166 protein-coding genes, 3 tRNA genes, 11 pseudogenes and 1 riboswitch are annotated in these 179,025 nt (G+C 70.6%); of the genes and pseudogenes, 113 read left to right on the forward strand and 67 right to left on the reverse strand.

Going from position 1 to position 179,025, the window contains the following annotated elements:
* Positions 1 to 103 precede the first annotated feature (103 nt).
* The 8 genes from ACWD1U_RS28905 to ACWD1U_RS28940 all read left to right on the forward strand — a co-directional run bounded on the left by ACWD1U_RS28905 (position 104) and on the right by ACWD1U_RS28940 (position 7,040).
* The gene (locus tag ACWD1U_RS28905) at positions 104 to 748 is read left to right on the forward strand and encodes an HAD family hydrolase (protein WP_451111888.1); all 645 of its coding nucleotides are present in this window, start codon (positions 104 to 106) and stop codon (positions 746 to 748) included.
* A gap of 86 nt (positions 749 to 834) precedes the next feature.
* Positions 835 to 2,055 (forward strand): MFS transporter, encoded by a 1,221-nt coding sequence (locus ACWD1U_RS28910; protein WP_451111889.1) that lies wholly within the window; start codon positions 835 to 837, stop codon positions 2,053 to 2,055.
* Positions 2,006 to 3,178 (forward strand): acetoin utilization protein AcuC, encoded by a 1,173-nt coding sequence (locus ACWD1U_RS28915; protein ID WP_451111891.1) that lies wholly within the window; start codon positions 2,006 to 2,008, stop codon positions 3,176 to 3,178. The genes ACWD1U_RS28910 and ACWD1U_RS28915 overlap by 50 nt, the downstream gene beginning before the upstream one ends.
* Positions 3,179 to 3,292: 114 nt before the next feature.
* Entirely contained in the window at positions 3,293 to 4,108 is an 816-nt protein-coding gene (locus ACWD1U_RS28920) for a phosphatase (protein ID WP_451112121.1), read from the forward strand.
* 129 nt (positions 4,109 to 4,237) lie between these two features.
* Entirely contained in the window at positions 4,238 to 4,450 is a 213-nt protein-coding gene (locus ACWD1U_RS28925; protein ID WP_004984898.1) for a helix-turn-helix domain-containing protein, read from the forward strand.
* 156 nt (positions 4,451 to 4,606) lie between these two features.
* Entirely contained in the window at positions 4,607 to 4,705 is a 99-nt protein-coding gene (locus ACWD1U_RS28930) for a 30S ribosomal protein bS22 (RefSeq protein ID WP_003948845.1), read from the forward strand.
* 203 nt (positions 4,706 to 4,908) lie between these two features.
* Positions 4,909 to 5,970 carry an NAD-dependent epimerase/dehydratase family protein gene (locus ACWD1U_RS28935; RefSeq protein ID WP_451111892.1) on the forward strand — a complete coding sequence of 354 codons (1,062 nt, stop codon included), beginning with the start codon at positions 4,909 to 4,911 and terminating at the stop codon, positions 5,968 to 5,970.
* A 14-nt stretch (positions 5,971 to 5,984) separates the two neighbouring features.
* Positions 5,985 to 7,040, forward strand: coding sequence for a lysophospholipid acyltransferase family protein (locus ACWD1U_RS28940; RefSeq protein WP_451111894.1), 1,056 nt, complete (start codon positions 5,985 to 5,987; stop codon positions 7,038 to 7,040).
* Positions 7,041 to 7,105: 65 nt separating this feature from the next.
* On the opposite strand, the gene ACWD1U_RS28945 is transcribed toward ACWD1U_RS28940, so the two are convergent.
* From ACWD1U_RS28945 to ACWD1U_RS28955, 3 genes are all read right to left on the reverse strand, one after another.
* Positions 7,106 to 8,347, reverse strand: a complete 1,242-nt coding sequence (locus ACWD1U_RS28945) for a DUF5667 domain-containing protein (protein WP_451111896.1) — start codon at positions 8,345 to 8,347, stop codon at positions 7,106 to 7,108.
* A gap of 236 nt (positions 8,348 to 8,583) precedes the next feature.
* A complete protein-coding gene (locus tag ACWD1U_RS28950) occupies positions 8,584 to 9,354 on the reverse strand; it encodes an ECF subfamily RNA polymerase sigma factor, BldN family (protein ID WP_031117141.1) in 771 nt (256 codons plus the stop codon).
* 349 nt (positions 9,355 to 9,703) lie between these two features.
* The gene (locus ACWD1U_RS28955; RefSeq protein WP_451111899.1) at positions 9,704 to 10,621 is read right to left on the reverse strand and encodes an HAD family hydrolase; all 918 of its coding nucleotides are present in this window, start codon (positions 10,619 to 10,621) and stop codon (positions 9,704 to 9,706) included.
* Positions 10,622 to 10,783: 162 nt separating this feature from the next.
* Between ACWD1U_RS28955 and ACWD1U_RS28960 the strand changes: the two genes are divergently transcribed.
* From ACWD1U_RS28960 to ACWD1U_RS28980, 5 genes are all read left to right on the forward strand, one after another.
* On the forward strand, positions 10,784 to 11,062 hold the full coding sequence (locus ACWD1U_RS28960) for a glutaredoxin family protein (RefSeq protein WP_451111900.1): 279 nt from the start codon (positions 10,784 to 10,786) through the stop codon (positions 11,060 to 11,062).
* A gap of 313 nt (positions 11,063 to 11,375) precedes the next feature.
* Positions 11,376 to 12,137 (forward strand): redox-sensing transcriptional repressor Rex, encoded by a 762-nt coding sequence (locus ACWD1U_RS28965; protein ID WP_361196325.1) that lies wholly within the window; start codon positions 11,376 to 11,378, stop codon positions 12,135 to 12,137.
* Positions 12,134 to 13,831: a glutamyl-tRNA reductase gene (locus ACWD1U_RS28970; protein ID WP_451111902.1), complete on the forward strand. Its 1,698-nt coding sequence runs from the start codon at positions 12,134 to 12,136 to the stop codon at positions 13,829 to 13,831. The genes ACWD1U_RS28965 and ACWD1U_RS28970 overlap by 4 nt, the downstream gene beginning before the upstream one ends.
* Entirely contained in the window at positions 13,828 to 14,787 is a 960-nt protein-coding gene (gene hemC / locus ACWD1U_RS28975; RefSeq protein WP_451111904.1) for a hydroxymethylbilane synthase, read from the forward strand. The genes ACWD1U_RS28970 and hemC overlap by 4 nt, the downstream gene beginning before the upstream one ends.
* Entirely contained in the window at positions 14,784 to 16,490 is a 1,707-nt protein-coding gene (locus tag ACWD1U_RS28980) for a uroporphyrinogen-III synthase (RefSeq protein ID WP_451111906.1), read from the forward strand. Before hemC ends, ACWD1U_RS28980 begins: the two co-directional genes overlap by 4 nt.
* Before the next feature lie 26 nt (positions 16,491 to 16,516).
* On the opposite strand, the gene ACWD1U_RS28985 is transcribed toward ACWD1U_RS28980, so the two are convergent.
* The gene (locus ACWD1U_RS28985) at positions 16,517 to 16,735 is read right to left on the reverse strand and encodes a hypothetical protein (protein WP_451111907.1); all 219 of its coding nucleotides are present in this window, start codon (positions 16,733 to 16,735) and stop codon (positions 16,517 to 16,519) included.
* Positions 16,736 to 17,229: 494 nt separating this feature from the next.
* Here ACWD1U_RS28985 and hemB point away from each other — a divergent pair, with 494 nt between their 5' ends.
* Positions 17,230 to 18,228, forward strand: a complete 999-nt coding sequence (gene hemB / locus ACWD1U_RS28990) for a porphobilinogen synthase (protein WP_451111908.1) — start codon at positions 17,230 to 17,232, stop codon at positions 18,226 to 18,228.
* A gap of 27 nt (positions 18,229 to 18,255) precedes the next feature.
* Here the strand turns inward: hemB and ACWD1U_RS28995 are convergent.
* Positions 18,256 to 18,459, reverse strand: a pseudogene (locus tag ACWD1U_RS28995) (DUF4232 domain-containing protein); the annotation flags it as partial.
* A gap of 8 nt (positions 18,460 to 18,467) precedes the next feature.
* Between ACWD1U_RS28995 and ACWD1U_RS29000 the strand changes: the two are divergent.
* The 4 genes and pseudogenes from ACWD1U_RS29000 to ACWD1U_RS29015 form a co-directional block, all read left to right on the forward strand.
* Positions 18,468 to 18,761, forward strand: a pseudogene (locus ACWD1U_RS29000) (transcriptional regulator); the annotation flags it as partial.
* A gap of 130 nt (positions 18,762 to 18,891) precedes the next feature.
* Entirely contained in the window at positions 18,892 to 19,794 is a 903-nt protein-coding gene (locus ACWD1U_RS29005; protein ID WP_451111910.1) for an SAM-dependent methyltransferase, read from the forward strand.
* Between the two features lie 104 nt (positions 19,795 to 19,898).
* Positions 19,899 to 21,164 carry an aminotransferase-like domain-containing protein gene (locus ACWD1U_RS29010; RefSeq protein ID WP_451111911.1) on the forward strand — a complete coding sequence of 422 codons (1,266 nt, stop codon included), beginning with the start codon at positions 19,899 to 19,901 and terminating at the stop codon, positions 21,162 to 21,164.
* A gap of 20 nt (positions 21,165 to 21,184) precedes the next feature.
* Positions 21,185 to 21,685, forward strand: a complete 501-nt coding sequence (locus ACWD1U_RS29015; protein WP_451111913.1) for a DinB family protein — start codon at positions 21,185 to 21,187, stop codon at positions 21,683 to 21,685.
* 183 nt (positions 21,686 to 21,868) lie between these two features.
* Here ACWD1U_RS29015 and argS read toward each other — a convergent pair whose 3' ends face one another.
* A complete protein-coding gene (argS, locus tag ACWD1U_RS29020) occupies positions 21,869 to 23,632 on the reverse strand; it encodes an arginine--tRNA ligase (protein WP_451111915.1) in 1,764 nt (587 codons plus the stop codon).
* 567 nt (positions 23,633 to 24,199) lie between these two features.
* On the opposite strand from argS, the gene lysS reads away from it, so the two are divergent.
* The gene (lysS, locus tag ACWD1U_RS29025) at positions 24,200 to 25,945 is read left to right on the forward strand and encodes a lysine--tRNA ligase (protein ID WP_451111917.1); all 1,746 of its coding nucleotides are present in this window, start codon (positions 24,200 to 24,202) and stop codon (positions 25,943 to 25,945) included.
* A 62-nt stretch (positions 25,946 to 26,007) separates the two neighbouring features.
* On the opposite strand, the gene ACWD1U_RS29030 is transcribed toward lysS, so the two are convergent.
* From ACWD1U_RS29030 to ACWD1U_RS29040, 3 genes are all read right to left on the reverse strand, one after another.
* Positions 26,008 to 27,285, reverse strand: a complete 1,278-nt coding sequence (locus ACWD1U_RS29030) for a DUF2637 domain-containing protein (protein ID WP_451111919.1) — start codon at positions 27,283 to 27,285, stop codon at positions 26,008 to 26,010.
* Positions 27,286 to 27,784: 499 nt separating this feature from the next.
* Positions 27,785 to 28,684: a DUF3558 family protein gene (locus ACWD1U_RS29035; RefSeq protein ID WP_451111921.1), complete on the reverse strand. Its 900-nt coding sequence runs from the start codon at positions 28,682 to 28,684 to the stop codon at positions 27,785 to 27,787.
* Between the two features lie 119 nt (positions 28,685 to 28,803).
* Positions 28,804 to 29,637: a DUF3558 domain-containing protein gene (locus ACWD1U_RS29040; RefSeq protein ID WP_451111922.1), complete on the reverse strand. Its 834-nt coding sequence runs from the start codon at positions 29,635 to 29,637 to the stop codon at positions 28,804 to 28,806.
* A gap of 171 nt (positions 29,638 to 29,808) precedes the next feature.
* Here ACWD1U_RS29040 and ACWD1U_RS29045 point away from each other — a divergent pair, with 171 nt between their 5' ends.
* Complete coding sequence (locus ACWD1U_RS29045) at positions 29,809 to 31,002, forward strand: RtcB family protein (RefSeq protein WP_451111924.1); 1,194 nt, start codon at positions 29,809 to 29,811, stop codon at positions 31,000 to 31,002.
* 10 nt (positions 31,003 to 31,012) lie between these two features.
* On the opposite strand, the gene ACWD1U_RS29050 is transcribed toward ACWD1U_RS29045, so the two are convergent.
* Positions 31,013 to 31,792: an SDR family NAD(P)-dependent oxidoreductase gene (locus ACWD1U_RS29050; RefSeq protein WP_451111926.1), complete on the reverse strand. Its 780-nt coding sequence runs from the start codon at positions 31,790 to 31,792 to the stop codon at positions 31,013 to 31,015.
* A 128-nt stretch (positions 31,793 to 31,920) separates the two neighbouring features.
* Between ACWD1U_RS29050 and ACWD1U_RS29055 the strand changes: the two genes are divergently transcribed.
* The gene (locus tag ACWD1U_RS29055) at positions 31,921 to 32,355 is read left to right on the forward strand and encodes an ester cyclase (RefSeq protein ID WP_451111927.1); all 435 of its coding nucleotides are present in this window, start codon (positions 31,921 to 31,923) and stop codon (positions 32,353 to 32,355) included.
* A 7-nt stretch (positions 32,356 to 32,362) separates the two neighbouring features.
* On the opposite strand, the gene ACWD1U_RS29060 is transcribed toward ACWD1U_RS29055, so the two are convergent.
* Entirely contained in the window at positions 32,363 to 32,698 is a 336-nt protein-coding gene (locus tag ACWD1U_RS29060; RefSeq protein ID WP_451111928.1) for a YnfA family protein, read from the reverse strand.
* Between the two features lie 427 nt (positions 32,699 to 33,125).
* Between ACWD1U_RS29060 and ACWD1U_RS29065 the strand changes: the two genes are divergently transcribed.
* The 3 genes from ACWD1U_RS29065 to ACWD1U_RS29075 all read left to right on the forward strand — a co-directional run bounded on the left by ACWD1U_RS29065 (position 33,126) and on the right by ACWD1U_RS29075 (position 36,470).
* Entirely contained in the window at positions 33,126 to 34,202 is a 1,077-nt protein-coding gene (locus ACWD1U_RS29065) for an LLM class flavin-dependent oxidoreductase (RefSeq protein ID WP_451111930.1), read from the forward strand.
* Positions 34,203 to 34,319: 117 nt separating this feature from the next.
* A complete protein-coding gene (locus ACWD1U_RS29070; RefSeq protein ID WP_451111931.1) occupies positions 34,320 to 35,054 on the forward strand; it encodes a response regulator transcription factor in 735 nt (244 codons plus the stop codon).
* Positions 35,055 to 36,470 carry a HAMP domain-containing sensor histidine kinase gene (locus tag ACWD1U_RS29075; protein WP_451111932.1) on the forward strand — a complete coding sequence of 472 codons (1,416 nt, stop codon included), beginning with the start codon at positions 35,055 to 35,057 and terminating at the stop codon, positions 36,468 to 36,470.
* A 22-nt stretch (positions 36,471 to 36,492) separates the two neighbouring features.
* On the opposite strand, the pseudogene ACWD1U_RS29080 reads toward ACWD1U_RS29075, so the two are convergent.
* Both ACWD1U_RS29080 and ACWD1U_RS29085 read right to left on the reverse strand, forming a co-directional pair.
* A pseudogene (locus ACWD1U_RS29080) lies at positions 36,493 to 36,659 on the reverse strand (thioredoxin-disulfide reductase); the annotation flags it as partial.
* 43 nt (positions 36,660 to 36,702) lie between these two features.
* Positions 36,703 to 37,122, reverse strand: a complete 420-nt coding sequence (locus tag ACWD1U_RS29085) for an arsenate reductase ArsC (protein ID WP_451111934.1) — start codon at positions 37,120 to 37,122, stop codon at positions 36,703 to 36,705.
* A 38-nt stretch (positions 37,123 to 37,160) separates the two neighbouring features.
* On the opposite strand from ACWD1U_RS29085, the gene ACWD1U_RS29090 reads away from it, so the two are divergent.
* The gene (locus ACWD1U_RS29090) at positions 37,161 to 37,469 is read left to right on the forward strand and encodes an ArsR/SmtB family transcription factor (RefSeq protein WP_451111936.1); all 309 of its coding nucleotides are present in this window, start codon (positions 37,161 to 37,163) and stop codon (positions 37,467 to 37,469) included.
* Positions 37,466 to 38,575, forward strand: a complete 1,110-nt coding sequence (gene arsB, locus ACWD1U_RS29095; protein WP_451111938.1) for an ACR3 family arsenite efflux transporter — start codon at positions 37,466 to 37,468, stop codon at positions 38,573 to 38,575. Before ACWD1U_RS29090 ends, arsB begins: the two co-directional genes overlap by 4 nt.
* A gap of 167 nt (positions 38,576 to 38,742) precedes the next feature.
* Here arsB and ACWD1U_RS29100 read toward each other — a convergent pair whose 3' ends face one another.
* Positions 38,743 to 39,123: an ArsR/SmtB family transcription factor gene (locus ACWD1U_RS29100; RefSeq protein ID WP_451111940.1), complete on the reverse strand. Its 381-nt coding sequence runs from the start codon at positions 39,121 to 39,123 to the stop codon at positions 38,743 to 38,745.
* A 143-nt stretch (positions 39,124 to 39,266) separates the two neighbouring features.
* Here ACWD1U_RS29100 and ACWD1U_RS29105 point away from each other — a divergent pair, with 143 nt between their 5' ends.
* Together ACWD1U_RS29105 and ACWD1U_RS29110 are read left to right on the forward strand one after the other, a co-directional pair.
* Positions 39,267 to 40,634 carry an FAD-dependent oxidoreductase gene (locus ACWD1U_RS29105; RefSeq protein WP_451112123.1) on the forward strand — a complete coding sequence of 456 codons (1,368 nt, stop codon included), beginning with the start codon at positions 39,267 to 39,269 and terminating at the stop codon, positions 40,632 to 40,634.
* A 464-nt stretch (positions 40,635 to 41,098) separates the two neighbouring features.
* The gene (locus ACWD1U_RS29110) at positions 41,099 to 42,085 is read left to right on the forward strand and encodes an alpha/beta fold hydrolase (RefSeq protein ID WP_451111941.1); all 987 of its coding nucleotides are present in this window, start codon (positions 41,099 to 41,101) and stop codon (positions 42,083 to 42,085) included.
* Positions 42,086 to 42,210: 125 nt separating this feature from the next.
* On the opposite strand, the gene ACWD1U_RS29115 is transcribed toward ACWD1U_RS29110, so the two are convergent.
* The gene (locus ACWD1U_RS29115) at positions 42,211 to 42,648 is read right to left on the reverse strand and encodes a hypothetical protein (RefSeq protein WP_159670623.1); all 438 of its coding nucleotides are present in this window, start codon (positions 42,646 to 42,648) and stop codon (positions 42,211 to 42,213) included.
* A gap of 506 nt (positions 42,649 to 43,154) precedes the next feature.
* Here ACWD1U_RS29115 and hemL point away from each other — a divergent pair.
* From hemL to ccsB, 7 genes are all read left to right on the forward strand, one after another.
* Positions 43,155 to 44,471, forward strand: coding sequence for a glutamate-1-semialdehyde 2,1-aminomutase (gene hemL / locus ACWD1U_RS29120; RefSeq protein WP_451111943.1), 1,317 nt, complete (start codon positions 43,155 to 43,157; stop codon positions 44,469 to 44,471).
* Entirely contained in the window at positions 44,468 to 45,169 is a 702-nt protein-coding gene (locus ACWD1U_RS29125) for a histidine phosphatase family protein (protein WP_451111944.1), read from the forward strand. Before hemL ends, ACWD1U_RS29125 begins: the two co-directional genes overlap by 4 nt.
* Before the next feature lie 174 nt (positions 45,170 to 45,343).
* Complete coding sequence (locus ACWD1U_RS29130; RefSeq protein ID WP_451111946.1) at positions 45,344 to 46,636, forward strand: hypothetical protein; 1,293 nt, start codon at positions 45,344 to 45,346, stop codon at positions 46,634 to 46,636.
* Positions 46,637 to 46,702: 66 nt separating this feature from the next.
* On the forward strand, positions 46,703 to 47,332 hold the full coding sequence (locus tag ACWD1U_RS29135; protein ID WP_451111948.1) for a TlpA family protein disulfide reductase: 630 nt from the start codon (positions 46,703 to 46,705) through the stop codon (positions 47,330 to 47,332).
* A gap of 1 nt (position 47,333) precedes the next feature.
* On the forward strand, positions 47,334 to 48,107 hold the full coding sequence (locus tag ACWD1U_RS29140) for a cytochrome c biogenesis CcdA family protein (RefSeq protein WP_451111949.1): 774 nt from the start codon (positions 47,334 to 47,336) through the stop codon (positions 48,105 to 48,107).
* A gap of 3 nt (positions 48,108 to 48,110) precedes the next feature.
* A complete protein-coding gene (resB, locus tag ACWD1U_RS29145) occupies positions 48,111 to 49,856 on the forward strand; it encodes a cytochrome c biogenesis protein ResB (protein ID WP_451111950.1) in 1,746 nt (581 codons plus the stop codon).
* A complete protein-coding gene (ccsB, locus tag ACWD1U_RS29150; RefSeq protein WP_451111951.1) occupies positions 49,853 to 50,932 on the forward strand; it encodes a c-type cytochrome biogenesis protein CcsB in 1,080 nt (359 codons plus the stop codon). The genes resB and ccsB overlap by 4 nt, the downstream gene beginning before the upstream one ends.
* A 128-nt stretch (positions 50,933 to 51,060) precedes the next feature.
* On the opposite strand, the gene ACWD1U_RS29155 is transcribed toward ccsB, so the two are convergent.
* Positions 51,061 to 51,510, reverse strand: a complete 450-nt coding sequence (locus ACWD1U_RS29155) for a nucleoside deaminase (RefSeq protein WP_451111953.1) — start codon at positions 51,508 to 51,510, stop codon at positions 51,061 to 51,063.
* A gap of 199 nt (positions 51,511 to 51,709) precedes the next feature.
* Here ACWD1U_RS29155 and ACWD1U_RS29160 point away from each other — a divergent pair, with 199 nt between their 5' ends.
* Positions 51,710 to 52,135 carry a DUF6281 family protein gene (locus ACWD1U_RS29160; RefSeq protein ID WP_451111955.1) on the forward strand — a complete coding sequence of 142 codons (426 nt, stop codon included), beginning with the start codon at positions 51,710 to 51,712 and terminating at the stop codon, positions 52,133 to 52,135.
* Positions 52,136 to 52,149: 14 nt separating this feature from the next.
* Here the strand turns inward: ACWD1U_RS29160 and ACWD1U_RS29165 are convergent, their stop codons facing one another.
* Positions 52,150 to 52,755, reverse strand: a complete 606-nt coding sequence (locus ACWD1U_RS29165; RefSeq protein WP_451111957.1) for a DUF7848 domain-containing protein — start codon at positions 52,753 to 52,755, stop codon at positions 52,150 to 52,152.
* A gap of 105 nt (positions 52,756 to 52,860) precedes the next feature.
* Between ACWD1U_RS29165 and ACWD1U_RS29170 the strand changes: the two genes are divergently transcribed.
* Together ACWD1U_RS29170 and ACWD1U_RS29175 are read left to right on the forward strand one after the other, a co-directional pair.
* Positions 52,861 to 53,817 (forward strand): helix-turn-helix domain-containing protein, encoded by a 957-nt coding sequence (locus ACWD1U_RS29170; RefSeq protein ID WP_451111959.1) that lies wholly within the window; start codon positions 52,861 to 52,863, stop codon positions 53,815 to 53,817.
* Positions 53,771 to 53,875, forward strand: a pseudogene (locus tag ACWD1U_RS29175) (DUF397 domain-containing protein); the annotation flags it as partial. The gene ACWD1U_RS29170 and the pseudogene ACWD1U_RS29175, both read left to right, overlap by 47 nt.
* Before the next feature lie 3 nt (positions 53,876 to 53,878).
* Here ACWD1U_RS29175 and ACWD1U_RS29180 read toward each other — a convergent pair.
* On the reverse strand, positions 53,879 to 54,172 hold the full coding sequence (locus tag ACWD1U_RS29180; RefSeq protein WP_451111961.1) for a PLD nuclease N-terminal domain-containing protein: 294 nt from the start codon (positions 54,170 to 54,172) through the stop codon (positions 53,879 to 53,881).
* Positions 54,173 to 54,240: 68 nt separating this feature from the next.
* Here ACWD1U_RS29180 and ACWD1U_RS29185 point away from each other — a divergent pair, with 68 nt between their 5' ends.
* The gene (locus ACWD1U_RS29185) at positions 54,241 to 55,692 is read left to right on the forward strand and encodes a menaquinone biosynthesis decarboxylase (RefSeq protein ID WP_451111963.1); all 1,452 of its coding nucleotides are present in this window, start codon (positions 54,241 to 54,243) and stop codon (positions 55,690 to 55,692) included.
* The gene (mqnP, locus tag ACWD1U_RS29190) at positions 55,689 to 56,591 is read left to right on the forward strand and encodes a menaquinone biosynthesis prenyltransferase MqnP (RefSeq protein ID WP_451111964.1); all 903 of its coding nucleotides are present in this window, start codon (positions 55,689 to 55,691) and stop codon (positions 56,589 to 56,591) included. Before ACWD1U_RS29185 ends, mqnP begins: the two co-directional genes overlap by 4 nt.
* On the opposite strand, the gene ACWD1U_RS29195 is transcribed toward mqnP, so the two are convergent.
* Positions 56,581 to 57,186, reverse strand: a complete 606-nt coding sequence (locus ACWD1U_RS29195; protein WP_451111965.1) for a rhomboid family intramembrane serine protease — start codon at positions 57,184 to 57,186, stop codon at positions 56,581 to 56,583. The two genes, mqnP and ACWD1U_RS29195, sit on opposite strands and share 11 nt — an antisense overlap.
* A 115-nt stretch (positions 57,187 to 57,301) precedes the next feature.
* Here ACWD1U_RS29195 and ACWD1U_RS29200 point away from each other — a divergent pair, with 115 nt between their 5' ends.
* The 9 genes from ACWD1U_RS29200 to ACWD1U_RS29240 all read left to right on the forward strand — a co-directional run bounded on the left by ACWD1U_RS29200 (position 57,302) and on the right by ACWD1U_RS29240 (position 63,769).
* Positions 57,302 to 57,964, forward strand: coding sequence for a UbiX family flavin prenyltransferase (locus ACWD1U_RS29200; protein ID WP_451111967.1), 663 nt, complete (start codon positions 57,302 to 57,304; stop codon positions 57,962 to 57,964).
* Positions 57,965 to 58,018: 54 nt separating this feature from the next.
* Positions 58,019 to 58,474 carry an Lrp/AsnC family transcriptional regulator gene (locus tag ACWD1U_RS29205; RefSeq protein ID WP_359757922.1) on the forward strand — a complete coding sequence of 152 codons (456 nt, stop codon included), beginning with the start codon at positions 58,019 to 58,021 and terminating at the stop codon, positions 58,472 to 58,474.
* Positions 58,475 to 58,554: 80 nt separating this feature from the next.
* Entirely contained in the window at positions 58,555 to 59,718 is a 1,164-nt protein-coding gene (gene mqnE / locus ACWD1U_RS29210) for an aminofutalosine synthase MqnE (RefSeq protein WP_451111969.1), read from the forward strand.
* Positions 59,719 to 59,814: 96 nt separating this feature from the next.
* Positions 59,815 to 60,465: a UdgX family uracil-DNA binding protein gene (locus ACWD1U_RS29215; protein WP_451111971.1), complete on the forward strand. Its 651-nt coding sequence runs from the start codon at positions 59,815 to 59,817 to the stop codon at positions 60,463 to 60,465.
* Between the two features lie 16 nt (positions 60,466 to 60,481).
* Positions 60,482 to 61,006: an N-acetyltransferase family protein gene (locus ACWD1U_RS29220; protein WP_451111973.1), complete on the forward strand. Its 525-nt coding sequence runs from the start codon at positions 60,482 to 60,484 to the stop codon at positions 61,004 to 61,006.
* Positions 61,007 to 61,098: 92 nt separating this feature from the next.
* Complete coding sequence (locus ACWD1U_RS29225; RefSeq protein WP_451111974.1) at positions 61,099 to 61,398, forward strand: DUF4229 domain-containing protein; 300 nt, start codon at positions 61,099 to 61,101, stop codon at positions 61,396 to 61,398.
* A 141-nt stretch (positions 61,399 to 61,539) separates the two neighbouring features.
* Positions 61,540 to 61,641, forward strand: coding sequence for a putative leader peptide (locus tag ACWD1U_RS29230; RefSeq protein WP_342751661.1), 102 nt, complete (start codon positions 61,540 to 61,542; stop codon positions 61,639 to 61,641).
* A 59-nt stretch (positions 61,642 to 61,700) separates the two neighbouring features.
* Positions 61,701 to 63,008, forward strand: a complete 1,308-nt coding sequence (locus ACWD1U_RS29235) for a dicarboxylate/amino acid:cation symporter (RefSeq protein ID WP_451111975.1) — start codon at positions 61,701 to 61,703, stop codon at positions 63,006 to 63,008.
* Between the two features lie 95 nt (positions 63,009 to 63,103).
* Entirely contained in the window at positions 63,104 to 63,769 is a 666-nt protein-coding gene (locus ACWD1U_RS29240) for a TetR/AcrR family transcriptional regulator (protein WP_451111977.1), read from the forward strand.
* Here ACWD1U_RS29240 and ACWD1U_RS29245 read toward each other — a convergent pair.
* Positions 63,757 to 64,605: a MaoC family dehydratase gene (locus ACWD1U_RS29245; RefSeq protein WP_451112125.1), complete on the reverse strand. Its 849-nt coding sequence runs from the start codon at positions 64,603 to 64,605 to the stop codon at positions 63,757 to 63,759. The genes ACWD1U_RS29240 and ACWD1U_RS29245 overlap by 13 nt on opposite strands.
* Positions 64,605 to 65,960 carry a 3-oxoacyl-ACP reductase gene (locus ACWD1U_RS29250; protein ID WP_451111979.1) on the reverse strand — a complete coding sequence of 452 codons (1,356 nt, stop codon included), beginning with the start codon at positions 65,958 to 65,960 and terminating at the stop codon, positions 64,605 to 64,607. The genes ACWD1U_RS29245 and ACWD1U_RS29250 overlap by 1 nt, the downstream gene beginning before the upstream one ends.
* A 104-nt stretch (positions 65,961 to 66,064) precedes the next feature.
* On the opposite strand from ACWD1U_RS29250, the gene ACWD1U_RS29255 reads away from it, so the two are divergent.
* The 3 genes from ACWD1U_RS29255 to ACWD1U_RS29265 all read left to right on the forward strand — a co-directional run bounded on the left by ACWD1U_RS29255 (position 66,065) and on the right by ACWD1U_RS29265 (position 70,732).
* Entirely contained in the window at positions 66,065 to 67,354 is a 1,290-nt protein-coding gene (locus ACWD1U_RS29255) for an acetyl-CoA C-acetyltransferase (protein ID WP_451111981.1), read from the forward strand.
* 230 nt (positions 67,355 to 67,584) lie between these two features.
* Entirely contained in the window at positions 67,585 to 69,504 is a 1,920-nt protein-coding gene (locus ACWD1U_RS29260) for an AMP-dependent synthetase/ligase (protein WP_451111983.1), read from the forward strand.
* Positions 69,505 to 69,655: 151 nt separating this feature from the next.
* The gene (locus ACWD1U_RS29265) at positions 69,656 to 70,732 is read left to right on the forward strand and encodes a sugar ABC transporter substrate-binding protein (RefSeq protein ID WP_451112126.1); all 1,077 of its coding nucleotides are present in this window, start codon (positions 69,656 to 69,658) and stop codon (positions 70,730 to 70,732) included.
* Positions 70,733 to 70,867: 135 nt separating this feature from the next.
* Here the strand turns inward: ACWD1U_RS29265 and ACWD1U_RS29270 are convergent, their stop codons facing one another.
* Together ACWD1U_RS29270 and ACWD1U_RS29275 are read right to left on the reverse strand one after the other, a co-directional pair.
* Entirely contained in the window at positions 70,868 to 71,518 is a 651-nt protein-coding gene (locus ACWD1U_RS29270) for a class I SAM-dependent methyltransferase (RefSeq protein WP_451111985.1), read from the reverse strand.
* Positions 71,519 to 71,796: 278 nt separating this feature from the next.
* Complete coding sequence (locus ACWD1U_RS29275; RefSeq protein ID WP_004984723.1) at positions 71,797 to 72,000, reverse strand: cold-shock protein; 204 nt, start codon at positions 71,998 to 72,000, stop codon at positions 71,797 to 71,799.
* Positions 72,001 to 72,365: 365 nt separating this feature from the next.
* Here ACWD1U_RS29275 and ACWD1U_RS29280 point away from each other — a divergent pair, with 365 nt between their 5' ends.
* The 6 genes from ACWD1U_RS29280 to ACWD1U_RS29305 all read left to right on the forward strand — a co-directional run bounded on the left by ACWD1U_RS29280 (position 72,366) and on the right by ACWD1U_RS29305 (position 78,436).
* On the forward strand, positions 72,366 to 73,214 hold the full coding sequence (locus ACWD1U_RS29280; protein ID WP_451111987.1) for a menaquinone biosynthetic enzyme MqnA/MqnD family protein: 849 nt from the start codon (positions 72,366 to 72,368) through the stop codon (positions 73,212 to 73,214).
* Between the two features lie 637 nt (positions 73,215 to 73,851).
* The gene (locus tag ACWD1U_RS29285) at positions 73,852 to 74,082 is read left to right on the forward strand and encodes a hypothetical protein (protein WP_451111988.1); all 231 of its coding nucleotides are present in this window, start codon (positions 73,852 to 73,854) and stop codon (positions 74,080 to 74,082) included.
* Between the two features lie 417 nt (positions 74,083 to 74,499).
* Positions 74,500 to 75,228 (forward strand): prepilin peptidase, encoded by a 729-nt coding sequence (locus ACWD1U_RS29290; RefSeq protein WP_451111990.1) that lies wholly within the window; start codon positions 74,500 to 74,502, stop codon positions 75,226 to 75,228.
* A 233-nt stretch (positions 75,229 to 75,461) separates the two neighbouring features.
* Entirely contained in the window at positions 75,462 to 76,496 is a 1,035-nt protein-coding gene (locus ACWD1U_RS29295) for a CPBP family intramembrane glutamic endopeptidase (RefSeq protein WP_451111991.1), read from the forward strand.
* A gap of 70 nt (positions 76,497 to 76,566) precedes the next feature.
* Positions 76,567 to 77,766: a cyclic dehypoxanthinyl futalosine synthase gene (gene mqnC / locus ACWD1U_RS29300; RefSeq protein WP_451111993.1), complete on the forward strand. Its 1,200-nt coding sequence runs from the start codon at positions 76,567 to 76,569 to the stop codon at positions 77,764 to 77,766.
* Between the two features lie 7 nt (positions 77,767 to 77,773).
* Positions 77,774 to 78,436: a hypothetical protein gene (locus ACWD1U_RS29305; RefSeq protein ID WP_451111994.1), complete on the forward strand. Its 663-nt coding sequence runs from the start codon at positions 77,774 to 77,776 to the stop codon at positions 78,434 to 78,436.
* Positions 78,437 to 78,467: 31 nt separating this feature from the next.
* Here ACWD1U_RS29305 and ACWD1U_RS29310 read toward each other — a convergent pair.
* A pseudogene (locus tag ACWD1U_RS29310) lies at positions 78,468 to 78,607 on the reverse strand (hydrolase); the annotation flags it as partial.
* Positions 78,608 to 78,929: 322 nt separating this feature from the next.
* Between ACWD1U_RS29310 and ACWD1U_RS29315 the strand changes: the two are divergent.
* Both ACWD1U_RS29315 and ACWD1U_RS29320 read left to right on the forward strand, forming a co-directional pair.
* A pseudogene (locus ACWD1U_RS29315) lies at positions 78,930 to 79,100 on the forward strand (acyltransferase family protein); the annotation flags it as partial.
* A complete protein-coding gene (locus tag ACWD1U_RS29320) occupies positions 79,097 to 79,792 on the forward strand; it encodes a demethylmenaquinone methyltransferase (RefSeq protein WP_451111996.1) in 696 nt (231 codons plus the stop codon). The pseudogene ACWD1U_RS29315 and the gene ACWD1U_RS29320, both read left to right, overlap by 4 nt.
* Here ACWD1U_RS29320 and ACWD1U_RS29325 read toward each other — a convergent pair.
* Together ACWD1U_RS29325 and ACWD1U_RS29330 are read right to left on the reverse strand one after the other, a co-directional pair.
* Entirely contained in the window at positions 79,779 to 80,108 is a 330-nt protein-coding gene (locus tag ACWD1U_RS29325) for a PASTA domain-containing protein (RefSeq protein WP_451111997.1), read from the reverse strand. The two genes, ACWD1U_RS29320 and ACWD1U_RS29325, sit on opposite strands and share 14 nt — an antisense overlap.
* A gap of 186 nt (positions 80,109 to 80,294) precedes the next feature.
* Positions 80,295 to 80,810: a GNAT family N-acetyltransferase gene (locus ACWD1U_RS29330; RefSeq protein WP_451111998.1), complete on the reverse strand. Its 516-nt coding sequence runs from the start codon at positions 80,808 to 80,810 to the stop codon at positions 80,295 to 80,297.
* Between the two features lie 97 nt (positions 80,811 to 80,907).
* Here ACWD1U_RS29330 and ACWD1U_RS29335 point away from each other — a divergent pair, with 97 nt between their 5' ends.
* Positions 80,908 to 82,200 carry a geranylgeranyl reductase family protein gene (locus ACWD1U_RS29335; protein WP_451112000.1) on the forward strand — a complete coding sequence of 431 codons (1,293 nt, stop codon included), beginning with the start codon at positions 80,908 to 80,910 and terminating at the stop codon, positions 82,198 to 82,200.
* 461 nt (positions 82,201 to 82,661) lie between these two features.
* On the opposite strand, the gene ACWD1U_RS29340 is transcribed toward ACWD1U_RS29335, so the two are convergent.
* The gene (locus ACWD1U_RS29340; RefSeq protein ID WP_451112002.1) at positions 82,662 to 83,495 is read right to left on the reverse strand and encodes a C40 family peptidase; all 834 of its coding nucleotides are present in this window, start codon (positions 83,493 to 83,495) and stop codon (positions 82,662 to 82,664) included.
* A 724-nt stretch (positions 83,496 to 84,219) separates the two neighbouring features.
* Between ACWD1U_RS29340 and ACWD1U_RS29345 the strand changes: the two genes are divergently transcribed.
* The 14 genes from ACWD1U_RS29345 (at position 84,220) to nuoN (ending at position 100,357) form a co-directional block, all read left to right on the forward strand.
* On the forward strand, positions 84,220 to 84,579 hold the full coding sequence (locus tag ACWD1U_RS29345; protein ID WP_003974383.1) for an NADH-quinone oxidoreductase subunit A: 360 nt from the start codon (positions 84,220 to 84,222) through the stop codon (positions 84,577 to 84,579).
* A 13-nt stretch (positions 84,580 to 84,592) separates the two neighbouring features.
* Positions 84,593 to 85,147, forward strand: a complete 555-nt coding sequence (locus ACWD1U_RS29350; RefSeq protein ID WP_018528252.1) for a NuoB/complex I 20 kDa subunit family protein — start codon at positions 84,593 to 84,595, stop codon at positions 85,145 to 85,147.
* Positions 85,144 to 85,884, forward strand: a complete 741-nt coding sequence (locus ACWD1U_RS29355) for an NADH-quinone oxidoreductase subunit C (protein ID WP_451112004.1) — start codon at positions 85,144 to 85,146, stop codon at positions 85,882 to 85,884. The genes ACWD1U_RS29350 and ACWD1U_RS29355 overlap by 4 nt, the downstream gene beginning before the upstream one ends.
* 62 nt (positions 85,885 to 85,946) lie before the next feature.
* Positions 85,947 to 87,257, forward strand: a complete 1,311-nt coding sequence (locus tag ACWD1U_RS29360; RefSeq protein WP_451112127.1) for an NADH-quinone oxidoreductase subunit D — start codon at positions 85,947 to 85,949, stop codon at positions 87,255 to 87,257.
* Positions 87,254 to 88,165, forward strand: a complete 912-nt coding sequence (nuoE, locus tag ACWD1U_RS29365; RefSeq protein WP_451112006.1) for an NADH-quinone oxidoreductase subunit NuoE — start codon at positions 87,254 to 87,256, stop codon at positions 88,163 to 88,165. Before ACWD1U_RS29360 ends, nuoE begins: the two co-directional genes overlap by 4 nt.
* Positions 88,165 to 89,511 (forward strand): NADH-quinone oxidoreductase subunit NuoF, encoded by a 1,347-nt coding sequence (gene nuoF / locus ACWD1U_RS29370; protein WP_451112007.1) that lies wholly within the window; start codon positions 88,165 to 88,167, stop codon positions 89,509 to 89,511. The genes nuoE and nuoF overlap by 1 nt, the downstream gene beginning before the upstream one ends.
* Positions 89,508 to 92,012, forward strand: a complete 2,505-nt coding sequence (locus ACWD1U_RS29375) for an NADH-quinone oxidoreductase subunit G (RefSeq protein WP_451112008.1) — start codon at positions 89,508 to 89,510, stop codon at positions 92,010 to 92,012. Before nuoF ends, ACWD1U_RS29375 begins: the two co-directional genes overlap by 4 nt.
* Positions 92,009 to 93,385: an NADH-quinone oxidoreductase subunit NuoH gene (gene nuoH / locus ACWD1U_RS29380; protein ID WP_451112010.1), complete on the forward strand. Its 1,377-nt coding sequence runs from the start codon at positions 92,009 to 92,011 to the stop codon at positions 93,383 to 93,385. Before ACWD1U_RS29375 ends, nuoH begins: the two co-directional genes overlap by 4 nt.
* The gene (nuoI, locus tag ACWD1U_RS29385; protein WP_397616975.1) at positions 93,378 to 94,019 is read left to right on the forward strand and encodes an NADH-quinone oxidoreductase subunit NuoI; all 642 of its coding nucleotides are present in this window, start codon (positions 93,378 to 93,380) and stop codon (positions 94,017 to 94,019) included. Before nuoH ends, nuoI begins: the two co-directional genes overlap by 8 nt.
* The gene (locus tag ACWD1U_RS29390) at positions 94,016 to 94,858 is read left to right on the forward strand and encodes an NADH-quinone oxidoreductase subunit J (protein ID WP_451112012.1); all 843 of its coding nucleotides are present in this window, start codon (positions 94,016 to 94,018) and stop codon (positions 94,856 to 94,858) included. Before nuoI ends, ACWD1U_RS29390 begins: the two co-directional genes overlap by 4 nt.
* Positions 94,855 to 95,154, forward strand: a complete 300-nt coding sequence (gene nuoK / locus ACWD1U_RS29395) for an NADH-quinone oxidoreductase subunit NuoK (protein ID WP_003992252.1) — start codon at positions 94,855 to 94,857, stop codon at positions 95,152 to 95,154. Before ACWD1U_RS29390 ends, nuoK (ACWD1U_RS29395) begins: the two co-directional genes overlap by 4 nt.
* Before the next feature lie 15 nt (positions 95,155 to 95,169).
* Positions 95,170 to 97,134 (forward strand): NADH-quinone oxidoreductase subunit L, encoded by a 1,965-nt coding sequence (gene nuoL, locus ACWD1U_RS29400; protein ID WP_451112014.1) that lies wholly within the window; start codon positions 95,170 to 95,172, stop codon positions 97,132 to 97,134.
* A 5-nt stretch (positions 97,135 to 97,139) separates the two neighbouring features.
* Entirely contained in the window at positions 97,140 to 98,711 is a 1,572-nt protein-coding gene (locus tag ACWD1U_RS29405; RefSeq protein WP_451112016.1) for an NADH-quinone oxidoreductase subunit M, read from the forward strand.
* The gene (gene nuoN / locus ACWD1U_RS29410; protein WP_451112017.1) at positions 98,708 to 100,357 is read left to right on the forward strand and encodes an NADH-quinone oxidoreductase subunit NuoN; all 1,650 of its coding nucleotides are present in this window, start codon (positions 98,708 to 98,710) and stop codon (positions 100,355 to 100,357) included. Before ACWD1U_RS29405 ends, nuoN begins: the two co-directional genes overlap by 4 nt.
* A 180-nt stretch (positions 100,358 to 100,537) precedes the next feature.
* Here the strand turns inward: nuoN and ACWD1U_RS29415 are convergent.
* A pseudogene (locus ACWD1U_RS29415) lies at positions 100,538 to 100,703 on the reverse strand (Uma2 family endonuclease); the annotation flags it as partial.
* Between the two features lie 210 nt (positions 100,704 to 100,913).
* Between ACWD1U_RS29415 and recQ the strand changes: the two are divergent.
* Positions 100,914 to 103,013, forward strand: coding sequence for a DNA helicase RecQ (recQ, locus tag ACWD1U_RS29420; RefSeq protein ID WP_451112019.1), 2,100 nt, complete (start codon positions 100,914 to 100,916; stop codon positions 103,011 to 103,013).
* A gap of 137 nt (positions 103,014 to 103,150) precedes the next feature.
* On the opposite strand, the gene ACWD1U_RS29425 is transcribed toward recQ, so the two are convergent.
* Positions 103,151 to 104,089 carry a M56 family metallopeptidase gene (locus tag ACWD1U_RS29425; RefSeq protein ID WP_451112129.1) on the reverse strand — a complete coding sequence of 313 codons (939 nt, stop codon included), beginning with the start codon at positions 104,087 to 104,089 and terminating at the stop codon, positions 103,151 to 103,153.
* 286 nt (positions 104,090 to 104,375) lie between these two features.
* Entirely contained in the window at positions 104,376 to 105,587 is a 1,212-nt protein-coding gene (gene fahA / locus ACWD1U_RS29430; protein WP_451112021.1) for a fumarylacetoacetase, read from the reverse strand.
* Between the two features lie 319 nt (positions 105,588 to 105,906).
* Here fahA and ACWD1U_RS29435 point away from each other — a divergent pair, with 319 nt between their 5' ends.
* The 5 genes from ACWD1U_RS29435 (at position 105,907) to ACWD1U_RS29455 (ending at position 113,038) form a co-directional block, all read left to right on the forward strand.
* On the forward strand, positions 105,907 to 107,154 hold the full coding sequence (locus ACWD1U_RS29435) for a DegT/DnrJ/EryC1/StrS family aminotransferase (protein WP_451112023.1): 1,248 nt from the start codon (positions 105,907 to 105,909) through the stop codon (positions 107,152 to 107,154).
* 4 nt (positions 107,155 to 107,158) lie between these two features.
* Positions 107,159 to 109,444: a lipopolysaccharide biosynthesis protein gene (locus ACWD1U_RS29440; RefSeq protein ID WP_451112024.1), complete on the forward strand. Its 2,286-nt coding sequence runs from the start codon at positions 107,159 to 107,161 to the stop codon at positions 109,442 to 109,444.
* A gap of 197 nt (positions 109,445 to 109,641) precedes the next feature.
* A complete protein-coding gene (locus ACWD1U_RS29445) occupies positions 109,642 to 111,456 on the forward strand; it encodes a glycosyltransferase (RefSeq protein ID WP_451112131.1) in 1,815 nt (604 codons plus the stop codon).
* On the forward strand, positions 111,453 to 111,893 hold the full coding sequence (locus tag ACWD1U_RS29450) for a hypothetical protein (protein WP_451112026.1): 441 nt from the start codon (positions 111,453 to 111,455) through the stop codon (positions 111,891 to 111,893). Before ACWD1U_RS29445 ends, ACWD1U_RS29450 begins: the two co-directional genes overlap by 4 nt.
* Positions 111,890 to 113,038, forward strand: a complete 1,149-nt coding sequence (locus tag ACWD1U_RS29455) for a glycoside hydrolase family 26 protein (RefSeq protein ID WP_451112027.1) — start codon at positions 111,890 to 111,892, stop codon at positions 113,036 to 113,038. The genes ACWD1U_RS29450 and ACWD1U_RS29455 overlap by 4 nt, the downstream gene beginning before the upstream one ends.
* Positions 113,039 to 113,042: 4 nt before the next feature.
* Here the strand turns inward: ACWD1U_RS29455 and ACWD1U_RS29460 are convergent, their stop codons facing one another.
* The 3 genes from ACWD1U_RS29460 to ACWD1U_RS29470 all read right to left on the reverse strand — a co-directional run bounded on the left by ACWD1U_RS29460 (position 113,043) and on the right by ACWD1U_RS29470 (position 116,364).
* The gene (locus ACWD1U_RS29460; protein ID WP_451112132.1) at positions 113,043 to 113,798 is read right to left on the reverse strand and encodes a polysaccharide deacetylase family protein; all 756 of its coding nucleotides are present in this window, start codon (positions 113,796 to 113,798) and stop codon (positions 113,043 to 113,045) included.
* 143 nt (positions 113,799 to 113,941) lie between these two features.
* The gene (locus tag ACWD1U_RS29465; RefSeq protein WP_451112029.1) at positions 113,942 to 115,273 is read right to left on the reverse strand and encodes a glycosyltransferase; all 1,332 of its coding nucleotides are present in this window, start codon (positions 115,271 to 115,273) and stop codon (positions 113,942 to 113,944) included.
* Positions 115,274 to 115,293: 20 nt separating this feature from the next.
* Positions 115,294 to 116,364, reverse strand: a complete 1,071-nt coding sequence (locus ACWD1U_RS29470; protein WP_451112134.1) for a GNAT family N-acetyltransferase — start codon at positions 116,362 to 116,364, stop codon at positions 115,294 to 115,296.
* 185 nt (positions 116,365 to 116,549) lie between these two features.
* Here ACWD1U_RS29470 and ACWD1U_RS29475 point away from each other — a divergent pair, with 185 nt between their 5' ends.
* The gene (locus ACWD1U_RS29475; RefSeq protein ID WP_451112031.1) at positions 116,550 to 117,398 is read left to right on the forward strand and encodes an HAD family hydrolase; all 849 of its coding nucleotides are present in this window, start codon (positions 116,550 to 116,552) and stop codon (positions 117,396 to 117,398) included.
* On the opposite strand, the gene ACWD1U_RS29480 is transcribed toward ACWD1U_RS29475, so the two are convergent.
* On the reverse strand, positions 117,362 to 118,150 hold the full coding sequence (locus ACWD1U_RS29480; protein WP_451112032.1) for a transglycosylase SLT domain-containing protein: 789 nt from the start codon (positions 118,148 to 118,150) through the stop codon (positions 117,362 to 117,364). The two genes, ACWD1U_RS29475 and ACWD1U_RS29480, sit on opposite strands and share 37 nt — an antisense overlap.
* Positions 118,151 to 118,153: 3 nt before the next feature.
* Positions 118,154 to 118,323: riboswitch (cyclic di-AMP (ydaO/yuaA leader) on the reverse strand.
* A 511-nt stretch (positions 118,324 to 118,834) separates the two neighbouring features.
* Here ACWD1U_RS29480 and ACWD1U_RS29485 point away from each other — a divergent pair.
* From ACWD1U_RS29485 to ACWD1U_RS29495, 3 genes and pseudogenes are all read left to right on the forward strand, one after another.
* Entirely contained in the window at positions 118,835 to 119,845 is a 1,011-nt protein-coding gene (locus tag ACWD1U_RS29485) for a polyprenyl synthetase family protein (RefSeq protein ID WP_451112034.1), read from the forward strand.
* Between the two features lie 232 nt (positions 119,846 to 120,077).
* Positions 120,078 to 121,304 carry a LolA family protein gene (locus ACWD1U_RS29490; RefSeq protein WP_451112036.1) on the forward strand — a complete coding sequence of 409 codons (1,227 nt, stop codon included), beginning with the start codon at positions 120,078 to 120,080 and terminating at the stop codon, positions 121,302 to 121,304.
* 41 nt (positions 121,305 to 121,345) lie between these two features.
* Positions 121,346 to 121,721, forward strand: a pseudogene (locus ACWD1U_RS29495) (ATP-binding cassette domain-containing protein); the annotation flags it as partial.
* 68 nt (positions 121,722 to 121,789) lie between these two features.
* Here the strand turns inward: ACWD1U_RS29495 and ACWD1U_RS29500 are convergent.
* From ACWD1U_RS29500 to ACWD1U_RS29510, 3 genes are all read right to left on the reverse strand, one after another.
* Positions 121,790 to 122,377: a flavodoxin family protein gene (locus ACWD1U_RS29500; protein WP_451112038.1), complete on the reverse strand. Its 588-nt coding sequence runs from the start codon at positions 122,375 to 122,377 to the stop codon at positions 121,790 to 121,792.
* An 84-nt stretch (positions 122,378 to 122,461) separates the two neighbouring features.
* Positions 122,462 to 123,661, reverse strand: coding sequence for an amidase family protein (locus tag ACWD1U_RS29505; protein ID WP_451112040.1), 1,200 nt, complete (start codon positions 123,659 to 123,661; stop codon positions 122,462 to 122,464).
* Between the two features lie 53 nt (positions 123,662 to 123,714).
* Positions 123,715 to 124,218: a DUF6668 family protein gene (locus tag ACWD1U_RS29510; RefSeq protein WP_451112041.1), complete on the reverse strand. Its 504-nt coding sequence runs from the start codon at positions 124,216 to 124,218 to the stop codon at positions 123,715 to 123,717.
* A gap of 157 nt (positions 124,219 to 124,375) precedes the next feature.
* Between ACWD1U_RS29510 and ACWD1U_RS29515 the strand changes: the two genes are divergently transcribed.
* A complete protein-coding gene (locus ACWD1U_RS29515; protein WP_451112043.1) occupies positions 124,376 to 125,587 on the forward strand; it encodes a tetratricopeptide repeat protein in 1,212 nt (403 codons plus the stop codon).
* Positions 125,588 to 125,603: 16 nt separating this feature from the next.
* On the opposite strand, the gene ACWD1U_RS29520 is transcribed toward ACWD1U_RS29515, so the two are convergent.
* Both ACWD1U_RS29520 and ACWD1U_RS29525 read right to left on the reverse strand, forming a co-directional pair.
* Positions 125,604 to 126,554 (reverse strand): M28 family metallopeptidase, encoded by a 951-nt coding sequence (locus ACWD1U_RS29520; RefSeq protein WP_451112044.1) that lies wholly within the window; start codon positions 126,552 to 126,554, stop codon positions 125,604 to 125,606.
* Positions 126,555 to 126,732: 178 nt separating this feature from the next.
* Positions 126,733 to 127,206, reverse strand: coding sequence for a VOC family protein (locus ACWD1U_RS29525; RefSeq protein ID WP_451112046.1), 474 nt, complete (start codon positions 127,204 to 127,206; stop codon positions 126,733 to 126,735).
* A 21-nt stretch (positions 127,207 to 127,227) separates the two neighbouring features.
* Between ACWD1U_RS29525 and ACWD1U_RS29530 the strand changes: the two genes are divergently transcribed.
* Positions 127,228 to 127,851 (forward strand): CGNR zinc finger domain-containing protein, encoded by a 624-nt coding sequence (locus ACWD1U_RS29530; RefSeq protein ID WP_451112047.1) that lies wholly within the window; start codon positions 127,228 to 127,230, stop codon positions 127,849 to 127,851.
* 524 nt (positions 127,852 to 128,375) lie between these two features.
* Positions 128,376 to 128,657 (forward strand): annotated as a pseudogene (locus ACWD1U_RS29535) (MFS transporter); the annotation flags it as partial.
* Between the two features lie 80 nt (positions 128,658 to 128,737).
* On the opposite strand, the gene rarD reads toward ACWD1U_RS29535, so the two are convergent.
* On the reverse strand, positions 128,738 to 129,751 hold the full coding sequence (gene rarD, locus ACWD1U_RS29540) for an EamA family transporter RarD (RefSeq protein WP_451112049.1): 1,014 nt from the start codon (positions 129,749 to 129,751) through the stop codon (positions 128,738 to 128,740).
* Between the two features lie 131 nt (positions 129,752 to 129,882).
* Complete coding sequence (locus ACWD1U_RS29545) at positions 129,883 to 130,737, reverse strand: SDR family oxidoreductase (protein WP_451112051.1); 855 nt, start codon at positions 130,735 to 130,737, stop codon at positions 129,883 to 129,885.
* Between the two features lie 92 nt (positions 130,738 to 130,829).
* Between ACWD1U_RS29545 and ACWD1U_RS29550 the strand changes: the two genes are divergently transcribed.
* A complete protein-coding gene (locus ACWD1U_RS29550; protein WP_451112052.1) occupies positions 130,830 to 131,207 on the forward strand; it encodes a winged helix-turn-helix transcriptional regulator in 378 nt (125 codons plus the stop codon).
* A 34-nt stretch (positions 131,208 to 131,241) separates the two neighbouring features.
* Here the strand turns inward: ACWD1U_RS29550 and ACWD1U_RS29555 are convergent, their stop codons facing one another.
* From ACWD1U_RS29555 to ACWD1U_RS29575, 5 genes are all read right to left on the reverse strand, one after another.
* Positions 131,242 to 132,321, reverse strand: a complete 1,080-nt coding sequence (locus ACWD1U_RS29555; protein WP_451112053.1) for a 2-oxoacid:ferredoxin oxidoreductase subunit beta — start codon at positions 132,319 to 132,321, stop codon at positions 131,242 to 131,244.
* A complete protein-coding gene (locus ACWD1U_RS29560; RefSeq protein WP_451112055.1) occupies positions 132,314 to 134,242 on the reverse strand; it encodes a 2-oxoacid:acceptor oxidoreductase subunit alpha in 1,929 nt (642 codons plus the stop codon). The genes ACWD1U_RS29555 and ACWD1U_RS29560 overlap by 8 nt, the downstream gene beginning before the upstream one ends.
* Positions 134,243 to 134,446: 204 nt before the next feature.
* Positions 134,447 to 135,118, reverse strand: coding sequence for a LuxR C-terminal-related transcriptional regulator (locus ACWD1U_RS29565; RefSeq protein WP_451112056.1), 672 nt, complete (start codon positions 135,116 to 135,118; stop codon positions 134,447 to 134,449).
* A gap of 342 nt (positions 135,119 to 135,460) precedes the next feature.
* Complete coding sequence (locus ACWD1U_RS29570) at positions 135,461 to 136,822, reverse strand: sensor histidine kinase (protein WP_451112058.1); 1,362 nt, start codon at positions 136,820 to 136,822, stop codon at positions 135,461 to 135,463.
* 144 nt (positions 136,823 to 136,966) lie between these two features.
* Positions 136,967 to 138,190 carry a sensor histidine kinase gene (locus ACWD1U_RS29575; RefSeq protein ID WP_451112059.1) on the reverse strand — a complete coding sequence of 408 codons (1,224 nt, stop codon included), beginning with the start codon at positions 138,188 to 138,190 and terminating at the stop codon, positions 136,967 to 136,969.
* A 244-nt stretch (positions 138,191 to 138,434) separates the two neighbouring features.
* Here ACWD1U_RS29575 and ACWD1U_RS29580 point away from each other — a divergent pair, with 244 nt between their 5' ends.
* The 12 genes from ACWD1U_RS29580 (at position 138,435) to ACWD1U_RS29635 (ending at position 150,410) form a co-directional block, all read left to right on the forward strand.
* On the forward strand, positions 138,435 to 138,842 hold the full coding sequence (locus tag ACWD1U_RS29580; RefSeq protein WP_094054411.1) for an NADH-quinone oxidoreductase subunit A: 408 nt from the start codon (positions 138,435 to 138,437) through the stop codon (positions 138,840 to 138,842).
* Complete coding sequence (locus ACWD1U_RS29585) at positions 138,833 to 139,468, forward strand: NADH-quinone oxidoreductase subunit B (RefSeq protein ID WP_451112060.1); 636 nt, start codon at positions 138,833 to 138,835, stop codon at positions 139,466 to 139,468. The genes ACWD1U_RS29580 and ACWD1U_RS29585 overlap by 10 nt, the downstream gene beginning before the upstream one ends.
* Complete coding sequence (locus ACWD1U_RS29590; protein ID WP_451112062.1) at positions 139,465 to 141,144, forward strand: NADH-quinone oxidoreductase subunit C; 1,680 nt, start codon at positions 139,465 to 139,467, stop codon at positions 141,142 to 141,144. The genes ACWD1U_RS29585 and ACWD1U_RS29590 overlap by 4 nt, the downstream gene beginning before the upstream one ends.
* Positions 141,141 to 142,109 (forward strand): complex I subunit 1/NuoH family protein, encoded by a 969-nt coding sequence (locus ACWD1U_RS29595; RefSeq protein WP_451112064.1) that lies wholly within the window; start codon positions 141,141 to 141,143, stop codon positions 142,107 to 142,109. The genes ACWD1U_RS29590 and ACWD1U_RS29595 overlap by 4 nt, the downstream gene beginning before the upstream one ends.
* Positions 142,110 to 142,111: 2 nt before the next feature.
* On the forward strand, positions 142,112 to 142,786 hold the full coding sequence (locus tag ACWD1U_RS29600) for a 4Fe-4S binding protein (RefSeq protein WP_451112066.1): 675 nt from the start codon (positions 142,112 to 142,114) through the stop codon (positions 142,784 to 142,786).
* Positions 142,783 to 143,418 (forward strand): NADH-quinone oxidoreductase subunit J family protein, encoded by a 636-nt coding sequence (locus ACWD1U_RS29605; RefSeq protein WP_451112068.1) that lies wholly within the window; start codon positions 142,783 to 142,785, stop codon positions 143,416 to 143,418. Before ACWD1U_RS29600 ends, ACWD1U_RS29605 begins: the two co-directional genes overlap by 4 nt.
* Positions 143,418 to 143,816 carry an NADH-quinone oxidoreductase subunit NuoK gene (gene nuoK, locus ACWD1U_RS29610; RefSeq protein ID WP_451112070.1) on the forward strand — a complete coding sequence of 133 codons (399 nt, stop codon included), beginning with the start codon at positions 143,418 to 143,420 and terminating at the stop codon, positions 143,814 to 143,816. The genes ACWD1U_RS29605 and nuoK (ACWD1U_RS29610) overlap by 1 nt, the downstream gene beginning before the upstream one ends.
* On the forward strand, positions 143,813 to 145,807 hold the full coding sequence (locus tag ACWD1U_RS29615) for an NADH-quinone oxidoreductase subunit 5 family protein (protein ID WP_451112072.1): 1,995 nt from the start codon (positions 143,813 to 143,815) through the stop codon (positions 145,805 to 145,807). The genes nuoK (ACWD1U_RS29610) and ACWD1U_RS29615 overlap by 4 nt, the downstream gene beginning before the upstream one ends.
* A 6-nt stretch (positions 145,808 to 145,813) precedes the next feature.
* Positions 145,814 to 147,388 carry an NADH-quinone oxidoreductase subunit M gene (locus ACWD1U_RS29620; protein ID WP_451112074.1) on the forward strand — a complete coding sequence of 525 codons (1,575 nt, stop codon included), beginning with the start codon at positions 145,814 to 145,816 and terminating at the stop codon, positions 147,386 to 147,388.
* On the forward strand, positions 147,385 to 148,908 hold the full coding sequence (locus tag ACWD1U_RS29625; RefSeq protein WP_451112076.1) for an NADH-quinone oxidoreductase subunit N: 1,524 nt from the start codon (positions 147,385 to 147,387) through the stop codon (positions 148,906 to 148,908). The genes ACWD1U_RS29620 and ACWD1U_RS29625 overlap by 4 nt, the downstream gene beginning before the upstream one ends.
* A gap of 249 nt (positions 148,909 to 149,157) precedes the next feature.
* Complete coding sequence (gene htpX / locus ACWD1U_RS29630) at positions 149,158 to 150,021, forward strand: zinc metalloprotease HtpX (protein ID WP_451112077.1); 864 nt, start codon at positions 149,158 to 149,160, stop codon at positions 150,019 to 150,021.
* Positions 150,018 to 150,410: a YccF domain-containing protein gene (locus ACWD1U_RS29635; protein WP_451112079.1), complete on the forward strand. Its 393-nt coding sequence runs from the start codon at positions 150,018 to 150,020 to the stop codon at positions 150,408 to 150,410. The genes htpX and ACWD1U_RS29635 overlap by 4 nt, the downstream gene beginning before the upstream one ends.
* Before the next feature lie 559 nt (positions 150,411 to 150,969).
* Here ACWD1U_RS29635 and ACWD1U_RS29640 read toward each other — a convergent pair.
* Positions 150,970 to 152,229, reverse strand: a complete 1,260-nt coding sequence (locus ACWD1U_RS29640; RefSeq protein WP_451112081.1) for an APC family permease — start codon at positions 152,227 to 152,229, stop codon at positions 150,970 to 150,972.
* 192 nt (positions 152,230 to 152,421) lie between these two features.
* Here ACWD1U_RS29640 and ACWD1U_RS29645 point away from each other — a divergent pair, with 192 nt between their 5' ends.
* Positions 152,422 to 152,688: a GlsB/YeaQ/YmgE family stress response membrane protein gene (locus tag ACWD1U_RS29645; protein WP_451112083.1), complete on the forward strand. Its 267-nt coding sequence runs from the start codon at positions 152,422 to 152,424 to the stop codon at positions 152,686 to 152,688.
* A gap of 101 nt (positions 152,689 to 152,789) precedes the next feature.
* On the opposite strand, the gene ACWD1U_RS29650 is transcribed toward ACWD1U_RS29645, so the two are convergent.
* Complete coding sequence (locus ACWD1U_RS29650; protein ID WP_451112084.1) at positions 152,790 to 153,278, reverse strand: YajQ family cyclic di-GMP-binding protein; 489 nt, start codon at positions 153,276 to 153,278, stop codon at positions 152,790 to 152,792.
* A gap of 220 nt (positions 153,279 to 153,498) precedes the next feature.
* On the opposite strand from ACWD1U_RS29650, the gene ACWD1U_RS29655 reads away from it, so the two are divergent.
* Positions 153,499 to 153,580, forward strand: a tRNA-Tyr gene (locus ACWD1U_RS29655).
* Positions 153,581 to 153,743: 163 nt separating this feature from the next.
* On the opposite strand, the gene ACWD1U_RS29660 is transcribed toward ACWD1U_RS29655, so the two are convergent.
* From ACWD1U_RS29660 to ACWD1U_RS29715, 12 genes are all read right to left on the reverse strand, one after another.
* On the reverse strand, positions 153,744 to 155,111 hold the full coding sequence (locus tag ACWD1U_RS29660) for a tyrosine-type recombinase/integrase (protein ID WP_451112086.1): 1,368 nt from the start codon (positions 155,109 to 155,111) through the stop codon (positions 153,744 to 153,746).
* 58 nt (positions 155,112 to 155,169) lie between these two features.
* Positions 155,170 to 155,355: a helix-turn-helix transcriptional regulator gene (locus ACWD1U_RS29665; RefSeq protein ID WP_308884014.1), complete on the reverse strand. Its 186-nt coding sequence runs from the start codon at positions 155,353 to 155,355 to the stop codon at positions 155,170 to 155,172.
* 460 nt (positions 155,356 to 155,815) lie between these two features.
* Entirely contained in the window at positions 155,816 to 157,297 is a 1,482-nt protein-coding gene (locus ACWD1U_RS29670) for an ATP-binding protein (RefSeq protein WP_451112136.1), read from the reverse strand.
* A 2-nt stretch (positions 157,298 to 157,299) separates the two neighbouring features.
* A complete protein-coding gene (locus ACWD1U_RS29675) occupies positions 157,300 to 158,187 on the reverse strand; it encodes a bifunctional DNA primase/polymerase (RefSeq protein ID WP_451112088.1) in 888 nt (295 codons plus the stop codon).
* An 89-nt stretch (positions 158,188 to 158,276) separates the two neighbouring features.
* Positions 158,277 to 158,741, reverse strand: coding sequence for a hypothetical protein (locus ACWD1U_RS29680; protein ID WP_451112090.1), 465 nt, complete (start codon positions 158,739 to 158,741; stop codon positions 158,277 to 158,279).
* A 204-nt stretch (positions 158,742 to 158,945) separates the two neighbouring features.
* A complete protein-coding gene (locus tag ACWD1U_RS29685; RefSeq protein ID WP_451112092.1) occupies positions 158,946 to 161,075 on the reverse strand; it encodes an FtsK/SpoIIIE domain-containing protein in 2,130 nt (709 codons plus the stop codon).
* Between the two features lie 101 nt (positions 161,076 to 161,176).
* Complete coding sequence (locus tag ACWD1U_RS29690; RefSeq protein WP_451112093.1) at positions 161,177 to 161,494, reverse strand: hypothetical protein; 318 nt, start codon at positions 161,492 to 161,494, stop codon at positions 161,177 to 161,179.
* 13 nt (positions 161,495 to 161,507) lie between these two features.
* Positions 161,508 to 161,843 carry an RRQRL motif-containing zinc-binding protein gene (locus tag ACWD1U_RS29695; protein WP_451112095.1) on the reverse strand — a complete coding sequence of 112 codons (336 nt, stop codon included), beginning with the start codon at positions 161,841 to 161,843 and terminating at the stop codon, positions 161,508 to 161,510.
* On the reverse strand, positions 161,843 to 162,700 hold the full coding sequence (locus tag ACWD1U_RS29700; protein WP_451112097.1) for a protein spdB: 858 nt from the start codon (positions 162,698 to 162,700) through the stop codon (positions 161,843 to 161,845). The genes ACWD1U_RS29695 and ACWD1U_RS29700 overlap by 1 nt, the downstream gene beginning before the upstream one ends.
* Positions 162,697 to 162,975: a DUF6303 family protein gene (locus ACWD1U_RS29705; RefSeq protein ID WP_451112099.1), complete on the reverse strand. Its 279-nt coding sequence runs from the start codon at positions 162,973 to 162,975 to the stop codon at positions 162,697 to 162,699. The genes ACWD1U_RS29700 and ACWD1U_RS29705 overlap by 4 nt, the downstream gene beginning before the upstream one ends.
* Positions 162,972 to 163,421: a Pycsar system effector family protein gene (locus ACWD1U_RS29710; protein ID WP_451112101.1), complete on the reverse strand. Its 450-nt coding sequence runs from the start codon at positions 163,419 to 163,421 to the stop codon at positions 162,972 to 162,974. The genes ACWD1U_RS29705 and ACWD1U_RS29710 overlap by 4 nt, the downstream gene beginning before the upstream one ends.
* Entirely contained in the window at positions 163,418 to 163,687 is a 270-nt protein-coding gene (locus tag ACWD1U_RS29715; RefSeq protein ID WP_451112102.1) for a DUF6284 family protein, read from the reverse strand. Before ACWD1U_RS29715 ends, ACWD1U_RS29710 begins: the two co-directional genes overlap by 4 nt.
* 471 nt (positions 163,688 to 164,158) lie before the next feature.
* Here ACWD1U_RS29715 and ACWD1U_RS29720 point away from each other — a divergent pair, with 471 nt between their 5' ends.
* Positions 164,159 to 164,917, forward strand: a complete 759-nt coding sequence (locus tag ACWD1U_RS29720; protein WP_451112104.1) for a GntR family transcriptional regulator — start codon at positions 164,159 to 164,161, stop codon at positions 164,915 to 164,917.
* A gap of 40 nt (positions 164,918 to 164,957) precedes the next feature.
* The gene (locus tag ACWD1U_RS29725; protein ID WP_451112106.1) at positions 164,958 to 165,530 is read left to right on the forward strand and encodes a GNAT family N-acetyltransferase; all 573 of its coding nucleotides are present in this window, start codon (positions 164,958 to 164,960) and stop codon (positions 165,528 to 165,530) included.
* Positions 165,531 to 165,716: 186 nt separating this feature from the next.
* Here ACWD1U_RS29725 and ACWD1U_RS29730 read toward each other — a convergent pair whose 3' ends face one another.
* On the reverse strand, positions 165,717 to 166,151 hold the full coding sequence (locus ACWD1U_RS29730; protein ID WP_451112138.1) for a phosphoribosyltransferase family protein: 435 nt from the start codon (positions 166,149 to 166,151) through the stop codon (positions 165,717 to 165,719).
* A 469-nt stretch (positions 166,152 to 166,620) separates the two neighbouring features.
* Entirely contained in the window at positions 166,621 to 167,571 is a 951-nt protein-coding gene (locus ACWD1U_RS29735) for a DNA-processing protein DprA (protein ID WP_451112108.1), read from the reverse strand.
* Between the two features lie 471 nt (positions 167,572 to 168,042).
* Here ACWD1U_RS29735 and ACWD1U_RS29740 point away from each other — a divergent pair, with 471 nt between their 5' ends.
* Positions 168,043 to 169,419 carry an IS1380 family transposase gene (locus ACWD1U_RS29740; RefSeq protein WP_451112110.1) on the forward strand — a complete coding sequence of 459 codons (1,377 nt, stop codon included), beginning with the start codon at positions 168,043 to 168,045 and terminating at the stop codon, positions 169,417 to 169,419.
* 288 nt (positions 169,420 to 169,707) lie between these two features.
* Here the strand turns inward: ACWD1U_RS29740 and ACWD1U_RS29745 are convergent, their stop codons facing one another.
* Together ACWD1U_RS29745 and ACWD1U_RS29750 are read right to left on the reverse strand one after the other, a co-directional pair.
* Entirely contained in the window at positions 169,708 to 171,378 is a 1,671-nt protein-coding gene (locus ACWD1U_RS29745) for an HNH endonuclease signature motif containing protein (RefSeq protein WP_451112111.1), read from the reverse strand.
* A gap of 2,017 nt (positions 171,379 to 173,395) precedes the next feature.
* The gene (locus tag ACWD1U_RS29750; protein WP_451112113.1) at positions 173,396 to 173,686 is read right to left on the reverse strand and encodes a hypothetical protein; all 291 of its coding nucleotides are present in this window, start codon (positions 173,684 to 173,686) and stop codon (positions 173,396 to 173,398) included.
* 269 nt (positions 173,687 to 173,955) lie between these two features.
* Here ACWD1U_RS29750 and ACWD1U_RS29755 point away from each other — a divergent pair.
* A pseudogene (locus tag ACWD1U_RS29755) lies at positions 173,956 to 174,402 on the forward strand (aromatic-ring hydroxylase C-terminal domain-containing protein); the annotation flags it as partial.
* 176 nt (positions 174,403 to 174,578) lie between these two features.
* On the opposite strand, the pseudogene ACWD1U_RS29760 reads toward ACWD1U_RS29755, so the two are convergent.
* Positions 174,579 to 174,895: pseudogene (locus ACWD1U_RS29760) on the reverse strand (MFS transporter); the annotation flags it as partial.
* Between the two features lie 101 nt (positions 174,896 to 174,996).
* On the opposite strand from ACWD1U_RS29760, the gene ACWD1U_RS29765 reads away from it, so the two are divergent.
* Positions 174,997 to 175,209, forward strand: coding sequence for a hypothetical protein (locus ACWD1U_RS29765; protein ID WP_451112115.1), 213 nt, complete (start codon positions 174,997 to 174,999; stop codon positions 175,207 to 175,209).
* Positions 175,210 to 175,243: 34 nt separating this feature from the next.
* Here ACWD1U_RS29765 and ACWD1U_RS29770 read toward each other — a convergent pair whose 3' ends face one another.
* Both ACWD1U_RS29770 and ACWD1U_RS29775 read right to left on the reverse strand, forming a co-directional pair.
* A complete protein-coding gene (locus tag ACWD1U_RS29770; protein ID WP_451112117.1) occupies positions 175,244 to 175,900 on the reverse strand; it encodes an NAD(P)H-binding protein in 657 nt (218 codons plus the stop codon).
* 74 nt (positions 175,901 to 175,974) lie between these two features.
* Entirely contained in the window at positions 175,975 to 177,234 is a 1,260-nt protein-coding gene (locus ACWD1U_RS29775; protein ID WP_451112118.1) for an amidohydrolase family protein, read from the reverse strand.
* Between the two features lie 279 nt (positions 177,235 to 177,513).
* Here ACWD1U_RS29775 and ACWD1U_RS29780 point away from each other — a divergent pair.
* From ACWD1U_RS29780 to ACWD1U_RS29800, 5 genes are all read left to right on the forward strand, one after another.
* Positions 177,514 to 177,586 (forward strand) — tRNA-Thr (locus ACWD1U_RS29780).
* A 46-nt stretch (positions 177,587 to 177,632) separates the two neighbouring features.
* Positions 177,633 to 177,705, forward strand: a tRNA-Met gene (locus ACWD1U_RS29785).
* Between the two features lie 89 nt (positions 177,706 to 177,794).
* Entirely contained in the window at positions 177,795 to 177,959 is a 165-nt protein-coding gene (rpmG, locus tag ACWD1U_RS29790; RefSeq protein ID WP_003948671.1) for a 50S ribosomal protein L33, read from the forward strand.
* 100 nt (positions 177,960 to 178,059) lie between these two features.
* On the forward strand, positions 178,060 to 178,512 hold the full coding sequence (locus tag ACWD1U_RS29795) for an FAS1-like dehydratase domain-containing protein (RefSeq protein ID WP_451112119.1): 453 nt from the start codon (positions 178,060 to 178,062) through the stop codon (positions 178,510 to 178,512).
* An 8-nt stretch (positions 178,513 to 178,520) separates the two neighbouring features.
* A complete protein-coding gene (locus tag ACWD1U_RS29800) occupies positions 178,521 to 178,949 on the forward strand; it encodes a MaoC family dehydratase (protein WP_451112139.1) in 429 nt (142 codons plus the stop codon).
* Positions 178,950 to 179,025 lie beyond the last annotated feature (76 nt).

Here is a 179,025-nt window from a genome sequence, read left to right on the forward strand (position 1 = left end):
ACTGCAGGGGGGACCCTGTGGGAGAGTAGGACGCCGCCGAACAATTATTGGGAAAACCCCCGCATCGAATGATGCGGGGGTTTTCTGCGTTTAGGGTCGAGCCATGCGCTATGACCTCGTGATCTTCGACAACGACGGTGTCCTCGTCGACAGCGAGCCCATTTCAAACCGGCTCCTGGCCGCCTACCTGACCGAGCTCGGGCACCCGACCTCATACGAGGACTCCCTGCGCGACTACATGGGTGCTGCCATGCACCGCGTACACGACCTGGTGGCGGAGCGGACCGGGCAGCGGTTGCCGGTGGATTTCGACGACGTGTTCCATGCCCGGGTCTTCGCGGCCTTCGAGCGGGATCTGAAGCCGGTGGCCGGGGTCGGGGAAGTCCTGCAGAAGCTTGCCGCCGACTCTGTGCCGTACTGTGTGGCCTCCTCCGGGAGTCATGAGCGGATCCGGGTGGGGCATCGGACGACCGGACTCGATCGGTGGTTCGACGAGGGGCGGATCTTCAGTTCGCAGGATGTGGGCAGGGGGAAGCCGGCTCCTGATCTCTTCCTGCACGCGGCCGAGCGGATGGGGATCGCGCCGGAGCGATGTGTCGTCGTCGAGGACAGTCCGCTGGGGGTGCAGGCGGCCGTTGCGGCGGGGATGGACGTCTACGGGTTCACCGCGATGACGCCGGTGGCGAAGCTGGCCGGGGCTCGTCGGTTCTTCAGCGACATGGGCGAGCTTGCCGACCTGTTGGTCTGAGCCACCCCCCGGCCCGTGGAAGATGAGGTGAATTCATCTTTGGCTGGATCTACCCACGGGTAGTCCGGGGCCCTACGCTCGCCGCCATGACTGATGTGCTGCGGCGCGGCAGGGCCTCGTTGGCGTTCAGCTTCTTTGTGCAGGGGGTCGCCTTCGCTCTGCTCGTGACGCGGATTCCGGCCATCCAGAGCCGGTACGGGGTTTCCGACGCTCTGCTGCCCGCTTTCCTGGCCGCTGTGCCGATCCTGGCCGGGGTCGGGAGCGTGAGCACCGAACGGCTGGTGAAGCGGGTGCGGCCGAGCCGGCTGCTGCGGTGGTCCCAGCCCGTGGTGCTGTTGTCGCTGCTCGGCGTCGGGGCCGGTGAGCGGATGGTGGAACTGGGCGTCGCGCTCGCGGCGTTCGGGCTCGCCGTCGGTGTGCTGGACGCGTCGATGAACATGCTCGGGGTGAGCCTGCAGCGGTCGTACGGGCGCAGCATCATGCTCAGTTTCCACGCGGCCTACAGTCTGGGCGGGATCGTCGGGGCCTCGCTGGCGTGGGTGGGGGCGCACTGGGATCTGGCGCTGTGGGTGTCGTATCTGCCGGTCGTGGCGGTGCTGCTGCCGGCGGTGCTGGTGGGGAGCCGGTGGTACGTCGACGACCGGGACGCGGCTTTGAAGGCGGCGGAGGAGGAGGCGGGTGAGGGTCAAGTCGTCGTCTTCAAGTGGCTGTTGCCGTTGTGTCTGGTGATGACGGTCGCCTATATCGGGGACTCGACCGTTTCCAACTGGAGCGCGAAGTACCTGCAGGACGTGCTCGGGAGTTCGGAGCAGATGGCGACCGTGCCGTACAACGTGTACATGGTCACCACGCTGCTGGGGCGGACGATCGGGGACTTCGGGGTGCGGAGGTTCGGGGCGGCCGCGGTGGTGCGGGGCGGGGCGCTGGTGGCGGCGGCCGGCTTCGCCGTGGTGGCCGGGGCGCCCGGGGCGTGGGTCGGGATGCTGGGGTTCACGTTGCTGGGTCTGGGGCTGTGCGTGCTGGTGCCGCAGACGTTCGCGGCGGCCGGGAGGCTCTTCCCGGGGGCTTCGGACGCTGCCGTCGCGCGGCTGAATGTCTTCAACTATGTGGGGTTTTTGATCGGTTCGCCGTTGGTGGGGGCGCTCGGGGATCTGTGGAGCTACCGCGGGGCCATGCTCGTGCCGATGGTGTTGGTGCTGGTGACGCTGGTGTACGCCCGCTCGTTCGCGGCTCAACCGGACCGATACGGTGGCGGACATGAGCGGTCGCGCACAGCTGATGTGGGACGAGGCAGTAACGGGCTATGACTTCGGTCCGGGGCATCCGATGGACCCCGTCCGGCTCGCCCTGACCCGGAGGCTGGTCGACGCCTTCGGACTGGACCGGGAGGTGGACGTGGTCGCCGCGAAGGCGGCCGGGGAGTCGACGCTGCGGCTCGTCCACCGGGAGGACTACATCGAGGCCGTGAAGGCCGCGTCGGTGGATCCGGGAGCGGCGGACCAGTCGTACGGGCTGGGGACGATGGATGATCCGGCGTTCGCCGGGATGCACGAGGTGTCGTCGCTGATCGCCGGGCAGTCGGTGGGAGCGGCGGAGGCCGTGTGGCGGGGTGAGGCGCTGCACGCGGTGAACTTCGCGGGCGGGCTGCACCACGCGATGCCGGGCGGCGCCTCCGGGTTCTGCATCTACAACGACGCCTCGCTCGCCATCGCCCGGCTGCTGGAGCTCGGGGCCGAGCGGGTCGTGTACATCGACGTCGACGTGCATCACGGGGACGGGGTGCAGGCGGCGTTCTGGGAGGACCCGCGGGTGCTGACGATCTCGCTGCACGAGCATCCACGGACGCTGTTCCCGCAGACCGGGTGGCCGGAGGAGACCGGCGCGGACTCGGCGGAGGGCTCGGCGGTGAACGTGGCGCTGCCGGCCGGGACCGGGGACGCCGGGTGGCTGCGGGCGTTCCACGCGGTCGTGCCGGAACTGATCGCGGACTTCCGGCCGCAGGTGCTGGTGACGCAGCACGGGGCCGACACGCACTTCGAGGATCCGCTGGCGCATCTGGCGGTGTCGCTGGACGCGCAGCGGGCGGTGCAGGCGGCCTGTCACGACCTGGCGCACGATTACGCGGACGGGCGGTGGGTGGCCCTGGGCGGAGGCGGTTACGCGGTGGTGGACGTCGTACCGCGGTCGTGGACGCATCTGGTCGCGATCGCCGCCGGCCGGGCCGTGGAGCCCGAGGCGATGATCCCCGAGGGCTGGCGGCAGGAAGTGTTCGCGAGGACGCGGCAGTTGGCCCCGGCGCGGATGACGGACGGGCGCTGGCCCGTGGCCTGGGCAGACTGGGAGGAGGGCTACGACCCCGCTGACCGGCTGGACCAGGCGGTGCTGGCGGCCCGGCGGGCGGTGTTCCCGCTGCGGGGACTGCTCGCGTGACGGCCTCTGCGTGGGCCTGACGCCCCCTGGACCCGGCGGCCGGTCCCTAGACCGACCGTGCGGTGTTCGCCCGTTCCCGGGACACACGCGGCCCGGCTCGCGCACGATCGCATGGTGCTGACCCCCCAAGCTCTTCGTGCGCACCTGGTGGGCGCGCGGCTCGCCGGGACCGTGGCGACTCCTCGCGAGAAGAGCCTGCGGAGCTACCGGCTCTTCGCCGCCCGGGACCCCCGCGTGCTGCTCGGCATCGACCCCGCGGGTGACTGGAGGCAGCGGGACCTGCTCGAGCTGATGGCGGACCGGTGCGGCGTCTCGGCCGATTCCCGGCGGACCGCGGGCCTGGACGTGATCGACCCGGAGAGGACCGTGGCCGCGCTGGACGCCTTCGCGGACCGTCTCGGCGCTGCCGCCCGGCGGGGTGCTCCCGTGCTCCTCGGCACCGGGCACCCGCACCGGCTGCTCGGTTTCTACGCCGCCCTGGCAGACGCGCTGTCGGCGGCGGGGTGTGCCGTCCTCACCCCCGCGCAGGGTCGCTGTGTCGACATAACGACCCGGTTCGGCCTACGCACGTACAACCTCGACTACGTACGAGGAGTCGCGCTGGTGCGGACCCCCGGCGCCGAACGCCCCGGTTGTGAGCCCGGCGCGCATACGCACTCACCTCTCCCGGTTCGTACCGTGTTGGCCGCCGCCGCGGAGGCCGGCGGCCCCCTTCCGGAGCTGGTGATCGGGGATCACGGGTGGGTCTGCGGAGCAGGTCAGCTGGGGTTCGAGGCCATCGGGCCGGCCGATACGGACGACCCGGCGCTGTTCGTGGGGGAGGCCGAGGGGTCCGTGTCCGTGGTCGTTCCACTTGATGACGGTGTGCGGTCCGGTTACTACCTGCCGCTTACCCGCTACGTACTCAATCGAGCGTGTCTGTCACAGTAGGCCGCCGATGGGTGCACCTCTTCCCCACTCGCATCACCCGCCCCTACATTGGGGAGTGAGCACGCAGCGACGAAGAGTCACCGGAAGGGGAAGCCGGTGGCCGTCGAGTGCGGAAGGTTCAGGTGTGTCATGGCTGCAGCTGGCGAGAGGCCTCTGAACGAGGTTCAGTTCCTTACCGTGGCGGAAGTCGCCTCGGTGATGCGAGTGTCGAAGATGACCGTGTACCGGCTGGTGCACAGCGGTCATCTGCCCGCGATCCGTGTGGGGCGGTCCTTCCGCGTCCCGGAGCAAGCGGTTCACGAGTACCTCCGCGAGAGTTACGTGGGGGTGGAAACCGCCTGACGGCTGGGGCGGGGTGGTCCCCCACAGGGCACTCGGGATCACCCTGGCCCCCTCGATTACGACCTCAGCGCTCGGGCGGGTAGGCTAGCCCCTCGTAGGTCGTGTGGGCCCATGGCGCCCAAACAACCGAGTGATGAGAAGTGAGCGAGGGTAGTCGTGGGCTCTGTTATCAAGAAGCGGCGCAAGCGGATGGCGAAGAAGAAGCACCGCAAGCTGCTCAAGCGCACGCGCGTTCAGCGTCGTAACAAGAAGTAAGTTCGCGACGCGGACGCCGCGAGAGCGTTGCTGTGGCCCCCCACCCATCGGTGGGGGGCCACACGCATATCCCCTCGTACGTCCGGCTGGCTTCTGTCACTTCGCGCATCGGGCGGTCATCACAGCGCAACGACAACCCGCTAAGTTGGCCCCACAGGGGAACGCGGCGGGAACAAGAGGTTTTCTGAAGAAAGGCGCTGATCTTGGGCAAGGTCGTGCTCGTCACCGGAGTGGCCCGCCAGCTGGGGGGCCGGTTCGTCCGGCGGATCCAGCGGGACCCGGACGTGGACCGGGTCGTCGCCGTGGACGCGGTGCCGCCCGAGCACCATCTGGGCGGCGCGGACTTCGTCCAGGCCGACATCCGGCAGCCCGGGATCGCGCGGGTGCTCGCCGAGACGGGCGCAGACACGATCGTCCACCTCGACGTGACGGGCACGCCGCTGGGCAGCGGCAACCGGGCCTCCCTGAAGGAGACCAACGTCATCGGCACCATGCAGCTGCTCGGTGCCTGCCAGAAGTCCCCGGCCGTGCAGCGGCTGGTCGTGAAGTCCAGCACCAACGTCTACGGCTCCGCGCCCCGCGACCCGGCCGTCTTCACCGAGACGACCCCGCCCAAGTCCCTGCCCAGCGGCGGCTTCGCCAAGGACACCGTCGAGGTCGAGGGCTATGTCCGAGGCTTCGCGCGCCGTCGGCCCGACGTGGCCGTCTGCGTGCTGCGGTTCGCCAACATCCTCGGCCCCACCGCGGACACCCCGCTCGTCTCGTACTTCGCGCTGCCGGTCCTGCCGACCGTGTTCGGCTACGACCCGCGGCTGCAGTTCGTGCACGAGGACGACGTGATCGAGGTGCTGCGGATCGCCTCGCACGAACCCCGGCGGGGCACGCTCAACAGCGGCACCTTCAACATCGCCGGCGACGGCGTCCTGCTGCTCTCGCAGTGCTCCCGGCGTCTCGGGCGCCCCACCGTGCCCCTGCTGCTCCCTGCCGTCACCTGGGCGGGCTCGCTGGTGCGTACCCTGGGCATGACGGACTTCTCCCCCGAGCAGATCCGGCTGCTCACCCACGGCAGGGTCGTGGCGACGGGCCAGATGCGCGAGACGCTGGGATTCCAGCCCAAGTACACGACCGCGGAGACGTTCGCGGACTTCGCCCGCAGCCGAGGACCCGGACTCCTTCCGCCGGAGGCCCTCGCGGGGGCCGTCGACCGGATCGCCGCGCTGCCCCTCGCGGGCGGCGGCCACCCCCCGACGCAGAGCGCCAACTGAGGAGCGCATCAACGATGGCGGACGCCAAGGTCATTCCGTTCGACGACGACCGGTCCCGGGGGAACGCGGCGCAGCGCCCCCAGCGACGCCGGAGCGCGGGGAACCGCCGCCCGGGCACGGAGTCGGCGCCGGTCCGTGAGGTGCAGCCCCTGCCCACCAGGGCCGTTCCGCAGGATGATGTCCCTGTGACAGCCGAGCAGGAACCGCCGGAGCGGTCCCAGGACGGCGACGGCGGCCTGGAGCGGCGGATCGCGGGCGGCCTGGCCTTCCTGCGCCGCCGCCTCACCGGGGACTACGAGGTCGACGACTTCGGCTATGACGAGGAACTCACCGACCAGGTCCTGATGTCCCTGCTGCGCCCGTTGTACGAGAAGTATTTCCGGGTCGAGGTGAGGGGCATCGAGAACATCCCGTCCGAGGGCGGCGCCCTGATCGTCGCCAACCACTCCGGGACGCTGCCGATGGACGGCCTGATGATGCAGGTCGCCGTGCACGACAACCACCCGGCGGGGCGGCACCTGCGGCTGCTGGCCGCCGACCTGGTGTTCATGCTGCCGGTGGTCAACGAGCTGGCCCGCAAGCTCGGCCACACCCTGGCGTGCGCCGAGGACGCGGCCCGGCTGCTGCATCAGGGCGAGCTGGTCGGGGTGATGCCGGAGGGATTCAAGGGCCTCGGCAAGCCCTTCGCGGACCGCTACAAGCTGCAGCGCTTCGGCCGCGGTGGGTTCGTCTCGACGGCCCTGCGCGCGGGGACGCCGATCGTGCCCTGCTCGATCGTGGGGGCCGAGGAGATCTACCCGATGGTCGGCAACGCCAAGACGGTCGCCCGGCTGCTGGGCTTCCCCTACTTCCCGATCACGCCCACGTTCCCCTGGCTCGGGCCGCTCGGGGCGGTTCCGCTGCCGACGAAGTGGACGATCCAGTTCGGGGAGCCGATCCCCACGGAGGGGTATCCGCCGGAGGCGGCCGAGGACCCGATGCTGATGTTCAACCTGACCGACCAGGTCAGGGAGCAGATCCAGCACACCCTGTACAAGCTGCTGGTCCAGCGGCGGTCGGTCTTCTTCTGATTCCGCGTGTGTACGACGATGGGCGCCCCTTTGCGGAGGCGCCCATCGTCGTTGTCGTTCGGGTCCTAGTCCGTGTCCTCGCCGTCGATGGCCAGTCCGGGCAGCAGGCCCGGCAGGAGCGGGGGGAGTGTCACATCCGGCTCGGGGGCGGGAGTAACGCCGTCCGCGGACGGGGAGGTGCTCGCCTCGCTGTCCTTCGGCGGGTCGAGGACCCCGCCGGTGTTGCCGCCGAGCAGGCCGTCGCTGCCGGAGCCGGCCGAGCGGCTGGGGCTGCCGCTGCCGGCGCTGCCCCCGTCGCTGTGCCTGCCGCCGTTGTCGCCGGGGCGGGTCGAGCGGTCGGTGTCGGAGGAGCCGGTGGGGGCCGCCTCGGAGGCGCCCTGCCGGTCGCGGTGGGTGCCGCCCGTCACCGGGGGCTCGGGGAGCTTGGAGCGCAGTGGGGCGACGTCCTCCTCTATGGCGTCGAACACCGAGGACACCTGCTCGCTGACGTCCCCGAGCTGGACGGGGAGCCTCTCGCGCAGTTCGCCCCAGGCCCCGCGGTGGGAGCGGGAGAACGTGGACAGGGCCTGGATGGGGCCGAGTGAGTCCGGGTCGCGCTCGTACGCCTCGCTCAGCAGCCGGTGGCCCTCCGACGCGTCGTGCCGCATGCCCGACAGGGCGCGGCGGATCTCGCCCAGGGACTCGTGGTCCAGGGGGCCGCTGCGGCCGCGCTCCATCAGGCGGCGTGCTTCGCTGAGGCGCGTGGAGGCGTGGTCGAGGTAGACCCGGCCGCGCTCGTCCGCCCCGTCGGCGAGGCCGAGCTTGACGTCCTCGATGCCGCGCTTGAGGCCGTAGAGCGAGTCGCCGGGCAGGGCGTCCGAGCTGGCCGCGGAGACCCCGCCGAAGGCGCTCGCGGCCACGCCGACACTGAGCCCGCCCGCGGTGAGGCCCTTGGCTAGGCGGGAACGCGGCCGGAACTTCTTCAGTGAGCTCGCGCGGTGGGCGCCGCGGGCCCGGGTGGAGCGCTGCTCGGGGACCGCACGGTCCGTCGCCCCGGCTCCCGCGGTGCCCTCCTGGAGCATGGCCTCGAACGCGGCCACCAGTTGGGCCCGCTGGACGACCTTGACCTCCGGGTCGAGCTCCGGCTTGGGCAGCGCGCCGAGACCGGAGGCCAGCGCCAGCAGGCGTGACCCCTCGGCCGGTTCCGCGGCTGCCGGGGCCGGTGCCGAACCTTCGGACTGCTCGGCCGCCGTGCCCGGCTCGGACTGCTCCTCCAGGGCCTGGGCGAAGGCGTTCGCCCGCCGGTGCGCCGATACGTTCGCGATCACTGGCGGCACCTCCTCTCGTCATGACGGTCGACTCCCCAGGGGGTCCTGAGGGTTGCACACCCTGACTACAACCACACGATCGAGTGATCGGAGTGGGCCAGGGGGTGACCACAGGGAGCCTGCATCCCGCACAACGAGCGGCGCGGCACTTGGGTTACGGACGCCGGATGATCGGGTGCCGAAGTCAACGGGCCGTCACGGAAAGTGAGTTGAGCGTCGCCGAGCGTGCGGGGCGGTCAGCGGGCGTCTTCCGGGAGGAGCCGGGCGAGGGTGCGGACGGCCCGGTACTGGAGGGTCTTGATGGCGCCCTCGTTCTTGCCCATGACCCGGGCGGTCTCGGCGACGGAGAGGCCCTGGAGGAAGCGGAGCGTCACACACTCCTGCTGCTGCGGGTTGAGCCGCCGCACGGCGTCGAGCAGGGCGGCGTTGGAGAGGGACTCCAGGACGGAGTCCTCGGGGGAACGCTCGACCTCGTTGGCGTCGAGCATCTCGCCGGTGGTGACCTCGAGGCGGAAGCGGCTGGACTTGAAGTGGTCCGCGACGAGGTTGCGGGCGATGGTGACGAGCCAGGCGCCGAAGTCGCGGCCCTGCCAGGTGAACGTGCCGATGCGGCGCAGGGCACGCAGAAAGGTCTCGCTGGTGAGGTCCTCGGCTGTGGCCTTTCCTCCGACGCGGTAGTAGATGTAGCGGTACACGGTGTCGCTGTACTGGTCGTAGAGGCGGCCGAAGGCGTCGGCCTCGCCGGCCTGGGCGCGCTCCACGAGGTCCATCATCCGGGCGCTGTCGCTGTCCGCGGCCGGCCGGCGCGCGGTGGCCGCCCCGGACGGGCGGCCTCGTCTGCCGACCGCGGCGCTGCCGTCGGCCAGTGCGTAGCACGGGCCGACGGGCGCGGCGGTGGCGAATGCGGGGACGGCGTACGCGGTGGGGACGAAGCCGCGCAACAGGTCGAGGACCGTTGCGCGCAGCGTAGCCAGGCCCGAGGCGTCAACCCCGACGTGTGGGTACACGGGACTCCCAGAGGCAGAGCTTCCATCACGTGCAGTACGGGACCTTTCACCCGTCGTAGCGACGGAGGGGTACCGGCTTGCGTCTGAGGAGAATAACGCTTCGTGCAGGCACTGCTACGCCGAGTTGCTCAAATCGCCGGTTGCGTCGCTTCCGTAACCGATTGACGCCGGATCAAGTGCCGGATCGTGAACGCTTGTTGATCGAAAAGCTTCGGATTGCAGCTGAGTCCAGGGCGTGTTGTGGCCGTGTGCAGCCAAGAGGACTGGACACGAGGTTGCGGGGGTACGCCAGTTGGATTTACGGGGATTGTCAGCCCGCAAACATCGGTGACCCGGTTTGATCAGGTGGTCAGCGGCGGCGGCGGTGCAGGGCGATGGCGGCCGCCGTGCCGCCGGCCACCGCGCCGACGCCCGCCGCGGCCGGGATGCCGACCTTGGCCGCCTTGCGGCCGGTGCGGTAGTCGCGCAGGCGCCAGTCCAGTTCCCGGGCGTGCTTGCGCAGTTTGGAGTCCGGGTTGATGGCGTAGGGATGGCCCACCAGGGACAGCATCGGGATGTCGTTGTGCGAGTCGCTGTAGGCGGCGCAGCGGCCGAGGTCCAGGCCCTCGGCGGCGGCCAGGGCGCGGACGGCCTCGGCCTTGGCGGGGCCGTGCAGCGGTTCGCCGACTAGCTTGCCGGTGTAGACGCCGTCGACGGACTCGGCGACCGTGCCGAGGGCGCCGGTCAGGCCGAGGCGGCGGGCGATGACCTGGGCGATCTCGACGGGGGCGGCCGTCACCAGCCACACCTTCTGGCCGGCGTCCAGGTGGGCCTGGGCGAGGGCGCGTGTGCCGGGCCAGATGCGCTCGGCCATGTACTCGTCGTAGATCTCCTCGCCGATCGACTGCAGCTCGGCGACGCGGTGGCCCTTGACGATCGACAGGGCCGAGTCGCGGGCCTCCTGCATGTGCTCGGGGTCCTCGACGCCGGCCAGCCGGAACCACGCCTGCTGCCAGGCGAACCGGGCGAGCTCGCGTGTCTCGAAGAACTTCCGCTTGTACAGGCCCCGTCCGAAGTGGAAGAGGGCGGCGCCCTGCATGACGGTGTTGTCCAGGTCGAAGAAGGCGGCGGCCTGGTCGTCGCCGTGCACCGGGAACTGCGGTTCCTCGGTCCTGCCGACGGCTTCCAGGGTGGACTTGCGTGCTGCCTCCGCCGAGGCCTCGCCTGCCAAAACGCTCCGCGCCGTGGCGGAGCGCCTACGGGGAGTGAGCCATCCGAGAGCGGCCATGGCGTGAGCATAGCCAGTTTGTTCGGGGGTTCCGGAGTCGAGAGGTTTGGAGCCTGTGAACTCTCGGCAAGCGTGTCGTTAAAGAGGCCGGCCGAGGCGGAGGCGGCCGGTGTGTCCCCCTGGCGCTTTCGTGAGGTTCCCGTCGTTCACGGGCGCGCGACAATGGCCGACATGAGGCCACTCTCGCGTCGCAGGCCCCCTGGGGACCGGCTCGTCACGCTGATCCGCAAGCCCGGCTGTCATCTGTGTGATGACGCACAGGTCGTTGTGGAGAAGGTGTGCGGTGATCTGGGAGTCCCCTGGGAGCAGAAGGACATCACCGAGGATCAGGAACTGCACGACCAGTACTGGGAGCAGATCCCGGTCGTGCTGGTGGACGGCAGGCAGCACACGTTCTGGCGGGTGAACGAGGACCGTCTTCGCAAGGCGCTGACCGGCTGAGGCCCGGCCCGGCGGTGACTGACCGACCAGTCCAAAGCGGCCGCCGGGTCGCTTAGGATCGGCTGTGGCTGGTCTCGGGGGCGGGATTCACAGAGGAGAGTGTGCGGTTTTGCCCCCAGAAGGCAAGGAACGACGGTGCCCGCGCACCGGTTCCCGGCGCGTGCGCCGGGGGCGCGTGAGCCCGGTCACGTTGGGCGGGCAAAACGGACACCATCTTTGTGCACGCGTTCACAAAGACATAGCCTGCTTTCGACGGGGCGGTCATGTAGGGACGTATGACCGCCTACAGCCCCGCTCTACCCGCAGGAGCACCGTGGCAACTGGCCGAACTCACCGACCGGCGACCCGCAGCCGAGGGATTCCCGAGGCCACCGTCGCCCGGCTTCCGCTGTACCTCCGCGCTCTGACCGCGTTGTCCGAGCGCTCGGTGCCCACGGTCTCCTCCGAGGAGCTCGCGGCCGCGGCGGGGGTCAACTCCGCGAAGCTGCGCAAGGACTTCTCCTACCTCGGCTCCTACGGGACCAGGGGCGTCGGCTACGACGTCGAGTATCTCGTCTACCAGATCTCCCGCGAACTGGGGCTCACCCAGGACTGGCCGGTCGTGATCGTCGGTATCGGTAACCTCGGCGCCGCCCTCGCCAACTACGGCGGTTTCGCCTCCCGCGGGTTCCGGGTCGCCGCGCTGATCGACGCCGACCCGGCCATGGCGGGCAAGCCCGTCGCCGGCATTCCCGTGCAGCACTCCGACGACCTGGAGAAGATCATCCAGGACAACGGCGTGTCCATCGGTGTCATCGCCACCCCCGCCGGTGCCGCCCAGCAGGTCTGCGACCGGCTCGTGGCCGCCGGTGTCACCTCCATCCTGAACTTCGCGCCGACCGTGCTGTCCGTCCCGGACGGCGTCGACGTGCGCAAGGTGGATCTCTCCATCGAGCTGCAGATCCTCGCCTTCCACGAGCAGCGCAAGGCCGGCGAGGAGGCCGCCGCCTCCGACGGTGGCGTCCCGGCCGCCGCGCGCAGCGAGTCCGCCGACCAGGGGCCCGACGGGGACATGCCCGCCGTGATGCCGGCATGAGCCTCCTCGTCGTCGGACTCAGCCACCGCAGCGCCCCGGTCAGCGTCCTGGAGCGGGCCTCACTGAGCGCGGACGCGCAGGTCAAGCTGCTCCAGGACACGGTCGCCGCCGAACCGGCCGCCGAGGCCGCGGTGCTCGCCACCTGCAACCGCATCGAGCTCTACGCCGACGTGGACAAGTTCCACGCCGGTGTCGCCGAGCTGTCCACGCTGCTCGCCCAGCACAGCGGGGTCGGCCTGGATGAGCTCACTCCTTATCTCTATGTGCACTACGAGGACCGGGCCGTCCACCACCTGTTCTCGGTGGCCTGCGGGCTGGACTCGATGGTCGTCGGCGAGGGGCAGATCCTCGGTCAGATCAAGGACTCCCTGAACCGCGCCCAGGAGCTCAACTCCGCGGGCCGGCTGCTGAACGACCTGTTCCAGCAGGCCCTGAGGGTCGGCAAGCGCGCCCACTCCGAGACCGGCATCGACCGCGCCGGACAGTCCCTGGTCACCTTCGGCCTGGAGCAGTTGGCCGCCGGCGGTGACGTGGAGACCTGGGCCCGGGGCAAGAAGGCCCTGGTCATCGGCGCCGGGTCGATGTCCTCCCTGGCCGCGGCCACGTTCGCGCGGGCCGGGGTCGCCGAGGTCGTGATCGCCAACCGCACCTTCGACCGCGCCGAGCGCCTCGCCCGGATACTCGCCGAGGGCGACGACACGGACGTGCTGGCCCGCGCGGTACCGATGGAGTCGGTGCCGGCCGAGCTGACACGTGCCGATGTCGCCGTCTCCTGCACGGGTGCGACGGGCCTGGTCCTGACGGCCGAGTCGGTCGCCGCCGCGGTGGAGGGCCGCACCGGGCAGCCGGCCGCCGAGATCCGGGACGACCGGCCCGCGCAGTCCCGGCAGACCTCGCCGGCCCACGCCTTGGCCGGCAACGACGAGAACTGCCCGCTCGACCTGTCCGCCGTGCAGCCCGGCTTCTCCGTCATGGGCGAGGCCGCCGTGGCCGGCATGGACGCCGCCACGCTGGAGCAGCACGCCGCCTGGGTCGCCGGCGCCACCGTCGACCGCCGGGACGCGGCCCGCCGCAGCCCCGAGGCCGACGCGGAGCTGATCGGCGCCCTGGCCGCGACCGCGACCTCCGTCGGGCGGATCCCCGAGCGGCGCCGGCCCGAGCCGGTCGAGGAGCCGCAGCGGCCCGAGCCCGTGCTCTTCCTGCTGGATCTGGCGATGCCGCGTGACATCGACGCGGCCGCGCACCGGCTGGCCGGGGTGCGGCTGGTGGACATCGAGTCGCTGGCCAAGGCCTCCGCGGGCGCTCCGATGGCTGCCGATGTGGACCAGGTCAGGCGTATCGTCTCCGACGAGGTCGCGGCCTTCGGGGCAGCCCAGCGGGCCGCGCACATCACACCGACCGTGGTCGCCCTGCGCACCATGGCCGCCGATGTCGTGGCCAGCGAGATCGCCAGGCTGGACGGGCGGCTGCCCGGCCTCGACGACAAGCACCGAGCGGAGATAACCCAGACCGTGCGGCGCGTGGTGGACAAGCTGCTGCACGCGCCGACCGTACGGGTCAAGCAGCTCGCGGCCGAGCCCGGCGGCGCCGGATACGCGGACGCGCTGCGGACCCTGTTCGACCTCGACCCCGAGACGGTGGCCGCCGTCTCCCGGGCCGAGGACAGCACAGAGAGAGACCGAGGGCCGGCATGAACGACAAGGCGCTGAGGCTCGGTACCCGGCGGAGCAAGCTCGCCATGGCCCAGTCCGGGCAGGTGGCCGAAGCCGTGAGCCGGGTGACCGGGCGGCCGGTCGAACTCGTCGAGATCACCACGTACGGTGACGTCTCGCGTGCGGCGCTCGCCCAGATCGGCGGGACCGGCGTGTTCGTGACCGCCCTGCGCGACGCGCTGCTCAACGGCGAGGTCGACTTCGCGGTGCATTCGCTGAAGGACCTGCCGACGACGCAGCCCGACGACCTGGTCGTGGCCGCCGTGCCCGTCCGGGAGGACCCGCGGGACGTGATCGTCGCCCGGGACGCGCTGAAGCTCACCGACCTGCCGAGCGGGGCCCGCATCGGCACCGGCTCGCCCCGCCGCACGGCCCAGCTCAACGCGTACGCGCGCAGCCACGGGCTGGACATAGCGACGGTCCCGATCCGCGGCAACGTCGACACCCGGATCGGATACGTGCGCAGCGGTGAGCTCGACGCCGTCGTGCTGGCCGCCGCCGGACTGAACCGGATCGGCCGCGGTGACGAAGTGACCGACTTCCTGTCGGTCGACACGGTTTTGCCCGCCCCCGGCCAGGGGGCCCTGGCGATCGAGTGTGCCGCGGGCGACGCGGACCTCGTCGCCGCGCTCGCCGAGCTCGACGACCCGTTCACGCGGGTCGCCGTGACGGCGGAGCGATCACTGCTCGCCGCCCTGGAGGCCGGTTGCAGCGCCCCCGTGGGCGCGTTGGCCGACCTTTTGGCCGACGGGCAGACTGTCAAGGAAATGCGCCTGCGCGGCGTCGTCGGGACCACCGACGGCACGCGCATGGTGCAGCTGTCCACCACCGGTCCCGTGCCCGAGACGCACGACGGGGCAACGGCGCTCGGTCGTGAACTCGCGGCCGAGATGCTCGCCCAGGGCGCGGCCGGTCTGATGGGGGAGCGAGCACATTGAGCCCCACCACCCTTTCCGCCGATCCTGAACACGGGCACGTCACCTTCCTGGGTGCCGGACCCGGAGATCCGGGACTGCTTACTCTGCGCGCCGTGGAGGCGCTGGCGCACGCGGACGTCCTCGTCGCCGAGCACGAGGTGCTCGACGTCGTACGTCAGCACGCCAGGCAGGGCGTATCCGAGGTGCACACGGACCCGGATCCTTCCCAGGAACCGACTCCGGGCACAGGAGCGCCCCAGCTGACGGTAGTTGACGGCACGTCAACCGCTGTCGCCGCCCCCGCCGTGCGGGATGCCGCACATCTTGTCATGGAGGCCGCGCGGGGCGGCAGGCGGGTCGTGCGTGCGGTGTCCGGCGACCCGGGCCTCGACACGTACGCCGCCGAGGAGATGCTGGCGTGTGCCGCCGCCGGGGTGCCCTTCGAGGTGGTCCCCGGCATCGCGAGCGCGGTCGGTGTGCCCGCGTACGCCGGTGTGCCGCTGCGCGACGCGCAGGGCGCGGACGTGCGGTTCGTGGACGCGCGGACGGCGTCGGACCGGTGCTGGACGGAGGTCGGGGCGTCGGACGGCACGGTCGTCGTCTCCACGACGCTGGACTCCGTCGCCGCCGCGGCCGGTGAGCTCGTCTCCGCCGGGCGCAAGCCGGACACCCCGATGACGGTCACCGTCGCCGGTACGACCACCCGGCAGCGCACCTGGACCGCCACGCTCGGCACGATCGCGCAGACGCTGAAGCAGGCCAAGGTGCTGCCCTCGCCAGAGGGCGGCCGGCCGGTGATAGCCGTGGTCGGTGAGCGTTCCGCCGCCGCCCAGCGCGACCAGCTCGCGTGGTTCGAGTCCAAGCCGCTGTTCGGCTGGAAGGTGCTCGTGCCGCGCACGAAGGAGCAGGCGGCGTCGCTCTCCGACCAGCTGCGGTCGTACGGGGCGGTGCCGCACGAGGTGCCGACCATCGCCGTCGAGCCGCCGCGCACGCCCCAGCAGATGGAGCGGGCGGTCAAGGGCCTCGTGACCGGCCGCTACGAGTGGATCGCCTTCACCTCGGTGAACGCGGTCAAGGCCGTGCGGGAGAAGTTCGAGGAGTACGGGCTCGACGCGCGTGCTTTCGCGGGCATCAAGGTCGCGGCCGTGGGCGAGCAGACGGCCAAGGCGCTGATCGCGTTCGGTGTGAAGCCGGACCTCGTGCCGAGCGGTGAGCAGTCGGCCGCCGGGCTGCTGGAGGACTGGCCGCCGTACGACCCCGTATTCGACCCCATCGACCGGGTGTTCCTGCCGCGGGCCGACATCGCCACGGAGACGCTGGTCGCCGGGCTGATCGAGCTGGGCTGGGAGGTCGACGACGTCACGGCGTACCGGACCGTGCGGGCCTCGCCGCCGCCGGCGGAGACGCGGGAGGCGATCAAGGGCGGTGGCTTCGACGCCGTGCTGTTCACGTCGTCGTCCACCGTGCGGAACCTGGTCGGTATCGCCGGCAAGCCGCACAACGTGACGGTGATCGCGGTGATCGGCCCGGCTACGGCGAAGACGGCCGAGGAGCACGGCCTGCGCGTGGACGTCATGGCTCCGGAACCGTCCGTGCACAAGCTGGCGGAGGCGCTGGCCGACTTCGGAGCGAAGCGGAGAGCTGCCGCTCTGGAGGCCGGGGATCCGGTGACGCGGCCGAGCGAGCGGCGGCCGGGGGCGCGGCGGCGGCGTTCCACGACCTGAGGGTCGATCGGGTGTGCTGGCTGCGGCTACGCGGGAGTCACCGCGTGGCCGTAGCGCAGCAGGTTCGCCGGGTCGTAGGTGGCCTTGTCGTGGCGTAGGCGTGCGTAGACCTCCGGGGTCCAGGCGCGGGGGCGGTCCTGCTCGTCGCCGGGGGTGCCGTGGATGTTGACCATGGTGCGGCCGGTGCCGTAGGGGGCCATGGCGGTGTAGAGGTGGCGGGTCGCCTGTTCGACGGCCTCGGCCACGGGCAGCGCATGGCGGTGACGACGTCGTCCGGGCCGGTGGCTCCCACTACCACGTCCGGGGTGCGGAGGGCGGCCAGGTTGAAGCCGGTGACCTCGTCGGCGTAGGCGGGGTCGCCGGGGCGCAGGACCGGGCCGTTGATCTCCGAGAGTGCGAAGAGGTCGGGGGTGTGGTGGGGGGCGGTCATCGCGTCCTCCGTGGGGGCGGGTACGGAGGGACGGCGGCGGCGGGGGTGTGGGCCGTCGGGGTCTTGGTGCTTGTCCTTGTTGTTCTCGGGATGGACCTGGGGGGTGGTGGGCGCATCGTGGGGCGGTGGGCCGCGCGGTGGGGCCGGAAGGCCGCGCAGGGCCGGTGGGTGTGTCGGGGGAGCGGTCCTGGTTGAGCGGGGGCGAAGGGGACGGCGTCGCGGCGGGGCCGGGTGGTGTGCGCGGGTGGGCGCTGTGCGCCGACATCCCGTCGGCATCGGGGCGTTTCGGGCGGGCGTAGCGTAGAGGCCATGTCGACGTACGGATCATTTCCCGGTTCCCGGCCGCGGCGTTTGCGGAGCAGCCCCGTCATGCGTCGGATGGTCGCCGAGACCCGGCTGCACCCCGCCGATCTCATCCTCCCGGCCTTCGTGCGGGAGGGCGCCAGCGAGCCCGTGCCTATCGGGGCCATGCCGGGGGTCGTGCAGCACACCCGGGACAGTCTGAAGAAGGCCGCCGCCGAGGCCGTCGCGGCGGGGATCTCCGGGATCATGCTGTTCGGCGTGCCCGAGGAGTCGAAGAAGGACGCCCTCGGGACGCCGGGGACCGATCCGGACGGGATTCTCCAGGTCGCCCTCCGGGACGTGCGGGCCGAGGTCGGGGACGACCTGCTGGTCATGTCCGACCTGTGCCTCGACGAGACGACCGATCACGGGCACTGCGGCGTGCTCGACGCGCAGGGGCGGGTCGACAACGACGCGACCCTGGAGCGGTACGCGGAGATGGCCCAGGTGCAGGCCGACGCCGGGGCCCATGTGGTCGGCCCCAGCGGGATGATGGACGGGCAGGTCGGGGTCGTCCGCGACGCCCTGGACCAGATCGGCCGGGAGGATGTCGCCATCCTCGCCTACACCGCGAAGTACGCCTCCGCGTTCTACGGGCCGTTCCGGGAGGCCGTCGCCTCCTCCCTGCAGGGGGACCGGAAGACCTACCAGCAGGACCCCGCGAACGTACGCGAGTCCCTGCGCGAGGTCGCCCTCGACCTGGAGGAGGGCGCCGACATGGTGATGGTCAAGCCGGCCGGGCCCTACCTGGACATCCTCGCCCGGGTCGCGGACGCCGTGGACGTGCCCGTCGCCGCCTACCAGATCTCCGGCGAGTACTCGATGATCGAGGCCGCCGCCGAGAAGGGCTGGATCGACCGGGACCGGGCGATCATGGAGACCCTGACCGGGATCCGGCGGGCCGGCGCGCGGAGCATCCTCACCTACTGGGCCGTCGAAGCGGCCCAGAAGCTCAAGGAGCAGTAGGACCTCGGCGGAGACCGGCGGCGGGGCTCAGTGGGACAGGGCGTGGTCCCTGTCCCGCAGCCAGTACGTGACCGTCAGCGAGGTGTCGTAGGAGACGCCCTTCTCCGGCAGCGCCGGGATCGCGGAGGGGCCGCCGCTGCTGTTCGGGGTGCGGCCGTGGAATCCGACCGTGAGCTTGCGGGCGGTCGTACGGGCCTCGCCGCTGCCGTCGGCCGCCGACAGCAGGACACCCGTGCGCGGTCGCCCTCGACGCCGCGCGTCCGGCCGTCGTGCCCGAGGCGGGGCACGACGACTTCCCGTTCAAGGTGAGCGAGTCCGACCCGGAGGTGTACTACGTCAAGGCCGACACCTCCGCGTACGACGTCAGCTGGTTCCTGGTGCTGAGCTGGTCCAGAGGCAGCCGGCACGGCGAGCTCAGGATCGACGACAAGGGCCGGCCCTTCCGCACGAGCGGCAACCACGGGCGTCCGGCATACGAGTTCCCGCCGGGCGGCGACAAGTGGGTGAAGGCCGAGACGACCGACGTGTCGTGAGCGGCGGCCGGAGCCGACCTCGAAGCGGGTGACGTAGTGCCGCAGGGCACCATCAACTCACCTGAGCCGTTAGGTTGTTGACCGTCAAAGTGGTTGCTTGTTGAACCACCAAGTCTTCAGGGAGACGCCCATGTCCGGTGACGCGCTCAGTCAGGACCCCACCGAGCTGCAGAGGAGGATCGACAGCAGCAAGGCACACCCGGCGCGGGTCTACGACGTGTTCCTCGGCGGCAAGGACCACTACCCGGCCGACCGGGACGCGGCCGCCGCCGCGCTCGCCGCGAATCCGCGCGGGTATCTCGACGTACGGCACAACCGCGACTTCCTGCGCCGCGCCGTGACCACGCTGGTGGAGCGGGACGGAATCCGGCAGTTCCTCGACATCGGGACCGGGCTGCCGACCGCCGAGAACGTGCACCAGATCGCGCAGCGGATCGTGCCCGAGTCGCGGGTCGTCTACGTCGACAACGACCCGGTCGTGCTCGCGCACGCGCGTGCCCTGCTGACCAGCGGACCCGAGGGGCGCACGGACTACATCGACGCCGATTTGCGGGACCCCGGGCGCATCCTCGAACAGGCCGCGAAGACCCTGGACTTCGACCGGCCGATGGCGCTCTGCCTGGTCGCGATCCTGCACTTCGTGGAAGACGGCGAGGCGTACCCGCTGGTGCGCGAGCTGCTCGACGCGCTGCCCGCCGGCAGCCGGCTGGTGCTCAGCCATCTCACCGAGGACCTCAACCCGGAGAACATCCGCGCGGTCCAGCGGACGTACACCGAGCGGGGGTTCACCTTCGTACTGCGGTCGCGGGCCGATGTCGAGCGGTTCTTCACGGAGAACGGGCTGGAGATCGCCGACCCGGGCGTCGTCCCCGCGCACCGCTGGCGGCCCGACCACGCCGCCCCCGTCCCCGAGCAGCCCGAGGAGTCCTTCCTCGCGGGCCTCGACGAGATCGAGAAGGTGCGGTACCGCGACATCAACGACGTCACGGACGCGGACATCAACGTGTATGCCGCGATCGGCGCCAAGGCCTGAGCAGTGGGGTCCGGCGTCCGCATCCCGGAAAACTTCCTGTAGGCGGCACGTATGTCTCTAGGCTGCGGGGCACCAGGCGTCACCGCAGCCGAAGGAGCCGTGTCATGACCGTCGCCGAGCCCGTGCCCACCAGCCGCACCGCCGTGCCGCCGCTCGCCGCGCGGGCCCGGGCCGTCGGCGGATCCCCCGTGCGGGACATCCTCGCCGTCACCGCCCGCCCCGAGGTGATCAACTTCGCGGGCGGGCTGCCGGCTCCGGAGATGTTCGACGCTGAGGGCATCGCGGCCGCGTTCCGGGCGGTGCTCGCCGAGGCGCCCGCACGGGCCCTGCAGTACTCCACGACCGAGGGTGAGCCCGCGCTGCGGGACGCGCTCGCCGCCCGGACGGCCGCGCGCGGCCTGCCGACCGGCCCCGACGACCTGCTCGTCACCACCGGCTCCCAGCAGGCCCTCTCCCTCCTGGCCACCGCGCTGCTCGAACCCGGCGACACCGTTCTCGTCGAGAACCCCTGTTATCTGGCGGCACTTCAGGTCTTCGGCTTCGCCGGAGCGCGGGTCGTGGCCGTGCCCGGCGACGAACACGGTGTCGACCCCGAGGCGCTGGAGAAGCTGGTCGTGCGGGAGCGGCCCAAGCTGCTCTACACCGTGCCCACCTTCCAGAACCCCACCGGCCGGACGCTGCCCGCCGACCGGCGTGCCGCCGTGGCCGCCGTCGCCGCCCGGCGCGGGCTGTGGATCGTCGAGGACGACCCCTACGGCGAACTCCGCTACGAGGGTGAGCGCGTGCCGTGGATCGCCTCCCACCCCGGCGCCGAGGACCGGACGGTGCTGCTCGGCAGCTTCTCCAAGGTCATGGCGCCCGGGCTGCGGCTGGGCTGGCTGCGCGCCCCCGGGGAGCTGCTGCGCGCCTGCGCCGTCGCCAAACAGGCCGCCGACCTGCACACCCCGACCGTCAACCAGCTCGCCGCGGCCCGCTACCTCGCCGACCATGACCTCGACGCCCATGTCGCGCGGGTCGCCGGGGTGTACCGCGAGCGCCGGGACGCCATGCTCGCGGGACTGGCCGGAGCGCTGCCCGAGGGGTCGGTCTGGAACCGGCCCGAGGGCGGCATGTTCCTCTGGGCGCGCCTGCCGGAGCCGTACGACACGACGGCCCTGCTGCCGCAGGTGGTGCGGCACGACGTGGCGTACGTCCCCGGTGCCCCCTTCTACGCCGGCCCGCCCGACCGCACGACCCTGCGGCTGTGCTTCGTGACGCAGACTCCGGAGGAGATCGGGGAGGGGCTGCGGAGGCTGGAGGAGGGCTTGGGACGAGTCGCCGTGGAGGCGACTGCGGCGCCGGCCACCGACAGAGGACATCATCTGACCTAATCGCTCCCTACGGTCCTCCCATGACCACTTCCCCGGAGAAGACGGTCCTGATGAACGCGTTCGCGGAGCAGCGGGAGTTGCTGCTGATCACCGTCCGCGGACTCACCGACGTCCAGGCCGCACGGCGCACGACCGTGAGCGAACTGACCCTGGGCGGCATCGTGAAGCACCTCGCTCAGGGGGAGGAGGTGTGGGCGCGGATCATGGTCAGGGGCGACGGTGAACTGCCCGACGGCATGCTCGACATGGGCCAGTACCGGATGGCCGAGGGCGACACGCTCGCCGGGCTGCTGGAGCGTTACGCGAGGGCCGCGCGGGGGATGGAGGAGGCCGTCGCCGGGTTGCCCGACCTGGACCGGAGCGTGCCGCTGCCGAGGACTCCGTGGTCGCCGCCGGAGATTGTGTACTGGTCGGCGCGTCGCATCCTCCTGCACCTCATCAGGGAGACGGCCCAGCACGCCGGGCACGCGGACATCATTCGCGAGGCGCTGGACGGCGCGAACACCACGGCCCGGCGCTGACGTGTTCAGACCCAGGCCGAAGTACTCGCGGGCCTCCCCCCGTCACGGGGCACAAGCAGGCCCGGACCGTCGCGCCGGGGCTGACGGACGGGTCGACTGCCGCTGACGTCGGCCCGCCACCGCACCCGAGGGCGGCACCCCGCTCGGGGGTGCCGCCCTCGGCCTGTCACGACAGGGCCGGACTCAGAGCCGCTCAGGCGTCCGGATGCCCAGCAGGTCCATGCCCCGGTGGAGCGTGCGGGCCGTGACGTCGCAGAGGAACAGGCGGTTCTCGATCTGCTCGGGCGTCTCGGCCTTGAGCACCGGGCACTTGTCGTAGAACGTCGTGTAGAGGGACGCCAACTGGTACAGGTACGCCGTCATCTTGTGCGGGGCGTACTCCTTCGCCGCCTCGGCCACCGTCTCCGCGAACGCGTCGACGTGCAGGCCCAGGGCCCGCTCCGCCGCGTGCAGCTCCAGCTCGGGGTGCGCGGCCGGGCGGACCTCGCCTGCCTTGCGCAGGATCGACTGGATACGCGCGTACGCGTACTGGAGGTAGACGGAGGTGTCGCCGTTGAGCGAGACCATCTGGTCCAGGTCGAACTTGTAGTCGCGGTTGGCCGACGTCGACAGGTCCGCGTACTTCACCGCGCCGATGCCCACCTGGGTGCCCCGCTCGGCGATCTCCTCCTCGGAGAGGTCCTGGGCCTTCTCCCGGACCACGGCCGAGGCGCGGTCGATCGCCTCGTCGAGGAGGTCGACCAGGCGGACCGTCTCGCCCTCACGGGTCTTGAACGGCTTGCCGTCCTTGCCGAGGACCGTGCCGAAGGCCAACTGCACCGCGTGCACGTCCTCGTTCAGCCAGCCGGCGCGGCGGGCCGTCTCGAAGACCATCTTGAAGTGGAGCGACTGGCGGGCGTCCACCACGTAGAGGAGCGTGTCCGCCTTGAGGCTGAAGACGCGGTCGCGGATCGCGGAGAGGTCGGTCGCCGCGTAGCCGTAGCCGCCGTCCGACTTCTGCACGATCAGCGGGACCCGCTTGCCGTCCGGGCCCTTGATGTCGTCGAAGAAGACGCACAGCGCGCCTTCGGAGCGCTCCGCGACGCCCGACTCCTCCAGAAGGCGGCAGGTCTCGGCGAGCATGTCGTTGTAGCCGGACTCGCCGACGATGTCCGCGTCGCGGATCTCCATGTCCAGCTTCTCGAAGACGGAGAAGAAGTAGATCTTCGACTCGTCGACGAACTTCTGCCACATGGCCAGCGTCCGCGGGTCGCCCGCCTGGAGGTCGACCACCCGGCGCCGGGCGCGCGTCTTGAACTCCTCGTCGGCGTCGAAGACCTTGCGGGCGGCCTTGTAGAGGCGGTCCAGGTTCGACATCGCCTCTTCGCCGGAGACCTCGTCGGCCTTGTGGTCCAGCTCGTGCGGGTGCTCCTCCAGGTACTGGATGAGCATGCCGAACTGGGTGCCCCAGTCGCCGATGTGGTGGCGCCGGACCACGTTCTCGCCGGTGAACTCCAGCAGCTGCACCACGGAGTCGCCGATCACCGCGGAGCGCAGGTGGCCGACGTGCATCTCCTTCGCCACGTTCGGCTGGGCGTAGTCGATGACCGTGGTGCCGGGCTGCTCGGTCTGCGGCACGCCGAGGCGGCCGGTGTCGTCCGCGTAGCGCGCGGCGAGGTTCTCGGTGATCGCCTTGTCGGTGATCGTGATGTTCAGGAAGCCGGGGCCGGAGACCTCGACGTCCTTGATCACCTCACCCGACTCGACCCGGGAGACGACCTGCGTGGCCAGGTCCCGCGGGTTCGCCTTCGCCTTCTTCGCGAGGGCCAGGATCCCGTTGGCCTGGAAATCGGCCCGGTCGCTTCGTCGCAGCAGCGGGTCCGCGGAGCCGGCCTCCGGCAGAGCTGCCGACAGGGCCGCCGCGAGGCGCTGGTGGACGGAGTCGCTGAGGGACGTGACCGAGGCCATAGGTAAGGGTGCCGTTCTCCTCGTGGGGATGGATAGACCCGCCCAGTATCCCATGGGGTTCTGAGCCGCTGCCGCCGCTTGATCGAGTGCGGGCGGGCCGGCCGGACGCGGCGGTGCTGGACGAGGTCGGGGTCTTCCTCGGCTCGGCGGCGTCGCGGGGCCTCGCGGCGCGCTCTCGGCCACGTCGCCCCCCAGCCGCAAAGACCACTCGCCACGACGCGGCAGCCGGGGCGATCAAACGGCGCGCCCCGGGACATCCGATCCGGCGGCGGACGGCACCTCCCCGTATCGACCGGAGTGATCGTTACGGGCATCGGACCGCCCGGGCCTTGACCGGGCGCCCCGGGGCGTGAGGGAGCCCCCGCATTCCCGGCCCACGACCAGGAGTCGTGCGCCCGGGCGCGGAGCGAAAGCGGGTGACCCGCGTGCCCCACACCGTTCGGAGCACGCGACTGAGCACGAGCTCCGGCATCAGGACTCACTGCCACTCGGTCCCTGGGAACGGTCTGGGACAATGATGCGGTCAGCCGTGCGACCGTACCGGCTGCCCGATGCAGAAAGAAGGACGTGCCGATCGTGGCTCAGAGCACCGAGACCACCGACTGGGTCTCCCGTTTCGCGGATGAGGTCATCGAGGAGTCGGAGCGCCGTGCCCCGGGCAAACCCGTCGTCGTCGCGTCCGGGCTGTCCCCGTCCGGCCCCATCCACCTGGGGAACCTGCGCGAGGTCATGACCCCGCATCTCGTCGCCGACGAGATCCGCCGCCGGGGACACCGGGTGCGGCACCTGATCTCCTGGGACGACTACGACCGCTACCGCAAGGTGCCGGCCGGTGTCCCGGGCGTCGACGAGTCGTGGGCCGAGCACATCGGCAAGCCGCTGACGTCCGTCCCGGCGCCGAAGGGCTCCTCGCACGCGAACTGGGCCGAGCACTTCAAGGCCACGATGATCGAGTCGCTGGCCGGGCTCGGCGTGGAGTTCGACGGGATCAGCCAGACCGAGCAGTACACCTCCGGCGTGTACCGCGAGCAGATCCTGCACGCCATGAAGCACCGCGGCGACATCGACGCGATCCTCGACCAGTACCGGACGAAGAAGGCCCCGGCCAAGAAGCAGCAGGGGCAGAAGCCGGTCGACGAGGCCGAGCTGGAGGCCGCCGAGGGCTCCGGCGCGGCCGGTGAGGACGACGGCAGCTCCGGGGCCGCCGGGTACTTCCCGTACAAGCCGTACTGCGGCAACTGCGAGAAGGACCTCACCACCGTCACGTCCTACGACGACGACTCCACCGAGCTGACGTACGCCTGCACCGCGTGCGGCTTCTCGGAGACGGTCCGGCTGAGCGAGTTCAACCGCGGCAAGCTGGTCTGGAAGGTCGACTGGCCGATGCGGTGGGCGTACGAGGGAGTCGTGTTCGAGCCGTCCGGCGTCGACCACTCCTCCCCGGGGTCCTCCTTCCAGGTGGGCGGGCAGATCGTCGGGATCTTCGGCGGGAAGCAGCCGATCGGCCCGATGTACGCCTTCGTCGGCATCTCCGGCATGGCGAAGATGTCGTCCTCGAAGGGCGGCGTGCCCACCCCGGCCGACGCCCTGAAGATCATGGAACCGCAGCTGCTGCGCTGGCTCTACGCCCGGCGCCGGCCCAACCAGTCCTTCAAGGTCGCCTTCGACCAGGAGATCCAGCGTCTCTACGACGAGTGGGACCGGCTGGACGCCAAGGTCGCCGACGGCAGCGCCCTGCCGGCCGACGTCGCCGCGCACTCCCGCGCGGTGCGTACGGCCGCCGGTGAGCTGCCGCAAACGCCCCGGCCGCTGTCGTACCGGACGCTGGCGTCCGTCGCGGACATCACCGCCGGACACGAGGACCAGGCGCTGCGCATCCTCAGCGAGCTCGACCCGGAGCAGCCGCTGACCTCGCTCGACGAGGCGCGGCCGCGGTACGACAAGGCTGAGGCGTGGATCAACACGCACGTACCCGCCGACCAGCGGACCATCGTGCGGGACGAGCCCGACGGCGAGTTGCTGAAGTCGCTCGACGAGCAGGGGCGGCAGTCGCTGCGGCTGCTGCTCGACGGACTCGCCGACCACTGGTCGCTCGACGGGCTGACCCACCTGGTCTACGGCGTACCGAAGGTGCAGGCCGGGTTCTCGGCCGACGCGACCCCGAAGGAGCTGCCGCCGGAGATCAAGACCGCCCAGCGGTCCTTCTTCGCGCTGCTGTACCACCTGCTGGTCGGGAGGGACACCGGACCGCGGCTGCCCACGCTGCTGCTGGCGGTGGGGCAGGACCGGGTGCGGGCGCTGCTCGGGGAGTGAGGCGTGAAGGGGGCCCTCGGGTGAGGGCCCCCTTCCGTATCAGGTCCGGTCAAGTCCGGTGGCTATGCGATGTGGTCCTCTTCCAGTTCCGCGTTGTGGCGGTTGGTGAAGCGGCTGACCATGCGCTTGGCGTCTTCCGGGGGGAGGCCGATGCCGAACTCCGCCTGCACGTTGTCGATGAGTTCGCGGGGCGTCGGATAGCTGCCGTTGATCGACTGCTTGAAGACCTGGTAGTAGGACTCCTCGTCCGGTTCGGCGATCGGCGGGGGCGGGGTGCCGCCGCCTTCGCCCAGTTCGCGGGTGCGGTTCGGGCCGACCGGGATGGGGAAGCTGCCGGTCTCCTCCGGGCCGGGTTCCTCCTCGTACCGCCGCTGGTACTGCTCGGCCTCCTGCTGCTCCGCGTACCACTGGGCGTACTGCTCGGCGGGGTCGTAGGCCGGGTCGTAGCCGCCCTGGTATTCGACCTCTCGGGGCGTCTGGAACCAGGGGCTCTGGTCGGCCTCGGGCTCGGGTTCGGGCTCCTGGTACGCGGCCTTCTTGTCGCGCTCGAGTCGAGGGCGCCGCTCGCCCGGCTCCGACGGCCGCTGCGGGACGGGGGCCGGCCCGACGGCACGATGGCCGGCGGCCGGATCAGCCGCGTCCAGGGCCTGCTGCGGAGGCGGGGGGATCAGCGCGGGTTCGATGCCCGCCGCCGCCAGACCCGCCGGGGCCGTTTGCGCCAGGGGGACGCCGTAGCGGGCCAGCCGCAGCGGCATCAAGGACTCCACCGGGGCCTTCCTCCGCCATGCCCGCCCGAATCGCGACCGCAACCGCGCCTGGTAGACGAGACGTTCCTGCTCCAGCTTGATGACCTGCTCGTAGGAACGGAGTTCCCACAGCTTCATCCGGCGCCACAGGAGGAACGTGGGGAGGGGGGAGAGGAGCCAGCGGGTGAGACGGACCCCCTCCATGTGTTTGTCGGCCGTGATGTCGGCGATGCGGCCGATCGCGTGGCGGGCCGCCTCGACCGACACCACGAACAGGACCGGGATGACCGCGTGCATGCCCACGCCGAGCGGATCCGGCCAGGCGGCGGCGCCGTTGAAGGCGATCGTCGCCGCCGTCAGCAGCCACGCCGTCTGGCGCAGAAGCGGGAACGGGATCCTGATCCAGGTGAGGAGCAGATCCAGGGCCAGCAGGACGCAGATGCCCGCGTCGATGCCGATCGGGAAGACGTAGGAAAAGTTCCCGAAGCCCTTCTTGAGGGCCAACTCGCGGACCGCCGCGTACGAACCGGCGAAGCCGATGCCGGCGATGATCACGGCGCCGGCCACGACCATGCCGATGAGAACACGGTGCATCCGAGTCAGCTGCAGTGGCGCGGCCACCCGTACCCCTCCCCTTTGCGTGTTGGTGCGCGCAACAGGGTGGCACATGCGTGCGGGGGAACAGATGGCCGGTTCCGGTGCGGTCCTGATTCACCAGGTCGAAGCCGGGCGTCTGCACGCGCCGGGTTCGGCCCGCGGACGCCGCGCCCCGGACGCGGAGGTCGCCGGGATCCGGCGCCGGACCGCGGACCGGGCGCCACAGCGCGGCCGAAGGAGACGCACCGGGACCAAGTGCTCGCGGGCCTGCGCGTCTTGGCGGTCCCGACCTCCACGCACGTGGGGCGGGTGGGCACACCGCGTGACACGGCCCGCCTCGCAGCGGAGCAACAAGACCGCTGTGCGGCGCCCGTCATCGTGCCGGGGAACTGACGAGAACGCCGTCCGGCGAGCCGCGGAGCCGCTCGCGGCCCCTACGCGCGGCCACCCGCGCCCCGCCGGGCGGGGACGGGCGGCCGGTTCCCGTCGGGCTTGTTCAGCTCGTCGACGCGGGCTTCTTGGACGGCGACTCCGACGCGTCCTTCGAGGGCTCGTCGCCGGCTCCCCCGGACGCCGCCTTCGACGGGGACTTGGAGGAGGACTGCGTCGGACTGCCGCTCGCGTCGCCGCCACCCTTGCCGTTCGCCTCGGACACCGCCGTGACGACCTCCTTGGCGGCCTTCTTCGCGTCCTTCAGCAGGTCGTCGGCGCTCGGGGACTTGTCACCGGCGAGACCCGCACCGTTGTAGTCGAGGATGACGACGACGTTCTCGACGCGCGCCACGATCGCCTGCTGCTTGAAGGTGCCTTCCTTCTTCTTCAGCTCGTAGCGCACGGCCGTCGCCTGGTCGCCCGTGCCGGTCACCGGCTCCGACTTGGCGCTCTTGGCGCCCTCGACGGCCTGGGCGTCCTGGATCTGCTTCTCGTAGTACTCCTGGGCCAGCTTGTCGGCCGGACCGCGCGTGGCGTCCGACTCGAAGCGCAGCATCGACACGTTCAGCCAGCGGAACTGCGAGCCCTTCACGCCGTTGTTCTCGAGGCTGTCCCAGGAGCAGCTGCCGCGTGTCGAGACATCGTCCGACTTGCCCTCCTTGCCGGACTTGCTCTCCGGGACGAGGCCCTCCAGCGTCTTCTTGGAGAGCACCTTGCACGGCTCCGGAAGCTTGCCGTACGCCGCCGCCTGCACGGTCGGCGACGGGCTCGCGGACGCCGACGCCGACGCCGCGGCCTTGGCGGCCTTGTCCGTGCTGTCACCGGAGCCGGAGTCCGAGGAGCAGCCGGCGGCCACCAGCATCACGGGGACGGCGGCCGCGCAGACAAGGACGCGGTGGAGGCGCTTCGCTCGCTGGTCTCGCTCTTCTCGCTGTGCTCGTCGCTGCATGGTTCCTTCACTCATGACGCTCGTGGTTCCCTGCGGTCGGAACGGGTCCGAGTGGTCACGGTACGCGGTGAGGCAACGGTGTGTTCTTCCTTCGCATGCTTCGCGGGTACGCGTGAAGGGGCCGTGAAGCAGCCTCAGCCGCCCAGCGAATCGGCCAGCCGAGCGGCCAGTTTCTGCGCCCTGTCCTGCATTTCCCCGCTGTCCGGGACGACGCCGACGATCGCCGGCTGCTCCGCGTACTCGACGGTCACGATGACGTTGGACGTGCGGAACGCCACAGTCACCGTCCGCTGCTTCGCCGTCGAACCGGAGCTGCTCAGCTCGTCGTCGAGGAAGGCCTCGTCGCCGAGCTCCTCCAGCACGCGCGGCTGGAGCTCGGTCGGGGCCGCAGAGGCGGACGCCGACGGCGAGGAGGAACCGGACGGGGAGGGGGAGCCGCTCGGGGCGGTGGAGGAACCGCCGGCCGGGGTGCTGCCGGCGGGAGCGGATCCGGCGGGCGCCGACCCGGTGGCTGTCGGCTCCGGGAGGTGCGCCGACGCCTCCCGCTCCGCGAAGAGCTGCTCGGCCTGACTGTCGTCGCTGACGGCGTTGTCGTAGGAGACGACCCGTTCGAAATCGATCAGCAGATGGTCGGTGGCCTCCTGGGAGTCGACCTTCCACCGGCAGCCGACCTTGCGGTCGTTGTCGAACGTGCTCGTCGCCTCGCCCTCGTAGGCCTTCTCGCGCTGCTCCTTGTCGCGGATCTGCCGGATACCGGGCAGGAGTTCGTCGAGCATGCCCTGGTCGGCCGCCTCGCAGGGCTCGGGGAGCGTGCGGTACCGGCCCGGCTCGGCCGCGGCCGACGCCGTGCCGGTGTCGCCCGGGTTGGTGTCGTCCGTCGTGCCGCCGCCGCCCGAACCACCGGTGCAGCCGGCCAGCAGCGCCGCGAGGAGCGCGGCGACACCGGGTGCGTAGGCCTTCCATTGCACGTGGTGGCTCCTCTCGACGCGGATATTGGCTTGCCGCCGTAGGGCGGGCGATGAACACAATGTGTATCGCACGCACTGCCGTGGACGCCGGTCCGATTTCCCTTTCGTCGACCTTGGCTCCGGTATTTGCTCTTGAAGACTTATATCCGTTCACGGGGGATCGAGGATGTTATGTCGTACGTAGAAATGCCTGGTGCGAAGGTACCCATCCGCATGTGGACCGACCCGGCCTCGGTCGACGTCTCGGCGCTCCAGCAGCTCCAGAACGTCGCCACACTGCCGTGGATCAAGGGTCTGGCCGTCATGCCCGACGTGCACTACGGCAAGGGCGCGACGGTCGGCTCCGTCATCGCGATGCGGGGTGCGGTGTGCCCGGCGGCGGTGGGTGTCGACATCGGCTGCGGAATGTCCGCGGTGAAGACGTCCCTGACGGCGAACGATCTGCCCGGGGATCTGTCGCGCCTGCGGTCGAGGATCGAGCAGGTGATTCCGGTGGGGCGGGGGATGCACGACGATCCCGTCGACCCGGGGCGGTACCACGGGCTGGCCACCGCCGGGTGGGACGACTTCTGGCAGCGGTTCGACGGGGTCGCGGAGGCGGTCAAGTTCCGTTCGGAACGTGCCGCCAAGCAGATGGGAACGCTCGGCGGGGGCAATCACTTCGTTGAAGTCTGTACGGATACGGCCGGTTCTGTCTGGCTGATGCTGCACTCCGGTTCCCGCAACATCGGCAAGGAACTGGCCGAGCACCACATCGGCGTGGCCCGGAAGCTCCCGCACAACCAGGGCCTGGTCGACCGCGACCTCGCGGTGTTCGTCGCGGACACCCCGCAGATGGCGGCGTACCGGAACGACCTCTTCTGGGCGCAGGAGTACGCGAAGTACAACCGCACCCTGATGATGGCGCTCCTGAAGGACGTGATCCGCAAGGAGTTCAAGAAGGCCGCGCCGGTCTTCCAGCCGGAGATCAGCGCGCACCACAACTACGTGGCCGAGGAGCGCTACGACGGCATGGACCTGCTCGTGACCCGCAAGGGCGCGATCCGGGCGGGCTCCGGCGAGTACGGGATCATCCCGGGCTCCATGGGTACGGGTTCGTACATCGTGAAGGGTCTCGGGAACGACAAGTCCTTCAACTCCGCCTCGCACGGCGCGGGCCGGCGCATGAGCCGCAACGCGGCGAAGCGGCGCTTCTCGACGAAGGACCTGGAGGAGCAGACCCGGGGCGTGGAGTGCCGCAAGGACTCCGGGGTCGTGGACGAGATCCCCGGCGCGTACAAGCCGATCGAGCAGGTCATCGACCAGCAGCGGGACCTGGTGGAGGTCGTGGCGAAGCTGAAGCAGGTCGTGTGCGTCAAGGGATGACCGGCCGGGTCTACGGCTCCCGGTGCACCTTCGTGTTCGACGCCTGGGCGCGGGGGCGGAGGACCAGGAGGTCGACGTTGACGTGGGCGGGGCGGGTGACCGCCCAGGTGATCGTGTCGGCGACGTCGTCGGCGGTGAGGGGCTCGGCCACGCCCTCGTAGACCTTGGCCGCCTTGTCCGCGTCGCCGCCGAAGCGGGTCAGGGCGAACTCGTCCGTCCTGACCATGCCCGGGGCGATCTCGATGACGCGCACCGGTCGGCCGACGATCTCCAGGCGGAGTGTCTCGGCGAGGACGTGGGCGCCGTGCTTGGCGGCGGCGTAGCCCGCGCCGCCCTCGTAGGTGCCGTGGCCCGCGGTGGAGGAGACGACCACGACCGTGCCGTCGCCGCTCGCGATCAGCTTGGGCAGCAGGGCCTGGGTGAGGTTGAGGGTGCCGATGACGTTCGTCTCGTACATCTGGCGCCAGTCGGCCGGGTCGCCGGTCGCGACCGGATCGGCGCCGAGCGCGCCGCCCGCGTTGTTCACGAGGACGCCGATCGTCCGGAAGGCCGTGGCGAACTCGTCGACGGCCGCACGGTCGGTGACGTCGAGGGGGTACGCCGTGGCCTGGTGGCCCGCCTGGGTGATCTCCTCGGCCAGTGCCTCGATGCGGTCCTTGCGGCGCGCGGTGAGGACGACGCGGTAGCCCGCGGCGGCGAGCCGGCGGGCCGTGGCGGCGCCGATTCCGCTGCTCGCACCCGTGACGACGGCGATACGGGAGGCGGCGGACGGGGCGGCGGCGGTGGCCATGGGAGCTCCTCGGGCGGGTGCGGGGCGGGGTCCGGCCGGCTCGGGTGCCGGGGCTTCCGGCCAGGATAGGCGGGGCCCGTGGTGGGAGAATGAGGGTGGGTGATCCCCGGTTCCCCTGGAGGTGGATCATGGGCGAGGCACGCGAGGTCATGGACCGGCTCACGGACGCGGTCACCACGCACGCGGATCTGAAGGTCATCGGCGAGCTGTACGCCGAGGACGCGGTGGCCTTCACGCCCGACGAGGGCGAGCTGCGCGGGCGTGACGCGATCCTCGAGTACTGGCGGTCGATGACGGAGGCGGTTCCCGACGCGTCGTTCGAGACGCTGCACTCCTACGAGGTCGGTGACACGGCCATCGACGAGGGGGTCTTCAGCGGGCGGAACACCGGGCCGCTGGAGCTGCCCAACGGTGAGACGCTGCCGCCGACGCGGAAGGAGATCCGGATCCGCGGGGTGGACATCGCCACGGTGAAGGACGGGCGGATCGTCGACTACCGGCTGTACTTCGACGAGATGGATTTCCTGGGGCAGTTGGGGCTGCTGCCGGACGAGCCGTTCTGAGGGGCGGTCAGTCTCCTCGCGGGGCGTACATGATGACCGCCATGCCCGCGAGGCAGATCAGCGCGCCCGCGATGTCCCAGCGGTCCGGGCGGTAGCCGTCGGCGGCCACGCCCCACAGGATCGAGCCGGCGACGAAGATCCCGCCGTACGCGGCGAGGACGCGGCCGAAGTGCGCGTCGGGCTGGAACGTCGCGACGAAGCCGTACGCGCCGAGTGCGAGGACGCCGCCGGCCGTCCAGAGCCAGCCCTTGTGCTCACGTACGCCCTGCCAGACGAGCCAGGCGCCGCCGATCTCGAAGACGGCGGCGACGACGAAGAGGGCGGCGGAGCGGAGCACGACCATGGCGGTCAGCTTCGCATGCCGGGCCCTGTCGCCCGGCCCGGGCCTCCGCTGCGTACGCCACGGGGGGTACTCGCACCGTCGTCGTGAGGTCCCGGTCCAGAAGGGTCCGGCCGGCGCAGCCGAGGTCGGCGGCGGGGGCGCCCGGTCGATGTCGCTGCGGTGCCGGCTTGTTCCAGGACCTCGTGGACGCGGGAGCGGAGGATGAGCCACTTGGGCCTGACGCCGACATGGCCGGGAAGAGCCGTTGCGCGGCCCGCACGGACAGGCCCGGCGCGGGGCGAAGTCGCCGGCGCGGTGCCGGGGGCCGAGGGCGCGTCGGCGTTCGAGCCGCTGCTCGCACGGACGGGCAGGGATCCGGGAATAGTCCGCCGGTCGCTGCCGTTCCCCGTTATGGTTGAACAGTAAACAACCTGGAGGGTGAGCGACCATGCAGTTCGGGATCTTCAGTGTCGGCGACGTCACGCCGGACCCGACCACCGGCCGGACGCCGACCGAGCGCGAGCGGATCAAGGCCATGGTCGCCATCGCGCTGAAGGCCGAGGAGGCCGGACTCGACGTCTTCGCGACCGGCGAGCACCACAACCCGCCGTTCGTGCCGTCGTCCCCGACCACGATGCTCGGCCACATCGCCGCCCGCACCGAGCGGCTGATCCTCTCCACCGCCACCACCCTCATCACCACCAACGACCCGGTGAAGATCGCCGAGGACTTCGCGATGCTCCAGCACCTGGCCGACGGCCGGGTGGATCTGATGCTGGGGCGCGGGAACACCGCCCCCGTCTACCCCTGGTTCGGGCAGGACATCCGGCAGGGCATCCCGCTCGCCGTCGAGAACTACGCCCTGCTGCACCGGCTGTGGCGCGAGGAGCGCGTCGACTGGGAGGGGAAGTTCCGTACGCCCCTGCAGGGCTTCACCGCCACGCCCCGCCCGCTGGACGACGTGCCGCCGTTCGTCTGGCACGGGTCGATCCGCTCGCCGGAGATCGCCGAGCAGGCCGCGTACTACGGCGACGGCTTCTTCCACAACAACATCTTCTGGCCGGCCGACCACACCAAGCGCATGGTCGAGCTGTACCGGACCCGGTACGCCCACTACGGGCACGGCACGCCCGAGCAGGCGATCGTCGGGCTCGGCGGGCATGTGTTCATGCGGAGGAACGCGCAGGACGCGGTGCGCGAGTTCCGGCCGTACTTCGACGTCGCCCCGGTGTACGGGCACGGGCCGTCACTGGAGGACTTCATGGCGCAGACGCCGCTGACCGTCGGCTCCCCGCAGCAGGTCATCGAGAAGACGCTGGCCTTCCGCAGTTACGCCGGCGACTACCAGCGCCAGCTGTTCCTGGTCGACCACGCCGGTCTGCCGCTGAAGACGGTGCTGGAGCAGATCGACCTGCTGGGCGAGGAGGTCGTACCGGTGCTGCGCAAGGAGTTCGCCGTGGGCCGCCCGGCGGACGTGCCGGACGCCCCGACGCACGCGGCCCGGCTCGCGCGGGCCCGAGGGTGAGAGGACGGTAGTGACCAGGCCTGTGGTTGCGTGGGCCCTGGTGAGAGGCCAGTAAGAAGGACGCTTCGGTGTCGCGCGCAGGGTCACGGGGGCCCCGGGGCTTGGCACACTGGACGCGTGCCCCACACTGTGCTGCTCGCCGAAGACGACCGCGCCATCCGCAACGCCCTGGAGCGCGCCCTGACCCTGGAGGGCTACCAGGTCATGGCGGTCGCCGACGGTGTCGAGGCGCTGGCGCAGGCCCACCGCAACCGTCCGGACGTCCTCGTCCTGGACGTGATGATGCCCGGCATCGACGGGCTCCAGGTGTGCCGCGTGCTGCGCGCCGAGGGCGACCGGACACCGGTGCTGATGCTGACCGCCCTCGTGGAGACCGCCGACCGGATCGCCGGTCTGGACGCGGGCGCCGACGACTACGTCGTGAAGCCCTTCGACGTGGAGGAGGTCTTCGCCCGGCTGCGCGCTCTGCTGCGCCGCACCAGCCCCGTCGGGGCCGGAGCCGGGTCCAGGACCGCGACCGGCCCCGCCGAGGCGCCCAAGCCGCTGCCCGAGCGGTTCATCGAGGCGGCCGGGGTCCGCATGGACCCGCAGGCCCGCCGGGCCTGGCGCGGCACGCGCGAGCTGGAGCTGACCCGCACCGAGTTCGAGCTGCTGGAGCTGCTGGTGCGCAACACGGGCATCGTCCTCGACCACTCGACGATCTACGACCGCATCTGGGGCTACGACTTCGGGCCCGGCTCGAAGAACCTCGCCGTCTACGTCGGCTACCTGCGCCGCAAGCTCGACGAGCCGGACGCGCCGCAGCTGATCCACACGGTGCGGGGCGTGGGTTACGTACTGCGGGAGGACTGAGTGGGCCGCCTGCGCCGGCTGCTGGCGGGGCGTCGGCCGAAGCTGGTCTCGCTGCGCACCACCTTCGCGGTGTCGTTCGCGGCGGTGACGGCGGCCGTGACGATCCTGGTCGGCATTCTGTGCTACAGCGCGGCAGCCCGGCTGGTGCGGGTGGACCAGCAGACGGTGTTCGACGAGGTCGTGCAGGACCTGCGCGGCGAGGTGCGGCAGAACCACATGACGCCCGGCGACTTCTCGTCCGCCGCGCCGGGCCACGACCTGGTGCGGCCCGCCCGGACGGATGTGCAGGTGCTCGGCCCGGACGGGCGAATCGTCGACCGGGGCAGCCCCGGGCTGCCGGTCACCGGCGCCGATGTGCGGATCGCCGCGGCGGACGTCTCCGGGCGGGTGGCCCAGCACAGGGACGTCGACGTCGGCGACGACGTATACCGCGTCGCGACGGTCTCCCTCGGCGGCGGGCGGGGCGCGGTGCAGGTCGCGCAGGAGTTCAGCGATGTCGAGGATCTGCTGCGGGCGCTCCAGCAGCGGACGCTGCTGCTGATGGCCGCCGTGGTGCTCGGCGCGGGGCTGTTCGGCTGGTGGCTGGCCCGGCGGATCACACGTCGCCTGGTGGTGCTCACCGACGCTGCCGAGGACGTCGCCCGCACCCGCCGGCTCGGCATCCAGGTGCCCGTCGCCGGGCACGACGAGGTGGGCCGGCTGGGCCGGGCCTTCGACCGCATGCTGGGCAGGCTCGCCCAGTCCGAGGAGGACCAGCGCCGCCTGGTCCAGGACGCGGGCCACGAACTGCGCACGCCGCTGACCTCGCTGCGTACGAACATCTCCCTGCTGCGCCGGATCGACGAACTGCCGCCGAAGACCCGGGAGGAACTGGTCGCCGACCTGGGCCAGGAGGCGCGGGAGCTGACCGACCTGGTCAACGAGCTGGTCGATCTCGCAGCCGGGCAGTCCGACACCGAGCCGCCGCAGCGGGTGGACCTCGCCGACATCGCGGAGGAGGTGGCGGGGCTCGCCCGGCGCCGCAGCGGTCGGCACATCGTGCTGCGCGCGAGCGGCGACACCACGACCGACGGGCGGCCCGGGATGCTGACCCGGGCGGTGTCCAACCTCGTCGAGAACGCCGTGAAGTTCGACCAGGGCGGCACGCGCCCCATCGAGATCGTCGTCTCCGGGCCCACCCGGGCCGGCACGATCCGCGTCGAGGTCCTCGACCGCGGCCCCGGCATAGCCGAGAACGACCTCGACCGCGTCTTCGACCGCTTCTACCGCGCCGCCGACGCCCGCTCCCTGCCGGGCTCAGGCCTGGGCCTGTCCATCGTCCGTGAGGTGGCCCTCGCGCACGGGGGAGCGCCGTTCGCCCTCCGGCGGGAAGGGGGCGGGGCGGTGATCGGGTTCACGGTGGGCGGGGGCGTCTGACCGGCGAGGGCGTCAAGGCCTCACGCGTGTCCACCATGAGCTCCGGCCCGGCGATGTCCTCGGGGCGGCCGGGGAGGTTCTCGCCTCGGTCGTGGTGGTCGGCGCGCCGCCGGCGGAGACGGCGCCGCCGGGGACCAGCGGCTTCAGCTCGGCGTGGGCGGTGCGAAGAGCGGCGGTGCATCCGGCCGGCCGATGACGATGACCTCGCCAACGCCGATGTCCGACACGGACGTCACGCCTCCCGCCCGGCGTCGATCTCGGCGATCAGGGCGTCGATACGGGTCCTGATCTCGTCGCGGATCGGACGGACGGCCTCGACACCCTTGCCCGCCGGGTCCTCCAGGGCCCAGTCGAGGTACTTCTTGCCGGGGAAGATCGGGCAGGCGTCGCCGCAGCCCATGGTGATGACGTAGTCGGACGCCTGGACGGCCTCGGTGGTGAGGATCTTCGGCTCGGCGTCGGCGATGTCGATGCCGACTTCCTTCATGGCCTCGACCGCGGAGGGATTGACCTGGTCGCCCGGGAGGGAGCCGGCGGAACGGACCTCGATCCGGTCGCCCGCGAGGTGGGAGAGGAATCCGGCGGCCATCTGCGAGCGCCCGGCGTTGTGGACGCAGACGAACAGTACGGAGGCGAGCGGGTTGGAGGACATCGGGTCATCCTTTCGGAGAGATGTGACAGTATCAGCACATGCTGACGTCAGTCGACACTGATCTGATCCGCGTCCTGGCCGACCCGCTCAGACTCCGCATCGTGACCCTGCTCGCCCGAGAGACGCTGTGCACCACCCACCTGGTGGAGGAGACCGGTGCTCGGCAGACCAACCTCTCCAACCACCTCAGAGTGCTGCGCGAGGCCGGTGTCGTCGAGACGGAGCCGTGCGGCCGGTACACGTACTACAAGCTGCGCCCGGACGTCATCGGCCGGCTCGCCGGCCGGTTCGCCGACCTGGCCGAGTCCGCTCGCACCGCCGCCGACAACAAGAGGGCCTGCCCGTGACCCGCAACGCACCGTCCGCGACCCCCGAGGAGCCCTCGGTCGTCGCGCAACTGTCGACGCTCGACCGTTTCCTCGCCGTGTGGATCCTTCTCGCCATGGCCGTCGGCCTCGGCCTCGGCCGTGTGATCCCCGGCCTGAACGACGCCCTCGCCAAGGTCGAGATCGGCGGCATCTCGCTGCCGATCGCCCTCGGCCTGTTGATCATGATGTATCCGGTGCTGGCCAAGGTCCGCTACGACAAGCTCGACGCCGTCACCGGCGACAAGAAGCTCATGGTCTCGTCGCTGGTCATCAACTGGCTGGTCGGCCCGGCGGTGATGTTCGCCCTGGCCTGGATCTTCCTGCCGGACCTGCCCGAGTACCGCACCGGCCTGATCATCGTCGGGCTGGCCCGCTGTATCGCCATGGTCATCATCTGGAACGACCTCGCCTGCGGCGACCGCGAGGCCGCCGCCGTACTCGTGGCGCTGAACTCGGTCTTCCAAGTGCTGGCGTTCGGTCTGCTCGGCTGGTTCTACCTCGACCTGCTGCCCGGCTGGCTGAACCTCGGCAACGGGGAGCACCTCGACATCTCCATGGGGAAGATCGCCCTGAACGTCGTCATCTTCCTCGGCGTCCCGCTGCTGGCCGGGTTCCTCACCCGCCGCATCGGCGAACACAGGCTCGGCCGCGAGAAGTACGAGTCCGGCTTCCTGCCGAAGATCGGCCCGTGGGCGCTGTACGGCCTGCTCTTCACGATCGTCATCCTCTTCGCCCTGCAGGGGAGGACCATCACCTCGCAGCCGCTGGACGTGGCCCGCATCGCGCTTCCGCTGCTGGTGTACTTCGCGGTCATGTGGTTCGGCACGTTCGCCCTCGGCAAGGCCGTCGGCCTCGCGTACGACCGCACGGCGACCCTCGCCTTCACCGCCGCCGGCAACAACTTCGAGCTGGCCATCGCGGTCGCCATCGCCACCTTCGGAGTGACCTCCGGCCAGGCGCTGTCCGGCGTGGTCGGTCCGCTCATCGAGGTGCCGGTCCTGGTCGCGCTGGTCTACGTCTCCCTGGCCTGGCGGCGGAAGTTCACCGCCGGCCGGCAGCTGACGGCGGCACCGCAGGAGAGCTGACGCACGGAGTTACTTCAGCAGCGGACCGCTGCTGGAGCAGACCGCACCGGCACCGGGCGGGAATCGCCGCGGTCGGCGTCCGCGCCCGGTGCGGAGCCGCCGTCCGGCGCCCGGGGGCCGTCCGTCCCCGTACCGGCTCGCCCCGGTGCGGGAGGCGATCCTCGGCGTCAGGTGGCGGCTGCCGGTGCGGCGACCAGCAACTTGCCCATCGCGGCCAGTACGGACGGCTCGACGCGGTAGTAGACCCAGGTGCCGCGCCGCTCGGAGGTCAGCAGCCCGGCCTCCTTCAGTTTCTTCAGGTGGTGGGAGACGGTCGGCTGGGAGACGCCGACATCGGAGATGTCGCACACGCACGCCTCGCCGCCCTCGTGCGAAGCCACCGCCGAGAACAGCCGCAGCCGCACCGGGTCGCCCAGGGCCTTGAACATCCGCGCGGCCGTTTCGGCCTCCTCGGCGGTGAACGGGCGCTCGGTGAGCGGCGGGCAGCATGGCGCCACGGCCTCGCGAGCCTCGGGTTCCAGGAGCGGCAGCACCTTCGTATTCGACATGCGTCTATGTTGACATACGTCGAACCATGAGGTGGGTGCGTTTTGATTTGATGAATGTCTATGTTGACCCACATCGAAACAGGTGCCATGCTGGCAGCACAGGTCATCGACGAATGTCGAAGCAAAGGGGAACTTCCGTGACCGTGTCCATCAACAGCGTGCGCGCCACCGATCAGCTGCCCGTCGTGGTCATCGGAGCCGGCCCGGTCGGCCTGGCCGCCGCGGCCCACCTCGTCGAGCGCGGCCTTGAACCGCTGGTCCTGGAAGCCGGACCGTCGGCCGGCACCGCCGTGCGCGAGTGGGCGCACGTGCGGCTGTTCTCCGCCTGGTCGGAGGTCACCGACCCGGCCGCGGAGAAGCTGCTCGCCCCGAGCGGCTGGACTCGCCGGGACGGCTCCGTGTACCCGACCGGCGGCGACTGGGCCGAGCAGTACCTGCAGCCCCTCGCCGACGTCCTCGGCGACAAGGTCCGCTACGGGGCATCCGTGGTCGGCGTCGCCCGCGCCGGACGCGACCGCGTCGTCGACTCCGGCCGCGACGAACAGCCCTTCACCGTGCACATCCAGCAGGCCGACGGCCGCGAGGAACGGATCAGCGCCCGCGCGGTCATCGACGCCTCCGGCACCTGGTCCACCCCCGCCCCCATGGGTGCCGACGGCCTGCCCGCCCTCGGTGAGAAGGCCGCCGCCGGCCATATCTCCTACCGCGTCCCCGACCTGGGCGACCCGGCCGTACGCGCCCGGTACGCGGGCAAGCGCACCGCCGTGGTCGGCTCCGGCGCCTCCGCTTTCACCGCCCTCGCCCAGCTCGCCGACCTGGCCGGGGAGGAGCCGGGCACCCACGCGGTGTGGATCCTGCGCCGTGGCATCACCGGATCCACCTTCGGCGGCGGCGAGGACGACCAGCTGCCCGCCCGCGGCGCCCTGGGCCTGCGCGCCAAGGCAGCCGTCGAAGCCGGCCGGGCGAGCGCGGTCACGGGATTCCGTACACAGGCTGTGGAGCGGGACGGCGATCGGCTCGTCATCGTGGACGACAGCGGCCGCCGCCTGGACCCGGTCGACGAGGTCATCGTCCTGACCGGCTTCCGCCCGGACCTGACCTTCCTCTCCGAGATCCGCCTCGGCCTCGACGAACGTCTCCAGGCGCCGACCGCACTCGCCCCGCTCATCGACCCGAACGTCCACTCCTGCGGCACGGTCTACCCGCACGGCGTTAACGAGCTCTCCCACCCCGAACAGGGCGTCTACCTCGTGGGCATGAAGTCCTACGGCCGCGCACCGACGTTCCTCGCCATGACCGGCTACGAGCAGGTCCGCTCCGTCACCGCCGCCCTCGCCGGCGACCACGAGGCGGCCGAGCGCGTCGAGCTGACCCTGCCGGAGACCGGTGTGTGCGGTGGCGCCGGCCTGTTCGACGAGCCCGACGTCGCCCAGGACGGCGGCGGGTGCTGCGCGGTCCCAACCCCCTTGCAGATCGGCATCGGTGCCCCGGCCCCGACCGGCGGCTGCTGACGCCGCACCGCGAAGAAGCCGGCGGCAGTGCCGCCGTCGAGTCGCCGTCGGCTTCGGAGAAGGCGTGGCACCGGCGCCCTTCAGGACCGCGACGCCGGATGTTCCTCGACCACGGGTGTGAGTTCTCCGACTCGAAGCTGCCGCAGGGCGCGGTCGACCGTGATGCGTACGTGGTGTGCGTGCTGGAGCAACTGCCCCGCGCTGAACCGGCGGAGGTGTTCACCTCGCCGTCGAACCGGCGGGACGTGTTCGTCTCGCCGTCGAACCGGTGGGCGGACCCGCGCGCGGCTGCTGGACGGGCTGCGGTGGGAGGCGATGAAGGCGGACGTGCCGGCGGGCCTGTGCCGCTCCACCATCCTGTCCTGCAGGGTTGCCGGAGTGGCAAGGGTAATCGCGGTGGACGGTCGCTGCGCCGCATGCTCGATGCGTACCTGCGTCCACGCGCGAACCGAGGAGAAGCCCCCATGCAGCCCGAGCCGCCCGCCGCACTCCGCCACCGCACCGTCGAGGCCCCGGCCGGGCGCCTGCACCTGGTCGAGCAGGGCACCGGCCCGCTGGTCCTGCTCGTGCACGGCTTCCCCGAGTCCTGGTACTCCTGGCGCCGCCAGCTCCCGGCCCTCGCCGCGGCCGGCTACCGGGCGGTGGCGATCGACGTGCGCGGCTACGGCCGCTCCTCCAAGCCTGCGGCGATCGACGCCTACCGGATGCTGGACCTGGTGGAGGACAACGTCGCCCTGGTGCACGCCCTCGGCGAGGAGAACGCGGTGGTCGTCGGCCACGACTGGGGCTCCAGCATCGCCGCCACCTCCGCCCTGCTCCACCCCGAGGTCTTCCGGGCCGTCGCCCTGCTGAGCGTCCCGTACGCGCCACCCGGCGGCCCCCGCCCCACCGACATCTTCGGCCGGATCGGCGGCCCCGAGCAGGAGTTCTACGTCTCCTACTTCCAGGAGCCCGGCCGCGCCGAGACGGAGATCGAGCCTGACGTGCGGGGCTGGCTCGCGGGCTTCTACGCCGCTCTGTCCGCCGACACCATGCCCGCCCAGGGCGAGCCCGACCCGCACTTCGTCGCCCACGGCGGCCGGTTGCGTGACCGTTTCCCCGCAGGCATCCTCCCGGTCTGGCTGACCGAGGACGATCTCGACGTTTACGCCGGAGAGTTCGAGCGCACGGGTCTGACCGGCGCCCTCAACCGCTACCGCAACGCGGACCGCGACTGGGAAGATCTCGCCCCTCACCGCGGCGCCCCGATCAAGCAGCCGTCCCTGTTCATCGGCGGCGCCCTGGACGCCTCCACCACCTGGATGTCCGACGCTGTCGACGCCTTCCCCACCACCCTCCCCGGCCTGACCGCCTCCCACCTCGTGGAGGGCTGCGGCCACTGGATCCAGCAGGAACGCCCCGAGGAGATCAACCGTCTGCTGACCGGCTGGCTCAACACCCTCACGGGCTGAACCGCCAGGCGCGGCCGGGGGCTTCTGTACACGGAACAGTTCGGCCCGCGTACCCAAGCGCAGCGGCGACGGCCGGGTGCTGCGTGATTCGACGACCTGGCCCGCCAGACTGCCGAAACCTCAGGTCAGGGCCAGACGAGGCAATAGGGCTGATGCCCCGCCTCATGCAGCCGATGGCTGAAGTCCTGCCACTCGTGAAGCAGTTGGTAGACGTTGAACGCGTCCCGGGGGCCGCCGCGATCCGGGACCGTCGACCAGATGAAGGCTGCCGCGCCCACGGCTTCCTCGCCGACGCCACGCAGGGGATCGACGACCGTCATGGGGAGCTTGACCACCGCGTAGTCGGGGTGCAGGACGACCAGTTCGAGGGGTGGGACCTTGTGCAGGGGGACGCCCTCGATGCCCGTGAGGACCATCGCGGCCATGGTCTCCGGCTTGATCTTGGTGAACATGCCGTTCATGCCGAGCTCGTCCCCGCCGAGCTCCTCGGGGCGCATCGAGATCGGGACGCGGGCCGCGGTCGCCCCGTCGGGCGCGCCGAAGTACTTGTACGTCACCCCCACCCGACCACCATTCCTGCTCCCCGCTCGAAGATCGTCCACTCGGCGTTCAGTACGTCCGTCTAGCCGCTCCGGTTCAGTCGGCCGACCCTGCGTCTGACGTGTTTCCTGAGTGTCCTCCGCCTCGCGCCGGTGCCTTCCCCGCCGGGCACGTCGAGGACCCAGGTCATCGGTCCCCTCGCCCAGTCCGCCACCGCGATGCATATCTCCACCCGACTGCTTTTCTAGGACGCGTCGCCCCCGCCGCGCAACCCGATCATCGTGTCAGTGACCTCCCCCGCGGCCGCCCGCCGAAACGTGCGCTGAAAATACTGTCCGCAGGACCTTCGCAGCCTCTGACCACCCGGGGCCGTTGCGCCGTGTGTATCAGGGACCAGTCTCGCAGACGCCGGCGGCCCCGGGACCGGGTTGTCCCACGCCCCTCCAGCCCACCCCCCTGGCCTACCCTGAACAGGTCACTGGCACCCGGAGCCCGACAACGTCGGAGAAGGTCGGAGAAGTCGCAGGTCATGAGCGAACTCGCATTTCCGTATGAAGCACCGGCCTCGCAGGCTCTTTTCGACCGTGCGGCGGCCGTCACGCCCGGTGGCGTGAACTCACCGGTGCGGGCCTTCCGAGCCGTCGGCGGCACGCCGCGGTTCATGGTGTCCGGCACCGGCCCCTATCTGACCGACGCGGACGGACGGGAGTACGTGGACCTCGTGTGCTCCTGGGGGCCCATGATCCTGGGGCACGCGCACCCCGAGGTCATCGCGGCCGTGCAGGACGCCGTCGCCCGCGGTACGTCCTTCGGTACGCCCGGTGAGGGTGAGGTCGCGCTCGCCGAGGAGATGGTGGACCGGGTCGAACCGCTGGAGCAGGTGCGGCTGGTGTCCAGCGGGACCGAGGCGACCATGTCCGCGATCCGGCTGGCGCGCGGGTTCACTCGGCGCACCAAGGTGATCAAGTTCGCCGGGTGCTACCACGGGCACGTCGACTCGCTGCTCGCCGCGGCCGGCAGCGGCGTCGCCACCTTCGCGCTGCCCGACACCCCGGGCGTCACGGGCGCCCAGGCCGGCGACACGATCGTCCTGCCGTACAACGACCTCGACGCCGTGCGCCAGGCGTTCCGGGCCCACCCCGGCGAGATCGCCTGCGTGATCACCGAGGCCTCCCCGGGCAACATGGGCGTCGTGCCGCCGGCCGCGGGGTTCAACCAGGGCCTCAAGGACGTCTGCGCCGAGTACGGCGCCCTGTACATCTCCGACGAGGTCATGACCGGCTTCCGGACCAGCCGCGCCGGGTGGTTCGGGGTCGACGGCGTGGTCCCCGACCTCATGACGTTCGGCAAGGTCATGGGCGGCGGCTTCCCCGCGGCGGCCTTCGGCGGGCGGGCGGACGTGATGGCGCACCTGGCCCCGGCCGGGCCCGTCTACCAGGCCGGCACCCTCTCCGGGAACCCCGTCGCCACCGCCGCCGGGCTCGCCCAGCTGCGGCTTCTCGACGACGCCGCCTACGACAAGGTCGACGCCGTGTCGAAGGAGATCCAGGGACTCGTCACCGAGGCGCTGACCAAGGAGGGTGTGGCGCACCGGCTGCAGAACGCCTCCAACATGTTCTCGGTGTTCTTCACCGACCGGCCCGTGCGGAACTACGAGGACGCCAAGGCGCAGGAGTCCTTCCGCTTCACCGCGTTCTTCCACTCGCTGCTCGCGAACGGCGTCTACCTGCCGCCGTCGTCCTTCGAGTCCTGGTTCGTCTCCACCGCGCACGACGAACGGGCCGTGCAGCGGATCGCCGACGCCCTCCCCGCGGCGGCCCGAGCTGCTGCGGAGGCGACGGCATGAGCGACGTGACGAACAACGAGGCCGACAGCGACATCACCGTCGTCCACGTCATGCGGCACGGGGAGGTCGCCAACCCGGACGGCATCCTCTACGGGCGGCTGCCCGGCTACCACCTCTCCGACCTGGGCCGGCGGATGGCCGACCGGGTCGCCGAGCACCTGGCGCCGCGTGATGTGACGTACGTCGTCGCCTCCCCGCTGGAGCGTGCGCAGGAGACGGCCGAACCGATCGCCAAGGCGCACGGGCTGGACCTCGCGACCGACGAGCGGCTGATCGAGGCCGAGAACATCTTCCAGGGGAAGACGTTCGGCGTCGGGGACGGGGCGCTGCGCAAGCCGGGCAACTGGAAGCACCTGGTCAACCCGTTCCGGCCGTCCTGGGGCGAGCCGTACGTCGACCAGGTCGTGCGCATGATGGGCGCGCTGGGCGCGGCGAAGGACAAGGCCCGGGGACACGAGGCGGTCGTGGTCAGCCATCAGCTGCCCATCTGGATCGTCCGCTCGTACGTGGAGCGCCGCCGGCTCTGGCACGATCCGCGCAAGCGCCAGTGCACCCTCGCCTCCCTGACGACCTTCACGTACCGGGGCGACCGCATCGTCTCGGTCGGCTACACGGAACCGGCCCGCGACCTGGTCCCGGCCCACCTCCTCGCCGGCGCGAAGCCGGTCAGGGGTCAGGACAAGGCCTTCGGCGCGTAGGTGCGCCGGCCCGCGCACGGGGTGTTCGGCAGGCGTGTGAGCGCTTGCCGTTCGACCCCTTCTGCTCGCTTACGACTCCTTCGTTACGGAATCTGCGTATTTCAGCGGAACCTCCTCGTTCATCACGTCCTCTCACTGGGTGACCACCAGAGAACGTGACGAATCGGGGATGCAATGCGCCCTCTCTCCCGCAGGGGAATGCTCGGAATCGGCGCGGGTGCCGCGGCCGCCGTCTCGCTCGCCGGATGCGGCGGCCTCACCGGGTCGGACGGGTCCGGCCATGCCGATGGTTCCGCCGGCGACGCCCCGCGGGGCGGGTCGAAGCCGAAGTCCGCCGCCCGGCCGATCGGCGACGGCTCCACCGCTCACACCGGCAAGCAGCCCCACCAGCCCGCGAAGCCCGAGCCGTTGGAGCCGGGTCAGACCCCGCCGCAGTTCGTCGTGTTCTCCTGGGACGGTGCCGGCGAGGTCGGCAACGGGCTCTTCCCGCGCTTCCTGGACCTCGCCCAGGAGCACGGCGCGAGCATGACGTTCTTCCTGTCCGGGCTGTACCTGCTGCCCGAGTCGAAGAAGCGCCTGTACAACCCGCCGAACAACCCGCGCGGCGCCTCGGACATCGGCTACCTCACCGACGCGCACATCAAGGACACGCTGAAGAACGTCCGCCGCGCCTGGCTGGAGGGCCACGAGATCGGCACCCACTTCAACGGGCACTTCTGCGGCGAGTCCCACGGCTCGGTCAAGAACTGGACGCCCCGGCAGTGGCGCAGCGAGATCGACCAGGCGAAGTCCTTCGTGAAGGAGTGGCGCACCAACACCGGCTGGACCGACCTGCCGTCGCTGCCGTTCGACTACGACAAGGAACTCGTCGGCGGCCGTACGCCCTGCCTGCTCGGCCAGGACAACCTGCTGCCCACCGCCCGCGAGCTGGGCTGGCGCTACGACGCCTCCTCGCCCGGCGGCCTCCAGGTCTGGCCGCACAAGCGCCAGGGCATATGGGACCTGCCCCTGCAGCAGGTACCTTTCCCCGGGCGTGGCTTCGAGGTCCTGTCGATGGACTACAACATGCTCGCCAACCAGTCGCTCAACTCCACGAAGGCCCCGGCCCACAACTACCCGGGCTGGCGGCAGCAGTCGGCCCAGGCGTACATCCAGGGGTTCAAGCGGGCATACGAGACAAATCGGGCACCCTTCTTCATCGGCAACCACTTCGAGCAGTGGAACGGCGGCATCTACATGGACGCCGTCGAGGAGGCCTTCAAGCACATCGCGCGGGAGAAGGAGAAGGGCGCGGATGTGCGTCTCGTCTCCTTCCGGCAGTTCACCGACTGGCTGGACGTGCAGAAGCCCGAGGTGCTCGACAAGCTCCGCACGCTGGGGGTCGGTCAGCAGCCGTCCGGTGGCTGGAAGGAGTTCACGGGCAAGGCCTCCGCACCCGGCGGGAGTGCCTCGCGGAACGCCGCCTGAAATGCGGTTTTCCGCCCGCAAGGGGGGTGGGCGAAATCCCTGGAACGGGCATGCGAAACTTTTCACATGAGTGCCGCCAGCCGCGCCCCCCTGCGCTCGAACCGCACCCGCCGTGTCCGCCGGAACGCCGCGCTGACCGCCGGTCTCGCCGCGACCGCGCTGCTCCTCTCCGCGTGCGGCTCCGGCGGCACCTCCGGCGGGGGCGGCAACACCCACTTCGTCACCGGCACCGACGGCATCGCCACGGTCGCCGAGGGCGAGCGCACCCCGGCGCCCGACCTGTCCGGCAGGACCATCGCCGGCAAGACGCTCGACGTCGCCGACTACAAGGGCGAGGTCGTCGTCCTCAACGTGTGGGGATCCTGGTGCAACCCCTGCCGGGCCGAGGCCAAATACTTCGCGAAGGTCTCCAAGGAGTACGCCGGCAAGGGCGTGCAGTTCGTCGGCATCAACACCCGGGACACCTCCACCGGCGCGGCCCTCGCCTTCGAGAAGGACTGGGGCATCACCTACCCCAGCCTCTACGATCCGACCGGCAAGCTGCTGCTGCGCTTCGAGAAGGGCACGCTCAACCCGCAGGCGATCCCCTCCACGCTCATCCTCGACCGGGACGGGAAGATCGCGGCCCGCTCGCTGTCCGCGCTCAGCGAGGAACGGCTGCTGAAGATGCTCAAGCCGGTCGTCGCGGAGAAGTGACGTGAGCGCAGTCACCACGCTCGCCGCGGTCGCGGACCCCAACGGCACGGTGCTCAACGGCGCCCTGCTGGTGGCCCTGCCGATCGCGCTGCTCGGCGGTCTCGTCTCCTTCTTCTCGCCGTGCGTCCTGCCGCTGGTGCCCGGCTACCTCTCCTACGTCACCGGAGTCAGCGGCACCGACCTGGCGGAGGCCCGGCGGGGGCGGATGGTCGCCGGTGCCTCGCTGTTCGTCCTGGGCTTCACCGCGGTGTTCGTCTCCGGCGGGGCCCTCTTCGGGTACTTCGGCCAGACGCTCCAGGAGGAGCGGGGCGTGCTGACCAAGGTGCTGGGCGTCTTCATGATCCTCATGGGCGTCTTCTTCATGGGCCTGATGCCCTGGCTCACCCAGCGCGAGTTCCGTTTCCACAAGAAGCCGGCGACCGGCCTGGTGGGAGCCCCCGTGCTCGGCGCCCTCTTCGGCATCGGCTGGACGCCCTGCATCGGCCCGACGCTGTCCGCCGTGCAGACACTCGCCTTGCAGCAGGGAACCGCCGGTCGCGGGGCGATACTCACCTTCGCGTACTGTCTGGGCCTGGGCGTGCCCTTCGTGCTCGCCGCGGTCGCCTTCCGCAAGGCCCTCGGAGCCTTCGGCTGGATCAAGCGCCACTACGTCTGGGTGATGCGGGTCGGCGGCACCATGATGATCGTGACCGGTCTGCTGCTGCTGACCGGCGCGTGGGACCGCATCGTGCAGGAGATGCAGGTCTGGTCCGACGGCTTCACTGTGGGGATCTGATCGATGAGCAAGACCACCGCCTCCGACCCGGCCCCCTCCGCCGCCGAGGACCAGGACCTGGACGCCGCCGGCTCCCAGCTGTCCACCGCCCCCAAGGAGGAGGCGCCCGGCCTGCCCGCCCTGGGCGTCATCGGCTGGGCCCGCTGGTTCTGGCGCCAGCTCACCTCCATGCGGGTCGCGCTGCTGCTGCTCCTGCTTCTCTCCCTCGGCGCGATCCCCGGCTCGCTCATCCCGCAGTCCGGCCAGGACGAGACGAAGGTCGCCGACTTCCGCGAAGCGCACCCCACCCTCGGGGACGTCTACGACAAGCTCGGCATGTTCCACGTCTACAGCTCGGTGTGGTTCTCCGCGATCTACATCCTGCTGTTCGTCTCCCTCATCGGCTGCATCGTGCCCCGCACCTGGCAGTTCGTGGGCCAACTGCGCGGCCGCCCGGCGGGTGCGCCGAGGCGGCTGACCCGGCTGCCCGCCCACACCACCTGGCGCACCACGGCCGAACCCGAGCAGGTCCACGAGGCCGCCCTGGCCCTGCTGAAGAAGCGCCGCTTCCGCGCCCACCTCGCCGGTGACGCCGTCGCCGCGGAGAAGGGCTACCTGCGCGAGCTGGGCAACCTCGTCTTCCACGTCGCCCTCATCGTGATGCTGGTCGCCTTCGCCTGGGGCCAGCTGTACAAGTCCGAGGGCAACAAGCTGGTCGTCGAGGGCGACGGCTTCTCCAACACCCTCACCCAGTACGACGACTTCAAGTCCGGCAGCCTCTTCACCTCCGACGACCTGGTGCCCTTCAGCTTCAACCTGAAGAAGTTCACCGGCACCTACGAGCGCACCGGCCCGAACAGGGGCACCCCGCGCGTCTACCAGGCCGACCTCAGCTACAGCGCGGGCGCCTACGGCAAGGACGAGAACACCACCGTCGAGGTCAACCACCCGCTGGAGATCGGCGACTCCAAGGTCTACCTCGTCAGCCACGGCTACGCCCCGGTCATCACCGTCCGCGACGGCAAGGGCAACGTGGTCTACGACGACGCCGTGCCGCTGCTGCCGCTCGACGCCAACGTCACCTCCTCCGGTGTCGTCAAGGTCCTCGACGGCTACCGCAACCCCGAGGGCAAGAAGGAACAGCTCGGCTTCAACGCCTTCTTCGTGCCGACGTTCGGCGGCTCCGCCAGCGGCACGATGCTGTCGCAGTTCCCGGCCCTGGACAATCCGCTGCTCGCGCTGTCCGCCTACCACGGCGACCTGGGGGCCGACTCCGGCATCCCGCAGAGCGTGTACCAGATGGACAAGACCAACATGAAGGAGTTCAAGGACTCCAAGGGCAAGCTGTTCAAGAAGCTGCTGCGGCCCGGCGAGACCATGAAGCTCCCGAACGGCGCCGGTTCGGTCACCTTCGGCAAGGACATCAAGGAGTGGGCCGGCTTCCAGGTCGTACAGGAGCCCGGCGGCGGCTGGGCCCTCGCCGGGGCCCTCGCCGCGATCGGCGGTCTCGCCGCCTCCCTGTTCATCCAGCGCCGCCGTGTCTGGGTGCGCGCGGTCAAGGGCGCCGACGGCGTCACCGTCGTGGAGATGGCCGGCCTCGGCCGCAGCGAGTCCGCCAAGGTCCCCGAGGAGCTGGGGGACCTCGCCGGGATCCTCTACGAGCAGGCGCCGGGCGCGCCCGACCCTGACAACCCCGCAGATTCCCCCGACCCCGACCAGGAGCCGGGTACCGAAACTCCCGTACCTGCCGAAGGGGCTGAGAAGCAGTGACTCTCGCCGCCGCCACCAACGAAAACCTCGCGAACATCAGCAATGTGCTGATCTACTCCGCGATGGCCGTCTACACCCTTGCCTTCTTCGCCTACATCGCCGAATGGCTCTTCGGCAGCCGCAGCAAGGTCGCCCGGACCGCCGCCGCGCTCACCACCGGGCCGGAGGCGAAGAAGGCGCCCGCCGTGACGGTGAACCAGGCCGGCGGCACCGCTGTCCTGGAGCGGCCGAAGGTCACCGTGCGTGCCGCGTCCGGCCAGCGGGACGTGCCGGACGGGCCCGGGGCGCACGGCGGGGACGCGCAGGGCGACCTGTACGGCCGGATCGCCATCTCCCTCACCGTGCTCGCCTTCCTGGTCGAGCTGGGCGGCGTCATCACCCGCGCGGCCTCGGTGGAGCGGGCGCCGTGGGGCAACATGTACGAGTTCAACATCACGTTCTCCACGGTCGCGGTGGCGGTGTATCTCGGGCTGCTGGCGCTGAAGAAGAACGTGCGCTGGCTCGGCCTGTTCCTGATCACCTCCGTCCTGCTCGACCTGGGCCTGGCCGTCACGGTCCTCTACACCGCCAGCGACCAGCTGGTCCCGGCGCTGCACTCGTACTGGCTGTACATCCACGTCTCCACGGCGATCTTCTGCGGCGCGGTCTTCTACGTGGGCGCGGTCGGCACGATCCTGTACCTGTTCAAGGACTCCTACGAGAGCAAGCTGGCGAGCGGCGGCAGGCCCGGCACCTTCGCGACCTCGGTGCTGGAGCGGCTGCCCTCCTCCGCCTCCCTCGACAAGTTCTCCTACCGCGTCAACGCGGCCGTCTTCCCGCTGTGGACGTTCACGATCATCGCGGGCGCCATCTGGGCCGGTGACGCCTGGGGCCGCTACTGGGGCTGGGACCCGAAGGAGACCTGGTCCTTCATCACCTGGGTCGCCTACGCCTGCTACCTCCACGCCCGCGCCACCGCCGGCTGGAAGGGCCGCAAGGCCGCCTACCTGGCCCTGATCGCCTTCGGCTGCTGGCTGTTCAACTACTACGGCGTCAATATCTTCGTCTCGGGCAAGCATTCCTACGCCGGTGTGTAGCGCTCCACGCGGCAGCGGTCAGCACTGCCGGTGGGGGTGAACGCCCCACACCGGACGGCGCCACTTCTCAGTGGAGCGGATGGCATCCCGGTGGCGAGCGCTCCGGGAGGCGGTCGGGGACATCCGCCTCAGTCGCCGATGTCCTCGTTCCACAGTTCCGGGTGCTCGACGACGAAGTCCCGCATCAGTTCGATGCTCTCGGGGTCGTCCAACAGGACGATCTCCACGCCGTGTCGAGCCAGCCAGTCGTGCCCGCCCTGGAAGGTGGTCGCCTCGCCGATCACCATCCGTGAGATGCCGAACTGCCGGACCAGTCCGCAGCAGTACCAGCACGGCGACAGGGTGGTCACCATCGTCGTGCCCCGGTACGACCGCTGCCGTCCCGCCGCCCGGAAGGCCGCTGTCTCCGCGTGCGTCGCGGGGTCGTCGTCCTGGACGCGACGGTTGTGGCCGCGGCCGAGGAGGATGCCGTCGGGGCCGTACAACGCGGCGCCGATGGGGATACCGCCCTCGGCGAGGCCGGTGCGGGCCTCCTCGACGGCGGTGGCGAGCCATGCGCGGGCCTGTGCCTGGTCCATGACCTCATCCATGACCTGCCTGGGCCGCTCTGTAACCTGGCCCGGTCGTCGCCGCTGATCGACCTGGGCCCGGAGGGCGGTGCGGGCGGGGTCGGCTGGTGGCTAAGGGAGCGCCCAGATCTGAACCGATCCGTGTCTCCACACGTCTTCGTTGCGCATCCACTCAGCCGGAGCCGAGGCTCCAGAAGGAGGCGTACCGATGAAGGCGCCACTCCCGAGGGCGAGCAGCGGACCCGCCTGGGCGCTGTTGGCAGCGACGACCCTCGCCCCGCTGTCCGTGGGCTGCGCGTCGGTGTCGTCGCCGGACGACGGGGACGGCGCGCGGCCCGCGCCGTCCTGCGCGTACGTCGTCGAGTACGACGGCCGCCGTTACCTGGGCAGGGAGGAGACCGACGTACCCGTGGGGAAGTCGCTCGGTGGCGCCACCCGCCCGGCGTGCGACGACACACCCGGCGACGGTGACGACGGGGAGGGGCCGGTCCTGATGACCGCGTTCGCCGTGCGGGGGGTGGACCCGGTCGTCGCCGTCGCGGTGGCGGAGGACACCGGCCAGTACCGTCTCGTCGTCGCCGACAACGTCGAGGAACTCCCGCCCGAGCTGCGGAAGCTGACCGACCGCTCCTGACGCCCGTTCGGGCCTCAGCCTTCCCTCTCCAACACCGCGTAGTCGGCGAAACTGCGGCGGTAGCGCAGGTGCCGGGTCTCCTGGGTGTGCCTGCGCTGCCACTCCTCGACGTCGGCCGGGGCCGGGCGCGGACCCGAACTCGCCCCGCAGTCCTCCTCCTCTCCCGAGACGCAGTACGCCTGGTACTCCGGCAGGGCCGACGCGTCCTGCACGATCGAGTACGGGACGTACCGGAAGATCCGTCGCCCCGCCGGTTCCCCGGCGTGTTCCTTCCGCTGGTGCTGGCGCAGCAGCACGTTCGCGTCCGTCACGGCACTCCCGTTGAACACGGCCCGCGCCTTGTCCCGGCGGACGGCCAGCTCCTCACACACCGCGCACCCGGGCACGGGCACGGGGGGCCGGCTCGGGTCGGCCGAGAGCCCTTCCCTGGAACGGTCGTTGGCCGCGCGTACGCCCGCACTGAGCCGTTCCTCCAGCGTCGCCACCCGGATCCGCGCCGGGTCCGCCTGCCACTCCCGGCCGCCGCCGACCGGGCGCAGCATCACGTACGGGCCGGTTCTGTCCTGATACTCGCCGACCTTGCGCGTCGCGGGATCGAAGACGAGCGTTCCCGGTTCCATTCCCTGCACCTCCGTAACTCTGGGTGTATCGAGCGTTGCGCAGGGGAATAGGCCGGTTCAATGTCTGACGTGTGACACCGGTGCATTGTCACGGAGGGGGAAGCCGTGAGCCGACGGAACGGCGGGGAGTCGGGGGCGAGTACGGCCGCCGTGTTCGGGGAGGTGCTGCGGCACTTCCGCGAGGCGGCGCTGCTCACGCAGGAAAGCCTGGCGAGACAGATCCCGTGCGACCGCTCGCACGTGGCTCGGGTGGAGGCCGGTACGAGGGTTCCGCAGGACACGTTCGCGAAGGCATGTGACGAACTCCTGGGTACGGGTGGGGTGTTGGCGCGGCTGTGGAGCCGGATCGATTGGTATCCGCAGGTGGAGCATCCCGACTGGTTTCGGCGGCGGGCCGAGATGGACGAGGTGGCCGTCGCCCTGCGGGAGTACCAGGAGCGCGTGATTCCGGGGTTGTTGCAGACGGCGGACTACGCACGGTCGCTGTTCTCCCGGCTCGTAAGCGGTGAGGAGCTGGAAGAGCGGGTGCGGGCCCGACTGAGTCGCCAGCAACGCTTCCTGGCGGAGGGCGGCCCGCTGTACATCGTCGTCCTTGACGAAAGCTGCCTGCGCAATGTGGTCGGCAGTCCCGGCCTGATGCGGGACCAGTGCGAGCACCTGCTCAGCGTCGGTCGGCGGCCCAACATCCGCATCCAGGTCGCCCCCGCCGCCCGCCTCGGTCTGGTCCGCCCCAGCGGCTCCATGTCGCTGATCAAGCTGCCCGACGGGCATGAATGGGTCTACTCGGAATCCTTGGATCGCGGTCATTTCAACGACGATCCGGCCCTCTCCGCACGTCACAGCCAGACCTATGATGTGCTCAGGGCGGACGCTCTGTCAGCGCCCGAGTCCGCCGCTCTGATCAGCGACGTGATGGAGAGGTACGAGCATCGTGAACAAGCCCGAACTCAGCACGGCGGCGTGGATCAAGAGCACCTACAGCGACGCCAACGGCGGCAACTGCATAGAAGTAGCCCCCGGTTTCCCCGAAACCGTGCCCGTCCGCGACAGCAAGAACCCTGACGGTCCGATGCTGCTCGTGGGCCGGTCCGCCTGGTCGGCGTTCACAGCCGCTCTTTGAGCACTATTCGTCGCGCTTGCGCTCGTCCGGGTCCGGGTCCTTGTCCTGATCGAGGGACTTCAGAAACTCGGGGTTGTCGTCGGGCGCCACCCACTGCCGGGGCCGGCCCGCCGCAGGCGTCCGCTTCTTGCCGGCGATCAGCCAGGAGATCGAGCCGACGAGCGGAAACAGCAGCACGAGGATCGCCCACAGCGGCTTGGGCATGTGGCGGATGTCGTCGTCCTTGGTGCTGATGCAGTCGATGAACGCGTACACGCTCAGCACCAACGGCACGAGGAACATCAGTACCCGGAGCATGCGTGGCCTCTCAGCGAAAGCGGTGGGCGGTTCCGGCCCAGGGTAGCGGCTCGGGGATACTGGACCCCATGGCTTACGACGATCTTCGCTCCCTGCTCAGGGCGCTGGAGCGCGAGGGCGACCTCAAGCGCATCAAGGCCGAGGTGGACCCGTACCTGGAGGTCGGGGAGATCGTCGACCGGGTGCAGAAGGCGGGCGGCCCGGCGCTGCTCTTCGAGAACGTGCGCGGGTCGAGCATGCCGCTGGCGATGAACGTGTACGGCACGGACCGGCGGCTGTTGAAGGCGCTGGGGCTGAAGTCGTACGGCGAGATCTCGGAGAAGATCGGCGGACTGCTGAAGCCCGAGCTGCCGCACGGCTTCGTCGGCGTGCGCGAGGCCTTCGGCAAGCTCGGCGCGATGGCGCACGTACCGCCGAAGAAGGTGAAGGACGGCCCCGTCCAGGAGGTCGTCCTCACCGGGGACGACGTGGACCTCGACCAGCTGCCCGCCCTCTTCACCTGGCCGAAGGACGGCGGCTCCTTCTTCAACCTGGGGCTCACCCACACCAAGGACCCGGTCAGCGGCGTCCGCAACCTCGGTCTGTACCGCCTCCAGCGCCACGACAAGCGCACGATCGGCATGCACTGGCAGATCCACAAGGACAGCCGGAACCACTACCAGGTGGCGGCCCGGCGCGGCGAGCGGCTGCCCGTGGCGATCGCCTTCGGGTGCCCGCCGGCGGTGACGTACGCCTCCACCGCGCCGCTGCCCGGGGACATCGACGAGTACCTGTTCGCCGGGTTCCTCGCGGGCAAGCGGATCGAGATGGTCGACTGCAAGACGGTGCCGCTCCAGGTCCCGGCGCAGGCGGAGGTCGTGATCGAGGGCTGGCTGGAGCCGGGCGAGATGCTGCCCGAGGGCCCCTTCGGCGACCACACCGGCTTCTACACGCCGCAAGAGCCGTTCCCCGCGCTGAAGATCGACTGCGTGACGATGCGGAAGCGGCCGCTGCTCCAGTCGATCGTCGTGGGCCGCCCTCCGACGGAGGACGGGCCCCTGGGCCGGGCGACGGAACGCTTCTTCCTGCCGCTGCTGAAGATCATCGTGCCGGACATCGTGGACTACCACCTGCCGGAGGCGGGCGGCTTCCACAACTGCGCGATCGTCTCGATCGACAAGAAGTACCCGAAGCACGCGCAGAAGGTCATGCATGCCATCTGGGGCGCGCACATGATGTCGCTGACCAAGCTGATCGTGGTCGTCGACTCCGACTGCGACGTCCACGATCTGCACGAGGTCGCCTGGCGGGCGCTCGGCAACACCGACTACGCCCGGGACCTCAGCATCGTCGAGGGTCCCGTCGACCATCTCGACCACGCCTCCTACCAGCAGTTCTGGGGCGGCAAAGCCGGTATCGACGCGACGAAGAAGTGGCCCGAGGAGGGCTACACGCGCGACGGCGGCTGGCCCGACATGGTGGAGTCCGATCCGAAGACGGCGGCGACGGTGGACCGCCGCTGGAAGGAGTACGGGCTGTGACCTCCGCATCCGCCGCGATCCCGCAGCCGGGACGCACCAAGGCGTTTCTCCGCCTGGTGATGATCGAGCACTCGGTCTTCGCGCTGCCCTTCGCCTACATCGCCGCCCTCACCGCGATGTACCAGTGGGACAAGAACATCCACTGGGGCCGGCTGCTGCTGGTCACCGTCTGCATGGTCGGCCTGCGCACCTTCGCGATGGCGGTCAACCGGATCATCGACCGGGAGATCGACGCGCGGAACCCGCGTACCGCGCACCGCGAACTGGTCACCGGCGCGATGTCGGTGAAGCACGCCTGGACGGGCGCGCTGATCGCGCTCGTCGTCTTCCTCGGCGCGGCGGCCCTGCTCAACCCGCTCTGCCTGGCCCTGGCCCCCATCGCCGTGATCCCGATGGTGGTCTACCCGTACGGCAAGCGGTTCACGAACTTCCCGCAGGCCATCCTGGGTCTCGCCCAGGCGATGGGCCCGGTCGGCGGCTGGCTGGCGATCTCGGGCTCATGGTCCTGGGACGCGGTCCTCCTCGGCCTCGCCGTCGGCATATGGATCGGCGGCTTCGACCTGATCTACGCCTGCCAGGACGTCGAGACCGACCGCGAGATCGGCGTCATGTCCGTCCCGGCCCGCTTCGGCATCCCGGCGGCGATCTGGGGCGCCCGGGTCTGTCACACCCTCACGACGGCCCTGTTCGTCTGGTACGCCCTCGCCACCGAGGCGGGCGCCTTCTTCTGGCTGGGCCTGCTGATCGTCGCCGGAGCGTTCCTGTACGAGCACTCGATCGTCCGCCCCCACGACCTGTCCCGCGTGAACAGGGCGTTCTTCAGCGTCAACGGCTTCATCGGGATCGCCCTGTTCCTGTGTGCGCTGCTGGACCTGGTGGCGCGCGGCCTCACCGTGTGAGCACGGGCGAGGCGTCCGGGCGGCGGCGGAAGACGAACGCCGCCGCCATGCCCGCCAGCAGCCCCAGCAGGTGACCCTGCCAGCTGACGCCTGCCTGTGTGGGGGCCAGGCCGGCCAGGATCGTGCCGCCCCAGATCGCGGCGATCAGGATGCCCGCCAGGACACCGAGCGGGCGGCGCTCGACGAAGCCCGTGATCAGGAGGAAGCCGAAGAGGCCGAAGATCAGGCCGGAGGCGCCCGCCGTGTTGGTGTGGGCCGGGGATATGAGCCACACCCCCAGGCCGTCGACGAGGATGATCAGCGCGCAGACCAGGAGGAAGCGGCGCAGACCCGTGAGCGCGGCCAGGAAGCCGAGGACCAGCAGCGGCACGGTGTTCGCGGCCAGGTGGGCGAAGCCGAAGTGGAGGAAGGCCGCCGGGACGACGTCGACCAGCTCGGACGGGATGCGTGGGGTGATGCCCAGGCCGTCCAGCGCGTGGCCGCTGACCACGTCCACCACTTCCAGCAGCCACAACAGCGCCACCCAGGCCAGCATCAGCTTGCCCGCGGCCAGCGCACGACCGCGCTTGGACCATCCGGCTTCCACACCCGACATGGCGACCCCCGGTGCTCGCTCGTCCCCTTCGTGCAACGGACGGGCCCCCTTGGCCGGTTCCCACCTGCCGACGCCGGATAGGCTCGGTGTTGTGAACCCAGTCAAGCCAGGCGAGATGCCGCGTACGCCTTGGATCGTAGGGGTGTCCGGGGCCTCCGGCACCCCGTATGCCGCTGCCGTGCTGCGGGCCCTCCTCGCCGCCGGCGAGAGCGTCGACCTCGTGGTGTCCCGGGCCTCCCGGCTCACCCTCCTGGACGAGACCGGGATCTCTTTCCGGGACGCCCACTGGCAGGACGACCTGCGGGAATGGCTGTCCCGGGGTGCCGACGGCAAGCCGGACACCTTCTCCGTCGACCTCGGCGCGGTACGGCACTGGAGCGCCGGCGACCTGGCCGCCGGACCCTCCTCGGGGTCGTACCCCACCAAGGGCATGCTCATCGTGCCCGCCTCGACGGCGAGCGTGGCCGGGGTCGCCCTCGGGTTGTCGAAGGACCTGTTGCAGCGGGCGGCGAGCGTGACCCTGAAGGAGCGGCGCAAGCTCGTCGTGGCCGTACGGGAGACCCCGCTGAACGGCCAGACCCTGCGGCACCTGGTCACCCTCGACGACGCGGGCGCGACGGTCGTACCGGCCTCACCCGCCTTCTACGCGGGCGCGACGCACATCCAGGACCTGGTGGACTTCGTCGCCGGGCGCGTACTCGACGCGGCGGGCGTGCCGCACGGGCTCTACCGCCGTTGGCAAGGTGAGCTCGGCGGCAAAGCACACCGCGCCGGCTGAGCACACCCGAACCTCATCGGACTCAAACAACTCCAGCGGAAGGCTTCGATCGCAATGGACGCGGTGGACAGGCAGCTCATCCAGGCCCTGAGGGAGAACGGCCGGGCCTCCTACGCGGAGCTGGGACGCCTCGTCGGACTGTCGGGACCCAGTGTCACCGACCGCATCAACCGGCTGGAGGCGGCCGGGGTCATCACCGGCTACCGGGCCACCGTCGACGCCGCCTCGCTCGGCCTCGGCGTCACCGCCCTCATCGGCATCTCCCTCTCCGACGCCACGGACCACGAGGACGTGGCGCAGCGGCTGCGGGACCTCTCGGAGATCGAGGACTGCTGGTTCATCGCGGGCGACGACTCGTACATGCTCAAGGTGCGGGCGGCGGACGTGGACGGCCTGGAGAAGATCATCCGCCGGCTCAGCGGCACGAAGGGCGTCTCCCGGACCCGTACGACCATCGTGCTCTCCACGAAGTGGGAGAACCGGGTCGGGGAACTGCCCGAAGAGGAGTAGGCCCGAAGGGCCGTCGGGGGCACCTCCCGCCCGAAGGGCGGGGGCGTACCGTTGGCACGTCGTCGTAGAAAGGTGTGGGCATGGATCTCGGGCTCAAGCGCGAGCTGGAGGAGAAGGTCAGGGCGGGCGTTCGCCTGACCCGTGAGGACGGCATCGCGCTGTACGAGTCGGACGACCTGGCCTGGCTGGGCGGCCTCGCGCACGAGGTGCGCACCCGCAAGAACGGCGACGTCGTGCACTTCAACGTCAACCGTCATCTCAACATGACCAACGTGTGCACGGCCTCCTGCGCGTACTGCTCCTTCCAGCGCAAGCCGGGGGAGAAGGACGCGTACACGATGCGCATCGAGGAGGCCGTCAAGCTCGCGAAGGCGATGGAGTCGGAGAACCTCACCGAGCTGCACATCGTCAACGGGCTGCACCCGAACCTGCCGTGGCGGTACTACCCGCGGTCGCTGCGCGAGCTGAAGGCCGCGCTGCCGGACGTCTCGCTGAAGGCCTTCACGGCCACGGAGATCCACCACTTCGAGACGATCTCCGGGATGAGCGCGAGCGAGATCCTCGACGAGCTGATCGACGCGGGGCTGGAGTCGCTGACCGGTGGTGGCGCCGAGATCTTCGACTGGGAGGTCCGGCAGCACATCGTGGACCACCGGACCCACTGGGAGGACTGGTCCCGGATCCACCGGCTCGCGCACGAGAAGGGTCTGAAGACCCCCTGCACGATGCTGTACGGGCACATCGAGGAGCCCCGGCACCGCGTGGATCACGTGCTGCGGCTGCGTGAACTGCAGGACGAGACCGGGGGGTTCCAGGTCTTCATCCCGCTGCGGTACCAGCACGACTTCGTGGACATGCAGGACGGCAAGGTGCGCAATCGGCTTCAGGCGCGGACGCAGATGGCGACCGGGGCCGAGGCGCTGAAGACGTTCGCCGTGTCGCGGCTGCTGTTCGACAACGTGCCGCACGTCAAGGTCTTCTGGGTCATGCACGGGGTGCAGACCGCGCAGCTCGCGCTGCAGCACGGTGCGGATGACATGGACGGGTCCGTCGTCGAGTACAAGATCACGCATGACGCGGACAACTACGGGACGCCGAACAAGCTGACGCGTGAGGATCTGCTCGACCTGATCCGGGACGCCGGGTTCCGGCCCGTCGAGCGGAACACGCGGTACGAGATCATCCGGGAGTACGACGGGCCCGACCCGGAGCGGCGCGAGTCGCCGCAGCCGATGCGGGTGTGATCGTTCTCGGGTGCGGGGCGTGAGGGCTCGTCGCGCCCCGCGGCGGAGCCGCATGTCGACGGCGTTCCGCGCCCCTGGGCGGGGTACCCGGAGGGCATGGTCGGGATCGAGGCGCCTGAGGACGCCTACACGGCGGAACCCTTTGTTCCCGAGCGCGGTGGGCTTCCCGCTCTGCGGCGGGCCGCCGGCGCCTGCCGGGGCTGCCCCCTGCATCGGGACGCCACCCAGACCGTGTTCGGGGCCGGCAGCAAGGACGCCCGGGTCATGCTCGTGGGGGAGCAGCCCGGGGACCAGGAGGACCGGCAGGGGAAGCCGTTCGTCGGGCCGGCCGGGAAGCTGCTCGACCGGGCCTTGGAGGAGGCGGGCATCGACCCCTTTGAGGCCTACGTCACCAACGCCGTCAAGCACTTCAAGTTCACGCAGGCCGAGCCCCGGAAGCGGCGGATTCACAAGGCGCCGAACCTGCGGGAGATGACCGCGTGCGGGCCCTGGCTGGCCGCGGAGCTGGCGGTGGTGGAGCCGGAGCTGATCGTCGTGCTGGGGGCCACGGCCGGGAAGGCACTGCTCGGGTCCTCGTTCCGGGTCACGCAGGTGCGCGGCACCGTGCTGGAGGAGGAGATCCACGGGCGGCCCGAGCGGCTGGTGCCGACCGTGCATCCGTCGGCGGTGCTGCGGGCGGACGACCGGGAGGCGGCGTACCAAGGGCTGCTGTCGGATCTGAAAGTGGCAGCGCGGGCGTTGTCGTAATAATTACAATCCCTCTATGCCCCTTACCTTCACGCTCGATCCCGCCGTCACCCCTGAGCTGCGTGACGGCATCCTCGACCTGTGGGCCGATGTCTCCAACGCCGGGGGAGCCGTCGGGTACGTGCCGCCGGTGACGCCGGAGGAGATCCGGCCCGCGCTGGTGCAGCACTTCGCGGCGATGGCGGACGGGCGGGTCAGGCTGCTCGCGGGGCACGACGAGGAGGGGCGGGTCGCGGCGACCGCCTTCCTCACCTTCAACACGCACCACCTGATGACGCACTGGCTGTGGCTGTACACGGTGATGGTGCATCCGCGTCACCAGGGGAAGGGCTACGGCCGCGAGCTGCTGGCCGCCGCCGCGGACGCGGCCCGGGGCGTCGACGGGATCGAGGCGATCCGGCTGACCTGCCGGGGCGGTCTCGGACTGGAGCGCTTCTACGAGTCCTGCGGCTACAAGGAGGTCGGCCGCATCCCCGGCGGGATCCGGCTGGCGCCCGGCGACGACCGGGACGACGTCATCATGCTGCTCCCCCTCGGCTGACCCCCCTGGCAAGATCGGCCGCCCGGCGTGCTTCACTGGACGGTGCCCCTTTGGGTGCGTTCTGGCCGTTCGAACCGGAAGAGTGGATTGAGATGCTCCGCTACACGCTGATGCGCCTCGGAATCTTCGTGGGCTGCCTCGTGGTCGTCTGGGGCCTCGTCTACTCCGGCCTCGCCCCGCGCGGCCTCGGCGCCTCCAACGGTCTGTGGATCGTGACGCTCGCCCTGCTGATCTCCGCGCCGATCAGCTTCGTCGTGCTGCGCAAGGAGCGGGACCGGGCGTCCATTCAGGTCGCGCAGCGGGTCGACCGGATGAAGGCCAACCTGGACGCCAACCGCAGCCAGGAGGACGTGGCCGACGACGCCGCTCGTGCCCAGGGGCAGACCTCGTAAGGTCCCCGTCACCGGCGTGCAGCGCCCCGTTTCCGCACATGTGCGGAAACGGGGCGCTTTGCCTTGTGTGGGTGTGTGTGCGTCATCACCTATCAAAGTCAGGCTTTGGGGTCCCCAAAGCTCAGGTGTTAAGGTCCATGTATGAAGTCAGCAGTCGCGCCCCCTTCGCCCCTGAGCGTTCCGCTCGTGGCGCGGCTGCACGTGGATCTCTGTCGGTGCGCGTCCGCTTTCTGTCGTCCCTGACGTAACGCAACCCCCGTCGTCTCCCACGTCAGTCCCGCGTCCCCCAACGGAGTCGGTCCGTGTTTTCACACAGGCACTACAAGCTGCCCTTCTGGGCTCAGATAATCGTCGGTCTCGTCCTGGGTGTGCTGCTCGGCTGGCTCGCCCGCGATCAGGACCTGTCCTGGCTGGTCACGACCCTGGAGAAGGTCGGCGACATCTTCATCGGCCTGCTGAAGCTGGCCGTCGCCCCGCTCGTCTTCTTCGCGATCCTGGTCTCGATCACCAACCTGCGGAAGGTCAACAACGCGGCCCGCCTGGCCTCGCGCACCCTCCTGTGGTTCATGGTCACCTCGCTGATCGCGGTCAGCATCGGCCTGGTCATCGGCCTGCTCACCAACCCGGGCGCCGGCACCGGCCTGACCCCCAAGGACGGCGCGAAGCCCGAGGACACCGGCTCCTGGATCGACTTCCTGACCGGCATCGTGCCGACGGACGTCATCAGGCCGTTCACCGAGCTGAACGTCCTGCAGATCGTCTTCATGGCCGCCGTCGCCGGTATCGCCGCCCTCCAGCTCGGTGAGAAGGCCCAGCCGATCCTCACCCTCAGCGAGTCCGTCCTCAGCCTGCTCCAGAAGGCGCTGTGGTGGGTCATCCGGCTCGCCCCGATCGGCACCATCGGCCTCATCGGCAACGCCATCGCCACCTACGGCTGGGACCTGATCGGCAAGTACGCGACGTTCACCGCCGACATCTACGTCGGTTGCCTCATCGTGCTGTTCGGCGTCTACCCGACGCTGCTCGCGACCGTCGCCAAGGTCAACCCGATCCAGTTCTTCAAGGGCGCCTGGCCCGCGATCCAGCTGGCCTTCGTCTCCCGCTCGTCCGTGGGCACCATGCCGCTGACGCAGAAGGTCACCGAGCGGCTCGGCGTGCCGAAGGAGTACGCGTCCTTCGCGGTGCCGTTCGGCGCGACGACCAAGATGGACGGCTGCGCCGCGATCTACCCGGCCATCGCCGCGATCTTCGTCGCCCAGATCTTCGACATCCAGCTGGGCGTCGGCGACTACCTGCTGATCGCGTTCGTCTCGGTGGTCGGCTCCGCCGCCACGGCCGGTCTCACCGGCGCGACGGTCATGCTGACCCTGACCCTGTCCACCCTCGGCCTGCCGATGGAGGGCGTGGGCCTGCTCCTCGCGATCGACCCGATCCTCGACATGATCCGCACCGCGACCAACGTCGCCGGCCAAGCGCTGATCCCGGTCCTGGTCTCCGCCCGCGAGAACCTGCTCGACCGCACGGCCTACGCCACGGCCGACGGCTCCTCCCTGAACGAGCCGAGCGACGAGCCGCGCGACAGCGCCGAGCGGGTTCCCGCCACCGCCTGACGTGCTGGTCGCCTGACGCGTCGACGGCCCCCTGGACGGTCCTGTGCCGGTTTCCCGGCCGAGTGCCGTCCAGGGGGACCGTACGCTTGAGCGCTATGGGTGCCGTGAAGACCAAGCGGATGCCGCGTGCGGTCCGTGAGCAGCAGATGCTGGACGCCGCCGTGCAGATCTTCGGCCGGCGGGGCTACATGGCCGCGTCCATGGACGAGATAGCCGAACTCGCGGGCGTCTCCAAGCCGTTGGTCTACCTGTACCTGAACTCGAAGGAAGACCTCTTCACCGCCTGCATCCGCCGGGAGGCCAAGGCCCTCGTCGGGGCGGTACGGGCCGGCGTCCGGCGTGATCTGCCCGCCGACCGGCAACTGTGGGAGGGGCTCGGCGCGTTCTTCGCGCACACCGCTGAGAACCCTGACGCCTGGTCGGTCCTGCACCTCCAGGCCCGTACGCACGGCGAGCCGTTCGCCGCCGAGGTCACCGCGATGCGCGAGGAGATCGTCGCGTTCGTGACGCAACTGATCCTCGCCGCGGCACGCGAGGCGCACCGGGACCCCCACCTGCCGGAACGCGAGGTCGCCGGCCTCGCCGAGGCCCTGGTCGGCGCCGCCGAGTCGCTCGCGGCCTGGGCCAACGCCACCTCGGGCATCACCGCCCGCCAGGCCGCGGCCACGATGATGAACTTCGCCTGGGCCGGGCTCGGCGACCTCATGGCGGGGCGGCCCTGGTCACCCCCGGAAGAGCAGGCGGGCGCTCACGCCGGGTAGACGCCCCCCGTCACGTGGATCCGGTCCTCCCGGCCGCGCAGCTCGAACCGGCCGTCCTGCGCCGCGTACGTCACCGTCCCGGGCAGCAGGACCGGCGCCTTGAACTCCGCCCGCACGTGGCAGGAGTCCGGCGTGCCGTGCGCGGCGAGGCAGCGGGCCACGGTCCACATGCCGTGGGTGATCGCCCGGGGGAAGCCGAACAGCCGGGCGGCCAGCGGGTGGAGGTGGATCGGGTTGCGGTCCCCGGAAGCGGCCCCGTAGCGCCGCCCGACATCCCCGGCGAGTCGCCATTCGGCCACCGCCGGCAGTGGCTTGCGCACCTCCTCGCGCGCGGGCCCGGCCGATCGCCGCGTGAGATGGCGGGCGAGGTAGGTGCTCGTCGACTCCCACACCAGGTGCCCCTCGCCGCGTACCTCCGTGACGACGACCGCCTCCGTGCCGCGCCGGTGCGGGGTCAGCCCCTCGACGTGCACGCAGAGGTCGTACCGGCCGGTCGCCGGCATCGAACCGTGCCGCGTGACCGCGATCGACGTGTGGACGAGGCCGAGCAGCGGCAGCGGGAAGTCCCGCTCGCTCATCAGTCGCACGGCCAGGGGGAATCCCAGTACGTGCGGATACGTCAGCGGCAGCGCGTCCTCCCCGGTCGGGAACCCGCAGACCCGCTCGTACGCCGCCAGCCGCGCTAGATCGACGCGCAGGCCGGGCAGGACGAGCCGGGTGCGTGGGAACTCCGCGTCGGGGGAGGGCCGTTTGAAGGGGGACAGCAGGGCACCTCGGGCCAGCAGCGGGGCGAGGGAGGGGGACCTGGTGAGGACGAGAGCGGCGGCGTCGCCCATCACGCCCCCAGCAGGCTCTGGCCGCAGACGCGGACGACCTGGCCGTTGACCGCGCCCGACGCCGGGTGCGCGAGCCAGGCCGTGGTCTCGGCGACGTCGACCGGAAGACCGCCCTGGGCGAGGGAGTTCATCCGGCGGCCCGCCTCGCGGATGAGCAGCGGGACGGCGGCCGTCATCTTCGTCTCGATGAAGCCCGGCGCGACCGCGTTGACCGTCAGGCCGTGTTCGGCGAGCGCGCGCGGTGCGAGGGAGCGGACCATGCCGACGATGCCTGCCTTGCTCGCCCCGTAGTTGGTCTGGCCGCCGTTGCCGGCGAGACCCGCGATCGAGGCCGTCGCCACGATCGAGCCGCCGCGCCTGAGCGTCCCGGCCTTCAGCAGGGCGTCCGTCGTGCGCAGCACACTCGCCAAGTTCACTTCCAGCACGGAGATCCAGCGCTCGGCGGGCATGTTCACCAGCCGCCGGTCCCGGGTGATGCCCGCGTTGTGGATCAGCAGGTCCAGGCCGTCCGGGAGGGCGTCGGCGATCCGGGCGCCCGCGTCGGCGGCCGTGATGTCGAGCAGCAGGGCGGTGCCGCCGAGCCGCTCGGCGACGCGCCGGGCGTCCTGCTCGGCCTGCGGCACATCGAGGACGACGACCCGGGCCCCGTCCCGCGCGAGCGTCTCGGCGACGGCCTCGCCGATGCCGCGGGCGGCGCCGGTGACCAGGGCGGTGCGGCCGGTGAGGGGGCGAATCCAGTCGACGGGAGCGGTGGTCTCCCGGGGTGTGTCCTGGGGTGCCCCCACGTCGATCACCTGCCCGCTCACGTACGCCGACTTCGGCGACAGCAGGAACCGGAGCGTGGACTCGGCGGCCCGGGCGTCCGTGAGCCGGACCAGGTTCACGGTCCTGCCCCGGCCGATCTCCTTGCCGAGCGAGCGCGTGAAGCCCTCCAGGGCCTGCTGGGCCGCGGCCTGGTGGTGGTCGGCGGGATCGAGCGGCGCGCCGAGCACGACCACACGGCCTCCCCCGCTCCCGGCCGCGCTCGAGCGGGAGGTACCCCCAGCGGCGACCGACCGAACGACGGGACGCAGGGCCGCGTGCACCTCGGCCAGTCCCTCGACGTCCCGCACTCCGGTCGCGTCCAGGACGACGGCCGCCGCCCGGTCGGAGTCGGCCGGGCCGATCCCCGTACGGGCGAGGACCGGCGCCAGATCGAGGGCGGAGCTGCCGGCGGTGAGATGACGCAGGCCGCCGTCCAGGGCGGGGTGTTCGGGGGACCAGCGGGTCAGCGCCGCGGGCTGCGGCAGACCGAGCCGGCGGGTGAGGAAACGGCCGGGCGCGGTGCCGGTGAAGCGCAGATATCGGTCGGCCATTCCAACTCCCGGTTCCCGACGACGGCCCTGAAGGCGCACTCATGCTTACTCTGGAGTAAGGTTACCGTAGGTAATGGTATGTCACGGACGAGGAGCGGGTCGAGATGAGCCCCCAGCAGCTGTCGCCGTCGGTGCGGCGCGTCGCGATCGTCGGCGGAGCGCGCATCCCCTTCGCCCGCTCCGACGGCCCCTACGCCACCGCCTCCAACCAGCAGATGCTCACCGCCGCCCTCGACGGCCTCGTCGAGCGGTACGGACTCCACGAGCCCGGCGCGGTCGGCGAGTTCGTCGCCGGCGCGGTCCTCAAGCACAGCCGCGACTTCAACCTCGCCCGCGAGACCGTCCTCGGCTCGAAGCTCCACCCGCGCACTCCCGCCTACGACATCCAGCAGGCCTGCGGCACCGGACTCCAGGCCGTCATCGCCGCCGCCAACAAGATCGCCCTCGGCCAGACCGACTCGGCGATCGCGGGCGGCGCGGACACCGCGAGCGACGCGCCCCTCGGCGTCAACGACTCGCTGCGCCGCATCCTGCTGCAGGCCCGCCGGGCGAAGTCGCTGAGCGGGCGCGTGAAGGCCCTGGCGAAGGTGCGCCCCGGCCACCTCGTCCCCGACATCCCGCGCAACGCCGAGCCGCGCACCGGCCTGTCCATGGGCGAACACGCCGCCGTCACCGCCCGCGCCTGGGGCATCGCCCGCCAGGCGCAGGACGAACTGGCCGCGACCAGCCACCAGCGGCTGGCGGCGGCGTACGAACGCGGCTTCTTCCAGGACCTGGTGATCCCCTTCCGCGGCCTCGCCCGCGACCAGAACCTGCGTCCCGGCTCGACCGTGGAGAAACTCGCCTCGCTGAAGCCGGTGTTCGGCCTCGGCCACCCCGACCCGACCATGACGGCCGGGAACTCGACCCCGCTGACGGACGGCGCGGCGACTTTGCTGCTGGCGAGCGAGGAATGGGCCCGCGAGCGCGGCCTGGAGCCGCTGGCGTACCTCACCTCGTACGAGACGGCGGCCGTCGACTTCGTCGGCGGCGATGTCGCCGGCGGCGAGGACGGACTGCTCATGGCACCCGCGTACGCGGTCCCGCGCATGCTGGAGCGGGCCGGACTCGGCCTGGACGACTTCGACCTCGTCGAGATCCACGAGGCGTTCGCCTCCCAGGTGCTGGCGACGCTCGCGGCCTGGGAGAAGCGCGGCCTCGGCACGGTGGACCGCGCCCGGCTGAACGTCGCGGGCTCCTCCCTCGCCACCGGGCATCCCTTCGCCGCCACCGGCGCCCGGATCGTGGCCACCCTGGCCAAGCTGCTCGCCGAACGGGACGCCCCCGCCCGCGGGTTGATCTCCGTGTGCGCGGCCGGCGGGCAGGGGGTGACGGCCGTCCTGGAGCGCTCCTGAGGGCCGGTGCCCTACCGAACCTGAACGACCCTCACGTAACCCCCGAGAATGCACAGGCCTGGCTCCGGACCACCCCCGAACCCGCACAGATGCGCCACGTGAGCGCCGTACGATCCCGTTCCTACCGTCAGTAACCCCTTTCTGGGGGTTCCGCCGGTTGAGCGCCTCGGCGTGCGAGGCACGTACTCATGCAGCAAGCAGTTCTCCGCTGCACGCCCCAGGAGCCGCCCGTGTCCACTGCGTATCCCTCCTCCGCCCACGGTGACGTGTACGGAGGGCCGGTGCTGGTCGAGCCCGAGGTACGGCGACTGGACGGGGCGGTGCGGGAGGCCTCCGTACCGCCGCTGGCCCCGCCGTGGACACACGGGTCGCTCGCCGACCTGCCCTTCGACAACGCGAGCGCGAGCCCGGGGGCCGTGGCACTCAGCCGCAAGGACGCCGACGGGCACTGGAGCGACGTCACGGCGGCCGAGTTCGCCGGCCAGGTCATGGCCGTGGCGAAGGGGCTGATCGCCGAGGGCCTCATGCCGGGCGACCGCGTCGCGGTGATGGCCCGCACGATCTACGAGTGGACCGTCCTGGACTTCGCGGCCTGGGCGGCCGGCCTGGTCACCGTCCCCATCTACCCCACCTCCTCCGTCTTCCAGGCCCGCTGGATCCTGCAGGACTCGGGCGCGGTCGCCCTGGTCACCGAGACCGCCGCGCAGGCCGCCGCCCTCGGCCCCGAGCGCGAACGCCTGCCCGACCTCCGGCACCTGTGGATCGTCGAGAAGGGCCACGTGAACCGTCTCGCCGAAGCCGGGGCGCAGCTGACCGACCAGGAGGTCGAGGTGCGGCGCGGCATGCTCGGCCCCGACACCCTCGCCACCCTCATCTACACCTCGGGCACCACGGGCCGCCCCAAGGGCTGTGCGCTCACCCACGGCAATTTCTTCGCCGAGGTCGACAACGCGATCGAACTCCTCTACCCCGTCTTCCGGGCCAAGACCGACGAAGAGGCATCCGTCCTGCTGTTCCTGCCCATGTCCCACGTCTTCGGCCGCATGGTGGCGGTCGCCTGCGTCCGGGCCCGCGTCCGGCTGGGCCACGCGCCGAGCATCAAGGCGGAGCACCTGCTGCCGGACCTGGCGAGCTTCCGGCCGACCTGTCTGCTGGCCATCCCGTACATGCTGGAGAAGGTCTTCAACTCGGCCCGCGCCAAAGCCGAGTCGGCCGGCCGGGTCTCGTCGTTCGACCGCGCCGTGGCGGTGGCGCAGCGCTACGGCGAGGCGGTGGAGGCCCGCCAGACGGGCACCGGCCCCGGCCCCACCCGCGCCCTCAAGACCGCCCGGGCTTTCTACGACCCGCTGGTCTACCGCCGCATCCGCAACGCCATGGGCGGCAGGGTCCGCTACGCCATCTGCGGCGGCTCACCGCTCGGCCGCCGCCTCGCCGCGTTCTACGCCGGCGCCGGTATCGAGATCTTCGAGGGCTACGGCCTGACGGAGACCACGGGCGCCTCCACCGTCACCCCGCCCCTGAAACCCCGCCTGGGCACGGTCGGCTGGCCCCTGCCCGGCACCCGCGTCCGCATCGCCGCCGACGGCGAGATCCTCGTCGCCGGCGACCACGTCCTGCGCGGCTACTGGGACCCCCATGCCGGTGGTGTCGTCCCCGCAGCACCCGATGGCTGGCTCGCCACCGGCGACATCGGCGAACTGGACGACGAGGGCTACCTCACGATCACCGGCCGCAAGAAGGAACTCCTGATCACCGCGGGCGGCAAGTCCGTCGCCCCGGCCCCCCTGGAGAACTGGCTGCGCTCCCACCCTCTGATCTCCCAGTGCCTCGTCCTGGGCGACGGCCGCCCCTACGTCTCCGCCCTGATCACACTCGACCCGGCCGGCATCACCCACTGGCGCCAGATGAACGGCAAACACCCCGTACCGCCCGCACTCCTCGTCGACGACGAGGAACTGCGCGCCGTCCTGCAACGCGCGGTCGACGAGGCGAACAAGATGGTCTCCCGCCCCGAGTCCATCCGCCGCTTCGTGATCCTCCCCCAGGACTTCACCGAGGAGGCGGGCCACCTGACCCCGTCGATGAAGCTCCGCCGCGAGGTCGTCCTGCGCACGTACGCGGCGGAGGTGGAGAGCCTGTACACGCGGTGAGGCACCTTCGCGAGGTCTTCACACGTGGTTATTGACGGCGTAAGGCGTCTGCCCGTTGGCTTTCGACCACCTCGTCACGATGCTCCCCCCTCGGAAGGCACCACCAGTGAAAGCGAGTAACACCCGCCGGACCGCTGTGCGCCCCGCCGCCATGGCCCTGGCGATCTCCGTATCGGCCCTGTCCCTCACCGCCTGCGGCGACGGCGGAAGCGACGACGCCGCCGCGAAGAAGGGCAACGACATCACGGTGGGCCTGCTGCTGCCCGACCGGGACACGGCACGCTTCGAGAAGTTCGACTACCCGCTGATCAAGCGGGAGGTCGCCTCCCTCACGGAGAACAAGGGCAAGGTCCGCTACGCCAACGCCGAGGCCGACGTCTCCAGACAGAGCCGGCAGTTCCAGCAGATGATCGCCGACAAGGTGGACGTCATCCTCGTCGACGCGCTGAACTCCAAGACCATCGCCAAGGACGTGCAGAAGGCCAAGGACGCCGGCATCCCGGTCGTCGCCTACGACCGGCTCGCCGAGGGGCCGATCGACGCGTACGTCTCCCACGACAACGAACTCGTCGGCCAGGTGCAGGGCCGCGCGATCATCGGCGAACTCGGCAAGAAGGCCAAGGACAGCAAGGTCGTCATGATGAACGGCGACCCGGCCGACCCGAACACCGCACGCTTCAAGGAGGGCGCGCTCGGCGAACTCCAGGGCCAGGTCGACATCGTCGAGCAGTACGACACCAAGGAGTGGAAGCCCGCGATCGCCAAGGCGAACATGGAGAAGGCGATCAAGGCCGTCGGGCTGAGCGACATCGCCGCCGTCTACTCCGCCAACGACGGCATGGCGGGTGCTGTCATCGAGGCGCTGAAGGAGGCCGGCGCCACCAAGATCCCGCCCGTGACCGGGCAGGACGCCAACCTCGACGCCGTACAGCGGATCGTGTCCGGCGAGCAGTACATGACCGTGTACAAGTCCTTCCTGCTGGAGGCGACGAACGCCGCGAAGATCGCGGTCGCCAAGGTCCAGGGCCGCTCGATCGAGTTCGCCGCGCTGACCCGCGATACGGTCGACAGCCCGACCCAGAAGGGCATCCCGGCGATGTTGGTCCCGGTGGTCGCCCTCACCAAGGACAACATCAAGGACACGGTGATCACGGACGGCGTGTACACGGTGAAGGACATCTGTACCGCCCGGTACCAGGCGGACTGCCAGGCCATCGGGCTCGAGTAGCGGGCGCGCGGCGGGTGTCGCACGGGTCTTGACCTCCCAAGACCCCTGCGCGGCGTTCCCCGTCCTCTGTCGCGTTCGCGTCAGCCGGAGCGGCCATGCCCCCTGGTGCGACCTCCGCAGCGACTGCCGGAATTCCTACTCCGATGGCTTGCGGGCCACCAGGGACGCCTGGGAAACCGGCTCGCCGAGTTCCTCGTCCGGCGCTCGTACCGTCGTGGCGCGGACGGTGAAGCCGGCGGTGCCCAGCAGGGCGGCGACACGCTCCGGCCGGCGCCGGAGGAAGTCCAGGGCCACCGGGTGGCCGAAGGCCTCCTCGTAGCGACGGGGTTCGTCACCGCACTGGAAGCCGAGGAGCAGATGACCGCCGGGGCGCAGGACGCGGTGGAAACCGGCGAAGAGGGCGGGCAGGTGCTCCTCGGGCGTGTGGATGATCGAGTACCAGGCCACGACACCGTCGAGCGAGCCGTCCGGCAGATCCAGGTCCAGCATGGAGCCCTGCTCGAACCGCAGGTCCGGGTTCTCACGGCGGGCGATCGCGACCATCGACTCCGACAGGTCCAGGCCGAACACCGACAGCCCCCGCGACGCCAGGTACGCCGTCACCCGCCCGGGTCCACATCCCAGGTCGGCGACCGTCCCACCCTCGCCGACCAGCTCCGCGAACCCGTTCAGCAGCCACCGGTCCAAGGGCGTGGCGCCGAGATAATCCCGGAAGTGGACGGCGTAGTCCTCGGCCACGGTGTTGTAGAAGGTACGGGTCTCGATCACGAAGCCGGCATCACCCATGCCGGGAGACCCTACTATCCGACGCCTCGCCCCGCGGCCCTCGCGGACCGGCCCCGGATCGCGGGCCCCGACCAGCCCCCGGGGCCGTGCCCTCGGCTCTCAGGAGCCGGGCCGTCCGTGTCCCCGGTCGGACCGGTGGTGTACCACTGTTCTCCTGATCGTTCCGCATCCGCTCATCGTCCGCCGGGCAGAATTCGCCGGGAATTCGCCGGACGGAAGGGGCCGGAAAGGGCAGGAGCCCCGTCGCCTTGCGGCGCGGGGCTCCTTGGGTACTGCTATCAGACCGGCGTGACGTTCTCAGCCTGCGGGCCCTTCGGACCCTGCGTGACGTCGAAAGACACCTGCTGGTTCTCCTCGAGGGACCGGAATCCGGTCGCATTGATCGCGGAGTAGTGGACGAAGACGTCGGGGCCGCCGCCCTCCTGGGCGATGAAACCAAAGCCCTTTTCGGCGTTGAACCACTTAACGGTTCCGGTAGCCATAAGCCCTCCTTGGGCCCAAAAGGGTTGCCCTGCTCCAGAACCAGCAAGTGTGAAGATGAATTCCGCACAAGTGCCTATGTCTGAGAATGACGAGAGCCCGCGGTCACATGCTCCGCAGGCTCTGTACTGCAAGGGAAACCAAACTGCAACTTGCGACGAGCCTAGCACGCGGGCCGCGGAATGCAATAGGGGTCAAGATCACGTCACCCGAATGTTTGAACGTCACCGGCCGACTGGCCGAGAACACGTGATCGCCCGGTCACCCGCCCAGGCCACACCCGGAAGGGGGAGCCGCCCGGCGCCCCGGCTCGGCTCGAGCGGAGCCCGCGCGCCGGGGCGTACGCCATGAGGGCTAGCCTCACGATGTGGACAATCCTCGCACCCGGCCGCGCGTCGGCCACATCCAGTTCCTGAACTGTCTGCCCCTTTACTGGGGGCTCGCGAGAACGGGCACGCTCCTCGACTTCGAGCTCACCAAGGACACCCCTGAGAAGCTCAGCGAGAAGCTGGTGCAGGGCGATCTCGACATCGGTCCCGTCACCCTGGTCGAGTTCCTCAAGCACGCCGACGACCTGGTCGCGTTCCCGGACATCGCCGTCGGCTGCGACGGCCCGGTGATGTCCTGCGTGATCGTCTCGCAGGTCCCGCTGGACCAGCTGGACGGCGCCCGCGTCGCCCTCGGGTCGACCTCCCGCACCTCCGTCCGCCTCGCCCAGCTGCTCCTCGCCGAGCGCTACGGCGTCCAGCCGGACTACTACACCTGCCCGCCGGACCTCAGCCTGATGATGCAGGAGGCCGAGGCCGCCGTCCTCATCGGCGACGCGGCGCTGCGCGCGAACATGCTCGACGGTCCGCGCTTCGGCCTGGACGTGCACGACCTCGGCGCACTGTGGAAGGAGTGGACGGGCCTGCCGTTCGTCTTCGCGGTCTGGGCGGCGCGCCGCGACTACGCGGAGCGCGAGCCGGCCATCACGCGCAAGGTGCACGAGGCGTTCCTCGACTCCCGCAACCTCTCCCTGGAGGAGGTCGGCAAGGTCGCCGAGCAGGCCGCCCGCTGGGAGGCCTTCGACGAGGAGACCCTCGCCCGCTACTTCACCACCCTCGACTTCCGCTTCGGCGCCCCGCAGCTGGAAGCGGTCGCCGAGTTCGCGCGCCGGGTCGGCCCGACGACCGGCTTCCCGGCCGACGTGAAGGTGGACCTGCTCCGGCCGTGAGCCGGGCGGCGCTCCCCGGCGACTCCTCGGCGGCCCTGCTCTAACGAGGTCGTCCACGAGGGAACCGGAACTGACTCTGCCGGACGGCGAGTTGCGGGACCTGACGGCAGCCTGCCCGGCCACGTGGGCGGCCCCCCACGGAGCCGGCCCGGCGGCCGGCTCCCGAGGGCCGGGTTCGGCAGCCCCTCGCTGGCGGTGCCGGACGCCGGTACGGGCGTGGCCGGGGCCGGGGGCTGTGCCCCACCGCCACCGAACGGGCCGGAGGTCTACTCGACTTGCAGGTGTGTGACGTCTGACACCGGGCACGTGCGTGACGGGGGATGAGATCCGGTCAGGAACCGCTGATCCTGAACATTCGACGGATCTGCACACCGTTCACCGCGTGGTCGGTCGGACACCCGGTCAGGAGCGGGGCACGGCCCCTGGTGTCCGCCGCGCGGTGCGTTCCCGTACCGCAAAGCGGCGGAAAGCGTGAAGAGGGTGGAGGGGCCGGTTACCGAATGGCCACACTCATGCATTCGGTCACCGAAGTCCCCCGCATATCCACAACGACTGACTGGCCGCTTCTTTTCCCCACGTGCTTTGATCAGTCGCGCTCGAGCACCTCGCAAATATGAAACGAAGGGAACCGCCACCCATGGCCTTCACCCCGCAGATCCAGACCGCCCAGATGTCCGACGCCGAGCTGGACGCCATCGCCGGCGGCCAGGCGGGCGGCGCTGCCGCGGGTGCCGGGGCCGCAGCCGGGCTCTACGTCGAGACCACGGCCGCCGGCCTCACCACCGGCGTCGGCACCGGAGCGGGCCTCGCCGTCTCGCCCGCGGGCGTCGCGGCGGACCTGCACCTCAACGCCGCCGTCGCTTCCTGACGCAACGCGGAGAAGGCCCCGGATCTCCGATCCGGGGCCTTCTCGTGTCTCGGGCAGGGTCGGCAGGGGAGGTGGCGCGAAGGGGAATCGGCTTGAGCGCGCGGGAAGTTGGCCGTGTGAAGCCGAGAGCGAAGCCTTAGGGTTTGGGGCAAGTGGGACGCTGACAGGGCTCGTCCGCGTCACCGCAGGTCCACACACGACGCCGGGGAATTGCGCCATGCCGCGACAGTGCACCTCACACTCGTCTGGCTCGACGGGAAGAAGGACAGGGCGGCGCGGAGCGCCGGGTGGTGTCGCGTGGCCCGACTCCGTTCTCACCGGGCGCAACGCGCCCCCCGAGCAGACGGCTTGGGCTCCGAATCTCGCCCTGCTGGCGGTCCAGCCGTCCGCCGCGGACGCCGTCGAACCGGCCGTGGGATGAGCACCGCCCTCCTGGCCGCCGTCGCCGCGCTCTGGGGCGCGGCGGCGGGCGCGTTGCTGCCGCGTGCGGCCTACCGGTTCTCGGCGCCCTCGGGGGAGCCGTGGCGGGAGCAGTGCCCCGGCGGGCATGCCGTCAGGGGCTGGCTGGGGCGGGCCTCGTGTCCGCGGTGCGAGGGGGCCGGGTACGGTCCGTCCACGGCACCCCTGATGTTCGCCACCGCCCTCGTCTGCGCGGCCCTCGCCGGTGCCACCGGTACCCGCCCCGAGGTGGGCGTCTGGCTGCTTCTCGCCCCCGTCGGCATCCTGCTCACGGTCGTCGACTTCCGCGTGCGCCGGCTCCCCGACCCGCTCACCCTCCCCTTCGCCGCTGCCGCCCTGGCCCTGCTGGGTGTCACCGCCCTGGCCCCCGAGCACACGGGGGAGTGGACCACCGCACTGCTCGGCTCTCTGGCCCTGGGCGGCGGCTACTTCGTCCTCTTCCTCGTCAACCCCGCGGGCATGGGCTTCGGCGACGTCAAACTCGCCCTGGGGGCCGGCGCCGTCCTCGGCTGGTACGACTGGCCGACAGTCATGCTCGGCACCTTCGCCGGCTTCCTCCTGGGCGCCCTGTACGGCGGCGCCCTCGTGGTCATGCGCCGAGCCGACCGCAAAACGGCCATCCCCTTCGGCCCGTTCCTGATCACCGGGGCGTTTCTCGGGCTTCTCGTGGGCGCGTACACGGCCTGACACCGCGTCAGCCGCCGCTTCGGCCCGCCCGCAGCGGTTCATCAGTTGACGCGGACGCGGTAGGCGACCTACCACACCACGTACAAGGGGAGAAGAGACGCCGAGCGGCCGGGTCCACCCGGGCAGCAGGCAGGGGGCGATGAACCGGGCGGGGTGGAACCCCCTGGGCGCGAACCCATACTCCTCCTGCGGGCGGACGTCCAGGATCCTTCCCAATTGTCATGATGCTGATCATGACAACCGCATCCCCGCACCCCGACCCGCACCCGACCCCGAACCTCCCCCCGTACCCGAACCTCCCCTCGTACCCGACTCCGCACCCGCCCCCGTACCCCACCCCGCACTCCACCGGTCTCCCCTACCACCGCCTGGACCGAGCGACGGGGCACCACCGCTGGTGGCGGCCCGTGACGGGCACCCTGTTGCTTCTCGGCGGCTACTTCGTGCTCGTCATGGTGCTGTTCGTCGGTTCCTACGCGCTCGGCACGGCGGCCGGACTGCCGGAAGCGCCCGACGGCGGTGCCGATTTAGGGCTCCTGGGCAATACGGCGATGGAACTGGCGTCCATCGCGACAGCTCTGCCCCTCGTGCTGCTGCTCGTGCTGTGGCCGGGCCGCAGACCCGTCGGCACCGTGTCGTCGGTCACCGGGCGGTTGCGGGCCGGCTGGCTGGGCCGGTGTCTGCTGGCCGCAGTGCCGCCCATCGCCCTGCTGATGGTGACGGCCTTCTTCCTGCCGGGGTCCGAGGGGTCCGACGTCTGGGTGGGCTGGCGTTCCTTCCTCGTCTCCCTGGCCGTGCTCGTCGTCCTCGTCCCGCTGCAGGCCGCGGCCGAGGAGTACGTCTTCCGGGGCTGGTTGACCCAGGCGGTCGGGGCCTTCGTGCGGTCGCCGTGGTTCGCGGTGCTCCCGCAGGCGGTGCTGTTCGCCGCCGCCCACGGCTGGGGCACCCGGTGGGGCTTCACGGGTCTGTTGCTGTCCGGTCTGGTGGGTGGATGGCTGACGATCCGCACGGGCGGGCTGGAAGCGGCCATAGCCCTGCACGTCCTGAACAACCTGCTGGCCTTCGGCGCCTCCGCCGCGGTGGTCGGCGGGCTGTCGTCCGACGAGACCGCGGCCGACGCGCCGTGGCAGCTGGCCCTCGCGGCCATGACCACGGAACTGCTCTACGCCGCGATCGTGCTGTGGCTCGCCCGGCGGCACCGGCCGCAGCGCCTCTCGGCGCCGAGCACCCCGCACGCGCCGTTGCACGGCCCGGCCCGTACGGCCTGACGTCCGGCCCGGCGAACCCCTGGCGTACGCTGGGCTGGTCCGTCCACAACCCTTACGAAAGGGACGCCCGGTGACCGAGAAGGCCGACCTTCAGCCCATCCTCGACCGTGCAGCCGCCGGTGGACGGATCACCCCGGACGAGGCACTCGTGCTGTACCGGGACGCCCCGCTGCACGCGCTGGGCGCTGCCGCCGACACCGTACGCCGCCGCCGCTACGCGGGCACCGAGCACATCGCGACGTACATCATCGAGCGCAACATCAACTACACGAACGTCTGCGTCACGGCATGCCGCTTCTGCGCGTTCTACGCCGCGCCCAAGGACACCGCCAAGGGCTGGACGCGCGACCTGGACGACATCCTGCGCCGGTGCGCCGAAACGGTCGAGCTGGGCGGCACCCAGATCATGTTCCAGGGCGGGCACCACCCGGACTACGGCGTCGAGTACTACGAGAAGCACTTCGCGGCGATCAAGAAGGAGTTCCCGGAGCTGGTCATCCACAGCCTGGGGGCGTCCGAGGTCGAGCACATGGCCCGGATCTCCAAGGTGTCCGTCGAGGAGGCCATCCAGCGCATCCACGCCGCCGGGCTCGACTCCTTCGCCGGTGCCGGTGCCGAGCTGCTGCCCGAGCGGCCCCGCAAGGCCATCGCCCCGCTGAAGGAGTCGGGCGAGCGCTGGCTGGAGATCATGGAGATCGCGCACGACCTGGGCGTCGAATCCACCTCCACCATGCTCATGGGCACCGGCGAGACCAACGCCGAGCGCATCGAGCACCTGCGGATGATCCGGGACGTCCAGGACCGCACGGGCGGCTTCCGCGCCTTCATCCCGTACACCTACCAGCCCGAGAACAACCACCTGAAGGGCCGGACGCAGGCCACGCTCTTCGAGTACCTGCGGATGATCGCCGTCGCGCGGCTGTTCATGGACAACATCGCCCACATCCAGGGCTCGTGGCTGACCACGGGCAAGGAGGTCGGGCAGCTCTCCCTGCACTACGGCGCCGACGACCTCGGTTCGATCATGCTGGAGGAGAACGTGGTGTCGTCGGCCGGTGCCAAGCACCGGTCCAACCGGATGGAGATCATCGACCTCATCCGGAAGGCCGGCCGGGTGCCCGCGCAGCGGTCGACCACGTACGAGCACCTCGTCGTCCACGACGACCCGGCGAACGACCCCGTCGACGACCGCGTGGTCTCCCACATCTCCTCCACGGCCATCGAGGGCGGCACGGCTCACCCCGAGCTGAAGCTGCTGGCGCCCAACTGACCCGACCGTGCTGACGATTCATGCCGCCCCGCTGGTCCTGCCGGCGGACGCGGAACCCGTCGTGGACGGAGCCGTCGTGGTGGACGGCGACCGGATCACGGCCGCCGGGCCGTACGAGGAGGTCGCCGCAGGGGCGTCCGGCGCACGCGTGCGGCGCTGGCCGGGCGTGCTCACACCGGGCCTGCGCCAGTGGCACCCGTTGTGGCTGCTGCGCCACTGCTACCACCCCGACCCGCGCGAAGCCGACGAGCTGGGCGATCAACCCCTGTGGGGCGAGCGGCTGGCCGCCCTCGGCGATCTCGGCGAGACCCGCTGGTCGGGCAGCGTACGGCGTGGGGTGCAGCGGATGCTGCGGTACGGCACGACGGCAGTCGCCTCTCCCGGCGCCCGCTTCCGCGATCCGCTGGTGGCCACGGCCGTCGCCCGGTCAGGGCTGACCGTCGTGGGAACCACGCGGGCCCCGGGCGTCCTGCTCGGCGAGCGGCCCGACCTCGACCCGTTCGCCGAGGGGTACGACCTCCAGGGCACTGTCCACGGCCCGCTGGCCGTCGGAGGCCGGGCCGACCTGGCCGTGTTCGACGTACCCGACGAGACGGCCCTGCGCGAGCGCGGCGCGGCGACCTGTGTGGCGACCGTGCTGGCCGGCCGGCTGGTGTACCGGGCCCGCTGACCCGGGCTCAGCCCGCGAACGCCTCTTTGAAGATGTCGCCGTCGTACGACGAGCCGTAGTTCATCGTCATGAGGTTGACGGTGGAGACCTGCACGCCGTTGTCGTCGGCGGAGCCGAGCAGCGCGCCACGCCGTTTCCGTCCAGGCCCGAGGGCATCACCGGGAGCGTGAAGCGAGACGGCACGGGGGGCGTCGCCGTGGGAGCCGCGTCGCCCCGCCCGGAGCATCCCGCGGTGGCGAGGGCGAGCAGGCAGCCCAGCCCGAGCGTGAACGTCTCACATGAACAGGGGCACCCAGGGCGAGTTCCGCGGGGATACCTGAGAACTGCCAGAGGAAGGACGGCTTCGGTTGTTTCTCATGGGCCTCTCACATGAAAAACCATTGAGCCCGTAAAGGCGCCCTATGTCCGAGGAATGCGTTCCGAGCCTGCCATCGAAAACCGCCCCGTTCGCGGTCGCCGTCGCAAACGCGGCAACGAATCCGCCGAAGGGCCGGTGCCCGCTTTCGAGGCGTACCTGCCGTGGGAGAGCCAGTGGTTCATGTTCGGCGTGGGCTGGGTGCTGATCGCGGCGTTCGTGCTGCTGTGCCGGTGGGTGGAGGACGTGGCCGCACGGAAGAAGCCGCGGCTCCCGCCCGGCGGGGGCCCTGCAAGAATGGGCCCGTGACCCGCGCATCCCTGGACAAGCAGCCGCACGAAGTCGCCTCGATGTTCGACGACGTGGCGGAACGGTACGACCTGACCAACGACGTGCTGTCCCTCGGCCAGGACCGGCGATGGCGCAAGGAGGTCGCCAAGGCCGTCGACGCACGCCCCGCGCAGAAGGTCCTGGACCTGGCGGCGGGCACGGGCACCTCCTCGCTGCCCTTCGCCCGCACCGGCGCCTACGTCGTACCGTGCGACTTCTCCCAGGGCATGCTCAAGGTCGGCAAGCAGCGGCAGCCCTGGCTGCCCTACACCGCCGGCGACGCGACGCGGCTCCCCTTCAAGGACGACACCTTCGACGCCGTCACCATCTCCTTCGGGCTGCGCAACGTGCAGGACACGGGCGCGGCGCTGCGGGAGATGCACCGGGTGACCCGGCCCGGCGGGCGGATCGTGATCTGCGAGTTCTCGCACCCGACCTGGGCGCCGTTCCGCACCGTCTACACCGAGTACCTGATGCGCGCCCTGCCGCCGGTCGCCCGGGCCGTCTCCTCCAACCCCGACGCCTACGTCTATCTCGCCGAGTCCATCCGCGCCTGGCCCGACCAGCCCGCGCTCGCGGAGCTGCTGGGCGAGGCGGGCTGGTCGCGGGTGGCCTGGCGCAACCTGAGCGGCGGGATCGTGGCTCTGCACCGGGGCTTCAAGAAGAGCTGATCGCCTGCCGGGGGCCGAGGACCGTGGACGGGTCGCCCGGCTCGTCCAGTTCCCGCCTCAGTCCTCCCCGGGGCGGACACGGGGTGCGCGGTTCGTGCACGCCCCCGCCGCCCTCGCCCGGCCCGAAGTCGAACCACACGTAGACCGGCGAGTCCCGCGGCACCTCGGCACCGGGCTGCGGGTACTGGCGTACGACGTAGTCGACGACGACGCGAGGGAAGTCCGGCCGGTCCGGCGCGTTGAGCGACAGGCCCCGCGCCCGGGCCGTCTCGCGCGCGTCCACGGCCATCAGGCCGACCAGACGCGGTACGCGCACTTCGGGTGTCTTGCGGGATATGTGCACAGATGTCACCCCCAGCGGTACGGGAAGGGTAACTCCCGCCCCGCACCGGCCGGAAGCGCCAAGTGCCTTTCCGTGACAGTCGATCACTGTCCGTCACCCGCCACCCGGCGTTCTCCTGCCCCTCGTGTCTGTCGTCGCCCTCGGGGTGTGCCGGCCCGCTCAGGCCGCTCGGAGGTCCAGCCGGTAGCAGTGCCCCGCCCGCTTCGACGCCGGCGTCGTGAACGTCTCGGCGAGGCGCATCCCCAGCCGCTGTGTCACCGCGATGGACCGGATGTTGCGGGAGTCGACCATGGCCACCACGCCCGGTACGCCCGCCGCACGCATCCGCTCCAGCGTCTGCCGCGCGGCGGCGGTGACGTAACCCCTGCCCCAGTACTCCCGGCCCAGCCGCCAGCCGATCTCGATCTCGCCCGCCGGGCCCCACTCCCGCTCCCACGGCTGCGCGCCGGTGAAGCCGATGACCTGGCCGGACTCGTCGAGCACGGTCCACAGGCAGAAGCCGAGTTCGGCGTCGTGCCGGCGCTGGCGGGCGGTGAGCTCCTCGTAGACCGAGAGTTCCGCGGGCCTGCCGCCCTGGAACTCCATGACGTCCGGGTCGTCGAAGATCCGGTGCCAGACGAACGCGTCCTCGTGGGTGGGGACGCGAAGGCGTACGGCGGGGAGAGCTCGGTCCACGGGGCAGCCCTTCAGTCGGGTGATGGATGACGCTGCATAGACTGCCCATGTCCCGTGCCGGTCGGCACATCAATTCCGAACTTGGGGAGATCCCGCAGTGAGTGTCGTGACCGAGCCGCTCTCCGAGAACACCGCCGATGTGATCGTCGTGGGCGCGGGGCCGGCCGGCTCCACGACCGCCTACCACCTCGCCAAGGCGGGACTCGACGTCCTCCTGCTGGAGAAGACCGAGTTCCCCCGCGAGAAGGTCTGCGGCGACGGCCTCACCCCGCGTGCCGTCAAGCAACTGGTGGCGATGGGCATCGACATCTCGCAGGAGGCCGGCTGGCTGCGCAACAAGGGTCTGCGCATCATCGGCGGCGGGGTGCGGCTCCAGCTCGACTGGCCGGATCTCGCCTCCTTCCCCGACTACGGCCTCGTCCGCAAGCGCGACGACTTCGACGAGCAGCTCGCCCGGCAGGCGCAGAAGGCGGGCGCCCGGCTGTTCGAGCGCTGCAACGTGGGCGCGCCGATCCTGGACGACCGTACGGGCCGGATCACCGGCGTGCACGCCAAGCTCGGTGAAGAGAAGCGCGAGGTCACCTTCCACGCCCCGCTCGTCGTGGCCGCGGACGGCAACTCCACCCGCCTGTCCCTCGCGATGGGCCTGCACCGCCGCGAGGACCGCCCGATGGGCGTGGCGGTGCGCACGTACTTCACCAGCCCGCGCCACGAGGACGACTACCTGGAGTCCTGGCTGGAACTGTGGGACCGCCGCGGCCCCCAGGACCGTCTCCTGCCCGGCTACGGCTGGATCTTCGGCATGGGCGACGGCACCTCGAACGTCGGCCTCGGCGTGCTGAACACCTCCGACTCCTTCAAGGAGCTGGACTGGCGCGAGGTCCTGAAGGCCTGGTGCGCGTCCATGCCGGAGGACTGGGGCTACACCCCCGGCAACATGACCGGACCCATCCGCGGCGCCGCGCTCCCCATGGCCTTCAACCGTCAGCCGCACTACACCAAGGGCCTGCTGCTCGTCGGCGACGCCGGCGGGCTGGTGAACCCCTTCAACGGCGAGGGCATCGCCTACGCCATGGAGTCCGGCCAGATCGCCGCCGACGTCATCGTCCAGGCGCACGCGCGGGCGACGCCCGCCGGGCGCGAACTGGCCCTCCAGCGCTACCCCCGCGTCCTCAAGGACACCTACGGCGGCTACTACACGCTCGGCCGCGCCTTCGTGAAGCTCATCGGCAACCCGAAGGTCATGCAGATCGCCGCCCAGCGCGGCCTCACGCACCCCCTGCTGATGAAGTTCACGCTGAAGCTCCTCGCGAACCTCACCGACCCGACGGGCGGCGACGCGATGGACCGCATCATCAACGGGCTGAGCAAGGTGGCACCGAAGGCCTGAACAGTCACCCGGGCCTTCGGCGCCGAGGACCGCCGAAGGCCCGGTTCGGGTGCTCACCGCCCGGGTGCTCGGCTTGCCCAGGGGCGGTCCGGCCCTACGGCGGCGTCGGCCAGGTCGCTACCGGGACGCAGGAGACTTCCCGCCCGCCACGGGACCGAGGAGGCCGTCAGGCTTCGCACGTCTCGTCGGCAACGCCCTGCCATATGCGGATGATTCGGGCTGCGGGACGCTGTCGGGAACGCGAGCCGTGACGGCTGCCGGGGCGTGAACCCCCGCAGTGCATGGACGGACCGCTGTGCCGGTCGGCCTCGAGAAGGGCCCTGAAGGCCCCTGGAGCGCCTCGGGGGCGGGCCGAGGAGGGCCGGGGCCTCTTGGCCCCGGACAGGCCGGGAGGGCCGTCGCCTCGGAGTGGCAGCGGCCCTCAAGCCCGTTTCGTGTGGAGGTGTCGGACGGCGCGTGCGTCAGAGGACGCGCACCGCGCCCGTCGCCGGGTAGCCCGACAGGTCCTGGATGACGACGCCCTTGGACGGGTTGGCCGCGTCCAGGTACTGGCCGTTCCCGATGTAGACGCCCACGTGGTAGGCGGATCCCTTGGCGCCCCAGTAGAGGATGTCGCCGACCTGGAGGTTCGACAGCGAGACCTCGGTGCCGGCCATCGACTGGTCCTGCGAGACGCGCGGCAGATCCACACCGACCTGCTTGTACGCGGCCTGCACGAGGGAGGAGCAGTCCCAGGCGTTGGGACCGGTGGCGCCCATGACGTAGGCGTCGCCCACCTGGGCCTTCAGGAAGGCGATGACCGTCGCGACGCTGCCGCTGGCGGGCGCCGAAACCGTCGTGGAGGCGGACGCGGAGGCGGAGAGGGTGGCGCGCTCGGCGCTGCGCGTGGCGCGCTCGGCGGCGGCCTTGCGGGCGGCCTCGGCGGCCTTCTTCTTGGCCTCCGCCTTCTTCTTCGCCGCGGCGAGGTCCTTCTCGGCCTCCGCGGCGGCCTTGGCGGCGGCCGCGTCACGCTCGGCGCGCAGTTCGTAGTTCGCGGCCGCCTGCTGGGTGGCGGCCGCGGACTGGGCGACCTGAGCGGACAGGTCGGCCGTCAGGGTGGGCAGTTCGATGGTCTGCGTCACCGGCTCGGCGGCGCTCGCCGAGGCCGACGCACCCGCCGCCGCCATGCTGAGGACGCCACCGGTGACTCCGGCGCGCACGGCGATCGAAGCGGTCGCGCTGCGGCGGGGCTTCCGGTGGCTGCGTATGTGAGCGGTGTGGGACATGGGAACAACCGGTACCAGGGGCTCCTTCATATCTTCAAGAAACGTGTGCTGCGCCACAGTTACTCAATCGGACCCCGAAAACCCCCGAACGAGCTCCTTTATTGACGCCGTAACGGACATTGCGGGCGCCCCGTGATCGGCCTGTGATCACGGCGTTTGATCAATACGTCCGAATTGCCCCGCACCTACCACCGGTTGGGTTGATTGGCCAAGCCCCGTTCTCACGGAGCTCTCATCCATGTGACAGAGGTCACGGAACGGTTACCCCGGGGGTCGCGTCCCGGTGCGTAGATCACGGCCGGATCACGGCCTCGCGAAGATCGTGAACGGATGCACGTGTCCACACCGTGCTTCGCGGGCCCTCTGAAGTGTGAACGCGCCTCTATCAAGAGATCGACTCCACCGCCAATTTGCATGCACGTGAACTCTCTTGATATGGAGACGCACCCTCCGGCCTGCGCTGACGAGCCAAAATGTCACCTCTGGTGATCACTCGGACGCTTCGCGTGTGAAGATCACTGCTCATCCGACTTCATGATCGATCGTCAGGTGGTGGAGATCACAAAGCTTGTGCAATACCCCGTGTCGCAGATCACAGAGCGACAGGCATAAGATGCACGCGGTTGGGCTTGTGACCTGCTTCACATGTTCCCGATCTTCGCCGGGGCGGGCGGGGTTCGAGGGGCCGGTGGGGCGGATGTGAGCCCGATGCAAACCGCCAGCAGTCAGTGCCGACTGAGAGGAGCGAGGAGCGGTGAACGCTTATGCGCCCATCCTCGTACTGGGAGCCCTCGGGGCAGGCTTTGCGATCTTCTCCGTGGTCATGGCCACGTTGATCGGACCAAAGCGGTACAACCGGGCCAAGCTCGAGGCCTACGAGTGCGGTATCGAGCCGACCCCCACGCCGGCAGGTGGCGGGCGCTTCCCCATCAAGTACTACCTGACGGCGATGCTCTTCATCATTTTCGATATCGAGATCGTCTTCCTCTACCCCTGGGCCGTCACCTTCGACGCCCTGGGGATCTTCGGGCTCGTGGAGATGCTGCTCTTCGTGCTCACCGTCTTCGTCGCGTACGCGTACGTATGGCGGCGCGGCGGCCTGGAATGGGACTGAGGGGCCACACGTCATGGGACTCGAAGAAAAGCTGCCGAGCGGCTTCCTGCTGACCACCGTCGAGCAGGCCGCGGGCTGGGTGCGCAAGTCGTCGGTCTTCCCGGCCACCTTCGGCCTCGCCTGTTGCGCCATCGAGATGATGACCACCGGCGCCGGCCGCTACGACCTGGCGCGCTTCGGCATGGAGGTCTTCCGCGGTTCGCCCCGCCAGGCGGACCTGATGATCGTCGCGGGCCGGGTCAGCCAGAAGATGGCGCCGGTGCTCCGGCAGGTCTACGACCAGATGCCGAACCCCAAGTGGGTGATCTCCATGGGGGTCTGCGCCTCCTCCGGCGGCATGTTCAACAACTACGCCATCGTCCAGGGCGTCGACCACATCGTGCCGGTCGACATCTACCTCCCCGGCTGCCCGCCCCGGCCGGAGATGCTGATGGACGCCATCCTCAAGCTCCACCAGAAGATCCAGTCCTCCAAGCTCGGCGTGAACGCCGAGGAGGCGGCCCGCGAGGCGGAGGAGGCGGCGCTCAAGGCCCTGCCCACGATCGAGATGAAGGGGCTGCTGCGGTGAGCGACGCGAACGGCAACGGGGCCAACCCCGAGAAGGACCTCTCCGCGGAGAACCTCCCCGGCCAGCGCGGCGAGGGCGGCGAGGAGATCCGCGTCCAGCGCGGGATGTTCGGCGCCGACAACGGCGGCGACACCTCCGGTTACGGCGGCCTGGTCCGCTCGGTCCGGCTCCCGGGACCGGCGACCCGCCCCTACGGCGGCTGGTTCGACGAGGTCGCCGACGAGCTCGAGGGCGCGCTGGAGGAGCAGGACCTGCTCCCCGCCAACGCCATCGAGAAGACGGTCGTCGACCGCGACGAGCTGACCTTCCACATCGAGCGCGAGCACCTGGTCCGCGTCGCACGCACCCTGCGCGACGACCCGGCCCTGCGCTTCGAGCTGTGCACCGGCGTCAGCGGCGTCCACTACCCGAACGACAAGGGCCGCGAGCTGCACGCCGTCTACCACTTGCGCTCGATCACCCACAACCGGCTGATCCGGCTGGAGGTCAGCTGCCCCGACAGCGACCCGCACATCCCGTCGCTGTTCTCGGTCTATCCGACGAACGACTGGCACGAGCGCGAGACGTACGACTTCTTCGGCATCGTCTTCGACGGTCACCCGGCCCTGACGCGGATCATGATGCCGGACGACTGGCAGGGCTTCCCGCAGCGCAAGGACTACCCCCTCGGCGGCATCCCCGTCGAGTACAAGGGCGCCCAGATCCCGGCTCCGGACCAGCGGAGGTCGTACTCGTGAGCACTCCCAACCCGTCGCACGGCCACCACCCCTCGTCGAGTCCCTCCGGGACCACCTCTTCGATCGCAGCCCCTCGCGAGACCACCGAGGGCACCGTCTACACCGTCACCGGCGGCGACTGGGACGAGGTCGTCCAGTCCGCGGCCCGCGCCGACGACGAGCGCATCGTCGTCAACATGGGCCCGCAGCACCCGTCCACGCACGGCGTGCTCCGCCTGATCCTGGAGATCGACGGCGAGACCGTCACCGAGGCCCGCTGCGGCATCGGCTACCTGCACACCGGCATCGAGAAGAACCTCGAGTACCGGAACTGGACGCAGGGCACCACCTTCGTGACGCGCATGGACTACCTGACGCCGTTCTTCAACGAGACGGCGTACTGCCTCGGCGTCGAGAAGCTCCTCGGCATCGAGGACCAGATCCCGGACCGCGCCTCGATCATCCGGGTGCTCCTGATGGAGCTGAACCGGCTCTCCTCGCACCTGGTGTGCATCGCCACCGGCGGCATGGAGCTGGGCGCCACGACGATCATGATCTACGGATTCCGTGATCGTGAACTCATTCTCGACATCTACGAGCTGATCACCGGCCTGCGGATGAACCACGCGTACATCCGCCCCGGCGGACTCGCCCAGGACCTGCCGCCCGGCGCGGTGGACCAGATCCGCGAGTTCGTGAAGAAGATGAACAAGAACCTCCCGGAGTACGACAAGCTCGCCACCGGGAACCCCATCTTCAAGGCCCGTATGCAGGACGTCGGCTACCTCGACCTGGCCGGCTGCATGGCCCTCGGCGCGACGGGCCCGATCCTGCGCTCCACCGGCCTGCCGCACGACCTGCGCAAAACCCAGCCGTACTGCGGCTACGAGACCTACGACTTCGAGATCGCGACCGCCGACACCTGCGACTCCTACGGCCGCTTCCTGATCCGACTGGAGGAGATGCGCCAGTCGCTCAGGATCATCGAGCAGTGCCTGGACCGGCTCCAGCCCGGCCCGGTCATGGTCGCCGACAAGAAGATCGCCTGGCCCGCCCAACTGGCCCTGGGCCCCGACGGCCTCGGCAACTCCCTCGACCACATCAAGAAGATCATGGGCACCTCCATGGAGGCCCTGATCCACCACTTCAAGCTGGTCACCGAGGGCTTCCGGGTCCCGCCGGGACAGACGTACGCGGCGGTCGAGTCGCCCAAGGGCGAACTCGGGGTGCACGTCGTGTCCGACGGCGGCACCCGCCCCTACCGGGTCCACTTCCGCGACCCGTCCTTCACCAACCTGCAGGCGATGGCGGCGATGTGCGAGGGCGGCCAGGTCGCCGACGTCATCGTCGCCGTCGCGTCCATCGACCCCGTGATGGGAGGCGTCGACCGGTGACCACCTCATCTTCCGAGCGGGGCGTCAGCCTGGGCATGCCCGAACTGCCCGCACCCGCCTACCCGGACGACGTCCGGGCCCGGCTGGAGACCGACGCGCGCGAGATCATCGCCCGCTACCCGGACTCCCGGTCCGCCCTCCTGCCGCTGCTGCACCTCGTGCAGGCCGAAGAAGGGCACGTGACCCGCACCGGCATGCGGTTCTGCGCGGACCTGCTCGGCCTGACCACGGCCGAGGTCACCGCGGTCGCGACCTTCTACACCATGTACCGCCGCCGGCCGAGCGGTGACTACCAGGTCGGGGTGTGCACCAACACCCTGTGCGCCGTCATGGGCGGGGACGCGATCTTCGAGGAGCTCCAGGAGCACCTGGGCGTCGGCAACGGCGAGACCACCGGCGACGGCAAGGTCACCCTGGAGCACATCGAGTGCAACGCGGCCTGCGACTTCGCGCCGGTCGTGATGGTCAACTGGGAGTTCTTCGACAACCAGACCCCGGCCAGCGCCAAGCGCCTCGTCGACGACCTGCGCGCGGGACGGCCGGTCACGCCCACGCGCGGTGCGCCCCTGTGCACCTTCAAGGACACCGCCCGGATCCTGGCGGGTTTCCCCGACGACCGGGACGGGGCCGTCGAGGCCGGTGGCAGCGCGGGGCCGGCTTCCCTGGTGGGCCTGAAGCTCGCCAAGGGTGAGGCCGCTCCCGCACGCGTGGTGCACCCGCGTGGTGAGGCGGCCCGGACCGAGGCACCGCACGAGCCGTCACCGACGGAGCACTTGAGCTCGCACGACGCGCCGCAGGACACGTCGGCCTCCGACCCTTCCCACCCGTCGCCCCCCACCACCCCTGATGGAGGGGCTCCGCCCCGCCCCGCCGATACGGCCGGGCCTGCCGCCGAGGAGGGGGAGTGATGACCTTGGCACCCGAGCTGAAGGACATGAGCCCCGAGAAGCTGCTCGCACCGGTGCTGTCGGCCTTCTGGGACGAGGACAGGTCCTGGACGCTGGACGTGTACCGACGGCACGACGGCTACGAAGGGCTGCGCAAGGCGCTCGCCATGTCGCCGGACGACGTGATCGCGTACGTCAAGGAATCCGGTCTGCGCGGGCGCGGCGGCGCGGGATTCCCCACGGGCATGAAGTGGCAGTTCATTCCCCAGGGGGACGGAAAGCCGCACTATCTGGTTGTCAACGCCGACGAGTCGGAGCCCGGGACGTGCAAGGACATCCCGCTCCTCCTCGCGAACCCGCACAGCCTCATCGAGGGCATGATCATCGCGTGCTACGCCATCAGGTCGTCGCACGCCTTCATCTACCTGCGTGGTGAAGTCGTCCCGGTGCTGCGGCGGTTGCACTCGGCCGTCCGCGAGGCCTACGAGGCGGGCTTCCTCGGTGAGGACATCCTGGGCAGCGGACTCGACCTCGACATCACCGTGCACGCGGGCGCGGGCGCGTACATCTGCGGTGAGGAGACCGCACTGCTCGACTCGCTCGAAGGCCGCCGGGGTCAACCGCGGCTCCGTCCCCCCTTCCCTGCCGTCGCGGGCCTCTACGCGTGCCCGACTGTGGTGAACAACGTCGAATCGATCGCTTCGGTTCCCGCGATCATGCAGCGGGGCAAGGACTGGTTCCGGTCGATGGGGAGCGAGAAGTCGCCCGGCTTCACGCTCTACTCCCTCTCCGGCCATGTCGCGAGCCCCGGCCAGTACGAGGCGCCGCTCGGGATCACGCTCCGCCAGCTCCTCGAGATGAGCGGCGGCATGCGCCCCGGGCACCGCCTCAAGTTCTGGACGCCGGGCGGCTCCTCGACCCCGATGTTCACCGACGAGCACCTCGACGTCCCCCTTGACTACGAAGGAGTGGGCGCCGCGGGTTCCATGCTCGGCACCAAAGCCCTCCAGTGCTTCGACGAGACGACCTGCGTGGTCCGTGCCGTCACGCGCTGGACCGAGTTCTACGCCCACGAGTCCTGCGGCAAGTGCACGCCCTGCCGCGAAGGCACCTACTGGCTCGTGCAGCTGCTGCGCGACATCGAGGCCGGCAAGGGACAGATGTCCGACCTCGACAAGCTGAACGACATCGCCGACAACATCAACGGCAAGTCCTTCTGCGCCCTCGGCGACGGCGCCGCCTCGCCGATCTTCTCCTCGCTCAAGTACTTCCGCGAGGAGTACGAGCAGCACATCACGGGCCGGGGCTGCCCCTTCGACCCTGCCAAGTCGACGGCTTGGGCCGACCGCACGGAGGTGAACGCATGACCGTGACCACCAACGCTCCCTCAGGCGGGGGAGAGGCGGCGGTCCCGCCGGAGGACCTCGTGTCGCTGACGATCGACGGCGCGGAGATCAGCGTGCCCAAGGGCACCCTGGTCATCCGGGCCGCCGAACAGCTCGGCATCGAGATCCCCCGGTTCTGCGACCACCCCCTCCTCGACCCGGCCGGCGCCTGCCGCCAGTGCATCGTCGAGGTCGAGGGCCAGCGCAAGCCGATGGCGTCCTGCACCATCACCTGCACCGACGGCATGGTGGTGAAGACCCATCTCACCTCCCCGGTCGCCGAGAAGGCCCAGAAGGGTGTGATGGAGCTCCTGCTCATCAACCACCCGCTGGACTGCCCGGTCTGCGACAAGGGCGGCGAGTGCCCGCTGCAGAACCAGGCCATGTCGCACGGCGACGCCGAGTCCCGCTTCGAGGGCCGCAAGCGGACCTACGAGAAGCCCGTCCCGATCTCCACGCAGGTGCTGCTCGACCGCGAGCGGTGCGTGCTGTGCGCCCGTTGCACCCGGTTCTCCAACCAGGTGGCGGGCGACCCGATGATCGAGCTGATCGAACGGGGCGCGCTCCAGCAGGTCGGCACCGGCGAGGGCGACCCGTTCGAGTCGTACTTCTCCGGCAACACCATCCAGATCTGCCCGGTCGGCGCGCTGACCTCGGCGGCGTACCGATTCCGCTCCCGCCCCTTCGACCTGGTCTCCTCCCCGTCGGTGTGCGAGCACTGCTCCGGCGGCTGCGCCACCCGCACCGACCACCGGCGCGGCAAGGTCATGCGGCGGCTCGCGGCCGACGACCCCGAGGTCAACGAGGAGTGGATCTGCGACAAGGGGCGCTTCGCCTTCCGGTACGCGCAGCAGCGGGACCGGCTCACCACGCCGCTGGTGCGCAACGCCGAGGGCGAGCTGGAACCGGCCTCCTGGCCCGAGGCGCTGCAGATCGCGGCCCAGGGGCTGCTGGCCTCCCGGGGCCGCACCGGCGTCCTCACCGGCGGCCGCCTCACCGTCGAGGACGCCTACGCGTACAGCAAGTTCGCGCGGGTGGCGCTCGACACCAACGACATCGACTTCCGCGCGCGCGTGCACAGCGGCGAGGAGGCCGACTTCCTCGCCGCCCAGGTCGCCGGACGCGGCCGGGACCTCGACGGCACGGGCGTCACGTACACCGCGCTGGAGAACGCACCGGCCGTCCTGCTGGTCGGGTTCGAGGCGGAGGAGGAGGCGCCCGGCGTCTTCCTGCGGCTGCGCAAGGCCTGGCGCAAGCACGGGCAGAAGACCTTCTCGCTGGCCACGCACGCCACCCGGGGTCTGGAGAAGGCCGGCGGCACGCTGCTGCCGGCGGCTCCCGGTACCGAGACCGAGTGGCTGGACGCGCTCGCGCGCAACGTGGGCCTGGAGGACGACGGCGCTCTCGCCGCCGAGGCGCTGCGCGCCGAGGGCGCCGTGATCGTCGTCGGAGAGCGGCTGGCCGCCGTGGCCGGCGGCCTCACCGCCGCCGTGCGCACCGCCTCCGCGACCGGGGCCCGGCTGGTGTGGATCCCGCGCCGGGCCGGGGAGCGCGGCGCGGTCGAGGCGGGCGCGCTGCCGTCGCTGCTGCCGGGCGGGCGTCCGGCCACCGATCCACGCGCGCGTGACGAGGTCGCCGGTGTCTGGGGCGTCGCCGGTCTCCCGCACCGCTACGGCCGCGACACCGGCCAGATCGTGGAGGCCGCCGCGACCGGAGAGCTCCAGGCCCTGCTGGTGGCGGGCGTGGAGATCGCCGACCTGCCCGACCCGGCACGCGCGCGTGCCGCGCTCGACGAGGTCGGCTTCCTGGTCTCGCTCGAACTGCGGCCCAGCGAGATCACCCGCAAGGCCGACGTGGTCCTGCCCGTCGCCGCGGTCGCCGAGAAGGCCGGCACCTTCCTCAACTGGGAAGGCCGGGTCCGCTTCTTCGAGGCCGCGCTCAAGCCCGACCACATGACCCGCCGCCTCGCGCCCACCGACGCACGCGTGCTGCAGATGGTGGCCGACGCCATGGACGTCCACCTCGGACTGCCGGATCTGCGCACCGTGCGGGCGGAGATCGACCGGCTCGGCGCCTGGGACGGCCCGCGGGCCGGCGAACCCCTGGAGACCGCGGGCCCGCTGCCCCGTCCGGCCGCCGGGGAGGCCGTCCTCGCCGGGCACCGGCTGCTGCTCGACCAGGGCGTCCTGCAACAGGGCGACGAGGCACTCGCCGGAACCCGGCACGCCGCAAGCGCGCGTCTGTCGGCCGCCACGGCCGCCGAGGTGGGCGTCGAGGACGGTGACCTCCTCGCGGTGACCGGCTCACTGGGAGTCGTCGAACTCCCGCTGCACATCAGTGACATGCCCGACCGGGTGGTGTGGCTCCCGCTGAACTCCACCGGCGGCGGCGTCGCCTCCGACACCGGGGCACGGCCCGGCTCCCTCGTCCGCATCGGCCCGGCGACGCTCGCCGGCGAGGCCCCCAAGGAGGTGGAGGCATGAGCCCGTACTTCGCCGCTGAAGACCTCTCGATGTTCGGCCGCGACCCCTGGTGGCTGGTCGTCATCAAGGCGGTGTTCTGCTTCGCCTTCCTGATGGTGACCGTGCTCGTCTCCATCGTCATGGAGCGCAAGGTCGTCGCCTGGATGCAGCTGCGCATCGGTCCCAACCGGCACGGCCCCTGGGGCTTGCTCCAGTCGCTCGCCGACGGCATCAAGCTGATGCTGAAGGAGGACGTCATCGTCAAGCGCGCGGACAAGGCGGTGTACGTCCTCGCGCCGATCGTCGCGGCCATCCCGGCCTTCATGGCGATCGCGGTGATCCCCTTCGGGCCGGCCGGCAACGAGATCTCGATCTTCGGCCACCGCACCACGATGCAGCTCACCGACCTGCCGATCGCCGTGCTCTACCTCCTCGCGGTCGCCTCGGTCGGCATCTACGGCATCGTCCTGGCGGGCTGGAGTTCCGGTTCCACCTACCCGCTGCTGGGCGGCCTCCGCTCCTGCGCGCAGATGATCTCGTACGAGATCGCGATGGGCGCCGCCTTCGCCTCCGTGTTCCTCTACTCGGGGTCGATGTCGACGTCGACGATCGTCGAGGGGCAGACCGACCGCTGGTACATCCTGCTGCTGCCGGTGTCCTTCATCCTCTACATCGTGACGATGGTCGGCGAGACCAACCGCGCCCCCTTCGACATGCCTGAGTCCGAGGGCGACCTGGTCGGCGGCTTCAACACCGAGTACTCGTCGATCAAGTTCGCGATGTTCATGCTCGCCGAGTACGTCAACATGGTGACCGTCTCGGCCGTCGCCACCACCCTCTTCCTCGGCGGCTGGCGGGCCCCCTGGCCGATCAGCACCTTCTGGGAGGGCGCCAACCACGGCTGGTGGCCGCTGCTGTGGTTCACGGTCAAGGTCCAGCTGCTGCTGTTCATGTTCGTCTGGCTGCGCGGCACCCTCCCGCGCGTCCGCTACGACCAGCTGATGAAGCTCGGCTGGAAGGTCCTCATCCCGGTCTCGCTGGTGTGGCTGATGCTCGTCGCGAGCGTCCGGGCCTTCAGGAACGAGGGCTACGACTTCGCCGACATCGCCCTCTACGTCGGCGGCGGCGTGCTCGCCCTGCTGCTGCTCTCCTTCGTGGTCGACATGTTCCGCGAGAAGACGAAGCAGGCCGAGCAGCCCACTGAGACCCCGGCCGCCTTCGACCCGATGGCGGGCGGATTCCCCGTACCGCCCCTGCCGGGGCAGGAACTCCCACCGGTCCCGCGACGCCGCTCGCGCCGTGAGCGGGAACTGATCGTCAGTGGTGGGCCCGATACTCAGAGTGACGAATCTCTGGGCGGTACTACGGATGGAAAGGAGGCGTCCGATGGCTGAGGAACCGAAGGACACCAAGCCCGGGTTCCAGAACCCGGTGGCCGGCTTCGGCGTGACCTTCAAGGCCATGTTCAAGAAGCGGCTGACCGAGCAGTACCCGGAGCAGCAGAAGACCACGGCTCCGCGCTTCCACGGACGGCACCAGCTCAACCGCCATCCGGACGGCCTGGAGAAGTGCGTCGGCTGCGAACTGTGCGCATGGGCGTGCCCCGCCGACGCCATCTATGTGGAGGGCGCGGACAACACCGACGAGGAGCGCTACTCGCCGGGCGAGCGGTACGGCCGCGTCTACCAGATCAACTACGCCCGCTGCATCCTGTGCGGCCTGTGCATCGAGGCCTGCCCCACGCGTGCGCTCACGATGACGAACGAGTTCGAGCTGGCCGACTCCAGCCGGGCCAACCTCATCTACACCAAGGAGCAGCTGCTCGCCGGCCTGGAGGAGGGCATGGTCGACACGCCCCACGCCATCTACCCGGGCACGGACGAGCAGGACTACTACCGGGGCCTGGTCACCGAGGCCGCGCCCGGTACGGAGCGGCAGGTCGCCCACTCCAAGGGCGAGGTCGTGCAGGAGGCCGACTCGACCTTCGGCGGGACCGAACCGGCGTCGGAGAAGGTGATCGACCGATGACCGCCCAGCTCGCCGCCTACTCCACCTCCACCGGAGAGGCCGTCCAGTTCTGGATCCTCGGCACCGTCGCGGTGATCGGCGCCCTGTGCACCATCCTCATGAAGAGGGCCGTGCACAGCGCGCTCTGCCTCGCCGGGACCATGATCATCCTGGCGGTGTTCTACCTCGCCAACGGTGCCTACTTCCTGGGCGTCGTGCAGATCGTCGTCTACACCGGCGCGATCATGATGCTGTTCCTGTTCGTGGTGATGCTCGTCGGCGTCACCGCGGCGGACTCCCTGAAGGAGACCATCAAGGGCCAGCGCTGGCTGGCCCTGCTGTGCGGGCTCGGTTTCGGCGTCCTGCTGTTCGCCGGGATCGGCAACGCCTCACTCAGAGAGTTCAACGGCATCGGCCAGGCCAACGCCGGGGGCAACGTGGAGGGCATCGCCGCCCTGATCTTCACCAAGTACGTCTTCGCGTTCGAGATCACCGGCGCCCTGCTCATCACGGCCGCCGTCGGCGCCATGGTGCTCACCCACCGCGAGCGCACCGAGCGCGCCAAGACCCAGCGCGAACTCTCCGAGGAGCGGGTCCGCGCAGGCAAGCAACTGCCGCCGCTGCCCGCCCCGGGTGTGTACGCCCGGCACAACGCGGTCGACATCGCGGGCCTGCTGCCCGACGGCACCCCGTCCGACCTCACCGTCAGCAAGACCCTGCGCGAGCGCGGCCAGATCCGTGACGTGTCGCGGGAGGCGCTCAACGACCTCAAGGCCCTGGAGCAGCGGTCCGAGGAGCGCCTGGAGCGCAGGGCGGTCGGGCCGGCGAACCTCAAGCGGTCCGAGGAGGCGTCGAAGTGAACCCCGTCAACTACCTCTATCTCGCGGCCCTGTTGTTCACGATCGGCGCCACCGGCGTGCTGATCAGGCGCAACGCGATCGTCGTGTTCATGTGCATCGAGCTCATGCTCAACGCCTGCAACCTCGCGTTCGTCGCCTTCTCCCGCATGCACGGCAACCTCGACGGCCAGATCATCGCCTTCTTCACGATGGTCGTCGCCGCCGCGGAGGTCGTGGTCGGGCTCGCGATCATCGTGTCCCTGTTCCGTGCCCGCCACTCGGCCTCGGTCGACGACGCCAGCCTGATGAAGCTGTAAGGGGTCGGAAGAATCGTGGAGAACCTCATTGCGCTGCTGGTGGCGGCGCCCCTGCTCGGAGCGGCGGTCCTGCTGTGCGGCGGACGCCGGCTGGACGCCGTCGGCCACTGGATCGGCACGGTCCTCGCCGCCGCCTCCTTCGTGCTCGGCCTGGTGCTGTTCACCGACATGCTCGGCCAGGACGCCGAACACCGCGTCATGGCCCAGCACCTGTTCAGCTGGATCCCGGTGGAAGGCTTCCAGGCGGACGTCGCCTTCCAGCTCGACCAGCTGTCCATGACGTTCGTGCTGCTGATCACGGGCGTCGGATCACTGATCCACCTCTACTCCGTCGGGTACATGGAGCACGACGAGCGGCGCCGCCGCTTCTTCGGCTATCTGAACCTGTTCCTCGCGGCGATGCTGATCCTCGTCCTCGCAGACAACTACCTGCTGCTGTACGTCGGCTGGGAGGGTGTCGGTCTCGCCTCCTACCTGCTGATCGGCTTCTGGCAGCACAAGCCCAGCGCCGCCACGGCCGCGAAGAAGGCATTCCTGGTCAACCGCGTCGGCGACATGGGCCTGTCCATCGCGATCATGCTGATGTTCCTGTGGTTCGGCACCTTCGCCTTCGGGCCGGTGCTCGGCAGCCATGAGGAGGCCGGGCTCGCCGGAGCCGCCGGTGAGGACAAGCTGACCGCGATCGCCCTGATGCTGCTGCTCGCCGCCTGCGGCAAGTCCGCCCAGGTGCCGCTCCAGTCCTGGCTCGGGGACGCGATGGAGGGCCCGACCCCGGTCTCGGCCCTCATCCACGCCGCGACCATGGTGACGGCGGGCGTCTACCTGATCGTCCGCTCCGGGGCCGTCTTCAACGGCGCCCCCGACGCGCAACTCGTGGTCACCATCGTCGGTGCGGTCACGCTCCTGTTCGGTGCGATCGTCGGTTGCGCGAAGGACGACATCAAGAAGGCACTGGCCGGCTCCACCATGTCGCAGATCGGCTACATGATCCTCGCCGCCGGCCTCGGCCCCATCGGCTACGTCTTCGCGATCATGCACCTGGTGACGCACGGCTTCTTCAAGGCCGGGCTGTTCCTCGGCGCCGGTTCGGTCATGCACGGCATGAACGACGAGGTGGACATGAGGAGGTACGGCGGTCTGAGGAAGTACATGCCGGTCACCTTCGTCACCTTCGGCCTCGGCTATCTGGCCATCATCGGCTTCCCGGGCCTGTCCGGGTTCTTCTCCAAGGACAAGATCATCGAGGCGGCGTTCGCCAAGGGCGGCACCGAGGGCTGGATCCTCGGCGCCTGTGCCCTGCTCGGCGCGGCCATCACCGCGTACTACATGACGCGCGTGATGCTGATGACGTTCTTCGGGGAGGAGCGCTGGCGCAACGCCCCGACGCCGTCCCCGGCCCAGCCGGACGTGGAGCCCGCCGCCGAGACGCGCGGCGAATACACCCCGCCGCACCCGCACGAGTCGCCCAAGGTCATGACGATCCCGATGATCGTGCTGGCCGTCGGGTCGGTGGGCGGCGGTGCGTTCTTCAGCATCGGCGACCGCTTCATGCACTGGCTGGAGCCCGTCACCGGACACGACCACGGCCACCCGCCGATCAGCGCCCTCACGGTCACGCTGGCCACGGTCGCCGTGATGGTCCTCGGTGTCGCCGTCGCCTGGGCGCAGTACGGCCGCCGCCCGGTCCCGGCCGTCGCCCCGCGCGGCTCGCTGCTCACCCGGGCCGCCCGGCGCGACCTGCTCCAGGACGACTTCAACCACGTCGTCCTGGTCCGCGGCGGCGAGCACCTCACGCGGTCCCTGGTCTACGTCGACCACACCCTGGTCGACGGCGTCGTCAACGGCACGGCGGCCTCGGTCGGCGGCCTCTCCGGGCGGATGCGCAGGCTGCAGAACGGCTTCGCCCGCTCCTACGCGGTCTCGATGTTCGGCGGCGCGGCGGTCATCGTCGCCGCGACCCTGCTGATGAGGGCGGTCTGATACCGATGTCCTTTCCTCTGCTGACAGTGACAGCGGCGCTCCCGGCCGTCGGGGCGATCGCCACGGCAGCCGTACCGGCCGCGCGGCGCACCGCCGCCAAATGGCTGGCGCTGCTCTTCTCGCTCGCCACGCTCGTCCTGGCGATCACCGTCCTGGTGCGCTTCGACCCGGACGGCGAGCGCTACCAGCTCACCGAGTCCCACGCCTGGATCGCCGACTTCGGCGTCCGCTACGAACTGGGCGTGGACGGCATCGCGGTGGCGCTCATCGCGCTGACCGCCCTGCTGATCCCGTTCATCATCCTCGCGGGCTGGCACGACGCCGACCCGCTGGAGACGGGCAGCACCCGGTGGCGGCCGACGCAGGGCTTCTTCGCCCTGATCCTCGCCGTCGAGGCGATGGTGATCATCTCCTTCGAGGCCACCGACGTCTTCCTCTTCTACATCTTCTTCGAAGCCATGCTGATCCCGATGTACTTCCTCATCGGCGGCTTCGGGGACCGTGCCCACGAGCACGGCGAGAAGGCGGCGGCGACGCAACGCTCGTACGCGGCGGTGAAGTTCCTCCTCTACAACCTGGCCGGCGGCCTGATCATGCTGGCCGCGGTGATCGGCCTGTACGTGGTCGCCGGGAACTTCTCGCTCACGGAGATCGCCGAGGCCCGCGCCAACGGCTCGCTGGAGATGGCGACCGGCACCGAACGCTGGCTGTTCCTCGGCTTCTTCTTCGCCTTCGCGGTGAAGGCGCCCCTGTGGCCGCTGCACACCTGGCTGCCCAACGCGATGCAGGAGTCCACCGCCCCGGTCGCCGTACTGATCACGGCGGTCGTCGACAAGGTCGGCACGTTCGCGATGCTCCGCTTCTGCCTCCAGCTGTTCCCGGAGGCCAGCAAGTGGGCCACGCCCGCGATCCTCGTCCTCGCCCTGATCAGCATCATCTACGGGGCGCTGCTCGCGGTCGGCCAGCGGGACATCAAGCGGTTGATCGCCTACGCGTCGATCTCCCACTTCGGCTTCATCATCATGGGCATCTTCGCGATGACCAGCCAGGGCCAGTCCGGGGCGACGCTCTACATGGTCAACCACGGCATCTCGACGGCCGCGCTGATGCTGGTCGCGGGCTTCCTGATCTCCCGGCGCGGCTCGCGGCTCATCGCCGACTACGGCGGAGTGCAGAAGGTCGCCCCGGTGCTCGCCGGCACGTTCCTGATCGGCAGCCTCGCGACCCTCTCCCTGCCGGGGCTGGCGCCGTTCGTGAGCGAGTTCCTGGTCCTGGTCGGCACGTTCACGCGCTACCCGGTGATCGGCATCATCGCCACCTTCGGCATCGTCCTTGCCGCGCTCTACACCCTCGTCCTCTACCAGCGGACGATGACCGGGCCGGTGAAACCCGAGGTCAGCGCGATGCCGGACCTCAGGATGCGGGAAGTCGTGGTCGTCGCCCCGCTGGTCGTCCTGCTGATCTTCCTGGGCGTCTACCCGAAGCCCGTCACGCAGATCATCGACCCGGCGGTCAAGCAGACCATGTCCGACGTACAGAAGAAGGACCCCCAGCCCGAGGTGGAGGCGGCCAAGTGAGCACATCAGCCGTCCACAGCCTGTGGACAACGGCGGCCGACCCGATCTCGAAGATCGACGCGCCGAAGATCGAGTACGGGCAGCTCGCCCCCACCCTGATCGTCGTCGGAGCGGCGATCGTCGGGATCCTGGTCGAGGCGTTCGTACCGCGCAAATCGCGTTATTACGTCCAGATGTTCGTGTCCGTCGTCGCGCTCTCGGCCGCCTTCGCCGCGGTCGTCGCGCTCGCGGCCGACGGATACGGCACGACCAAGGCACGCATCGCGGCGATGGGCGCGATCGCCGTCGACGGACCGGCGCTCTTCCTGCAGGGCACGATCCTGCTGGCGGCCCTGGTCGGCCTGTTCACCTTCGCCGAGCGGCGGCTTGACCCCGTGGTGCACGGCAACCGCGTCGACTCCTTCGCCGCGCAGGCCGCGTCCGTGCCGGGCAGCGAGAGCGAGAAGGCCGCGGTCAAGGCCGGGTTCACCACCACCGAGGTGTTCCCGCTGCTGCTGTTCGCCGTCGCCGGCATGCTGATCTTCCCGGCGGCCAACGACCTGCTGACGCTGTTCGTGGCGCTGGAGGTCTTCTCCCTCCCGCTGTACCTGCTGTGCGCGCTGGCCCGCCGCAAGCGACTGATGTCGCAGGAGGCGGCGGTCAAGTACTTCCTGCTCGGCGCTTTCGCCTCCGCGTTCACCCTGTTCGGCATCGCGCTGCTGTACGGCTACGCGGGCTCGATGTCGTACGCGACGATCGCGCAGGTCGTCGACGGCACCGTGCAGGACGTCAACCCGGCGCTCGCCGACACCATGGGCAACGACGCGCTGCTGCTGGTCGGCGCCGCGCTGCTGGTCATGGGTCTGCTGTTCAAGGTGGGCGCGGTGCCGTTCCACATGTGGACGCCGGACGTGTACCAGGGCGCGCCGACCCCGGTGACCGGGTTCATGGCGGCGGCGACCAAGGTGGCGGCCTTCGGCGCGCTGCTGCGGGTGCTGTACGTCGTCCTGCCGGGCCTGCGCTGGGACTGGCGTCCGGTGATGTGGGCCGTGGCGATCGTCACCATGCTGGGCGGGGCGATCGTCGCCATCACGCAGACCGACATCAAGCGGCTGCTGGCCTACTCGTCCATCGCGCACGGGGGATTCATCCTCGCGGGTGTCATCGCGACCACGCCGGACGGAGTCTCGTCCGTCCTCTTCTACCTGGCGGCCTACTCGTTCGTGACGATCGGCGCCTTCGCGGTGGTCACGCTCGTGCGGGACGCGGGCGGTGAGGCGACGCACCTGTCCAAGTGGGCGGGGCTCGGCCGCCGTTCGCCGCTGGTGGCGGCCGTGTTCGCGGTGTTCCTGCTGGCCTTCGCGGGCATCCCGCTGACCTCCGGCTTCGCCGGGAAATTCGCCGTGTTCAAGGCGGCGGCGGAGGGCGGGGCCGCCCCGCTCGTCGTGATCGGTGTGATCTCGTCGGCGATCGCGGCGTTCTTCTACATCCGCGTCATCGTGCTGATGTTCTTCAGCGAGCCGCGGCCGGAGGGGCCGACGGTGGCGGTGCCCTCGCCGCTGACGATGGCGGCGATCGGGGTCGGCGTTGCGGTCACGCTGGTGCTCGGTGTGGCGCCGCAGTACTTCCTGGATCTGGCGGGGCAGGCGGGGGTGTTCGTGCGCTGACGCCGGACTCGCCAGCAGATACGACGTGGCCCGGCATCCTGCTCATGGATGCCGGGCCTCTGTTCCTCGTGGGGCCGGGTTACTCGCTCTGCTCGCGCCGCGTTTTGATCTTGGTGAGGTCCAGGTCCAGCGCGAAGGGGGCGTCGACCTTCATCCGCTCGCGGAAGATGCCCACGCTGGTGGCGCGCTCGTGAAAGATGGTCTGCTGACGCACGAAGACCAGGCTCCCGTCGATCAGTTCCGTGTGCGGAGGCAGATTCGGGAGGCGGTCCAGGTCGTCGGCGGTCCAGCCGCCTTCCGGCGGGGTCGGCCAGGTGGGCTTGGACGCCTTCGGTGCGACGCTCATCAGTGCTCCCATGGGACGGGGTCTCGCCGGGTCTTTCAGACTGTCGGGCGGAAACGGGCGGGGTTCTCCCGCGAACATGTGAACGACGGTCGTGTCCTTGACCCAGGCGGTCGGGGCGGCCTGTGGACAACTCCGGGGCTGTCGGTGCTGGCGCCTATGGTGGACGCAGTGGTCGAGGGGTGACATACGGGGGACAGGACGATGGGCGCTATGGGCGGGACGGATGTGATGACGGACGTGGACGCGGTGACCGGGACCGGCAGGCCAGGCGGTGCCGACGACAGCGCGGCGCTGGCCACGCTGCACCGGGTCTTCGGATACGAGGCTTTCCGCGGCGAGCAGGAAGCGGTCATCGAGCACGTGGTCGCGGGCGGCGACGCGGTGGTGCTCATGCCGACCGGCGCCGGCAAGTCGCTGTGCTACCAGGTCCCGGCCCTGGTCAGGCCCGGTACGGGTGTGGTCGTCTCCCCGCTCATCGCCCTCATGCAGGACCAGGTGGACGCGCTGCGGGCGCTGGGCGTGCGGGCCGGGTTCATGAACTCCACGCAGGACTTCGACGAGCGACGGGTCGTGGAGGCCGAGTTCCTGGCCGGCGAGCTGGACCTGCTGTATCTGGCGCCGGAGCGGCTGCGCCTGGAGAACACGCTCGATCTGCTCTCACGCGGGAAGATCTCCGTCTTCGCGATCGACGAGGCGCACTGCGTCTCCCAGTGGGGCCACGACTTCCGGCCGGACTACCTGGCGCTGTCGCTGCTCGGCGAGCGCTGGCCGGACGTGCCGCGGATCGCGCTGACGGCGACGGCCACCCGCGCGACGCACCAGGAGATCACCCAGCGGCTGAACATGCCGACGGCCCGCCACTTCGTGGCGAGCTTCGACCGGCCCAACATCCAGTACCGCATCGTGCCGAAGGCCGACCCGAGGAAGCAACTGCTGAGCTTCCTGCGCGAGGAGCACCCGGGCGACGCGGGCATCGTCTACTGCCTGTCGCGCAACTCGGTCGACAAGACCGCCGAGTTCCTCAGCCGCAACGGCATCGAGGCGGTGCCCTACCACGCGGGCCTGGACGCGGGCACGCGCGCGGCCCACCAGTCCCGCTTCCTGCGCGAGGACGGCCTGGTCGTGGTGGCGACCATCGCCTTCGGCATGGGCATCGACAAGCCGGACGTGCGCTTCGTCGCCCACCTCGACCTGCCCAAGTCGGTCGAGGGCTACTACCAGGAGACCGGCCGGGCCGGCCGGGACGGGCTGCCGTCGACGGCCTGGATGGCCTACGGCCTCAACGACGTCATACAGCAGCGCAAGCTGATCCAGTCCGGTGAGGGCGACGAGGCGTTCCGGCGGCGGGCCCAGGCCCATCTCGACTCGATGCTGGCGCTGTGCGAGACGGCCCAGTGCCGCCGGGGCCAGCTCCTCGCCTACTTCGGCCAGGACCCGGACCCGGCCGGCTGCGGCAACTGCGACACCTGCCTGACCCCGCCGGAGACCTGGGACGGCACGATCGCGGCGCAGAAGGTGTTGTCGACGGTGGTGCGGCTGCAGCGGGAGCGTGGGCAGAAGTTCGGCGCGGTGCAGATCGTCGACATCCTGCTGGGGAAACGGACCGGCAAGGTCATCCAGTTCGACCACGACCAGCTGTCGGTGTTCGGTATCGGCGACGACCTGGCCGAGCCCGAATGGCGGGGCGTCATCCGCCAGTTGCTCGCCCAGGGCCTGCTCGCCGTGGAGGGTGAGTACGGCACGCTGGTGCTGACCGAGGCCAGCGGGTCGGTGCTGCGGCGGGAGCGGGAGGTGCCGCTGCGCAAGGAGCCGAAGAAGCCGGTGGCCTCCCGGTCGGGGTCCTCTTCGTCCTCGGGCTCCGGGCGGGGCGAGCGCACGGGCAAGGCAGCCGTGGCCGAGCTGCCCGAGGAACTGCTGCCGGCCTTCGAGGCCCTGCGCGCCTGGCGCGCCGAGCAGGCCCGCGAGCAGGGCGTCCCGGCCTACGTCATCTTCCACGACGCGACGCTGCGGGAGATCGCCCTGGCATGGCCGACGTCGGTCGCGGAGCTCGGCGGGATCAGCGGTGTGGGCGAGAAGAAGCTGGCGACGTACGGGGAGGGGGTGCTGGAGGTGCTTGCGTCGCTGGACGGGCCGCCCGGCTCGGCCCCGGCCTCGGCGTCCGGCTCGGCCTCGGCATCCGAGTCGGCCTCGGCGTCCGGCTCGGCTTCAGCGGGCGGTTCGGGTTCGGCTCAGGTGCCCGGCCAGGATGCGGGTGGACCGGACTACTGGCCGGAGATGGACGCGGAGCCGGAGCCCGACGACTGGACATAGGGCCGGGCTCCGGACCGTGTCGCGGCCGGCGCCGTGGTCGGCGGCGAGGGCCGACTCGTGGGGGAGGGTGCCGTCGGGGAAGGCGCCGATGAGCTGCCGGCGGAGCAGATCCGCCACCGGCCGCCGGGCCGGTGCGGCTACGACAGCGCCGTCAGTCCCGGGGCGAACGCGATGAGCAGCGGCAGCAGCGGGACGAGCGCGGCCGTGGTGGTCGTCAGGGCGCGGTGTCTGCGGCCCAGCCGGGGCGGCGGTTCCAGGAGCCGGTCGACCCGCTCGCCCAGCAGGCGGTGGCTGGAGGCGCAGGACAGGACACCGCGGTGCTGGTTGAGCTCGATCAGGGCCAGGGCGGTGGTCAGGTGACCGCAGCGGCGGGAGGCCGTGTCGTCGGCGGCGAGTTCGACCAGGCGGTGGGTCTGGTCGCAGAAGTGCGCGAACAGCGGGATGTGCGGGAAGCCGGTGGCCAGGGCGGTGGACAGGTGCAGCAGCCAGTCGTGGCGGGCGCGGGCGTGGCCGCGCTCATGGGTGAGGACGGCGTCGAGCTGGTGGCCGGTGAGCCGGTGCAGCGCGCCCGTGGTGACGATCAGCTGGGGCGAGTTGCCGGGCATCCACCAGGCGTCCGGGTACTCGTCCTCCAGGACCAGCAGCGGACCGCGGGCGGCGGGCAGGCCGGCCGGCAGGTCGGGGGCGCGCTCGCGCAGATGGGCCCGGGCCTGGGCGCGGCGGCGGCGCGCCTCGACGAGCTCCCGCGCGAGCATCGCGGTCGTCCAGGCGGCACCGCAGGCCAGCAGCAGGGTGAGAGCGGCCGCCCACAGCGGGGCGGCGGACAGGTCGTACGCCGCGCTCACCGCGGGCGGCGCCGGGGCGAAGAGCTGGGCGCGGACCGTGCCGAACACGGCGGCGGCGCCCAGGGCGAGCGCCGTCACGCAGCACATCAGGACGGTGGCGACCAGGCACTGCCACACCCACAGTGCGACCACCGGCTCCCGCTCCGGCCACGAGGACCGGGTCAGAACGCGGGGAACGGGGACGGCGGCCGTCACGGCGACAACGCTCAGCAGGAGCAGGCAGACGGTCATGGCCACGGGCTCCGGTTCCTGGTCGGAAGAGGGGCGGCTACGGGTCGTGCGGGGGAGGGCGGGCGCCGGGCGCACGAGCGACGCGGCTGCCGTGAACACCGGTGGTCGGACTGTCCTGCGCACGGGTGACCGCGGCGAACAAGCCGAACGCGCCGAGTGCCGCGCGCGTGCGGGCACACCGCCCGACGCCCAGTATGACGGGCCGGGCGGTGTGCGTCAGGGGGCGAACGCCATCGGAAGTGCCGGGAGGGGCGACTGCCCACCGGACCCGGGCCGTCCGACGGGGTCAGGCCGGAACCACCCGCCCCGTCACCTCGCCCAGCCCCACCGGTACGCCGTCCGGTCCCGGGGCCCAGGCCGACAGGGTCACCACGTCGCCGTCCTCCAGGAACGTCCGCTTGCCGTCGGGGAGTTCCAGCGGGTCGCGGCCGTTCCAGGTCAGTTCCAGCAGGGAGCCGCGCTGCCCTGTGGCCGGCCCGCTGACCGTGCCGGAGCCGTAGAGGTCGCCCGTGCGCAGGGAGGCGCCGTTGACGGTCATGTGGGCCAGCTGCTGGGCGGCCGTCCAGTACATGGTGGAGAAGGGCGGCTCGGAGATGACGTGGCCGTTGACGGCGACGCTCATCCGCAGGTCGTAGCCGCCGGGTTCGTCATCGCTGTCGTCCAGGTACGGCAGCAGCTCGTGCGTCCGGGCCGGCGGGGCCACCCGGGCCTCCTCCAGGGCGTCCAGCGGGGTGATCCACGCCGACACGGACGTGGCGAAGGACTTGCCGAGGAACGGGCCGAGGGGGACGTACTCCCAGGCCTGGACGTCGCGTGCGGACCAGTCGTTGAGGAGGCACAGCCCGAAGACGTGCTCGCGGAAGTCGCCGAGGGCCACCGGCACGCCCATCCGGGAGGGCACGCCGACGACGAAGCCGACCTCCGCCTCGATGTCCAGGCGGACGGACGGGCCGAAGACGGGCGCGGCATCGGCGGGCGCCTTGCGCTGGCCCGAGGGGCGTACGACGTCCGTGCCGGAGACGACGACCGTGCCGGAGCGGCCGTGGTAGCCGATCGGCAGGTGCTTCCAGTTGGGGGTGAGGGAGTCCTCGGCGTCGGGCCGGAAGATCTGCCCGACGTTCCGGGCGTGGTTCTCGGAGGCGTAGAAGTCGACGTAGTCGGCGACCTCGAAGGGCAGGTGCAGGGTCACCGAGGAGAGCGGGTGGAACAGCTCCTGGACGGTCTCGCGGTGGGACGGCACGGTCACCCACGCGGTGAGCGCCCGGCGGACGTCCGACCAGGCCGTGCGGCCCGCGGCCAGCAGCGGGTTGAGGGTCGAACGCGCGAGCAGGGAGGCGTACGGGGAGCCGAGCGCGTGGGCCGCCGCGCCCGCGTCCAGCACATGGTCGCCCAGCCGGACGCCCACGGTCCGGCCGGAGGAGCCGGGGAGGGAGAACACGCCGTACGGCAGGTTGTGCGGACCGAAGGGATCGCCCTCGGGGACATCGAAGGGGGGCATCGGGTGCTGCCTCGCTTTCGGGTGTGCCATGTCGTCGCCACGTGTTCGTGGTCGTGCCACACGTTACGGGTGACGCGCGGGTCCTGGGCAGGGTCCGAGGAGGTGGAGCGGGGCGAACGGCGCAGGTGGGCCGCGGTGCGCCGGGACGGCACCCTTCGACCGTGTCCGGCGCGGCGGGCGGGGCACCACATGCGTACGTGCCGGAAGTTGTCCACAGGACGCGACGCAATCTTGACGGAGCGGTGCGAACGGGGCGACTCTGGGCGGGTGCCGGAAGGCCTCGGGGAGGGGGCGTTCCGATGGCACACCAGGGGGGCGGATGGCCATAGGGGAGGCCGGTCCGGGTCCGGTGCGGCATGGTTCACAGCTGAAGCGGCTGGAAGAGACCATGCGCATGCGGCTCGGCCGGGAATGTGTGTATGTACCGTCGTGCCGTTTCGGGCTGTACGTGGCGCTGCGCCACTGGTGCCCGCCCGGCGGGCGGGTGCTGATGTCGCCGGTCAACGACGACGTGATCTTCTTCGTCGTGCTCGCGGCCGGACTGCGTCCGGTGCAGGCGCCGTTGAACCCGCTCGACGCGTCCATCGACCTCGATGCCGTGCCGGACGAGGTGTGGGGCTCGGTGTCGGCCGTGCTGACGACGAACCTGTACGGGAACCCGGACCCGGCGCCGCTCCTCAGACAGAAGTGCGATGCCTTGGGTGTCCCGCTGTTCGAGGACGGGGCGCACGCCATCGGCAGCCGGGCGGGGGACCGGCCGGTCGGGGCATGGGGCGAGGCGTCCGCGTTCAGCCTGTCCAAGCACGTGGGCGCCAAGGCCGGAGGCATGCTCTCGCTCGCCGATCCGGGGCTGCGGGAGGCGGTGGAGAAGACCTGCGCGGGGTTGCTGGCGCCGCGCCGGCTGAGTTCCGAACTCGCCTTCGCCGTCCGGCCGTACGCCGAGGCGGCGGTGCGCGGATTACGGCTGCGGCGGGCCGCCTGGGCGGCGGTCCGCCTGCTGGGGCTGGCGGATCGCGAGGAGATCCGGATGCCGCTGCGCCCGGACGAACTCGCCCGCGCCGCCCGGGAGGCTCCCGGACTGGAGGCCCACCACCCGTGGGTGCGCGTCGACATGCACGACTACCGGCTGGAGTCCGGCCGGCTCCGGCTGGGACGCATCGGACGCAAGCTCGACCGGCTGGACGACGTGCTGGACGCCTGCCGGGCGGGTACCGAGCTGCTGCTGTCGACGCCCTGGGCCAAGCCGCGTGACGCGTACGGGACGCAGCCGTTGTTCCGGGTACCGCTGTTCGTGTCGGACCGGGACGCGGCGATCGCGGCCCTGGCGCAACGGGGCATCGTCGTCGGCTACCTGTACGACCCGCCGCTGGACGACTACGCCGGTGCGGAGTTCACCGACCCCTCACCGGCCCCCGAGGCGGCCCGCTGGTTCGCACGGCACGCGCTGCCCGTGGATCCGCTGCGGGCGAGGACGGTCGTCGAGGTGCTGGAGCGGTCCGGGGCGCGACCGGCCGAATTGCCGGGAGGACTGTCCCGGAGCAGGCCGACACCCGGAGGGCTGGGATAGTCCCGTGGCTGAGACCCAGGTGCACGAGTCCGCCGCCGCGCCTGCCGATGGCAGCGGCGGACCGAAGCCTGCCGGCAGCGAACACACACACGACTCGCTGTTCAAGAACGCCTACTTCCTCATGCTCAGCACCGGCGTCTCCGCCGTCCTCGGCCTGGGTTTCTGGCTGGTGGCGGCCCGCTACTACTCCGAGGAGGCCGTCGGCCAGGGCTCGGCCGCCATCGCCGCGATGCGGCTGCTCGCCAGCATCACGGCGACCACCATGATCGGCGCCGTAGTCCGCTTCGTCCCGCGTGCGGGCCGGGAGACCGGGCGCCTGGTGTGGGGCACGTACGCGGCCAGTTCGCTGGTGGTGGCGCTCGCCGCCGCCGTCTTCCTGCTCACGCTCGACGCGTGGGGAGCCTCGTACGCACCGCTGGGCACACCCATGGCGGGGGCGGTGTTCGTCGCGGCGTGCGTCGCCTGGGCGCTGCTCACCCTCCAGGACGGGGTGCTCACCGGGCTGCGCAAGGCGGAGTGGGTGCCGGCCGGGAACGCGGTGTTCTCGGTCGGGAAGCTGGCCCTCCTGGCCGTCTTCGCCGGCACCCTGCCCGTCCTCGGCATCTTCGTCTCCTGGGCGGTGGCGATCGCCTTCTCCACCCTGCCGCTGGGCTGGCTGATCTTCCGCCGGCTCATCCCGCGCCAGGCGGAGGCCGACGGCGACAAAGACCCCCCGAGAGTCCGGGACATGGGCCGCTTCCTGGCCGGGGACTCGCTGGGCGCGTTGTTCAGTCTGGCCATGATCAACCTGCTGCCGGTGATGGTCGCGGTCCGTTTCAGCGCCGCGGAGAACGGCTACTTCTACGTGGCGTACACCGTCGGCGGCACGATGGAGTTCATGGCCATCAACATGGCCTCGTCCCTCACCGCGCACGCCTCGCACGACCCGCGCCAGCTCGCCGACGGCGTCCGTGGCGCACTGCGGCGCATGACTCTGCTGCTGGTCCCGGTCGTGCTGGTCCTGGTCCTCTTCGCCCCGTACATCCTCACGCCCTTCAGCCCGGACTACGCCGAGCACGGTTCGACCGTGCTGCGGCTGCTGGCCCTCGGCGCGCTGCCCCGGGTCGTGGTGGAGCTGTACATCGGCGTACTGCGCGTCCAGGGGCGCACGGGTGTGCTGGCCGCGCTCCAAGGGGCCATGTGCGCCCTGGTGCTGGGCAGCGCGACCGTACTGTTCACCCCGGCCGGGATCGCCGGCGCCGGCTGGGCGGTGCTGCTGAGCATGACCCTGATCGCCGTCGTCTCCACGGCCGGACTGCGCGCGGCGCTGCGCCACGACGACAGCGCGCCCGCCGCCCGCCCGCCCGACGGCCCCTCCCACCCCTCCTACGGCACAAGCTGGGCGAAGCTGAACGCCACCGCCGGGTACGGCACGACCTGGGCCCGCCGGGCCACTCACCCGCCGAGGGACGGCGACCAGGACACGGTCACGCTGTTCATCGGGCGCCCCGGATACGAACGCGAGGCGCTGCAGGCGGACACAATGGCGCTCATCGTGCGGCCGGAGGGGCCGACCCGGGAACCACCACCCGAACTCGCGGGGTCTCACCCGGACCCGGAGCCACACGAGCGGCGGCTGAGAGGCGCCCTGTGGAGTCTCCTCGGTGCCGCCCTCGTCTTCTTCTGCGCGCCGTTGCGGGACCTGCCCTGGCTCGCGAACGCCTCCGACGCGGCACTGACCGGACGTCAGCTGCTCCAGGGCCTGCCGCTGCCGTCTCTCACCGCGGGCGGCCTGCTGCTCGTGGTGTTCGTCGCCGCCGTCACCCTGTGCACCCGGCACGACCCGTGGCTGCCCGCAACGGCGCTCTCCGCCGCCCTGCTCGCCCTGTACGCCGCACCGGTCGCCCTCGGGCGGGAACCGCGGCCGCCGGACGGGGCGTTGTACGGGCAGACGGCCGGCTGCCTCGCGGACGCGCTGGGGCTCGACGGGCCTGAGCCGCTGCTGCGCTGGGCGCCGCCGGTCTGCCAGTTGCTGTGCCTCGTACCGCTGTGGCTGCTGCTCGGGTACGCGGGCGGACGGCTGACGTGGCCGGGGCGCTGGGGGGTTCTGTATCTCGTCGCGGTCGGCGGCTGGGTGTGGCGTGACACGCTCGCACCCCTCGCGCCGCCCCTGCTCGCCGTACTCGCCGTACTGGTCCTGCTCCTGCCGCTCCTGCGCCGTGCCGCGTCGGCGTGGGGCACCACCCGCTTCTCCCGCTCCGCGGCCGACCGCACGGCAGACAGAAAGCCGGCCGGCCGACCCAGCGACTGATCAAGCCCAGAGCCGAACAGAGCCGAACCGCCAGGGGGGAACCAACCGTGCGTCCGCCAGCCACTCCGAGGGAGAGATCCACGCCCGAACCCACACCCGCACGGGACGGCGCGAACACCTCCGGCACCCACCCCGAGACCGCCGGCCAGTCCTCCAGTCCCTCCACCTCGCAGTCGTCGAGCCCCGCCCACGAGCCCGTGACGGACCTGTCCGACCTGCCCCCCGCCCTGCCGGGGCGCCGCGCGCTCGCCCGGCCCGGCATCCCCCTGCTCATGGCGCTCGCGCTCTGGGCGTACGCCGTGCGGCACACCGACGTGTCGCGGCTCGACGACTACGGGCTGGTCAGCGCGCTGCACCCGACGTTCTGGGCCGGACTCGTGGTGCTCACCGCCGGCTTCTGGTTCACGGTCCGCGATCCGCGCCGCCCGGGCGCCTGGGCGGCGGCCTACGTCCTCGGTCTGCTGGTGATGGAGCGGGCCACCCAGGCCGTGCTCTACCCGACCCCGCTGTACGCCTGGGCGTGGAAGCACGACGCGGTCATCGACCACCTGCTGACGGCGGGCGGACTGCAGACGGCCGACCAGGTCGGCGACATGGCGGTGTACGACCAGTGGCCGGGCTTCTTCGCGGCCCAGGCCGCCCTGGTACGGCTGCTGGGTGTGGAGTCGTCGACGATGTTCATGGCCTGGTGGCCCCTGGTCTCCAGCCTGATGCTGCTGCTCCCGCTGCTGCTGATCTACCGCACCTTCACCGAGGACCGGCGGCTGATCTGGACGGCCGTCTGGCTCTTCTACGTCGCCAACTGGGTCGGGCAGGACTACTTCTCCCCGCAGTCCGTGGCGTACGCGCTGCACGTGGGCGTCCTGGCCGTCGTGCTGCGCCGCTTCGGCCGGTCCGCCGTGCGGCGCGGGAGCCCGCGGCAGGCCGTGTGGACGGTGGTGATCACCGTCATGATCGCGGCCATCGTCATCTCCCACCAGCTCACCCCGGGCATGCTGGTCGTCTGCCTGCTCGCCCTGAGCCTGAGCAGCCGCTACCGCGACTGGGTCCCTGTGGTCACCACCGTCGTGATCTTCCTTGCCTGGTGCCTCACGGCCGCGCTGCCCTTCCTGTCCGCCGCGATGCCGGACATGATCCGCTCCCTCGGCGACGTCGGCGCGAACGTCGAGACCGGCTACGGCGCCACCCCGACCGGCACCGGAGCCATCGCGACCTCCTGGGCGGCCAGGCTGCTGTCCGGCTCCGTCCTGCTGCTCGCGGCGTTCGGTGTACTGCGCCAGCGGGTGCTGCGCCACCGGGCCCGGCCGCTGCTGCTGGTCGCGGCGGCGCCGCTGCCGATGTTCGCGGCGAGCAGTTACGGCAGCGAGATGATCTTTCGGGTGCTGCTGTTCATGCTGCCCGGCGCCGCGTTCTTCGCCGCCGCGGCGGTCCTGCCCGAGGTGCGCACCCTGGCCGCCGACGCCGCCGTGCAGGAGGCGGGCGGCCGGCGGTCCGCCCCGTCCGAAATCCGCCGACCGGGGATCGGCACAGCAATCCCACTGGCCGCCCTGCTCGTCGGAACCCTGGCGTTCGTCCCGGCCTACTCCGGCAAGGACCGGATCAACTACTTCCCGCCGCAGGAGGTGTCCCTCGTACGGCAGCTCTTCGACCAGGCGCCCGACGGCTCCCTCGTCGTCGCCGCCAACCGCAACTACCCGCTGGCGTACGACTCCTACGGGAGCGTCGACCACTACTGGTTCCTCGACGACGGCCGCAGTCATGTCGACCGGATCGTCGACGAGCCCGCGGTCACCCTCGCCGCTGACATGGCCGGAGTGGAGCGGCCGGCCCTGGCCTACTTCCTGCTCACCCAGGGGCAGTTCGCCAACTCCGAGATGAACGGACAGCTCACGAAGGCGCAGCTGGACCGCATCCAACGGTCCGTCGCGGCTTCACCACGGTTCGAGCTCGTGGCCGAGAACAGCGCCGGATGGCTCTACGTACTGAAGCAGTCGGGAGGAGCGGCGCGATGACACCGCAGGAACTCGTGGTCCGGATGCTGCCCCCGTTCGGCGGCTGGCTGGCGCTCGCCGCGCTCGCCCTGCCCGGCGGATCGCCGCTGCGCGGCGCCGCGGTCGTGCTCTTCCTGGCGGCGGGCCCGGGCGCCGCCGCGGTCAGAGTCTGCGCACCCGCCCTGGGGGCGCGGCCCGCCGAAGGGCCCGTCGAGCGCCGCGACCCGGACTTCGCCCGCCACTCCGACGTGTTGGAACGGCTGATGCTGACGCTGTTCCTGAGCATCGGCGCCGTGATGCTCGTCGCGACCGTGCTGATCGCCACGCACACCTTCAGCGCGCAGCGGGTGCTGCTGACGCTGACTCTGCTGACCACACTCGCCGCGTTCTGTCCGCCGCTGCGCGCCTCCCCGCCGGCGGGGACCACGCCGAGGACACCGAAGGGTTCCGCTCCGTGAGGTTCAACCGTCCCCACCGTTCCGTTCGCCACGACCCGGCCACGGCCGGGCAGCACCGCAGGAGGCCCCCCGGAGAGCGCCGGGCCGCCGGCCCGCTCGCATCGAGCCGGCGCCGTCTGCTGATCGCGTCCGCCACGGTCGTCAGCGCGGTCCTGGTCGCCGGACTCGCCCTCCGGGACTCCTCCTCCGGACCGGACCCGGGAGCCGCCGGCTCCCAGGCGGACTGCCGCCCCACGGAACTCCTGGAACCGCCCTGCGGCGCCTGGTTCGGCGCGTTCGTGCCGCATGAGCGGGACGACCTGCCGGAGAAGGTCCGCGCCTACGAGAAGCGCGTGGGCCGCGAACTCGACATCGTGTACACGTACCACGACATGTCCCTGCCCGAGGGCACCCGCCGCGAGGGCCGGCTGCTCACTCCCGAGGAGCAGAAGGTCGGCGAGGACCACCTGCTGCTGCTGTCCTGGGAGAGCAAGTGGTGGGGCGGCACGAAGAAGCAGCAGCCGACGTGGAAGCAGATCGCGGCCGGCGAGCTGGACGAGAAGGTCATCGACGTCCAGGCCCGGCGCGTCAAGGACTACGGCAAGAAGGTGTTCCTCTCCTTCGATCTGGAGATGGACACGCGCACCCCGGCCAACGGCACCCCGGCCGAGTTCGTCCAGGCGTACCGGCACATCCACGACCGGTTCCGCGAACTGGGCGTCGACAACGTGGTGTGGACGTGGATCACCACCGGGTACCTCGACCACGCCGACGAGATCAAGAAGATGTATCCCGGCGATGAGTACGTCGACTGGATCGGCTACAACCAGTACAACTACTACCGCTGTCACGACGCGGGCTGGCTGACCTTCGCGCAGACCCAGAAGGCCACGCACGACTGGATCCGGAAGAACATCTCCGACGACAAGCCGCTGATGCTCTCCGAGTTCGGCACCGCCGCGGACTCGTCCCGCCCGCAGCGGCAGGCCGAGTGGTACGCGCAGGTACCCGGGGTGCTGAAGAGCCTGGAGGGCGTCAAGGCCGCCCTCCAGTGGAACCACCGCGACCCCGGACCGCACTGCGATCTCGCGCTGGCGAACGACGCGGCCTGGGACAGCCTGCGCAAGGCGGTCGCCGACCCGTATCTCAACCAACCGCTGAAATGACCCCTCAGCCCGCGAACTCGGGCCCGTGCACCCTGGCGCGGGCCCGCCGGTACCACCGCCACGCGATCGTCTTCGGCCCGTCCCGGTACGGCGCGACCCGGGCGCCCGCCCCCGCCAGCCAGCCCTCCACGTCGGCGACGGTGTGGGTGCGCCGGACGATGAGCCGGGCGATGCGGTAGCGCTCGTCGCGGTCGGAGCTGAGCGCGTGCCGTACGGCCGTCGCCGTCTCGTAGCCCGCCCGGGCCGACATGGCCCGCACCCGCGGGCTGTTGTAGCCGTGCGGATAGGCGAGATGCCGTACCTCGTGCCCGAGGGCGTCCTCCAGCACCGCCTTGGACGTGCGCAGTTCGTACGCCAGGTCCCTCGCGGACAGCGTGTCGAGCTGGGCGTGTGTGACCGTGTGGCTGCCGATCTCCATGCCGGAACGTTCCAGCTCCGCCGCTCGGTCCAGGGTCATCATCGGGGCGGGCGGCAGCAGGCTGCGGCCGCCCGGGGCGATGGCGCCGGTGGTGAGATACGCGGTGGCGGGCAGGGAACGCTCGGCCAGTGCCTCGGCGGTGGGGCCGGGCAGATCGGCGAACCCGTCGTCGAAGGTGAGCAGCACCGGCCGGGGCGGCAAGGGCACCCGCCCGGCCAGGTGGTCGGCGATCGCGCTGATCGTGACGGGTGTACGGCCGCTGCGGACCACGGCGTCGAGATGCGCGGCGAACTGCTTCGGCGTCACCGTGAACTCGGCGATCCAATCGGGCGGATCGTCCATCACCGAGTGGTACAGGAAGACCGGAATGGCCGGGGAGCCGACCGCGTTCGGCGGCGCTATCGGCCCCTCACCGTCCTGCGCACCCCGTTCCGACCGGCCTCTGCCGTCCCCCTGCCCCTCACCCCGCGTACGCGCCGAGGTCCTCATCTCGCCCCCTCACCCCGCGCGCGCAGCGCCCGCCGCGCCCGCAGATAGCCGACAGGCCCGTACAACATCCCTCTGCGCTGCAACCGTGACAGCCGCCGCGGCCACGGATGCGTCCGCACGTCGTGATCCCCCGGCGCCCCGCCGCCCGCGGCCCCCTCCGCCGCGCGTACGGCCGTCAGCGCGCGGGCGTGGGCCAGGCCCCGCGGCAGCCGCGCGAGGAACGCCGGCAGCAGAGCGGGCCGGTTCACCAGCACCGCGGTGAGATAGGCGGTGAGCCCCGCGCCGTAGCCGTACGCCTGGGTCTCCAGGTCCCGCCAGGCCTCCCGGTGGTGGTGCCAGACCAGGGCGTGGGGCGTGTAGCGCAGCCGGTGGCCCTGGGCCAGGACGCGGACGAAGCCGTAGAGGTCGTCGCCGCCCCGGGCGGCCGTCCCGGCACCGGTGGCCGGGTCGAAACCGCCGACCTCGCGCAGCACCGCCGTCCGGAACGCCATGTTGGCGCCGGAGCCGAACCGCCCCGCCGTGAACGGGAACAGCGGCTCGTCGCCCGGCGGTTCCGCCGGGTCGTACGTCCTTGGAGTGAAGCCTTTCGCGAACCCGCCGTGGCTCTCCAGCAGCACCTGGGCCGGGGTGGTGAGCCGCGCGGGCAGGATCAGGCCGGTGCTGCAGCCGAGCCGGGCGTCGGCGGTGAAGGGCGCGGTCAGCTCCGTCAGCCAGCGCGGGTCGGCGACCACGTCGTCGTCCGTGAAGGCGACCACCTCTCCGCGCACGGCGGCCAGCCCCGCGTTGTGCGCGCCTGCGAGCCCCGGAACCGGCTCGCACACGTAGCGCACGCGCTCGGCGTACTTCCGCTCGATCAGCTCCCGCGTCTCGCTCGTCACGGGCGCGTTGTCGACGACGACGATCTCGAACCGCGGATGGTCCTGCGCCAGCAGCGAGTCCAGCGCCCGGGCCAGCTGCCCGGCCCGCTCCCGGGTGGCCACCACGACACTCGTGTACGGCAGTTCACCGGGTGCGTCGGGTGCGTCGGGTGCGTCGGGTGCGTCGGGTGCGTCGGGTGCGTCGGCGAGGGCCGGCGCACACTCCGCCCGCGCCCGACTCGCCAGCACGGCCTTCGCGTCCGCCCCCTCTGGTACCCGCCCCAGCAGCGTACCCACGGGCCGGCCGCCCCTCCTGACCAGCACGAACACCTCGCCGGGCGCCACCGGCGGACTCCCCGGACCCGGTCTGAGCACCGCCTCCTCACCGTCGAGGTCCAGCTCGGCGACCTGTACCGCCCCGATGTCCAGGAACCGCCGTATCTCCTCCTGCGCACGTGCCGATCGAGACATGCGCCCTCCCCCCACTCGTGTCAGGTACGGCGCAGCCGGGCCGCGCCCTTCAGGGTCCGCGCGGCCAGCGACGCGAGCCGCGGCCGGCTGCGGACGAAACTGTGTGCGCGGCGCGCCGGCTCGCGGCTCAGGCAGTGCAGCGCCGCACCCGCCCCCGGGCGCGTCACCGCGCCCTCGTACACGGGCAGTTCGCCCGTCTTCAGCGCGTCCTTGTACTCGGCGGTGCCCCGCCCCAGATCGAGCATGCCGATGCCGTCGGCGGCCGCTGCCTCGGCCATGCGCAGGTGCAGCACCAGACCCGGCGAGAACTTCGCGAACTCCGGGTCGTACGCCGGGAACCAGCAGGCCAGGACGGAGGCCGAGCGCAGCCCGAAGTGCGCGGCGACCGGCCGCTCGCCGGCGTACAGCACGGACAGCGTGCCGCTGCACTCCGGTGCCCTGGTCCTGGCCAGCTGCCCGACGAGCCGGGTGATCCACTCCTGGGCGAACCGGTCCCGGCGACCCGTCCTGCGGTACTGCGCCGACTTCCACTCCATGAGCGTGCGCAGTGCGGCCGGGTCGCGTTCGTCGAACACGAATCGCAGGTCGCCGGCCTGCCGGCCCAGCCTGCGTTCCTTGGCCAGCGTCGTCTTGAGGAACTTCGGCGACTGGGCGCGCAGCACCGACTCGTACGTCTCGTAGCCCTTCTGCACGTCGATGACGAACGTGGCGTGCTCCTCGGCCGCGTACCGGACGAACAGCCGCTGCCCGGCCTCCAGATTGTCGAAGACGAAGCTCGACACCGAGCAGGCACGCAGCAGTTCGCCGGTCTCCAGCACCAGGCCCGGCCGCAGGATCGCGCCCTGCGCGTCCGAGACGCCGAGCCCGATCGCCCGGCCCTGGCCCAACGGGCCCCGCTCATGGGGCAGGAAGCCGACCGGCTCCAGTCCGTCGTAGACCACCGCGACCCGGGCCCGCGGCCTCACCCGGCCGACGGCCTCGGTGAACTCCGGTTCCATGAAAGGGTTGCGCGGTGCCGCCGAGGCGGCGCGCAGTGCGCGCCAGCGCTCCCTTTCCCCCTCGCCGAGCTCACCGGGCCCAGCCACGCGAATGCGCCCACTGCTCAACCTGACCCCCCGATCAAGTCCCCCCTGGACACATGGAAGGTACCGCCCGAGACGGCCCGACGGGTAGGTAGCGGAGCATGTTGTTGCCAACTGGTGCAGAGGCCTTCAACCGGGCAATCGGCGTCGGCCGCCGGTGAAACGACGGGGCGCGCTGTCCGTATTCTCTGATCATGGCCGCACCCCTCGCATATTCACTCATCGCCACCGACCTGGACGGGACGCTGCTGCGCGGCGACGACACCCTCTCCGACCGGTCTCTCGCCGCGCTCGCGCGGGTGGCGGGCGCCGGCGCCCAGCACCTGGTGGTGACGGGCCGGCCGGCACCGAGAGTGCGGCCGCTGCTGGACGACCTCCGGTGCACGGGACTCGCGGTGTGCGGTCAGGGCGCGCAGGTGTACGACGCCGGCGCGGACCGGCTGCTGTGGTCCATCACCTTGGACCGGGAGCTGGCGGAGACCGCCCTCGGCAAGATCGAGGCCGAGGTGGGGCAGGTGTACGCGGCGGTCGACCAGGACGGGGTCGACGGGCTCACGCTGATCGAACCGGGCTACCTCATGCCGCACCCGACCCTGCCCGCCGTACGCGTCGACCGGCGCGACCAGCTGTGGGGCGAGCCCATCAGCAAGGTGTTGCTGCGCCACCCCTACCTGTCCGACGACGAGTTGGCGGCGACGGCCCGCTCGGTGGTCGGCTCGCTGGCCACGGTGACGATGTCCGGTCCCGGCACGGTCGAACTCCAGCCGTGCGGTGTCACCAAGGCGACGGGCCTGGCGCTGGCCGCCGAGCACCTGGGGCTGCGGCCGGCGGACACCATCGCCTTCGGTGACATGCCCAATGACATCCCGATGTTCGACTGGGCCGCCCACGCCGTCGCGATGGCCAACGCCCATCCCGAACTCAAGGCCGTGGCCGACGAGGTCACCCTGTCGAACGAGGACGACGGCATCGCCGTCGTCCTCGAGCGACTGCTGGACGGGGCGGCTCAGTACGGGCCGTTGACGTTGTCGATCGAGCCGTAGCGGTCGGCCGCGTAGTTGCAGGCCGCCGTGATGTTGGCGACCGGGTCGTACGGGTCGAAGGGGGTGCCGGGCACGTGGTACGCGGCGAAGGTCGGGTCGATGACCTGGAGCAGACCCTTGGACGGGGTGCCCTTGGCGGCGTTGGAGTCCCAGTTGTTGATCGCCAGGGGGTTGCCGGACGACTCGCGCATGATGTTGCGGTAGATGCCGTCGTACGACCCCGGGATCCCGTTCCGCGCCATGATGTCCAGCGACTCGCGGATCCAGCCGTCGAGGTTGTCGGCGTAGGTCTTGGCGGAGGCGGGGGTGGCCTGGGTGACGCCCCCGGCGGGCTTCGCGGCCGGCTTGGCGGGGGCGGACGACTTCGACTTGGTCGCCTTCTTCTCCGTGACGGCCGCCTTCGTCGTCTTCACCTTCAGCTCGAGGCCCGGGTGGATCAGCTTCGGGTTGTCGCCGACGGCGGCGCGGTTGTCCTTGTAGAGCTGCTTCCAGCCGCCCGATACGTCGTACTTGTCCGCGATGCCGTAGAGCGAGTCGCCCTTGGCCACGGTGTACGTGAGGGACTTGGCGGGCTGGGCCGCCTGCGGCACGGACTGTGCGACGGTGGCGGGCGCGCTCTGGGGCTCGACGGCGCTCGCGTGCGTCGCACCGAGGAGCGGGAGGGTCAGTGCCGCTCCGCCGGTGCCGACGGCGACGACACCACGGGTGAGCGGGTTCCTTCTGGGGTGACGGTGCTTACCTCGTCCGGGCATGGCGATGTTCCTCTCCGGCGCCTGCGAGGTGAGCTGTCGGGTTCGGGCCGGGAGGTGCCCGGCCGCGTACGGCGCTGTATGCCGTGCGCGGCTTCACCCCGAGCCGTGCCGCTGTGCGGACCGGCGACTTACCTGGGTCCCCCGCTCCTGCCCTGCGTGAGTGAGTCGGTTGATGTGGGGTGTCCGGGCGGTGGCAGGATTCGGCGTCCGCCGGACAGGGCGGGAACGTATGCGAGAGCACATGTCGGGAACAAGCACCGAAGTCACATATGACGCTTGTTGACCTTGGTCGGGGGGAATGGGCCGCTTGATCCTTTGCGGAAGGGAAGGCTCAACTCGCATGGGCGGGAAGGGGGTACGGGCGGATGCCGGGGTGGCGTGCGAAACGTCGGGCGTGATTCAACTCACTGATCACGAATCTCTGGGGCAATGTCCGCCTATAGGAATTCGCTTATCCATCAAGGCAAATCGTGCATAGTCCGTTACTTCCTGGTAAGTCGATAAATGTCTGCTCTTATGAGCTGATCGAAAACATGGCGCTCCTGATCGGATACCACCCGGCCTGTAACCACGGGCGCTGACAGTGATCGAAACGTGACCGGATACGCTGACTCGAGTGAGGGCAGCGACCTATCGACAATCCGCGTAATCATCCGGCAGACACCAGCAGACAGGAGACCCCTCGTGACCGACGTCGGGCCGTTCGGGCTGAGCGTGCGGGACCAGGCTCTGGAAGCCGATGTCCAGGCCGGACTGACGGCTGTCGAGGAAGGCTTGCTCGAGGCCACCAAGAGTGAGGTGCCCTTCATCACGGAGGCCGCCCAGCATCTGGTGCGGGCCGGCGGCAAGCGGTTCCGGCCGCTGCTCGTGATGCTCTCCGCCCAGTTCGGTGACCGGCACGCCCCCGGGATCGTGCCCTCTGCCGTCGTCGTGGAGCTGACCCACCTCGCCACGCTGTACCACGACGACGTGATGGACGAGGCCGCCGTGCGCCGCGGCGTCGCGAGCGCGAACGCCCGCTGGGGCAACTCCGTCGCGGTCCTCACCGGCGACTTCCTCTTCGCCCGCGCCTCGCACATCCTGGCCGACCTCGGCCCGGAGGCCGTGCGGGTGCAGGCGGAGGCGTTCGAGCGACTGGTGACCGGTCAGATCCTGGAGACGGCCGGGCCGCAGGACGGCCGCGACCCCGTCGAGCACTACCTGGACGTGCTGGGCGGCAAGACCGGCTCGCTGGTCGCCGTGTCGTGCCGGTTCGGCGCGATGATGTCCGGCGCCGACGACACGGTCGTGGACGTGCTGACCCAGTACGGCGAGCGGCTCGGCGTCGCCTTCCAGCTCGCGGACGACGTCCTGGACATCGCCTCCGACTCCCACGAGTCCGGCAAGACCCCCGGCACCGACCTGCGCGAGGGCATCCCCACGCTGCCGGTGCTGCGGCTGCGCGAGCGGGCGGCCCGGCTCGGCCTCGCCGAGGACGTCGCCCTGTGCGAGCTGCTGGACTCCGACCTCACCGACGACGCCCGGCACGCCGAGGCCCTGCGCCTGCTGCGGGCCCACCCGGCGCTGGAGCAGGCCCGGCGGGACACCGTCCGCTACGCCCAGGACGCCCGCTCGGCGCTGGCGCCCCTGCCGGAGTGCGCCGCCAGGACGGCGCTGCTGGAGCTGTGTGACGCGGTGGTGCACCGGGCCGGCTGAGCACGTCCTGCCCGCACGACCCCTACGGGTCGGGGGAGAAGCCGCCCCTCCGTGTCATACCCCAGCAGTACGCGGAGTTGAGTCCGGGGTCTGACGTATCTCCCTGGCCGATTTGGTCAGATGGAAACCACGGAAAACACCACTCCTCACCTGTTCGGGTGAGAATGGCGGCTCAGGGACGAGTGCGTGGACGACACGGACAGCCGCCGCCGACCACGGAGGTAGGGCACACATGGCACCGTACGCATCCGACGACAGCACGACCGGCGGGGAGGGCGACGAGCAGCGCTCCGGGCGGCGCAAAGCCGCGCGGTACATCGTCCCGGTCACGGTCATGGGGGTGGCGGCCGCGACGATCGGCCTGGTCCCCGCACTGGCCGACTCCGGCGACCCCGACCTCCCGAAGATCACCGCACAGCAGCTCATCGAGAAGATCGCGAAGTCGGACGTCGAGCAGCTGTCCGGCACGGTGAAGATCAGCACCGACCTCGGTCTGCCGAACCTCGGCGGCCTGGAGTCCGGCCTGATGTCCGGCGCCGCGGGCCGGGGTGAGGGCGGCTCGTCCGCCGACCCGACGGCCAAGCTCACGGAACTGGCCTCCGGCACGCACACCTTGCGCGTCGCCGCCGACGGCCCGGACCGGCAGAAGCTGTCGCTGCTGGAGAACGCCGCCGAGTACAGCGTCATCCACAACGGCAAGGACGTCTGGGGCTACGACAGCAAGTCCAACGAGGTCTACCACGGCACCGTCTCCGAGAGCCCGAAGCGCGACAGGGCCCAGCCTCCTGCCATGCCGAAGGACTTCGCGGAGGAGGCCCTCAAGGCCGTCGACGGCACGACCTCCGTGACCGTGGACGGCACCGCCCGGGTCGCCGACCGGGACGCCTACAAGCTCGTCATCAAGCCGAAGCAGTCCGGTTCGACGGTCGGCGCGGTCACCGTGGCGGTGGACGCGAAGACCGGCATGCCGCTGAAGTTCACCCTGACTCCGGCGGGCGGCGGCTCGGCCGTCGTCGACGCGGGCTTCACCAAGGTCAGCTTCGCCGAGCCGGCCGCCTCGACCTTCGACTTCACCCCGCCCAAGGGTGCGAAGGTCACCGAGGAGAAGGCGTCCCGCGAGGCGCCCGGCAAGACCTCCGACAAGGGCGAGGCACGCAAGCACGCCCCGAAGGGCGAGGAGCGCCTCGGCGAGGGCCTCGACGGCATGAAGACCATCGGCGAGGGCTGGAACGCCATAGCAACCTTCGACACCGGCGGCAAGGGCGTGCCCTCCGGCAAGGCCGGAGGCGACCTCGGCGGCTTCATGGACTCGCTCGGTGACAAGGTCACCGGCAAGTTCGGCTCCGGCACGGTCTTCTCGACCCGCCTGATCAACGCCCTCATCACCGACGACGGCAAGGTCTACGTGGGCGCGGTCACCAAGGACGCGCTCGTGAAGGCGGCCGACGCCGGGAAGTAGGTCCCGTACCCGTGCGGGACGCGGAGAGAACGAGGAAGCCGGTGGCCGAACCGCCCGCCGCGGAGCCGGAGACCGGGTCGGCGCCCGGCCCGGGGGAGAGCGGCGCGGGCGCCGCGGCCGGGGCACCGGTCTTCGCCACCCGCGCGCTCACCAAGCGCTACCGCGGCGGACAGCTCGCCGTCGACGGTCGACCTGACCGTCCTGGCGGGCAGCGTCTTCGGCTTCCTTGGCCCCGACGGCGCCGGCAAGACCACCACGATCCGCATGCTGATGGGCCTCATCGAGCCCACCTCCGGCACGGCCCGGGTCCTCGGGCAGCCGATGCCCCGGGTCACCCGGTCCGTGCTGCCGCACGCCGGTGCCCTCAGGACGTCACGGTCTAGGGGTCCATGCACTATGAGCGTCCGATCAGGTCGCGTGGTCTGGTGCCGTGCATCGCAAGGCGCCGGACCACGCGACCCGGGCGGGCATAGTGCATGGACCCCTTAGGCGTCCTGCTCGTACAGGAACCGGGCGAGCGGTGCCTCCTGCGCGAAGAACGTCTTCGCCCTGGTCAGCGCCTCGGTGTCGTTCAGCACGTCACCGGGCTTGCTGCCGTTGCCGAGCAGCACCCCGCCGAAGCGCATCCCCATGTACGCGGCCGAGTTGTGGAGTGTCCCGACCAGCGGGTCGGCGACGACCTCCTCCCGGTGCGCGAGGGCGGTGACACCCCACAGCGTGCGTCCGGCCAGGGTCGCCTTGAAGTCGAGTCCGGGCGTGCGCAGCCAGCCCGACCAGTAGTCCAGGTAGCGCTTGGTGTGCGCGGAGACCGAGTACCAGTACAGGGGCGTGACGATCACGATGTCGGTCGCGGCGAGCGTGGCGTCGAGCAGCAGGGCCACATTGCCCTCGGTGGGGCGGACGTGGTCGCTGTCGTGCCGCAGGTCCTCGAAGTCCGGTACCGGATGCGCGGTGAGGTCGAGCCACTGCTGTTCGACGTCTGCGGGCAGTTGCTCGGCGGCCTTGCGGGCCAGCAGTTCGGAGTTGCCCTCGGCGCGGGCACTGCCCAGGACGAAAAGGAAGCGGCGGGTCATGGTGGTCCCCCTGAAACTCGTCGTATGTCAATTACACGCGCATGCAGCTTATGCGCGTGCAAGTAAATCCGCCAGGGGTGTCCATCAACTCGCGGCGCGCGTCTCCGCCGCGTGCGCCACGGCCAGCAGCAACGCCTCCCGCCCGTGCGACGCCACCAGTTGCAGCCCGGCCGGGCAGCCGTCGCCGCCGAACCCCGCGGGGACGCTCAGCGCCGGATGTCCGCTGAGGTTGAACGCCCAGGTGAGCGAGGTGGAGTAGCGGTCCCCGGGCCCCTCGTGGCCGTGCGGTGCCGTGGGTGCCGTCGGGGTCAGCAGCAACTCGGCACCGGCGAACAGCTCCGCCAGCCGCCGGTCGTTCTCCGCCCGGACCCGGTGGGCAACGGACAGGTCCAGGCCGGGTGCTGGACCGGTTCCCGCCCGGCCGGCACCGGGCGTGCGCAACGCGAGCCACGCGGGCCCGGGGTCCATGAGCCGCAACGGCACCCGCGGCCGCACGAGCCGTACGACACCGGCCGCCTGGAGCCGTTCCACCGCCGCCCGGGCGAGAGCGACCGGCTCCGGTTCGGGCCCGGCGAAACCGAGGTCGGGGGACCATGCGGCGGTGACGGGGAGGGCCGCTTCCGCCGGCGACGGTTCCCGGGACACCGCGCGCCACCACAGCGCCGCGTCCGATGCCGAGCGGGCGAGCACACCGGGGGCCGCAAGCCCCGTACGGTCGGCGGAGGGCAGCCGTCCGCCCGTGGCCTTCAGCCCGACGACCCCGCACCAGGCCGCCGGGATCCGCACCGACCCGGCCCCGTCGCTGCCGGTCGCCAGCGGCACCAGACCGGCCGCCACCGCCACCGCGGCCCCGGCCGAGGAACCCCCGGGCGTCCGGTCGGCCCGCCACGGATTGACGGTCCGACCCCGGGCCCCGAGCCCCCAGGTCTGCCAGGCCGTTCCCGGCCCGGGTACGGAGGTCGCCCCCACGGCGACACACCCGGCGGCGAGCAGCGGCCCCGCCGCACGCAGCCCGTGCCGCCCCTTCACGGCGATCGGCACGCCTGCCAGCGGCAGCGGCCCTCCCACCCCGGAGCTGTCGGCTTCGCTCGTGCGGGGGACCTGCCCGGTGCCGACGCGTCCACTCGTACGAGGGAACGCCCCGGAACGCCGGACGAGTCGCGCGTCCACCTCGCCCGCTCGCCGCACCGCCTCCTCGCCCCACACCTCGATGAACGCGCACAGCTCCGGATCGGCCCGCTCGATTCGCTCCAGCGCCGCCGCGACCACGTCGACCGCGCGCACCTCCCGGGCCCGTACGCGCGCCGCGATGTCCCCGGCCGACAGGGAAACGGCCGTCAGCGCGCAGCTCCGGTCAGACGGGCCAGGGCCTCCGTCTCGCGTGGCGGACGGCCCGGTTCACCTAGCCGCCAGGACGGCACCCACGGCACGCGGTACACGTCGATGACCGACTCGAGGGACCTGACCCGTTGGGCGAGCGGGCGCGGCAGCCGGCCCGGGGCGTCCGCCACGAGGACGACGGCGGCGAGGTCGAGTTCCGGCGGAGCCTGCCCGCGACGGAAGACCTCCACCACCCCGGCGGCCCTGTCCAGACCGGCCGCGTGCGTCCGGGCGACCAGCAGCACCGACCGGGGGGCGCCCGCCCCGGGCCAGGAGCGGCCGCTGTCATGACCGCCGTAGACCACGGCGAGCGTGGAGACGCCCGCGCCGCCGTGCGTGCCGACCCAGGAGAAGCGCCGTGCCGCGGCACGGTCGGGCGCGGGCTCCGGCGGCACCGGCTCGGGGGTGGTCGCCGGGCCGCGGAGCCAGATCTCCGGTCCCTGTCGCCTGCCTGTCTGCATGCCCCTCTCCTCCCTCGTACTCCGATCTTCATGCCCTACCTGACGACCGGCGCGGGCCGGCGGTCCTTGGGACGAGCCTGTGACACCGTGGTGACGTGAGAAACGGGGGCGAGCGGACACACTCGACAGTGGGTGGACGACGCCGAGTGAGGGGACGATGTTTCGACTCAGCCGCGAGAAGACGCGGGAACAGAAGCAGGTCGCACGCGCGGCGACCCCGGCGGCACCGATCGACGTCCATGTCCCCGGGGCCGGTGCGGACCCCGCGGCGGGCCCGGGCGGGGCGTCCGACGGCGCGTCGGTCGGCGGGGTCCCGGTCTTCGCGGCCCCCGGCGAGGAGATCCAGCGGGCCGTCCTGAACCGTCTCCACCACATCGCCCTGGCCACCGGGCATCCCGTCCGCGCCACGATCAACGACGAGCGCATCGGCTACGTCGTGCCGCTCCAGGTCGACCCGGACGGCTCCAGCCACTTCACGGCCGAGCCGGTACGTACGGCACCTGCCGAGCAGGAGCCCGCCCGCAACGACGACGCCACCCACGTCCTGCGCCCCGTGCCGGAGCGTGGCGCCGCCCCGACGTTCCCGCTGCGGGCGGTGCCCGAACCGCAGCAGGCGGATGAGCCCGAACCGACCTTCGAGCTGCGCGCCGTACCGGAAGACGCGGTCCCGGGCACGGTCACACCGCCCGGCACCGTCGCGCCCCCCGTCGGCGTCTTCGGCCCGCCCCCGCCCATGGACGCGAGGCCGCTGCCCGTCCCGGAGACCTACCCCGGGCCACAACCCGAGTCGATCCCCGAGGCCGCCCTGCTCGCCGCGGATCCCGACCCCAAGCCCACCCCACCGCGCGGCTTCGACGCCGTCGCGGAGGCCGTACTCGGCGACGAACCCCTCACCGCCCCGGGCGCCCCCGGCACCCCCGCGCTCCTCGCGGAGCCGGTCGCGCGGATCAACGAGGCCGTGAAGGAGGGCCGGATCGACGCGGCGGCCGCTCTGGCGGAGCAGACCGTCACCGAGGCGTCCGGGACGCTGGGGCCGGAGCACCCCGAGGTGCTCCGGCTGCGGGAACTCCACGCGTACATCGCCTACTTGGCGGCCGACCCGCTCCGCGCCCTCCAGATGTCGCTCGACCTGGCCGGTGCCCGCCGCCGCACCGGTGACGCGGAGGCCGCCTACGGCAACGTCCGGAGCGCGGCCACCGCCTGGCGTGCGGTACGCGACCCGGCGGTGGGGCTGGAGTTGGGCCACGGCCTGATCGGCCTGTGGACCGAACTCGCCGCCGAGGGCGGCCCGGCCGCCGAGGAGATCGAGGAACTGGAGTCGGCCCGCGCCCGCATGGGCCGACTCGCCGAGCGCGCCCGCAACCGGTAGGCGCGCTGCCCGGGGGCTATTCCGACAGCTCCCACACCGCGTACGCCAGGGCGTCGCTGTTGCGGTTCAGGGCGGTGTCGTTGATGTTGGCGGTGGTGTCGCAGGAGGAGTGGTAGCAGCGGTCGAAGGCCCGCCCCGCCGTACCGCCCCACTTGGCCGCCTGCGCCGCCGTCATCGTCCGGCTCGCCCCGGTGAACAGGCCGCCCACCGGCACGCCCGCGCTCTTGAAGGGCGCGTGGTCGGAGCGGCCGTCGCCCTCGGTCTCGATCTCGGTCGGGACGCCGATGCCGCCGAAGTAGTCCTTGAAGGTCTTCTCGATCGCCGGGTCGTCGTCGTAGACGAAGTAGCCGGGGTTCGGGGAGCCGATCATGTCGAAGTTCAGGTAGGCGCTGATCCGCGAACGGTCCCCGGTGGACAGGCGGCTGACGTAGTGGCGGGAGCCGACGATGCCGAGTTCTTCCGCACCCCACCAGGCGAACCGCAGATGCTTGGCGGGCTTGTACTGCGCCCGTGACACGGCGAGGGCGGCTTCCAGGACGGCGGCCGAGCCGGAGCCGTTGTCGTTGATGCCGGGCCCGGAGGAGACGCTGTCGAGATGCGAGCCGGCCATCACGACCTGGCCCGTGTCCCCGCCGGGCCAGTCGGCGATCAGGTTGTAGCCGGTGCGGCCGGAGGCGGTGAACTGCTGGACCGTGGTGGTGAATCCGGCCGCGTCCAGCTTGGCCTTCAGGTAGTCGAGCGAGGCCTTGTAGCCCGCCCGGCCGTGCGCGCGGTTGCCCCCGTTTGCGGTGGCTATGGACTGCAGCTGGGACAGGTGGTTCTTGACGTTCGCCAGGGGGATGTCCGGCGCGGCTGCCGCTCTGGGGGGAGCGGAGGACGCGGCGTCGGCCACGGCACCGCCGGTCAGGAGCATGGCGGTGGCCATGCCGCCCGCGGCGACGGCGCGCGCGGAGACGGAGAGCTTCATGTGGGGGCTCCGAATTCCGTCGGGCCGCCCGTGGGGTGTCCACGGGCAGCCCGGAGTCAATGGGGTGCCTGGATGGTGAAGCTGGTACTGACTCTCCGTCAAGAGCCTTGACGGACACAGGCGTTATGGCCGACCGGTGAGTGCGCAACCGGCCGAGGTGTCACGGACGCGGCCCGCGTCACTGCACGCAGAACTCGTTTCCCTCCGGGTCCGTCATCACGGCCCACTCGCCACCCTGCTCCTTCACCCGCCGCAGCACGCTCGCTCCGAGCCCCTCCAGCCGCGCGATCTCCTCCTCGCTCCGCCCCTCGCCCGGGTGCAGATCGAGGTGGAGCCGGTTCTTGGCCGCCTTCGCCTCCGGCACCCGCTGGAACAGCAGCCGCCGCCCCAGCCCGGTCCCGCTCTCCTCCTCGAACGGGTCCTCGGGATGCCGCACCGCGACCAGGTCCCGGAAGGCGCGACGGCCGTGGAAGTCGACGACGAGTTCCTCCGGGACGGCGCCGAAGCGGATCAGCTTCTCGATGAGGGCGCTGTTGTCCTCGACCTCGTACCTCAGGGCGGCGGCCCAGAAGTCGGCCTGCGCGTGCGGGTCGTTCGCGTCGATGACGACCTTCCAGTGCACGGGAGCGGGTGATGCCGGTGTCTGCGTCATGTAACCACTTATACTGGTTAGGTGAGTGGACGCGCAGGGGAAACGCCGGAGCGGACGCACGGCCTGACGCTGGTCTCGTCCGAGGGGAAGCCGTACCGCTTCGACCCCGGCGCCCTGTGCCTGGAGCTGCTGACGACCGGCGGCCCCGGCGCCTTCGCGCGCTGGGAAGTGCTGCACGAGCCCGCCGACCTGGCCGCCTGGGCCGGGCGGAGCCGGCTGCCGGACGGGCTGGACCTCACCGTCTCCGCCGAGGAACTGGAGCGTGCGCGCACCCTGCGCGACGCCCTGTTCCCGCTCGCCGCCGACCGCGCGCACGGCCGTCCCCTGCGGGCCGCCCACCTCGACCTCGTCAACGCCGCCGCGGCCGAACCCCCGCTCGTCGCCCGCATCCGGCCGGACGGCAGCCGCGCCTGGGCCCCGGGCGCCACCGGCACCCACCTGCTCTCGACCGTCGCCCGCGACGCGATCGACCTGTTCACCGGGCCCCACGCCCACCGCGTCCGCGAATGCGGCGCCCACACCTGCTACCTGCTCTTCGTCGACACCTCCCGCCCGGGCCGCCGCCGTTGGTGCGCGATGGAGCACTGCGGCAACCGCGAGAAGGTCCGGGCGCACCGGGCCCGCCGGGCTCCCACGAAGCCGTAGCCTTCACGGCCGCCGCGGCACGGCCGTCGTACGCGGACCGGGCCGCGGCGATCTCGTCCTGGTGCTCCTGAGACGTGGACTCAGGATGGACGGCCTGGTGAAGCGGACGGTGCACCCGGTGGTGCCGCCGCGAGTCGAGTACGAGCTGACCGCCCTCGGCGCACCCGTGCTGCTGGCCGCGGCCCTGCTCGCGGCGGCCGTACGGCTGATCCCCCGGCGCGACGCCCCGCCGGCCCGCCGGCGCACCTTCGACCTGCCCGGCGCGATCACCGCCGCCGGCGCCATGCTGATTTGCCGCCTACACCGTCGTACGCCTGGAGCACGGCCTGCACCACTGGCCGATCACCCTGGCCACGGGCCTCGCGGCGCTGCTCCTGCGCCGCCTTCGGCGCGGTCGAACGCCGCTGCCTCGACCCGCTGGTCCGCCTCGGCATCCTCCGTAACGGACCGGTCATGCGCGCCGACCTGGGGCGCTGCTGTTCCTCGGCGCCTTCTTCGGCTTCCAGTTCGGCCTCACGCTCTCCCTGCAGGAACTGCGCGGCTGGTCCTCCCTCCAGACCGCCGTCGCCCTGCTCGTCATGGGCATCGACGCCGTCCTCGCCCCGAGGCCGGTCGCCCGCTTCGGCCACGCCCGCGTGATCGTCGGCGGATTCGCCCTGGCCCTGGCCCCCTACGCGCTGTTCCTGTCGATCGGCATGGACTGGTCCTACGCCGCGATGTTCCCGACGCTGTTCCTGTCGGGCCTCGCCTTCGCCCTGGCCTCCGGGCCGCTGACGATCGCGGCGACCGACGGGGTCGCCGAGTCGGAGCAGGGCCTGGCCGGCGGGCTGCTGGCCACGGCGACGCAGTTCGGCTCCGCCGCCGGTATCTCCGCGGTGACCGCCGTCTACGGCCTGACGTCCACCGGGTCCGGCCCCGAGGCCACACTGTCGGCGTTCCGTGCGGCACTGTCCGTGCCGGTCGCCCTGGTGGCGCTGGGCGCGCTGATCTCGCTGGTGACCGTGCGGGAGGCGCGGCGGGCGGTGCGCAACGCGTCCCAGGTGAGCAGCGTCAACGCCAGCCACACCAGCACGAAGCCGGCCCAGCGCTCCGGCGGCATCTCCTCGTGGAAGTAGAGGATGCCGAGCAGGAACTGGAAGACCGGTGTCAGGTACTGCAGCAGGCCGATGGTGGACAGGGGCACACGGATGGCGGCCGCGCCGAAGCAGACCAGCGGCAGGGCGGTGACGATCCCGGCCGAGGCGAGCAGCGCCGCGTGCCCCGCGCCCTCGGCGGCGAAGGTGGAGTCACTTTGCGCGGTCAGCCACGCCAGGAAGGCGAGCGCGGGCAGGAACTGGATCGCGGTCTCGGCGGCGAGCGACTCCACGCCGCCGAGGTTCACCTTCTTCTTCACCAGCCCGTAGGCGGCGAAGGAGAAGGCGAGGGCGAGGGAGATCCACGGCGGCCGGCCGTAGCCGACGGTCAGGACGACGACCGCGGCGAAGCCGGTCCCGACCGCCGCCCACTGCACCGGCCGCAGCCGCTCCTTCAGCAGCAGCACGCCCATCGCGATGGTGACCAGCGGGTTGATGAAGTACCCGAGCGAGGCCTCGACGACGTGCCCGGAGTTCACGGACCAGATGTACAGGCCCCAGTTGACGGTGATGACCGCCGCGGCCACCGTGATCAGCGCCAGCTTGCGCGGCTGCCGGAGCAGTTCACCGGCCCAGGCCCAGCGGCGCAGCACGAGCAGGGCCGCGCCGACGAAGACCAGGGACCACACCATCCGATGGGCCAGGATCTCCAACGCGCCGGCGGGCTTCAGCAGGGGCCAGAACAGGGGCACGAGCCCCCACATGCCGTAGGCCGCGAAGCCGTTCAGCAGTCCTGTGTGCCGCTCACCCCTCGGCTTGCCGGTCAAGGGCTCCTCCTTCGCGCCTGGCGTGTGCCCCCGTGCACGACGGTAACGCCGGGCGCCCCCGGCTGTCATGCTCGTATCGGCATACGGTCATGACAGTCCGGGGGTGTGGCGATCAAGGGCCCGACGGGGGTTCAGCCCTTGAGCGCGGTGGCGATGGCCTCGGAGAACGGCGTGGTCGGGCGGCCGGTCAGGCGGGAGAGATCACCGGTGGAGACGACCAGCTGGCCCTTCTCGATGGCCGCGTCGACACCCGCGAGGATCTGGGCGAACGGCTCGGGCACACCCGCGCCGGTCAGGATCCCGACCAGGACCTCGGGGGAGACGGCGTTGTAGGCGATGTCCCGGCCGGTCTGCCGGCTCAGCTCGGCCGCGTACTCGGCGAAGCTCCACGGAGTGTCGCCGCCCAGCTCGTACGTCTTGTTCTCGTGCCCCTCGCCGGTCAGCACGGCGACGGCGGCAGCGGCGTAGTCGGCGCGGGCGGCGGAGGAGACCTTGCCCTCACCGGCGGCTGCGACGACCGCGTTGTGCTCCAGCACCGGGGCGAGGTTCTCGGTGTAGTTCTCGTGGTACCAGCCGTTGCGCAGCAGCGTGTAGGGCACGCCGGAGTCGAGCAGGATCTCCTCGGTGCCGCGGTGGTCGTCGGCGAGCGCGGCGGTCAGGCTGCCGGGGGCGCTGGTGTAGGCGAGCAGGGCGACACCGGCCGCCCTGGCGGCGTCGATGACGACCTTGTGCTGCTGCACGCGCCCCTTGTCGAACTCGTTGCCGGAGACCAGCAGCACCTTGTCACCGGCGGAGAAGAGGCCGTCGAAGGAGCCGGGGGCGTTGTAGTCGGCCGGTGCGATCTTCACACCGCGGTCCGCGAAGTCGGCGGCCTTCTCCGCGTTGCGCGCGACCGCGGTGATCTGCTCTGCGGGGACCTTCTCCAGCAGCTGCTCCACGACGTGACGGCCGAGATTTCCGGTGGCTCCGGTGACGACGATGCTCATGGTGATGGACTCTCCTTCTGGGGTGCGATGACACTAACCCTAGGCGGTGCGCTAACTCTTGGAAAGTACCCACTTTGAAGTAAGGTACTGGCATGCAGGTAAGTGAGAGTGAAGCCCTGTGCCCGTACCGGCTGGTCCTGGAGCACGTCACCAGCCGCTGGGGCGTGCTCGTCCTGATCGAGCTCCTGGACCGCCCGTACCGGTTCAGCGAGCTGCGCCGGGCGATCAGCGGATCAGGCCGGGGGGTCAGCGAGAAGATGCTCACGCAGACCCTCCAGACCCTGGAGCGTGACGGGCTGGTCCACCGCGACGCCAAGCCGGTCATCCCGCCGCGCGTCGACTACTCCCTGACCGGCCTGGGCCGCGAAGCCGCCGAGCAGGTCCGGGCCCTCGCGCAGTGGACGCACCGGCGCATGGACGACGTGGAGCGGGCGCGGCGGGCGTACGACGAGGCCCGGGCCGCCTCCTAGCGGTCCCGGGCCTCGTGGTGGGTGTTCCGGTGGGTCAGCCGACGACCGTCCAGGTGTCGCCGCCCGCCAGCAGCGCGCCCAGGTCGCCCTTGCCGTGCTGCTCGATCGCGGTATCGAGCTGGTCGGCCATCTGCGTGTCGTAGACGGGCCGGTCGACGGAGCGCAGGACACCGATCGGGGTGTGGTGCAGCGTGTCCGGGTCGGCGAGCCGGGACAGCGCGAACGCCGTGGTCGGGGACGAGGAGTGCGCGTCGTGGACGAGCACCTCATCCTCGTTCTCCGGCGTCACCACGACGACCTTCAGATCACCGGTCGACCGGTCCCGTACGACACCCTTGGCCTGGTCGGCGCCGAACCGGATCGGCTTGCCGTGCTCCAGCCGGATCACGGCATCCTCGGCCTGCTGCCTGTCCTTCAGGGCGTCGAAGGCGCCGTCGTTGAAGATGTTGCAGTTCTGGTAGATCTCGATCAGGGCCGTGCCCTGGTGGGCGGAGGCCTGGCGCAGTACCTCCGTCAGGTGCTTGCGGTCGGAGTCCACCGTCCGCGCCACGAACGAGGCCTCCGCGCCGATCGCCAGCGACACCGGGTTGAAGGGCGCGTCCAGCGAGCCCATGGGCGTCGACTTGGTGATCTTCCCGACCTCGGAGGTCGGCGAGTACTGGCCCTTGGTCAGACCGTAGATCCGGTTGTTGAACAGCAGGATCTTGAGGTTGACGTTGCGGCGCAGCGCGTGGATCAGGTGGTTCCCGCCGATGGACAGCGCGTCGCCGTCACCGGTGACCACCCACACCGACAGGTCCCTGCGGGAGCTCGCCAGGCCCGTGGCGATGGCCGGGGCGCGGCCGTGGATGGAATGCATCCCGTACGTGTTCATGTAGTACGGGAACCGGGAGGAGCAGCCGATGCCCGAGACGAAGACGATGTTCTCCTTCGCCAGGCCCAGTTCGGGCATGAAGCCCTGCACCGCGGCGAGGATGGCGTAGTCGCCGCAGCCGGGGCACCAGCGCACTTCCTGATCGGACTTGAAGTCCTTCATCGACTGCCTGCCCTCGGCCTTGGGGACGAGGGAGAGCGCCTCGACGGTGCCCGTGCCGTGCGTGGACGTCTCAGCCATCGATGGCCTCCTTCACAGCCGCGGCGAGCTGCTCCGCCTTGAACGGCATGCCGTTGACCTGGTTGTACGAGTGGACGTCGACCAGGTACTTCGCCCGGATGAGCGTGGCGAGCTGCCCGAGGTTCATCTCGGGGATCACCACCTTGTCGTAACGCTCCAGCACGGCGCCCAGATTGCGCGGGAAGGGGTTGAGGTGGCGCAGATGCGCCTGCGCGACGGACTCCCCGGCCCTGCGCAGCCGCCGCACCGCCGCCGTGATCGGCCCGTACGTCGACCCCCAGCCCAGGACCAGGGTCCCGGCGCCGTCCGGGTCGTCCACCTCGAGGTCCGGGACGTCGATGCCGTCCACCTTCGCCTGCCGGGTGCGCACCATGAAGTCGTGGTTGGCCGGGGCGTAGGAGATGTTGCCCGTGCCGTCCTCCTTCTCGATGCCGCCGATCCGGTGCTCCAGACCCGGCGTCCCGGGGACCGCCCACGGGCGGGCGAGCGTCTGCGGGTCGCGCTTGTAGGGCCAGAACACCTCGGTGCCGTCGTCGAGGGTGTGGTTCGGACCCTGCGCGAACCGCACCCGCAGGTCCGGCAGCTCCTCCAGGTCCGGGATCCGCCAGGGCTCGGAGCCGTTGGCCAGGTAACCGTCGGAGAGCAGGAACACCGGCGTCCGGTACGTCAGCGCGATCCGCGCCGCCTCCAGCGCGGCGTCGAAGCAGTCCGCCGGGGTGCGCGGGGCGACCACCGGCACCGGAGCCTCGCCGTTGCGCCCGAACATCGCCTGCAACAGGTCCGCCTGCTCGGTCTTGGTGGGCAGACCCGTCGACGGGCCACCGCGCTGGATGTCCACGATCAGCAGCGGCAGTTCCAGCGAGACCGCGAGGCCGATCGTCTCCGACTTCAGCGCCACACCGGGCCCGCTCGTCGTGGTCACGGCCAGCGATCCGCCGAAGGCCGCGCCCAGCGCCGCGCCGATCCCGGCGATCTCGTCCTCGGCCTGGAAGGTCCGCACACCGAAGTTCTTGTGCTTGCTCAGCTCGTGCAGGATGTCCGACGCCGGGGTGATCGGGTACGACCCCAGGTACAGCGGCAGGTCCGCCTGCCGGCTCGCGGCGATCAGCCCGTAGGACAGGGCGAGGTTGCCGGAGATGTTGCGGTAGACGCCGGGCGGGAACGCCGTGGCCGCCGGGGCGACCTCGTAGGAGACGGCGAAGTCCTCCGTCGTCTCGCCGAAGTTCCAGCCGGCCCGGAACGCGGCGATGTTGGCCGCCGCGATGTCCGGCTTCTTCGCGAACTTCGACTTGAGGAACCTCTCCGTGCCCTCGGTGGGCCGGTGGTACATCCAGCTCAGCAGGCCCAGCGCGAACATGTTCTTGCTGCGCTCGGCCTCCTTGCGGGTGAGGTCGAACTCCTTCAGCGCCTCCACGGTCAGCGTGGTCAGCGGCACCGGGTGCAGGTGGTAGCCGTCCAGCGACCCGTCCTCCAGCGGACTGGTCTCGTAGCCGACCTTCTGCATCGCCCGCTTGGTGAACTCGTCCGTGTTGACGATCACTTCCGCGCCGCGCGGCAGGTCGCCGATGTTGGCCTTCAGGGCGGCCGGGTTCATCGCCACCAGCACGTTCGGCGCGTCACCCGGGGTGAGGATGTCGTGGTCGGCGAAGTGCAGCTGGAAGGACGACACACCCGGCAGGGTCCCGGCGGGCGCCCGGATCTCGGCCGGGAAGTTCGGCAGCGTCGACAGGTCGTTGCCGAACGACGCCGTCTCCGAGGTGAAACGGTCACCGGTGAGCTGCATACCGTCACCCGAGTCCCCCGCGAACCTGATGATCACCCGGTCGAGGCGACGGACGTCCTTCGCTCCCACCGCTTTGCGCTGCTCTCCTGCGACTGATCCGTCGGCCTGCTCCGCTGGGCTACTGACCTGGCTGGTCACTGAACTGGACCTCCCTCGAGGCGGCTGTCCGGGGCAGGCCTTCCCGCAGGCCTCCCTGGATCAACCCTACGACCGCGGGGGTCGCCTTCTTCGGGTGATTCGCATGTTGGACACGATTTTGAGACGACCTCGCGTCCTGGCTTGTCCTGGTTTCCGCACCCGACTCCGTCCCTGGAGACGCTCGCCACTCGTCTCCCGGTTCGCTCAGGAATTGAGGTACGTCAGCACGGCCAGCACCCTGCGGTGGTCGCCCTCGCTCGGGGACAGCCCCAGCTTGAGGAAGATGTTGCTTACGTGCTTCTCGACCGCCCCGTCGCTGACCACGAGCTGCCGGGCGATCGCCGAGTTCGTCCGCCCCTCGGCCATCAGCCCCAGCACCTCCCGCTCCCGCGGGGTGAGCCCCGCCAGCACGTCCTGCTTACGGCTGCGGCCCAGCAACTGCGCGACCACCTCCGGATCCAGGGCCGTGCCGCCCTCGGCCACCCGGACCACCGCGTCCACGAACTCCCGCACCTCGGCCACGCGGTCCTTCAGCAGATAGCCGACGCCCCGGCTGGACCCCGCCAGCAGCTCCGTGGCGTACCGCTCCTCCACGTACTGCGACAGCACCAGCACACCCAGCCCGGGATGCGCCTTGCGCAGCTGCACCGACGCCCGCACCCCTTCGTCGGTGTGCGTCGGGGGCATCCGCACGTCGGCCACGACCACGTCCGGCAGCTCGCCCTGCGCGTCCAATTCCGTGATGGTCTTGATCAGCGCCTCGCCGTCACCGACCCCGGCGACGACCTCGTGCCCGCGGTCGGTCAGCAACCGGGTCAGGCCCTCCCTGAGCAGCACCGAATCCTCGGCGATGACCACCCGCACCCTGTCCTCCACGATGTTGGCTCCCCACAGCCCGACGCCGCCCGTCCGCAGCCCACAACGGCTCCGCGCCCACCCGTGCGACACGCCCAGCATTTCAGGATCCCGGCGCGGATGGAGGGAGGACCGGCTTCTTGTCCGACCGGACCGGACCGGGAAGGGTGAGGGCCTGTTGTCCGACCGGGTCGGGTGTGGCGGGTCGTGAGGGCCGGGGGTCGGGGGCGGGCCGCCCGGTGGGGCACAGGGACCGGGCCGCCTGGTGGGGGCACAGGGACCGGGCCGCCTGGTGGGGTCACAGGGGCGGAGCCGCCTGGTGGGGTCACAGAGACGGGGCCCCGCGACGCCCTCGACCGGGGGTCACCGCACGCGCTCACCCCGCCACGGCAGCTCCGCCGTCACCCGGGTCGGCCCGCCCGCCGGCGAGTCCACCACCAGGATCCCGTCCACCGCGTCGAGCCGTTCCGCCAGCCCCGCGAGACCGGCCCCCTGGTAGAGGTCGGCCCCGCCCACGCCGTTGTCCACGACCTGCAGCATCAGCCGGTCCGCCGTGCGCCAGACCTCCACGCCCGCCCAGGTCGCCCGCGCGTGCTTGCTGATGTTCTGCAGCAACTCCGACACGGTGAAGTACGCGATCCCCTCGATCGCCGGCGCCGGCCGCTCCGCCAGATCGACCTCGACCTGCACCGGCACCGTGCACCGTGACGCCACCGCCGACAGCGCCGCGTCCAGCCCCCGGTCCGTCAGCACCGCCGGGTGGATCCCCCGGGCCAGGTCCCGCAGCTCCTGCAGCGCCGTCTTCACCTCGCCGTGCGCCTCGTCCACCATCCGCACGGCCTCCTCCGGATCCTCCCGCAACTTCTCCTTGGCCAGACCCAGCCCCATGGCCAGACTGACCAGCCGGGCCTGCGCCCCGTCGTGCAGATCCCGCTCGATGCGCCGCAGGTCGGCGGCGGCCGTGTCGACCACGACGCCACGGTCCGACTCCAGCTCCACCACCCGCGAGGCCAGCCGCGACGGCCCGAGCAGCCCGTGCACCATCAGCCGGTCCACCATCGTCAGCGCCCGCACGATCCACGGCGTGGCGATCGTGAACAGCAGCCCCACCAGCGCGGTCACCGTGATCTCGAAGGGGTTGTCCAGGTACACCCGGTGCGTCTCGTCGCCGTACAGCTGTATCCCGTCCTGACCGGCGTACAAGGGGAACACCCAGAACCACAGCGGATACGTCAGCAGCGTCCAGCCCAGCGCCCACACGGTCACGGCGACCACGAACGAGAACACCGCCCAGGGCAGCTGCAGCACCGAGTACAGCAGCGCCCGCCACGAGGCGCCGCTCTTGAGGACGGCCCCCATCCACGCCATGGCGCCCGGATTCCGCACCCGCAGCGGCTCCGGCTCGGCCACCTCCAGGCCCAGCAGCGTCCGCGCCCGCATCCGCTCCAGCGCCCCGAGCCCGCGGCACCCGGCGAGCGCCGCCGCCAGCACCGGTACGCCGAGGAACGTCACCAGCAGGCCCGCCCCCAGCGACACCATCGTGACCGCGTAGGTGAACAGCAGGATGCTGATGGGCAGGCTGAGCAGCACGTAGCCGAGCTCGCGCCAGGTGCGGCCCTCGACCGGCGCCCGCAGCGCGGCGGGCAGCCGGCGCCGCCGTTCGGTGCTCCCGCGGAACCCGGACTCGCTGTCGAACCCGTACCCCTGTCCGTACTCCGTGGCCATCGGCGCCGTCCCTCTCCTCGTCCTGCGGCTGCTCCCTCGTACCTCCACCCTGCTCCGCCGCAGGTCGACGGACCATGAAGTCCGTCGGCGTCTTGGACGGGGGGTTTTCCCCACCTTCGGCCCGCCGGCCGGAGATGCGCGGAGCTAGTGGGTGCCGCCCGTGCCGGAGTCGGAGCTGCGGTCGCGCCAGGGCAGCTCCGCCGTGACCGTCGTCGGACCGCCGGAGGGCGACTCCAGGACGAACAGGCCGTCGACGGCGCCCAGCCGGTCGGCCAGGCCCTTCATCCCCGTACCGCCGTCGAGGCTCGCGCCACCGCGGCCGTCGTCCCACACCTGTATGAGCAGCCGGTCGTCCGTCCGCCACACGTCGACCGACGCCGACTTCGCCCGGCTGTGCTTGCTGACGTTCTGCAGCAGTTCCGAGACGGTGAAGTAGGCGATGCCCTCGATGGCCGCGGCCGGCCGCGCGGGCAGATCGACCGTCACCTTCACGGGGACCGTGCAGCGCGAGGCGACCGAGGACAGTGCCGCGTCCAGACCGCGGTCGGTCAGGACCGCCGGGTGGATCCCACGGGCCAGGTCCCGCAGCTCCTGAAGCGCCAGTTTCACCTCGTCGTGCGCCTCCTCGACCATCGCCGCCGCCGCGTCCGGATCCTCCAGCACCTTCTCCTTGGCCAGGCCCAGCCCCATGGCCAGATTGACCAGCCGGGCCTGCGCCCCGTCGTGCAGATCCCGTTCGATGCGCCGCAGGTCGGCGGCGGCCGTGTCGACCACGACCCCCCGGTCCGACTCCAGCTCCGCGATGCGCCGCTCCAGCCCGTCGGAAGGCGACAGCAGCCCCCGCACCATCGCCCGGTCGGCGTTGGCCAGGCCCCGCGCGATGAACGGCAGCACCGGCCACAGCACGAACAGCGACGTCAGCGTGACCGTGAAGGTGAGGATGCCCCACGGCAGCCGTATGAACTCGTACAGGGCCGTGCGCCAGCCCACCGGATCCTTCAGCGACATCCCCAACCGCGCCAGGAACCCGCCCGAGCCGCGCAGCGGCAGCCGGCTCGGCTCGTCCACCCGCACCCCGAGCAGCGCCCTGGCCCTCGCCCGCTCCATCCTGCCCAACTGCCGCGCCCCCATGAGCCCGGCGGCGAGCAACGGGAAGCCGATCACCGTGATGGTCAGCCAGAAGCTGGTGAACAGCACCGTCATGACGTAGGTGAAGCCGAGCAGCGCGACCGGTAAGTTCGCCAGGAGGTGCGCGATCTCCTTCCAGGTGTGCCGGTCGTAGGCGAAACGGGGCGGCGGCGGGTGCTCGTCCTGCCCGGCTGCCCCCGCGGGCGCGTTCGCACCGGGGGACGGGAAGCGTTCGGTCATGTGCGTAAGCGTGCCCGGCGGCGCACGGCCCGCGCCATGAGGCGGACCGCCAGGATCGCCTGAGGAAAACCCCACCCCCGTATGCCCGGCCGTGACGGGCTGCTTACCCTGCCTTTATCAGGGCCTAGACTCCCGTGCGTACAGATCGTCGAACGGTGGCGTCCACGTTCCCGGCCGGGCCGGGCCGGGGCGCCGCGGGATCGGCGCAGGTTCCAGTCCGAGTTTCAGGGAGCGAGGGACGGACGTGCCGGAACGGACCGTCGTCACCACGACCGTCGTCGCGGCGGACTACTTCCAGTCCTACTCGGTCGTCGGGCTGCTCGCCGTCGTCGGTGTGCTGTTCGTCGCCGTCGCCTTCGGGGCCGGCCGCCTGCTGCGGCCCGTCGTCCCCACCCCCGAGAAGCTCCTGACGTACGAGTGCGGCGTCGACCCCGTCGGCGAGGGCTGGGCCCACACCCAGGTCCGCTACTACGTCTACGCGTTCCTCTACGTGATCTTCGCCGTCGACTCGATCTTCCTGTTTCCCTGGGCGACCGTCTTCGCCGCCCCCGGCTACGGCGCGACGACCCTGGTGGAGATGTTCATCTTCCTCGGCTTCCTGGCCGTCGGACTGCTCTACGCATACAAGAAGGGCGTCCTGGCATGGACGTGACCCCCGAGCCCGTATCGCTGCCCGAGCCCAAGCGGCTCGGCGCCCTCGCGCGCCTCGCGCCCGAGCCGATGAAGGTGATCCTCAACTGGGGCCGCCGCTACTCGCTCTGGGTCTTCAACTTCGGCCTCGCCTGCTGCGCGATCGAGTTCATCGCCGCGTCGATGGCCCGCCACGACTTCATCCGCCTCGGCGTCATCCCCTTCGCACCAGGCCCACGCCAGGCCGACCTGATGGTGGTCTCCGGCACGGTCACGGACAAGATGGCCCCGGCCGTGAAGCGCCTCTACGAGCAGATGCCCGAGCCGAAGTACGTCATCTCCTTCGGCGCGTGCAGCAACTGCGGCGGCCCCTACTGGGACTCCTACTCCGTCACCAAGGGCGTCGACCAGATCATCCCCGTCGACGTCTACGTCCCCGGCTGCCCGCCCCGGCCCGAGGCGCTGCTCCAGGGCATCCTCAAGCTCCAGGAGAAGATCGCCCGCGAGTCGCTGGGGGAGCGGTACGGCACGAGCCGTCCTTCCACGGCGGCGCTGCGAAGCGGCCTCGTGCAGCCACCGGCGCCCGCGCCGGCCTCCGACTCCACGCCGGGCACGATGCCGGGCTCGACGCCGGGGGAGGGACGATGAGCGCGGTCGGCTGGCTGCCCGCCGACGCCGAGGAACTCTTCGGCGCGGACGCCTCGGCCGAGGAGTCCTACGAGGTCCTCACGGTCGACGTACCCCCGGCGACCTGGATCTCCGCCCTGGAGACCGCCCGCGACCGGCTGGGCTGCACCTACTTCGACTGGCTGAGCGCGGTGGACGAACCCGGCACGGGCTTCCGCGTCGCGGCACACGTCGCTGCGCTCTCTCCCGTACGACGTCTCCTCCTGCGCACGACCGTCCCGCACGCGGCTCCCACCCTGCCCTCGGCGGTCGGTGTCTACGCCGGCGCCGCCTGGCACGAACGCGAGACGCACGAGATGTTCGGCATCACCTTCGAAGGCCACCCGGCGCTGGACCACCTGCTCCTGCCCGAGAACTTCGAAGGCCACCCCCTGCGCAAGGACTTCGTCCTGGCCGCCCGCGTCGCCAAGGCCTGGCCCGGAGCGAAGGAACCCGGCGAGTCGGAACACGGCGGCCCCAAGCGCCGCCAGATGCTCCCGCCCGGCGTCCCCGACCCGAACGAATGGGGCCCCCAGAAGGGCCAGCTCCCTCCGGCTCCGGCCCGTCCGGCCCGGGGCGCGGGACGCGCGGCGGGCGAGCGGCCGGACTGGGGGGCAGCGGCCCGCGCCGCCGGTGAACGCCCGGTGCGCAGGACTCGCTCCGTGACGGAAGGCTCGGCCAGCCAGGCCACCGCGGGTGAGGCCGGTGCGCCGTCTCCTGCCGCTCCTCGTCGTACGCGATCGGCGGCGGAGGGCTCGGCGAGCCAGGCCGCTACCGAGGCCACCGGGCCGGAATCGACGACCGCTGAAACCGGATCCTCGGCCACCGAGGCCGGAACACCTGCCCCATCGGCGGGGCCGCGCCGCGCGCGGAGCACGAGCGAGGGCTCGGCGTCGCAGCGAACTCAGTCGGACACCCCTGCCGGCCCACGCCGGGCGCGCAGTACGCCGGATGGCTCCGCGAGTCGGCGTGCCGCGTCCGACCGGGGCGACGGCGGCGAGGGCGACGGCGCCAGCGTCAGCGACAACCGGTCCGGCAGGGTTTCGCGCACCCCGGGCACCCCGCGCAGCTCGGACGCCCCCTGGCATCACGCCCGCCCCGCCTTCGAGGAACCGGAACCCGAACCGTCACCCGAGGCCGCGCCGTTGCCGCCCCGCGAACCCGCGGAGCCCGCAGCACGTCCGAAGACGCCGGAGTTCTCGGAAACCCTCGAGACCCCGGAAGCTCCCGCACGTCCGGACACCGCCGAAAGCCCGGAAACCTCAGAGCGCCCGGAAACCTCGGAGAGCCCGGAAACAGCGAGCCCAGGCATCTCCGAGAGCCCGGGCACTCCGGAAGCGGCGGACGACCCGAAGCACACGGACGACCCGAAGCCGAAGGACGACCAGAAGCCGAAGGACGACCGGAAGCCGACGGACACCCCGAACCGCACGGACGCCCCGAAGCCGACGGACGACGAGAAGCGCACGGACGACCCGAAGCCGAAGGACGACCAGAAGCCGAAGGACGACCGGAAGCAGACGGACACCCCGAACCGCACGGACGCCCCGAAGCCGACGGACGACGAGAAGCGCACGGAGGGCCAGAAGCCGACGGACACCCCGAAGCCGACGGACACCCCCCAAGACCAGACAGACTCCCCGGGAGGCCCGCGGTGAACGACGTACTCGACGTCATCCTGCGACTCCTGATCGTCTTCGTCGTCTTCCTCACCTTCCCCCTGATCATCGGCCAGACCGAACACAAGGTGATGGCCCACATGCAGGGCCGCCTCGGCCCCATGTACGCCGGCGGCTTCCACGGCTGGGCCCAGCTGATCGCCGACGGTGTGAAGTTCGCGCAGAAGGAGGACATCGTCCCCGCGGGTGCCGACCGCCGCATCTTCCAACTGGCCCCCGCCGTCGCCCTCCTGCCCTACCTGCTCGTCCTGCTCGCCATCCCCATCGGCCCGGACGAGGGAGCCGTCGGCCAGGTCATCGACGCCGGCGTCTTCTTCGTCCTGGCCGTCATGGGCGTCGGCGTCCTCGGCTCGCTGATGGCGGGCTGGGCGTCCGCGAACAAGTTCTCCCTCCTCGGCGGCCTGCGCACCGCCGCCCAGCTCCTCGCCTACGAACTGCCGATGCTGCTCACCGCCGCCTCGGTGGCGATGGCGGCCGGCACTGTCTCCCTCCCCGGCATCCTCGATGCTTTCGAGTGGTGGTGGCTGCCCTGGCAGATCGTCGGCGCGATCGTCTTCTTCGTCGCCGGGCTCGCCGAACTCCAGCGCCCGCCCTTCGACATGCCGGTCGCCGACTCGGAGATCATCTTCGGCGCGTACACCGAGTACACCGGCCTCCGCTTCGCGCTCTTCCTCCTCGCCGAGTACGCCGGAATCGTCGTCCTGTGCGGCCTGACCACCGTCCTCTTCCTGGGCGGCTGGCACGGCCCCTGGGGCGCCGACGGCCTCGGCTGGGTGTGGACCCTGCTGAAGGCCGCCGTCCTCGCCTTCCTCGTCATCTGGCTGCGCGTCACCTACCCCCGCCTGCGCGAGGACCAGCTCCAGAAGCTCTCCTGGACCCTCCTCGTCCCGCTCTCCCTCGCCCAGATCGCCCTCACCGGCGTCGTCAAGGTGGTGATCCAGTAACCATGGCCGAGCCTCTCCCGCCCTCCCGGCCCCGCATCCCCGGCTCCGGCCTCGCCAAGGGCCTGGCCGTCACCCTCCGCACGATGACGAAGAAGTCCGTCACCGCGCAGTACCCGGACGTCCAGCCCGATCTGCCGCCCCGCACCCGTGGCGTGATCGGCCTGTTCGAGGAGAACTGCACGGTCTGCATGCTGTGCGCCCGCGAGTGCCCGGACTGGTGCATCTACATCGACTCCCACAAGGAGACGGTCCCGGCGGCGGCCCCCGGAGGCCGCGAACGCAGCCGCAACGTCCTCGACCGCTTCGCCATCGACTTCTCCCTGTGCATGTACTGCGGTATCTGCATCGAGGTCTGCCCCTTCGACGCCCTGTTCTGGTCCCCGGAGTTCGAGTACGCCGAGACCGACATCCGCGATCTCACCCACGAGCGCGACAAGCTCCGCGAGTGGATGTGGACCGTCCCCGCGCCGCCGGCCCTCGACCCAGGCGCGGAGGAACCGAAGGAACTCGCCGCCGCCCGCAAGACCGCCGACAAACTGGCCGCCCAGCAGACACCACCCGCCACCGAACCGCACGCCGACGAGCAGGCCCGGGCAGCCGAGCGCCCCACCCGCCCGCACGGCGACTCCAAGCAGCAGACGGACCAGCCGAAGCCGGGGCAGGAGGGCACGCCATGACCCTCGCCGCAACCGCCTCCCCTCTCACGGCGCACACCACGACCGCGGCCGCAGAAGCCCACGGCTTCCTCTCCCCGACCGGCGTGGAGATCGCCTTCCTCCTTGTCGGCCTGGTCACCTTCGGTGCCGCGCTGGTCACCGTCACCACCCGGCAACTGGTGCACGCCGCCCTGTGGCTCGTGGTCACCCTCGGCGGCCTGGCCGTCGAGTACCTCCTGCTCACCGCCGAGTTCATCGCCTGGGTGCAGGTCCTCATCTACGTCGGTTCCGTCGTCGTCCTCCTGCTGTTCGGTCTGATGCTCACCAGAGCTCCCATCGGCCGCTCCCCGGACGCCGACTCCGGTAACCGCTGGGCCGCCCTCACCGTGGCCGTCGCCGCGGCCGCCACCCTGGTGTGGGTCGTCGTCGACGCCTTCCGCACGACCTGGATCGACCTGGACGGCCCCGCCGCCGGGTCTACCGAGGCCACGGGCGCGAGCCTCTTCCAGAACTGGGTCCTCCCCTTCGAGGCCCTCTCCGTCCTCCTCCTCGCCGCCCTGGTCGGCGCGATCGTCTTGTCCCGTAAGGCGAAGGCCGACGCGACGCCGCCGGACGGCCGGGGCACCCGGCGTGACACGGAAGGGGCCCGCTGATGCACCTCGCCTATCCCGCCGTGCTCTCGGCCCTCCTCTTCTGCACGGGCCTCTACGGCGTCCTCGCCCGCCGCAACGCGATCCTGGTCCTGATGTCGGTCGAGCTGATGCTCAACGCCGTCAACCTCAACCTGGTCGCCTTCGACGTCTGGCTCAGCAGGACCGCCGAGGAGACCTTGCACTCCGGCCAGGCCCTCACCCTGTTCACCATCGCCATCGCCGCCGCCGAGATCGGCATCGGCCTGGCGATCGTCCTCGCCGTACACCGCAACCGCGGCACCGCGGACATCGACAAGCTGCGCGACACCGCCGAACGGCACGACCCCGACGGCCGCGGCAGCGACGCCCTCCCGACCGAGCCGACCGACGAGGCCCAGAAGGCTGAGGCCACCGCGTGACCACGACCACCCTCGCCGTCCTCGTCCCCCTCCTGCCGTTCCTGGGCGCCGTCGCCGGTCTGCTCCTGGGCCGCACGGCACCCGGCTTCGTCCGCCCGCTGGCCGTCCTGCCGACGCTCACCGCGCTGGTGCTCGCCGCGTTGGTCGCCGCGCGACAGGGCGGTGACGCGGCCGTCGACGCGGCCACAGAACTCACCCCGACCGGCTCGGTCCCGATCGAACTCGCCCTGCACATCGACGGCTTCGCCGCCCTCGTCGCCGTCCTGGTCGGCCTCGTCGCCGCCTGCGTGCAGATCTACTCGACGGGCTACCTGCGCGACGACCCGCGCTACCCCTCGTACGCCGCCCTGGTCTCCCTGTTCACCTCCGCGATGCTCCTGGTCGTCTACTCCGGCGACCTGATCGTGCTGCTGGTCGGCTGGGAAGTCATGGGTATCTGCTCCTACTTCCTGGTCGGCCACTACTGGGAGACCCCTCAGGCCCGTGCCGCCTCCCTCAAGGCCTTCCTGGTCACCAAGCTCGGCGACGTCCCCTTCCTCCTCGGCCTGTTCGCCCTGGCCACCGACGCCGGCTCGTTCCGGATCACCCGGGTCCTGGGCGCCGTCGCGAGCGGCTCGCTCGACCACCCGACGCTGATCGCGCTGCTCCTCCTCGCGGGCGTGGCGGGCAAGTCGGCGCAGTTCCCGCTGCACACCTGGCTGCCCGACGCGATGGCGGGCCCGACCCCCGTCTCCGCGCTGATCCACGCCGCGACCATGGTCGCCGCCGGTGTCTACTTCATCGCCCGTCTCCTCCCGGTCTTCGAGGCCTCCCAGTCCGCGATGGTCGTCCTCGCCGTCATGGCCGCCGTCACCATGGCCGGCTCGGCGCTCGCCGCGCTCGCCCAGGACGACATCAAGCGCGTCCTCGCCTACTCGACGATCGGCCAACTCGGGTACATGTCCGGCGCCCTGGCCGTCGGCGACCGGGGAGCCGCCGTCTTCCACCTCCTGTCCCACGGCGCCTTCAAGGCGCTGCTGTTCCTCGCGGCCGGCGTGATCATCCACGCCGCCGGCACCAACTCGCTGGCCGCCATGTCCCGGATGCGGAACCTGCGCAACCACGTCCCCGACGCCTACTGGACGATGACCGTGGCACTGCTCGCGCTCGCCGCGATCCCGCCGTTCAGCGGCTTCTTCTCCAAGGAGGCCGTCCTCGGCGTCGCCGAACACGTCGTCACCGGACACACCGAGCACGCCCCCGCCGCCGCGGGCTGGATCGTCCTCGTCGCCGGCCTGCTCACGGCCGTGCTCACCGCCGCCTACGCGATGCGCCTGTGGCTGCTGGCCTTCCGCGGCCGGGGCGCCGAAGCCCCCGACCACGGCAGGCAGCCGCTGACGATGACCGTGGTGCTCTGGGTGCTGGCCGTGCCGTCCCTGGCCCTCGGCGGGTTCGCCTTCCGGCTGCTGCCCGACTGGTTCGACGGCCGCGACCTCAGCCCGACCCTGACCACCTCGGTGCTCGGCACGGGCGTGGCCCTGGTCGGCGGCATCGTCACCTACGCCGCCTGGCGGCACACCACCGCGCTCACCGCACGCGTCCCCATGGGCGCGGTCGCGGCCCACCCGGAGGGCGACGCCGCCCAGGTCGAGGCCGAGGCCATCGCCACGCACGAGCCGGCCTACGGCGACATCGCCTACGCGCCCGACCCGGCAGACCCCGGACGGCTCCTGCTCGGCCCCCTGCACCGGCACGCGGCCGCGGGCTTCCACCTGGACGCCGTGTACACGGCGGTCTTCGTCCGACCGGTCCAGGCCGGCGCGAGCCTCGTGCGGTTCCTCGACCGCGAGGTCGTCGAGACCTACGTCCGCGGTGCGGGTGCGCTGCCCCGCTGGCTCGGCGCCGCCGTACGGCGCGCCCAGACCGGCAACGTCCAGACCTATGTGAGCGCGCTGCTCGCCGGCACCGTCGTCCTCGCGGTCGCCGCCGTCCTCGTCGCCACGGGAGCGTGAGCAGGCGTGATCGATATCAACGAGTCCGTGATGCAGTTCCTTCTGGCGTTCGTCGTCGTCGGCCCGCTCCTCGGCGCCGCCGCGGCTCTCCTGCCGGCCCCGCCCGGGCTGAAGGGGAAGTCACCCGAGCAGGCCGTGCTCCGGCACGGCGTCACCGTCACCGGCGCCGTCCTCATCGCGGCGATCGCCCTCGCGCTCGGCTTCGACCACGACCAGCCGTCGAAGATGCAGGCCAGCACCGACATCAGCTGGATCCCCGCGCTCGACGTACGCATCCACCTCGGCATCGACGGCATCTCCCTCCCCCTTCTGGTCCTGACCGCGCTGCTGACCTTCCTCTGCGCGCTCTACTCGTACTTCAAGATGCCCGCGGGGCCGACCCCGAAGGCTTTCGTCGCCCTGCTGCTCGTCCTCGAGTCCGGCACGCTGGCGACCTTCGCCGTCCTCGACCTGCTGCTCTTCTTCCTCGCCTTCGAGATGGTCCTCATCCCGATGTACTTCCTCATCGCCCGCTGGGGCGGCGAGGGCCGGAGCCAGGCCGCCTGGCGGTTCATCCTCTACACGCTGCTCGGCTCCGTGGTGATGCTGCTCGGCCTGCTCCTGATCGGGATCAAGGCGGGCACGTTCGACATGATGGCACTCGCCACTGACAACGGCCGGTCGCTGACCACATTCGTGCAGGTCATCGCCGTTCTGGCGATCGGTATCGGGCTCGCGGTCAAGACGCCGATGTGGCCGCTGCACAGCTGGCTGCCCGACGCCCACACCGCCGCCCCGACCGTCGGCTCGGTCCTGCTGGCCGGCGTCCTGCTGAAGATGGGTACGTACGGATTCGTCCGGATCCTGCTGCCCATCGCACCGGACGGCTTCCGCACCTTCGCGCCCTACCTCGCCGCCCTGGCCGTCGTCGGCATCATCTACGGATCCCTGGCCTGCCTGGCCCTCGCCAGGCAGGGCGCGAAGGGCGACCTCAAGCGCCTCATCGCCTACTCCTCCGTCGGCCACATGGGCTTCGTGCTGCTCGGCATCGCCACGATGACCCCGACCGGCGTGAACGGCGCCCTGTTCGCCAACATCGCCCACGGCCTCATCACCGGCCTGCTCTTCTTCCTGGTCGGCGCGCTGAAGGACCGCACCGGCACCACCGACCTCGACACCCTCGCCGAGGAAACCGGAGCCGCCCTCTACGGCAAGGCCCCGCGCCTCGGCGGCCTGCTCGCCTTCGCCTCGGTCGCCTCGCTCGGCCTGCCGGGCCTGGCCGGCTTCTGGGGCGAGATGCTGGCCCTGTTCGGCGCGTTCCAGCCCGCCGACGGCCTGAGCCGTCCCGCCTTCCTCACCTTCATGGCGATCGGCGCGTTCGGCACGCTGCTGACGGCCGCGTACCTGCTGATCGTGGTCCGCCGCGTCTGCATGGGCGCCCTGCCGCAGGACGCTCCGAAACTCACCGACATCCGCTCGTACGAGTTCGCCGCCTGGACCCCGCTCGTCGTCCTCACCGTCGTCGCGGGCCTGTGGCCCAAGGCCCTCCTCGGCCTGAGCGACCCGGCCGTCCAGCAGCTCCTCGCAGGAGGCACCCGATGAGCTCCCCGGCCCAGCCCCTGGCCACGTCGCTGGTCCAGTCCGTCGACTGGCTCGCCATCGCGCCGCCCACCATCGCGGCGGTCGTCGCACTCGTCGTCCTGGTCGCCGACCTGTTCGTCGCCCCCCACCGCAAGGCACTGCTCGGCTGGACATCGGTGGCCGGCCTGGCCGCCGCCACACTGATGCTGCTGCCCCTCCTGGACGGCGATCGCGGCACCTTCTGCCTGACCGGCGACGCCGCCGTGTGCAGCTACACGGCCGACCGCTTCACCCTGGTCGTCCAGTTCCTGGTCCTCGGCGGCGCCCTCCTCACCGCCCTCCTGTCGGTCACCGCCCTGAAGGACGCCGGCAAGGAGCTGCCCGAGGGGGAGTACTGGTTCCTGCTGTTGTCCTCCGCGGCCGGCGCCGCCCTGCTGCCCGCCTCCCGTGACCTCGCCACCCTGATCGTCGCCCTCGAAGTCGCATCCCTGCCGGCCTTCGCGCTGGTCGGCCTGAAGTACGGCGACCGCAGGTCCTCCGAGGCGGCCCTGAAGTTCTTCCTGTCCTCGGTCACCGCCACCGCGGTCAGCCTCATGGGCATCAGCTTCCTGTACGCCTCCACGGGCACCCTCTACCTCACCCAGACCGCCGACCGCGTCCACAACGTCGACGGCCAGCTCCACACGCTCGCCCAGACCGGCGTCGTCCTCACCCTCGTCGGCTTCGCCTTCAAGACCGCCGCCGTGCCCTTCCACTTCTGGGTGCCCGACACCTACGTGGGAGCGCCCCTGCCGATCGCCGCCTACCTGTCGGTCATCGGCAAGGCGGTCGGCTTCACCGGCCTGATCCTCGTCACGGTCGTCGCCCTCCCGTCGTACGCCGACGTCTGGGGTCCGGCCCTGGCGGCCCTGGCCGCGCTCACCATGACCGTGGGCAACGTCGGAGCCCTCCGCCAGCAGGCCACGCGCGCGTACAGCGCGGTACGCCTGCTCGCGTGGTCCTCCGTCGGCCAGGCCGGCTACCTCCTGGTCCCCATCGCCGCCGCCGGGTACTCCGGTGACGCCGAGAAGTCGATCGGCTCCACCGTCGCCTACGCCCTGATGTACGGCGCCGTGAACCTGGGCGCCTTCGCCGTGGCCGCGCTCGTCGGCCGGACGAAGTCCCTCAACCGCGTCGCCGACTACCGCGGCCTGTACGCGTCGAGCCCCCTGTCGGCACTGCTCCTGGGGTTCTTCCTGCTCTGCCTCGCCGGGCTGCCGCCGGGCATCATCGGCCTCTTCGCCAAGGTCACCGTCTTCTCGGCGGCCGTCGACGCCGGCCTGGGCTGGCTGGCCATGATCATGGCCGTCAACGTCGTGATCGCGCTGTTCTACTACCTGCAGTGGACGGCCCTGCTCTTCCGCGCCCCCGAGGGCGAGCCCGAGAAGCACCGCGTCCCCGCCCCCCTCACCGCCGCGATCGCCCTGACCGGCGTCCTCGGCATCGTCCTGTCCGGGGCACCTCAGCTGGTCCTGCGCTTCACCGACACCGGCCTCTTCTGAGCCCGGCGGTCCTACCGGTCGCTTTCATCACGCGCATGGGGGCACTCGGTCCCGAACGCGTGCGTGGGGCGTCCCGCAGCCGTTCACCCGTACGGTCCACGGCCGGTCCCGCACGCACAAGGGAACTAGTGCCTCCCGCCTGGCGTTGACCAGTACGGGAGGGTCCACTGGACGTGCCACCAGGGCACCAGTGACACCGCAGAACCGCAAGCAAGGGTCCCCCCTGCCGCACCACTTGGAGGGCGTACCGTGCACCGCCGGCACAACGGGCTCAGGACAGCAGTCCTTCTAGGGGGACTGTCCGCACTCATCATCGTCATCGGCAGTTTCTTCGGCCGCATGGGGCTCGTCATCGCCGTCCTGGTAGCGCTGGGCACCAACGCGTACGCGTACTGGAACAGCGACAAGCTGGCCCTTCGCGCGATGCGTGCCCGCCCGGTGAGCGAGTTCGAGGCCCCGGGGCTCTACCGCATGGTCCGCGAGCTCTCCACCCAGGCCCGCCAGCCCATGCCGCGCCTGTACATCTCGCCGACGGAGGCGCCCAACGCCTTCGCCACGGGCCGCAACCCGCGCAACGCCGCCGTGTGCTGCACGGAAGGCATCATGCGTCTGCTGGACGAGCGCGAGTTGCGCGGCGTCATCGGCCACGAGCTCAGCCACGTCTACAACCGCGACATCCTCATCTCGTCGGTCGCCGGCGCCCTCGCCTCCGTGATCATGTTCCTGGTCAACTTCGCCTGGCTCATCCCGATCGGGCGCTCCGACGACGATGACGGCCCCGGCCTGCTGGGCATGCTGCTGATCATGCTCCTGGGCCCGCTCGCCGCCTCTCTCATCCAGCTGGCCATCAGCCGCTCCCGGGAGTACCAGGCGGACGCCTCCGGCGCCCAGCTCACCGGCGACCCGCTCGCACTGGCCAGCGCCCTGCGCAAGCTCGAACTGGGCACGAAGCAGCTGCCGCTGCCGCCCGAGCCGCGCATCGAGACCGCCAGCCATATGATGATCGCCAACCCGTTCCGCCCAGGTCAGGGTCTTTCGAAGATGTTCTCCACACACCCGCCGATGGCGGATCGCATCGCCCGGCTCGAGAAGATGGCAGGTGGGAACCAGTGAAGACCATCCTGAACGTCATATGGCTCGTCCTGAGCGGCTTCTGGCTGTTCCTCGCCTACGTCGCCGCCGGCCTGCTCCTCTGCATCACCGTCATCGGTATCCCGTTCGGCGTCGCGGCCTTCCGCATCGGCGTCTACGCGCTGTGGCCCTTCGGGTACACGACGGTCGAGCGCCGCGACGCGGGCGCGCCGTCCTGCGTGGGCAACGTGCTGTGGCTGGTGCTCGCGGGCTGGTGGCTCGCCCTCGGCCACATCGCCACCGGCATCGCGCTGTGCGTCACGATCATCGGCATTCCGCTCGGCATCGCCAACTTCAAGCTCATCCCGGTCTCGCTGCTGCCGCTCGGCCGCGACATCGTGCGGACGGACGAGCCGTTCGCGATGCGCTGACGCCGGGGCAACACCCCTCGATTTCCACAGGCCAGGGGTTATCCACAGGCCCGCCCGCTCGACGGCGGCGGCCTGCATCATGAACCCATGACCGCGACCGAGCAGTTGCCGAACCGACTGACACCCAAGCCCCGTACGGGGTCCTTGCACTGTGCCCGCCTGCGCGTGACTACGCACTCCGAATCGGCCGGCCCTGAGCCGACCGACCCGGTGAGAGACTCCGACAGGTCAGGCCCGAGAGGCCCTTGAAAGACCCGAGTCGTCAGGCCCCTGGCCGTTCCGGCCGGGCAGATCCCGGCCGACTGCAGCCGACGAGGCGTGTCTGCCACATCGGGCGAAAGCCCGGCATGAATCAGCCGGTGACGCCCGTGCCACAGCGACCGAGGCCCGGCGAGCAGCAGCCAACGCCGCCCGTCCCACAACAGCCGACAAAAGCGTGGCAAGCGTCAGCCGCTGCTGCCCGTTCCCACAGCAGCCGGCAACACACCGGCGAGCATCAGCCGATGCCGCCTGCCCGCCGGGCAGCACGACCCAGGCCGGCACGCTCAAGGCCGGTGGCCTACACCCGCCCCGCCCCTGCCCGCGCCCACCGCCGCCGCACCCCATACGCGACCGCACCCACCACCAGCACACCCGCGCCCACAACCACGGACACCCCCGGCAGCGAGAACGCCAGCACCACACACCCGACCAGCCCCACCACCGGCACCACCCGTGCCAGTGGCGCCGAATCCAGCGTCCACGCCGACGCGTTGGCCACGGCGTAGTACGCCAGCACGCCGAAGGAGGAGAACCCGATCGCGCCCCGGACGTCCACCGTGGCGGCCAGGACCGCGACCACCGCGCCCACGGTCAGCTCCGCCCGGTGCGGCACCCGGAACCGCGGATGGACGGCGGCCAACGCGCCCGGCAGATGCCGGTCCCGGGCCATGGCAAGCGTCGTCCGCGACACCCCCAGGATCAGTGCGAGCAGCGAACCCAGCGCGGCCACGGCCGCACCGACCCGCACCACCGGCACGAGCCAGGGCGTGCCGGCCGTCCGCACCGCGTCGGCCAGCGGCGCCGTCGCGTCCCCGAGACCATCCGACCCCAGCACCGAAAGGACGGAGACCGCCACACACGCGTACACGACCAGCGAGATGCCCAGAGCCACCGGGATCGCGCGCGGGATGGTCCGTGCCGGGTCCCGTACCTCCTCGCCGAGGGTCGCGATACGCGCGTACCCGGCGAACGCGAAGAACAGCAGACCGGCCGCCTGAAGCACCCCGTCCGCCCCGCCCGACGCTCCCATGCCCAGCCGCCCGGCATCGGCCTCACCCGACGCCAGGCACACGACCACCGCGGAAGCGAGGACAGCCAGGACCAGCGCCACGATCACCCGCGTCAGCCACGCGGACTTCTGGATTCCGCCGTAGTTCACCGCGGTGAGCACCACCACGGCGGCCACGGCCACCGCGTGCGCCTGCCCCGGCCAGACGTACGCGCCCACAGTGAGCGCCATCGCCGCGCAGGAAGCCGTCTTCCCGACCACGAACGACCAGCCCGCGAGATACCCCCAGAACTCCCCGAGCCGCTCACGCCCGTACACATACGTGCCGCCCGAGGCCGGATACAGGGCGGCGAGGCGAGCCGACGACATGGCGTTGCAGTAGGCGACCACCGCGGCGACGGCGAGCCCGAAGAGCAACCCCGACCCGGCCGCGTGCGCCGCCGGCGCGAGGGCGGCGAAGATCCCGGCTCCCACCATCGAGCCGAGTCCGACGATGACGGCGTCCCCCACACCGAGGGTGCGGCGCAGTGGTGAACCGGAGGCTGTCATGCATCGCACCCTACTGATCAGTGCAACCAGCGCGTGTCGCCGGGCCGTCCTCCCCACCAGGACGGCATGAACGCGCGCGGCAAGGACGACGCACGCGGGACGCCCGAGTTACGACGCGCGAGTCCGGCCTGCGGGAGCAAGATCATAGGGCCGGGGCCGTGCGGGCACAGTGTGAAAGGGCAGGTTCACGGCATGACCATCATCAGCTGGATCATCCTGGGACTGTTGGCCGGGGCCATCGCCAAGTTCCTGCTGCCGGGGCGCGACCCGGGCGGCCTCATCGGCACCACCCTGATCGGCATCGCGGGCGCGTTCACAGGCGGCTGGATATCGGCCCGCTGGATGGACCACCCCATCACCAACAACTTCTACGACGGTGCGACCTGGGCTGCGGCGATCGGCGGATCGCTCGTCCTGCTCATCGCATACCGCCTCCTGTTCGGCCACTCGCGCGACTGACCGCGCCCGGTGACCGCGGCCGACAGACCAGGAGGGTGGACACCGAGCCGGCGCCCACCCTCCTCGTCCCCGCGCGGGCCGGAGGCCCAGGGGGGCCGGACCTATCGGTAGTTCACGAACTGCATCGCGAAGTCGAAGTCCTTGCCCTTCAGCAGGGCGATGACGGCCTGCAGGTCGTCACGGCTCTTGGAGCTGACGCGCAGCTCCTCGCCCTGGACCTGCGCCTTCACGCCCTTGGGGCCCTCGTCGCGGATCGTCTTCGCCACCTTCTTCGCGTTGTCCTGGGAGATACCCTCCTTGATCGACGCGAAGATCTTGTACTCCTTGCCGGAGAGCTGGGGCTCGCCCGCGTCCAGGGCCTTCAGCGAGATGCCCCGCTTGATCAGCTTGGACTGGAAGACGTCGAGGACAGCCTTGACCCGGTCTTCGGAGTTCGCCTCCATGAGGATCTGTTCACCGGACCACGAGATCGAGGCACCCACGCCCTTGAAGTCGTAGCGCTGCGAGATCTCCTTGGCGGCCTGGTTGAGTGCGTTGTCGACCTCCTGCCGCTCGACCTTCGAGACGATGTCGAAACTGGAGTCGGCCATGTCCTGTGGCTCCTTGTATCGGGGTGCGTATCGTGCGTACCGGCGTATGGGGGCGGCCGCAGGGCTCGTTCGGGTCACGGGCCCCATCCGGACAAGCCTAGCCACCCCCCGCCCTCCGGGCGCCGATCAATCGGGTGGCGAAGCACCCCTTCACATCAGGTATTGTTTACGTCGTTGCCACGGAGCGCCGCGGAGAGCGGCTCGACGGGCAGCAAACCCCGGCGGTGTGCCCGAGCGGCCAAAGGGAGCAGACTGTAAATCTGCCGGCTCAGCCTTCCCAGGTTCGAATCCTGGCGCCGCCACAAGACCGAAAGGGTCTGTGACCAGCAGCAATGCTGATCGCAGGCCCTTTCGGCGTTCACGGAACCGACCTGATCGTTATGGGTGCTTTTCCCAGTCTGTCTCACCCTGATTCGGGTGCTGACCAGTCCGTGTGGGGCAGGCGTGGGGCAGCTTCCGACCCTCCTAGCTGCCGTTCCTTAGCGCCCGCTCGATCCGGGCGTTCGCTGTGGCGGCGCCGCCGTCCAGGCACTTCGCGTACACCCGGAACAGCACGGCCACGCTGTGGCCGGCGCGCGCGGCTACCTCCTGCGGTTCCACCCCGGAACTGAGCCACGTGGACACGGCGGCGTGGCGAAGATCATACGGACGCTTCGCCAGCAGTGACGCGCACTGAGCGGGCGTGAGAGCGCGCGCACGGGCTTCCGCCCACACCTCGCCGTATCCGGTGTCCTGGATGAGCCCGCCGCGTTGCGTCCGAAACAGCCGCCCGTCGGGGGCAACTCCGTATGCCGTGACGTGCCACCGCAGCAGGTTCACGAGATCGGGCGGGATCGGAACGGTGCGGACTGCTTTCCGGGGCCGGTGCTTGAGCCCTCGCCGATCGTGCGCCTCACCGCTGTCCGTCCAGGCCGCCCCTGAGCGCGGACGAGTCTCCCGGAGGCGCAGAATGCCCCACCCTCGGCGGGGCAGGTCGCAGTCCTGGAGACGGAGGCCGATGACTTCCGCCGGCCGCGCCGCCGCGTAGTACATGCAGCCGAAGAACGCGACCAGGCGTCGCCCACGGGGGCTCTGCGTACGCACGGCATCGAGCAGGGCGAGAGCCTGTCGGGGGTCCGGTACTGAGGCGGGGTCCAGTTCCTCCGCTACTTGCTCCGGAGACTTCCACTGCACCTGTGGCAGGGGGTTGTCCGTCAGGCGTCCGGCGTCTACGGCGTAGCCGAGAGCGTTGTGAAAGATGGCCCGCTTCCGGCGGATGGTCGACGCCGCCGCCGTGGTGCCGTCCAGTTTCTTGGTCAAGGCGTCCAGGGCAGCGCGTACCTGCATACGGTCGGCCAGCGCGGACGTGGGCAGGGATTTCCGTTCGAACCATGCCAGCACGGCGGCCACCTCGTCGGGCGGGTCCTGGTCGCGGCGGCTCACGTTGAATGCCCAGCTATAGAGAGCCGTCCGTACCGTCTGGGCATCAGCCATGCCTTTGATGTCCCTGACGAGAGCGGGCGTAACGGTGGCCATTGCTTCCGCGAGCGTGCGGCGTGTGGAGCCGGGTGAGTGCTGCCATTTCATCTCGATGTACTCGCGGGCGTGCTGGTACCAACTCACGTCGTTGCGCTGCCGCAGCTCAGAGAGCGGTGCTCCGGTGGACTCGTCGAACGGCTCACCGGCGTGCGCCGCGCGCAGCAGCTCAGCGCGTCGGCCCTCTGCCAGTGTCTTGGTGCGGAACGTCTGCGAGTGAGGCGTCTCGCCCGTCTTCCAGCGCAACTCTGCGGAGGTCTGTCCACGATCCTTCCGCTGGCGGACGGACCAGATCCGAACGTCGTACGTCTTCCCCATCGAGGGCCTTCCTACGAAAGGGCCCCGCCATGGCGGGGCCCCGTGGTGCGGTCAGAGATTAGGCTGCGATTTCGTGCGTGGCCCACCAGGCGTCCAGGTCGCTACGGCGACACCGGATGTGCCCGTTCGGGAGCTTGATGAGCTTGGGGGCCTTGCCTCGGGCGCGCATGCGGTAGAAGGCGGCGCGGCTCATCTCGATCTCTTCGAGGACTTCGGGGAGCTTGAGCATCTTGGGGCGGGCCAAGGCAGGGACTCCTTCGGAGAGTTCAGCGGGCAAGGTGAAGGGAAGCGGGTCCGCGTGTGTCCGAGGTGCGGATTTCTGCGTCACCCGCGTCATCTGCGTCATTCGCGCCCCTGACCTGCGGTTTCGAGGTAACGCAGGACCCGGAGGGTGCGTCACCGGTGACACAGACCTTCGTCATCGGGTGACGCAGGTGACGCAGGATGACGCAGAGATCGGCCGTCTGCGTCACCGCTCTTTCGGCAGGTCACTGGCCGTTTGCGGGGTGTGGGTGACGCAGGTGACGCAGGGTCTTTCTACTTCGGACAAGAGAGGGGGTGGTGTCTGTTGTGGTGCGCGGCTCGGAGAGTGAAGAACGCCGCTGCGCGGCGCGACCATCGCAGGGCGGCGGCGCCGCCGAACAGCAAGAGGAGCACGCGCCGCGGGGTGCTCCTCTTGCTTGTGCGGTAGTGGTGCGGCGCGGTCAGAAAGCCGGTTCCTGTTCGGGCGGGGGCGGTGTGGCGGTGGACGGCCGCGTGATCTCGATGTAGCGGGACGTTTTGGTGCGTCCCCAGTCGATGAGGACGCCCCGGGCGGCGAGGGTGGGTTGAAGGCGCTTGAGGCGGTCTGAGAGCACCTTGCCGGTGGTCGGCCACCCTTTAGGCAGGGGACGGAAGTCCTCGCCCGTGTAGAGGCCGGTGAGGCAGTGCAGCCATTCGGCCGACGTCATCCGTTGCTCGGTGCCTGGGTCGATGCTGGCGGCGTGCTTGAGGACGGTCTGCGCTAGCAAGTCGCCCTCGATGACGTCGTCGTTGAGGTCATCCAGGCTGGCCCGGTAGGCGGCGAGCGCCCCCAGGCCGGTGGCGGCGTCGAGCTGCGCGCACAGGTGCGCGAAGTCGGCCATGCGCAGGTCCGTCGGGATGTCCGCCTCAGCGGCGCGTACCTGCACGGTGAGGTCCAGGAGCGAGCCGAGGATGACGGGCAGCACCTCTGCGAAGTCGGACCACAGTTCGGCCTCAGTGCGCCGGACGCGGGGGCGTTCCAGGCGCAGGGGCAACAGCCGTTCGGCGAGGTCGGGGCGGATGACGCCGACGTCGATGCCGGTCAGGAGCAGGGGGCGGCGGTAGCCGATGCGGAAGACGTCCCCGTCGGTGAACAGGGCGCGCTTGACGTTCTCGGCTCCGGTGACGATGCAGCACATCGCGTCGGACAGCTCCGGGGTCATGTGGGAGAGGTTGTCCAGGGCGGTGACCCAACCGGCCGCGACCGCCGTGATCAGGTTCTCCTCATCTTTGGGCGCCCGGCGCAGGTCCCCGGTCATGCCCTCGATGATCCGCACGAGCATCCGCCCGCCGGTGGACTTGCCCGCCCCCTGCGGCCCGGTGAGGAACGGGGCCGGGACGGGAACCGTCGGACCCAGGCAGCCGATCAGCCAGGCGATGGCCAGGCACTCGGTCTCCGCTGTGGCGAAGTTACACAGCCGCATCAGCAGATCGATGCCCTTGCCGTTGGTGTCCTTGGCCGGCAGGGGCAGTTCCCCGGTGAGCTGGGTGCGGCGCCAGCACACCTCACGCGGGTCGGGGGTGCGGATGTCCCAGCCGGTGGGGTGGATACGCACCGACTGCCCGTCACTACGCCCCAGGTCCAGCCACGTCGCCCCGTCGAATCCGGGGGCCACCCGGATGTGCACGGGCTGCACGTCCTCGGTCAGCGCGAGTGCCTCAATCAAGTCCAATGCCTCTTTCATGGCGGTGCCGTTGAACACGCCGATGCCGTCCTTGAACAGTCCGACCATGAGTTCCTGCCGGTGGCTTCCAGTGGTGCCCTGGGAGCGGATCGGGCGGGCAACGGGGTGGCCGTTGCGCTGCGCGTACACGGTCCCGTCAGCGGTGCGGAAGTACCGGAAGTGCGCCTGCGCGTAGTCGGTGATGACCTCGCGGGCGGGGGTCTTCTCGTCGTCGGACATGGTCACAGTCCCAACGTGGTGCGGGCGTTCGTCCACGCATCCGTGCAGTGCCGGGCCGTCTCGCCCTTGGCCTGTGCCGCGGTGAACAGGCGGGCGATGTGGGCGTCGGTGAGGCAACCGCACCGGCCGTGCGTGGACAGCACGGCCAGGAACGCCCCGTAGACCGTGGCGTGAATCGCGGTGCGGGCCTGCGTGATGCGCTGCTCCGCCATGGCGATGCCGCGTTCCAAGAAGACTGGCGTTCGGTGCGGGCACTGACCGCCGCCGGACCCTGCGGGCACGGAGACGGAACGCGGCGCCGACCGGGCGGTGGGCGGTTCCTTCACGGCCAGCGCGCGAACAGCGTCGGGCAGAGCGGCCATGGTGCCGGTGCCGGGTCCGAGGTAGCGGGCGTAGGCCATGGTCGACTTGATGTCGACACCGGGACGGACCGCGTTGTGTGACGTCATGGCGCCTCGGTAGATCCAGTGCTCACCGCGCGTCGTCGGCACGGTCCGCGTGGCGGGCAGGGTGGCGTGTGCCCAGTCGACGGCCGCCGTGTCGTCGAGGTCCACGACGGTCAGTCCGGCGGCGCCGGGGTGGTAGGCGACGCAGACGGCCCGCCGCCATGCGGCCGTCCAGGCCGGGGAGGTGAGCACGGCCGGATCGGTGGTGGCGGCGGCCCACGCGTGGCAGACGCCGGGACAGCGGCAGGGGCCCGCGCTTTTCATGTTCGGCCGGCCGCCGCACGCGTTGCCCGCGCAGGTACGGCAGTTGCCGAACGGTGTCTTGCCCGCGCGTAGGGGCAGCACCGGCACACCGGCAGCGGCCAGCGTCAGCGCGGTCCGCAGGGGTTCGGGCAGTGCACTCGTGCTGCCGTGCCCTCGCCGGATCAGGGTCGGTTGCGTCATGCTGGGTGACCTCCACAGGTCAGTAGTAGGCAGGTGGACAAGGGCGGCCCCGCTTCTTTGGCGAGAGGGAGGGGCCGCCCTTGGCGTAGCTAGCTGTGGAAGTGGTTGCGCTTGATCACGGCCCGGCGGATGTTCACGGTCGTGCCGCCCTTGTGGCCGCTCGCACTGAAGATCTGCACGGCGATCCATCCGCCGAAGATGACCGCGGCCAGGGTGATGAGCTGAGTTACGAACGCGGTTAGGGCCGCGAGGAACGACGTCAGCAGCAGAAGTCCGCCACACACCGCGAGGAACCCGACGCCCCCGAGGGCGACGTTCACCGCCGCGCGAGACACGGGCGGTTTGGGCGCGACCGGTTCGGGCTGGGCGGGGATGATGGCGTAGCCGGTGACGACGCGGCCGTCGGGCAGGACGATGCTCGCCACGGTCGGAACGGCTCCGGGCTGCACCGCAGCGACCGGCGCGGGGATGGTGACGGCGGGCGGGAGCGGGGTGGGCTGGTGGACTTCCACGGCCCGCTTTACGCCCGCGTTGTGGATGTAATTGGGGAACATGCGGAATCCCTTCCGGTGCTGGGTTAGGGAGGCAGAGGCACCCCCTTGGGGGTGCCGTGTGGAGGGGGTTTCGGGGGTCTGAGCAGGGCGACTCCCCCGCCTCCCCGAAACAGTGTTTTCGCTGATCAACGCGGGGGAGGCGGCCCGGGGAGGGGGTTGGGGAGTTCTCCCCGCCTCCCCGGGCCAGACGGCCGTTCCTCCCCGCTACTCGGAGGCGGAAGCGGAACCGTTGTCGTCTCGGTTGGCGAGCGCCCGCAGGACGTGATCGCGGTGGACGACCATGACCCCGTGGGACTTCTTCGGCTCCTCGCCGTGCTCCTCCAGCAGCCGCTTCAGCCGGTCGTTGGTCCACTGGTCGCCGTACGCCTTGGCGTCCAGCGCGTGCAGCCGCTTCAACACCTCATTGGTCCGCAGCCGCGGGGCGTCACCGAGGACGGCGGCGACGTCGGCGAGCGCGTCCCGCTCCTCGCCCTGGTCGACCACGCGCAGGGTGGCAACGCCGTCGCGCAGGGCCTTGGCCCGGCCGGCGACCTCCTTGGCCGGGTCGTCGTCGATGAAGTGGGTCCGCACCGTGATGGACGCCTGCCCGGCCGGGATCGTGATGCCGTCCGAGGCCACCACGAGGGTGCCCTTGTCCAGCCCCTGACGAAGCAGGTGCGGGGCGGCGCCGCCGTCCACGGCCTTGTCGCCCAGTGCCATCCGGGCCTGCGACTCCGTGCCCAGCACGAGAGAGGCGCGGGTGTGGGCACCCTCGCGCACGAGCTTGGGAAGGTTCTGGTCGGTGGGGTCCTGAGTGCCCTGCCACATCAGCACGTCGACCGCTCGGCCCTGGTTGTGAATCTTGCGGACGGCCATGAAGTACCGGGACGTGGCCTTGGAGCCGCCGTAGGGCCGCTTGTCCTCGCCCACGACCGGACACATGAACGCCAACTGCGCCTCGTCCACCAGCACAATCAGCGGCTCGAACACGATGCTCGGGTCACGGCGGCGCTCCTCGATGCGCCGGTTCATCTCCTCCACCGCGTCCTCGACCATCTCGGTCGCCTGGATGACGTGCTCGTCGGACGGTCCCTCGATCAGCACCTGCGCGATGCCGTCGAACATGGCCCAGTCGCCGATGCCCTTGAGATCGGCGATCCAGAACTGCACCGAGCGGTCCAGGGCCAGCCACAGGGCGAGCGCGCGCAGGGCGGCGGTCTTGCCCTGGTTGGACAGGCCCGTGACGAGCAGGTGGCGCTGATACACGCTCAGCTCAGCGGCGTCCCCGCGCAGGTCCTGTCCCCACGGAGCCTTGCCCGTCTTGTAGCTCGCGGTCAGCGTCTCGTCGGTGACCAGCGGAGAGGGGCCGATCGGCTCATCCAGCGCCCCACTGTCGGCGATCCACAGCCGGACCGTGCGGGCCGCCTCCGGGATCGTGATGAACACCTCGTGCTCGTGCCGGGTCAGGTTCTCGGCAAGCTTGCGGCGCCGGTTCTGTACCTCGTTCGTGGCCACCCCGGAGGGGAGGGTCACGTCGACTTCCACGCCGCATCCGGCGATGCGGATCGGGCCGAGCATGCTCGCACCGGCGTCGCCCATCTCCTTGATGGCGTTGCGCAGTGCGGGCACTCCGAGGTCGCGCAGGGCCTTGACCACGATGGACGGCGTGATCGGCTCGCCCTCGGCGTTGCGGACGTTCGCGGGGAGTGCCCAGTTCGGGGCGGCCTGTTGCTTGCGGCCCACGGACCACAGGGCGAGCAGGGCCAGGAACGGGGTGATGGTGAGCGCTGGACCCCACACGATCTGCACGATCCGGATGAGCAGGGCGATGAAGTCGATGGTCGCCGTGAGGGGGGTGATGACGTCGGCGACGTGGCCGGTGTTGAGTGCCATGACGATGCCGAGGGCGACCAGGGTGCCGATGCTCATTCCGGCGCCGACGGCTACGCCCTTGGCGGCCTCCACGGGCGAGTGCAGCAGGTCCATGCGGCGGTGATGGCGGGCGGCGCGGAAGCGCGTCAGACGCTCTTCCCACTCTTCGGCGGCTTCCAGGTTCCCAGCGGCCTCCGCCGCACGGATCATCCGCTCGTAACGGGACCCGGTGCGGCCGTCCCAGGTGCGGCGGGCCACGATCCGGCCGCCGTTGAAGGTGTAGGACGCGTGCCGGGCCACCGCCCGTCCCGTCGATCGCGTGCGCTCGTGGGTGGCGGCGGTCTTGATGGCGCGTCCGGAGCGAACCCACAGCGGCACGAGCCGGGCGGGCGGCGGGTCAGGTACGACCGTGAGCACGGTGGGGGCGGTGTCGGGGGGCGGGGGGTCGGTGGGCTTGTGGAGGTGGACGACGTTCTCAGACATGCTGGAAGTTCTCCTGACTGCCCCCATAGGGGCGGGAGTGAGGGAGAGAGCCGGGGTGGTCGGGTCCGTGGAAAGAGCGGCCACCCCGGCGTGATGACTGGTCAGAACCAGCCGGACGACTTCTTGGCGGCCTTCGCGCGGGCGGCCTCGGTGATGAGCCTCTGCCGCTCACCGTGCAGGGCGGTCAGCTCCGCGTTCAGCCGCATCTCGGCCGCGCTGCCGGTCGCGTCCATGCGCTCCTCAGAACGGGTCGCGCTGCGGCCCCGGGCGACCTTGTAGGCGCCACCGGCCAGCGCGCGGGCCATCGCGCGGCGCTCACTGCCGTTCAGCGGCCACCACTCACCCCGGCGGACGGCTTCCAGCTTCTTCGTCGTCGCCTGGATCTCGCGGTCCAGGCGGCGGATGTCGGCGTTGCGCATGGGCAGGCACTCCTCAGGGAGTCGGCGGGTGGGGGTAGGCGCAGGGCACACAGGTGCCGAGTGAGGTGGGGATGACGTAGCCCGCATCGGTCCGGCAGGCGGGGCAGATGCGGCGGGCAGCGTTCGCTTTCGCCAGAGCCGCCCACCGGCCCGGGGTCATCGGCCGCACGGGCTTGGCGAGGTCGATGCGGTAGAGGTAGGCGACCAGCGGTCCCCGTCGGCGGCGCGGCCGTTCGAGCTGCGCGGCCACGCCCTGACCACCAGGCCGCAAGCCGCGCGCCCTCAGCTGGCGGCGGGTGGCGTAGCCGTCCGGGGCCAGGCGCCACCGGTAGACCGGTAGCGCGCTCATCAGGCGACGCGCTTCCAGGCGGCCCGTAGGCGGACCTCGGAGGCGGAGTGGCCGGCCGCGCGGAATCGCGCGGCCATCTCCCGGTAGGACAGGGGCGGGGTCTGGCTGTGACGGATCTCGTCGACCAGGACGTCAAGCACGTGGTCGGTGAGGGCGGGTGCGGCTTCCAGAGCGGGTGCTCCGGTCGGCTCGCTCGGGCCCCACACCGGCAGCTCCCAGCGGGCCGTGACGCCGGGTGTGACGGGGCTCGTCACGCTGGTCAGCGCCCTGCCGGTCTCCTCGCCCTGCCGAGCCGTCTCCAGCGTCGACCACGCGGAAGAGAGCGTCTGCGCGGTCTTCGCCTGGACGTGTGCGACGCGGGCACCGGCCGCCGTCACGGCCGTCAACCGAGTCTCCTCGGTGGACGCTTCCGCCCGCAGCCGGGCACGGGCCACGGCTGCCTCGTCGCGCGCTTCCTGCTGAATGCCGCGGATGGCGTCCAGCGCGTTCGGGGTGAGCGCGGTGCGTTCCCACATCGAGTGGACCAGCCACAGTGCCTTCGCCGCGATCGGGAGCCAGGCCACGGCCAGCCACGCGCCGGCGGACTCCTCGTTCAGCGCGTGGGCGACCAGGACGCCGGTTGCCACCGCGCCGAAGAACCAGCCGACAACGGTCACGGTGCGGTTGTGGTCGCCCTGCGCGGTAAGGCGGCGTTCGTAGGCGAGAGTGGCCAGCCAACCGCCGTCGATGCCGAGACCGACGACCACGGCCACCGGCCACGGCACCGCCGTGCCCAGCCACATCACGACCACGGCCAGGGTTAGCACCATGGACACGGCCGTCATCGCAACGGCCGGCAGAACAGTCTTGGCACTCACGCGGGGCCCCCTTCCTGATCGCGCACGTCCACGGCCGCGATCAGGACGACCGGCGTGCTGTCGTCGAAGGGCTTCTGGCTGTCCTCGATCCACGCCCACTCCGCACCGGGGACCACCTCGTAACCGAGGGCGGCCAGTGCCTCCCGGCGGTCTGCGCCGGTGGGCACCGGACCGGACTCCCATCGGACGGTGGGCCACTCGCTCTCGCCGTACACGACGACGTATAGGCGCCACGGCCCGCCGTCGCTCGACATCTGCGCGGTCAGCGTGCTCACAGCGCACCTCCCGCCGTGAGCAGCGCGGCGAGGACGAGCAGCGCCCCGCCGGTCAAAGTGAGGTCGACCGCGCGGCGCAGGCACGTGAACTTGACGACCGCGAGCCGGGAGAGTCCGGCGATGTCGGCGGCCAGGTCCCGCCCGGCGGCGTGCTGCGCGATCTCCTCGGTGGTGAGCGTTGCCCACAGCGGGAACCCGTGCCGCCCGCGCAGGTTCGGGCGAGTCGAGCGCAGCAGCAGACCAGCCGCCATGACCAGCAGCACCATCCCGCCCCCGCCTACCAGATAGGCGGAGGTGGTGAGGGGCAGGTCACGGGCGACCGTCCAGGCACCGGCCAGGACCGCGCCGACGAACGCCAGCAGCAGACCGGTCTTGGTGTCGGTCCGCGTGATCTCCGCCTTCACCTCAGCGTGCGCGGCAGTCAGGTTGCGGTCCGTGGCGCTCACGCAACACCCCCGGGCAGGCTCGCACCGGCCGCGCGATTGACCAGCGCGACCCGCGCGGCGAGCGCGCGGCGGCGGGCCCGACGGATGCGCCGGTTGTCCAGCTCGGTCGGCGTGCGGTCCAGAGTGATGATCTGCGCGTCGAGCAGCTCGACGTCTGCCAGGATGACGGGCATCTCCCGCTCGATCGCGTCCAGCTCAGCGGCCGTCGGCTCCATGAAGTCGGCGAACGCGGTAACAGCGTCCTGAACAGTAACGATGTGGTCCATTGGGTCTGGTTCCTCTCACACAGGAACGGCCCGAACAGCGGCCCCGGTGTTCCCGCACCGGGGCCGCGCGCCGTTGAAGTCGGAACATCCGGCTCCCCTCAGCGCTGCTCGTACGAGACGAGCAGCGGAGGCAACCGGCCGCAGCGAGGCTGCGGAGGCTGGTTCGTTCTGGTGCGTACGGGCGTAACCGCACGCGTCCGTCCTCTTGCTGGCGGGGGAGGGACGGCCTCCCAGGCACGCTGTTGAGTTCTCAAGCCGCAAGCGCTCACTTCGTACTCACCCCGCTTGAGCTGGGCTTTCCTCCGGGCACCACGCATGTACGGCAGAACCGTACGTGACACCCCATCCACCTTGTCTGGAGGAGTGCCTTGGCAAAAGGTTGCACGAGTCGAGCTTGGAGAGTCAAGCCCCCTGGTCTAACTTGTACGGAGGAGTCGGTGTAGAGGGGTTGTCTTGGCAGTACGACGCGGTATGACGAAAGCGCAGGAGATCGCCTATGACCTGCGCGAACAGATCCAGTCCGGCAGGCTGACGGCCGGTGAGGCCCTGCCCAGCGAATCCAAGATGATGAGTCAGTACGGCTACAGCCGCGAGACGATCCGTGCTGGCGTGCGCCTCTTGATTGAGGAAGGCCTGGTCGTCACCGGCCAGGGGCAGGGCAAGTACGTCCGCGAGGACTACCCGCCAGTCGTCTGGAACTGGACGACGCTTGAGAGCCGGAGTCGCCACGCGAACGCGGTCGAAGGACGGACAGCCGGCGACCAGTGGGCAAGCGTGATCGCGGAGAACGGCAACGCTCCACGCCAGGACATCACGGTGTCCATCGTGGAACCCCCGCCGCACGTCCGGGAACGTCTACAGCTCCCCGAAGACGGCCTTGCCGTGGCGCGCAAGCGTGTCCGGTACATAGACAACCGGCCCTATGCCCTCGCCGATTCGTACTTTCCTCAGGAAATCGTGGTCGGTACGCCCCTGATGGAGCCTCGAGATGTCTCCGCACCCGGCGGCATTCTCGCCTCTGTGGGGCTCGTGCAGGCCAAGTACGTGGACGAAATCTCAGTCCGCATGCCGACTCACCAGGAATCGGAGCAACTTGGCCTTCCAGCAGCTACTCCAGTCGCAGAACACACCCGAACAGGCTATGACGCGGACGATCGCCCCCTCCGCTGCATGGTCACCATCCTCCCCGGAGACAGGCACAAGATCCTCTATGAAGTCAGCACGGACTGAGTACCTCCGCCCGGCAGCGGCGGAGGACGTTCCCGCCCTCATGGCTCTTCGAGTAGAGGCGGAACGGTGGCTACGCACCAAGGGAACCGATCAGTGGAGTGACCCGGAGACAGGTGAACGCGCCATCGCGAAATGGCGCGCCAGCATAGATGAAGGGCGGGCATGGGTCGTTGTCGGTGAGGGCGAGACGGTACTAGCGACCGTCAGCCGTGGGCCCGTTGACCGGGATTTCTGGACGGACACCGACCGTCCCGAATCGGCGCTTTACCTGTACAAGTTGATGGTCGCGCGCGAGGCGTCCGGTAGACACCTAGGAACGCGTGTCATCGACTGGATGTCGCGCCTCGCAGCACTGGAAGGGCGAACCTGGGTGCGCATCGACACGTGGCGGACGAACACTGGACTGCACTCCTACTACGAACGGTTGGGGTTCCAGCACGTACGCACCGAGGCGCCAGCCCACAGGCGTTCGGGGTGGCTCGCTCAACGGCGGGCCGGCGAGATGGCCTTGCCGCATGACCCCTTGCGTGTTGGCTCCCACGAGGATGCAGCAGTGCAACGTGACCTGCCGCATCAGAGGGTGGATGCGTCTAGCGAAGACTTGACCAACTGATGCGGGACGCACCTAGCAACGCCCGTAGACGCCAGCGTCTCCCTGAGTAGCCATGACGTACGTGGGAGGCGGCTACTGACTGCGGGCGGAAGACGGGATGGGAGCGGGGGCGGATGGTGGGAACAGAACAGACAGGAGGTGGCGGCCCAACTGGCCCGCCACCCGGGCATAAGGGTTGACGCTTCATTAGCCTGGTTGCCTGAACAGGAACTCGAAGGGACTTACTTGGCGCCCACCATGAACCACGCACTCAGAAATTTCCAACGCTCTCCCGGAAAGGGCGGTGACAAAGTCTTTGGAATCAGGCCATGTAGCACTCAGTTGGCGCCCAAAGGCTAGCCCTACTACGGCGGCAGCGCCCGCTTCCTTAAGCGCATGCGCGGCACTTGCCATAGAGCCCCCCGTCGTGAATGTGTCGTCGAACAAGAGGACTCGTTTGCCATGGACCGCTGAGCTAGCACTGAATAGACCGGGCACAATTTTTTCCCGGCGCCCTCCAGCCTTCGAGGCGTCATTCTTCACCAGGGCGCCCGCTGTCCACTCCGATGAGAAGTCTTGAACAGAGTCGATGACGGCTTCTAAGTGTCCGACACCCCCTCGGGTAGAGGAATGCGAAGGCATTGCGATCAACAGATCGAAACTCCCGCCGTAGTAGGCTTCAATGCATGCTCGGTGAGCTTTCAGAAATTCACACAGAAGCGACCCTAGGGGCAGGCGAAGCCATTCGTATCCAGCTTCATTCTTGGCGTACCAAAGGATTCCTTCCAAGCCACTCTCTAGCGAGTAGCAAATGGGGACAAATCCATCAAGTACGGACGAGTACTTCTGTCGGCAGTTGTAGCAGCGCGCGTACGGCGTCCCTTGCGGCCCAATGCGTGTGGGAGCTCGACAGAGAGAACACGTGCCGACATCCTCAGTCTTGACTGATGGCGCGACATTCTGATCGCGCAGCCACCGGACCCAGCCGCCAGTACTCCCAATGCGGCCACTGGGACATAAGAAACGACGGTACTCGCGGTAGGACAACCTCAACCCCCTGCGTCAGCCAAGCCCCCTTGAGAGGCTAATCCCACTGGAGGGCAGCAGGCAATCACCCAGCGTCAAGTGGAAGCTGCACGTGCAACGGAGGTTGCTCTGTGCGGACATGGTCACTCAGCAATTCGAGCATTTGTTCGGTATTGCTGACAGCGGTGGCGCGTTGGGTCGCAATCATTTTTTGCGCCCATGGTTGTTGGTCCACCAGAGACTTGAGTAGCAAGACATGCCTACCCTGCTCGGCGGCAACGCGCGCCTGCATCTTGGCGCCCGAGGTGCTTGAGGCTTCGATTACGACGCTGCCGAGACTCATCGCGGAAGTGACATGGTTCCTGCGCGGAAAGGTGTCACGCCCGGGAGGCCGTGAGGGCCAAAACTGGGAGACAATGACGCCCCGCGCGGAAATCTCCTCAGCCAGTTCCGCGTTCTCCTTCGGATAGCAGCGAGTGATGCCTGTTCCAATTACAGCGATGGTTCGGCGATCGAAATGCAGTGCTGTGCGATGTGCCTCGGTGTCGACGCCGCGGGCCAAGCCTGAGGTGATCGTGTACCCAGCTTCGCCGAGTTCCCGTGAAACTCTGCGAGCACGCGACAGTCCGAGGTCTGAGGCGTCGCGAGTCCCAACTACGGCAACAGAGTGCGCATCCGCGTCATGGTCGAGCTTCCCTCGATAGAACAGGAATGGGGGAAGGTCAGGGACTGAGCGCAGGTTCTCCGGGTATTCCGCATCCAATACGGTGACTAGATGGGCACCGACCTTTGCGGCCTTCTCTAGCTCGTCCTCAACTCGAGAGAAATGGTCACTGAGGGTACCGTCGAGAAGCCCTCGGCGGAGAACAGGAAGCGCCTTACGAGCCGCATCGGATTCTTCTACGATGAACCCGTCGCACAAACTATCAAGATGGCCCCTCAGCGCACATCGGGCTAGCAGTGACCAATCGACGCTCTTCCCCTCAACGCGGAGTGAGCAAAGCGCCAGCAGGCGCATTCGTGCTTCATCGATCATCTCTGTCTCCTTCTACTCAAAGATCACTGTTCGAAGGATCGATTCCTAAAGTCTAGAGGCTAAGTACGTCCCGCTGCTAGACATACGCGCAGTGAGAACGGGATTTTGCCTGTGATACTGCGGGTGACCTGCGCTGACTGCTCAAGAGTGAATCACTCGAACGTGGCCCACCATCCTGGCCCAGGCGGCCCTGACAGCGTGACACTGATCCCTGTTCGCTCCTGCCGCGGCCGTGCAGATAGGCGATCCCAAGCGCCCAGCCGCGGTGCCGCAACCTGCGGCTCCCGCCTGCCGCGGGTACCGGCCCGATGAAGCCGCCGCCGGCCTCTTGGTGGCAACCTCTCTTTAGCCTCGCGCTTTCGCGAGTGGGTTTGTCCGGGTCTTGATCAAATAAATGGAGAGTGCTGCTGACCTGCAACGATGGGACTTGTCGAGGGTCCTGTCAGCTGCAAGGAAAGAAGCACTCTCCAGGTGAAGAAGAGTAGCGGGTCGTACCCGCGTGTCCGTGTCGAGGGCGGGGGCCGTGGGGTGGTCTCGCAGGCCGGGTCGGTGCTGCTGGTCGAGACGGTCCGCAAGTCCGGCCTGGACGCCGCAATATCGGCGGGACTCACGCCGTGGCGCAAGCCGCGGGCCGTGCACGATCTGGGCAAGGTCCTGCTGGATGTGGCCCTGGCCGTCGCACTCGGCGGCGACTGCCTGGCCGACATCGGCATGCTGCGGGCCGAGCCGGGCGTGTTCGGCCCGATGGCTTCCGATCCGACGGTCTCCCGGTTGATCGACACCCTCGCCGCTTCGGGCGAGAAGGCGCTGACCGCGATCCGCGCCGCACGTTCCGAAGTCCGCAAAAGAGTCTGGGAGTTGGCCGGCGAGCAGGCTCCGGATGCCGGCGGGCAGGTGATCGTGGACCTGGACGGGGTCCTGGTCGTCGCGCACTCGGACAAGCAGGACGCCGCCCCGACTTGGAAGAAGACCTACGGCCACCACCCGCTCATGGGGTTCGTCGACCACGGCCCCGGAGGAACCGGAGAACCCGTCGCGGCTCTCCTGCGCCCAGGCAACGCGGGCTCGAACACGGCCGCCGACCACATCACCGCCACCCGCCTCGCCCTCGCTCAACTGCCGGGGAAGTACCGGCGAGGGCGGCGGACGCTGATCCGCTGCGACTCCGGTGGCGGCACCCATGAATTCGTGGCCTGGCTCGCCCAGCGCGGACGATGGCTGTCCTACTCGGTCGGCATGGTGATCACCGAGGCCGTCCACCAGCACGTCCTGAAGATCCCCGCATCGGCCTGGACACCGGCCGTCGAGACAAGCGGCGAAGTCCGTGACGGGGCCTGGGTCGCCGAACTCACCGGTGACCTACTCGACGGATGGGCGAAGGGCATGCGGTTGATCGTCCGCAAGGAACGGCCTCACCCCGGAGCCCAGTTGAGAATCACGGACGCCGACGGCATGCGGATCACCTGCTTCGCCACCAACACCCCCGACCGGCCGATCGCCGAACTCGAACTCCGTCACCGGCTGCGGGCCCGCGCGGAGGACCGCATCCGGGCCGCACGTTCGACCGGCCTGCGGAACCTCCCCTTGCACGACACCGCGCAGAACAGGGTCTGGCTGGAGATAGTGCAGATCGCTCTCGACCTGCTGGCCTGGATGCCCGTGCTCGCCCTGACCGGCAGAGCTCGCCTCTGGGAACCGCGCCGCCTGCGGCTCCGCCTGTTCTCCGCGGCCGGTCAGCTCGTCACCACCGGCCGGCGCCGCATCCTCCGCCTCGCCCACCACTGGCCCTGGACCCGCGAGATCACAGACGCCCTCGAACGGCTTGCACTCCTGCCGAACCCCGGCTGACCGGCGGACTCGCCTGTCCCTACGAGAAGAGGATCCAGCCCGGAGCAGTGGAACCCGGCGTCCACCCGAGACGACACCCGGGCCTTCGACCTGCCCGACCTCAGCCATCGACAACGAAATGGGCCGCCGACTTCGTCGACGGCCCATCAAGAAAGATCGAGGTTAGGGCTTGTGGGGACCAACAGGCCAACGATTGGCGACAGTCACCGTTTTCAGCAGGTCAGATGGCTGTGGATGCGTGCGCACAACGGCTCTTGAGAGCTCTACCTGACCTGGCGCACACACGGGTCACTTGAGTCTTTCCTCATGTAGGCGGCGTGCCGTAAGCACGAGGAGACGCCTGAGCTTCTCTCTGTTCTCGCCGTAGGTCTTCAGGGCGTGGCAGTTCGGGCAGAGAGCGATCATGTTCCAGGGGACATCGGGCCCGCCCTTGGCCAGGTCCTTGACGTGGTCCACCTGCAGGATGGGCAGCCCGGCGGTGGTTCGCTCGGTGGGGTGGCCGGAACACTCAGGGTTTTCGCACCTGTTCTGGCAGCGTTTGATGACCGCTGCTCTCGCGCTGGGGTCGCGGAGGTACTTGTCGGCCAGTGTGGGCTTCTTCATCTGGCCCCGGCGCTCGGCGTTCGCTTCCGCCTTCTGCGCCAGGCGCCTGTACGCATCCTCGTCGCTCTCCCTCGTGCCGGAGGCTTCAGGATCGACGTCGATAGGGCTGTAGTCGCCCGTATCGTCGTGCAGTTCGCCTGTGTCGGTGTCAAGTGCTTCGAGAACCTCTAGGGGCCAGGTCTCGCGCTCTGGGGATGGGACGGGGGCCAGTACCCAGAGAAACTCTCGGCGCGGACGTTTGTCAGCTCCGACGCCCCAGCGCAGCCGGCGTCGCACGATCACGGCCCACGTTTCGAAGCTCCACTGTCCTTGGAACGGTTTGTGCCAGTAGCGCAGTGGGCGGCCAGCGGTCTGGTGCTCGGCCATGAGCTCGTTGCCGTCGGTGAGCTTTTGATCGCCGGAGAGCCCGTCGCCGACGTAGGCGATCCAGTTTGTATCCGGGATGCGTCCGTCGGCGTAGGGCCCCTTGTCGTCCGAGAAGACGCTCAGGATGCCGTCGGCAAGGCAGCCGATCTCTGCCATCTTCTGGCCGCCGTAGGCACGCCAGATGGCATCTCGGTCTTGGAATGTCTCCCCAAGCAGAGGCCGCAGAGCATCCGGCCATCTGCCGGCGAGTAGGTTGTGCAGGCCGAAGTCTTCCAGCAGGTCTGCTGGAAGGGGATGGAAGTAGCGGAGGATCAGTCCTGCTGCTGCTGATGCCGCGGCATCAGGGTGCGAGCGGAGCAGGTTGTAGTCGTCTTCGCGCAGACCACCAGCGGGGTTGACTTCGTTCAGGGATTCAAGGGTGGGGCGGCGCCCTCGACTGGTCAGGGCGAGTTCGTGTCCCTGCTCAACGGTCCAGAGTTCATCGCGGACGAGGGCCCAAAACGGATAACGTGCCCCGTCCACGCCGTCTTCGACCTGGCCATACTTCTCCATCAGGGGCGCGACAGCATCACGGGTTGCCAACCATGGCTGCAGGCGGGGTGCCCCAGCCACGGTCTGCCCGATCGCCCAGAGGAGGAGAACGGGCCGATGTAGGGCGGGGCCCGACGCACGCCGCGCTGGCCGGACGTCTCCCACCCGCCGGTGGAAGGTCTTGGGGGGCTCTACGACGGTGAAGCCCTCCCTCTTGAGCCAAGCCACGGCATGCTTGAGGCCCCCACTGAGCTCTGAGGGCTTGAGTGGTGTTCCGAAGTCGTACCGGTGAGCGACTCCAGCTATGGCCTTCGAGTCGTACAGGTTTCCCTCGTGCTCGAGGAGGTAGGTAGCTGCGGCGCGGTAGCCGTAGGTGTCCCGGAACGCCTCGGGGCCTAGTCGGTCGTGCTCTGCAATCGCCTGCAGGATGCCTGCACGAGTGATCTCAGAAGGTGCCATGGGCGACACCGTAGATCAGGGCACTGACAGTGGAGTCGGCTCTGTCCTGCCCACTGGACAGGCTGCGAGGCCAAGATGGTCTGCATCTTTCGCCAGCATTCGCCACCCCTGAACCACGGCTTGCGCTACTGGCGCGCCAGTTAAGTTGCGGAGGGTCCGATGCCCTCTCTCCCCGAACGCCCGCCGTATCGGGCGGGTCCCAACACCGTTGGGAACGCTAAGAGATGGGAGATCGGATCAGATGGAGGGATCGACTCGGCGGACACGGTGCCGCAGGCGAAGCCAGTTACCGGACTGGGTTCAACTTGCAGCCCTGATCCTCACTACGGTCACTGCCATCGCGGGGTGCATCGAGCGCTTTGTGTGATGCACCAGAGGTGGTCCGGCAGGTTGGTTGGGTGGTAGGCGAGCCCGACCGGTATCTACTCGGCCGGACCCGCCCGTAACCGCGCATGTGAGCCTGGCTTCGGGGTGTCGCCCGGAGCCAGGCCACCATGCGTCGTGTCGAGCCTCTCGGCTCTATGACGAGGAAACCGCAAGTCACTGGGAGCATCAAGCCTCTGAGCCCCGATTCATGATCGAAATCGTGGCGGAACCCATGGTGAAGCGTGGCGTACAAGGGTGGCGCGCTGCATTGCTGACGTAGATCATTTAGAAGTGCCTGGTGAGCGTCCTGCGTGGGGTGGCGAAAGCTGGCGAATAGTGCCGGTCGCCGACCCGCAGGTCGGGAAAGGCTGCCGTTGGCGGCTCAAGCTGGTGCACCGCTCACGTGAAGCGTGGAGCACGGTTCCTCTGGCGTTCCCGGTGACATCTAGGCCCTTCCGCTGGGTGCGTGATGGGCCTTGATTCCCCCAGGCGTTCCCCACGGCAGGTCTTGGGCGGTTGAGTCGCCTGGTCAGAAGCATGAGAGCCAGCCCGCTGTAAAGCTGCTCGCTCGGTCCGCGGCCAGCTCTCATGGCAGGTCTTCGGTTGCTGGTTTTCGGGTTTCGATGAGCTGCTCTCGGCCTCGATGCGACCATCCTCGGATGGACGCATCGGTGCTCAGTGCGCTGGTAGGGCTGGTTGGTGTAGGAGCTGGTGCTGGCGCTACGTTCGGCGGGGTCGTGTATCAGCAACGACATGGCGCCCGGGAAGCAAGGGCCGCGAGGCTGCGGGGCGAAGCGGTTGCAGCAGCAGAAAAGATCCTGGGCGAGCTGCTGGCTATACAACACAGCCTGCGACTGGGCTCGTACGGTGCGGCGGAGGAGGAGCAGCGCGACTACCGGAGGGCCTTGCAGCAGCACCATGCAACGATCCAGTTGCACTCGCAGTGGCTGCCCGATGCCGAACTCAGGTCCCGACTCACTGTCAACGCCTTGTACACGCAGGTCGGGCCGGTCGGCGATTCCCGTAGCGACGTCGAGCGGCGCGGGCATGGAATGGCTCTGTGCGCGGACAGTATTGCCTGCCTCGGCGCCTTTCTACGTTCTGAGGCTCTTCCTGTGCGGGATGCCTACGTCGATCAGATACTTGGCCGCTGGCCTGAGGGGCGGGAGCTACACACGTTCATCGTCTCAGGTCCCCCCGTGGAGAGTGATGAGACTCGGGCTTCTTCTACTTAGCGCAACTGGAGGTAGCGTCCCCGCGTTGGTGTGCCGCAGGTTGCTTGGCCCAACGATCGCAATAGGAAGAGCCAGGTGCGCGGACTCCGGGGTGCTCGCGTGGGTGCAGCTTCGATCCCCAAGGCCCCTCTACTGCCTGGCCATCAAGCGTCGTGGGGTGGGCGTGGGGTGCAACGGTTGATCTACGGCGTCTTGACTGGCAGAGGACGGTGAGCCGCGCGGTCTGTAAATCTGCCGGCTCAGCCTTCCCAGGTTCGAATCCTGGCGCCGCCACACTGGGGAAGACCCCCTCTTATCTGCGGAGACGCAGATAAGAGGGGGTCTTTCGTGTAGGGGTCCCTCACAAGGCAGGGTGATGTGTCTCACTCGCCGCGGCGTGCCCGACCGGCGCCACCGCACCGGCCGGGACGACTCCGCTACGGCGCCGCGATGTAGCTGACCTGGCGTCCGGGCAGGCCTCCGCGAGGGGTGAGGGACGCGCGTTCCTCGGTGTCCGCGGTGAGGCTCCAGCAGAGTTTCACCGCCGTCCACTCGATGATGTAGCGGCACGTGGCCTTGGTGTTGGGGGGCAGCCACTGGGCCGGATTCTGATCGGCCTTGCTGCGGTGCGCCGCGGCGGAGACAGCCATCAGGCTGCGTGGGTCCGCGAGGTAGTGGGCGGAGGCCTGGCGGCGGAGGCCGTCCGCTGGGAAACCCCTGAGTCCCACGCCTCGGGCAGCGGCACCATGTGGTCGACATCCATGGCCGCGGCCGACGTGACCTCGCGGGCGTCGTGGTAGGAGCCCAGGTGCCGCTCTTCAGCTTGCAGTCAGGGCCGGTGGCCGGACGCTCGATCGCCTCGGCGATCAGCAGCCCGTCGCGGGTGAAGCACCCGTCGCCTCGCCCTCGACCTGGGCAAGGAGCCCGTCGCGGTTTCGGGCTGGGCGCCGGCGTTCCCGGCAGTGACATTCCTGCGCGCCGATGACGTCCCGGGCATCGCGCGCAGATGCAGGTGCTCGCACCCGAGCCGCAGGCCGTGCGCCGGTTGCCGGCGGAACTGAGGGACTTCGAGGAGGAGAACCGGTACCTGATCGAGAAGATCACCGCCATCGCCATCGCCGTCCGCTACGACGTCGGCGAGGACCACGAGCTGCTCGGCCGGCGCCTGCAGGACGTGCAAGCTGGGTCGCCTCTTTGAGCAGATGCACGGCGGCCGAGGGCTGCTGCTCGACCAGACCGGCGGCCGGCTGCCGTCGGCGGGCTGGACGGGCCGGATCGACCATGTCGTCGACGTCAGTGAGGAACTCGACGTGCCCGCGCTGCCGCTGCGCCCGGACGGCACCTGGTATGGGTCGGCGAGGACTGGCAGGAACCGCTCGACCGGCTGCCGCGGTGGTTCGGCCCTGCGCGCGACCGATCGGGCGCGGCGCCGGCGGACCAGTGAGCGGTGGGCCGCACCGGTCGGGGGTGTGAGCGTGCACTCCCTTTCCCGACCGGTGCGGCGGTGGCGCGCGCCCTGCGCGAACCGCAAACCGCAGGGTCACACCGGCAGGAGGACGACGGCCGCCGCGAGGCAGCAGGGGCATCGGCCCTGTCGCCGTGCGATGCCGCCAACCAGGTAGCCGAGGCCCAGCACAGCGCGTGCCAGTCGAAGTCGTCCGCGATCAGCGCGGCGGCGGGCACTCCGCGGGCGACGCCGACACCGAGCGAGGCGCTCATCAACGCCGTGGCGGAACCGAGCCGTTGGCGGGCAGTTCGTCGCGCATGACGCTGATGCCGAGCGGGAGCACGCCGGATGCGAGGCCCTGCGGTGCCCGTACGACGATCACTTGGGAGAGCGAAGCGCTGAACGCGGCGGTCACCGAGCCGGCCACCAGCATGACGAGACTGACCGGCAGCATCCGGCGTTTGCCGTACATGTCGCCGAACTTGCCGATCCCACGATGGCGACGGCGGTGGCGCCGCTTCGAGGGCGGAGGACGGGCAGCGGCGCCCGGGGAGATGCGTGGCCGGGCCGCAGGCGCGGCACACTGGCCCCATGTCCTCCCGCCGCAGGATCTGCCCCGAGTGCCGCCGTGATATCGCCGTCGTCGCCGGGCGGTACGCGCGCCACGACCCGCCCGGCGCACGCGAACACGGCGAACTCACCTCATGCCCGGGCTCGCGCCGCCAGGCCCGCCCGGGTCCGGAACAGCCGTCCCTGGACGGCTACGCGGTCCCGGACTTCCCCGGCCAACTGCCCCTGTTCTAGGCGGGCCGGCCGTGCTTCCCGCCCGCCGGGTCCCTCAGTTCCCCGCCACCGACTTCACCGCTACGGACACCGGCGCCGACCCGCTGATCAGCTCCAGCATCAGTCCGGCGGTCGCCGGGGTGTCCACCAGCTCCGCGAGCACGGCGGCCACGTCGTCGCGCGGGATCGGGCCACGCCCGGTGTGCGCCTCCAGGCGTACCAGACCGGTGCCGGCGTCGTCCGTGAGCTGACCGGGGCGCAGGATCGTCCAGTCCAGGGCGTCCAGGCCGCGCACGTGAGCGTCCGCCTCGCCCTTGGCGCGCAGGTACACGTCGAAGATCTCGTCGCCCTGGTGCTGCGGGTCGGCGCCCATGGACGACACGACCACGAAACGCCGTACACCCGCCTCGACCGCCGCGTTCGCGAAGAGGACCGCTGCGGCCTTGTCCACCGTGTCCTTGCGGGCCGCCCCGCTGCCCGGGCCCGCGCCCGCCGCGAAGACCGCCGCGTCGGCGCCCCGCAACCGCTGCGCGACCTCCTCCACGGACGCCGACTCCAGGTTGAGCACGACCGGTTCGGCACCCGCCTCCCGGAGATCGTCGGCCTGCTCGGCCTTGCGGATGATTCCCGCCACCTCGTCCCCGCGCGCGGCGAGCAGGCGCTCCAGCCGCAACGCGATCTGACCATGACCACCAGCGATGACAATGCGCATGCCTTCGACCGTACGCCCGGACAGCCGCGTCCGCCGCACGACTTGGGCCGCACCCCGGTGACCGGCGGCGTCCCCTACGACACCTCGCCGCGCCCCTGCCGCGGCAGGTCCAGCTCCACCGAGGCCGCCGAACTGCAGTACTCCCGCACCGCGCTGGTCCTCGCCACCACGCGCCCCCTGTGCACCACCACCCGGCTGTACGCCAGGGACAGCGCCCCCGCCAGCCGGTCCCCGCGCACCGCGAGAAGCTCGGCCGGGAAACCCGCCTCCACCCGCACCGCGGGCAGCCCCAGCACCGCCCGCGCCGAGGAACTCACCGCGTCGTACGCCTCCTCGGGCGACAACCCGTAGCGCGAGGCCAGCAGGTAGGCCGCCTCAAGCGGGTCGCCGCGCCCCACGGGGTTGGACACGTCCCGCAGCGCCCCGCTCCCGGCCGCCACCCGCACCCCGGCCGCCCGCAGCAACCGCACCGGAGCCGCGCCCCGCCGGTCCACCCCGCCGCAGCCGCCCTGCGGCAGGCACACGACCGCCACTCCGGCCGCCGCGAGCTGGTCGGCCGTCCGCGAGGCCACCTCGGACGGCAACCGGCCGAGATCCCCGCACGGGCTCAGGGTCACACCGGGGCGCAACCCGCCCGCCATGGCAGCGAGCCGGGCCAGCCGCGCCGGATCCCCGGCGTCCGTGTGCAGGTCGACGGGGCAGCCGTGCTCGGAGGCCACCTCCAGGACCGCCTCCACGTACCCCGTCGGATCCGGGTCGAGGTCCGGCCGGCCGCCCACCACCGAGGCGCCCATCTTCACCGCGTCCCGCAGCACCGCCAGCCCGTCCGCCCCGGCCACCCCCGTCAGCACCCGGGGCATCGCCACCGTCGTCAGCTCCGCCAGACCGCGCAGCGCCCGCCGTGCCTGCAGCACCGCCGCCAGCGCGCCCAGCCCCTTGACGTCCCCCACGCGCACGTGCGCCCGCGCCGCCGTCGCCCCGTGCCCGAGCTGGAGCAACGCGGCCTCGGTCGCCCGGCGCTGGACATCATGGGGCTCGTGGGAGACCGGCCCCTCGCCGTCGGCCGACAGGGCCGTGTCGGCGTGCGCGTGCGGCTCGGCCGGGGCGGGCAGCAGCAGATAGCCGCTGAGATCCACCCGCGCCCCGCACGCGCGCGTGCCGCTCGCCGCCAGACTGCCGGCCGTACCCACCGCCTCGATGCGCCCGCCGACCAGCCGTACGTCCACGGTCCGGCCGTCGGTGAGCCGCGCCCCGCACAGCAGCAGCGGCGACGGGTCGGCCGGACCCGGCGAGGACGACGGTGGAGGTGGCGGCTGCGGCCGGCTGTCGGGCATCACACTCCAGGGGCTCGGGCTGCGCGCGGGAGGACGCATGATCACGCAGAGTGAGACGAGCCTAGGACGGCCTCTGGCCCGTGTCGGGGAGGAGCGCAATAGTCGTACCGGTGTGGTCCGCCGCACGGAACGGGACGCACGGAACGGATGCACGGGACGGGACGCACGGAACATGGAGGCCCGCACGCGGCTGCCGGGAGGACGGTCCGGGCACACGGGGCGGGGCGGCGAAACGGATTTGGGCGAACGGCGGGCGACCGTGTAATGTCTTCATCGCTCGCCCCAATAGCTCAGTCGGCAGAGCGTCTCCATGGTAAGGAGAAGGTCAACGGTTCGATTCCGTTTTGGGGCTCTGGTGTGAGAGGTTCCCGCCGCAAGGCGGGGCCCGATCGCATCACAGCGGTGTAGCTCAGTCGGTAGAGCAAGCGGCTCATAATCGCTGTGTCACCGGTTCAAGTCCGGTCACCGCTACTGACAGTAGCCGATTGCGGGGTCGGTCCTTCAATCGGCTACTCTTTCCTGCGTTAATATCATCTATCCGTTCGTCAAGGAGCACTCACGTGGCTGCCACCGACGTCCGCCCGAAGATCACGCTGGCCTGCGTGGAGTGCAAGGAGCGGAACTACATCACCAAGAAGAACCGGCGTAACAACCCGGACCGTCTTGAGATGAAGAAGCACTGCCCGCGTTGCAACGCGCACACCGCGCACCGCGAAACGCGATAAATCAGGCTCGTACACGAGGCCGTTCCCGAGTGATCGGGGGCGGCCTCGCGTCGTTGAGTGACCCGTACCGTTCAGTAGCTCAACCAGGAGGTGCCGGGCCATGGCGCTCGACCAGTCCTTCGTGGGGCGGACGTACCCGCCCACCGAGCCCTACGAGGTGGGCCGGGAGAAGATCCGTGAGTTCGCCGAGGCGGTCGGGGACGCCAACCCGGTGTACACGGACGCGGAGGCCGCCAAGGCACTCGGCCACCCCGAGGTGATCGCCCCGCCGACCTTCGTCTTCTCGATCACCTTCAAGGCCGCCGGGCAGGTCGTCCAGGACCCGCAGCTCGGCCTGGACTACAGCCGTGTGGTGCACGGCGACCAGAAGTTCGTCTACCGCCGCCCGGTCCGCGCCGGCGACCGGCTGACGGTCACCTCCACCATCGAGGCGATCAAGTCCCTCGCGGGCAACGACATCCTGGACATCCGCGGCGAGGTCCACGACGAGGCCGGCGAGCACGTCGTGACCGCCTGGACCAAGCTCGTGGCCCGCGCGGCCGAGGAGGCGTGAGCGATCACATGACGGCGAAGATCTCCTACTCCGACGTCGAGGTCGGCACGGAACTGCCCGCGCAGACCTTCCCCGTGACCCGCGCGACCCTCGTCCAGTACGCGGGCGCCTCCGGCGACTTCAACCCGATCCACTGGAACGAGAAGTTCGCCAAGGAGGTCGGCCTGCCGGACGTCATCGCGCACGGCATGTTCACCATGGCCGAGGCGATCCGCGTGGTCACCGACTGGACCGGCGACCCGGGCGCGGTCGTCGAGTACGGCGTCCGCTTCACCAAGCCGGTCGTCGTGCCCAACGACGACAAGGGTGCCGAGATCCAGGTCAGCGCCAAGGTCGCGGCCAAGCTCGACGACAACACGGTCCGCGTGGACCTCACCGCGACCAGCGCCGGGCAGAAGGTGCTGGGCATGTCGCGGGCGGTCGTCCGGCTGGCTTAGGGGTCCTTGCACTATGAGCGTCCGATCAGGTCGCGTGGTCTGGCGCCTTGCGATGCACGGCACCAGACCACGCGAC

This window comes from Streptomyces sp. NPDC002788 (assembly GCF_053592115.1).

What these genes read in the sequence shown, in the direction of transcription:
- ACWD1U_RS29110 (WP_451111941.1), top strand. Translation starts at nt 41,099, where the DNA reads ATGCAGCCCGAGCCGCCCGCCGCACTCCGCCACCGCACCGTCGAGGCC.
- ACWD1U_RS29435 (WP_451112023.1), top strand. Translation starts at nt 105,907, where the DNA reads ATGGCCATAGGGGAGGCCGGTCCGGGTCCGGTGCGGCATGGTTCACAG.
- ACWD1U_RS29490 (WP_451112036.1), top strand. Translation starts at nt 120,078, where the DNA reads ATGGCACCGTACGCATCCGACGACAGCACGACCGGCGGGGAGGGCGAC.
- hemL (WP_451111943.1), top strand. Translation starts at nt 43,155, where the DNA reads ATGAGCGAACTCGCATTTCCGTATGAAGCACCGGCCTCGCAGGCTCTT.
- ACWD1U_RS28915 (WP_451111891.1), top strand. Translation starts at nt 2,006, where the DNA reads ATGAGCGGTCGCGCACAGCTGATGTGGGACGAGGCAGTAACGGGCTAT.
- ACWD1U_RS29085 (WP_451111934.1), bottom strand. Translation starts at nt 37,122, where the DNA reads ATGTCCTCCAACCCGCTCGCCTCCGTACTGTTCGTCTGCGTCCACAAC.
- ACWD1U_RS29590 (WP_451112062.1), top strand. Translation starts at nt 139,465, where the DNA reads ATGAGCGCGGTCGGCTGGCTGCCCGCCGACGCCGAGGAACTCTTCGGC.
- ACWD1U_RS29160 (WP_451111955.1), top strand. Translation starts at nt 51,710, where the DNA reads ATGAAGGCGCCACTCCCGAGGGCGAGCAGCGGACCCGCCTGGGCGCTG.
- ACWD1U_RS29270 (WP_451111985.1), bottom strand. Translation starts at nt 71,518, where the DNA reads ATGGGTGATGCCGGCTTCGTGATCGAGACCCGTACCTTCTACAACACC.
- ACWD1U_RS29525 (WP_451112046.1), bottom strand. Translation starts at nt 127,206, where the DNA reads ATGACGCAGACACCGGCATCACCCGCTCCCGTGCACTGGAAGGTCGTC.
- ACWD1U_RS29340 (WP_451112002.1), bottom strand. Translation starts at nt 83,495, where the DNA reads ATGAAGGAGCCCCTGGTACCGGTTGTTCCCATGTCCCACACCGCTCAC.
- ACWD1U_RS28905 (WP_451111888.1), top strand. Translation starts at nt 104, where the DNA reads ATGCGCTATGACCTCGTGATCTTCGACAACGACGGTGTCCTCGTCGAC.
- ACWD1U_RS29515 (WP_451112043.1), top strand. Translation starts at nt 124,376, where the DNA reads ATGTTTCGACTCAGCCGCGAGAAGACGCGGGAACAGAAGCAGGTCGCA.
- resB (WP_451111950.1), top strand. Translation starts at nt 48,111, where the DNA reads ATGAGCAAGACCACCGCCTCCGACCCGGCCCCCTCCGCCGCCGAGGAC.
- ACWD1U_RS29575 (WP_451112059.1), bottom strand. Translation starts at nt 138,190, where the DNA reads ATGACCGAACGCTTCCCGTCCCCCGGTGCGAACGCGCCCGCGGGGGCA.
- ACWD1U_RS29030 (WP_451111919.1), bottom strand. Translation starts at nt 27,285, where the DNA reads ATGCACCGTGTTCTCATCGGCATGGTCGTGGCCGGCGCCGTGATCATC.
- recQ (WP_451112019.1), top strand. Translation starts at nt 100,914, where the DNA reads ATGGGCGGGACGGATGTGATGACGGACGTGGACGCGGTGACCGGGACC.
- ACWD1U_RS29015 (WP_451111913.1), top strand. Translation starts at nt 21,185, where the DNA reads ATGACCACTTCCCCGGAGAAGACGGTCCTGATGAACGCGTTCGCGGAG.
- ACWD1U_RS29555 (WP_451112053.1), bottom strand. Translation starts at nt 132,321, where the DNA reads ATGGCTGAGACGTCCACGCACGGCACGGGCACCGTCGAGGCGCTCTCC.
- ACWD1U_RS28925 (WP_004984898.1), top strand. Translation starts at nt 4,238, where the DNA reads ATGGCTGCAGCTGGCGAGAGGCCTCTGAACGAGGTTCAGTTCCTTACC.
- ACWD1U_RS29255 (WP_451111981.1), top strand. Translation starts at nt 66,065, where the DNA reads ATGAGCCCCCAGCAGCTGTCGCCGTCGGTGCGGCGCGTCGCGATCGTC.
- ACWD1U_RS29670 (WP_451112136.1), bottom strand. Translation starts at nt 157,297, where the DNA reads ATGTCCGACGACGAGAAGACCCCCGCCCGCGAGGTCATCACCGACTAC.
- ACWD1U_RS29660 (WP_451112086.1), bottom strand. Translation starts at nt 155,111, where the DNA reads ATGGGGAAGACGTACGACGTTCGGATCTGGTCCGTCCGCCAGCGGAAG.
- ACWD1U_RS29050 (WP_451111926.1), bottom strand. Translation starts at nt 31,792, where the DNA reads ATGGCCACCGCCGCCGCCCCGTCCGCCGCCTCCCGTATCGCCGTCGTC.
- ACWD1U_RS29570 (WP_451112058.1), bottom strand. Translation starts at nt 136,822, where the DNA reads ATGGCCACGGAGTACGGACAGGGGTACGGGTTCGACAGCGAGTCCGGG.
- ACWD1U_RS29375 (WP_451112008.1), top strand. Translation starts at nt 89,508, where the DNA reads ATGACCGTGACCACCAACGCTCCCTCAGGCGGGGGAGAGGCGGCGGTC.
- ACWD1U_RS29745 (WP_451112111.1), bottom strand. Translation starts at nt 171,378, where the DNA reads ATGGCACCTTCTGAGATCACTCGTGCAGGCATCCTGCAGGCGATTGCA.
- nuoI (WP_397616975.1), top strand. Translation starts at nt 93,378, where the DNA reads ATGGCTGAGGAACCGAAGGACACCAAGCCCGGGTTCCAGAACCCGGTG.
- ACWD1U_RS29065 (WP_451111930.1), top strand. Translation starts at nt 33,126, where the DNA reads ATGCAGTTCGGGATCTTCAGTGTCGGCGACGTCACGCCGGACCCGACC.
- ACWD1U_RS29765 (WP_451112115.1), top strand. Translation starts at nt 174,997, where the DNA reads ATGTCCTCCCGCCGCAGGATCTGCCCCGAGTGCCGCCGTGATATCGCC.
- ACWD1U_RS29350 (WP_018528252.1), top strand. Translation starts at nt 84,593, where the DNA reads ATGGGACTCGAAGAAAAGCTGCCGAGCGGCTTCCTGCTGACCACCGTC.
- ACWD1U_RS29045 (WP_451111924.1), top strand. Translation starts at nt 29,809, where the DNA reads ATGTCGTACGTAGAAATGCCTGGTGCGAAGGTACCCATCCGCATGTGG.
- ACWD1U_RS29795 (WP_451112119.1), top strand. Translation starts at nt 178,060, where the DNA reads ATGGCGCTCGACCAGTCCTTCGTGGGGCGGACGTACCCGCCCACCGAG.
- hemB (WP_451111908.1), top strand. Translation starts at nt 17,230, where the DNA reads ATGTCGACGTACGGATCATTTCCCGGTTCCCGGCCGCGGCGTTTGCGG.
- ACWD1U_RS29010 (WP_451111911.1), top strand. Translation starts at nt 19,899, where the DNA reads ATGACCGTCGCCGAGCCCGTGCCCACCAGCCGCACCGCCGTGCCGCCG.
- ACWD1U_RS29215 (WP_451111971.1), top strand. Translation starts at nt 59,815, where the DNA reads ATGGTCGGGATCGAGGCGCCTGAGGACGCCTACACGGCGGAACCCTTT.
- nuoH (WP_451112010.1), top strand. Translation starts at nt 92,009, where the DNA reads ATGAGCCCGTACTTCGCCGCTGAAGACCTCTCGATGTTCGGCCGCGAC.
- ACWD1U_RS29290 (WP_451111990.1), top strand. Translation starts at nt 74,500, where the DNA reads ATGAGCACCGCCCTCCTGGCCGCCGTCGCCGCGCTCTGGGGCGCGGCG.
- ACWD1U_RS29800 (WP_451112139.1), top strand. Translation starts at nt 178,521, where the DNA reads ATGACGGCGAAGATCTCCTACTCCGACGTCGAGGTCGGCACGGAACTG.
- ACWD1U_RS29650 (WP_451112084.1), bottom strand. Translation starts at nt 153,278, where the DNA reads ATGGCCGACTCCAGTTTCGACATCGTCTCGAAGGTCGAGCGGCAGGAG.
- ACWD1U_RS29715 (WP_451112102.1), bottom strand. Translation starts at nt 163,687, where the DNA reads ATGGACCACATCGTTACTGTTCAGGACGCTGTTACCGCGTTCGCCGAC.
- ACWD1U_RS29285 (WP_451111988.1), top strand. Translation starts at nt 73,852, where the DNA reads ATGGCCTTCACCCCGCAGATCCAGACCGCCCAGATGTCCGACGCCGAG.
- ACWD1U_RS29645 (WP_451112083.1), top strand. Translation starts at nt 152,422, where the DNA reads ATGACCATCATCAGCTGGATCATCCTGGGACTGTTGGCCGGGGCCATC.
- ACWD1U_RS29135 (WP_451111948.1), top strand. Translation starts at nt 46,703, where the DNA reads ATGAGTGCCGCCAGCCGCGCCCCCCTGCGCTCGAACCGCACCCGCCGT.
- ACWD1U_RS29735 (WP_451112108.1), bottom strand. Translation starts at nt 167,571, where the DNA reads ATGATCGATGAAGCACGAATGCGCCTGCTGGCGCTTTGCTCACTCCGC.
- ACWD1U_RS29165 (WP_451111957.1), bottom strand. Translation starts at nt 52,755, where the DNA reads ATGGAACCGGGAACGCTCGTCTTCGATCCCGCGACGCGCAAGGTCGGC.
- ACWD1U_RS29725 (WP_451112106.1), top strand. Translation starts at nt 164,958, where the DNA reads ATGGCTCTTCGAGTAGAGGCGGAACGGTGGCTACGCACCAAGGGAACC.
- ACWD1U_RS29220 (WP_451111973.1), top strand. Translation starts at nt 60,482, where the DNA reads ATGCCCCTTACCTTCACGCTCGATCCCGCCGTCACCCCTGAGCTGCGT.
- ACWD1U_RS29240 (WP_451111977.1), top strand. Translation starts at nt 63,104, where the DNA reads ATGGGTGCCGTGAAGACCAAGCGGATGCCGCGTGCGGTCCGTGAGCAG.
- ACWD1U_RS29640 (WP_451112081.1), bottom strand. Translation starts at nt 152,229, where the DNA reads ATGACAGCCTCCGGTTCACCACTGCGCCGCACCCTCGGTGTGGGGGAC.
- hemC (WP_451111904.1), top strand. Translation starts at nt 13,828, where the DNA reads ATGAACGACAAGGCGCTGAGGCTCGGTACCCGGCGGAGCAAGCTCGCC.
- ACWD1U_RS29180 (WP_451111961.1), bottom strand. Translation starts at nt 54,172, where the DNA reads ATGCTCCGGGTACTGATGTTCCTCGTGCCGTTGGTGCTGAGCGTGTAC.
- ACWD1U_RS29465 (WP_451112029.1), bottom strand. Translation starts at nt 115,273, where the DNA reads ATGTCTCGATCGGCACGTGCGCAGGAGGAGATACGGCGGTTCCTGGAC.
- ACWD1U_RS29720 (WP_451112104.1), top strand. Translation starts at nt 164,159, where the DNA reads ATGACGAAAGCGCAGGAGATCGCCTATGACCTGCGCGAACAGATCCAG.
- ACWD1U_RS28940 (WP_451111894.1), top strand. Translation starts at nt 5,985, where the DNA reads ATGGCGGACGCCAAGGTCATTCCGTTCGACGACGACCGGTCCCGGGGG.
- ACWD1U_RS29390 (WP_451112012.1), top strand. Translation starts at nt 94,016, where the DNA reads ATGACCGCCCAGCTCGCCGCCTACTCCACCTCCACCGGAGAGGCCGTC.
- ACWD1U_RS29480 (WP_451112032.1), bottom strand. Translation starts at nt 118,150, where the DNA reads ATGCCCGGACGAGGTAAGCACCGTCACCCCAGAAGGAACCCGCTCACC.
- ACWD1U_RS29460 (WP_451112132.1), bottom strand. Translation starts at nt 113,798, where the DNA reads ATGGACGATCCGCCCGATTGGATCGCCGAGTTCACGGTGACGCCGAAG.
- ACWD1U_RS29295 (WP_451111991.1), top strand. Translation starts at nt 75,462, where the DNA reads ATGACAACCGCATCCCCGCACCCCGACCCGCACCCGACCCCGAACCTC.
- ACWD1U_RS29520 (WP_451112044.1), bottom strand. Translation starts at nt 126,554, where the DNA reads ATGAAGCTCTCCGTCTCCGCGCGCGCCGTCGCCGCGGGCGGCATGGCC.
- ACWD1U_RS29035 (WP_451111921.1), bottom strand. Translation starts at nt 28,684, where the DNA reads ATGAGTGAAGGAACCATGCAGCGACGAGCACAGCGAGAAGAGCGAGAC.
- ACWD1U_RS29450 (WP_451112026.1), top strand. Translation starts at nt 111,453, where the DNA reads ATGACACCGCAGGAACTCGTGGTCCGGATGCTGCCCCCGTTCGGCGGC.
- ACWD1U_RS29230 (WP_342751661.1), top strand. Translation starts at nt 61,540, where the DNA reads ATGAAGTCAGCAGTCGCGCCCCCTTCGCCCCTGAGCGTTCCGCTCGTG.
- fahA (WP_451112021.1), bottom strand. Translation starts at nt 105,587, where the DNA reads ATGCCCCCCTTCGATGTCCCCGAGGGCGATCCCTTCGGTCCGCACAAC.
- ACWD1U_RS29585 (WP_451112060.1), top strand. Translation starts at nt 138,833, where the DNA reads ATGGACGTGACCCCCGAGCCCGTATCGCTGCCCGAGCCCAAGCGGCTC.
- ACWD1U_RS28955 (WP_451111899.1), bottom strand. Translation starts at nt 10,621, where the DNA reads ATGGCCGCTCTCGGATGGCTCACTCCCCGTAGGCGCTCCGCCACGGCG.
- ACWD1U_RS29680 (WP_451112090.1), bottom strand. Translation starts at nt 158,741, where the DNA reads ATGTTCCCCAATTACATCCACAACGCGGGCGTAAAGCGGGCCGTGGAA.
- ACWD1U_RS29550 (WP_451112052.1), top strand. Translation starts at nt 130,830, where the DNA reads ATGCAGGTAAGTGAGAGTGAAGCCCTGTGCCCGTACCGGCTGGTCCTG.
- ACWD1U_RS29625 (WP_451112076.1), top strand. Translation starts at nt 147,385, where the DNA reads ATGAGCTCCCCGGCCCAGCCCCTGGCCACGTCGCTGGTCCAGTCCGTC.
- ACWD1U_RS29005 (WP_451111910.1), top strand. Translation starts at nt 18,892, where the DNA reads ATGTCCGGTGACGCGCTCAGTCAGGACCCCACCGAGCTGCAGAGGAGG.
- ACWD1U_RS29775 (WP_451112118.1), bottom strand. Translation starts at nt 177,234, where the DNA reads ATGCCCGACAGCCGGCCGCAGCCGCCACCTCCACCGTCGTCCTCGCCG.
- ACWD1U_RS28910 (WP_451111889.1), top strand. Translation starts at nt 835, where the DNA reads ATGACTGATGTGCTGCGGCGCGGCAGGGCCTCGTTGGCGTTCAGCTTC.
- argS (WP_451111915.1), bottom strand. Translation starts at nt 23,632, where the DNA reads ATGGCCTCGGTCACGTCCCTCAGCGACTCCGTCCACCAGCGCCTCGCG.
- nuoF (WP_451112007.1), top strand. Translation starts at nt 88,165, where the DNA reads ATGACCTTGGCACCCGAGCTGAAGGACATGAGCCCCGAGAAGCTGCTC.
- ACWD1U_RS29055 (WP_451111927.1), top strand. Translation starts at nt 31,921, where the DNA reads ATGGGCGAGGCACGCGAGGTCATGGACCGGCTCACGGACGCGGTCACC.
- ACWD1U_RS29510 (WP_451112041.1), bottom strand. Translation starts at nt 124,218, where the DNA reads ATGCAGACAGGCAGGCGACAGGGACCGGAGATCTGGCTCCGCGGCCCG.
- ACWD1U_RS29475 (WP_451112031.1), top strand. Translation starts at nt 116,550, where the DNA reads ATGGCCGCACCCCTCGCATATTCACTCATCGCCACCGACCTGGACGGG.
- ACWD1U_RS29205 (WP_359757922.1), top strand. Translation starts at nt 58,019, where the DNA reads ATGGACGCGGTGGACAGGCAGCTCATCCAGGCCCTGAGGGAGAACGGC.
- ACWD1U_RS29225 (WP_451111974.1), top strand. Translation starts at nt 61,099, where the DNA reads ATGCTCCGCTACACGCTGATGCGCCTCGGAATCTTCGTGGGCTGCCTC.
- ACWD1U_RS28970 (WP_451111902.1), top strand. Translation starts at nt 12,134, where the DNA reads ATGAGCCTCCTCGTCGTCGGACTCAGCCACCGCAGCGCCCCGGTCAGC.
- ACWD1U_RS29695 (WP_451112095.1), bottom strand. Translation starts at nt 161,843, where the DNA reads ATGAGCGCGCTACCGGTCTACCGGTGGCGCCTGGCCCCGGACGGCTAC.
- ACWD1U_RS29675 (WP_451112088.1), bottom strand. Translation starts at nt 158,187, where the DNA reads ATGACGCAACCGACCCTGATCCGGCGAGGGCACGGCAGCACGAGTGCA.
- ACWD1U_RS29125 (WP_451111944.1), top strand. Translation starts at nt 44,468, where the DNA reads ATGAGCGACGTGACGAACAACGAGGCCGACAGCGACATCACCGTCGTC.
- ACWD1U_RS29425 (WP_451112129.1), bottom strand. Translation starts at nt 104,089, where the DNA reads ATGACCGTCTGCCTGCTCCTGCTGAGCGTTGTCGCCGTGACGGCCGCC.
- ACWD1U_RS29200 (WP_451111967.1), top strand. Translation starts at nt 57,302, where the DNA reads ATGCCGCGTACGCCTTGGATCGTAGGGGTGTCCGGGGCCTCCGGCACC.
- nuoK (WP_451112070.1), top strand. Translation starts at nt 143,418, where the DNA reads ATGCACCTCGCCTATCCCGCCGTGCTCTCGGCCCTCCTCTTCTGCACG.
- ACWD1U_RS29185 (WP_451111963.1), top strand. Translation starts at nt 54,241, where the DNA reads ATGGCTTACGACGATCTTCGCTCCCTGCTCAGGGCGCTGGAGCGCGAG.
- ACWD1U_RS29250 (WP_451111979.1), bottom strand. Translation starts at nt 65,960, where the DNA reads ATGGCCGACCGATATCTGCGCTTCACCGGCACCGCGCCCGGCCGTTTC.
- ACWD1U_RS29500 (WP_451112038.1), bottom strand. Translation starts at nt 122,377, where the DNA reads ATGACCCGCCGCTTCCTTTTCGTCCTGGGCAGTGCCCGCGCCGAGGGC.
- ACWD1U_RS29265 (WP_451112126.1), top strand. Translation starts at nt 69,656, where the DNA reads ATGGCCCTGGCGATCTCCGTATCGGCCCTGTCCCTCACCGCCTGCGGC.
- ACWD1U_RS29605 (WP_451112068.1), top strand. Translation starts at nt 142,783, where the DNA reads ATGACCCTCGCCGCAACCGCCTCCCCTCTCACGGCGCACACCACGACC.
- ACWD1U_RS29600 (WP_451112066.1), top strand. Translation starts at nt 142,112, where the DNA reads ATGGCCGAGCCTCTCCCGCCCTCCCGGCCCCGCATCCCCGGCTCCGGC.
- ACWD1U_RS29690 (WP_451112093.1), bottom strand. Translation starts at nt 161,494, where the DNA reads ATGCGCAACGCCGACATCCGCCGCCTGGACCGCGAGATCCAGGCGACG.
- ACWD1U_RS29545 (WP_451112051.1), bottom strand. Translation starts at nt 130,737, where the DNA reads ATGAGCATCGTCGTCACCGGAGCCACCGGAAATCTCGGCCGTCACGTC.
- ACWD1U_RS29685 (WP_451112092.1), bottom strand. Translation starts at nt 161,075, where the DNA reads ATGTCTGAGAACGTCGTCCACCTCCACAAGCCCACCGACCCCCCGCCC.
- ACWD1U_RS29730 (WP_451112138.1), bottom strand. Translation starts at nt 166,151, where the DNA reads ATGCCTTCGCATTCCTCTACCCGAGGGGGTGTCGGACACTTAGAAGCC.
- ACWD1U_RS29195 (WP_451111965.1), bottom strand. Translation starts at nt 57,186, where the DNA reads ATGTCGGGTGTGGAAGCCGGATGGTCCAAGCGCGGTCGTGCGCTGGCC.
- ACWD1U_RS29770 (WP_451112117.1), bottom strand. Translation starts at nt 175,900, where the DNA reads ATGCGCATTGTCATCGCTGGTGGTCATGGTCAGATCGCGTTGCGGCTG.
- ACWD1U_RS29245 (WP_451112125.1), bottom strand. Translation starts at nt 64,605, where the DNA reads ATGGGCGACGCCGCCGCTCTCGTCCTCACCAGGTCCCCCTCCCTCGCC.
- ACWD1U_RS29060 (WP_451111928.1), bottom strand. Translation starts at nt 32,698, where the DNA reads ATGGTCGTGCTCCGCTCCGCCGCCCTCTTCGTCGTCGCCGCCGTCTTC.
- ACWD1U_RS29100 (WP_451111940.1), bottom strand. Translation starts at nt 39,123, where the DNA reads ATGTCGAATACGAAGGTGCTGCCGCTCCTGGAACCCGAGGCTCGCGAG.
- ACWD1U_RS29275 (WP_004984723.1), bottom strand. Translation starts at nt 72,000, where the DNA reads ATGGCTACCGGAACCGTTAAGTGGTTCAACGCCGAAAAGGGCTTTGGT.
- ACWD1U_RS28960 (WP_451111900.1), top strand. Translation starts at nt 10,784, where the DNA reads ATGGCCGACATGAGGCCACTCTCGCGTCGCAGGCCCCCTGGGGACCGG.
- ACWD1U_RS29405 (WP_451112016.1), top strand. Translation starts at nt 97,140, where the DNA reads ATGTCCTTTCCTCTGCTGACAGTGACAGCGGCGCTCCCGGCCGTCGGG.
- ACWD1U_RS29090 (WP_451111936.1), top strand. Translation starts at nt 37,161, where the DNA reads ATGCTGACGTCAGTCGACACTGATCTGATCCGCGTCCTGGCCGACCCG.
- mqnE (WP_451111969.1), top strand. Translation starts at nt 58,555, where the DNA reads ATGGATCTCGGGCTCAAGCGCGAGCTGGAGGAGAAGGTCAGGGCGGGC.
- ACWD1U_RS29130 (WP_451111946.1), top strand. Translation starts at nt 45,344, where the DNA reads ATGCGCCCTCTCTCCCGCAGGGGAATGCTCGGAATCGGCGCGGGTGCC.
- ACWD1U_RS29155 (WP_451111953.1), bottom strand. Translation starts at nt 51,510, where the DNA reads ATGGACCAGGCACAGGCCCGCGCATGGCTCGCCACCGCCGTCGAGGAG.